The 230,686-nt window shown below is 68.3% G+C and carries 175 protein-coding genes, 5 tRNA genes and 80 pseudogenes (2 of these 260 cut by a window edge); 87 read left to right on the top strand and 173 right to left on the bottom strand.

The genetic code is table 11. The features are described from left to right. A pseudogene (locus KAE78_RS16640) lies at positions 1-63 on the bottom strand (SDR family oxidoreductase) (it extends 701 nt beyond the left edge of the window). Positions 64-184: 121 nt separating this feature from the next. On the opposite strand from KAE78_RS16640, the gene KAE78_RS16635 reads away from it, so the two are divergent. The 4 genes from KAE78_RS16635 (at position 185) to KAE78_RS16620 (ending at position 2,863) form a co-directional block, all read left to right on the top strand. Then, a complete protein-coding gene (locus tag KAE78_RS16635) occupies positions 185-658 on the top strand; it encodes an NfeD family protein (RefSeq protein WP_223172646.1) in 474 nt (157 codons plus the stop codon). Between the two features lie 9 nt (positions 659-667). Beyond that, positions 668-1,594: an SPFH domain-containing protein gene (locus KAE78_RS16630; RefSeq protein ID WP_223172645.1), complete on the top strand. Its 927-nt coding sequence runs from the start codon at positions 668-670 to the stop codon at positions 1,592-1,594. Then, a complete protein-coding gene (locus KAE78_RS16625) occupies positions 1,591-2,370 on the top strand; it encodes a glycerophosphodiester phosphodiesterase family protein (RefSeq protein ID WP_223172644.1) in 780 nt (259 codons plus the stop codon). Before KAE78_RS16630 ends, KAE78_RS16625 begins: the two co-directional genes overlap by 4 nt. A 115-nt stretch (positions 2,371-2,485) precedes the next feature. Beyond that, positions 2,486-2,863: an RNA polymerase-binding protein RbpA gene (locus KAE78_RS16620; protein WP_223172643.1), complete on the top strand. Its 378-nt coding sequence runs from the start codon at positions 2,486-2,488 to the stop codon at positions 2,861-2,863. Here KAE78_RS16620 and KAE78_RS19125 read toward each other — a convergent pair. The 12 genes and pseudogenes from KAE78_RS19125 to KAE78_RS16570 all read right to left on the bottom strand — a co-directional run bounded on the left by KAE78_RS19125 (position 2,809) and on the right by KAE78_RS16570 (position 12,562). Next, entirely contained in the window at positions 2,809-3,279 is a 471-nt protein-coding gene (locus KAE78_RS19125; RefSeq protein WP_317451948.1) for a nitrilase-related carbon-nitrogen hydrolase, read from the bottom strand. The genes KAE78_RS16620 and KAE78_RS19125 overlap by 55 nt on opposite strands. Beyond that, on the bottom strand, positions 3,279-3,584 hold the full coding sequence (locus KAE78_RS19120) for a hypothetical protein (RefSeq protein ID WP_317451947.1): 306 nt from the start codon (positions 3,582-3,584) through the stop codon (positions 3,279-3,281). Before KAE78_RS19120 ends, KAE78_RS19125 begins: the two co-directional genes overlap by 1 nt. Beyond that, on the bottom strand, positions 3,545-4,393 hold the full coding sequence (locus tag KAE78_RS19115) for a hypothetical protein (RefSeq protein ID WP_317451946.1): 849 nt from the start codon (positions 4,391-4,393) through the stop codon (positions 3,545-3,547). The genes KAE78_RS19120 and KAE78_RS19115 overlap by 40 nt, the downstream gene beginning before the upstream one ends. Before the next feature lie 8 nt (positions 4,394-4,401). Then, positions 4,402-6,845 (bottom strand): annotated as a pseudogene (locus KAE78_RS16610) (DEAD/DEAH box helicase). Beyond that, positions 6,842-7,585 (bottom strand): twin-arginine translocase subunit TatC, encoded by a 744-nt coding sequence (gene tatC / locus KAE78_RS16605; protein WP_223172642.1) that lies wholly within the window; start codon positions 7,583-7,585, stop codon positions 6,842-6,844. The pseudogene KAE78_RS16610 and the gene tatC overlap by 4 nt, the downstream one beginning before the upstream one ends. Positions 7,586-7,641: 56 nt before the next feature. After that, positions 7,642-7,893 carry a twin-arginine translocase TatA/TatE family subunit gene (tatA, locus tag KAE78_RS16600; protein WP_223172641.1) on the bottom strand — a complete coding sequence of 84 codons (252 nt, stop codon included), beginning with the start codon at positions 7,891-7,893 and terminating at the stop codon, positions 7,642-7,644. A gap of 28 nt (positions 7,894-7,921) precedes the next feature. Further along, entirely contained in the window at positions 7,922-8,911 is a 990-nt protein-coding gene (locus KAE78_RS16595) for a helix-turn-helix transcriptional regulator (protein ID WP_223172640.1), read from the bottom strand. Next, on the bottom strand, positions 8,908-9,975 hold the full coding sequence (locus tag KAE78_RS16590; RefSeq protein WP_223172639.1) for a WYL domain-containing protein: 1,068 nt from the start codon (positions 9,973-9,975) through the stop codon (positions 8,908-8,910). Before KAE78_RS16590 ends, KAE78_RS16595 begins: the two co-directional genes overlap by 4 nt. Continuing rightward, positions 9,890-10,855, bottom strand: a complete 966-nt coding sequence (locus KAE78_RS16585; RefSeq protein WP_223172638.1) for an FKBP-type peptidyl-prolyl cis-trans isomerase — start codon at positions 10,853-10,855, stop codon at positions 9,890-9,892. Before KAE78_RS16585 ends, KAE78_RS16590 begins: the two co-directional genes overlap by 86 nt. A gap of 10 nt (positions 10,856-10,865) precedes the next feature. Beyond that, positions 10,866-11,878 (bottom strand): annotated as a pseudogene (locus tag KAE78_RS16580) (tRNA (adenine-N1)-methyltransferase). Continuing rightward, positions 11,875-12,297 (bottom strand): annotated as a pseudogene (locus tag KAE78_RS16575) (HAD family hydrolase); the annotation flags it as partial. The pseudogenes KAE78_RS16575 and KAE78_RS16580, both read right to left, overlap by 4 nt. A gap of 43 nt (positions 12,298-12,340) precedes the next feature. Further along, the gene (locus KAE78_RS16570; RefSeq protein WP_223172842.1) at positions 12,341-12,562 is read right to left on the bottom strand and encodes an HAD hydrolase-like protein; all 222 of its coding nucleotides are present in this window, start codon (positions 12,560-12,562) and stop codon (positions 12,341-12,343) included. A gap of 96 nt (positions 12,563-12,658) precedes the next feature. Here KAE78_RS16570 and KAE78_RS16565 point away from each other — a divergent pair. Then, positions 12,659-13,503, top strand: a pseudogene (locus KAE78_RS16565) (PAC2 family protein). A gap of 22 nt (positions 13,504-13,525) precedes the next feature. On the opposite strand, the gene KAE78_RS16560 reads toward KAE78_RS16565, so the two are convergent. The 3 genes and pseudogenes from KAE78_RS16560 to KAE78_RS16550 form a co-directional block, all read right to left on the bottom strand. Then, positions 13,526-14,350, bottom strand: a complete 825-nt coding sequence (locus KAE78_RS16560) for an undecaprenyl-diphosphate phosphatase (protein WP_223172637.1) — start codon at positions 14,348-14,350, stop codon at positions 13,526-13,528. Positions 14,351-14,412: 62 nt separating this feature from the next. After that, positions 14,413-15,015 (bottom strand): annotated as a pseudogene (locus KAE78_RS16555) (peptidase dimerization domain-containing protein); the annotation flags it as partial. Beyond that, positions 14,928-15,467 (bottom strand): annotated as a pseudogene (locus KAE78_RS16550) (M20/M25/M40 family metallo-hydrolase); the annotation flags it as partial. The pseudogenes KAE78_RS16555 and KAE78_RS16550, both read right to left, overlap by 88 nt. 303 nt (positions 15,468-15,770) lie before the next feature. Here KAE78_RS16550 and KAE78_RS16545 point away from each other — a divergent pair. Beyond that, a tRNA-Leu gene (locus KAE78_RS16545) sits at positions 15,771-15,854 on the top strand. 529 nt (positions 15,855-16,383) lie between these two features. Here the strand turns inward: KAE78_RS16545 and KAE78_RS16540 are convergent. Then, positions 16,384-16,679: pseudogene (locus tag KAE78_RS16540) on the bottom strand (metal-sensitive transcriptional regulator). A gap of 119 nt (positions 16,680-16,798) precedes the next feature. Here KAE78_RS16540 and KAE78_RS16535 point away from each other — a divergent pair. The 7 genes from KAE78_RS16535 to KAE78_RS16505 all read left to right on the top strand — a co-directional run bounded on the left by KAE78_RS16535 (position 16,799) and on the right by KAE78_RS16505 (position 21,775). Further along, on the top strand, positions 16,799-16,984 hold the full coding sequence (locus KAE78_RS16535; RefSeq protein WP_206475469.1) for a hypothetical protein: 186 nt from the start codon (positions 16,799-16,801) through the stop codon (positions 16,982-16,984). 26 nt (positions 16,985-17,010) lie between these two features. After that, positions 17,011-17,385: a thioredoxin family protein gene (locus KAE78_RS16530; RefSeq protein ID WP_206475468.1), complete on the top strand. Its 375-nt coding sequence runs from the start codon at positions 17,011-17,013 to the stop codon at positions 17,383-17,385. 208 nt (positions 17,386-17,593) lie between these two features. Next, positions 17,594-19,012, top strand: coding sequence for an MBL fold metallo-hydrolase (locus KAE78_RS16525; protein ID WP_223172636.1), 1,419 nt, complete (start codon positions 17,594-17,596; stop codon positions 19,010-19,012). A gap of 21 nt (positions 19,013-19,033) precedes the next feature. Beyond that, positions 19,034-19,825: a sulfite exporter TauE/SafE family protein gene (locus KAE78_RS16520; protein WP_206475466.1), complete on the top strand. Its 792-nt coding sequence runs from the start codon at positions 19,034-19,036 to the stop codon at positions 19,823-19,825. A gap of 17 nt (positions 19,826-19,842) precedes the next feature. Beyond that, positions 19,843-20,589 (top strand): DUF4395 domain-containing protein, encoded by a 747-nt coding sequence (locus tag KAE78_RS16515; protein WP_223172635.1) that lies wholly within the window; start codon positions 19,843-19,845, stop codon positions 20,587-20,589. Continuing rightward, complete coding sequence (locus KAE78_RS16510) at positions 20,477-20,857, top strand: rhodanese-like domain-containing protein (protein ID WP_206475464.1); 381 nt, start codon at positions 20,477-20,479, stop codon at positions 20,855-20,857. Before KAE78_RS16515 ends, KAE78_RS16510 begins: the two co-directional genes overlap by 113 nt. 327 nt (positions 20,858-21,184) lie before the next feature. Next, the gene (locus tag KAE78_RS16505) at positions 21,185-21,775 is read left to right on the top strand and encodes a hypothetical protein (RefSeq protein WP_223172634.1); all 591 of its coding nucleotides are present in this window, start codon (positions 21,185-21,187) and stop codon (positions 21,773-21,775) included. 60 nt (positions 21,776-21,835) lie between these two features. Here the strand turns inward: KAE78_RS16505 and KAE78_RS16500 are convergent, their stop codons facing one another. Genes KAE78_RS16500 through KAE78_RS16485 form a run of 4 tightly spaced genes read right to left on the bottom strand, consistent with a single transcriptional unit; the run spans position 21,836 to position 24,597 of the window. Then, complete coding sequence (locus KAE78_RS16500; protein WP_223172633.1) at positions 21,836-22,678, bottom strand: PhzF family phenazine biosynthesis protein; 843 nt, start codon at positions 22,676-22,678, stop codon at positions 21,836-21,838. A gap of 40 nt (positions 22,679-22,718) precedes the next feature. Further along, positions 22,719-23,021: a putative quinol monooxygenase gene (locus KAE78_RS16495; protein WP_223172632.1), complete on the bottom strand. Its 303-nt coding sequence runs from the start codon at positions 23,019-23,021 to the stop codon at positions 22,719-22,721. Between the two features lie 47 nt (positions 23,022-23,068). Then, positions 23,069-23,677: an FMN-binding negative transcriptional regulator gene (locus KAE78_RS16490; RefSeq protein ID WP_223172834.1), complete on the bottom strand. Its 609-nt coding sequence runs from the start codon at positions 23,675-23,677 to the stop codon at positions 23,069-23,071. Continuing rightward, positions 23,677-24,597, bottom strand: a complete 921-nt coding sequence (locus KAE78_RS16485) for a DMT family transporter (RefSeq protein ID WP_223172631.1) — start codon at positions 24,595-24,597, stop codon at positions 23,677-23,679. The genes KAE78_RS16490 and KAE78_RS16485 overlap by 1 nt, the downstream gene beginning before the upstream one ends. On the opposite strand from KAE78_RS16485, the gene KAE78_RS16480 reads away from it, so the two are divergent. Further along, positions 24,596-25,525: a PLP-dependent aminotransferase family protein gene (locus KAE78_RS16480; RefSeq protein ID WP_317451945.1), complete on the top strand. Its 930-nt coding sequence runs from the start codon at positions 24,596-24,598 to the stop codon at positions 25,523-25,525. The two genes, KAE78_RS16485 and KAE78_RS16480, sit on opposite strands and share 2 nt — an antisense overlap. On the opposite strand, the gene KAE78_RS19110 is transcribed toward KAE78_RS16480, so the two are convergent. The 5 genes and pseudogenes from KAE78_RS19110 to KAE78_RS16460 form a co-directional block, all read right to left on the bottom strand. Then, on the bottom strand, positions 25,519-25,776 hold the full coding sequence (locus KAE78_RS19110; protein ID WP_317451944.1) for a hypothetical protein: 258 nt from the start codon (positions 25,774-25,776) through the stop codon (positions 25,519-25,521). The genes KAE78_RS16480 and KAE78_RS19110 overlap by 7 nt on opposite strands. A 240-nt stretch (positions 25,777-26,016) precedes the next feature. After that, positions 26,017-26,427, bottom strand: coding sequence for a VOC family protein (locus tag KAE78_RS16475; protein ID WP_223172833.1), 411 nt, complete (start codon positions 26,425-26,427; stop codon positions 26,017-26,019). A 24-nt stretch (positions 26,428-26,451) separates the two neighbouring features. After that, positions 26,452-27,306, bottom strand: coding sequence for an IS5 family transposase (locus KAE78_RS16470; protein ID WP_262927915.1), 855 nt, complete (start codon positions 27,304-27,306; stop codon positions 26,452-26,454). Between the two features lie 274 nt (positions 27,307-27,580). Beyond that, a pseudogene (locus tag KAE78_RS16465) lies at positions 27,581-28,672 on the bottom strand (VIT1/CCC1 transporter family protein). Between the two features lie 113 nt (positions 28,673-28,785). Beyond that, positions 28,786-30,539, bottom strand: a pseudogene (locus KAE78_RS16460) (DEAD/DEAH box helicase). Between the two features lie 112 nt (positions 30,540-30,651). On the opposite strand from KAE78_RS16460, the gene KAE78_RS16455 reads away from it, so the two are divergent. After that, complete coding sequence (locus KAE78_RS16455) at positions 30,652-31,479, top strand: SGNH/GDSL hydrolase family protein (RefSeq protein WP_223172630.1); 828 nt, start codon at positions 30,652-30,654, stop codon at positions 31,477-31,479. Between the two features lie 3 nt (positions 31,480-31,482). On the opposite strand, the gene KAE78_RS16450 is transcribed toward KAE78_RS16455, so the two are convergent. Beyond that, positions 31,483-32,304 carry a TrmH family RNA methyltransferase gene (locus tag KAE78_RS16450; protein ID WP_223172629.1) on the bottom strand — a complete coding sequence of 274 codons (822 nt, stop codon included), beginning with the start codon at positions 32,302-32,304 and terminating at the stop codon, positions 31,483-31,485. Positions 32,305-32,398: 94 nt separating this feature from the next. Between KAE78_RS16450 and KAE78_RS16445 the strand changes: the two genes are divergently transcribed. Both KAE78_RS16445 and KAE78_RS16440 read left to right on the top strand, forming a co-directional pair. Next, positions 32,399-33,211, top strand: coding sequence for a Sir2 family NAD-dependent protein deacetylase (locus KAE78_RS16445; RefSeq protein ID WP_223172832.1), 813 nt, complete (start codon positions 32,399-32,401; stop codon positions 33,209-33,211). Between the two features lie 9 nt (positions 33,212-33,220). Then, complete coding sequence (locus tag KAE78_RS16440) at positions 33,221-33,817, top strand: histidine phosphatase family protein (protein WP_223172628.1); 597 nt, start codon at positions 33,221-33,223, stop codon at positions 33,815-33,817. Here the strand turns inward: KAE78_RS16440 and KAE78_RS16435 are convergent. The 6 genes and pseudogenes from KAE78_RS16435 to KAE78_RS16415 all read right to left on the bottom strand — a co-directional run bounded on the left by KAE78_RS16435 (position 33,791) and on the right by KAE78_RS16415 (position 39,776). Continuing rightward, positions 33,791-34,606 (bottom strand): HpcH/HpaI aldolase/citrate lyase family protein, encoded by an 816-nt coding sequence (locus KAE78_RS16435; protein WP_223172627.1) that lies wholly within the window; start codon positions 34,604-34,606, stop codon positions 33,791-33,793. The two genes, KAE78_RS16440 and KAE78_RS16435, sit on opposite strands and share 27 nt — an antisense overlap. Beyond that, entirely contained in the window at positions 34,603-35,043 is a 441-nt protein-coding gene (locus KAE78_RS16430) for a MaoC family dehydratase (protein WP_223172831.1), read from the bottom strand. Before KAE78_RS16430 ends, KAE78_RS16435 begins: the two co-directional genes overlap by 4 nt. Before the next feature lie 67 nt (positions 35,044-35,110). Beyond that, positions 35,111-36,276 (bottom strand): annotated as a pseudogene (locus tag KAE78_RS16425) (acyl-CoA dehydrogenase family protein). A 162-nt stretch (positions 36,277-36,438) separates the two neighbouring features. After that, positions 36,439-37,119, bottom strand: a pseudogene (locus KAE78_RS19105) (acetyl/propionyl-CoA carboxylase subunit alpha); the annotation flags it as partial. After that, complete coding sequence (locus tag KAE78_RS19100; protein WP_317451943.1) at positions 37,032-38,192, bottom strand: biotin carboxylase N-terminal domain-containing protein; 1,161 nt, start codon at positions 38,190-38,192, stop codon at positions 37,032-37,034. The pseudogene KAE78_RS19105 and the gene KAE78_RS19100, both read right to left, overlap by 88 nt. 5 nt (positions 38,193-38,197) lie before the next feature. Continuing rightward, positions 38,198-39,776 (bottom strand): annotated as a pseudogene (locus tag KAE78_RS16415) (carboxyl transferase domain-containing protein). A gap of 126 nt (positions 39,777-39,902) precedes the next feature. Here KAE78_RS16415 and KAE78_RS16410 point away from each other — a divergent pair. After that, positions 39,903-40,517 carry a TetR/AcrR family transcriptional regulator gene (locus KAE78_RS16410; RefSeq protein WP_223172626.1) on the top strand — a complete coding sequence of 205 codons (615 nt, stop codon included), beginning with the start codon at positions 39,903-39,905 and terminating at the stop codon, positions 40,515-40,517. 192 nt (positions 40,518-40,709) lie between these two features. Here KAE78_RS16410 and KAE78_RS16405 read toward each other — a convergent pair. The 3 genes and pseudogenes from KAE78_RS16405 to pdhA all read right to left on the bottom strand — a co-directional run bounded on the left by KAE78_RS16405 (position 40,710) and on the right by pdhA (position 44,171). Beyond that, positions 40,710-42,051: pseudogene (locus KAE78_RS16405) on the bottom strand (dihydrolipoamide acetyltransferase family protein). Continuing rightward, positions 42,048-43,058, bottom strand: a complete 1,011-nt coding sequence (locus KAE78_RS16400) for an alpha-ketoacid dehydrogenase subunit beta (RefSeq protein ID WP_317451942.1) — start codon at positions 43,056-43,058, stop codon at positions 42,048-42,050. Before KAE78_RS16400 ends, KAE78_RS16405 begins: the two are co-directional and overlap by 4 nt. 1 nt (position 43,059) lies before the next feature. Next, positions 43,060-44,171, bottom strand: a pseudogene (gene pdhA / locus KAE78_RS16395) (pyruvate dehydrogenase (acetyl-transferring) E1 component subunit alpha). 169 nt (positions 44,172-44,340) lie between these two features. Here pdhA and KAE78_RS16390 point away from each other — a divergent pair. Further along, positions 44,341-44,813: pseudogene (locus KAE78_RS16390) on the top strand (Lrp/AsnC family transcriptional regulator). Here KAE78_RS16390 and KAE78_RS16385 read toward each other — a convergent pair. Further along, complete coding sequence (locus tag KAE78_RS16385; RefSeq protein ID WP_262927894.1) at positions 44,785-45,768, bottom strand: alpha/beta fold hydrolase; 984 nt, start codon at positions 45,766-45,768, stop codon at positions 44,785-44,787. The pseudogene KAE78_RS16390 and the gene KAE78_RS16385 sit on opposite strands and share 29 nt — an antisense overlap. On the opposite strand from KAE78_RS16385, the pseudogene KAE78_RS16375 reads away from it, so the two are divergent. After that, positions 45,767-46,473: pseudogene (locus KAE78_RS16375) on the top strand (3'-5' exonuclease). The gene KAE78_RS16385 and the pseudogene KAE78_RS16375 sit on opposite strands and share 2 nt — an antisense overlap. Positions 46,474-46,535: 62 nt before the next feature. On the opposite strand, the gene KAE78_RS16370 reads toward KAE78_RS16375, so the two are convergent. From KAE78_RS16370 to glgA, 3 genes and pseudogenes are all read right to left on the bottom strand, one after another. Continuing rightward, complete coding sequence (locus KAE78_RS16370) at positions 46,536-46,790, bottom strand: type B 50S ribosomal protein L31 (RefSeq protein WP_223172625.1); 255 nt, start codon at positions 46,788-46,790, stop codon at positions 46,536-46,538. 89 nt (positions 46,791-46,879) lie between these two features. Further along, positions 46,880-47,663, bottom strand: a pseudogene (locus KAE78_RS16365) (ABC transporter ATP-binding protein). A gap of 81 nt (positions 47,664-47,744) precedes the next feature. Beyond that, positions 47,745-48,955: pseudogene (glgA, locus tag KAE78_RS16360) on the bottom strand (glycogen synthase). Positions 48,956-49,002: 47 nt separating this feature from the next. Between glgA and KAE78_RS16355 the strand changes: the two are divergent. From KAE78_RS16355 to KAE78_RS19090, 4 genes and pseudogenes are all read left to right on the top strand, one after another. Next, a pseudogene (locus KAE78_RS16355) lies at positions 49,003-50,246 on the top strand (glucose-1-phosphate adenylyltransferase). A gap of 101 nt (positions 50,247-50,347) precedes the next feature. Next, positions 50,348-50,936: pseudogene (gene serB, locus KAE78_RS20110) on the top strand (phosphoserine phosphatase SerB). A gap of 45 nt (positions 50,937-50,981) precedes the next feature. After that, a pseudogene (locus tag KAE78_RS19095) lies at positions 50,982-51,284 on the top strand (alpha/beta fold hydrolase); the annotation flags it as partial. A gap of 32 nt (positions 51,285-51,316) precedes the next feature. Next, a complete protein-coding gene (locus tag KAE78_RS19090; protein WP_317451978.1) occupies positions 51,317-51,679 on the top strand; it encodes an alpha/beta fold hydrolase in 363 nt (120 codons plus the stop codon). Between the two features lie 13 nt (positions 51,680-51,692). Here the strand turns inward: KAE78_RS19090 and fabG are convergent, their stop codons facing one another. After that, complete coding sequence (gene fabG, locus KAE78_RS16335; protein WP_223172624.1) at positions 51,693-52,403, bottom strand: 3-oxoacyl-ACP reductase FabG; 711 nt, start codon at positions 52,401-52,403, stop codon at positions 51,693-51,695. A gap of 113 nt (positions 52,404-52,516) precedes the next feature. Between fabG and KAE78_RS16330 the strand changes: the two genes are divergently transcribed. The 5 genes from KAE78_RS16330 (at position 52,517) to KAE78_RS16310 (ending at position 54,411) form a co-directional block, all read left to right on the top strand. Continuing rightward, positions 52,517-52,744, top strand: a complete 228-nt coding sequence (locus KAE78_RS16330) for a hypothetical protein (RefSeq protein WP_223172840.1) — start codon at positions 52,517-52,519, stop codon at positions 52,742-52,744. A 20-nt stretch (positions 52,745-52,764) separates the two neighbouring features. Beyond that, positions 52,765-52,950, top strand: a complete 186-nt coding sequence (locus KAE78_RS16325) for a DUF4190 domain-containing protein (RefSeq protein WP_262927891.1) — start codon at positions 52,765-52,767, stop codon at positions 52,948-52,950. 104 nt (positions 52,951-53,054) lie between these two features. After that, positions 53,055-53,408, top strand: coding sequence for a DUF3099 domain-containing protein (locus tag KAE78_RS16320; protein ID WP_223172623.1), 354 nt, complete (start codon positions 53,055-53,057; stop codon positions 53,406-53,408). After that, positions 53,405-53,602 (top strand): hypothetical protein, encoded by a 198-nt coding sequence (locus tag KAE78_RS16315; protein ID WP_223172622.1) that lies wholly within the window; start codon positions 53,405-53,407, stop codon positions 53,600-53,602. Before KAE78_RS16320 ends, KAE78_RS16315 begins: the two co-directional genes overlap by 4 nt. After that, entirely contained in the window at positions 53,599-54,411 is an 813-nt protein-coding gene (locus KAE78_RS16310) for an SURF1 family protein (protein ID WP_223172621.1), read from the top strand. Before KAE78_RS16315 ends, KAE78_RS16310 begins: the two co-directional genes overlap by 4 nt. Positions 54,412-54,435: 24 nt before the next feature. Here the strand turns inward: KAE78_RS16310 and KAE78_RS16305 are convergent. Beyond that, positions 54,436-56,033 (bottom strand): annotated as a pseudogene (locus KAE78_RS16305) (ABC-F family ATP-binding cassette domain-containing protein). Positions 56,034-56,147: 114 nt separating this feature from the next. Here KAE78_RS16305 and KAE78_RS16300 point away from each other — a divergent pair. From KAE78_RS16300 to KAE78_RS16280, 5 genes are all read left to right on the top strand, one after another. Next, a complete protein-coding gene (locus KAE78_RS16300) occupies positions 56,148-56,777 on the top strand; it encodes a biotin transporter BioY (protein WP_223172620.1) in 630 nt (209 codons plus the stop codon). A gap of 144 nt (positions 56,778-56,921) precedes the next feature. Next, positions 56,922-57,530: a DedA family protein gene (locus tag KAE78_RS16295; RefSeq protein ID WP_223172619.1), complete on the top strand. Its 609-nt coding sequence runs from the start codon at positions 56,922-56,924 to the stop codon at positions 57,528-57,530. 44 nt (positions 57,531-57,574) lie between these two features. Next, positions 57,575-58,744, top strand: a complete 1,170-nt coding sequence (locus tag KAE78_RS16290) for a sensor histidine kinase (protein WP_223172618.1) — start codon at positions 57,575-57,577, stop codon at positions 58,742-58,744. Beyond that, complete coding sequence (locus tag KAE78_RS16285; RefSeq protein WP_223172617.1) at positions 58,741-59,412, top strand: response regulator; 672 nt, start codon at positions 58,741-58,743, stop codon at positions 59,410-59,412. Before KAE78_RS16290 ends, KAE78_RS16285 begins: the two co-directional genes overlap by 4 nt. 98 nt (positions 59,413-59,510) lie before the next feature. Beyond that, positions 59,511-60,833, top strand: a complete 1,323-nt coding sequence (locus KAE78_RS16280; protein WP_223172616.1) for an acyltransferase family protein — start codon at positions 59,511-59,513, stop codon at positions 60,831-60,833. Here KAE78_RS16280 and KAE78_RS16275 read toward each other — a convergent pair. From KAE78_RS16275 to sufB, 8 genes and pseudogenes are all read right to left on the bottom strand, one after another. After that, positions 60,812-61,366, bottom strand: a complete 555-nt coding sequence (locus KAE78_RS16275) for an MFS transporter (protein ID WP_223172615.1) — start codon at positions 61,364-61,366, stop codon at positions 60,812-60,814. The two genes, KAE78_RS16280 and KAE78_RS16275, sit on opposite strands and share 22 nt — an antisense overlap. Positions 61,367-61,656: 290 nt before the next feature. After that, positions 61,657-62,052 (bottom strand): annotated as a pseudogene (locus KAE78_RS16270) (MFS transporter); the annotation flags it as partial. Positions 62,053-62,191: 139 nt separating this feature from the next. Further along, positions 62,192-63,348: pseudogene (locus KAE78_RS16265) on the bottom strand (MalY/PatB family protein). 98 nt (positions 63,349-63,446) lie between these two features. Next, complete coding sequence (locus KAE78_RS16260) at positions 63,447-63,776, bottom strand: metal-sulfur cluster assembly factor (RefSeq protein ID WP_223172614.1); 330 nt, start codon at positions 63,774-63,776, stop codon at positions 63,447-63,449. Positions 63,777-63,785: 9 nt separating this feature from the next. Then, positions 63,786-64,556 (bottom strand): Fe-S cluster assembly ATPase SufC, encoded by a 771-nt coding sequence (gene sufC, locus KAE78_RS16255; protein WP_223172613.1) that lies wholly within the window; start codon positions 64,554-64,556, stop codon positions 63,786-63,788. Then, entirely contained in the window at positions 64,556-64,882 is a 327-nt protein-coding gene (locus KAE78_RS16250; protein ID WP_223172612.1) for a non-heme iron oxygenase ferredoxin subunit, read from the bottom strand. The genes sufC and KAE78_RS16250 overlap by 1 nt, the downstream gene beginning before the upstream one ends. Continuing rightward, positions 64,879-66,077: pseudogene (gene sufD, locus KAE78_RS16245) on the bottom strand (Fe-S cluster assembly protein SufD). The gene KAE78_RS16250 and the pseudogene sufD overlap by 4 nt, the downstream one beginning before the upstream one ends. Continuing rightward, a pseudogene (gene sufB / locus KAE78_RS16240) lies at positions 66,078-67,495 on the bottom strand (Fe-S cluster assembly protein SufB). Between the two features lie 183 nt (positions 67,496-67,678). Between sufB and KAE78_RS20105 the strand changes: the two are divergent. Beyond that, positions 67,679-68,788: pseudogene (locus tag KAE78_RS20105) on the top strand (COX15/CtaA family protein); the annotation flags it as partial. 93 nt (positions 68,789-68,881) lie between these two features. On the opposite strand, the gene KAE78_RS16230 reads toward KAE78_RS20105, so the two are convergent. The 4 genes and pseudogenes from KAE78_RS16230 to KAE78_RS16215 form a co-directional block, all read right to left on the bottom strand. Beyond that, positions 68,882-70,144: a YeeE/YedE family protein gene (locus tag KAE78_RS16230; RefSeq protein WP_223172610.1), complete on the bottom strand. Its 1,263-nt coding sequence runs from the start codon at positions 70,142-70,144 to the stop codon at positions 68,882-68,884. 2 nt (positions 70,145-70,146) lie between these two features. Then, entirely contained in the window at positions 70,147-70,338 is a 192-nt protein-coding gene (locus tag KAE78_RS16225) for a rhodanese-like domain-containing protein (protein ID WP_223172826.1), read from the bottom strand. After that, positions 70,260-71,279 carry a sulfurtransferase gene (locus KAE78_RS16220; protein ID WP_223172609.1) on the bottom strand — a complete coding sequence of 340 codons (1,020 nt, stop codon included), beginning with the start codon at positions 71,277-71,279 and terminating at the stop codon, positions 70,260-70,262. Before KAE78_RS16220 ends, KAE78_RS16225 begins: the two co-directional genes overlap by 79 nt. 108 nt (positions 71,280-71,387) lie before the next feature. Then, a pseudogene (locus KAE78_RS16215) lies at positions 71,388-72,301 on the bottom strand (heme o synthase). 237 nt (positions 72,302-72,538) lie between these two features. On the opposite strand from KAE78_RS16215, the pseudogene tkt reads away from it, so the two are divergent. The 6 genes and pseudogenes from tkt (at position 72,539) to pgl (ending at position 80,629) form a co-directional block, all read left to right on the top strand. Beyond that, positions 72,539-74,634 (top strand): annotated as a pseudogene (gene tkt, locus KAE78_RS16210) (transketolase). After that, positions 74,600-75,742 (top strand): transaldolase, encoded by a 1,143-nt coding sequence (tal, locus tag KAE78_RS16205; protein ID WP_223172825.1) that lies wholly within the window; start codon positions 74,600-74,602, stop codon positions 75,740-75,742. Before tkt ends, tal begins: the two are co-directional and overlap by 35 nt. Beyond that, positions 75,739-77,353 (top strand): annotated as a pseudogene (locus KAE78_RS16200) (glucose-6-phosphate isomerase). Before tal ends, KAE78_RS16200 begins: the two are co-directional and overlap by 4 nt. A gap of 15 nt (positions 77,354-77,368) precedes the next feature. After that, positions 77,369-78,914 (top strand): annotated as a pseudogene (gene zwf / locus KAE78_RS16195) (glucose-6-phosphate dehydrogenase). Next, a pseudogene (locus KAE78_RS16190) lies at positions 78,911-79,845 on the top strand (glucose-6-phosphate dehydrogenase assembly protein OpcA). The pseudogenes zwf and KAE78_RS16190 overlap by 4 nt, the downstream one beginning before the upstream one ends. 4 nt (positions 79,846-79,849) lie before the next feature. Next, positions 79,850-80,629, top strand: a complete 780-nt coding sequence (gene pgl / locus KAE78_RS16185) for a 6-phosphogluconolactonase (protein WP_223172608.1) — start codon at positions 79,850-79,852, stop codon at positions 80,627-80,629. 593 nt (positions 80,630-81,222) lie between these two features. Here the strand turns inward: pgl and KAE78_RS20100 are convergent. Next, positions 81,223-81,630 carry a hypothetical protein gene (locus tag KAE78_RS20100; RefSeq protein ID WP_411156035.1) on the bottom strand — a complete coding sequence of 136 codons (408 nt, stop codon included), beginning with the start codon at positions 81,628-81,630 and terminating at the stop codon, positions 81,223-81,225. Positions 81,631-81,786: 156 nt separating this feature from the next. Here KAE78_RS20100 and def point away from each other — a divergent pair. From def to KAE78_RS16155, 6 genes and pseudogenes are all read left to right on the top strand, one after another. Next, a pseudogene (def, locus tag KAE78_RS16175) lies at positions 81,787-82,352 on the top strand (peptide deformylase). Positions 82,353-82,466: 114 nt separating this feature from the next. Next, entirely contained in the window at positions 82,467-82,979 is a 513-nt protein-coding gene (locus KAE78_RS16170; protein ID WP_223172607.1) for a septum formation family protein, read from the top strand. A gap of 72 nt (positions 82,980-83,051) precedes the next feature. After that, positions 83,052-83,555: a PH domain-containing protein gene (locus tag KAE78_RS16165; protein ID WP_223172606.1), complete on the top strand. Its 504-nt coding sequence runs from the start codon at positions 83,052-83,054 to the stop codon at positions 83,553-83,555. Beyond that, complete coding sequence (locus KAE78_RS16160; protein ID WP_223172605.1) at positions 83,552-85,147, top strand: PH domain-containing protein; 1,596 nt, start codon at positions 83,552-83,554, stop codon at positions 85,145-85,147. The genes KAE78_RS16165 and KAE78_RS16160 overlap by 4 nt, the downstream gene beginning before the upstream one ends. A 48-nt stretch (positions 85,148-85,195) precedes the next feature. Beyond that, a pseudogene (locus KAE78_RS20095) lies at positions 85,196-85,300 on the top strand (TetR family transcriptional regulator); the annotation flags it as partial. Between the two features lie 21 nt (positions 85,301-85,321). After that, positions 85,322-85,795: a TetR/AcrR family transcriptional regulator gene (locus KAE78_RS16155; protein ID WP_262927890.1), complete on the top strand. Its 474-nt coding sequence runs from the start codon at positions 85,322-85,324 to the stop codon at positions 85,793-85,795. Positions 85,796-85,808: 13 nt separating this feature from the next. Here KAE78_RS16155 and KAE78_RS16150 read toward each other — a convergent pair whose 3' ends face one another. From KAE78_RS16150 to dusB, 6 genes and pseudogenes are all read right to left on the bottom strand, one after another. Then, the gene (locus tag KAE78_RS16150; RefSeq protein WP_223172604.1) at positions 85,809-85,964 is read right to left on the bottom strand and encodes a hypothetical protein; all 156 of its coding nucleotides are present in this window, start codon (positions 85,962-85,964) and stop codon (positions 85,809-85,811) included. Between the two features lie 602 nt (positions 85,965-86,566). Next, positions 86,567-86,639, bottom strand: a tRNA-Asn gene (locus KAE78_RS16145). Positions 86,640-86,714: 75 nt separating this feature from the next. Further along, entirely contained in the window at positions 86,715-87,488 is a 774-nt protein-coding gene (locus KAE78_RS16140; protein ID WP_223172603.1) for an ATP-binding cassette domain-containing protein, read from the bottom strand. 35 nt (positions 87,489-87,523) lie between these two features. Continuing rightward, entirely contained in the window at positions 87,524-89,380 is a 1,857-nt protein-coding gene (gene dnaG, locus KAE78_RS16135; protein ID WP_223172602.1) for a DNA primase, read from the bottom strand. Beyond that, positions 89,380-90,683: pseudogene (locus tag KAE78_RS16130) on the bottom strand (deoxyguanosinetriphosphate triphosphohydrolase). The gene dnaG and the pseudogene KAE78_RS16130 overlap by 1 nt, the downstream one beginning before the upstream one ends. Beyond that, positions 90,680-91,894: pseudogene (dusB, locus tag KAE78_RS16125) on the bottom strand (tRNA dihydrouridine synthase DusB). The pseudogenes KAE78_RS16130 and dusB overlap by 4 nt, the downstream one beginning before the upstream one ends. Positions 91,895-91,954: 60 nt before the next feature. Between dusB and KAE78_RS16120 the strand changes: the two are divergent. After that, a pseudogene (locus KAE78_RS16120) lies at positions 91,955-92,448 on the top strand (glutathione peroxidase). Here the strand turns inward: KAE78_RS16120 and KAE78_RS16115 are convergent. The 3 pseudogenes from KAE78_RS16115 to recO all read right to left on the bottom strand — a co-directional run bounded on the left by KAE78_RS16115 (position 92,445) and on the right by recO (position 94,803). Further along, positions 92,445-93,151 (bottom strand): annotated as a pseudogene (locus KAE78_RS16115) (DsbA family protein). The pseudogenes KAE78_RS16120 and KAE78_RS16115 overlap by 4 nt on opposite strands. A gap of 132 nt (positions 93,152-93,283) precedes the next feature. Next, positions 93,284-94,079 (bottom strand): annotated as a pseudogene (locus tag KAE78_RS16110) (isoprenyl transferase). Next, a pseudogene (gene recO / locus KAE78_RS16105) lies at positions 94,076-94,803 on the bottom strand (DNA repair protein RecO). The pseudogenes KAE78_RS16110 and recO overlap by 4 nt, the downstream one beginning before the upstream one ends. A 36-nt stretch (positions 94,804-94,839) precedes the next feature. Here recO and KAE78_RS16100 point away from each other — a divergent pair. Then, positions 94,840-95,558: pseudogene (locus KAE78_RS16100) on the top strand (trimeric intracellular cation channel family protein). Between the two features lie 161 nt (positions 95,559-95,719). On the opposite strand, the gene leuA reads toward KAE78_RS16100, so the two are convergent. From leuA to KAE78_RS16075, 5 genes are all read right to left on the bottom strand, one after another. Next, positions 95,720-97,480 carry a 2-isopropylmalate synthase gene (gene leuA / locus KAE78_RS16095; RefSeq protein ID WP_223172601.1) on the bottom strand — a complete coding sequence of 587 codons (1,761 nt, stop codon included), beginning with the start codon at positions 97,478-97,480 and terminating at the stop codon, positions 95,720-95,722. 129 nt (positions 97,481-97,609) lie between these two features. Further along, on the bottom strand, positions 97,610-97,999 hold the full coding sequence (locus KAE78_RS16090; RefSeq protein WP_223172600.1) for a RidA family protein: 390 nt from the start codon (positions 97,997-97,999) through the stop codon (positions 97,610-97,612). 459 nt (positions 98,000-98,458) lie between these two features. Beyond that, the gene (locus tag KAE78_RS16085) at positions 98,459-99,592 is read right to left on the bottom strand and encodes an amidohydrolase family protein (protein ID WP_223172599.1); all 1,134 of its coding nucleotides are present in this window, start codon (positions 99,590-99,592) and stop codon (positions 98,459-98,461) included. A gap of 19 nt (positions 99,593-99,611) precedes the next feature. Then, positions 99,612-99,923, bottom strand: a complete 312-nt coding sequence (locus tag KAE78_RS16080; RefSeq protein WP_262927889.1) for a hypothetical protein — start codon at positions 99,921-99,923, stop codon at positions 99,612-99,614. Beyond that, positions 99,865-100,872 carry an alanine racemase gene (locus tag KAE78_RS16075; protein WP_223172597.1) on the bottom strand — a complete coding sequence of 336 codons (1,008 nt, stop codon included), beginning with the start codon at positions 100,870-100,872 and terminating at the stop codon, positions 99,865-99,867. Before KAE78_RS16075 ends, KAE78_RS16080 begins: the two co-directional genes overlap by 59 nt. A 108-nt stretch (positions 100,873-100,980) precedes the next feature. Here KAE78_RS16075 and KAE78_RS20090 point away from each other — a divergent pair. Continuing rightward, a pseudogene (locus KAE78_RS20090) lies at positions 100,981-101,863 on the top strand (sugar kinase). 72 nt (positions 101,864-101,935) lie between these two features. Further along, complete coding sequence (locus tag KAE78_RS16065; RefSeq protein ID WP_223172596.1) at positions 101,936-102,625, top strand: GNAT family N-acetyltransferase; 690 nt, start codon at positions 101,936-101,938, stop codon at positions 102,623-102,625. A 15-nt stretch (positions 102,626-102,640) separates the two neighbouring features. Here KAE78_RS16065 and era read toward each other — a convergent pair. The 12 genes and pseudogenes from era to lepA all read right to left on the bottom strand — a co-directional run bounded on the left by era (position 102,641) and on the right by lepA (position 113,587). Continuing rightward, positions 102,641-103,553, bottom strand: a pseudogene (era, locus tag KAE78_RS16060) (GTPase Era). Further along, positions 103,546-103,983 (bottom strand): transporter associated domain-containing protein, encoded by a 438-nt coding sequence (locus KAE78_RS16055; RefSeq protein WP_262927886.1) that lies wholly within the window; start codon positions 103,981-103,983, stop codon positions 103,546-103,548. The pseudogene era and the gene KAE78_RS16055 overlap by 8 nt, the downstream one beginning before the upstream one ends. Beyond that, positions 103,953-104,825, bottom strand: a complete 873-nt coding sequence (locus KAE78_RS16050; RefSeq protein ID WP_223172595.1) for a CNNM domain-containing protein — start codon at positions 104,823-104,825, stop codon at positions 103,953-103,955. Before KAE78_RS16050 ends, KAE78_RS16055 begins: the two co-directional genes overlap by 31 nt. Further along, positions 104,822-105,285 (bottom strand): annotated as a pseudogene (gene ybeY, locus KAE78_RS16045) (rRNA maturation RNase YbeY). Before ybeY ends, KAE78_RS16050 begins: the two are co-directional and overlap by 4 nt. After that, positions 105,282-106,307 (bottom strand): PhoH family protein, encoded by a 1,026-nt coding sequence (locus tag KAE78_RS16040; protein ID WP_223172822.1) that lies wholly within the window; start codon positions 106,305-106,307, stop codon positions 105,282-105,284. The pseudogene ybeY and the gene KAE78_RS16040 overlap by 4 nt, the downstream one beginning before the upstream one ends. 46 nt (positions 106,308-106,353) lie before the next feature. Next, positions 106,354-106,701, bottom strand: coding sequence for an HIT domain-containing protein (locus KAE78_RS16035; protein WP_223172594.1), 348 nt, complete (start codon positions 106,699-106,701; stop codon positions 106,354-106,356). Between the two features lie 24 nt (positions 106,702-106,725). Next, entirely contained in the window at positions 106,726-107,454 is a 729-nt protein-coding gene (locus KAE78_RS16030; RefSeq protein WP_223172593.1) for a 16S rRNA (uracil(1498)-N(3))-methyltransferase, read from the bottom strand. A 4-nt stretch (positions 107,455-107,458) separates the two neighbouring features. Beyond that, positions 107,459-108,567 (bottom strand): annotated as a pseudogene (dnaJ, locus tag KAE78_RS16025) (molecular chaperone DnaJ). A gap of 30 nt (positions 108,568-108,597) precedes the next feature. Further along, positions 108,598-109,632 (bottom strand): heat-inducible transcriptional repressor HrcA, encoded by a 1,035-nt coding sequence (gene hrcA, locus KAE78_RS16015; protein ID WP_223172592.1) that lies wholly within the window; start codon positions 109,630-109,632, stop codon positions 108,598-108,600. Between the two features lie 148 nt (positions 109,633-109,780). Next, positions 109,781-111,019, bottom strand: a complete 1,239-nt coding sequence (hemW, locus tag KAE78_RS16010) for a radical SAM family heme chaperone HemW (protein ID WP_223172591.1) — start codon at positions 111,017-111,019, stop codon at positions 109,781-109,783. Next, complete coding sequence (locus tag KAE78_RS16005; RefSeq protein ID WP_262927913.1) at positions 111,019-111,600, bottom strand: DUF1990 family protein; 582 nt, start codon at positions 111,598-111,600, stop codon at positions 111,019-111,021. Before KAE78_RS16005 ends, hemW begins: the two co-directional genes overlap by 1 nt. Before the next feature lie 138 nt (positions 111,601-111,738). After that, positions 111,739-113,587 (bottom strand): annotated as a pseudogene (lepA, locus tag KAE78_RS16000) (translation elongation factor 4). Between the two features lie 198 nt (positions 113,588-113,785). Between lepA and KAE78_RS15995 the strand changes: the two are divergent. From KAE78_RS15995 to rpsT, 7 genes are all read left to right on the top strand, one after another. Next, positions 113,786-114,172: a hypothetical protein gene (locus KAE78_RS15995; protein WP_223172589.1), complete on the top strand. Its 387-nt coding sequence runs from the start codon at positions 113,786-113,788 to the stop codon at positions 114,170-114,172. A 95-nt stretch (positions 114,173-114,267) separates the two neighbouring features. Next, on the top strand, positions 114,268-114,774 hold the full coding sequence (locus KAE78_RS15990; RefSeq protein ID WP_223172588.1) for a hypothetical protein: 507 nt from the start codon (positions 114,268-114,270) through the stop codon (positions 114,772-114,774). Next, complete coding sequence (locus KAE78_RS15985) at positions 114,771-115,286, top strand: hypothetical protein (protein ID WP_223172587.1); 516 nt, start codon at positions 114,771-114,773, stop codon at positions 115,284-115,286. Before KAE78_RS15990 ends, KAE78_RS15985 begins: the two co-directional genes overlap by 4 nt. Next, positions 115,283-118,798, top strand: a complete 3,516-nt coding sequence (locus tag KAE78_RS15980; protein WP_262927885.1) for an ExeM/NucH family extracellular endonuclease — start codon at positions 115,283-115,285, stop codon at positions 118,796-118,798. Before KAE78_RS15985 ends, KAE78_RS15980 begins: the two co-directional genes overlap by 4 nt. A gap of 115 nt (positions 118,799-118,913) precedes the next feature. Then, positions 118,914-119,273, top strand: coding sequence for an alpha/beta hydrolase (locus KAE78_RS19085; protein ID WP_317451941.1), 360 nt, complete (start codon positions 118,914-118,916; stop codon positions 119,271-119,273). Beyond that, positions 119,267-119,602, top strand: coding sequence for an alpha/beta hydrolase (locus KAE78_RS19080; protein ID WP_317451940.1), 336 nt, complete (start codon positions 119,267-119,269; stop codon positions 119,600-119,602). Before KAE78_RS19085 ends, KAE78_RS19080 begins: the two co-directional genes overlap by 7 nt. Positions 119,603-119,802: 200 nt before the next feature. Next, complete coding sequence (gene rpsT, locus KAE78_RS15970; RefSeq protein ID WP_223172586.1) at positions 119,803-120,063, top strand: 30S ribosomal protein S20; 261 nt, start codon at positions 119,803-119,805, stop codon at positions 120,061-120,063. A gap of 106 nt (positions 120,064-120,169) precedes the next feature. On the opposite strand, the gene holA is transcribed toward rpsT, so the two are convergent. The 3 genes and pseudogenes from holA to KAE78_RS15955 all read right to left on the bottom strand — a co-directional run. Beyond that, positions 120,170-121,222, bottom strand: coding sequence for a DNA polymerase III subunit delta (holA, locus tag KAE78_RS15965; RefSeq protein ID WP_223172585.1), 1,053 nt, complete (start codon positions 121,220-121,222; stop codon positions 120,170-120,172). A 36-nt stretch (positions 121,223-121,258) separates the two neighbouring features. Further along, a complete protein-coding gene (locus KAE78_RS15960) occupies positions 121,259-122,017 on the bottom strand; it encodes a ComEC/Rec2 family competence protein (protein WP_223172584.1) in 759 nt (252 codons plus the stop codon). Positions 122,018-122,192: 175 nt separating this feature from the next. Continuing rightward, positions 122,193-122,839 (bottom strand): annotated as a pseudogene (locus KAE78_RS15955) (ComEC/Rec2 family competence protein); the annotation flags it as partial. Positions 122,840-123,509: 670 nt separating this feature from the next. Here KAE78_RS15955 and KAE78_RS15950 point away from each other — a divergent pair. The 3 genes from KAE78_RS15950 to KAE78_RS15940 are packed head-to-tail and all read left to right on the top strand — an operon-like array spanning position 123,510 to position 125,747. Beyond that, positions 123,510-124,154, top strand: coding sequence for a hypothetical protein (locus KAE78_RS15950; protein WP_223172583.1), 645 nt, complete (start codon positions 123,510-123,512; stop codon positions 124,152-124,154). Between the two features lie 54 nt (positions 124,155-124,208). Further along, positions 124,209-125,234: a hypothetical protein gene (locus KAE78_RS15945; RefSeq protein WP_223172582.1), complete on the top strand. Its 1,026-nt coding sequence runs from the start codon at positions 124,209-124,211 to the stop codon at positions 125,232-125,234. A gap of 3 nt (positions 125,235-125,237) precedes the next feature. Then, a complete protein-coding gene (locus tag KAE78_RS15940; protein WP_223172581.1) occupies positions 125,238-125,747 on the top strand; it encodes a hypothetical protein in 510 nt (169 codons plus the stop codon). A 99-nt stretch (positions 125,748-125,846) separates the two neighbouring features. Here KAE78_RS15940 and KAE78_RS15935 read toward each other — a convergent pair whose 3' ends face one another. The 13 genes and pseudogenes from KAE78_RS15935 to KAE78_RS15875 form a co-directional block, all read right to left on the bottom strand. Then, on the bottom strand, positions 125,847-126,425 hold the full coding sequence (locus KAE78_RS15935) for a DUF1643 domain-containing protein (protein ID WP_223172580.1): 579 nt from the start codon (positions 126,423-126,425) through the stop codon (positions 125,847-125,849). Further along, positions 126,409-126,627 carry a helix-turn-helix transcriptional regulator gene (locus KAE78_RS20085; protein ID WP_223172579.1) on the bottom strand — a complete coding sequence of 73 codons (219 nt, stop codon included), beginning with the start codon at positions 126,625-126,627 and terminating at the stop codon, positions 126,409-126,411. The genes KAE78_RS15935 and KAE78_RS20085 overlap by 17 nt, the downstream gene beginning before the upstream one ends. Positions 126,628-126,638: 11 nt before the next feature. Beyond that, positions 126,639-129,791, bottom strand: a complete 3,153-nt coding sequence (locus KAE78_RS15925) for a type I restriction endonuclease subunit R (RefSeq protein WP_223172578.1) — start codon at positions 129,789-129,791, stop codon at positions 126,639-126,641. Between the two features lie 8 nt (positions 129,792-129,799). Continuing rightward, complete coding sequence (locus tag KAE78_RS15920) at positions 129,800-131,047, bottom strand: restriction endonuclease subunit S (protein WP_223172577.1); 1,248 nt, start codon at positions 131,045-131,047, stop codon at positions 129,800-129,802. After that, positions 131,047-133,608, bottom strand: a complete 2,562-nt coding sequence (locus tag KAE78_RS15915) for a type I restriction-modification system subunit M (RefSeq protein WP_223172576.1) — start codon at positions 133,606-133,608, stop codon at positions 131,047-131,049. Before KAE78_RS15915 ends, KAE78_RS15920 begins: the two co-directional genes overlap by 1 nt. Positions 133,609-133,708: 100 nt before the next feature. After that, the gene (locus KAE78_RS15910; protein ID WP_223172575.1) at positions 133,709-134,647 is read right to left on the bottom strand and encodes a hypothetical protein; all 939 of its coding nucleotides are present in this window, start codon (positions 134,645-134,647) and stop codon (positions 133,709-133,711) included. Next, entirely contained in the window at positions 134,644-135,294 is a 651-nt protein-coding gene (locus KAE78_RS15905; RefSeq protein WP_223172574.1) for a hypothetical protein, read from the bottom strand. Before KAE78_RS15905 ends, KAE78_RS15910 begins: the two co-directional genes overlap by 4 nt. Positions 135,295-135,671: 377 nt before the next feature. Further along, positions 135,672-136,430, bottom strand: coding sequence for a toll/interleukin-1 receptor domain-containing protein (locus KAE78_RS15900; protein WP_411156034.1), 759 nt, complete (start codon positions 136,428-136,430; stop codon positions 135,672-135,674). A gap of 30 nt (positions 136,431-136,460) precedes the next feature. Next, entirely contained in the window at positions 136,461-136,817 is a 357-nt protein-coding gene (locus KAE78_RS15895; protein WP_223172573.1) for a hypothetical protein, read from the bottom strand. A gap of 686 nt (positions 136,818-137,503) precedes the next feature. Then, positions 137,504-138,319 carry a ComEC/Rec2 family competence protein gene (locus KAE78_RS15890; RefSeq protein WP_223172572.1) on the bottom strand — a complete coding sequence of 272 codons (816 nt, stop codon included), beginning with the start codon at positions 138,317-138,319 and terminating at the stop codon, positions 137,504-137,506. Beyond that, the gene (locus tag KAE78_RS15885) at positions 138,316-138,714 is read right to left on the bottom strand and encodes a ComEA family DNA-binding protein (protein ID WP_317451939.1); all 399 of its coding nucleotides are present in this window, start codon (positions 138,712-138,714) and stop codon (positions 138,316-138,318) included. The genes KAE78_RS15890 and KAE78_RS15885 overlap by 4 nt, the downstream gene beginning before the upstream one ends. A gap of 306 nt (positions 138,715-139,020) precedes the next feature. Next, a complete protein-coding gene (gene leuS, locus KAE78_RS15880) occupies positions 139,021-141,597 on the bottom strand; it encodes a leucine--tRNA ligase (protein ID WP_223172571.1) in 2,577 nt (858 codons plus the stop codon). 33 nt (positions 141,598-141,630) lie between these two features. Beyond that, a pseudogene (locus tag KAE78_RS15875) lies at positions 141,631-142,451 on the bottom strand (chorismate-binding protein). A gap of 681 nt (positions 142,452-143,132) precedes the next feature. Between KAE78_RS15875 and KAE78_RS15870 the strand changes: the two are divergent. Continuing rightward, a pseudogene (locus KAE78_RS15870) lies at positions 143,133-144,099 on the top strand (App1 family protein). 45 nt (positions 144,100-144,144) lie between these two features. Continuing rightward, positions 144,145-145,030, top strand: a pseudogene (locus KAE78_RS15865) (3-methyladenine DNA glycosylase). Here KAE78_RS15865 and KAE78_RS15860 read toward each other — a convergent pair. Together KAE78_RS15860 and KAE78_RS15855 are read right to left on the bottom strand one after the other, a co-directional pair. After that, entirely contained in the window at positions 145,018-146,229 is a 1,212-nt protein-coding gene (locus KAE78_RS15860) for a glycoside hydrolase family 3 N-terminal domain-containing protein (protein ID WP_223172570.1), read from the bottom strand. The pseudogene KAE78_RS15865 and the gene KAE78_RS15860 overlap by 13 nt on opposite strands. 78 nt (positions 146,230-146,307) lie before the next feature. After that, positions 146,308-147,375, bottom strand: a complete 1,068-nt coding sequence (locus KAE78_RS15855; RefSeq protein ID WP_223172569.1) for an NAD(P)-binding domain-containing protein — start codon at positions 147,373-147,375, stop codon at positions 146,308-146,310. A gap of 151 nt (positions 147,376-147,526) precedes the next feature. On the opposite strand from KAE78_RS15855, the gene KAE78_RS15850 reads away from it, so the two are divergent. Beyond that, a tRNA-Ala gene (locus KAE78_RS15850) sits at positions 147,527-147,598 on the top strand. Positions 147,599-147,639: 41 nt separating this feature from the next. On the opposite strand, the gene KAE78_RS15845 is transcribed toward KAE78_RS15850, so the two are convergent. The 13 genes and pseudogenes from KAE78_RS15845 to rplU all read right to left on the bottom strand — a co-directional run bounded on the left by KAE78_RS15845 (position 147,640) and on the right by rplU (position 157,400). Further along, on the bottom strand, positions 147,640-148,989 hold the full coding sequence (locus KAE78_RS15845) for an SH3 domain-containing protein (protein WP_223172568.1): 1,350 nt from the start codon (positions 148,987-148,989) through the stop codon (positions 147,640-147,642). A gap of 89 nt (positions 148,990-149,078) precedes the next feature. Next, a complete protein-coding gene (locus KAE78_RS15840) occupies positions 149,079-149,438 on the bottom strand; it encodes a hypothetical protein (RefSeq protein WP_223172567.1) in 360 nt (119 codons plus the stop codon). Between the two features lie 5 nt (positions 149,439-149,443). Beyond that, the gene (gene dgt / locus KAE78_RS15835; RefSeq protein WP_223172566.1) at positions 149,444-150,592 is read right to left on the bottom strand and encodes a dGTP triphosphohydrolase; all 1,149 of its coding nucleotides are present in this window, start codon (positions 150,590-150,592) and stop codon (positions 149,444-149,446) included. Positions 150,593-150,677: 85 nt separating this feature from the next. Beyond that, positions 150,678-151,055: a ribosome silencing factor gene (rsfS, locus tag KAE78_RS15830; RefSeq protein ID WP_223172565.1), complete on the bottom strand. Its 378-nt coding sequence runs from the start codon at positions 151,053-151,055 to the stop codon at positions 150,678-150,680. Then, entirely contained in the window at positions 151,055-151,177 is a 123-nt protein-coding gene (locus tag KAE78_RS18080; protein ID WP_262927883.1) for a hypothetical protein, read from the bottom strand. The genes rsfS and KAE78_RS18080 overlap by 1 nt, the downstream gene beginning before the upstream one ends. Further along, positions 151,138-152,220, bottom strand: a complete 1,083-nt coding sequence (locus KAE78_RS15825; protein ID WP_223172564.1) for a hypothetical protein — start codon at positions 152,218-152,220, stop codon at positions 151,138-151,140. The genes KAE78_RS18080 and KAE78_RS15825 overlap by 40 nt, the downstream gene beginning before the upstream one ends. Further along, a pseudogene (gene nadD, locus KAE78_RS15820) lies at positions 152,217-152,815 on the bottom strand (nicotinate-nucleotide adenylyltransferase). The gene KAE78_RS15825 and the pseudogene nadD overlap by 4 nt, the downstream one beginning before the upstream one ends. A 9-nt stretch (positions 152,816-152,824) precedes the next feature. Then, positions 152,825-153,040, bottom strand: coding sequence for a hypothetical protein (locus tag KAE78_RS15815; RefSeq protein WP_223172563.1), 216 nt, complete (start codon positions 153,038-153,040; stop codon positions 152,825-152,827). Positions 153,041-153,089: 49 nt separating this feature from the next. Next, a pseudogene (locus KAE78_RS15810) lies at positions 153,090-154,285 on the bottom strand (glutamate-5-semialdehyde dehydrogenase). A gap of 147 nt (positions 154,286-154,432) precedes the next feature. Continuing rightward, a pseudogene (proB, locus tag KAE78_RS15805) lies at positions 154,433-155,228 on the bottom strand (glutamate 5-kinase). Next, positions 155,225-156,726 (bottom strand): annotated as a pseudogene (gene obgE / locus KAE78_RS15800) (GTPase ObgE). Before obgE ends, proB begins: the two co-directional pseudogenes overlap by 4 nt. A gap of 90 nt (positions 156,727-156,816) precedes the next feature. Next, entirely contained in the window at positions 156,817-157,071 is a 255-nt protein-coding gene (rpmA, locus tag KAE78_RS15795; RefSeq protein WP_223172562.1) for a 50S ribosomal protein L27, read from the bottom strand. A gap of 20 nt (positions 157,072-157,091) precedes the next feature. Beyond that, positions 157,092-157,400, bottom strand: coding sequence for a 50S ribosomal protein L21 (gene rplU, locus KAE78_RS15790; RefSeq protein WP_223172561.1), 309 nt, complete (start codon positions 157,398-157,400; stop codon positions 157,092-157,094). 163 nt (positions 157,401-157,563) lie between these two features. On the opposite strand from rplU, the pseudogene KAE78_RS15785 reads away from it, so the two are divergent. Next, a pseudogene (locus KAE78_RS15785) lies at positions 157,564-157,831 on the top strand (DUF4031 domain-containing protein). On the opposite strand, the gene KAE78_RS20080 reads toward KAE78_RS15785, so the two are convergent. From KAE78_RS20080 to KAE78_RS20065, 4 genes are all read right to left on the bottom strand, one after another. Further along, complete coding sequence (locus KAE78_RS20080; RefSeq protein WP_223172839.1) at positions 157,799-158,209, bottom strand: hypothetical protein; 411 nt, start codon at positions 158,207-158,209, stop codon at positions 157,799-157,801. The pseudogene KAE78_RS15785 and the gene KAE78_RS20080 overlap by 33 nt on opposite strands. Then, the gene (locus KAE78_RS20075) at positions 158,206-159,033 is read right to left on the bottom strand and encodes a ribonuclease E/G (protein WP_411156045.1); all 828 of its coding nucleotides are present in this window, start codon (positions 159,031-159,033) and stop codon (positions 158,206-158,208) included. Before KAE78_RS20075 ends, KAE78_RS20080 begins: the two co-directional genes overlap by 4 nt. Beyond that, positions 159,030-159,176 (bottom strand): hypothetical protein, encoded by a 147-nt coding sequence (locus tag KAE78_RS20070; protein ID WP_411156033.1) that lies wholly within the window; start codon positions 159,174-159,176, stop codon positions 159,030-159,032. The genes KAE78_RS20075 and KAE78_RS20070 overlap by 4 nt, the downstream gene beginning before the upstream one ends. A 73-nt stretch (positions 159,177-159,249) precedes the next feature. Further along, a complete protein-coding gene (locus KAE78_RS20065) occupies positions 159,250-159,468 on the bottom strand; it encodes a hypothetical protein (RefSeq protein ID WP_411156032.1) in 219 nt (72 codons plus the stop codon). 3 nt (positions 159,469-159,471) lie between these two features. On the opposite strand from KAE78_RS20065, the gene KAE78_RS20060 reads away from it, so the two are divergent. From KAE78_RS20060 to KAE78_RS15765, 3 genes are all read left to right on the top strand, one after another. Next, positions 159,472-159,840, top strand: a complete 369-nt coding sequence (locus KAE78_RS20060; RefSeq protein ID WP_411156031.1) for a hypothetical protein — start codon at positions 159,472-159,474, stop codon at positions 159,838-159,840. A gap of 185 nt (positions 159,841-160,025) precedes the next feature. Next, the gene (locus KAE78_RS15770) at positions 160,026-160,358 is read left to right on the top strand and encodes a hypothetical protein (protein ID WP_223172560.1); all 333 of its coding nucleotides are present in this window, start codon (positions 160,026-160,028) and stop codon (positions 160,356-160,358) included. Positions 160,359-160,619: 261 nt separating this feature from the next. After that, positions 160,620-161,213 carry a vitamin K epoxide reductase family protein gene (locus KAE78_RS15765; protein WP_223172559.1) on the top strand — a complete coding sequence of 198 codons (594 nt, stop codon included), beginning with the start codon at positions 160,620-160,622 and terminating at the stop codon, positions 161,211-161,213. A 16-nt stretch (positions 161,214-161,229) separates the two neighbouring features. On the opposite strand, the gene ndk is transcribed toward KAE78_RS15765, so the two are convergent. Continuing rightward, complete coding sequence (ndk, locus tag KAE78_RS15760) at positions 161,230-163,428, bottom strand: nucleoside-diphosphate kinase (protein WP_223172558.1); 2,199 nt, start codon at positions 163,426-163,428, stop codon at positions 161,230-161,232. Then, positions 163,425-166,790, bottom strand: a pseudogene (gene ileS, locus KAE78_RS15755) (isoleucine--tRNA ligase). Before ileS ends, ndk begins: the two are co-directional and overlap by 4 nt. Before the next feature lie 143 nt (positions 166,791-166,933). Between ileS and KAE78_RS15750 the strand changes: the two are divergent. Further along, on the top strand, positions 166,934-167,173 hold the full coding sequence (locus KAE78_RS15750; protein WP_223172810.1) for a hypothetical protein: 240 nt from the start codon (positions 166,934-166,936) through the stop codon (positions 167,171-167,173). 194 nt (positions 167,174-167,367) lie between these two features. Then, a complete protein-coding gene (locus KAE78_RS15745) occupies positions 167,368-168,516 on the top strand; it encodes a DUF418 domain-containing protein (protein ID WP_223172809.1) in 1,149 nt (382 codons plus the stop codon). A 54-nt stretch (positions 168,517-168,570) separates the two neighbouring features. Here the strand turns inward: KAE78_RS15745 and KAE78_RS19070 are convergent, their stop codons facing one another. The 10 genes and pseudogenes from KAE78_RS19070 to KAE78_RS18070 all read right to left on the bottom strand — a co-directional run. Then, positions 168,571-168,942: an ATP-binding cassette domain-containing protein gene (locus KAE78_RS19070; protein WP_317451977.1), complete on the bottom strand. Its 372-nt coding sequence runs from the start codon at positions 168,940-168,942 to the stop codon at positions 168,571-168,573. Beyond that, complete coding sequence (locus tag KAE78_RS19065; protein WP_317451970.1) at positions 168,942-169,172, bottom strand: ATP-binding cassette domain-containing protein; 231 nt, start codon at positions 169,170-169,172, stop codon at positions 168,942-168,944. Before KAE78_RS19065 ends, KAE78_RS19070 begins: the two co-directional genes overlap by 1 nt. Further along, positions 169,130-169,357 (bottom strand): hypothetical protein, encoded by a 228-nt coding sequence (locus tag KAE78_RS19060; RefSeq protein ID WP_317451969.1) that lies wholly within the window; start codon positions 169,355-169,357, stop codon positions 169,130-169,132. The genes KAE78_RS19065 and KAE78_RS19060 overlap by 43 nt, the downstream gene beginning before the upstream one ends. Positions 169,358-169,587: 230 nt before the next feature. Beyond that, a pseudogene (locus tag KAE78_RS19055) lies at positions 169,588-169,683 on the bottom strand (hypothetical protein); the annotation flags it as partial. Between the two features lie 137 nt (positions 169,684-169,820). After that, positions 169,821-170,078 (bottom strand): annotated as a pseudogene (locus tag KAE78_RS19050) (ATP-binding cassette domain-containing protein); the annotation flags it as partial. Next, positions 170,056-170,355 (bottom strand): hypothetical protein, encoded by a 300-nt coding sequence (locus KAE78_RS15735; protein ID WP_223172849.1) that lies wholly within the window; start codon positions 170,353-170,355, stop codon positions 170,056-170,058. The pseudogene KAE78_RS19050 and the gene KAE78_RS15735, both read right to left, overlap by 23 nt. A 53-nt stretch (positions 170,356-170,408) precedes the next feature. Next, a pseudogene (locus KAE78_RS18075) lies at positions 170,409-170,552 on the bottom strand (ABC transporter permease); the annotation flags it as partial. Between the two features lie 311 nt (positions 170,553-170,863). Next, a pseudogene (locus KAE78_RS15725) lies at positions 170,864-171,797 on the bottom strand (ABC transporter permease). A 93-nt stretch (positions 171,798-171,890) separates the two neighbouring features. After that, the gene (locus KAE78_RS15720; protein WP_262927911.1) at positions 171,891-172,889 is read right to left on the bottom strand and encodes an ABC transporter substrate-binding protein; all 999 of its coding nucleotides are present in this window, start codon (positions 172,887-172,889) and stop codon (positions 171,891-171,893) included. A gap of 155 nt (positions 172,890-173,044) precedes the next feature. Beyond that, a pseudogene (locus KAE78_RS18070) lies at positions 173,045-173,317 on the bottom strand (ABC transporter substrate-binding protein); the annotation flags it as partial. A gap of 445 nt (positions 173,318-173,762) precedes the next feature. Here KAE78_RS18070 and valS point away from each other — a divergent pair. Together valS and KAE78_RS15710 are read left to right on the top strand one after the other, a co-directional pair. After that, positions 173,763-176,337 (top strand): annotated as a pseudogene (gene valS, locus KAE78_RS15715) (valine--tRNA ligase). 46 nt (positions 176,338-176,383) lie between these two features. Then, positions 176,384-176,557, top strand: coding sequence for a hypothetical protein (locus KAE78_RS15710; protein WP_223172808.1), 174 nt, complete (start codon positions 176,384-176,386; stop codon positions 176,555-176,557). 33 nt (positions 176,558-176,590) lie between these two features. On the opposite strand, the gene KAE78_RS15705 is transcribed toward KAE78_RS15710, so the two are convergent. From KAE78_RS15705 to KAE78_RS19045, 3 genes are all read right to left on the bottom strand, one after another. Further along, entirely contained in the window at positions 176,591-176,791 is a 201-nt protein-coding gene (locus KAE78_RS15705; RefSeq protein ID WP_223172807.1) for a hypothetical protein, read from the bottom strand. Beyond that, on the bottom strand, positions 176,788-177,873 hold the full coding sequence (locus KAE78_RS15700) for an MFS transporter (protein WP_223172806.1): 1,086 nt from the start codon (positions 177,871-177,873) through the stop codon (positions 176,788-176,790). Before KAE78_RS15700 ends, KAE78_RS15705 begins: the two co-directional genes overlap by 4 nt. 213 nt (positions 177,874-178,086) lie before the next feature. Then, on the bottom strand, positions 178,087-178,356 hold the full coding sequence (locus tag KAE78_RS19045) for a hypothetical protein (protein ID WP_317451968.1): 270 nt from the start codon (positions 178,354-178,356) through the stop codon (positions 178,087-178,089). A gap of 466 nt (positions 178,357-178,822) precedes the next feature. On the opposite strand from KAE78_RS19045, the pseudogene KAE78_RS15690 reads away from it, so the two are divergent. Further along, positions 178,823-180,865, top strand: a pseudogene (locus KAE78_RS15690) (M3 family metallopeptidase). 104 nt (positions 180,866-180,969) lie between these two features. Here the strand turns inward: KAE78_RS15690 and KAE78_RS18065 are convergent. The 11 genes and pseudogenes from KAE78_RS18065 to KAE78_RS15645 all read right to left on the bottom strand — a co-directional run bounded on the left by KAE78_RS18065 (position 180,970) and on the right by KAE78_RS15645 (position 187,794). Next, on the bottom strand, positions 180,970-181,095 hold the full coding sequence (locus tag KAE78_RS18065; protein WP_262927910.1) for a hypothetical protein: 126 nt from the start codon (positions 181,093-181,095) through the stop codon (positions 180,970-180,972). Then, positions 181,092-181,433, bottom strand: a complete 342-nt coding sequence (locus KAE78_RS15685; RefSeq protein WP_223172805.1) for a hypothetical protein — start codon at positions 181,431-181,433, stop codon at positions 181,092-181,094. The genes KAE78_RS18065 and KAE78_RS15685 overlap by 4 nt, the downstream gene beginning before the upstream one ends. Further along, the gene (locus tag KAE78_RS20055) at positions 181,430-181,513 is read right to left on the bottom strand and encodes a hypothetical protein (RefSeq protein WP_411156044.1); all 84 of its coding nucleotides are present in this window, start codon (positions 181,511-181,513) and stop codon (positions 181,430-181,432) included. Before KAE78_RS20055 ends, KAE78_RS15685 begins: the two co-directional genes overlap by 4 nt. After that, complete coding sequence (locus KAE78_RS15680) at positions 181,494-181,904, bottom strand: serine hydrolase (protein ID WP_262927909.1); 411 nt, start codon at positions 181,902-181,904, stop codon at positions 181,494-181,496. Before KAE78_RS15680 ends, KAE78_RS20055 begins: the two co-directional genes overlap by 20 nt. A gap of 150 nt (positions 181,905-182,054) precedes the next feature. Then, positions 182,055-182,426, bottom strand: a complete 372-nt coding sequence (locus KAE78_RS15675; RefSeq protein ID WP_223172804.1) for a hypothetical protein — start codon at positions 182,424-182,426, stop codon at positions 182,055-182,057. After that, entirely contained in the window at positions 182,423-183,172 is a 750-nt protein-coding gene (locus tag KAE78_RS15670; RefSeq protein ID WP_223172803.1) for an epoxide hydrolase family protein, read from the bottom strand. Before KAE78_RS15670 ends, KAE78_RS15675 begins: the two co-directional genes overlap by 4 nt. A 58-nt stretch (positions 183,173-183,230) precedes the next feature. Further along, positions 183,231-184,498: pseudogene (gene clpX / locus KAE78_RS15665) on the bottom strand (ATP-dependent Clp protease ATP-binding subunit ClpX). Positions 184,499-184,654: 156 nt separating this feature from the next. Beyond that, entirely contained in the window at positions 184,655-185,299 is a 645-nt protein-coding gene (locus KAE78_RS15660; RefSeq protein WP_223172802.1) for an ATP-dependent Clp protease proteolytic subunit, read from the bottom strand. Between the two features lie 19 nt (positions 185,300-185,318). Next, a complete protein-coding gene (locus KAE78_RS15655; RefSeq protein ID WP_223172818.1) occupies positions 185,319-185,873 on the bottom strand; it encodes an ATP-dependent Clp protease proteolytic subunit in 555 nt (184 codons plus the stop codon). 180 nt (positions 185,874-186,053) lie between these two features. After that, positions 186,054-187,460 carry a trigger factor gene (gene tig, locus KAE78_RS15650; protein ID WP_223172801.1) on the bottom strand — a complete coding sequence of 469 codons (1,407 nt, stop codon included), beginning with the start codon at positions 187,458-187,460 and terminating at the stop codon, positions 186,054-186,056. 260 nt (positions 187,461-187,720) lie between these two features. Then, positions 187,721-187,794, bottom strand: a tRNA-Pro gene (locus KAE78_RS15645). Positions 187,795-187,905: 111 nt separating this feature from the next. On the opposite strand from KAE78_RS15645, the gene KAE78_RS15640 reads away from it, so the two are divergent. The 3 genes from KAE78_RS15640 to KAE78_RS15630 all read left to right on the top strand — a co-directional run bounded on the left by KAE78_RS15640 (position 187,906) and on the right by KAE78_RS15630 (position 189,224). Continuing rightward, positions 187,906-187,979 (top strand) — tRNA-Gly (locus tag KAE78_RS15640). Positions 187,980-188,016: 37 nt separating this feature from the next. Beyond that, complete coding sequence (locus KAE78_RS15635; protein WP_223172800.1) at positions 188,017-188,658, top strand: hypothetical protein; 642 nt, start codon at positions 188,017-188,019, stop codon at positions 188,656-188,658. Beyond that, complete coding sequence (locus tag KAE78_RS15630) at positions 188,556-189,224, top strand: hypothetical protein (RefSeq protein WP_223172799.1); 669 nt, start codon at positions 188,556-188,558, stop codon at positions 189,222-189,224. Before KAE78_RS15635 ends, KAE78_RS15630 begins: the two co-directional genes overlap by 103 nt. A 42-nt stretch (positions 189,225-189,266) precedes the next feature. Here KAE78_RS15630 and KAE78_RS15625 read toward each other — a convergent pair whose 3' ends face one another. From KAE78_RS15625 to uvrA, 10 genes and pseudogenes are all read right to left on the bottom strand, one after another. After that, positions 189,267-189,623, bottom strand: coding sequence for an RNA polymerase-binding protein RbpA (locus KAE78_RS15625; RefSeq protein ID WP_223172798.1), 357 nt, complete (start codon positions 189,621-189,623; stop codon positions 189,267-189,269). Then, positions 189,624-189,872, bottom strand: coding sequence for a preprotein translocase subunit SecG (secG, locus tag KAE78_RS15620; RefSeq protein ID WP_223172797.1), 249 nt, complete (start codon positions 189,870-189,872; stop codon positions 189,624-189,626). Positions 189,873-189,951: 79 nt separating this feature from the next. After that, positions 189,952-190,743, bottom strand: a complete 792-nt coding sequence (gene tpiA, locus KAE78_RS15615) for a triose-phosphate isomerase (protein ID WP_223172796.1) — start codon at positions 190,741-190,743, stop codon at positions 189,952-189,954. After that, a pseudogene (locus KAE78_RS15610) lies at positions 190,734-191,946 on the bottom strand (phosphoglycerate kinase). Before KAE78_RS15610 ends, tpiA begins: the two are co-directional and overlap by 10 nt. 9 nt (positions 191,947-191,955) lie before the next feature. Next, a pseudogene (gene gap, locus KAE78_RS15605) lies at positions 191,956-192,959 on the bottom strand (type I glyceraldehyde-3-phosphate dehydrogenase). 98 nt (positions 192,960-193,057) lie between these two features. Continuing rightward, positions 193,058-193,684, bottom strand: a complete 627-nt coding sequence (locus KAE78_RS15600; RefSeq protein WP_223172795.1) for a superoxide dismutase — start codon at positions 193,682-193,684, stop codon at positions 193,058-193,060. Between the two features lie 140 nt (positions 193,685-193,824). Continuing rightward, positions 193,825-194,802, bottom strand: coding sequence for a DNA-binding protein WhiA (gene whiA / locus KAE78_RS15595; RefSeq protein ID WP_223172794.1), 978 nt, complete (start codon positions 194,800-194,802; stop codon positions 193,825-193,827). A 111-nt stretch (positions 194,803-194,913) separates the two neighbouring features. Continuing rightward, positions 194,914-195,785: pseudogene (rapZ, locus tag KAE78_RS15590) on the bottom strand (RNase adapter RapZ). Positions 195,786-195,809: 24 nt separating this feature from the next. Then, positions 195,810-197,774, bottom strand: coding sequence for an excinuclease ABC subunit UvrC (gene uvrC, locus KAE78_RS15585; RefSeq protein ID WP_223172793.1), 1,965 nt, complete (start codon positions 197,772-197,774; stop codon positions 195,810-195,812). Then, positions 197,774-200,703, bottom strand: a pseudogene (uvrA, locus tag KAE78_RS15580) (excinuclease ABC subunit UvrA). The gene uvrC and the pseudogene uvrA overlap by 1 nt, the downstream one beginning before the upstream one ends. 264 nt (positions 200,704-200,967) lie before the next feature. Between uvrA and KAE78_RS15575 the strand changes: the two are divergent. Further along, on the top strand, positions 200,968-201,843 hold the full coding sequence (locus KAE78_RS15575) for an SH3 domain-containing protein (RefSeq protein WP_223172792.1): 876 nt from the start codon (positions 200,968-200,970) through the stop codon (positions 201,841-201,843). Between the two features lie 15 nt (positions 201,844-201,858). Here the strand turns inward: KAE78_RS15575 and KAE78_RS15570 are convergent, their stop codons facing one another. Continuing rightward, positions 201,859-202,296: a MarR family winged helix-turn-helix transcriptional regulator gene (locus KAE78_RS15570; RefSeq protein WP_223172791.1), complete on the bottom strand. Its 438-nt coding sequence runs from the start codon at positions 202,294-202,296 to the stop codon at positions 201,859-201,861. A 28-nt stretch (positions 202,297-202,324) separates the two neighbouring features. Between KAE78_RS15570 and KAE78_RS15565 the strand changes: the two genes are divergently transcribed. Next, complete coding sequence (locus KAE78_RS15565; RefSeq protein ID WP_223172790.1) at positions 202,325-202,567, top strand: hypothetical protein; 243 nt, start codon at positions 202,325-202,327, stop codon at positions 202,565-202,567. Here the strand turns inward: KAE78_RS15565 and KAE78_RS15560 are convergent. The 11 genes and pseudogenes from KAE78_RS15560 to rpsA all read right to left on the bottom strand — a co-directional run bounded on the left by KAE78_RS15560 (position 202,551) and on the right by rpsA (position 214,342). Beyond that, positions 202,551-202,895, bottom strand: coding sequence for a TfoX/Sxy family protein (locus KAE78_RS15560; RefSeq protein WP_223172789.1), 345 nt, complete (start codon positions 202,893-202,895; stop codon positions 202,551-202,553). The two genes, KAE78_RS15565 and KAE78_RS15560, sit on opposite strands and share 17 nt — an antisense overlap. A 4-nt stretch (positions 202,896-202,899) precedes the next feature. After that, positions 202,900-203,339: pseudogene (locus tag KAE78_RS15555) on the bottom strand (VOC family protein). Between the two features lie 46 nt (positions 203,340-203,385). Continuing rightward, a pseudogene (uvrB, locus tag KAE78_RS15550) lies at positions 203,386-205,454 on the bottom strand (excinuclease ABC subunit UvrB). A gap of 85 nt (positions 205,455-205,539) precedes the next feature. Beyond that, complete coding sequence (coaE, locus tag KAE78_RS15545; protein ID WP_223172788.1) at positions 205,540-206,139, bottom strand: dephospho-CoA kinase; 600 nt, start codon at positions 206,137-206,139, stop codon at positions 205,540-205,542. A 36-nt stretch (positions 206,140-206,175) separates the two neighbouring features. Beyond that, a complete protein-coding gene (locus KAE78_RS15540) occupies positions 206,176-206,745 on the bottom strand; it encodes a CoA-binding protein (protein ID WP_223172787.1) in 570 nt (189 codons plus the stop codon). Further along, a pseudogene (locus KAE78_RS15535) lies at positions 206,742-208,045 on the bottom strand (O-acetylhomoserine aminocarboxypropyltransferase/cysteine synthase family protein). The gene KAE78_RS15540 and the pseudogene KAE78_RS15535 overlap by 4 nt, the downstream one beginning before the upstream one ends. A gap of 7 nt (positions 208,046-208,052) precedes the next feature. Then, positions 208,053-210,043 (bottom strand): annotated as a pseudogene (gene acs / locus KAE78_RS15530) (acetate--CoA ligase). After that, positions 210,040-210,851 (bottom strand): annotated as a pseudogene (locus KAE78_RS15525) (ABC transporter permease). The pseudogenes acs and KAE78_RS15525 overlap by 4 nt, the downstream one beginning before the upstream one ends. Further along, positions 210,848-211,876, bottom strand: a complete 1,029-nt coding sequence (locus tag KAE78_RS15520) for an aliphatic sulfonate ABC transporter substrate-binding protein (protein WP_223172786.1) — start codon at positions 211,874-211,876, stop codon at positions 210,848-210,850. The pseudogene KAE78_RS15525 and the gene KAE78_RS15520 overlap by 4 nt, the downstream one beginning before the upstream one ends. Further along, entirely contained in the window at positions 211,873-212,727 is an 855-nt protein-coding gene (locus KAE78_RS15515) for an ABC transporter ATP-binding protein (RefSeq protein ID WP_223172785.1), read from the bottom strand. Before KAE78_RS15515 ends, KAE78_RS15520 begins: the two co-directional genes overlap by 4 nt. A 154-nt stretch (positions 212,728-212,881) precedes the next feature. Beyond that, positions 212,882-214,342 (bottom strand): 30S ribosomal protein S1, encoded by a 1,461-nt coding sequence (gene rpsA, locus KAE78_RS15510; RefSeq protein WP_223172784.1) that lies wholly within the window; start codon positions 214,340-214,342, stop codon positions 212,882-212,884. Between the two features lie 303 nt (positions 214,343-214,645). Here rpsA and KAE78_RS15505 point away from each other — a divergent pair, with 303 nt between their 5' ends. Further along, positions 214,646-214,936 (top strand): hypothetical protein, encoded by a 291-nt coding sequence (locus KAE78_RS15505; protein ID WP_223172783.1) that lies wholly within the window; start codon positions 214,646-214,648, stop codon positions 214,934-214,936. Positions 214,937-215,207: 271 nt separating this feature from the next. On the opposite strand, the pseudogene KAE78_RS15500 reads toward KAE78_RS15505, so the two are convergent. Continuing rightward, positions 215,208-216,109 (bottom strand): annotated as a pseudogene (locus KAE78_RS15500) (IS982 family transposase). 461 nt (positions 216,110-216,570) lie between these two features. On the opposite strand from KAE78_RS15500, the gene KAE78_RS15495 reads away from it, so the two are divergent. Continuing rightward, on the top strand, positions 216,571-216,927 hold the full coding sequence (locus KAE78_RS15495; protein ID WP_223172782.1) for a hypothetical protein: 357 nt from the start codon (positions 216,571-216,573) through the stop codon (positions 216,925-216,927). Between the two features lie 63 nt (positions 216,928-216,990). Further along, positions 216,991-217,900: pseudogene (locus KAE78_RS15490) on the top strand (5'-3' exonuclease H3TH domain-containing protein). A 5-nt stretch (positions 217,901-217,905) separates the two neighbouring features. Here KAE78_RS15490 and KAE78_RS15485 read toward each other — a convergent pair. The 3 genes and pseudogenes from KAE78_RS15485 to trpD form a co-directional block, all read right to left on the bottom strand. Next, positions 217,906-218,295, bottom strand: coding sequence for a hypothetical protein (locus KAE78_RS15485; RefSeq protein ID WP_223172781.1), 390 nt, complete (start codon positions 218,293-218,295; stop codon positions 217,906-217,908). After that, on the bottom strand, positions 218,259-219,131 hold the full coding sequence (locus tag KAE78_RS15480; RefSeq protein ID WP_223172780.1) for a CynX/NimT family MFS transporter: 873 nt from the start codon (positions 219,129-219,131) through the stop codon (positions 218,259-218,261). The genes KAE78_RS15485 and KAE78_RS15480 overlap by 37 nt, the downstream gene beginning before the upstream one ends. A 41-nt stretch (positions 219,132-219,172) precedes the next feature. Further along, a pseudogene (gene trpD, locus KAE78_RS15475) lies at positions 219,173-220,235 on the bottom strand (anthranilate phosphoribosyltransferase). A 277-nt stretch (positions 220,236-220,512) separates the two neighbouring features. Here trpD and KAE78_RS15470 point away from each other — a divergent pair. The 5 genes and pseudogenes from KAE78_RS15470 (at position 220,513) to KAE78_RS15450 (ending at position 225,380) form a co-directional block, all read left to right on the top strand. Further along, the gene (locus tag KAE78_RS15470) at positions 220,513-221,070 is read left to right on the top strand and encodes a heme-copper oxidase subunit III (RefSeq protein ID WP_262927908.1); all 558 of its coding nucleotides are present in this window, start codon (positions 220,513-220,515) and stop codon (positions 221,068-221,070) included. Between the two features lie 22 nt (positions 221,071-221,092). After that, positions 221,093-221,896, top strand: a complete 804-nt coding sequence (locus KAE78_RS15465) for a c-type cytochrome (protein WP_223172778.1) — start codon at positions 221,093-221,095, stop codon at positions 221,894-221,896. A 36-nt stretch (positions 221,897-221,932) separates the two neighbouring features. After that, on the top strand, positions 221,933-223,021 hold the full coding sequence (locus KAE78_RS15460; RefSeq protein WP_223172777.1) for a ubiquinol-cytochrome c reductase iron-sulfur subunit: 1,089 nt from the start codon (positions 221,933-221,935) through the stop codon (positions 223,019-223,021). After that, positions 223,018-224,825 (top strand): annotated as a pseudogene (locus KAE78_RS15455) (cytochrome b). The gene KAE78_RS15460 and the pseudogene KAE78_RS15455 overlap by 4 nt, the downstream one beginning before the upstream one ends. 135 nt (positions 224,826-224,960) lie before the next feature. After that, positions 224,961-225,380: a rhodanese-like domain-containing protein gene (locus KAE78_RS15450; RefSeq protein ID WP_223172776.1), complete on the top strand. Its 420-nt coding sequence runs from the start codon at positions 224,961-224,963 to the stop codon at positions 225,378-225,380. Between the two features lie 123 nt (positions 225,381-225,503). Here the strand turns inward: KAE78_RS15450 and KAE78_RS15445 are convergent, their stop codons facing one another. From KAE78_RS15445 to KAE78_RS15425, 5 genes and pseudogenes are all read right to left on the bottom strand, one after another. Further along, positions 225,504-225,899 carry a cytochrome c oxidase subunit 4 gene (locus KAE78_RS15445; protein ID WP_223172775.1) on the bottom strand — a complete coding sequence of 132 codons (396 nt, stop codon included), beginning with the start codon at positions 225,897-225,899 and terminating at the stop codon, positions 225,504-225,506. A 70-nt stretch (positions 225,900-225,969) separates the two neighbouring features. Continuing rightward, positions 225,970-227,699: pseudogene (gene ctaD, locus KAE78_RS15440) on the bottom strand (cytochrome c oxidase subunit I). Positions 227,700-227,701: 2 nt separating this feature from the next. Beyond that, the gene (gene coxB, locus KAE78_RS15435; protein ID WP_223172774.1) at positions 227,702-228,589 is read right to left on the bottom strand and encodes a cytochrome c oxidase subunit II; all 888 of its coding nucleotides are present in this window, start codon (positions 228,587-228,589) and stop codon (positions 227,702-227,704) included. A 103-nt stretch (positions 228,590-228,692) separates the two neighbouring features. After that, positions 228,693-229,055, bottom strand: coding sequence for an iron-sulfur cluster insertion protein ErpA (gene erpA / locus KAE78_RS15430; protein WP_223172773.1), 363 nt, complete (start codon positions 229,053-229,055; stop codon positions 228,693-228,695). A 108-nt stretch (positions 229,056-229,163) separates the two neighbouring features. Beyond that, positions 229,164-230,578 (bottom strand): annotated as a pseudogene (locus tag KAE78_RS15425) (dipeptidase). Between KAE78_RS15425 and KAE78_RS15420 the strand changes: the two are divergent. Further along, positions 230,483-230,686, top strand: partial view of a DUF3043 domain-containing protein gene (locus KAE78_RS15420; protein WP_317451976.1) — the 5' end (the start) only. Its footprint extends 498 nt past the window's final position; 204 of the gene's 702 nt are visible here — the first part of the coding sequence; the start codon lies at positions 230,483-230,485; its stop codon lies off the right edge, out of view. The pseudogene KAE78_RS15425 and the gene KAE78_RS15420 sit on opposite strands and share 96 nt — an antisense overlap.

Here is a 230,686-nt window from a genome sequence, read left to right as displayed (position 1 = left end):
TGAGGAGCCGGTCACGAGGGCGACTTTTCCGGCCAGGGATCCGGCGGCGAGAGGCTGGGGCATCGGGACTCCTTGTCGTGCGTGCGACCGCACGAGCGCACGGCCTCTGTCACCCTACCAATTGACCTCTTCCGTCGCGCTGGGCTGAGCAACGCCCATGGTAGGTTTGCGCACAGGAGGCCTCGTGGACGACATCTCTACCACCATCGCTCTGATCGCCGAGTGGGCGTGGATCGGCTGGCTCGTGCTCATCGCCCTGTTCCTGGTGATCGAGATGCTCACTCTCGACTTCACCTTCTTGATGCTCGCGCTCGGCAGCGCCGTAGGTCTCGTCTCCGGTCTGCTGGATGCGCCGATCTGGCTGCAGTTCATCATCGCCGGGCTCGCCGCGACGGTGCTGATCCTCTTCATCCGCCCACCGCTGCTGAGGAGAGTGCATCGCAGCGAAGACCCCACGAAGTCCAACGTCGAGGCGCTCATCGGCCTCGGCGGATTCACCCTTCATGAGGTCACCGCCGTGTCCGGCCAGGTCAAGCTCTCCAACGGCGATATCTGGACAGCCCGCACCGCCGGAGAGGTCGCGATCCCCCAGGGCGCCGCCATCGCCGTCGATGCGATCCACGGCGCCACCGCCATCGTCCGTCCCGCGCAAGACTAGGAGTTCCCTGTGCCCGACAGCTCGTTCATCCCCGCCACGATCGGGTGGATCCTCGCGATCGCGATCATCATCCTCGTGGTGGTCACGGTCGTCCGTTCGATCCGCATCATCCCGCAGGCGACGGCCGGCGTCGTCGAGCGCCTCGGGAAGTATCACAAGACCCTCAACCCGGGGTTGAACATCCTGGTCCCCTTCATCGATCGCCTCCGACCGTTGATCGACATGCGCGAGCAGGTCGTCTCCTTCCCGCCGCAGCCGGTCATCACCGAGGACAACCTGGTCGTCTCCATCGACACGGTGGTGTACTTCCAGGTCACCGATGCCCGTGCCGCCACCTATGAGATCGCGAACTATCTGGGTGCGGTGGAGCAGCTCACGACGACGACGCTTCGTAACGTCGTCGGCGGGCTGAACCTGGAAGAGGCCCTGACGAGCCGCGACGAGATCAATGGCCAGCTGCGCGTCGTGCTCGATGAGGCGACCGGCAAGTGGGGCATCCGCGTCGGCCGTGTCGAGCTCAAGGCCATCGATCCGCCCCTCTCGATCCAGGACTCGATGGAGAAGCAGATGCGTGCCGAGCGTGATCGCCGTGCGGCGATCCTGACGGCCGAGGGAACCAAGCAGTCGGCCATCCTCGAGGCCGAGGGCGCCCGCCAGGCGGAGATCCTTCGCGCGGAGGGCGACAAGCAGGCCGCTGTGCTGCGCGCCCAGGGCGAGGCCGAGGCGATCCAGAACGTCTTCAGCGCCATCCACCTCGGCGCCCCGGACGACAAGCTGCTGGCCTACCAGTACCTGCAGATGCTGCCCAAGATCGCCGAGAGCGAGTCGAGCAAGCTCTGGATCATCCCCAGCGAGCTGACCGAGGCGCTCAAGGGCCTGGGCAGCGCGTTCACGCCACGCCAGGCGTCCCCGGCCGACACCCCGCCGAGGGCGTGACGCACCCCTACTTCGTCGGGACGCGGCATCCGAGAGTGCTCGCACACCGCGGCCTGGCGTCGACGGCGACCGACGACGCCCCCGCCGTGTGGGAGAACTCCGCGGGCGCCTTTGCCGCCGCGCACGCCATCGGCGTCGAGTACATCGAGACCGACTGCCGCGTGACCGCCGATGGCGAGCTCGTCCTCTTCCACGACGCGACCCTCGAGCGGCTCACTGGTGACGCGCGCGAGATCGCGACCGTCAGCACCCGCGAGCTCACCGAGCTCTTCGCGGACCATGGCGGCCTGCTCACGGTTGCCGAGGCGCTCCATGCCTTTCCGGAGTCCCGGTTCAACATCGACGTGAAGACGGATGCCGCCCTGCCTCTGATCGGTCGTGCGATCGCCCCGCACACCCGCAGGGTGCTCCTGACGAGCTTCTCCGACACCCGTCGGCGACGCGCCATCGCGGAGGTCCGCCGCGCCGGCGCGGAGATGCCACCGGCGGCCTCGGCGGGTCGGGCGACGATCACCGCCCTCCTGGCCGGCGCCGCCGCCCGCCTCTCCCCCGCCGTCGCCAGGGCTTTGCGCGAGGTCGACGCGCTCCAGATCCCGCTGTCGTACGGCCCGCTGAAGGTGCTCACGAAACAGGTGCTGCGCCGTGCCCACGAGCACGACGTCGAGGTGCATGTGTGGACGATCAACGACCCCGCGCGAATGCGAGAACTCGTCGACTTCGGCGTCGACGGAGTCGTCACCGATCATGCCGATCTGGCCGTGAAAACACTGTTCTGAAGGCCCGCGTTCTCCCCGCTGGGATTCCACTGTGAGTCTGGCGCGCAATCCGCCTACGTGGATGAATTGCACAGGCAGGGGCGTTATACCTGAGAGCAGACGAGAGGACCACAAAATGGCAGATCGCAGCCTGCGCGGCATCCGACTCGGCGCCCAGAGCCTACAGAGCGAAGAGGGCGTCGTTTTCATGGAGCGCCGCGAGACCACCTACACCTGTGACGCGTGCGGCACCGACACCATCCTGATGTTCGCTGCGGACGCGGAAGCACCCCACGGCTGGGAGTGCCGCACCTGCGGCGCCGAGGCGCGCCTGCAGGTCGACGGCAAGTCCGTCGCCGTCGAAGAGGACGACTCCAAGGCCGTTCGCACCCACTGGGACATGCTCATGGAGCGCCGCACGCGCGCCGAGCTCGAGGAGCTCCTCGAAGAGCGCCTCGCCTACCTTCGCGCACGCCGTGGCGCCGGCGAGTCGCGTGAGAAGATCGGCGCCTGAGGCCGCCGTCTCCCGAGCACTCCGAAGAGCGCGAGTGCGCCCCACCCGCCCCACAGCAGCGTCCATTGCAGCCAGGGGCCGATGACGACACCCGGTGTGAGGCCGGTGCGAAGCTCGACGTCCTCGAGCAGCGCACCGGCCTCATCCGCGCCCAGTGACGAGACCGTCGACCCATCGGCACGGATGATCTGGCTCGTTCCGACGGTCGAGACGTTGACGACCCAGCGCCCGGTCTCGATCGCCCGCATGCGCGCGAAGGCCAGCTGCTGCAGATTCTCGTCCGTGCCGCGGAAGTCGGCGTTGTTGGTCTGGAACACGAGCACCTCGGCCCCTCCGAGCACGCCTTCGGTGATGACGTCGTCATAGATCACGTCGAAGCAGATCGCCAGGCCGATCGTCGCCTCGCCCACGGTCATCAGCGGGGGTTTGTGCCCGGAGTGTACTCGCGCTGCACGAGATCGACGAGGTCGGGCACGATCGCCCGGTAGAACTCACGGTCGGGGATGTGCTCGCCGAACGGCACCGGATGCCGCTTGTCGTGCGTCTGCACCTCGCCGTCTTCCGCGCCCCACAGCATCGACGTGTTGAAATACAGGTCGTCTCGCGCCGTCGCGGCGTTCGCCAGGATCGGCGCGTTCAGCCGGAAGCTCAGATAGCTCAGCCGCCGGGCGGTATTCTCGCTCAGGAACGGGTCGTAGTCGATCCCGCCCTCCGGCCACACGACGAGGTCCAGATCCTCCCCGATGAGGGGCTCGGTGGCATCCGACTGCGCCTGGATGATCGCGTAGGGTTCACGCTCATCGAAGTAGCCGGTGGGCCCGTTGCCCTGGACGGCGGCGATCCGCATCGTACCGCCGGCGACGGTGGGGAACGCCGGCACGAACAGCAGCACGGCCACGAGCGCCGCGGAAGGGCGAGCACGAGCGGACGTCGCCACGCCCCGATCCGCCCGATCTCGATCAGCACGGCGACGAGGAGCACCATCAGGAAGCCGAGCCCGCCCACGCCGACCCACGAGGACAACGTCGCCAGAGGGCTCTCCGACTGCGTCATTCCCAGACGCGCCCAGGGGAAGCCGCCGTAGGGCCAGGAGCCGAGCACGACCTCACGGCCGACCCAGAGCGCAGCCACGGTGACGGGCAGCACGATCAGCCGCCCGGCCCTTCCAGGAAGCACACGTGGCACCCATCGGTACGCCAGCGTGATCGTCACCAGGAGCACGGCGGTCAGGACGGCTTCCACGGTCGTGAGCGCGATCCACGGTATCGGGCCGAGGTAGCGGGAGGTCCACGAGACCAGGAACGCGAAGAAGACCACGCCATAGACGAGGCCGACCAGCAGCGCCCCACCCATGCGGCGGCCGATCAGAGCGAGCAGCAGCAGTGCGACGGCGACGAACGCGAGCGGCCACAGCGCCGCTTCCGGGTAGGCGAGATCCATCAGCACCCCGGCCAGCGCCGCGAGGGGCACGGCGAGCCACAGAGGCAGCAGGGGTATCGAACGCTGCCGCTCGGGCCTCGGTTCTGTCATCGGATCCTTCACACGGACGAGTAGGCCACGATCCCCGGCGGACGCCGTCGAGCGCACGCCGGGCGGTTCCGGCCAGATCGGGGTCCTCGGCGACGATGGAGAGCTGATCGAGCAGATCGATCGTCTGCTTCGCCCAGCGCACGAAGTCGCCCGCCGGCAGATCCGCCTCCTGGAGCACGCGGTCCAGTGATCCGCCCCGTGCCCAGGAGTGCATCGCACCGGCCAGGCCCGAGGCGAGCGGCTCCGAGCCCGGAAGCTTGTGATCCTGCTCGAGGTCGTCGAGCTCCGCCCAGAGCGTCTGCGTGCGGTCGAGCGCCTCGCGGAAGGCCCGCGCGGCAGACCGCGCTCCCCCATCCCGGATTCCTCCCGCCGCGGCTCGTAGACGAGGCAGCAGGCCATCGCGGCCAGAGAGGGGGCATCGAGCTTCGTCCACAGCCCCTGGCGGAGTGATTCGGCGACGAGCAGGTCGCGTTCGCCGTAGATGCGGCGCATCGTGCGGCCGGCATCCGTCAGGCTCATCTCCGCGCCCTCCCGCGCACGTAGTCCAGCGCCTCGAGCACGTCGACGACGCGGTCGAACACTCGGGCGACGGTGCCCGTCCGCGTCTCGATCTGGCGTCGGATGCGGTCGGTCTCGCGCTTGAGCTTCCAGTAGCGCTCCGCCCACCGGGCGTGCGCCTCGCGGTCGGGGCAGCGATGGCAGCCGTGCCGCTGCATCCGATTCCGCAGTTCGTGGATCTGCTTCTGCCGCTTCTCGCGCGCGGCCCGCGAGCCCTGCGAGCCGGGGCGGTTCTTCTTCTCGAGGTCGCTGAGTTCGCGACGCAGGCGCGAGTAGTCCAGGAAGTCGCCGTGCTCGCACTCCATCGCCGCGAGATAGCCCTCCAGCGACTCCTCGGCCTCACGCACCTTGCGGGCGAGGCCCACGACGGCACGGTCGGCCTGGAACTGGGCGAACGACGACTCCAGGATCTCGCGGGCGCGGGCCCGGCCGAATTGATCGATGAGGTTGACGGCCATGTTGTAGGTCGGGCGGAAGCTGGAGTTGAGCGGATAGGTGCGTCGAGAGGCGAGTGCGGCGACGGCCTGCGGGTCCATCCCCTCGGTCCACTGCACGACGGCATGGCCCTCGACGTCGATGCCGCGGCGGCCGGCGCGCCCGGTCAGCTGGGTGTACTCCCCGAGGTGATCGCCACACGCGCTTCGCCGTTGAACTTCTCCATCTTCTCCAGCACGACGGTGCGCGCCGGCATGTTGATGCCGAGGGCGAGGGTCTCCGTGGCGAAGACCACCTTGACGAGCTTGCGCTGGTAGAGCTCCTCGACGACCTCCTTGAACGCGGGCAGCAGCCCGGCGTGATGGGCGGCGACACCGCGTTCGAGGTTGTCCTTCCACTCGAAGAAGCCGAGCACCCCGAGATCCTCGTCGCCGAGGTTGCGGGTTCTGTCCTCGACGATCTCGCGGATCTCGGCACGTTCCTCGGCCGTGGTGAGTCGGGTGCCGGCCCTGCGCACCTGCTGGACGGCACCGTCGCATCCGGCGCGGCTGAAGATGAAGAAGATCGCCGGCAGGAGGTTGGCGCGCTCGAGGAGTCTGACCACGTCCGGACGGTCGATGCGCTCCATGCGCGCGGGACGCGGTCGCCGCTCGTAGCGGTGCGGACGCCGCCCACCCGAGGCACGCGACTTCTGCGTGCGGCGGTTGTTCTCGTAGTTCTGCCCCTTGAATGAGCGGACCCGCATGAGCTCCTGGTTCACCTGTGCCGTGGCGACACCGGCCCGCTCGTCGAAGAGCGGCAGGAGATCGCCGCGCACGAGCACGTGCTGCTCGAGCGGCACGGGGCGGGTCTCGGAGACGATCACTTCGGTGTCGCCGCGGACGGTGTCGAGCCAGTCGCCGAACTCCTCGGCGTTGGACACCGTCGCGCTCAGCGCGATGACGCGCACCTCCTGCGGCAGGTGGATGATCACTTCCTCCCACACGGCGCCGCGGAAGCGGTCGGCGAGATAGTGCACCTCGTCCATGATCACGTAGCGGAGATCGCGCAGCGCCGCCGAATCGGCGTAGAGCATGTTGCGGAGCACCTCGGTCGTCATGACCACGATGCGCGCATTGCCGTTGATGTTCGTGTCGCCGGTGAGCAGGCCCACGGCATCCGCTCCGTAGACGTCGACGAGCTCGCGGAACTTCTGGTTCGACAGCGCCTTCATCGGTGTCGTGTAGAAGGCCTTCTCGTTCTCGCCGAGCATCGCGAGATGGATCGCGAACTCACCGACGATCGTCTTGCCGGCGCCGGTGGGCGCCGCGACAAGCACGCCCCGGCCGTCTTCCAGCGCCTGGCAGGCCGCGATCTGGAACGGATCGAGGTCGAACCGCTGCCGGCCTGCGAATCGCGCCGTCTCGGGGTGCGCCGCGGTGTTTTGCGCGGCCGCGAACCGCTCCGCCGGTGAGCTCATATCGCTTCTCGTTCCGCCCGGAGAGGGTCCTTCTTGTTCTTGATCCTGTCCAGCAGCACCGTGAGCAGCGCTGCCGCGAAGTACAGGAGGACCAGGATGCCGGCCAGCAGAAGCATCGAGAACGCGTCCATCGCGGGTGTCGTGATCGCCGCGAACAGGGTCGCGATGAGCACCGCCGGGCGCCAGGCTCGAAGGATCGCGCGCCCGCTCATGACACCGGCGAGGTTGAGTGCGACGAGGAAGACCGGGATGACGAAGCCCACGCCGATCGCGAGCACGAACTTGAGGATGAAGTCGTAGTACTCCTTCGCCGCGAAGAAGTTCACGGTGTCCGCCGGGATGATCGATGACATCACCGTGATCACATTCGGCGCCACATAGATCGCGGTGAGCCCACCGAGGACGAACAGAGGGATCGCCGCGGCGACGAACCCGATCGTGTAGCGGATCTCCTTGCGTGTCAGCCCGGGCATGATGAACGCCCAGAGCTGCCAGAGCCAGATGGGCGCGGAGAGGATCAGGCCGATGGACACCGCCATCCGCATCCGCAGATCGAATCCGCCGGTGATCGTGGTGATCATGAGCTGGGCGTTGGCCGAGTCCAGCACGCGAATGGGTCCGGTGAGGAAGTGGATCACCGGATCGGTGATGACGAACGCGATGATCATGCCGACCAGGAGACCGGCGGCGGCGATGAGCAACCGCTTGCGGAACTCGATCAGATGCTCCGCAAGGGACATCTTGCGGTCTCGACGCGGCCGCTTTCCTGCCTCCGCCTCTTCAGGCGCGGCCACGGCTATGCGGATCGGTCGGGCGAGTCTGGGTCGGTGGCCGCAGCAGGGCTGCCCTTCGCCTCGGGAGCGTCGGCGGCCGAGGACTCCGCGCGCTGCGCGTCTTCGTCCTTCATCGCCTTCATCTCACCCTTGAACACCCGAGCCGACTGCCCCACGCTCTTGGCGAGCGCCGGCAGCTTGGCCGCGCCGAACAGCAGGATGATGACGACCAGAATGATCAGCAGGGTGGGCCACCCCATCAAATTGCCGCCCATAAGCGTTCTCCTTGTCGTTTCCGTCAGTCTACCGGCCGACTCCGGGAGTCCGCTCGTGATACAGGGCGAGTCCGGCCGCCGCCCACTCCCGCGTCGCCGCACGCGCCACAGCCGGTGCCGTGACCTCGGCCTGCCCGCCGAAGCGGCCGGCCACGCGCTTGAGGCCCCGCGGGTCCGACATCCGCAGGCGCGCCGTCACGATACCGCCCGCCTCACTCGTCTCCGCGTGGGCGAGCACATCGCCCAGCAGCCCCGCGATGTTCGCCGGCATCCGGATCTCACCGAGATCCTCGTCCGGGTCTCCCTCGAACAGCTCCGGAAGATTGTCCGCCTGGTGCGAGACCGGAAGATCGGTCAGCAGCGGGTTCCGCACGCGATCGAGGTGGAAGGTCCGCATCGCCTCGCGCAGATGGCACCATCCCTGCAGGTACCACTCCCCGTTCGAGGTGAGCACGCGCACGGGATCGACCGTGCGCGTGGTGGCTCCGGCATCCGGGGCCTGGTAGGTGAAGGAGACCGCGACACCCTCGTTCAACGCCTGGGAGACGACGTCGCGCACCTCGTCGAGCGCGGGCGGCGCGACCACGACTTCCAGCGGCGCGGCCGACGCGCCGCTGGAGAGCTTCGCCAGAAGGCCCGTGACGAGGTCGGATGCCGCGACACTCGGTACCGACGCGACCAGCTGCAGACCGGCAAGCAGCGCTGCGGCCTCCCGCGCGGTGAAGCGCGGAACCCGACGCAGTCCGACCTCGTTCGTGATCTCGATGACGCCCTCGGTGTCGAGCAGATCCCAGTTGATGTCGAAGAGCTCCTGCGGCTGCTGCCAGAAGCCGCTGTCACCGGGAAGGCCGATCAGCGTGAGCTTCTCGACCATCGAGCGCAGCTCCTGCGGGGTGATGCCGAACTCCGTCGCCGCCTCTTCCAGCGGCACCTGTCGGCGCTCCAGCAGGTAGGGCACGAGCGTGAGATACAGCCGTACCCGATCGCCGGCCAGCAGCGGCTTGCGCTTCTCGGTCATCGCGACTCCTCGTGCGCGGCGACCACGGCGCGCAGCCGTGCGATGACCGCATCGCGCAGATCGGCCGGCTCGACCACGCGCACCTCGGGACCGTAGGAGGTCAACTCGTCGGCGAACACGTCGCGATCGACGTAGGACACGCGGATGCCGTCGGCATCAGCGATGGCGCGACGCCCGAGTCGGATCGCCGCCTCCGTGCCCGGGGTGACCTGCAGCAGCGCCGAGTTCTGCGCCGCGACCGCTTCGAGCCCGGCCAGTGCGCGCTCCCCCGCCCCCGCCTGCAGGGCTGCGTCGAAGGTCTCGGAGGTCGCCTGCACCTCGCCGACGATGCGGCTGAGCAGGAAGATCCTGTCCTCGGAGAGCTCGGCATCGATGCCGAAGACGTGCCAGCGCGATTCGTATTCCACGAGCGCGAGCGGGCGAAGCCGGCGGCGACGGGGTCGGCATCGCCCGGCTTGAGATAGTCGAAGGTCACGACCACGCAGCGCTCGACGGCATCCTGCAGTGCAGCGAAGCTCGCGTCCCGCACAGCGATCCGCGGTGCGAAGCCGATGATGGGCTCGTCGCCGTCGATTCCGAGCGCACGGATCTTGCGCACCCCCGCCTGGGCGTCCTCCGACATGGATCCGGCGCTCCAGACGCTCCCGGCGAGGCGCAGCACCGCGAGCTCCTCCGCGGTGAACTCGATGTCGTCGGGCAGGTCGTATTCCCCTTTGGGAATGCGATAGCGGGCTTCGCGGAGATCGTTGGGATCGGCGAAGTCTCCCAGCGTGTCGATCGGGATCCCGAGGCTGCGCAGCTCCTCCTTGTCGCGCTCGAACATCTTCTCGAGCGCGCTGCTTCCCGTCCCCGACTCCGCACGCTGACGATAGCCGGAGACGCTCTCGAGGATCTCCTGCTTGGTCAGTCCGTGATCGGTCGCCATGAGGGCGACGACGAGATTCGTCAGTCGCTCCTCGGGCGGGATGCGCGTGCTCATCATCCCGCCGGTGGCGCGTCGATCCCGACGATGTCGAAGACGAACACGAGCGTCGAGCCGGCGGGGATGCTCCCCTGGTCGACATCGCCGTAGCCGAGCTCCGGCGGAACGACCACGAGCACCTGCGAGCCGACGGTCTGGCCCTCCAGCGCCGTGCTGACGCCGGTGATCAGTCCTTCCAGCGAGAACTGCGCCGGTGCCGTGTCCCACGAGCTGTCGAAGACCTCGCTGTCGGCCCAGGTGAGGCCCGTGTAGTGCACGCGGAAGGTGTCGTCGCCGGTGACCGGCTCGCCCTCGCCCTTGATGAGCACCTGCGTGACGAGCTCGGTCGGCGGGTCGGTGTCGGGGATGATCACGCCGGGGCGACCGTCGGGAGCACGGACCACCGAGGGAAGCCCGCGACCGGCGTTGAACTGCAGCGTGCCCTGCGCATGCGGCAGGTAGGTCTTGAGGACGTCCACGACGGCGATGACCGAGTCGCCGGCTCCGAGCCCGAGCCCCTGGCGCGCCGGCTCGCCGAGATCCTCCGGGCTGATCGCGACGAGTGTGCGCGTGCCTTCGGCCGCGCAACGGAGGGCGTCGACGAGACCCGGGATCTGGCCCGCCCAGTAGTCGATGTTGCTGAGGCGTGTGAGGTCGCCGTCGAAGGGCGAGGAGATGACCAGATCGCCGGTCTCGCCACTGTAGAGGGCGAGCTCGATCGCGGCCGGCTGGGTGTCGGCGGTCAGCGGGACTCCATCGCCGTCGATGAGATCGGTGAACGAGCTCTCGCTCACTCGCACCGGCGTGTGCATCGAGACGTTCGGGGCGCTGCCGAGCGAGCCCGTGACCGTGACGATGCCGGAGACATCGTCGTCGAACGAGGCGCGCACGCAGGTGTCACCGCCGACGGTGGTGACGGCGCAGCCGGTCAGTGTGACGGCGGAGAGGCTGAGGGCGGCCAGGACGGCGGGGAGTTTACGCACGCGCTCCAGTCTATTGCCCCGCCTCGTCCTCGTCCTCGCGTCCTCCGGCGCGGCGCACGGCCTCGGCGGCGCGTTCCGCTTCGCGGACGCGCTTGCGCAGGTTCTTGTCGGTGATCTCGCGGTCTCCCACCGCTCCCGGGGTCCACTGCTCCACGTCCTCGTCGCCGTAGCTGGACTTCGAGGCACGTCGCTGCGTCTCCGGGCGCACCGAGCCGGGGGCGAGCCGGCGTGCGGTCAGCAGGAAGCCGGTGTGCGCGACCATGCGATGGTCGGGACGCACCGCCAGCCCTTCGACATGCCAACCGCGGACCATCGTCTCGGAGGCGTCCGGATCGGTGAACACCCCCATGCCGCGCAGGTATTCGGCCGTGCGGGAGAGCTGCGTCGCCGTCGCGACGTAGCAGATGACGACGCCGCCGGGCGTGAGGGCGTCGGCGACCGCGTCCATGCACTCCCAGGGCGCGAGCATGTCGAGCACGACGCGATCGACGGAGCCGGCCTCGAAGACCTCGGGCAGCCGTTCGGCGAGATCCCCGACGGTGATGCTCCATGTGTCGGGCACGGCGCCGAAGAAGGTCTCGACGTTCGCGCGGGCGACATCGGCGAACTCCTCGCGGCGCTCGAACGACACGAGGCGGCCCTCGGGCCCGATGGCACGCAGCAGAGCGAGCGAGAGCGCACCGGAGCCCACGCCCGCCTCGACGACGACGGCGCCGGGGAAGATGTCGGCCTGCATCACGATCTGCGCGGCATCCTTCGGGTACACGATCGCCGCTCCCGCGGCATCGACATCGCGAAGTCGCGCAGGAGCGGGCGCAGCGCCAGATACGTGTGTCCGGCACTGTTGGTGACGACCGAACCGTCGTCCTGACCGATGATGTCGGCATGCCGCAGCACGCCCTTGTGCGTGTGGAGCTCGGCCTCGGCGCGCAGCGTCGTGGTGTGCAGACGTCCTTTGGCGTCGGTCAGCTGGACGCGGTCCCCCTCGCGGAACGGCCCGCGCGGACGGTGCTCGGCGATCATCGGGCGCCTCCCTGCATCAGTGCACCCCGGTGATCGGCGAACAGCGACACCAGGTCGTCGGCCGAGCGCCCGTCGAGGGTGGGCCAGAGCGCGTGTGCGCCGAGGCCGTCGAGATCGACGAAGTGCGGCACGCCGAGGGTCACGGCACCCGACGAGACCCCGGAGCGCAAGCCGCTGGGCGAGTCCTCGATCACGACCGTACGGGTGACGTCGACGCCCAGCTCCTCTGCGGCCTGCAGATAGGGGTCGGGGAAGGGCTTGGGTTGACGGGAGGTGTCCCCGGTGATCACCACGTCGAAGGCGTCGAAGTCGATCTGCTCGATCACGGCATCCGCCATCGTCCGCAGCGACATCGTCACGAGACCGGTGCGGATGCCGGACTCGCGCAGCGAGCGGAGAAGCTCCACCGCCCCGGACGGAACGGCGCACCGGCGCTGCGCAACGCGTCTCGCACCTCGTTCGTCAACGACTGCACGATCTCGTCCACCTGGAGTCGAACCCCGGCATTGCGGAGGATTTCGGCGGAGTCCTCGAGCCCTTGCCGACGAGTTGCAGAGCGCTCTCGTGGGTCCACTCACCCCCGAAGGACTCGACCATCCGAGTCTCGGCGGCCATCCAGAACGGCTCGGTGTCGACGATCGTTCCGTCCATATCCCAGAACACGGCGTGCGGCGCTTCAGTCACCGCTCAAGGCTACCTGTTCGCCCCCATCGGCCGGTGACGGCGACTAGCCTGGAGGGATACCCACGCGGCGCCGCCGCAGAAGGAGGACACTCGCGGATGGTCTCACTCGGCTCCCGGATCGTCATCGCCGCCTTCGACGGGTGGAACGATGCAGGCGAGGCGGCCAGCAGTGTCATGAGTCACCTGCGTGCTCTCGGCGACTACGAGCTCGTGCACCGAATCGATCCCGAGCTGTACTTCGACTACCAGTACACGCGCCCCACGATCTCCACGACCGCTTCCGGGAGGCGCGCGCTCCGCTGGCCGGAGGCGGCGCTGTGGCGTCCTGTGGGCGACGACACGGAGAAGCGTCTGTGGCTGCTCACCGGCGTCGAGCCCGCCCGCGCGTGGAAGGCCTTCGCCGCCGAGTTCATGGATGTCGCGCTCCGCGAGGACGTCACCGGATTCGTCACGCTCGGGGCGCTTCTCTCCGATGTGCCGCACACCCGTCCCATCTCCATCTTCGGGGCGAGCCAGAACGACGACATCCGCGACGCGCTCGGACTCGAGCGTTCGCTCTACGAGGGGCCTGTCGGCATCCTCAGCGTCCTGGAGCACTACGCCGAGAGCGCCGGGATCCCGACCGCGAGCCTGTGGGCGAGCGTGCCGCACTACGTCGCATCCGCCACGCCCTCGCCGAAGGCGACTCTCGCCCTCCTGGACCGCCTGGAGGAGATCACCGACGTCTCGGTGCCCCGTGCGGACCTCGGCACCGCCGCGGCGACGTGGGAGGCGACGATCGATGCCGCCGCCGCAGACGACGAGGACATGGCCGAGTACATCCGCGAGCTCGAGCGCACGCGCGACACCTGGGACTCCCCGAGGCCTCCGGAGATGCCATCGCCCAGGCCTTCGAGCGCTACCTGCGCCGCCGTGGCGACGGGCCGGAGGCCAAGCGCTGAGGCAGGGCGTGCCTGACAGTCCCTATGCCGCGATCACTCCGGTCGCCAGGAGGATCAGCAGGGTCGTGCCCAGCAGCACCCGGTAGATCACGAAGGGCAGGAAGCTACGCTTGGAGATCCAGCTCATGAAGAAGGCGATCACTCCCAGCGCGACGAAGAACGCGATCACCGTCGCGGCGAAGGTCTCCCCCATCGTGAAGATCGAGGTCTGTCCCCAGTTCTTGAAGAGCTGGTAGAAGCCGCTGCCGAAGACGGCGGGGATCGCGAGGAGGAAGGCGTAGCGTGCGGCCGCGGCGCGCTCGTAACCGAGGAACAGGCCCATGGTGATCGTTCCGCCCGAACGGGACACGCCCGGGACGAGCGAGAGGGCCTGAGCGAATCCATACGCGATGCCGTGCGGGTAGGTGATCTGATCGAGCTTGCGACGCTTCGCGCCCACATGGTCGGCGACGCCCAGGAGGAGCCCGAAGACGATGAGCATGATCGCGACGATCCACATCGAGCGGAAGACGGTCTCGATCTGGTCCTGGAAGAGCAGCCCCAGAACGACGATCGGGATGCTGCCGATGATGATGAGCCAGCCCATGCGCGCGTCGGGGTCGTTCCGGGGCGCCTTGCCGGCGAGGGAGCGGAACCACTGCGTGATGATGCGAACGATGTCCTTCCAGAAGAACACGACCACGGCCGCCTCGGTGCCGATCTGGGTGATGGCGGTGAAGGCGGCGCCGGGGTCGGTCGCCTCCGGCAGGAAGACGCCGAGGATGCGCAGATGTGCGCTGGAGGAGATGGGCAGGAACTCGGTCAGTCCCTGCACGACGCCGAGGATGAGCGCTTCGAGCAGATGCATGCGGGTCTTTCAGTAGGTGCGGAACAGATCGGTCAGCACCTGCTGCCCGAAGACCAACGAGTCTACGGGCACGCGCTCATCGACTCCGTGGAACATCCCTGTGAAGTCGAGGTCGGCCGGCAGCCGCAGGGGGCGAAGCCGTAGCCGGTGATGCCGATGTGCGCGAGCGCCTTGTTGTCGGTGCCGGCGCCCAGCAAGTAGGGGATCACGGGAGCGCCGGGATCATGCCGCCCCAGCGCACCGACCATCGCCTCGACCAGTTCACCCTCGAACGGCGTCTCCATGCCGATGTCGCGCACGACGACCTCGATCTCGATGCTCTCTCCCACGAGCGCCTGAAGCTCGGCGAGCACCGCATCCTCGGTGCCGGGGAGGACGCGCACATCGATGAGGGCCTCCGCCTCAGCGGGGATCACGTTGTGCTTGTAGCCCGCGGTCAGGCCCGTGGGGTTGGTCGTCGTCCGGAACGTCGAACGCAGGAAGGCCTCGGCCGGGCCTGCGGCGGATGCCAGGGCGTCGGGGTCGTCGGCGGAGCGCCCCGTGAGCGCGGCGAGACCGTCGACGAGCGCCTTCGTCGTGGGCGTGAGCCGCATCGGCCAGCGCGTGCGCCCGATCTTCGCCACGGCCTCGGCGATCGCGGTGATGGCGTTGTCGTCGTGGAGCCTGCTGCCGTGACCTGCGCGTCCGCGGGCGCGCAGGCGAATCCAGATGAGCGCCTTCTCCCCACCTGCAGCAGGTACGCGCGCCGGTCGTCCACCGAGATCGAGTAGCCGCCGACCTCGCTGATCGCCTCGGTCGCACCCGTGAACCACTCGGGTCGCTCACGCACGACGAGCGCAGACCCTTCGACCCCGCCGTTCTCCTCGTCGGCGAAGAAGGTCAGGATCAGATCGCGTTCGGGCTGCTCCCCAGCACGCAGGATGTCGGCGACCGACGTCAGGATCATCGCATCCATGTTCTTCATGTCCACCGCACCGCGGCCCCAGATGCAGCCGTCCTGGATCGTCCCCGAGAAGGGGTCGACGCTCCACTCCTCGGCGATCGCCGGCACGACGTCGAGGTGTCCGTGCACGACGAGCGCAGGCTTGTCGCGATCTCGGCCCGGCACCCGCGCCATCACGTTGGTGCGGCGCGGGATCGGCTCGTAGTACTCGGTGGTGAGTCCGAGGGCTTCCAGGTAGGCACCGACATACTCGGCGGCCTCGCGCTCGCCCCGAGCTTTTCCGCCGCCGAAGTTCGTCGTGTCGAGACGGATGAGCTCTTGTGTGAGCCGGGCGACTTCGGGCACGGTCGAGGCGGGATCAGGCATGACCCCAGGCTATCGAAGGCTCTCGGACACGCCCGGATCGATGCCGGTTCGAACGAGCGCCCGGAACGTGATAATCTCGATCTTCGGCGGGAAACCGTCGAACACCACCTTGCGCGGGTGGCGGAATAGGTAGACGCGCTAGCTTGAGGTGCTAGTGCCCGTATTAGGGCGTGGGGTTCAAGTCCCCCTCGCGCACACGAATGAAATGGCCCCTGACCTGGGATTCTATCTCTCGGGTCGGGGGCCATTCGTGTTGGAAGTGCTAGAAAAAGTGCTAAGCGCGGATCCGGAAGGATCGTAAGACGCCAACGACGGTGACATTCAGGGCTTCCTCGGGCTGAGGTGGAGATTTGTCCTTCGCGCGTTGAAGGGGCGGTTCATCGGCTCGTCCCCTGCGCGTGGTGCAGGTCACGGTGCCATGCGTAGACATGTGACGGTGTCGAGCCCCGGTGCGAGTGCGACCGCTGTGCTGGGGTCGGTTGTTTCCTGGAGTTTTCTGCGGCGCGCGCGGGTTTGGTTGAACCTGTGAGGCGTACATGTTGGGTGAATCGGCTGTAAGCTGTGGCATCGATGTTGACCACGACCCCTTCTGGATGGTCGCGCAGTATCTTGTGAGCGCACGATCGATCAGAGTGAAATTGCCCTCCGTTGACACCGTCACGCTAACGAGCCTTCGCGAGTGGGGATGTGATGGAAATCCCGCGGGTTAGGTTGAGGCCGACGGCTAGGCGAGCGTGAGAAAGAGTTTCTCGAGTTCGTCTTGATCGGGGCGCCCTCCGTGCCTGGGTGGTTCAAGCATTCTTTCAATGCGCTGGAGATCACAAGGAACCCCGCCCGGTCGAGCGCCTTGGAGACGGCGGAGAGCTGCTGCACGACATCGCGGCAGTGCGCGTCCTGCTCCACCGCGGCGATGACCGCGGCGAGCTGCCCGTGTGCACGACGCAAGCGGTTCACCACCTTGCGCTTCGCCTCCGCATCATGCTGAGCAGGAATAGGGTCTGCTGTTGTCTCATGCCCCATGACCTCTGCCTCCTTCACTGTGTTGAAACGACCTGACTTGACCAACCTGATACCCCCGGGGTATAGTTATCCTATTCCACAGGATACCCCCTGGGGTATATAGAACTAAGGAGAGCGTGATGTGTCGAGCGGTGACCTGTCGTACATGCAGGAAGACGACCTGGGCGGGATGTGGGCAGCATGTCGCGATGGTGAAGGCGGGCGTGCCCGCATCGGACTGGTGCAACGGCAAGCACACTCAGGCGCAAATCGATGCCGCGAAGGCAAACCGGGGCGGGTTCTTCTCCCGCCTGTTCGGCCGCTAAACCGCAGAGAAGGAACGGAACAGGCAATGGCTACGAGGAATCTGACGCTGGACACCTTCGAGGGTGCCGTGAACGGTGATGGCATCGTGTTCGTCGATTTCTGGGCGGCGTGGTGCGGGCCGTGCCGGGCGTTTGCCCTCACCTTCGAGCGCGCCTCCGAGCAGCATCCAGACATTGTGTTCGGCAAGGTTGACACCGAGGCCGAGCAGCAGCTCGCAGCGAGCTTCCGCATCAGCTCGATCCCGACTCTCATGGTGTTCCGCGACGGGATCCCGGTCTACGCCCAGCCTGGGGTTCTCCCTCCTGCGCAGCTCGACCAGCTCATCCAGGGCGCCCGTGACCTCGATATGGACGACGTGCGTCGGCAGATCGCCGAGCGCGGCACGCAGCCCGCCTCCTGAAACCGGCTGAGATCCACTCATCCATCCAGCACATCGTCAGAAAGGACCCTCATTATGTGCGCACGAATCACCTGCTCTGCCTGCGGCAGGCCCACCTGGACCGGCTGCGGCGAGCACATCGAGGATGCCCTCTACTGCGTACCCGAGGCCGACCGCTGCACCTGCAACTGACTCCTGAATCACTACATCACTCGAGAAAGAACTGATCATGCTGCTCGAACGCATCTATGACGAGGATCTCGCACAGGCGAGCTATTTCATCGGCTGTCAGGCGAAGGGCGAGGCCATCGTCATCGATCCCCGCCGCGACATCGATGTCTACCTCGACCTGGCCGAGAAGAACGGCATGCGAATCGTCGCCGTCACCGAGACGCACATCCACGCCGACTACCTGTCGGGCACCCGCGAACTCGCTGCGAGAACCGGCGCCCGGATGCACGTCTCCGACGAGGGCGGGCCAGACTGGACGTACGGCCCCGACTTCGACAGTGCCGTGCGCATGAAGCACGGCCACCGCATCCGACTCGGCAACATCACCGTCGAGGCCTCGCACACGCCCGGGCACACGCCTGAGCACCTGTCGTTCCTCATCACCGACGGGGCGCAGGCGAGCGAGCCGGGTTTCATGCTCACCGGCGACTTCGTGTTCGTCGGCGACCTCGGTCGCCCCGACCTGCTCGACGAGGCCGCCGGGTTCGTCGACACCCGCTTCCGGGGCGCGAGGGATCTCTTCGCAAGCCTGCGCGACCGCTTCCTCACCTTGCCCGACTATGTGCAGGTGCTGCCGGCGCACGGCTCCGGTTCGGCGTGCGGCAAAGCGCTCGGCGCGATCCCTGCGTCGACCGTCGGCTACGAGCGAAACTTCTCCTGGTGGAGCCAGTATCTGAAGAACGACGACGAACAGGGCTTCGTCGATGAACTGCTCAGCGGTCAGCCGGATGCTCACGCCTACTTCGGCCGCATGAAGATCGAGAACAAGATCGGCCCAGCCGTGATCGGCGACATGCCCGAACTCGTTGAATACACGGCAAACGAACTCCGGTCGGCGCTCGATGCCGACTTCGTGATCTTCGTGGACACCCGCCACAACAGTAAGGTGCACGAAGGTACCGTGGAGCGCTCCCTGAACATCCCGGGCGTCGCGAAGGCCGCGAGCTACGGCGCGTGGGTCTATGATCCGCAGATCGAGGATCGCCCGCTCGCGCTCCTCGCCGGCTCGCTCGAAGAGGCGCAGCAGATGCGCGACCACCTGATGCGGGTCGGCATCGACACGGTACGCGGCTACATCACCTCACTCGACGGCCTCGAACTCGTCAAGCCGAAGCTCGTGCAGCCGGAGGCTCTCGACAGCTTTGACGGGGTGATGCTGCTCGATGTGCGCAACCGCACCGAGTACGCTGAGGGCCACCTGCCAGATGCCAAGCAGCTCTCCGGCGGTCGCGTGCTCTGGAACCTCGACCTGCTGCCCGAGCCCGAGGCCGGCACGATCGTCACCTACTGCCAGAGCGGTGTACGCAATAGCGTCGCCGCCAGCGCGCTGCGCCGTCAGGGGTATGACATCGCCGAACTCGACGGTAGCTACGCGGCCTGGGCAGCGCGCCCCGGCAACCAGCCCGTCACCGCCTGACCGGCGCACTCAGGAGTCCGAGTGGAACCCCATCTGATCGTCATCGCGCTCGCTCTGGCGGCGCTGGTCGGCGTGTCCCTCGGGCTCCTGGGCGGCGGCGGATCGATCCTCACCGTCCCGATCCTCGCATATGTGCTGGGGATGGAACCGCGCGAGGCGATCGCCGCGTCTCTCTTCATCGTCGGCGCGACCAGCGCGGTCGGCATGATCGGCCACGCCAGATCGGGACGTGTGCGCTGGAAGACCGGGGCCCTGTTCGGTATCGCGGGCATGGCCGGCGCGTTCGCGGGCGGCCTGCTCGGCGGGTTCATCCCCGGGGTGGCGCTTATGATCCTGTTCGCCATCATGATGATCGTCACCGCGACCGCCATGATCCGCGGTCGCAAGGATCGCGGCGGCGCGGCGCGCGCTGCGGATCACCCGAGGCCGATCCTGCGCATCCTCATCGACGGGCTGCTCGTCGGCATCGCCACGGGCCTCGTCGGTGCGGGTGGTGGCTTCCTCATCGTCCCCGCACTCAACCTGCTCGGCGGCCTGCCCATGGCGATCGCGGTGGGCACCTCGTTGCTCGTGATCGCGATGAAGTCGTTCGCGGGACTCGGCGGCTACCTGTTCTCGGTGCAGCTGCACTGGCCGATCGTGCTCGCTTTCACGGCGACCGCCGTCGCGGGGTCGTTCGCGGGCGTCGCCCTGGCCGGGCGCATCCCCGGACGCGCGCTCCGTAAAGGGTTCGGCGTGTTCGTGCTCGTAATGGGAGCCTTCGTGCTCGTCCAAGAAGCCCCTGCGTTCCTGTCCTTGTTCACCTCAGCCTGAAACGGAAGACGCCTCCAATGATCGCTGACGCCTCAAGCGCCGAAACCCGAGCCTCGCGCATCGGCCGAGTCGTTCCCGGGCACGCGATCCCCGTCATCGACGAGCGGGCTGTGCGCGCGGCCGCGGGAATCATGTTCCTGCTGGGCGGGGCCGCATTCGCGACGGCGTTCTTCACCGGCTCGGCACAGCCGCTGCAGCCCTTCGGCATGTTCTTCATGATCGACATGCTTTTGCGTGTGACCGCAGGTGACCGCTGGTCGCCCACGCTGATGCTCGGCCGCCTTGCGGTGAAAGGGCAGCGCCCGGAATGGGTCGGCGCACCGCAGAAGGAGCTCGCATGGTGGCTGGGCTTCGGCCTCGCCCTCGTCGCCTGCGCGAGCATGGGCCTGTTCGCGGCACCGCTCTGGATCCCCGCGCGCTCTGCGGCTCCTGTCTCACTCTGCTCTTCCTCGAGACCGCGTTCGGCATCTGCGTCGGCTGCGCCCTACAGAGCCGTTTCAGCAAGCAACCGCCCAAGTACTGTCCGGGCGACACTTGCGATACGGGTTCCAGCACCCACTTTGCTGCGCCCTGGTCTGCGCCAGTCGGACACCCGACCCCTGAACCATCCGTCACCACCAGACCAAAATCAAGCTGAAAGGGCCACCCGCCATGCTCCGTTCAATCACTATCTCCCTCTCCGCTGTCGCGCTCCTGCTCGGCTTGGCAGCCTGCTCATCCGCGCCGAACTCGGCTGGCGGTGCGAACCCGGTCGAAGTCGGTGATGCCACGATCCTGCTCGACGTCCGCACCGCCGCAGAGCACTCAGCAGGGCACCTCGATGGAGCCAAGCTGCTCGACTTCAACGGCGGCGACCTCGCCGCCGCGATCCCGAGCCTCGACCCAGACGCCGAATACCTCGTCTACTGCCGCTCAGGCAACCGATCCGGCCAGGCGATCGCGCTCATGGAACAGGCCGGGTTCACGAACCTCACCAACCTCGGATCCCTCGAACAAGCAGCTCAGGCGACCGGGCTACCGATCGTGAACTAAGGACAGACCCTTATCACCTATGGGTATCGGCGCTGCGATGGGCGGCGACGCTATCGGCCCCTACAGTAAAGAGCGTTGCAAAAGTGCTAACGAAAGTGCTAAGCAACCTGTAGGTCAAGGTATCGCGGCGGAGTTATCCACAGGTCACATGTCGTAGATCGTTGATTTTATGCGGCAGAACGCTCGGCCCAGATTCGCGGCGCGAGGGGTCGAGGTCAGTTCAAGTCCCCCTCGCGCACAGAATGAACAAGGCACGGCCCACAGGGTCGGGCCTTGTTCGTTTCCTGACGATGGTAGCCCAGCGGGGCTCGTCGGGTACTGTCTCACGTGGGGGCATCTCTTTCGGGCGTGGGGGCATCTCTTGAGGGCCTTGCTGCGGCGTTTCTGATGATGGCGTCGATCTATCTGATCGAAAGCCAGCCGGGTGTGGGCACCGCGGTGGGCGCAGCCAGTCCTGATCTCAGTTGGTACGGCGATTCGGACAATCGCGCCACAGTGGAGTTCGGACTGAGCTTGGGCGTGCTCGGCATGGTCTCGTTCTTGTGGTTCATCGCCGTGATTCGCCGACGGCTTGCTGAACGTGAAGACAAGTTCTATGCGACCGTCTTTCTCGGCAGCGGCATCGTGTTCGCGATCCTGGCGACGACTGCTGCGGTGTGCGCGGCCGCTCCGACCTTGGTCGTTCGCTTCGGCGGTGAGGAGAGCCTTGACGGTTCGGCTGTTGCGCTCGCGCACGGCCTCTGGTTCGGGCTCTGGGGGATCGCTGCGTCCAGGTTCGCCGGCGTGTTCATGATGGTGACGTCGACCCTCGGCCTGCGCTTCGGAGCACTTCCGGCCTGGCTCGCCCTGGTGAGCATCACGCTGCTCTTCCTCCGTCGGGACAGATCCGCCCCTGCAAAAGGCTGGGCGCACGCATAACTGCCGACCTACGGGGACGGTAGGCACCGAGGCGCGCTGGGCCCGTCGGTAGGCGCTTCGTCAGAAGGCTGCGGTGCCGCTGAGAGCGACGTGGGTACGGCCTCCGACCCAGATGCCGTGCTCATCGACGTCGATGCGGATCCTGCCCTTCCGGCCGAGCGCCGTGCCCTGCCTCGCCAGATACGGCGCCGACAGCCGCCCCGTGGCGAAAAGCCACTGCGCCGCGGCCGCGTTGAGGCTTCCGGTGACCGGATCCTCGCGGAGCGGTGCATCGCCTTCGGTGAAGAAGGCCCGAAGCTCGATGCGCGCGTCATCCTCCGGAGGGGTCGGTCCGATCACGCCGATGTCCCAGCGCCCTGGATGACGAGAGGCGTCGGGTGCGAGCGAGAGCACGGTCTCGGCGCTGTCGAGCAGCACTCCGACCCAGCCGGGTCCGTTGTCCAGCCACTCGGCGTCGATCACCCGTGCAGAGTCGACTCCCAGCACGTCGACGACCCTCTGCAGCAGGTCATCGTCGACCGCACCGAAACGGATGCGTGGTGGAGCGGCGAAGGCGAGCACGTCGCCTGCAACCCGCACCGGAACGAGTCCCGCCTCGCACTGCTGAACGACCGCACCCGGCGTAGACGGCACGCCCCCGGCGTCGAGCCATGCGCGTGCCGTGCCCAACGTGGGGTGTCCGGCGAACTGCAGCTCTGTGCTCAGGCTGAAGATGCGCACCCGATAGTCGGCTCCCGGCACGGTCGGCGGCAGGACGAACGTGCATTCCGACAGATTCGACCAGATCGAGAACGCCCGCATCTGCTCGGCCGCGAGCCCCTCAGCGTTCAACACCACCGCGACGGGATTCCCGGTGTGCGGTCCTTCGCCGAAGACATCGATCTGCCGAAACTCACGCTCCATCCCCAGACGCTAACACCGCGCCCCGGAATCACCCGCCAGATCAATCGCGCAGCGGCGAACCGATCACGGTGAAACGGAAGCCGCCCATCTCGCCCGACAGCAGGGGCATCGCCTCGGCGATGGAAGCGCGCACGCTGTCGAGTCGGAGCGATGCCCCGTGCGCCTCGGCCGACTCCCAGAGTTCCACGACGAACACCGTATCGGGACGGTCGTCGTCGATCCCCACTTCGTAGAGGAGACACCCCGCCGCGGCGAGGTCGGGACTTCGTCGGGTCAGGATCGACACGACCTCCTCCCGCCGGCCGGGCAGCACACCGAGGGTTCCTGCATTCACGAAGGTCATGCGGTCAGTGTAGGCAGCAGCTCCGACGTTCCGGACCGGTGGATGTCTCAGAGATCGCCGGCGTCGACGCGGCGCATCTCCGCGGCGAGTGCGGGGTTTCGCTCATCCAGATGCGCGGCGATGTCGTCTCGCACGGCATCCGGCTTGTTCTGGCTCAGTTTCGCACGCGCGTCGAATCGAGAGACCCGCATCCGCAACCCCACCGTGCCCTTGGCCGCCCGGCGCGTGCCGGCCTCGTCCTCGGAGAGACTCCGCCCGTGCGGATGGTGCCTCTCGAAGCTGTCGGTGAGCAGTGCGAGCATGGCGTAGTTCTCCTCGTCGGAGAGGATCTCCGGTGTGCCGTACAGGTGCGCGGTGACGTGGTTCCAGGTCGGGACGACCTCACCAGGGGCGTACCAGCTGGGCGAGACGTAGTCATGCGGGCCCTGGATGATCACGAGGATCTCGTGCCGGCCGAGCTCGTGCGACTCCTCGTCGGGGCGACCGAAGTGGCTCACGATCACGATGTCGTCGGTGGTCTCGTCCAGGATCACCGGGTAGTGGGAGGCCACGAGGCCGGTGCTCGCCGGCGAGACGAACGTCGCCCACGGCGCCGCGCGGATGAGGCGCTTAACCTCCTCGGGGTCGGTCATCAGGTACCGCGGTGTATGGCGCATCACGACCCCTTCCTCGTCAGACGTGCGCGGACGGCGAGGCCGGCGCACATGATCACGGCCGCTCCTCCGAGGATAGTCGGAACGGTGATGTGCTCACCGAGCAGGAGTGCCGCCCAGAGGAGGGTCAGAACGGGCTGTACGAGCTGCACTTGGCTCACCTGGGCCATCGGTCCGATGGCCAGTCCCCGGTACCAGGCGAAGAAGCCCAGGAACATGCTCACCACACCGAGATAGGCGAAGGCGGCCCAGTGCACCGGCGTCGCCACGGGCGGCTCCTGCGTGACCGAGAACACGGTGAGCCCGAGCATGAGCGGCGAGAAGAGCACGAGCGCCCACGACACCGTCTGCCACGCTCCCAGTTCGCGCGCGAGAAGACCTCCCTCGGCGTATCCGACGGCACCCGCGATCACCGCCGCGAACAGGAGCAGGTCCGCCCATCGCAGCTGGCCGGCTCCCCCGTGCTGGAGGGAGGCGAAGAGCACCGCGGCCATCGCCCCGAGCAGGGCGAAGAGCCAGAACGAGCGCGTCGGGCGCTCCCTCCCCCGGATCACCGCCATCGCCGCGGTCGCCGCCGGCAGGAGACCTATCACCATCGCCCCGTGGCCCGCTTCCGCGGTCTGCAACGCGAAGGAGGTGAGCAGCGGGAAGCCCGCGACCACACCTCCGCCGACGACGGCGAGCCGGAGCCACTGCGTTCCACTCGGCCACGCCTGACGGGTGACGAGCAGCACGGCGGCGGCGCATACGGCCGCGACGACGGCCCGCCCGGCTCCGATGAACAGCGGAGACAGTCCATCGACCGCCATGCGGGTGAACGGAAGCGTGAACGAGAATGCCGCGACGCCGAGCAGTCCCCACCAGAGCCCGGAGGCCGATAGCACTTTCGGGTGAGAGAGGATAACGCTACTCTGTCGATTCATGAATCAGGATAGCACTGACCGGATCCTCTCCGCGCTGCGCGCGTGGATCGCCTCCGCGCCGCCGGGCGCCCAGGTGCCGTCCAACCGCACCCTGGTCGCTGAGCACGGAGTGAGCCCGGTGACCGTGCAGAAGGCGATGCGCACGCTCTCCGCCCTCGGCCTGGTCGAGAGCCGACCGGGCGTCGGAACCTTCGTGCGTTCGGCCCGTACGGCGCGGCCCACCGACTACAGCTGGCAGACGACCGCCCTCGGCGCCCCGCCGGCACGCCTCTCGGCTCTGCCGATGACCCAGCGCGCGGTCGCTCCCGATGCGATCACCCTGCACTCCGGCTATCCCACGCGAGATCTCCTCCCGGAGAGCCTCGTCCGCACCGCGCTGGCCCGGGCTGCGAGAACGGATGCCGCCATCCACCGCGCTCCGGCCGCGGGCCTCCCCGAACTGCGGGGTTGGTTCGCGCAGCAGCTCGCCGCAGCGACGCCGAGCGGCATCACCCCGGCGACCGCGCGCGACGCCTTCATCATCGCCGGCAGCCAGAGCGGACTCAGCTCGATCTTCCGCACGCTCGTCGGCCCGGGGCAGCCGCTCCTCATCGAGTCCCCGACGTACTGGGGCGCGCTTCTCGCCGCCGAACAGGCGGGCGTGGTCCTCGTCCCCGTCGCCACCGACTCCCACGGACCTGACCCCGACGACCTCGCCCGGGCCTTCACCGAGACGGGCGCCCGGGCCTTCTACGCGCAGCCCACCTTCGCCAATCCCACCGGCATCCGATGGTCGGCCGAGCACGGCCGCGCCATCCTCGACGTCGTCCGAGACCACGGGCCTTCCTCATCGAAGACGACTGGGCGCACGACCTGGCGATCGATGCGGAGCCTCGCCCCTTGGCCGCCTTCGACGAGGACGGCCGTGTCATCTACCTCCGGTCACTGACCAAGAGCGTCTCCCCGGCACTGCGCGTGGCCGCCGTGATCGCGCGCGGCCCCGCACGCGAGCGCATCCTCGCCGACAGAGCTGCCGAGTCGATGTACGTCAGCGGGCTGCTGCAGGCGGCCGCGCTCGAAGTCGTCACCCAGCCCGGATGGCGCACCCATCTGCGCCGACTGCGCGGGCAGCTTCGCACGCGGCGCGATCTGCTGCGCGAAGCGCTGTCCACGCATCTGCCCGAGGCCCGGCTCGATCATGTGCCGCAGGGCGGCCTGAACCTGTGGCTCCGTTTTCCGGAGGGAACCGATGTCGACCTCCTCGCGCGGGAGTGCGAACTGCGCGGTCTCATCATCGTGTCGGGCGGCGAGTGGTTCCCGGCCGAGGCACCGGCGCCCTTCGTGCGCCTGAACTTCTCGGGCGAGAGCCCGAGCGCTTCGACGAGGCCGCGCGAATCCTCCGCGATGCGCACTCCGCGTCATCCTGAGCGGGATCAGCGCTCAGTCCTCGCTGTGCTCGGAACGGCTGTCGCCCGTCCGCGTCTGGGTCATGAGGGCAAGGGTGTGGCCATCCGGGTCGGTGAAGAACGCCATCCATTCCTCGATCCCCGACTCATGGCGATGAACGAGGTGCGGCGCGCTGGCGAAGGTGACGCCGCGGCCGATGAGCGCCTCGCTGGCGGCATGGATGTCATCGACGGAGAAGTACAGAACGGACTCGCCTGGCTCGTCGACCGCCTCATCGACCGCGCTGAGGAAGAGCCTTGTGCCCCCGGCGTCGAAGAAGGCGAGATCGCCGAACGTGTAGAGGTGGGGCAGTTGCAGCACGTCTCGATACCAGGCCACCGAGGTGGCGATATCACTCACCCGGCGAGAGATCTGCCCAATGGGTCCCAGGATCTGGTCGGTCATGGGTCTTCCTTCCGTTGCGGCGCCCTAGGCCGTGTTGATCAAGTCGGTCTTGATCCAGATCAGGGTGGCGGCGAGGCAGATCGCGGCACGGTAGTTGCGAGCGAGCTTGTCTGATCGCATCGCGATCCCGCGCCACTGCTTGAGTCGGTTGAAGCAACGCTCGACGACGTTGCGGCCCTTGTATCGTTCCTGCTGCTGGTCACCGAAGTCGATCGGCCGGCCCGGCTTCTTGCGGCGGTGCGCGATCTGGTCGTCACGTTCGGGGATGGTCGCGGCGATCCCGCGCTCGCGCAGCCACGCCCGGTTCGCCCTCGACGGATAGCCCTTGTCGGCGAGCACCCTGTCCGGGCGAGTCCGCGGCCGACCCTTCCCCACGCGTGGGACGCGGATGTCCTCAAGGACGGCGGTCATCATCGTGGTGTCGTTCACGTTGCCGCCGGTGATCATCATGCCCAGCGGTCTGCCTCGCCCATCGGCAACCAGGTGCAGCTTGGTTGTCAGCCCGCCGCGGGAGCGTCCGATCGCGTGGTCAGGCGGCTCGACCCGCGAATTCTTGTGATTCGACAGAGCCCCTGTGTCCCGGCTGAGGGTCGCGCCGTGCTGATGAACACGCGCGATCGTGGAGTCGATCGAGACGACCCAGTCGATCTTCCCCGCCGCATCAGCCTGCTTCTGCACCTCGGCGAGCAGTTTCTCCCACGTGCCGTCCTCAGCCCACCGATTGAACCGCTTGTAGATCGAGTTCCACTTCCCGAACCGCTCCGGCACGTCACGCCAAGGTGCGCCGGTGCGGTACTTCCACGCCATCCCCTCGACAGCGAGCCGGTGATCCGTCCACGGCCGCGAACGGCCCGACACCGTCGGCATCAACGGCTCCATCACCGCCCACACAGCGTCAGAGATCTCGTGTCGCGTCACCGCTCAAGACTCGCCCACCGAAAGCCGAAACCTCTTGATCAACACGGCCTAGCGCCGGGCGATCGTGCGTGTCGCCATGCCGTGTCGCACCGCGTGGGCGATGCGCCACTCTGCGGGCGTCAGCGCATCGGGATGCGGCGGACGCCCACGGACACGGGAACGGCTGGACATGTCTCGAGGGTAACGACGATGAGCTCGAATCAGCCTCCCCGCGGAGATGTGAACAGATCTGCGGTCAGAGCGCTCCCACGTCGAAGATCAGCCCCAGGGTATAGGTGATCGCGGCCGCGCCGAAGCCGATCGCCAGCTGGCGCAGAGCGCGGCGCAGCGGCGGACCCCGGAGAGGATGCCGACGAGTGCCCTGTGGACAGCAGCGCGATGCCGACGAGTGCCAGCGCCACGGCGATCGCGGTGAGCCCGCTCAGGCCGAAGATCCAGGGCAGCACCGGGATGATCGCCCCGGAGGTGAAGAGCAGGAAGCTCGTCAGCGCGGCGATCCAGTCGCTTCCGACGACATCGCGGTCGCTCGATCCGCCGAACGCGCGCACTGGCCCTGTCGCCGTCCGCGCCGCTCCGGCCTTCGCTGCCGCGACGACCCTTCGCGCACGGGTGAGCGACTCCTCCGCGTCCATTCCCCGGGCTCGGTAGACGAGGGCGAGCTCGTTCTCATCGATGTCGAGGTCGCCCGCGGCATCCGCAGCACTGTCATTGACCTCGGTCGCCGCGAGGAGTTCGCGCTGCGAACGCACCGAGACGAACTCCCCGCACCCATGGAGAGGGCGCCGGCCAGAAGCCCGGCGATGCCGCTGAACAGCACGAACTGCGGCGCCACCCCGGTCGCCCCGATCGCCAGGACGAGGGCGAGATTGCTCACGAGGCCGTCGTTCATGCCGAAGACCGCGGCGCGGAACGACCCCGACAGCTTCCGCCTGCCCCGTGCCGCCAGACCGCGCACCACCTCGTAGTGCACCTTCTCGTCGGCGCGCATCGCGGCGGTCGCATACTGCTCGGTGTCGTAGGGAGACCGGGCTTCGGCGCTCTGTGCGAGCGCCAGGACGAAGATCATCCCGAACCGGCCCGCCATCCAGCCGAGCATGCGGGATCGGATGCCGGCACGCGGCAGCTTCTCGGGCACGCCACCCAACAGGCCCAGCCAGTGCGCCTCATGGCGACGCTCGGCCGCAGCGAGCTGCAGCAGGATCTCACGATCCTCGCCCGTCCGGCGCGCGGCGAGTCGCTCGTAGACACGCGCCTCGGCACGCTCCTCGACGAGATAGCGCGCCCACCGCCGGCGATCGGCGTCGGTGGGGATGGCGGGGGCGGACATGAAACCTCCTGGATGGTCGACAACCCTCAACGCTAGTCAGCCGGAGGGGAGCCGACGCGCGAAACCCATGGATTGACAGCATTTCGGATATCCGAAGTGCGCGCCGGGGCGGGTCAGGAGTGCACGCGGCGCCGCAGCACGTCGATCCGGGCCTGCAGCTGTGCGACGGTCGCCTGCGCGACGGCGGGGCCGCCGCACACCCTGCGCAGCTCTGCGTGCACGGCGCCGTGCGGCTCACCGGACTGCCGTGCGTACAGTCCCACGAGGCTGTTGAGGAGCTGCCGCTGTTCGCGGAGCGTGCGGTGCAGGGGCTCGGGGAGCGTCGTCGTGTGCTCCGGTCCGGTGCTCGCCTCACGGGCCGTGCGCAGCCGCGTCTGCCGCGCCTGGCGCTGCATGAGCAGCTCGTGCACGTGCTCGGGCTCGAGAAGTCCCGGGATGCCGATGAACTCCTCCTCCTCAGGGCTCCCCGGCTCGGCGAGCTGACCGAACTCCTTGCCCTCGAAGACGACCCGGTCGAAGTGCGCGAGCGAGGAGATCGCCTGGTAGCTGAACTCCTGCGTCAACGCGTCGGAGGCGGACTCCTCGCGGTTCGCGCTCTCCAGCAGGGAGTCGTCGAGTCCGTCGTCGTCCTTCTCCCGCCGGTCGAGGGCGTGGTCGCGCTGCCGCTCCATCTCGTTCGCGAGTCCTAGCAGCACCGGCACGTGCGGGAGAAAGACGCTCGCCGCCTCGCCCCGACGTCGGGCACGGACGAAACGCCCGATCGCCTGCGCGAAGAACAGCGGCGTCGAGGCGGAGGTCGCGTACACGCCGACGGCGAGACGGGGCACGTCCACGCCCTCCGACACCATGCGCACCGCGACCATCCACCGGCTCGTGCTCTCACTGAACTGCTCGATGCGGCGCGAAGCCTCCGCTTCATCGGAGAGCACGACCGTTGGCCTCTCCCCTGTCACGGTGCGCAGGATCGTGGCGTAGGCGCGCGCCGCGGTCTGATCGGTCGCGATGACGAGACCCCCGGCATCCGGCACATGATGACGGATCTCCGTCAGGCGCCGGTCGGCCGCCGAGAGCACGGCCGGCATCCACTCGCCTGCGGGATCGAGAGCGGTACGCCAGGCCTGGGAGGTGACGTCCTTGGTGTTGTCCTGCCCGAGGTGGGCCTCGAGCTCGTCGCCCGCGCTCGTGCGCCACTGCATCTTCCCCGAGTAGACGTGGAAGAGCACCGGGCGCACCACGCCATCCTTGAGGGCACGTCCGTAGCCGTAGCGGTAGTCGGTCGACGAGACGCGGGCCCGCTCTCGTCGGGAAGGTACTCCACGAAGGGAATGGGCGCTGTATCGCTGCGGAACGGCGTGCCCGACAGCAGCAGGCGCCTCCTGGCCGGCGTGTACGCCTCGCGGATGGCGTCGCCCCAACTGAGCGCGTCTCCGCCGTGGTGGACCTCGTCGAGGATCACCAGGGTGTTGGCCGACTCGGTGAGCACACGGTGCACGGCCGCCTTCGCGGCGACCTGCGCATAGGTCACGACCACGCCGTGATACTGGCGGGCCGGCAGATGATGGCTGTTGCGGAAGCGCGGATCGAGGCGGATGTGCACCCGCGCCGCGGCATCCGCCCACTGGGTCTTCAGATGCTCGGTCGGCGCGACCACGACGATGCGGTCGACCTCGCCCTGGCGGAGCAGCTCGACGGCGAGGGTCAGCGCGAACGTCGTCTTGCCTGCGCCCGGCGTCGCCGCAACGAGGAAATCGCGCTGGTCGGCTTCGAAGTACGCCTCCAGCGCCTCGCGCTGCCAGGCGCGGAGCTTGTCCGCCGTTCCCCACGGGGCGCGCTGGGGAAGGACGGAGAGAGCATCGGCATCCACCATAGACGCTGTCGGCGACACCGGGCGGCACTCACCCGCTTGTCACCGTCGACGGGTAGGCTCTACCCCTGCGCGGCCGCGACCTCGGTACGCGCAGCGACGGAGGAGAGCACCGATGACAACGCAGGATTCGTCCCGCACCCCCTACGTGCCGAACGAGACCGCGCACCCCTGGCGACGCTTCGTCGCGATCGGCGACTCCTTCACCGAGGGCATCGGCGACCCGGATCCGAACGCCCCGGGCGGTCACCGCGGCTGGGCCGACCGCGTCGCCGAAGTGCTCGCGCAGCAGGCCGACGACTTCGCCTATGCGAACCTCGCCGTGCGCGGCAAGCTCATCGCGCAGATCCTCGAGGACCAGCTGGAACCGGCCATCGCGCTGCGTCCGGATCTCGTCTCGATCTGCGCGGGCGGAAACGACGTGATCCGCGTCGGCACCGATCCCGATGAGATCGCCGCCCAGCTCGACGGCGCGATCGCGCGGCTCTCGGGCACGGGCGCCGCGGTCATCGTCTTCACCGGGATCGACACCGGCTTCACCCCGGTGTTCCGTCCCTTCCGCGGAAAGGTCGCGATCTACAACGAGAACGTGCGGGCGATCGCCGACCGGTACGACTGCATCGTCGCCGATCAGTGGGCTCTGAAGACGGTGCAGGATCCGCGTTTCTTCGACGACGACCGGCTGCACTACAACGCCCTCGGGCATCACGAGGTCGCCCGCATGGTGCTGCGGGCGCTGAACGTGCCGAACGACCTCAAGGCGATGGAGCCCGACCCGCTGCCGACACGCACCTGGCGCGAGGCCCGCGGCAACGACCTCGTCTGGGCACGGGAGCACCTCGTCCCCTGGGTGCTGCGGCGGCTGCGCCACCAGTCCTCCGGCGACGACATCGAGGCCAAGCGCCCGGATGCCGCTCCCGTGCTGCGTCCCGAAGCCGACTGACCGTCAGGACGCGGGCGGATGCCGCAGCGCCCAGAGGGCGACGGCCGCGGCCGACGCGACGTTGAGGGAGTCCACTCCCCCGCCCATGGGGATCGTGACGACGCGGTCGGATGCCGCCAGCGCCTTCCGCGAGAGACCGTCACCCTCCGTGCCCATCACCAGGGCGACCCTGTCGGGCCGCCGGGCCGCATAGGCGTCGAGGGTCACGGCGTCGTCGCTGAGGGCCAGTGCGGCGATCTCGAAGCCGGCAGCGTGCAGTTGCTCGGCGCCCTCGTCCCACTCGGGCAGTCGCGTCCACGGCACCTGGAACACGGTCCCCATGCTCACCCGCACGCTGCGCCGGTACAGCGGATCGGCGCAGCGCGGTGTGACGAGAACGGCATCCGCCCCGAGGCCCGCGGCGGCACGGAAGGCGGCGCCGACGTTCGTGTGGTCGACGATGTCCTCCAGGACCAGAACGAGAGCGGCGTCCACCACGACCTCCGCCACGCTCGGCAGCTCGGGTCGGTGCATCGATGCGAGCGCTCCGCGATGAACGGCATAGCCGGTCACCGCCTCGGCGACCGCATCCGGGACGAGGTAGACCGGCGTGTCCGTCTCCCCGAGGATCTCTCGGATGCCGTCCACCCACCGCTGCTGGGTGAGCACCGCACGCGGACGATGCCCGGCGGCGCAGGCGCGCGCGATGACCTTGGCCGACTCGGCGATGTACAGCCCACCCGCCGGCTCCTGCACACGCCGCAGGGCGACGTCGGTGAGGTGGCGGAAGTCGTCGAGCCGGGGTCGTCGGCATCCGATATCTGTTCGAGGTGCATAGGAGACCACTTTCGCAGACGCACGCGCATCGGTGGTGCCACGGAGCCCTATGATCGCTGAGGGAGGTTCCGTGACATATGACACACGCCCGGCGGTGCCCGCCATGTTCGCCCGCGCCGTCGAGCTGCTGCGCGGCCGCTCGATCACGGTGCTGACCGGCGCCGGCATCTCGACCGACTCGGGCATCCCGGCCTACCGCGGTGCCGGCAGCACGCCGCGCACACCGATGACGGCGAAGCGCTTCCTCTCCGACGAGGGCGCCCGACGCCGCTACTGGGTCGGCAGCCACCTCGGCTGGCGCAGCTTCGCGTACGCGGAGCCCAACGCCGGGCACGAGGCGCTGGCCTCGATGGAGGCCAGCGACATCGTCCGCGGCATCATCACCCAGAACGTCGACGGGCTGCACCTGCGCGCCGGCAGCGCGCGGGTCATCGAACTGCACGGCACGATGCGGCGGGTGAACTGCACCGTCTGCGGGCAGGTGTTCGACCGCCGCGACATCGCCGAGCGCATCGAGCAGGACAACCCCTGGATCCTCGTCCCGGAGAACATCGTGCTCGGGCCCGACGGGGATGTGCTCCCCGAGACCACCGAGGGATTCCGGGTGCCGACCTGCACCGTCTGCGCCGGAATGCTCAAGCCCGACATCGTCTTCTTCGGCGAGTACGTGCCGACCGAGCGCTTCCGTGCCGCCGAGGCGCTGCTGCGGGGAAGTGACGCGCTCCTGGTCGCCGGCACATCGCTCGTGGTGAACTCCGGTGTGCGCTTCGTCGAGCGGGCGCGGCGCCGCGGCATCCCGATCGTGCTCATCAACCGCGAGCTCACCAAGGTCGACGCCTGGGCCGATGCCGTGCTCTCCTTCGGCACGAGCGAGGCGCTGCCGGCGCTGGAGCGTGCCCTCGTCGCAGACGGTTAGGCTCGGAGGGTGACCCTTCTCACTCTCGTGCGCCACGGCCAGACCGACTGGAACCTGGCCAGGCGCATCCAGGGGTCCAGCGACATCCCGCTGAACCTGACCGGCGAGGCGCAGGCCCTCACGGCCGCGGGGATGCTTGCCGGCGAGACGCATCACGCCATCTACGCCAGTCCGCTGCGCCGCGCCCATCGCACGGCAGAGATCATCGCCGCCGAGCTGTCGCTCTCCGCGCCGGAGCTCGTCCCGGACATGCGCGAGCGCTCCTACGGAGACGCCGAAGGACTCCTGGACACCGAGTACATGGCGCGGTACGGCAACTGGCACGCCGAGGTGCCGGGCGCCGAGACCCACGCCCAGGTGCTCGACCGTGCTCTCGCCGCGCTCGAGGAGATCAGTGTGGCGTCACGCCGGCGTTCGGCGCCGGTGGCCGAATCGGTGATCATCGTCACCCACGGCGGTGTCATCCGCACGCTGCTGAACCATGCCTCCCGGGGCACGCTCCCCGCCGAGGGCGAGCAGCTGCGCAACGGCTCCGCGCACCGGTTCGTGCTCGAGCCCGGGGTCCTGCGGCTGCTCGAGTCAGAGACCAGCGCGGCTGCGCACTGACCGCGCGTGCCGGAGCACCGGCTCGTCCACCATGCTCCCGCGGAAGCGGAACACGCCGTGCTCGTTCTCGGCCGCTGCAAGCACCGCCTGCGCCCACTCGATCTCCTCGGCCGAGGGCCGGTAGGCCTCGCGGATCGCTGCGACCTGGCCGGGGTGGATGCACGCCTTGGCCCGGAAACCGGATGCCGCGGCATCCTTCACCTCGGCGAGCAGGCCTTCGGCGTCGTCGATGTCGACGTAGACGGAGTCGATCGCGGCCTTGCCTCGTGCCCCGGCGGCCAGCAGCACCTGAGAACGCGCGTGCCGGGCGACGTCGCGATAGCGGCCGTCGGCGAAGCGGCTCGAGGTGCCGCCGAGGGAGGCGACGAGGTCCTCCGCGCCCCACATGAGGCCGACGACGTTCTCCACCGCCGCGATGCGGTCGGCGTTCTGGATGCCGCGGGCCGTCTCGCACAGCGCGATGACGGAGAAGCGCTGATCGAGGGCGCGCTGCAACTTCTTCGCGCTCTCGGCCTTGGCGACCATGACGGTGCGGAAGTCGGTCTGTGCGAGGGTCGCGAGGTCGTCCTCGAAGTCGGTCGTGCCGACGGGGTTGACCCGGACGATGACCCGATCGGCGTCGACGTGCGCGTCGATGAGGTGCCCTCGGGCGGCCCGTTTCGCGGCGGGCAGCACGGCGTCTTCCAGGTCGAGGATGACGGCGTCGGCGCGCTCCATCGCCTTGGCGAAGCGTTCGGGGCGGTCGGCGGGGCAGAACAGCAGGGAGGGCCCGAGCGCGAACTCGCTCATCCCTCTCCCCCCTCAGGCAGGCAGCGGATGAGCGCGGTGCGCGTCGCGAGCGCGACGACCGTGCCGTCCTGATTGCGCCCGGTGTGCGTGATCGTGACGATGCCCTGCCCGGGACGGGACGTCGAGAGCCGTTTGCCGCTGATCACGCTCTCGGTGTAGAGCGTGTCGCCGGCGAAGAGCGGATGCGGGAACGAGATGTCGCCGAGGCCCAGCTGTGCGACGAGCGTCCCCTGGGTCAGCTGGGCGACGGAGGCGCCGACCATGGTCGAGAGGGTCCACATCGAGTTCATCAGGCGCTGTCCGAACTCCTGCGTCTGCGCGAAAGCGGCATCCAGGTGCAGCGCCTGCGTGTTCATCGTCAGCGTCGTGAACAGGACGTTGTCGGCCTCGGTCGCGGTGCGGCCGGGGCGATGCAGGTAGCGGGCCCCTTCGACCATCTCCTCGAAGTAGAGGCCGCGCTCGATGATCTCCTGTGCGGATTCCTCGGTGCTCACGTCGCTCACGCTACCTGCTCGCACCGCCGGAGCCCAGCCCGAGCGAGCGGGCGATGAGCATGAGCTGGACCTCGGTCGTGCCCTCTCCGATCTCGAGGATCTTCGAGTCGCGGTAGTGGCGGGCGACCGGGAACTCGTCCATGAAGCCGTTGCCGCCGAAGATCTGCGTCGCGTCACGCGCGTTGTCCATGGCGGCGTCGCTCGCGGCGATCTTCGCCAGTGCCGCCTCGGTCGCGAAGGGCTTGCCGGCGTCCTTGAGGCGTGCGGCGTGGTGCCATGCCAGGCGTGCGTGGTGCACGCGGGCCTTCATCCTCGCGAGGGTGAACTGGGCGTTCTGGCGGGTGGCGAGGGCGGAGCCGAAGATCATGCGGCTCTGGGCATATGCGGTCGCCTCCTCCAGGCAGCCCTCGGCGGCGCCCGTGGACAGTGCCGCGATCGCGATGCGCCCCTCGGAGAGGATGGACAGGAAGTTCGCGTATCCGCGGCCGCGCTCGCCGAGCAGGTTCTCCTCCGGCACACGGGCTCCGGTGAAGGTCAGCGGATGCGTGTCGGATGCCCGCCAGCCGAGCTTGTCGTAGGCCGGCTCGACCGTGAAGCCGGGCGTGCCGTTGGGCACGATGATCGTCGAGATCTCCTTGCGGCCGTCCCTCTCGCCCGTCACGGCCGTCACGGTCACGAAGCGCGTGATCGGGGTGCCGGAGTTGGTGATGAACTGCTTCGAGCCGTCGATGACCCACTCGCCGCCCTCCAGACGCGCCGTCGTGCGGGTGGCGCCGGCATCCGATCCCGCCTCCGGCTCGGTCAGGCCGAAGCCGGCGAGTGCCTTGCCCGCGGTGAGGTCGGGCAGCAGCTGTTCCCGCTGGGCATCGGTGCCGAAGTGGTAGATCGGCATGGCGCCCAGCCCCACACCGGCCTCGAGCGTGATGGCGATCGACTGGTCGACCCTGCCGAGACCTTCGATCGCCAGGCACAGGGCGAAGTAGTCGCCGCCCTGGCCACCGACCTCCTCAGGGAAGGGCAGGCCGAACAGCCCCAGCTCCCCAACTGCCCGACGACGTCCATCGACAGGGTCTTCGTGCGATCGGCCTCGTAGGACTGCGGTGCGACGACCTCGTTCGCGAACTCGCGCACCATCGCGGCGAGCTCTTGCTCTTCGGCGCTCAGGAATGCGGTCATGACGACTCCTCGGTGGTGTGGGCCCCGGTGGGGCATGGGGCACGCGCGCGACGGGTTGATCGGTGCGCACCTGGTCTCCGACGGCGACGAGCAGTCGCACGACCCCGTCGTGGGGGCGAGCACGGGGTGCTCCATCTTCATGGCCTCGATCGAGACGAGCCGATCGCCCTTGCGCACCTCCGCGCCGTCGTCGACGTGGAGGGCGACGACCGCACCCGGCATGGGCGCGAGACAATCCGGCCCCTGGGCGGACTCGCTCGGGTCGAGGGCGGCCAGGCGTCGTTTCAGCGCCTGCCTCCGGGTCAGCGGACGCAGCCGGATGCTGCGCCCGCCGTCGCTCACCCAGACGGCGCCGTCGTCGGCGGCGACCGCGACCTCCGAAAGAGCTTCGGCCGAGCCGTGGACGATGATGTCGGTGTCGGTCAGGAAGGCCTGGGCGGGTGGGGCCGCGGGAGCGGACAGGCGCCAGCCGCGCAGGGCGACCCACGGGTCGGGGTCGGATGCCGCATCCGCCGGCTGCAGCGCTCGCGCCGCCGCGGCGAGGGCCTCCTCCGAGACCGGTGCAGCCTCGTAGGGCAGCAGCGTCTCGATCAGGCCGGTGTCCATGTCGCCGGCCTGCACCCGCTCGTCTGCGCCGAGAGCACGAAGGAAGCCGATATTCGTCTCGACACCGAGCACGACCGTCTCGCCCAGGGCCGCGTCCAGCTGCGCGAGCGCCTCCGCACGCGACGGCGCGTGGGCGATGACCTTCGCGATCATGGGATCGTAGGAGGCGGAGACCTCGCTGCCGGTCTCGACCGCGGCATCCGTCCGCACCCCTTCGGGGGCGCCGAACACGAGCACACGGCCCACCGAGGGCAGGAAGCCGCGCTCGGGCGACTCGGCGTAGACGCGGGCCTCGATCGCGTGCCCCGCGGTTCGGGCGGCGACGCGACCCGCCCGCCGGCGGCGACCTCCAGCTGCAGGGCGACGAGGTCGAGACCGGTGACGGCTTCGGTGACCGGGTGCTCGACCTGCAACCGCGTGTTCATCTCGATGAAGAAGAACTCCTCGGGCCGGTTCTTGTCGATGAGGAACTCGACCGTGCCCGCGCCGATGTAGTCGACGCTGCGCGCGGCGGCGATAGCCGCCTCCGCCAGACGAGCACGGGTCGCATCCGACAGCCCCGGGGCCGGCGACTCCTCGATGACCTTCTGATGACGTCGCTGCAGTGTGCACTCCCGCTCGCCGTAGGCGACGATGTCTCCGTGGCTGTCGCCGAAGACCTGCACCTCGATGTGGCGGGGCGTGGCGATGAGCCGTTCGAGGATGAGCGCGTCATCGCCGAAGGCGGCCGTCGCGACCCGGCGGGCGGAGGCGAGCGCCTGAGGCAGCTCTGCGGCATCCGACACGATCTCCATGCCCTTGCCGCCGCCGCCCGCGCTGGGCTTGACCAGGAGGGGGTAGCCGATCTCGGCGGCGCGCTCGGCGATCGCCGCATCGCCGAGCCCGGCGGCGTCGAAGCCGGGGATGATCGGAACGCCGTGCGCGCTGACATGCTCCCGCGCACGGGCCTTGTCTCCGGCGACCTCCAGGGCGCGGATCCCCGGACCCACGAAGACGATCCCTGCGTCGGCACAGGCGCGGGCGAGGTCGACGCTCTCGGAGAGGAACCCGTATCCCGGGTGGATCGCCTGGGCGCCGCTCTGCCGGGCGGCGGTGATGACGGCATCCGTCCGGAGATACGACGCGGACGCCGGATCGGGCCCGAGCCGCACGGCCTCATCGGCCTCGCGGATGTGCGGCGCGCCGGCGTCGCCGTCGCTGTAGACGGCCACCGAACGGATGCCGAGGGCACGCAGCGTCCGGATGATGCGCCGGGCGATCTCGCCGCGATTGGCGACGAGGACTGTGTCGAAGGGCGGGGTCTCGGTCACAGGGATCACATCCGGAATACGCCGAAGCGCGGTTCGGGCAGCGGGGTGCGGGAGACGACGTCGAGGGCGAGGCCGAGGACATCGCGGGTCTGGTCGGGATCGATGATGCCGTCGTCCCAGAGGCGGGCGGTGGCGTAGTAGGGCTCGCCCTGCTCCTCGTAGCGCTCGCGGATCGGCTCTTCGAAGGCGGCGCGCTCCTCGGAGCTCCAGCCCTCGCCGCGCGATGCGAGCTGGTCCTCCTTGACGGTCGCGAGGACGGATGCCGCCTGCGTCCCGCCCATGACCGAGATGCGGCTGGCCGGCCAGGTCCACAGGAAGCGCGGCGAATAGGCCCGCCCGCACATGGAGTAGTTGCCGGCGCCGAAGGAGCCTCCGATGATGACGGTGAGCTTGGGGACGCGTGTGGTGGCGACGGCGGTGACCATCTTCGCGCCGTCCTTCGCGATGCCGCCGGCCTCGGCGTCCTTTCCGACCATGAACCCGGAGATGTTCTGCAGGAACAGCAGCGGGACCCCGCGCTGGTCGCACAGCTCGATGAAGTGGGCACCCTTGACGGCCGAGTCGCCGAAGAGCACGCCGTTGTTGGCGACGATGCCGACCGGGTGGCCGTGGATGCGGGCGAAGCCGGTGACGAGGGTCGTGCCGTACTGGCTCTTGAACTCGTGGAAGGAGTCGCCGTCCACCAGACGCACGATGACCTCGTGCACGTCATAGGGCTGGTTCACGTCGACCGGGACGACGTCGTAGAGGCTCGAGGTCTCCGCGGGCTCGACGACCGCCTGCACGTTCGTGACCGGAGCCGCCGAAGCCGGCAGGGTCGCGACGATGTCGCGGAGGATCTCCAGCGCGTGCTCGTCGTCCTCGGCGAGATGGTCGGCGACACCGGAGCGGCGGGCGTGCAGCTCTCCCCCGCCGAGCTCCTCGGCGGTGACGACCTCGCCGATCGCGGCCTTCACGAGGGCGGGCCGCCCAGGAAGATCGTGCCCTGGTTCCGCACGATCACGCTCTCGTCGCTCATGGCCGGCACGTAGGCGCCGCCGGCGGTACAGGAGCCGAGGACGGCGGCCAGCTGCGGGATGCCCTCGGCCGACATGCGCGCCTGGTTGAAGAAGATGCGCCCGAAGTGCTCGCGGTCGGGGAAGACCTCGTCCTGCTTCGGCAGGAACGCACCACCCGAGTCGACGAGGTAGAGGCAGGGAAGGCGGTTCTCGATCGCGATCTCCTGCGCGCGCAGGTGCTTCTTGACCGTCATCGGGAGGTAGGAGCCGCCCTTGACCGTGGCGTCATTGCACACGACCATGACCTGGCGGCCGTGCACGAGACCGATCCCGGCGACGACCCCGGCGGCCGGGACCTCGCCGCCGTACATGCCCTCGGCGGCCAGCGGTGCGACCTCGAGGAAAGGGCTGCCCTCGTCGAGGAGGCGGCTCACGCGGTCACGGGGCAGGAGCTTCCCGCGGGACACATGGCGTTCGCGCGCAGCATCCGATCCCCGCGCGCCACCTCGGCGAGGCGCTCATGGAGCGTTCTTGCGAGGGATTCCTGTGTCTGGGTCACCGGCATCCGGGGTGTCCTCCTCGACATCGCACGCTGCACCGGCCGTATCCCGTCCGGTCGTCGAACGAACGAATCGAGACGAAACGCGGCAAGCGGACTAAGCTCAGTTAGCATTGATTAACTGCACGTTCAGGTTAGCGAGGATTAACTGAAATGGCAAGCACCTCCCGTGACCGCGCCAAGGCCGAACGGTACGAGTCGCTGCTCCGCGAATCCGCGCGCCTGTTCGCCGAGCGCGGCTTCGCCGGCGTGAGCCTCGAAGAGCTGGGCGCCGCCGTCGGCGTCTCCGGTCCCGCGGTCTACCGGCACGTCAGCGGCAAGCAGGCACTGCTCGGTGCTCTCCTCGTGCGGGTCAGCGAAGATCTCGTCGCGGGCGGCATCGGCGTCGCCGAGGCGACCCCCGAGGGCATCGATCGGATGCGGGCGCTCATCCGGTTCCACGTCGACTTCGCCCTCGGCAACGCCGATGTCATCCGCGTACAGGACCGCGAGATCCCGCATCTCTCAGACGACGATCACGCCGAGGTGCGGCGCCTGCAGCGCACCTACATCGGCCTGTGGATGCAGACGCTCGCCCTCCTGCGTCCGGGATCGGAAGCCGAGCTCCGCCTGCGAGTGCAGGCCGGATTCGGCCTCATCAACTCCACGCCGCACTCGACGACCGCCGCCGCCCGCTCCGATGCGGCCACCGCCGGCGTTCTCGCCGCGATGGCCGAGGCGGCGCTCCTGGCCCCGCCTGACCGCGCCCGCCGGCGCAGCAGTGAGTGAAGAACGTCCCTCCACCTTCAGCGCCACACCGGTCTCAGTTGTTGCGGGTCGCCTCGTCCGCATCCCGCATCGTGTGCGACAGAGACGAGCGCCGGTCTCAGTTGTTGCGGCATCCGGCGTGGAATGCCCGCAACAACTGAGACCGGCACAGAAGTCGGCAGAGGCGGAGGCTGTCTCCGAACACGTGCGGACTCACCGCATGAGCATCGCGCGCCCGGGCTCCTCGAGGATGTCGGCAACGTCCTTCAGGAAACGGGCGCCCTCGGCCCCGTCCACGATCCGGTGGTCGAACGACAGGCTGAGCGTCATCACCTGGCGCAGCGCGATCTCGCCCTTGTACTCCCAGGGCTGACGACGCACCGCGCCGAGCGCGAGGATGCCGCTCTGGCCCGGCGGGAGGATCGGTGTGCCCGCATCCACCCCGAACACGCCGATGTTCGTGATCGAGAAGGTGCCCCCGGCCAGCTCGGCCGGAGACGTCTTGCCCGCGCGCGCCGTCTCCGTGAGAGAGGCGAGCGAGGCGGCGAGCTCGGTGAGCGTCATGTCCTGCGCCTCACGGATGTTCGGCACGATGAGCCCGCGCTCCGTCGCCGCCGCGATCCCCAGATCCACATAGTGGTACTGGACGATCTCCCCCGCCTCTTCATCCCAGCGGGAGTTGAGGGCCGGGGTGCGCGTCAGCGCCAGGCACACGGCCTTCGCCGCGACCACGAGCGGGCCGATGCGCGTGCCCGCCAGCGCCCTGTCCTCGCGGAGCGACGCGATCAGATCCATCGTCGCGGTCACGTCCACGGTGTGGAAGGTCGTCACATGCGGAGCGGTGAAGGCGCTCTGCACCATCGCCTGGGCGGTGTGCTTGCGCACGCCCCGGATCGGCACGCGCGTCTCCCGGCCCTCGGCGCGTCCGAGCGCCGAGACCACGGGCGCTTCGACGGGAGCGGAGGGGCGGCCGCCGCACCGACGCGCTCGGCATAGGCGTCGACGTCCTCGCGGGTGACGATGCGGTCGCCGACCTCCGCAGCGACGAGCACGATGTCGATCCCGCGGTCCTTGGCGTACTTGCGCACCGGAGGCGTCGAGCGCGGACGCTCCCCCACCGGTGTCTCCTTCTGCGTCTCGGGGATCGCATCGTGGGGTGCCGCATCGATGACCGCGGTGTCGGATGCCGCGGGCTTCGCGCCGGCACGCCGTGCGCGGCGCGCCGGACGTCCGGAGCTCACCGCCGCTCCATATCCGACGAGGTTCGGCTTCGCCCCGTCCTCGCCGGAGGACGGCGTCTCGGCCTCCGGTTCGGCGCCCTCGATCTCGAAGACGATCAGCGGGGCACCGACGGCGAGGGTCTCCCCTCGCCCACGTGCAGCTGGGCGACGGAACCCTCGTAGGGCGAGGGCAGCTCGACGACGGCCTTGGCCGTCTCGACCTCCGCGAGCGTCTGGTTGAGTGCGACGGCATCGCCGGGCTTCACATGCCACGTGACGACCTCGGCCTCGGTCAGGCCCTCTCCGAGGTCCGGGAGACGGAACTCCTGCTTCATCGCTCCACCTCCGTCAGGCTGTTCGGGCGATCGAGCACGCGGTCGACGGCATCGAGGATGCGGTCCAGGTCGGGCAGGTGGAACTTCTCCAGCTTCGCCGGCGGGTAGGGGATGTCGTGCCCGGTCACGCGCAGAGGCGCCGACTCCAGCCAGTGGAAGCAGTCCTCGGTGATGCTCGCGATGACCTCGGCGGCCACACCCGCCTCGCGGGAGGCCTCGTGCGCGACGACGACGCGACCGGTCTTGCGGACCGACGCCGACACGGTGTCGTAGTCCACCGGCGACAGGGAGCGCAGGTCGATGACTTCGAGCGAGATCCCTTCGTCCTCGGCCGCCGCGGCGGCATCCAGTGCCGTGGTCAGCATCGCGCCGTAGCTGATGAGCGTGGCATCCGTTCCCTCCCGCACGACATGGGCCAGACCCATCGGCGGCGCATCCGCCAGGGGCGCGTCCAGGTCGACTTCGCCCTTGTGGTGGTAGAGGCGCTTGGGCTCGAAGAAGATCACCGGGTCGTCGCTGGCGATCGCCTGGCGCAGGCACCGGTAGGCGTCCTGCGGGTTCGACACCGCGATCACGCGGAGGCCTGCGGTGTGCACGAAGTACGCCTCGGGCGACTCGGAGTGGTGCTCGGCCGCACCGATGCCTCCCGCCCAGGGGATGCGGATCGTGATCGGCATCTTCACGCGACCCTGGGTCCGGTAGTGGAGCTTGGCGACCTGCGAGACGATCTGATCGAAGGCCGGGTACACGAAACCGTCGAACTGGATCTCGACGACCGGCCGGTATCCGCGAAAGGCGAGGCCGACGGCCATGCCGACGATGCCGGACTCGGCCAGCGGCGTGTCCATGACGCGTTCCGCGCCGAACTCGTCGAGGAGGCCGTCGGTGATGCGGAACACCCCGCCGAGCTTGCCGATGTCCTCGCCCATGATGACGACCTTGTCGTCGTCACGCATCGCCTGCTGGAGCCCGGCGGTGAGGGCCTTGCCCAGGGTCATCTCCGTCATCTCAGGCCTCCTCGAACGCCGCGAGGTACGCCGCATAGTCATCGCGCTGACGGCGCAGGCCCGTGTGGGGCTCGGCGTAGACGTTGTCGAAGACCGCGAGCGGCTCGCGGGTCACCATGCCCAGGCACGCCGCGCGCAGCTCCTTCGCCGTGGCGTCGGCCGCCGCCTGCGCCTCCGCGACATGCTCGTCGGTCAGCGCGCCCGTCGCGCGCAGGTGCGCCTCCAGGCGTGCGATCGGGTCGCGCTGCGCCCAGGCCTCGACATCCGATTCGGTGCGGTAGCGCGTCGGGTCGTCGGCGGTCGTGTGCGGGCCCATGCGGTAAGTCACCAGCTCGAGGAACGCCGGGCCTCGGCCCGAACGGGCGTGCTCGGCCGCCCAGCGCATCGCGGCGAAGCAGGCGAGGACGTCGTTGCCGTCGACCCGCAGGCTCGGGATGCCGAACCCGGGGGCGCGGCCGGCGATCGGATGCTTGGCCTGCACCGTGACCGGCTCCGAGATCGCCCAGTGGTTGTTCTGGCAGACGAAGACGACCGGGGCGCCGTAGGAGGACGCGAAGATCATCGCCTCGTTGACGTCGCCCTGGCTGGTCGCACCGTCGCCGAAGTAGGTCACCGCCACCTCGTCAGTGCCGTCGTGACGGATGCCGACGGCGTATCCGGTCGCGTGGAGCGACTGCGCGCCGATGATGATCTGCAGCGGCGCCATGCGCATCTGCGCGGGATCGAAGGCGGACCCCTCCTCGCCGCGCCACACGCGCACGTAGTCGCCGGGCGCCACGCCCCGCGCATAGAGCACCCCGTGCTCGCGATAGCTGGGGAAGATGAAGTCGGTCTCGCGCAACGCGCGGGCGGTGCCGATCTGGGAGGCCTCCTGACCGCGGCACGGTGCCCACAGACCCAGCTGGCCCTGACGCTGAAGGGCGACGCCCTCGCTGTCGATGCGGCGCACGACCGTCATGTCGCGCCACATCCCCGCAGCTGCTCGACGTCGAGATCCCTCAGATGCGGATCGAGTCGGGGATTCGGAAGCCTCGTCCCGTCGGGCGCGAGCACCCTCTCGACCAGATCGAGATCGATGCCCTTGTCCAGAGCCGGAGATTTATGCGTTGACATCTTCGTCCTCCTCGTGGCCTCGCCCTTGTGGGGCTGTTCACGTCGTCGGCAGCCGCGTTGCTGCCCTGATGGCAGGATACGTCCGTTCATCACCTCGCTCAAGCAACTGAATCAGGCTTGAGCATGTTGCCAAGCAGAGCACAATGAGTGGGTGCTAGAGTTTGGCACTATGTCCTCCCTCGATCGCATCGACCTGGAACTGCTCGCAGCTCTCACCGCGGACCCGCGCGCGACGATCGTCGCCCTGGCCGAGCAGCTCGGCCTCTCCCGCAACACCATCCAGGCGCGCATGGCCCGCCTGGAGCAGTCCGGCGTCTTCCTCTCCTACGAGCGCTCCATCTCCACCGAGGTCCTCGGCTTCCCCCTGCAGGCCTTCATCAGCATCGGGCTGCGCCAGAACGAGCTGCCGCGCATCGCCTCCGAGCTCGCCCGCATCCCGGAGGTCGTCCAGGCGCACGGCCTCAGCGGCTCGGTCGACATCCTCGCCCGGGTCGCCTGCCGCGACGCACGGCACCTCTTCGACACCGACGCCCGCATTCTCGCGATCGAAGGGGTCGAGCGCACCGAGACCGCCCTCGCAATGGGCGAGGTGATCCCTACCGCGTCGCCGGCCTCATCGGTCTCGCCAGGCGGGAGCCCTGAGGAAACGGGTGACCGCACCGGCCGCTTCGGCCGGCGTCTCGTAGTGGATGAGGTGCCCGACGCCGGCGATCTCGTGCAGCTGAGCCCGCTCGAACATCCCGGCGAGCTCGCGCTCCGCCTCGATCGGCGTGATCTGATCCTCCTGCGCCGCCACGAGCAGCGTCGGAACCCGGATGCCGACGGCGAACTCCCGCACGTCGTGCGACACGCTCGCCACGAAGGCATCCCGCAGGACATCGCGGTCGGCGAAGCGCGAGAAGTAGGTGTCGTGCTGATCGTGGATGAAGCGGCGCAGCGCCGCATCCGAGGTCTTGACCATCGCGAGGCTCGCGACGCGAACGATCACGCGGTTGCGCAGGAGCGCGGTGCCGAGACGCTCGGGAAGCCAGGCGCCGGCGCCGTAGTAGAGCACCGCGAGACGGGTGAGCACACCCTTCGGTCCTTCCAGTGCGGGGGCGCCGATCGGATTGAGGAGGATGAGCCGCGGCGTCTCGAGCCCGCGCGCGACGGCGGCCGCGGTCACGATCGAACCGAAGGAGTGTCCGAGGATCACGGCTCCCGGGCCACCTGCCCCGCGAAGTCCGTGAGCCAGGAGGCATAGGCCTCCAGGTCGTGCCGACGGTCCGGCAGTGGCGCGGTCTCTCCGAATCCGGGAAGGTCGGGCATGATCACGCGGATGCCGGGAAGATAGGCCACGACCGGCTCCAGGCCGTGATGCTCGCCTCGGAAGCCATGCACGGCGATGACGGTCGTCTCCGCATCCGCCGACCCGTACTCCCAGTACGCGGTCGTGCCGCCGAGCACTTCGACCTCGCGCCGGGTCACCGGGATCGCGGTCAGGCGGGCGGCATACGGCGAGGGCGCGGGCATGTCTCCAGTCTAGGAGCCGGATGCCGCGCCGATCACGGTGCGCCTGGACGCCGATGTCGGCGGCCCCGTCTACCGTGAAGGTCATGAGCGAACACGGCGACCTCCCCGACTGGCTGACGACGATCGGCGTCTTCGACCTGGAGACCACCGGAGTCGACGTCGCCGAGGATCGCATCGTCACCGCGCACGTCGGCATGCTCGACGCGCGGGGCGATGTGGTCACCTCACGCTCGTGGCTCGCCGACCCGGGCATCCCGATCCCCGCCGGCGCGAGCGCCGTGCACGGGGTGACCACCGAGCAGGCGCGCGCCGAGGGCCGCCCGCCGCCGAGGTCGTCGCCGAGGTGCGCGAGGCCCTCGCCGCACTCTTCGCCCGCGGTATCCCGGTCGTCGCGTACAACGCCGCCTACGACTTCAGCCTCCTGCGGCACGAGTGCCTCCGCCACGGCCTCGCCGCACTCACCCCTCAGCCCGTGATCGACCCGCTCGTTATCGACAAGCGCATCGACCGCTACCGGCGCGGCAAGCGCACGCTCACGCACGTCGCCGAGCACTACGGCGTCGATCTCTCCGGCGCCCATGAGGCCTCCGCCGATGCCGAGGCCGCCGGCCGCGTCGCCCTCGCGATCGCCCGACGCTATCCGGCCCAGTTCGGCGAGTCCGCCCTCGGACTGCACACCGCCCAGATCGGCTGGGCCCGCGATCAGGCCGCGAGCCTGACCGAGTACTTCATCCGCATCGGGCGTCTCGAGCCGCACGAGACCCTCGACGAAGCCTGGCCCGTGCGCTGAGCTGTCGCGGATACGCGAAAGAGGGGCCCGCCGAAGCGGACCCTCTTTTCGTGCAGGTAGCGTCAGTTGCTGCCGCCGAAGCCCTTGAAGCGCTGGTTGAACTTCTCGACGCGGCCGGCCGAGTCCATGATGCGCTGCTTGCCCGTGTAGAACGGGTGCGAGGCAGACGAGATCTCGACGTCGACGACGGGGTACTCGACGCCGTCGAGTTCGATCGTCTTGTCGCTGGTGACCGTCGAGCGGGTCAGGAAGGTCTCGCCCGAACCCAGGTCACGGAACACGACGGCCTGGTAGTCGGGGTGGATGTCAGTCTTCATGCGGAATCCTTGCGGAGATGTGGATGGGAAAAGTCTGCGGGTGCGCAATCGGCACCAAGGGTCAAGTCTAGCAGATCGGAATCGAACGCTCAGGTCGTGGCGCGTGCGGCGTAGCGGCCCTCGGAGGCGGACAGGCTGATCGGCAGCCTGAACGTGTCGGTCAGCGCCTCGGCGGTGAGCGTCTCGGCGATCGGGCCGGCGGCGACGATCGCCCCTCGCGCAGCAGCAGGACGTGCGTGAACCCGACCGGGATCTCCTCGACGTGGTGGGTCACCATGACCATCGCGGGCGTCGTCGGCGCCGAGGCATAGCCGCTCAGCAGCGCCAGCAGCTCCTCGCGCGCCCCCAGGTCGAGGCTCGCGGTCGGCTCGTCGAGCAGCAGCAGCTCGGGGTCGGTCATGACGGCCCGCGCGATCTGCACGCGCTTCTGCTCGCCGTCGCTGAGGGTGCCGAAGGTGCGGTCGGCCAGGTGGTCGAGGTGCCAGTCGCGGAGCACCCGGAGCGCCCGGCGCTCATCGATGTCCTCGTACTCCTCGTTCCAGCGGCCGAGGACCGAGTAGGCAGCCGTGAGCACGGCGTTGAGCACCGTCTCATCGCGCGGCACGCGCTTGGCCATGGCCGAAGACGCGAAGCCGATGCGCGGACGCACCTCGAAGACGTCGGTGCGCCCCAGGGTCTCCCCAGCACGGTCACCGTCCCCGAGGTCGGGTGCATGAGGGTGTCAGCGAGCTGCAGCAGCGTCGTCTTGCCTGCGCCGTTCGGGCCGAGGATCACCCAGCGTTGCTCTGCGGTGACGCTCCAGGTGACGTGATCGACGATGTTGCGCCCCTCACGGCGCACGACGACATCGGTGAAATCCAGGGCGCTCGACATGCTTCCACCCTATCCGCTCAGGAACGCGCCCCTCCCGACTCGTGCCGCGTTTCTTCCCGGGTTCGCTGCGCGATGCCTGGCTCAGCGCACGGACCCGCTCAGAAGCTCGGCGTAGAGCGCGCGGGTCGTCTCGGCGATCGACGACCAGCTGAACTGCGTGCGTGCCCGCTCGCGGCCCGCCGCACCGTACTCGGCGGCCCGGGCGCGATCACCGGTGACCTCGGTGAGCACCTGGGCGAGATCCTGAACGAAGCGTTCCGGATCCAGTGGCGTGCCGGTGCCGTCCTGCAGCTGCTCGATCGGCACGAGCCGGCCCGTGACACCGTCGTCCACGACCTCCGGGATCCCTCCTGTCGACGTCCCGACGACGGCGGCGCCGCACGCCATGGCCTCGAGGTTGACGATCCCCAGCGGCTCGTACACCGAAGGGCAGACGAAGGCCGTCGCCGCCGTGAGGATCGCCGAGAGCTCGGCGCGGGGCAGCATCCGCTCGATCCACACGACCCCTCACGCGTCTTCTGCAGCTCTGCCACCCCTGCCTGCACCTCCGCCATGATCTCCGGGGTGTCGGGGGCGCCGGCGCAGAGCACCAGCTGCACATCGCCGGGGAGCGCGGCGGCCGCCCGAAGGAGGTAGGGCAGTCCTTTCTGACGCGTGATGCGCCCGACGAAGACCACCGACGGCCGATCGGGTCCATCCCGATGCTGTCCAGGAACGCCCGGTCCTCCGTGGGGTGCCAGGCGTCGATGTCGATGCCGTTGTGGATCACCCGGACTTTGGCCGGATCGACGGCGGGATAGCTGCGCAGGATGTCGGCGCGCATGCCGGCGCTCACGGCGATGATGCCCGCCGCGTTCTCGTAGGCGAGCTTCTCGATGCCGCTGGAGACCGCGTAGCCTCCGCCGAGCTGCTCGGCCTTCCACGGCCGCAGCGGCTCGAGGCTGTGCGCCGTGAGCACATGCGGGATGCCGTGCAGCTGCGAGGCCAGGTGCCCGCGAAGTTCGCGTACCAGGTATGGCTGTGCACGAGGTCGGCGCCCGCGGTGGCCGGGACGATGACCAGATCGGTGCCGAGGGTCTGCAGCGCCGGATTCGCCGTGGCGAGCTCGGCCGGCACGCCGTAGGCGGAGGTCCCGGCTCATCCCGCAGCGCGCCGAACGCCCGCACGCGCACATCGACAAGACCGCCGGGCGCCGGAAGATCTCGAAGCGCGCGGACCAGCTCGGCGACGTGAACGCCGGCGCCGCCGTAGATCTCCGGCGGGTACTCCTTGGTGATCACATCAACGCGCATGTCATGAACGCTAGTACAAGGTGGCAGGAGGGTTCTATGGTGGAGCCATGGCCACCGCACCAAAGGTTTTCGGCATCATCCTCGCCGGTGGCGAGGGCAAGCGACTCATGCCCCTCACGGCGGATCGCGCGAAACCCGCGGTGCCCTTCGGCGGCCAGTACCGCCTCATCGATTTCGCCATCTCCAACCTCATCAACTCCGGGCTCCGGCAGATCGTCGTACTGACGCAGTACAAGTCGCACAGCCTCGACCGCCACATCTCCCAGACATGGCGGATGTCGGCGCTCCTGGACTCCTATGTGACATCGGTTCCGGCGCAGCAGCGCCTCGGGAAGCGCTGGTTCTCCGGGTCCGCCGACGCGATCCTGCAGAGCCTGAACCTCATCAACGACGAGAAGCCCGACATCGTCGTCGTGATCGGCGCCGATCACGTCTACCGCATGGACTTCCGTCAGATGCTCGATGCGCACATCGCCTCGGGCGCGAAGGCGACCGTCGCCGGCATCCGCCAGCCCATCGCCCTGGCCTCGCAGTTCGGGGTCATCGATGTCGCCGCAGGAGACTCCGGGCGCATCCACGAGTTCCTCGAGAAGCCGTCGGATGCCGCGGGCCTGCCGGACTCCCCGCACGAGGTGCTCGCCTCGATGGGCAACTACATCTTCGATGCCGATGCCCTCATCGCCGCGGTCGAGGCCGATGGCGAGCTGCCGACGTCGAGCCACGACATGGGTGGCGACATCGTGCCGTACTTCGTCTCTCGCGGCGAGGCCGGCTTCTACGACATGAAGCAGAACGAAGTGCCGGGCTCCTCGCCTCGGGATCGTGCCTACTGGCGGGACGTCGGGACCATCGACTCCTTCTTCGATGCGCACATGGATCTCATCTCGACGCTGCCCGTGTTCAACCTGTACAACATGGAGTGGCCGATCCACTCGCAGATGGTCAACTCTCCCCGGCGAAGTTCGTGCGCGACTCGGTCGGCCGCATCGGCAACGCGATCGACTCGATCGTGTCGCTCGGCTCCGTGCTCTCGGGCACGCACCTCGAACGCAGCGTCGTGGGACCGTGGACGCTGGCCGGCGGCGGCTCGACGATCACCGATTCGGTCGTCTTCGAGCATGTGCGGGTGGGGCAGGGCGCCCGCGTGCACCGGGCGATCCTCGACAAGAACGTCGTGCTCGCCGATCGGGCGACCGTGGGCGTCGATCGCGAACGCGACCTGGAGCGGGGTTTCACCGTCACCGAGTCGGGGCTCACGATCGTCGGCAAGGGAGTGCACATCGAGGCCTGAGCGTCGGCCACGCCCCTCCCCGGGCCCGCGCGCCCGAGGTGCCCTAGGCTCGATCGGGTGACCACCGGCGCTTCCTCGTAGTCCTCGACGCCGACTCGACCCTGATCCAGGACGAGGTGATCGAGCTGCTCGCCGACGAGGCCGGACGCCGGGACGAGGTGCAGGCCGCGACCGAGGCCGCGATGCGGGGCGAGGTGGACTTCGCCGCGAGCCTGCGTTCGCGCGTGGAGGCGCTGCGCGGCGTGCCGGTCACGGCATTCGAGCATGTACGGCGCGGGTGCGTCCGACCCCGGGTGTACGCGAGCTGACGGCTGCGGTGCACGAACGCGGCGGGGTCGTGGGCGTCGTCTCGGGCGGCTTCCACGAGATCCTCGACCACATCGCTCCGGAGCTCGGGGTCGATCACTGGCGCGCGAATCGGCTGACGGTGACCGAAGAGGTGCTGGCCGGCACCGTCGACGGCGAGATCGTCGACGGCGGGGTCAAGGCGGTGATGCTGCGAAGGTGGGCGGAGGAGTTCTCCGTCCCGCGCGGGCGACGATCGCGATCGGCGACGGCGCGAACGACCTGCAGATGATGGCGGCCGCCGGCCTCGGCCTGGCGTTCAACGCGAAGCCGGCCGTCCGGGAGGCGGCCTCGCTCGTCGTCGGTCCGCAGGACCTCCGCGAGGTCATCCCGCTGCTGCCGTGACCGCACGGGGTGCCCGAATGTCGGCGGCCCCGCTACCGTGCAGGTATGGACGTCATCCTCATTCCCGGCCTGTGGCTCGATGCGAGCTCATGGGACCCGATCCTTCCCGCGCTCGAAGAGGCCGGGCATCGCCCGCATCCGCTGACGATGCCGGGTGTCGGTGCACCCGCATCCGATTCCGCCGACATCGGCATCGCCGACTGGGTCGCCGCCGTCGTCGAGCGGATCGACGCCCTCGACGGGCCTGTCGTGCTCGTCGGTCACAGCGGCGGGGGCAACGTGGCCTGGGGCGCGGCGGATGCGCGTCCCGAACGCGTGGCGCGCGTCGTGCTCGTCGACACGATCCTGCCCTACCCGGCGGCGTCATCTCCGAGTTCGACGTGGTCGACGGCGTCGTGCCCTTCCCCGGCTGGGACTTCTTCGACGACGAAGACGTGTCGGATCTCGATGCGACCACCCGCGAACGCACCGCGCCGCTCGCACGGAGCGTTCCCGTACGTGTGCCGACCGACCCGATCCCTCTCGGCGACGAACGCCGTTTCGACGTCCCCGTCGTGGTGCTGTCGGGTGGGTTCGACCACGATGAGCTCGTCGCCGCCCTGGCGAAGTGGGGCCCCTACGGCGACGAGGCGGCCGCGGTGAAGGACTTCCGGGTCGTGCGCATCGGTTCCGGCCACTGGCCGCAGTTCTCCGTGCCCGAGCGACTCGCCGAGCTCATCGTCGCCGGGGTATCCGGGGCATGAGTATGGGCCGCGTTCAGTGCCCCATGCCCAGACCGCCGTCGACAGGGATCACCGCGCCGGAGATGTAGGCGGCGTCGTCGCCGGAGAGCCAGGTCACGACGCCGGCGACCTCATCGGCGGTGGCGAAGCGGCCGGCGGGGATGTTCGCCTTGTACTGCTTCTGGGTCTCCTGGGGCAGCTCCGCCGTCATATCGGTCTCGATGAAGCCGGGCGCGACGACGTTCGCCGTGATACCGCGTCCGCCGAGCTCGCGCGTCAGCGACCTCGCGAAGCCGACGAGGGCGCTCTTGGAGGCGGCGTAGTTCACCTGTCCCGCAGATCCGTACAGGCCGACGACGCTGGAGATGAGGATCACGCGGCCGAAGCGGGCGCGCAGCATCCCCTTGGAAGCGCGCTTGACGACCCGGAACGTGCCGCCGAGATTCGTCGCGACGACGCTGTCGAAGTCGTCTTCGGTCATGCGCATGAGCAGCGTGTCCTTGGTGATCCCCGCGTTGGCGACGAGGATCTCGACCGGACCCAGCTGGGCCTCGACCTCGGTGAACGCGGCGTCGACCGCGGCGGCGTCCGTCACATCCGCGCGGACGGTCAGCGTGCCCTCGGGTCCTTCTCCGCTGCGCGCGGTCACCGCGACCCGATAGCCGTCACGCACGAAGCGCTCGGCGATCGCGCGGCCGATACCGCGGTTTCCGCCGGTGACGAGGACAACGCGACCATCACTCATGTGAACTTCTCCAGAATCGAGGCAGGGGCAGAGGTTCAGCCTACCGAGAACAGAGGTTTGACACCCTCGCCCGACCCTGAAAATCTTGAGTACACCGACCGAAAGGCATCGACGTGAGCGACAACACTCCCACCGGCGACAACGACACGCCTCCCTATTCCCCGCCGGCCGCACCCACCTATGGCGCGCCGCAGACCCCGCCTGCGCCCGCCTACGAATCCGCACCGCAGGCGCCGGCCTATCCCGGCTACACCGCCGCGCCCGCCCCCGGATACGCCGCTGCGCCCGGTCAGGCCTACGCGCCGGTCGCCCCACGAACTCCCTCGCCGTCGTCGCGCTGATCTCCGGCATCGCCGGGCTCGTGATCATCCCGTTCATCGGCTCGATCGTGGCCATCATCACCGGGCACATGTCTCTCGGCAAGCTCAAGACGAGCGGCGAGCAGGGTCGCGGCATGGCGCTGGCCGGCCTCATCATGGGCTACGTGGGCATCGCCTTCGCCGTCCTGGGCGTCCTGCTGTTCTTCGCCGTGCTCATCCCCTCATGACGACGTACTCCACCTACCCCTACTGACACGAGCATTCCTGGTGCGCCCGTCCCCTCTCGGGACGGGCGCACCGGTGCGTTCAGCAGGCGTAGGCTGGAGGCATCGTGAAACTCTCCCGCAAGGCCCCGTCCGTCACGTCCCTGCCGCGCGCACCGCAGGACGACGACCGGGCGCGCGTGCGCACCTACACGATCACGATGGGCATCCGCATGGCCTGCTTCGTGCTCATGGTGCTCGTGACGCCCTACGGCTGGTACACGTGGGTCTTCGCGGCGGGTGTGATCTTCCTCCCCTACATCGCCGTGGTCGTCGCCAACGCGGGGCGCGACAGCACAGCGGCCACCGCCGAGATCCCGGCGCGGGCGCTTGAGGCTCCGGAGGCCGCGATCCCCGAGGAGAACCCATCGATCATCGAGGTGCAGGAGAGCCGTCCCGACGGTCAGGATGATCCGGCGTGACCGCTGAGCTCATCTGTTCCCGTGCCGCCTGCCGCGCCCGGGCGACCCACGAGATCGTCTGGCGCAATCCGCGCATCCATGATGAGGGCCGGGAGAAGATCTGGCTCGCGTGCGAGGAGCATCGGGACTTCCTCAGCGAGTACCTGCGGGCTCGCGACTTCCCGGTGACGGTCAGGGCGGGTGCCGCCGCGTGAGCAACCGTTTCGTCCGCTGGGGCGCCTATCTCCTGATCGCCTCCGCCTTCGCCGCCGCCTGCGCCTTCCTCGCACAGTGGCAGTTCGACCGCAATGAGAGCCGCACCGCGCAGATCGCCCTGGTGGAGGCGAACTACGATCGTCCGCCTGTGCCTCTGCATGATCTGATCGGGTCCGACGGCGCGCTCGATCCCGCCGACGAGTGGCGCCAGGTGCTCCTGCAGGGCGAGTACGCCGCAGAAGACCAGGTGCTCGTGCGCAATCGCCCCCACGGCGGCACACGCGCCTTCGAGGTCATCGTGCCCTTCCACACCGACGACGATCGCGTCTTCCTCGTCAACCGCGGCTGGGTCCTCTCCGGCGAGGGCGACTCCCCCGACTCCGTCGCCGCGCCCGCGTCCGGGCCGGTCGAGGTCATCGTGCGCCTTCGGCCGGGCGAGCCGCTGCCCACGTCGGGCCGCAGCGCCCCCGAGGGCCAGGTGCCCACGATCCACCTGCCCTCGATCGCCGAGGTGTCCGGTGCCGGCACGATCACCGGTGCCTACGGTCAGATCGTCTCCGAGGACCCCGGGCCCGCGGTCTTCCTGGGCGGTTTCGACGCGCCGACCGAGGACCCGGGGCCACACCTCTCCTACGCGATCCAGTGGATCCTTTTCGCGATCATGGGCTTCGTCTTCATCGCGTACATCATCCGCACCGAGATCACCCGTCGTCGCGAGGAGGCCGCGGGCACGGTCGTCGCGGCATCCGACCGCAGGCGACGCCGCGATCGCGACGCCGAGGCCGAGGACGCGCTTCTGGACGCCTGAGCGATACCCTATCCGCGGGCGCTCTCAGGCGAGCTCGATGAGCTCCTGGTACTCCTGGTTCCAGATGTCCTCGACGCCGTCCGGCAGGATGAGGACGCGCTCGGGGTTCAGCGACTGCACGGCACCCGGGTCGTGCGAGACGAGCACGACGGCACCCTCGTAGTGCGCGAGCGCATCGAGGATCTCCTCGCGGGATGCCGGATCGAGGTTGTTCGTCGGCTCGTCCAGCAGCAGCAGGTTCGCCGAGGAGACGACCAGCGTCGCCAGTGACAGACGTGTCTTCTCCCCGCCCGAGAGGACGCCGGCGGGCTTGAGCACGTCGTCACCGGTGAACAGGAACGACCCCAGCACCTTTCGCGCCTCGGTCTCGGTGATGTGCGGCGCCGCCGAGACCATGTTCTGCAGCACCGAGCGGTCCACGTCGAGGTTCTCGTGCTCCTGCGCGTAGTAGCCGACCTTCAGGCCGTGCCCGGGCTCCAGCTGCCCGGTGTCGGGCTCGTCGACCCCGGCGAGCATCCGCAGCAGGGTGGTCTTTCCGGCGCCGTTGAGCCCCAGTACGACGACCTTGGAGCCCCGGTCGATCGCGAGGTCGACGTCGGTGAAGATCTCCAGCGACCCGTAGGACTTGGACAGGCCGGATGCCATGAGCGGGTCTTCCCGCAGGGAGCGGGCTTCGGGAAGCGGAGCTTGGCGACCCGATCGGTCTGGCGCACATCGTCCAGCCCCGCGAGGAGCTTCTCGGCACGCGCGACCATCTGGTGGGCGGCGGCGGCCTTGGAGGCCTTGGCGCCGAAGCGCGCAGCCTGCTGCTGCAGCGACGTCGCCTTCTTCTCGGCGTTGGCGCGTTCCTTCTTGCGTCGCTCCTCGTCGGCCACCCGCTGGCGCAGGTAGTTCTTCCAGTTCATGTTGTAGATGTCGATGCTCTGGCGGTTCGCATCGAGGTAGAACACGCGGTTGACGGTCTCGCCGACGAGCTCGACGTCGTGGCTGATGACGATGAGCCCGCCCTTGTAGTTCCTCAGGAACTCCCGCAGCCACACGACACTGTCCGCGTCGAGGTGGTTGGTGGGCTCGTCCAGGATCATCGTCTCGGCATCCGAGAACAGGATGCGGGCGAGCTCGATACGGCGGCGCTGACCGCCCGACAGCGTGGACAGCGGCTGGTCGAGGATCCGATCCGGCAGCGAGAGGTTGTGCGCGATCGACGCCGCCTCCGCCTCGGCGGCGTACCCGCCGAGCGCCTCGAAGCGCTCGGTGAGCTGCCCGTAGCGGCGCATCGCCTTCTCCGCCACGTCGGGGTCGGGATCCCCCATCGCGAGCGACGCCTCGGTCATGCCCAGGTGGAGCCGCCCGAGTCCTCGCGCGTCGAGGATGCGGGTGCGCGCCAGATCTTCCGGGTTGCCGGTGCGCGGATCCTGCGGCAGGTAGCCGAGCTCCCCCGAGCGGTCGACCCTTCCGTTCGAGGGCAGCAGATCGCCCGCGAGCACCTTCGTGAGGGTCGTCTTCCCGGCGCCGTTGCGGCCGACAAGACCGATCTTGTCGCCGCCGGCGACGCGGAAGGAGACGTTCTCCATGAGGAGTCGCGCACCCACGCGGATCTCGAGGTCGTGCACGGCGAGCACAGCAGATGTCCGTTTCTCTGTGTGAAGGGAGACAAAGTGCGGCCGACGGCCGATCTCCTAGTATAAGTCCGGGCCGCCTCAGGCCCGACCTTCCCGGAGCACGCAAGGAGTCGTATGTCCAGCATCGCCGCCGCCCGCAAGTCCGTCCTCGCCGATCTCATCCGCCGGCCCCGTGCCCGCGTGCAGGCGTTCGCGGTCGACTCCGCTCTCGTGCTCAGCGGCGTGGCGCTCGTAGCTCTGCTGGCCAAGGTTTCCTTCTTCATCGGCCCGATCCCGATCACCGGTCAGACCCTCGGCGTCATCGTCGTCGGCGCCGCACTCGGCGCCAGGCGCGGTGCGGCGAGCCTGACCGCCTACCTGCTCATCGGCCTGGCCGGCCTCCCGGTCTTCGCCGGCCCCGCCGCCGGTCCGGCCTATGCGCTGGCTCCCTCCTTCGGCTTCGTGATCGGTTTCATCCCGGCGGCGTTCGTGGCCGGCTGGTTCGCCGAGCGCGCCTGGGACCGCAAGCCCTACCTCGCCTTCGTCGGCTTCGTCGCCGCCAGCATCATCCCCTTCCTCATCGGCGTGCCGTACATGGCCGCGATCCTCGCCTTCGTGCTCGATGTGCCTGTGACGCTGGCCTCCGCGCTGGAGGCGGGCGTCTGGCCGTTCATCGTCCCCGGCCTGATCAAGGCCGCCGCGGCCGCACTCCTCGTGCCGGCTGCATGGGCGCTCGTGCGCGCCGTGGACCGCCGCACACGCTGAGCCCGCCGGCGGGATCCCTCTCCGGTATGGGGCAGGACGATACCCGGGACCGATGCCCTGCTCGTCACCGCCTGCCTACCGTCAGGGCATGGACATCGTCAATGAGCTCGTCATGCAGGCGGCGGCTTCGCCCTGGATCCCCTCGTGCTCTTCGCCGTCGCCGTCATAGACGGCTTCTTCCCGCCTGTTCCCAGCGAGACCCTCCTCATCGCCGCCGTGGCCGCAGCCACGTCGCTCGGAGAGGCTCCGCTGCTCCTGCTGTGCGCGGTGGCCGCGGCCGGTGCGATCATCGGCGACAACATCGCCTACCGTCTCGGGCGCGCCCTCGGCATCCGACGCTTCGCCTGGATGCGACGGCCCCGTGCGGCAGCCGCCTTCGATCGCGCACAGGCCCTCATGCAGGGACGGGGCGCACCCACGCTCATCTTCGGCGCGCGCTACATCCCCGTCGGCCGTGTGGCGGTGAACATGTCCGCAGGCGCGCTCGACTTCCCCTGGCGTCGCTTCCTCGTGCTCAGCACGTTCGCGGGGATCACCTGGGCCGTCTACGGCACGGCGCTCGGCGTCTTCGCCGGCAGCTGGCTCACCGACCAGCCGCTGCTGAGCGCGGTGATCGGCGTCACCGCGGCATCCGGGATCGCGATCGTCGTGGAGAGTATCGCCGCACGTCGACATTCCCACTCTGCCGCGATGGTGACGGCTCCGCAGAGCGACGCGCCGGAACGTCGTGACGTGTCCGCCGTGGCAGGATAGCGGGCATGATCCGCAGAGCACGGCGTCGACCTGCTGCCTGCACCGTGGCGTATGCAGGGCTCGGTTCCACCGCCGCGGTCCTCTGGCTCGTCCTCGTCCCGGTGCAGACCGCGCTCTACGGCACTCCTCTGCCTCTCGCCGTTGTCCTCGTCTCCGCATTGTGCGCGGCGCCCCTGCTCGTGATCAGCCATCGGCGCACCGGCACCGTCCTCTTCTGCGTGGCTGCACTGCTGCTCCCCTTCACGGTCGACAGCCTGCAGGCGCGGCCGTGGCCGTGGCCCTGGTCGGTGCCGGCGATGATCGCGCTCGTGCTCTTCGTCGGCGTCCTCACCTTCGTCCACGGGTGGCGCCCCGGACTCATCGCGATGGGCGTCAGCGTCATCGGCTCGGTGCTCGCCCCCGTCCTCGTTCCCGATGCCGGCACGGCGGGCAGCACGCTCGCCGATCTCATCGTGACCGCGGCGCTCGCTCCGGTCGCGCTGCTGGTCGCGATGCTGGCCTCGAGCCGGGTCCGCGTGGCCGCCGAGCTCTCGCAGGAGCGAGAGCTCTCCGCAACGGAGCACTCTCGACGACTCCTGGTGGAGGAACGCACGCGCATCGCGCGCGAACTGCACGACGTCGTCGCCCACAGCATGTCGGTCGTCCAGGTCCAGGCCGCCACCGCGCGCTATCGTCTACCCGACCTGGACGACGGGGTCGCCGCAGAGTTCGACGGGATCGCCGGGACCGCACGTGAGGCCCTGCTGGAGATGAGACGGCTCCTGGGCGTTCTGCGCACCGAGGATCACGTCGCCCCGTTGTCGCCGCAGAGCGAGTTGGCCGACATCCCCGAACTCGTGGAGACGTTCCGGCGCGCCGGCGCCGAGGTCGCGCTCGCACCGATCGACGCCCGCTCGGCTGCCGCACCCACAGCCGTGCAGATCGCCGCCTTCCGCATCGTGCAGGAGGCGATCAGCAATGCGGTGCGCCATGCGCCCGGGGCGGCGATCTCGGTGTCGGTGAGCAGCCGGGGAGATCGCACGCGGGTCCGGGTGGTCAATCCCCTGTCCGCCGCGGCACCGCTCGATGATCACGGGCACGGCCTGCGGGGAATGCAGGAGCGGGTGAATCTGCTCGAGGGCACCCTGCACGCCGGGCCGGACGGAGAGGGGCGATGGGCGGTCGATGCCCACCTGCCCTGGAAGACGATCGAAGTCGACGAGGGGAACCCATGACGATCCGCATCCTCATCGCCGATGATCAGGCGATCGTCCGCGCCGGATTCGCCGCCCTGCTCGACGCGCACCCCGGGCTCGAGGTCGTCGGTCAGGCCGCGACAGGAGCCGAGGCCGTCTCCGGCTCTGCACGGCTGGATCCGGACGTCATCCTCATGGACGTGCGGATGCCGGACCTCGACGGCATCGAGGCGACCCGCCGCATCACCGGCCCCACCTACCCCGCGGCGAAGGTTCCCCGCGTCCTGATGCTCACGACGTTCGACCTCGACGACTACGTCTACGACGCCCTTCAGGCCGGCGCGAGCGGGTTTCTGCTCAAGGATGCGCTCCCGGAGGAACTCGTCCACGCCGTTCGTGTGATCGCCGCCGGCGAAGCCCTGCTGGCTCCGAGCATCACGCGCCGGATGATCGAGCAGTTCGCGGCTCAGAAGCCGCGTGCGTCGATGTCGGCGCGCCGCGTGGCGGAGCTGACCGACCGGGAGCGGGAGGTCCTTGTCCGGATCGGACAGGGCATGTCCAACGCCGAGATCGCGGCGAGCCTGTTCATCGCCGAGCAGACGGTGAAGACGCACGTGGGGAAGATCCTGGCCAAGCTCGATCTGCGCGACCGGGTGCACGCGGTGATCTTCTCCTACGACGCCGGCCTGGTCGAACCCAGCGGCTGAAGACTCATCCCGCCGTAGGGGCACGAACGGCACCGCGGGGTGATGCCGCATCCGACACGACGCCCATAGCCTCCTGAGACACACGTCAGGAGAAGCCGATGACCGTCCTCAACCCCGCGCCGAGTGCCCCTCCCCGCACCGTCGCCTCCGCAGCGCCCGCGCGCGATCGCTCGATCGACCTCGTCCGTGCGTTCTGCATCACCATCGTCGTGGTCCTCCACGCCCTCATGGTCGGTGTGGCCGTCGATCCGGACGGCGTGACCTTCTTCGACGCGAGTGCGGGATCGGCATGGCTCGTGCCGTTGAGCTGGGTGTTCCAGGTGATGCCGCTGTTCTTCGTCGTCGGCGGCTTCTCCGGCCATCTCGCCTACCGGCGGCTTCGCGACGCCGGCGGGACGGTGTCCGACTTCGTGACCGCCCGTGCGCGGCGCCTGCTGCTGCCGGCAGCACTGGCGGTCGGCGTCGTGGGCGTGCTGCTCGTCCTCCTCGGCCTGCTCAGCGTCCCGGAGGAGTTCGTCGCCACTGCGCGCTTCCGTTTCGGTCAGCCGCTGTGGTTCCTGGGCGCGTTCCTCCTCTGCCAGGCGCTCCTGCCGGCGCTTGTCCACGCACACGAGCGGGCACCGCGGTCCACGCTGCTCGCTCTCATCGGTGCGTCGGTGGTCGTCGATCTGTCCCGATCCCTCTCCGGAGTGGAGGCGATCGGGTACCTCAATCTCGCCTTCGTCTGGCTGGCGCTCCAGCAGATCGGATTCTTCCTCGCGAGAGGCGACATAGATCGTCTCACCCCGCGCCGGCGGCTCGGCGGCGCGCTCCTGGCGATCACCCTCCTGGCGACGTCGTTCCTGGTCGGCGCGCACTCCCCGGATCTCATCGCGAACCTGAATCCGCCGACGACGGCGCTCCTGTTCGTGGGCCTCGCCCACACGCTGCTCTTCTCGCTGGCCCGGCCGATGATCGCCCGATTCGCCCAGCTCCCCGTGCCTGCCGCATTCACCGGATTCGTGACGAGACGGGCCATGACCGTCTACCTCTGGCACATGCCGGTGCTCCTGGGCATGGCCGGCGTCCTCGCCGGCTGCATCGTCGTCACCGGCGGTTCGTTGCCCCCGGTCGGCGGCCTCGACTGGTGGCTGTCACGTCCGCTGTGGCTCGCCGTCGCTCTCGCGCTGACCGCGGTGGTGGCGATCCTGCCGGCCCGGATCGAAATCGTGCGCGCGCAGGCTCTCTCCGTGCCGCCCGGTCGGGCGGCGGCCGGGACCGTGATCGGGCTCCTCGCCGTGGTCCTTCTCCTCGCGACGGGCTCCTCGGTGCCGACGGTGCTCGCCTCCGCGGGGCTCCTCCTTGTGGCGCTGCGCATCCTGCGTGCACGACGACGAGTACGGACCGCCGGAGGAACGGATCAGACGCGCTCGCGCGCGTGACCGAGACGCAGCCCCGGCACGAGCGCGAGGAGGGTCAGCAGGACAGCGACGGCGAACACGGCCGGGAACTGCGCGCCCGTGGCGGCGAAGGCCAGGAACACCAGGCCCATCGCCGCGATGGTGCTGGCCGAGCCCACGGCATCCGAGATCGACAGCGCCGACGAGTGGAAGCCCTGATTGCCGCTGTTCGAGTAGGCGAGCATGAGCACGCTCAGACGCGGATAGACGAGCCCCATGCCGCTGCCGGCCAGCGCCCAGCAGACGATGAGGATCGCCGGATGCAGGTGCCAGGCGGCCGTCGCGAAGGCGGCGCCGAACGCCACGATCATCTGCGCCGTCGCCAGCAGGGTGATCCGCCGATTGCCCAGTCTGTCGCCGATGCGTCCCTGCACCTCCGCGGCGGCCGCCCAGGCGAGCGCCGCGGTGGTGAGGGCGAGCCCCGCCACCACGGCGGAGAAGCCGTAGTCGCGGATGAGGAGGTAGGGCACGTAGATCTCCGCGCCGAACAGCGCGCCCGCGATGAGCCCACGCATGAGCACGACGCTGGGAAGCCCGCGCCCCGCCCGGAGGGTGCGCGGGGCAGCAGAGGCCGCGCAGCCAGGGCGATCAGCGCGACGGATGCCGTGACCACCGCCCACGACCACGTCCCCGCCCTTTCGGCCAGGCTCAGGCCCAACGCGCCGACGGCGACAGCGATCGCGCAGAGCAGACGCGGCATGACGCGGGCCGTCGAGGGCTCGCTGGTCGCAAGCGGCAGACTGTGCAGGCGCGCGACGACGAGCACGAAGGCGATGAGGGTGAGCGCCGCTACTCCGAGGAACACCCAGCGCCAGTGCAGGAGCTCGGTCACTGCTCCGGCGAGGAACGGACCGATGAGCGACGGGATCACCCACGCCGCGGAGAACGCCGCGAAGACACGGCCGTGCAGCACCGGCGGGTACACGCGTGCGACCACGACGTACAGCGCCACCACCTGGCCGCCGGTGCCGAGGCCCTGGATGAGGCGCCCCGCCACGAGCACCTCCATCGTCGGTGCGAGCCCCGCGATGAGCAGGCCGGTCACGAACAGCAGCACGGCGGTCGTGAGCGGAGCGAGCACGCCGCGCCGATCGCACCAGGACCCCGTCGCGACCATGCCCACAACGCTCGTGGCCAGCATCCCGGCAAAGGCCACGGCATAGAGGCGCTCCCCGCCGAGATCGGCGCTCACGACCGGCATCACCGTCGTGACCGCGAGGGACTGCATGGCGGCGAGGAACACGAGCGCGACGGCGCCGAGCGTGACCCAGAGGTGCTCCGCTCCCACACGCCGCGGGCGCGGGCATCGGGCTGGACCGCCGGAAGCGGCACGGGGCCGGTCACGCCTCCGCCAGCGTCGCGATGCGCCCGATCGCCTCGGTGAGGATCTCCGGGCTGGTGCCGAAGTTCAGGCGCACGAAGCCGGCGCCCTCGACGCCGAAGGCCGGGCCGAAGTGCAGCGCCACCCTCGCCTCGCGGAGGATGCGTCGGGCGGGGTTGTCCCCCAGCCGAGGCCGCGAAGGTCGATCCAGGCCAGATATCCGGCATCCGGCATCCGATAGCGGGCCTGCGGGATCCGTTCGGCGAGCAGATCGGCGAGGAGCCGCCGGTTCTCGTCGAGCGTCACCAGGAGTCCGTCCAGCCAGGCGTCGCTCGCTTCCGAGAAGGCGGCGACGGCCGCCAGCATGCCGAACTGACCCGTGCGCCACTCCACCTCCACGGGCAGGCCGCGCACGAGCCGCGTCGTGTCGTCTGCTGCCGTCACCATGAGCGCGCATTTGAGCCCGGCGAGGTTGAAGGCCTTGCTCGCGCTGACGACGGCATACCCGATGGTCCGCGCCTCGTCGCTCACGGCCAGGAACGGCGTGAAGTCGACCCCGTGCTGGACGAGCGGGGCGTGGATCTCATCGGACACGACCGCCGCGCCATGGGCCGCCGCGATGCGGGCGAGCTCGCCGAGGTCGTCGCGGCTGTGCACGGTGCCGGTCGGGTTGTGCGGGTTGCACAGCAGCACGGCACGGGCGCCCGCCGCCAGTGCACGCTCGATGGCCGGGAGGTCCAGCCGCCAGGACTCCCCCGTGTCGATGAGCGGCACACGCTCGGCCACGGCGCCGGCCTCGGTCACGAGCTCGAAGAACGGCGGGTACACGGGCGGGGTGACGACGACCCGCTCACCCGGCTGCGTCACCCTCCGTAGGATCTCGACGATCCCCATGCTCACATCCGCGGTGGAGCGGATGCGGGAGGGGTCGACCTCCCAGCCGTAGCGGCGCTGCGCGAAACCGACGAAGGCCTGGGCCAGGGGCGTCTTCGAGGCGACGTAGCCGGTGTCGCCCGTCCGGACGGCCTGCTCCAGCGCACGAGTGATCTCCGGTGCGAGCGGGAAGTCCGTCTCGGCGACGAACAGAGGAAGCACATCCTCGGCGTACTCGCGCCACTTCTCGCTCGTGCGCGCGCGGAGCTCGGCGAGGGGCAGGGCTACGACTTCGTATGGCATTGAGAGCTCCTGAGGTTTCGACGCGCGCCCTCCGGGCGCTTGCTCAACCTTGACATCACCCGCATCAACGCCGCTGCGCGGCATTGATCCGGGTGATGTCAAATAGCGAAGCCGAGGGCACGCATCATGTCGCGCCCGTCATCGGTGATGCGCTCGGGACCCCACGGCGGCATCCAGACCCAATTGATCCGAAAACGATCGACGACCTTCTCGAGCGCCTGAGCCGTCTGCTCCTCGAGCACATCGGTGAGGGGGCAGCCTGCGCTCGTGAGCGTCATGTGGATGATGAGCGCGTCGTTCTCGTCGTCCCAGGCGAGATCGTAGATGAGGCCGAGGTCGACGACGTTGATCCCGAGCTCGGGATCCATGACGTCCTTGAGCGCCTCGGTGACCTCGTCGTACTTCTCAGGGGCAAGAGTTGCGGTCATGTAACGATCTTACGCCTGGACGTCCTCGGAGGGGCGAACGAATCGATCGTAGCCCTCTTCCTCGAGACGGTCGGCGAGTTCGGGGCCGCCCTCTTCGACGATCCTGCCCGCCACCATGACGTGCACGAAGTCGGGGTGGATGTAGCGGAGGATGCGCGTGTAGTGCGTGATGAGCAGCACACCGAGGTTCGTGTTCTCCTTGGCGCGGTTGACGCCCTCGGAGACGACCTTGAGCGCGTCGACGTCCAGGCCAGAGTCGGTCTCGTCGAGCACGGCGAGCTTCGGCTGGAGCACCTCCAGCTGCAGGATCTCGTGGCGCTTCTTCTCACCGCCGGAGAAGCCCTCGTTGACGTTGCGCTGCGCGAACTTCGGGTCCATGCGCAGGTTCGTCATGGCCGCGTTGACGTCCTTGGTCCACTGTCGGATGCCGGGGGCTTCGCCGTCCAGCGCCGTCTTGGCGGTGCGGAGGAAGTTGGTCACCGTCACACCCGGGATCTCGACCGGGTACTGCATCGCCAGGAACAGCCCTGCGCGCGCCCGCTCATCGACGGACATCTCCAGGACGTCTTCGCCGTCGAAGGTGATCGAACCGCTGGTCACCGTGTACTTCGGGTGGCCCGCGATCGTGTACGCGAGGGTGGACTTGCCCGAGCCGTTCGGGCCCATGATCGCGTGGGTCTCGCCCGTGCGGATGGTCAGGTCGATCCCGTTGAGGATCGGGCTCGCGCCGGTTTCCGTCTCGACCGTCACATGCAGGTCGCGGATCTCAAGAACAGACATTAAATTTCCTTTGTCACAGTCGGGTCGATGAGCACGTCGTCGCCGTCGATCTCGACGATGTAGACGGGGACGGGCTCGAAAGCGGGGAGGTTCTGCGGCTTGCCGGTGCGCAGGGAGAATGCCGAGCCGTGGGCCCAGCACTCCAGCGTGTCGCCCTCGACGAAACCCTCGGACAGCGAGATGTCGCCGTGGGTGCAGGTGTCGCCGATCGCGTGGATCTCGCCTTCTCCGTCCAGCACGATGGCCATCGGGACGCCGTCGAGCTCGACGCGCAGCGGGGTGTCCTGCTCGAGATCGCTCACGGCGCAGGCGCGCTGCGCGCTCACGCGGTCACCTCCGCGAGCTCCTTTTCGATGGCGGCCAGCAGTTCGGCCTCAAGCTCGTCGATGCGCAGACGCTGGACGATGTCGCTGAGGAAGCCGAGGACGACCATGCGTCGGGCCTCCTCCTCGTCGACGCCGCGCGACTGCAGATAGAAGAGCTGCTCGTCGTCGAAGCGACCGGTGGCGCTCGCGTGACCGGCGCCCTGGATGTCGCCCGTCTCGATCTCGAGGTTCGGGATCGAGTCGGCGCGGGCTCCTTCGGTGAGCACCAGGTTGCGGTTGGCCTCGTAGGAGTCGGTGCCCACGGCCTCGCGCCCGATGAGCACATCCCCGATCCAGACGCTGCGGGCGCTCTCGCCCTGAAGGGCTCCCTTGTACAGCACGTCGCCGGTCGTGTGCGGCCCCTTGTGGTGCAGGTAGACCTGGCTCTCCAGGTGCTGTCCGGCATCCGCGTAGGACAGTCCGTACAGGCGTCCCTCGGAGCCGGCCCCGGAGAGTTCGACGTTCGGGTTCACCCGTACGACGCCGCCGCCGAAGCTGACGATGAAGTGCTCGAGCGAGGCGTCGCGGTCGACCCGTGCCTGATGGGCGGCGGCGTGCACGGCCGAGTCGTCCCACTCCTGCACCGTGATCAGCCGCAGCGATGCCCCGTCGCGCACGAGGATCTCGACGTTCTGCGCGTACTGGGCGCTGCCCCGATGACGCAGCACGACCGTGGCGGAGCTGTGCTCCTTCGCCTCGACGACGATGTGCGCGTCGGCGCGAAGCTCGGCGCCGAGGCCGGTGATGTCGACGACGATGGGATCGGCGACCTCCTCCTCACGCGGGATCAGCACGTGAAGCGCCTCCGTGCTTCCCTGCCACGCGGTGGTGGCCGTGATGTCCTCGGGACGAAGAACTCGCCGCGCGGAGCCGTGCCGGCCGCCAGGGGCGCGGCGATGTACTGCTCCCCCGCCGGGAAGGCGTAGTCGACGCCGTCGTTGCCCTCGCTCGGGGCGAACAGCGCAGTCAGCCGCGGCACGGGCGTGTGCTTCCAGTTGACCTCGCGCCCGTTCGGGGTGCCGAAGTCGGCCGGGTCGAAGGAGCGCGGACGCTCCGAGCGGGTCTGCACCGGGACGAAGCCCGTCGCCTTCGCCGCCGGGTCCACGTGCGCGTTCGTATCCTGCGCCTCTGCGGGCGCTGCCGTCTGGGCCGCCATCTAGCCGACCGATCCTTCCATGCCCATCTCGATGAGCTTGTTCAACTCCATCGCGTACTCCATCGGCAGCTCGCGCGCGATCGGCTCGATGAACCCGCGCACGATCATCGCCATGGCCTCGGTCTCCTCGACACCGCGGCTCATGAGATAGAAGAGCTGCTCCTCGCTGACCTTGGAGACCGTGGCCTCGTGCCCGAGCACGACGTCGTCGACGCGGATGTCGATGGCCGGGTAGGTGTCGGAGCGGGAGATCGTGTCGACCAGGAGCGCGTCGCACACGACCGAGTTGGCGGAGTGATGGGCGTTCGCCTCGACGCGGACCTCGCCGCGGTACCCGGTGCGGCCGCCGCCACGGGCGATCGACTTCGAGGTGATCGACGACTGCGTGTAGGGCGCCATGTGGATCATCTTCGCGCCGGCGTCCTGGTGCTGGCCGGGACCGGCGAAGGCGACCGAGAGCGTCTCGCCCTTGGCGTGCTCGCCCATGAGGAAGATCGACGGGTACTTCATCGTGACCTTCGAGCCGATGTTCCCGTCGACCCATTCCATCGTCGCGCCCTCGTGGGCGACGGCGCGCTTGGTCACGAGGTTGTAGACGTTGTTCGACCAGTTCTGGATCGTCGTGTAGCGCACGCGGGCGTTCTTCTTCACGATGATCTCGACGACGGCCGAGTGCAGGGAGTCGGACTTGTAGATCGGAGCCGTGCAGCCCTCGATGTAGTGGACGTAGGAGCCTTCGTCGGCGATGATGAGCGTCCGCTCGAACTGGCCCATGTTCTCGGTGTTGATCCGGAAGTAGGCCTGCAGCGGGATCTCCACGTGCACGCCCGGGGGCACGTACACGAAGGAACCGCCCGACCACACGGCGGTGTTCAGCGCCGCGAACTTGTTGTCTCCGGGCGGGATCACCGTGCCGAAGTACTCCTCGAAGAACTCCGGGTGCTCGCGCAGGGCCGTGTCGGTGTCCATGAAGATGACGCCCTGGGCCTCGAGCTGCTCGTTGATCTGGTGGTAGACCACCTCGGACTCGTACTGCGCGGCGACGCCAGCGACAAGGCGCTGACGCTCCGCCTCGGGGATGCCGAGTCGCTCATAGGTCTCGCGGATGTCCTCGGGGAGCTCTTCCCACGATCCCGCCTGCTTCTCCGTGGAACGGACGAAGTACTTGATGTTGTCGAAGTCGATCTCGCTGAGATCGGCACCCCAGGTGGGCATCGGCTTGCGCCCGAAGAGCTGATGACCCTTCAGCCGGGTCTTCAGCATCCATTCCGGTTCGGCCTTGAGAGCCGAGATGTCACGGACGACGTCCTCGCTGAGACCGCGCTTGGCGCTGGCGCCCGCGGCGTCGGCGTCGTGCCATCCGAACTCGTACACCCCAGACTTTCCAGCTCCGGGCGGTCGATCAGAACATCTGACATCACACTCTCCTTGGTGGCCTCAACGGTGTCATCCGCCCCGGCACGCCCCGACCCGGTCGAGTTCTCCGGGAGTGGCGGCCGCTGGTGGGCCTCTCAGCGACGCAGGTCATCGCGCCTAAACTGGTACCGGCGCGACCAACAGGCCTCGCGCGCATCGCAACACTTCGATTCTACAGGTTTCGCATGGGATCCGGGCCCGACCGGCTCCTGCGCGCTCCGAAGGAGCCCCATGTCCGACAGCACCCGGCCGCCGACACGTCGATACGCATCTCGCGTCCGCTCCGGGTGTTCGCCTGGCTGTCGTTCCTCGCGGAGGTCATCATCATCGGGACAGGCGGCGCGGTGCGGCTCACCGGTTCCGGACTCGGATGCTCCGAGTGGCCGATGTGCACCCCGGAATCGCTGGTCCCGACGCCCGAGCAGGGCTTTCACGGCATCATCGAGTTCGGCAATCGCACGATGACCGGCGTCGTCGGCGGACTCGCGATCGTCGTGCTGCTGCTCGTCCTCCACTCCGCGGGCGGCCGGCGCGCCGTCACGCGCGTCCTCTGGTACGCACTCGGCGGGATCGCCGCCGCCGTCGGGGTGTATGCGGTCACCGCGCTGTTCGACCTGGCCGCGTTCGTCGCGGCCTCTACGGCTCTCCTCCTGGTGGTGATCGTCGCTGCAGTGGATGCGATCCGGGCCGTCCCCGCGCGCCGCGACCTCACGCTGCTGGCCAGCCTGACGCTCATCGGCGTCATCGCGCAGGGCCTCGTCGGCGGCATCACCGTGCTGACCGGGCTCAACGCCTTCCTCGTCGGCTTCCACTACACGGCGTCCCTGCTCCTGGTCTGCATCACCGCGGCGTTCCTGGTGAGGATGTACGAGCCCGCCGGCCCCAGGGAGATCGCCGTGCCGAGATGGTTCGCGGTCCTCGCGCATGTCACGGGGCTCGCGCTCGCCTTCACCATCTTCTTCGGCGTCCTCACCACCGCTTCGGGCCCGCATTCCGGAGATGCCGAGGTCATCCGCCAGGGGTTCGACGCCACCGTCGTCGCGCACGTCCACTCCTGGCCGGGCTACATCCTCGCGGCGCTGATCGTCGTGCTCGCCACCGTCGCCGTCTCGCAGCAGCTGCGCCCGTGGCGCTGGCTGCTGGTTCTCGGCGGCGCCGTCCTCGTGCAGATCTTCGTCGGGGTCTGGCAATCGCGTGAGGGCCTGCCGGAACTCCTCGTCGGCATCCACATGGTGCTGGCCGCGCTGTCGGCAGCCGCCTACACCGTCGTCGTGCTGCGCATGAAGACGCCGGTGGCCGCGCACGACGAGGCCCTTCGCGAAGACGTCGGAAACGCCGTCCCGTGGCCCCGGCCTCCGGGGACGCGACGAAGGACTGAGTCCTGCCCGTCACGTCCCGCGGTGGAGGCCGAGGCGGAAGCCCAGGCCCAGCGCGAGCACGAGCGAGATCGCGAAGACCCAGCCGGAGCCCGCAGAGGCGTGGATGCCGGAGAGGAAGACCCCGATCGTGCAGCCGAGGCCGGTGACGGCTCCCCAGCCCAGCAGCACGCCGCCGACCACGGCCGTGCCCGTGCCGCGGACCGTGAGCGGCTCGATGCGGAAGCGACGCCCGGGAAGCGCGGCGAGGAGCGAGCCGAGCACGATGCCGATGATCAGCCATCCGTTCTCGGTGATCGTCTCCACCACCAGGGCGACGCAGCCGGCCAGCGCGCCGTCCAGCCCGACGAGCGTCTCGGGCAGAAGCCCGGCCTCGTCGAGCCCGGTGCGGGTGAGACTGCTGAGCTGGCTCGTCACGCCGAGAGGGCCGACGCGCAGGTAGTAGAGCACGCCGACGATGCCGACGAGCGCACCGGTGAGAAGTGCGGGCCAGCGCTTGAAGAAGAGCGTGCGCCGGATCTCGGTCGCATCGATCACGCGCTCGGCGCGCGCCTCCACCGGCGGATTCCACTTGAGCAGCCACACGCCCACGGCGATGAGGATCGCGAGCTGCAGGATCACCGCAGGCACATAGCCGGCTGCCGCAGGAAGCCAGGGCACCGGGGCGTTGAGCGTGAAGGTCGTGGCCATCGCGTTCCAGGTGAGGAAGCCCAGTCCGAAGCCGAGGATCGCACCGGCGAGAGCAGGCAGCGCTCGGAGGCTCCCCTCACCGAGTCGGTAGAGGTGCCCGCCTATGCATCCGCCTGAGATGACCACGCCCAGCCCGAAGGTGAACCCGGCGAGCACGAGCGAGAGGCTCACCGGCCCGACGTGCGCTCCCGGTGCCAGGTCTCCGGGCTGAGGGATCGGCAGCCGCAGCGAGAAGACGATCGTGTAGCCGACGAGCCCCACCGCCAGCGCGACGAGGATCGAGTAGGTGCCGCGGCTGTTCCGCTTCTCGAAGAGGTCGCGGAAGATGCAGTAGAAGCAGAACCTCCCGCGCTCGAAGAGGATGCCCAGCGAGACGCCCGTCAGGAGCGCGAAGGATGCCGTCGGTCCTGTTCCCGGGCCACGCCCCGCCTGCAGCACAAGGCCCGTGATGAAGAGCGCCACGGCGATCAGGACGGCCACGATCGTGCGCACCGTGTCGGCGCGGGTCCAGCCGAGCACACGCGGACCGCCGGCGCCCCCGTTCTCGGGAGCGCCGGCAGTCGTCGACGTCGAAGGAGCGGTCACCTTCAGTCTTCGCCGCCCCACAGGCCGCTGTAGCCGCCCGAGGCTTCGAGCGTGGGGTTCTCGACGGGCACGCCGACGGAATTGCCCCATTCGGTCCACGAGCCGTCGTAGAGCTTCACGTCGTAGCCGAGCAGCTGGCTGAGCGCGTACCACGTGTGGCTTGCCCGCTCGCCGATGCGGCAGTAGACGTAGATGGGCTTGGTGCCGTCGACGCCGAGCTCCGCGTAGTGCGCCTTGATCGCCTCGACATCGACGAAGGTGCCGTCGCCGCCGGCGTCGGGCTGGTTGACGATGAGGCCCAGGGCGAGTTGACGGCCCCGGGGACGTGGCCCCACTTCGCCGCGGCCTCGCCGCCGAAGCCCTCGGCCACGCCGATCTCGCCGTTGTACTCGGCGGGTCCGCGGATGTCGATGATCACACCGTCGATCTCGCCGTTCACGACGTCGAGCACCTCCGACTGGAAGGCGCGGATGTCGGAGTTCGGCGCGAGCGCCTCCCAGCTGCCCTGTGCAGGGGTGGGGGCGACGGGGCTGAGCTCGCGACCCTCGATCTCCCAGGCGGCACGACCGCCGTCGAGCAGGCGCACGTCCTCGAAGCCGTAGAGCTTGAAGACCCAGGCGCCGTAGGCGGCGAACCAGTTGTTCGCGTCGCCGTAGATCACGACGGTGCTGTCGTCGTCGATGCCCGCCGACTGCGCGAGTGCGGTGAACTGCTCGCGGTCGACCAGGTCACGGTTGAGCTGCTCGACGAAGTCGCGGTACCAGACGAACTCCACGGCGCCGGGGATGTGTCCGACGTCATAGCTGGTCAGGGTGCTGTTGGATCGCCCTTCACTGACCTCGATGATGACGAGGTTCGGGTCGTCGAGGTTCTCGGCGAGCCAGTCGGTGCTGACGAGGGGCTCGTCCTGGTGGACCGTGCCGCGCGCCTCGCCGTACTGGACCTGCACGGACGCCGCCTGCGCGGCACCCTCATCCGATCCGGTGGCCTGCGGCTGCGGGCCGCCGCCGAGGCTGCGCGCGCCCAGGACGCCGGCTGTGGCGGCGAGGACGGCGACGGCGACGAAGGCGACCGGGGTCACCCAGGCTTTCTTCTTGCGTTCGGGAGCAGCGGGCTCCGGGGTCTCGGTGGTCATGTGTGCGCCTCTTTCGGATCACCGTTGGTGTGTTCGGTGCTTCTACCGTGGGTGACAGCGCGACGCGGATCAATCTCTGTGACGAACGATGACGTCACAGAACGACGATCAGAAGGGCAGCAGCGGATCGACCGCGACAGCGACGAAGATGAGGGTCAGATAGGTGATCGAGGCGTGGAAGACGCGCATCGGCCGCGGCTCCGTGCCCCGCACCGCTCGCGTGTAGAGCCGATGGGACTCGTAGATGAACCAGCCGCCGAACACGGCCGCGGAGACGGTGTAGACCAGGCCCATGCCCGCGATCGGCACGAGCAGCAACGAGCAGACGACCGTGGCCCAGGCGTAGAGGATGATCTGGAGTCCGACCTGCGAAGGGCTCCGGGTGGCGCCGAGCATCGGGACGTCGACGTCGTCGTAGTCGTCCTTGTACTTCATCGACAGCGGCCAGTAGTGCGGCGGCGTCCAGAGGAAGACCAGGACGAACAGCACGAGCATCGGCCAGCCGAGCGATCCCGTGACCGCGGACCAGCCGATCGCGACGGGGAAGCAGCCGGCGATGCCGCCCACACGATGTTCTGCTCCGTGCGGCGCTTGAGGATCATCGTGTAGATGACGACGTAGAAGAAGATCGCGAAGGCCGACAGTGCTGCGGCGAGCCAGTTGGTCGTGAGCCAGAGCCACACGGTGGAGCCCACGGCGAGCACCCAGGAGAAGACGAGCGCGCCGCGCGGCGACACCTCGCCCGTCACGAGAGGGCGGTTCTCCGTCCGGTGCATGTGGACGTCGATGTCGCGGTCGAGGTACATGTTGAACGACGCGGCGGAACCTGCGCTCATCGTGCCGCCGATCACCGTGGCCAGGACCAGCCACGGGTTCGGGAATCCGCCCTCGGCGAGGATCATCACCGGCACCGTCGTCACCAGCAGCAGCTCCATGACGCGCGGCTTGGTGAGTGCGATGTATCCGCGGATCGTGCGACCGAGCGAGCGTTCGGGGACGGTGCGATGGGTCAAGGTCGAGATGTGATCGCCTCCTCCGCGCACGCCTGATGACAGCTCCCTCCAGTCTATGTCACTGTGTGACGCCGCGAGTGCCCAGAGGACGCGCGGCAGGCGCCGGGCGGTCCGGCGCGGGGATGTGGCGTCCCCGCTATGCTGAAGACCACTTGCGCGCCCGTCGCACTTTGTGCCCCTCCGTGATGCCGCGGAAAGCGCAGGCAGTCCGGGCGCCCGACCTCAACAGTCAAGAAGGGCTCAGCTGTGACCGATCTTCAGTGGGATGACCTCGACCGACGTGCCGTGGATACGGCGCGCGTGCTGGCGGCGGATGCCGTCGAGAAGGTCGGCAACGGACACCCGGGCACCGCGATGAGCCTCGCCCCCGCGGCGTATCTCCTCTATCAGCGGGTGCTGCGTCATGACCCGAAGGATGCGGACTGGCTCGGCCGCGACCGTTTCATCCTCTCCGCGGGTCACTCCTCGCTGACCCAGTACGTGCAGCTCTACCTGGGCGGCTTCGGCCTCGAGCTGGATGACCTGAAGGCGCTGCGCACCTGGGGCTCGAAGACACCGGGGCACCCGGAGTACGGGCACACCGACGGCGTCGAGATCACCACCGGTCCCCTGGGCCAAGGTCTCGCCTCTGCCGTGGGATTCGCCTACGCGGCCCGGTACGAGCGCGGTCTCCTGGATCCGGATGCCGCAGCCGGCCAGAGCCCGTTCGACCACTTCGTCTACGTCGTCGCCGGTGACGGCGACCTGCAGGAGGGCGTCACGAGCGAGGCAGGCTCGCTCGCCGGCCACCAGCAGCTGGGCAACCTCATCGCGATCTACGACTCGAACCAGATCTCCATCGAGGACGACACCAACATCGCCTTCTCGGAAGACGTGGCCGCCCGCTACAAGGCCTACGGCTGGCATGTGCAGACGGTCGACTGGAAGAAGACCGGCGAGTACGCCGAGGATGTCGCAGAGCTCTACGCGGCGATCGAGGCCGCCAAGGCGGAGACCGGCAAGCCGAGCCTGATCATCCTGAAGACGATCATCGGCTGGCCTTCGCCCGGCAAGCAGAACACGGGCAAGATCCATGGCTCCGCGCTCGGCGCCGAGGAGCTGGCCGCGACCAAGGAGGTGCTGGGCTTCGACCCGGCAGAGACCTTCGTCGTCGCCGACGATGTGATCGCGCACACCCGTGCGCTCGCCGACCGCGCCGCCGTGGCGCGCGCCGCCTGGCAGGAGTCCTTCGACGCCTGGGCGGCCGCGAATCCCGAGCGCAAGGCACTGCTGGACCGTCTGCAGGCGCGCGAGCTGCCCGGCGACATCGCCGCGGTCCTCCCCTCCTTCGAGGCGGGCAAGGACGTCTCCACCCGTGCCGCCTCCGGCCAGGTCATCAACGCCCTCGCCGCCGAGCTCCCCGAGCTCTGGGGCGGATCGGCCGACCTCGCCGAGTCGAACCTCACCACGATCAAGGGCGCCAAGTCCTTCGTCCCGGCCGAGTGGTCGACCGGCGAGTGGTCCGGCGATCCCTACGGCCGCGTGCTGCACTTCGGCATCCGCGAACACGCCATGGGCGCGATCATCAACGGCATCCAGCTGCACGGGCTGACCCGCTCCTTCGGTGGGACGTTCCTGATCTTCAGCGACTACATGCGCCCGGCCGTGCGTCTGGCCGCGCTCATGGACATCCCGAGCATCTTCGTCTGGACCCACGACTCGGTCGCCCTCGGCGAGGACGGCCCCACGCACCAGCCGGTCGAGCAGCTGGCCACGTTGCGCGCGATCCCGAACTTCACGATCGCGCGTCCGGCCGACGCGAACGAGACCGCCGTCGTCTGGCTCGAGACGCTGCGCCGCCACGGCGGCCCGGTCGGCATCGCCCTGACGCGGCAGAACATCCCCGTGTTCGCCCGCGGCGAGGGCGACGCCTCCGGCGAGGTCTTCGCGAGTGCGGAGGGCGCGGCCAAGGGCGCGTACGTGCTGGCCGAGGCGCCGAACGGCACCCCGACGTCATCCTCATCGCCACCGGTTCCGAGGTGCAGTTGGCCGTCACCGCCCGCGAGACGCTCGCCGCCGAGGGCGTGAACGCCCGCGTGGTCTCGGCGCCGTCTCTGGAATGGTTCGCCGAGCAGGACGAGGAGTACCGCGAGTCGGTCCTCCCGGCATCCGTCACCGCCCGCGTCTCGGTCGAGGCGGGCTCCGTGCTGACCTGGCGCGGCATCGTGGGCGACCGCGGCCGCTCGGTCGGCATCGACCACTTCGGCGCCTCCGCCGACTACAAGACTCTGTTCGAGAAGTTCGGCATCACCGCCGACGCGGTCGTCGCTGCCGCACGCGAGACCCTCAAGGAGAACGCATGAGCACCCCACCTCCCGTCTGTCCGACGAGGGCGTCAGCATCTGGCTCGACGACCTCTCCCGCACCCGCATCACCTCCGGCAATCTCAGTGAGCTGATCCAGACCCGCAACGTGGTCGGCGTCACAACGAATCCGACGATCTTCGCGGGCGCGATCACGAACCCCGACGACTCGTCCTACGACGCACAGGTGTCGGAGCTGGCCAAGACCGGCGCCTCTGCCGAGGAGGCCGTCTTCGCCGCCACCACGCAAGACGTCGCCGCCGCCCTCGACGTGTTCCGCCCGGTGTGGGAGTCGACGGGGCACGTCGACGGCCGCGTATCGATCGAGGTCTCCCCCGATCTCGCGCACGACACCGAGGGCACGATCGCCCAGGCCAAGCAGCTGTGGGCAGAGATCGACCGCCCGAACCTGCTGGTGAAGATCCCCGCCACCAAGGCCGGCCTCCCGGCGATCACCGAGGCGATCGCCTCCGGGGTCAGCGTCAATGTCACGCTCATCTTCAGCCTGGAGCGCTACGCCGAGGTCATCGACGCCTACCTGTCCGGGTTGGAGAAGGCCAAGGACGCCGGGATCGATCTGTCGACCATCCACTCCGTGGCGAGCTTCTTCGTGTCGCGTGTGGACACCGAGACCGACAAGCGCCTCGAGGCGATCGGATCGGATGCCGCATCCGCTCTCAAGAGCAGGGCCGGCCTGGCCAACGCCCGCCTCGCCTACGAGCTCTACGAGCAGACCTTCGCCGGCGACCGCGCCCAGGCGCTCCTCGCCGCCGGAGCCAACCCGCAGCGCCCGCTGTGGGCGTCGACCGGCGTGAAGGACCCGGCACTCCCCGACACGCTGTACGTGACCGAACTGGTCGCACCGGGCGTCGTCAACACGATGCCCGAGAAGACGCTCGAGGCGACCTTCGACCACGGCGAGGTCACCGGCGACACGATCACGGCGCACTATGACGACGCCCGCGCCGTCTTCGCCGGTCTCGCCGATCTCGGCATCGACTTCGCCGACGTGACCCAGGTCCTCGAGGACGAGGGCGTGGCGAAGTTCATCGACTCCTGGCACGGCCTGCTCGAGCAGGTCGCCGAGGCCCTGGAGGCGCAGCGATGAGCGTCGCGATCCACCTCAGCGGCCGGGTCAAGGCCGTCGTCGACGAGACCCTTCCCGGTCTCGTCGGAAGCCTCGTCGCCTCGGCGATCACGGCAGGTGACTCCTCCCTGTGGGGCCCGGAGGCGGAGGACGAAGCATCGAAGCGCCTCGGCTGGGTCGACGCCGTCTCGGTGTCTCGTCCTCTCGTCGACGAGATCCTCGCTCTGCGCGCCGAGCTCGTGGAGAAGGGCGTCACCCGCGTGGTGCTGGCCGGAATGGGCGGTTCGTCGCTGGCTCCCGAGGTCATCGCGCAGACCGCCGGGGTTCCGCTCGTGATCCTCGACTCGACCGCCCCGGGCAGGTGCTGGCCGCGGTCGACGGCGACGGCGAGGCCGGCGACCTCACCAAGACGGTGCTCGTGGTCTCCTCGAAGTCGGGCTCGACCGTCGAGACCGACTCGGCCAAGCGCACCTTCGAGGCGGCCTTCCGCGACATCGGCATCGAGCCGACCGAGCGCATCGTCGTCGTCACCGATCCCGGCTCCCCGATGGATGTCGCGGCACGCGCCGACGGGTACCGCGTCTTCAACGCCGATCCGGATGTCGGCGGCCGCTACTCGGCGCTGACGGCGTTCGGCCTCGTTCCCACCGGCCTCGCCGGCGTCGACATCGCCGAGTTGCTGGACGAGGCGGAGGCCTCACTCCTGCAGGTCGCCGTCGACAGTCCGGAGAACCCCGCCCTCATCCTCGCCGCCGCCATCGCTGGCGGCGAGCCCCGCCGCGACAAGCTGGGCCTGATCACCGACGGCACGCACATCGTGGGCCTTCCGGACTGGATCGAGCAGCTCGTGGCGGAGTCCACCGGCAAGGAGGGGACGGGAATCCTCCCCGTCGTCCTGCTGCCCGTCTCCCCGGAGCTGGACTCCCGCCCCGCCGACCTACAGGTCCTCCGTCTCGTCGACGACGCGAACGTGTTCCACATGCGCGAGCGTCACGAGGGAGAGATCCTCGTCAGCGGCACGCTGGGCGCGCAGTTCATCGTGTGGGAGTACGCCACGGCGATCGCCGGGCGGATGCTGGGCATCAACCCTTCGATCAGCCCGACGTCGAGTCCGCCAAGATCGCCGCGCGCGGTCTGCTGGACGCACGCCCCGAACCCGCCCCGCCGCCTTCGAGGAGGACGGGATCGAGGTCCGGGTGAGCGATCCTGCCCTGGCGGCATCCGGCACGATCGCCGGCGTCCTCGACGCGCTGTGGGCGACGCTCCCCGACGACGGCTACGTCTCGGTGCAGGCCTACGTCAACAGGCTCGAGCTCGGTCAGCTCCAGGGTCTGCGCGAGATGGTCGCCGCGGACTCCGGCCGCCCCGCGACCTTCGGCTGGGGCCCCGGTTCCTCCACTCGACGGGCCAGTACCACAAGGGCGGTCCGGCGCAGGGCGTTTTCCTGCAGATCCTCGAGCGCACGGACGTCGACCTGGAGATCCCCGAGCGCCCTTCACCTTCGGTCAGCTCATCGAGGCCCAGGCCGCCGGTGACGCCGCCGTCCTCGCCGAGCACGGCCGGCCGGTCGTCACGTTGACGATCACCGAGGGCGCGCAAGACATCGTCGACATCTTCACCGCCGCCCAGTAGGAGAGCCTTCCCCCGATGACCGTCCCCCTCTCTCGCGGGAACAACCCGCTGCGCGATCCCGACGATCGCCGGCTGAACCGGATCGCCGGGCCCAGCGCCCTGGTGATCTTCGGTGTCACCGGCGACCTCTCGCGCAAGAAGCTCATGCCCGCCGTCTACGACCTCGCCAATCGCGGGCTTCTGCCACCGGGCTTCGCGCTCGTCGGCTTCGCCCGCCGAGATTGGGAGGACCAGGACTTCGCCCAGGTGGTCTACGAGGCCGTCAAGGAGCACGCCCGCACCCCGTTCCGCGAGGAGACGTGGGAGCAGCTCCTCCAGGGCATCCGGTTCGTGCAGGGCACCTTCGATGACGCCGACGCCTTCCGCCGGCTGCGCGAGACCGTCGAGAAGCTGGATGTCGAGCGGGGACGATGGGCAACCACGCCTTCTACCTCTCGATCCCGCCGAAGGACTTCCCTCTGGTGGCCAAGCAGCTGAAGGAGTCCGGGCTCGTCGGCGACGCGAACGACGACGACTGCTGGCGTCGCGTCGTCATCGAGAAGCCCTTCGGCGACGACCTGGAGTCGGCGCGCGCCCTCAACCGGGCGCTGGAAGTGGCGTTCCCCGCCGACTCGATCTTCCGCATCGACCACTACCTCGGCAAGGAGACGGTGCAGAACATCCTCGCGCTGCGCTTCGCGAACGAGCTGTACGAGCCGATCTGGAACCGCAACTACGTCGACCACGTGCAGATCACGATGGCCGAGGACATCGGCGTGGGGGCCGGGCCGGCTACTACGACGGCATCGGCGCGGCGCGCGACGTCATCCAGAACCACCTCCTGCAGCTGCTGGCGCTCACCGCGATGGAGGAGCCCATCAGCCTGTCCGCCGAGCACCTGCGCTCGGAGAAGGAGACCGTGCTCGCCGCGGTCTCGCTTCCCGAGGACCTCTCCCAGGCGACGGCCCGCGGACAGTACGCGGGCGGCTGGCAGGGCGGAGAACAGGTCAACGGCTTCCTCGAGGAGGAGGGGATGAACCCCGAGTCCACGACCGAGACTTACGCCGCGCTCAAGCTCGAGATCAACACCCGGCGGTGGTCGGGCGTGCCGTTCTACCTGCGCACGGGCAAGCGGCTCGGACGCCGCGTCACCGAGATCGCGGTGGTGTTCAAGCGGGCGCCGCAGCATCTGTTCGGCAAGGACAGCACGACCGAGCTCGGTCAGAACGCCCTGGTGATCCGCGTGCAGCCCGATGAGGGCGTGACGATCCGGTTCGGCTCGAAGGTGCCCGGCGCCGGCACGCAGGTGCGCGACGTGACGATGGACTTCGGCTACGGCCATGCCTTCACCGAGGCGAGCCCGGAGGCCTACGAGCGCCTCATCCTGGACGTGCTCCTGGGCGACCCGCCGCTGTTCCCCCGCCACGAGGAGGTCGAGCTCAGCTGGAAGATCCTCGATCCCGTCGAGGAGTACTGGGCGGAGCAGGGCGGTCCGCTGGAGCAGTACTCGCCCGGGTCGTGGGGTCCGCCCTCGGCCGATGAACTTCTGGCCCGCGACGGCCGCGTCTGGAGGCGTCCGTGATCATCGATCTGCCCGACACCACCGTCAGCAAGGTCGCCAAGCAGCTCGTCAACGTGCGGGAGGAGGGCGGCGCGGTCGCCCTCGGTCGCGTGCTGACGCTCGTCATCGCCGCGCGCAACGGCGTCGCCGAGGCGGCCATCGATGCGGCCAACGATGCCTCGCGCGAACATCCGATGCGCGTGATCGTGCTGAGCATCGGCGAGGGCGAGGCGCGCCTGGACGCGCAGATCCGCGTGGGAGGCGACGCCGGTGCGAGCGAGGTCGTCGTGCTGCGCGCCTTCGGCGATGCGGCGGGCAACGCCGAGAGCCTGGTGACCGGGCTGCTCCTGCCGGATGCGCCCGTCGTCGCCTGGTGGCCGGAGGAGGCCCCGAGGAGCCGGTGAGCTCGCCGCTCGGCGGGATCGCCCAGCGCCGTATCACGGATGCGGCGACCTTCCCCGACGTGCGCGCCCGCCTCTCCCACCTCAGCCGGACCTATGCCCCCGGAGACACCGACATCGCCTGGACGCGTCTGACGCACTGGCGCGAGCAGTTGGCCGCTGTCCTGGATCAGCCGCCTTTCGACGTGGTCACCGCCGCCGAGGTGCGCGGTGCGGCCGATTCGCCGTCAACCGCGCTGCTGGCCGGGTGGCTGCAGATGGCCCTGGACGTCCCGGTCACCTGGTCGTACGAGGATCCCGACGACTGGCAGGAGGGGATCAAGTCGGTCCGCCTGACCCGCGCGGGCGGCGACATCGTCCTCGAACGCCACGGCGGCGGGCACGCGGTGCTCACCCAGCCCGGCCAGCCGGACCACGACCTGCACCTGCCCAGGCGTACGCTGCGCGAGTGCCTGGCCGAGGAGCTGCGGCGCCTGGACCCGGATGCCCTGTACGGTCGAGTCATCACGACCGGCTGGACAGAACTCGGGCCGCCGGAGACAGGAGCGTAGGAGCATGGCCGCAGGATCCTCCGACAGACGCGTCGTCATCGACAAGGCCCCCGCCGAGGTCGCCCGCCGTGTCGCGGATCGCTTCCTCGTGCGGATGCGCGCCCGCACCTCCGACGGGCGCACCGCGCACGTCGCTCTCACCGGCGGATCCATGGGCGGCGCCGTGCTGCGGGCGATCGCGGAGCATCCGGATGCGGCGGCGATCGATTGGTCGCGCGTGCACTTCTGGTGGGGCGACGAGCGGTTCGTCGCTCTGGACCACCCCGATCGCAACTCGCGCCAGTCGCGGGAGGCGCTGCTGGATCGCCTCGACATCCCCGCGGAGAACATCCACGAGGTCGCCCCGCCCGAGTCCGGGCTGAGCCTGGACGAGGCCGCCGCCGCCTATGCGGCCGACCTGGCCCGCTATGGTGACGGCGAGCAGGCCTGGCCGTCCTTCGCCGTGTGCTTCCTCGGCGTCGGCCCCGACGGGCACGTCGCCTCGCTCTTCCCGGATCGACCGGAGGTCACGGTGACGGATGCCGCCGCGCTCCCCGTGCGCAACTCCCCCAAGCCGCCGCCCGAGCGGGTCACGCTCACCCGCCCGGTGCTGAACGCCTCCAAGCGGCTCTGGCTCGTGCTCACGGGTGCCGACAAGGCCTCGGCGCTCGGTCTGGCCCTGGCAGGTGCCAGCTACACGAGCGTCCCTGCCGCCGGCGCCAAGGGACGTAAGCGCACGATCTTCTTCGTCGATGAGGCCGCCGCCTCGCAGGTCGAGCCGGACCTCATCGAGCAGGACTACTGACTCGGCGGATCGCTGCTCCCTGAGCCCGTTCCGGCCCTGGGCCCGTTCCGGTCCCTGAGCCCGTCGAAGGGCCCGGATCCCCTTCCGTGTGCGGCGCCGCGGCATCCGATCGTCCGGGTCTCGGCGCTGCCGGAAGTCCGCCCCCGCTGCTCCCCGCGTGATCCCGAGCTCCTGGCTCTCGCTGAGCACCTGCGGATGGTAACGGGCGAGTCCGATGACGCCCCAGACGGCGATGCCGCCGGCGATGAGGAACACGATGAAGACCCATCCCGGCGCCTGGGCCGCCTCGCCCAGGACGAGCATGCCGATGAGCACCGCCACGAGCGGATCGACGACGGTGAGCCCGGCGATGACGAGATCGGGGGGCCCGGAGCTGTAGGCGGTCTGGACGAAGTAGGCTCCGGCCAGCGTCGCTCCGACGAGGAACACCAGGCACAGCAGCGTCAACCATTCGAAGTTGCCGTCCTGAACCCGGCGGATGACGACCTTCGCGAGGGTCGCGACGAACCCGTAGAGGATCCCGGCGCCGGTCACGTAGAAGAGCGCACGCATGCGGTTTCGGAGAATCAGCCAGCATCCCAGAAGCAGCAGCGTCACGATGAACAGCGCGATGAGGATGATGAACAGCTGCCGGTCGTCGACGGGACGCTCGGTCGCGTAGATCGCCGCGAACAGCACGAACAGGAAGATACCGCCGACGCAGGCGATGATCGCCGTGATCGACTGCCGTGTGGGGCGTGACCGGAGACGCGCGCGTTGAGAAGCGTCGTGATCACGAGCGCCAGCGCGCCCAGCGGCTGGACGACGATGAGCGGCGCGACCCAGAGCGCGCCGAGCTGGCAGATGATCGCGGTGCCGAGCATGAGGGTGCCCGATACCCAGGACGGGCGTGTGAGGAGCCCGCGCACCTGCTTGAGCGTCAGCCCGGTCGTGGCATTGGTGCCGCTGAGACGCTCGACCTTGGTGACGCCGCGGTGCTGATACTGGGCGCCCAGCGACATGAAGACCGCTCCGGCGAGGGCGAGGGGGATGCCGAACAGGAGCCCGGGTTGCGGAAGGCTTCGACGAGCTCATCGCCGACCTGAGTCGTCAACATTCCCAGCAGACCGTTCACAGTAAGACCTTAGCCGCCTGTGACGCCCCGGTAGTGTTGTGGCGTGGCTGTTCTTCCGATCCGCATCATGGGCGACCCTGTTCTGCACGCTCCGCCGACCCCGTCTCCGAGATCACCGACGAGATCCGTCAGCTCGTCGCCGATATGTACGAGACGATGGATGCCGCTCCAGGTGTGGGGCTGGCCGCTCCGCAGGTGGGCGTCGGGCTGCGGATCTACACCTACTCGTACGTCGACGACGACGAGCAGCCCTGGCGCGGCGAGATCATCAATCCGGTGCTGTGGATGACGCCGCTGGTACCGGGATCTCCCGATCCCGAGCTGGAGTCCGAAGGCTGCCTCTCCTTCCCCGGTGAGCGCTTCGCCCTGCGCCGGTCCGAGCGGGTTCGGGTGACGGGAACCGATTTGGAGGGTGCCGATGTCGTGATCGATGTCGACGGCTGGCGTGCCCGCATCATGCAACACGAGTTCGACCACCTCGACGGCATCCTGTACCTCGACCGGCTCTCGGACGGCGACTGGAAGACCGTTCAGAAGATCGCCCGGAAGCGCGGCTGGGGCAAGCCCGGCGCGAGCTGGCTGCCTGGCGTGGACGATCTCGAGGGCTGAGGACTTTTTCCGCTACTGTTCTTTGCGGTGGCAGTTTCGTCCACCGGGCCGGAACACCTTCGCATGATGCTGTCGCGGCCCCTCTCCCGCATCGTTCACAGCGAAGGACAGTTCATGAAGACCACTCGTGCACGCCGTTTTCTCGTCATCGGCGCCGCTTCTCTCGTCGTCGCTTCCCTCACCGGGTGCAGCGCGATCTTCGACGCCGTCTTGGGACAGCAGGACGCCGAGCGCGGCGAGGACGGCCAAGTTCTCGAGGAGTCGAACGTCGGGGCCTTCGCGCTCAAGATCGGCGATTGCATCCCCGAGGACCTCAGCGAGACCGAGTTCACCGAGACGAGCGTTGTGCCGTGCTCGGAGCCGCATCTGTTCGAGGTCTTCCACGAGTTCGATCTCCGAGATGGCGACTTCCCCTCGGATGAGGAGATCTGGGATGCCGTGTTCACCGAGTGCGAGCCGGCCTTCGAAGACTTCGTCGGCACCGCTTGGGAGGAGTCCGCTCTCGATTACACGATGCTTCAGCCCACTGATTGGTCGTGGACGACGATGAAGGACCGCCTGGTCCAGTGTTTGGTGATGGATCCCGCCGGCGAGGTGACCGGATCCCTCCGCGGCTCCGGACGCTGAGGGCGGTCGACCTCCACGCTTGACCGATCGGACTATGATTAGTCCGATCGGTCAAACAATGGAGGCTCCAAGATGACGAACCCGCCCGACACCGTCCAGATCCGCCCTCCGCGTCTGCGTGTCGAACGCCGTGCCATGGCATGGTGGGCGCTGCGGGCGCTCCTGAGCTGGGGGCTGCTGCTGGCGGCTCTCCTCACCGCGTGGGCGATCTGGGAACCTGCGCGCGTGTGGCTTCTCGCGCCGATCGTCGTCGCGGGGGTGATCCTGCTCGCCAAACTCGCGATCGAACCCTGGTGGCGGTACGCCGTGCACCGCTGGGAGATCACCGATCTCGCCACCTATGCGACCAACGGCTGGATCGTGCGCGAGTGGCGCGTCGCGCCGAGTTCGCGCATCCAGACCGTCGACGCCGTGCGCGGACCGCTGGAGCAGCTCCTGGGTCTGTCCACACTGCGGGTGACCACCGCGTCGTCGTATGGCGCGATCAGCGTCGTCGGGCTCGATCGCGCCGCCGCTGAGGAGGCCGCCACCCGCCTCGCCGTCGTCGCCGAGCTCACGGAGGGCGATGCGACATGACCGCGGAGTCGAGCGTCGAGACGAACCAGTGGCGACGGCTGAGCGCCCGGGTGATCTGGGTCGATCTCGCCCGGAGCGTGCTCACCATGCTCCCCACCGTCGTCGCCGTCGTCGCCGTCGCCGTCTTCGACGTCGAGGCCTCCTTCGGTACGCTGTGGCCGCTCCTCCTCGTCGCCGCGTGGGGCACCCTCGGCGCGATCGCCGACGTGATCCGCTGGGCCTTCACCCGCTACCGCGTCACCCCTACCGAGGTCGAGCGGATCACCGGCCTGCTCGTGCGCCGCCAGCGTTCGGTGCGCCGCGACCGCATCCGCAGCGTCGACACCTCGGCCCGGCTTCGCCACCGCCTCACCGGGCTGCGGGTGGTGTCTGTGGGCGCGGGGCAGAACAACGCCGCCGGGGAGGCGGCATTGGACCTCGATGCCCTGCGGAAGGCGGATGCCGCCCTGCTGCGCCGTGAGCTGCTCGGCCTGGACCGTCCGGCCGCGATTCCGCGCGCCCAGCCGCTCCCCGAGGACGAGGCGGCCGCATCCGAGGTCCCCGCCGGCGCCGGCGACGAGACGGAGGAATCGGTCGAGGTCTTCGCCACCTTCCGCCCCTGGTGGGTCGTGTACAACATGTTCAGCATCTGGGCGTACCTCACCGCGGCGGGCCTGCTCTGGGGAGCCTTCTGGCTGACGTCGACCTTCGGCTTCGACCTGTGGGCGTTCACCACACGGCTGCTCGACTGGGACGCCCTGGGCTGGGTCGGCACCGTGCTCATCGCGCTCGTCGCCGGCGGCGTCGTCGGTGCGGTCGGGATGGGCCTGAGCTTCCTCTCCTCGTACTGGCGCTTCGAGTTGGCGCGTGTGCGCACTCCCTCCGGCAGTTACCTGCGCACTCGACGAGGCCTGTTCAGCACCCGGGAGGTCAGCCGCGACGAGTCCCGCATGCGCGGGATCACGATCTCCGAGCCCGTGCTCTGGCGGTGGATGCGGATGACCGACACCCAGGTCATCACGACCGGTCTGTCGATCTGGGACATGGAGCAGCCCTCCTCGATCCTCCCTCGGGGACCGCGGAGCGTGGCGTTTCGCGCCGTGCGGCAGGTCTTCGGCGAGGACTCTCCGATCGGCGCCCCGCTCGCTCCCCACCCGCGTGCCGCGCTGCGCCGCCGGCTGTGGTGGGCGACGGCATCCGCACTCGTGCTCCTCGGCGCGATCGGGTATCCGGTCGCGGTCGGAGCAGCGCCGCGTTGGATTCTCTGGCTCGTGCTCGGATTCTGGGTCCTCGCGCTTCTGGGCGCGGTCATCGCCTACCGCGCACTGGGCCACGCCATCCGCGGCGAGTACCTCGTCGTGCGTTCGGGGCTGCTCAGCCGTGCGACGACGGCGCTGCGCCGCGACGCGGTCAGCACGATCGCCGTACGGCAGTCGATCCTGCAGAAGCGGCTCGGTCTTGCGACCGTCTCAGCCATGACCGCTGCCGGCTGGTCGGTGTACGAGGCGCCCGACGTCGCGGCATCCGACGCCGTCGCCTTCGCGGCGCAGGCCGCGCCCGGCCTCATCGACGAGTTCCTCATCCCGCCGGGGCCGAGAGCGAAGGGAGCGTGACCGCATGACCCCACCCCACCACCGCCTGCCGACCAGAACCGCCCCACCATCACAGAGACGGCGCGGCGCGCGCAGATCCTGCGGGGCGCGATCGCCACGGTCAACGAGATCGGCTACCACGGCGCCTCGCTCGCCGAGATCGCCCGTCGCGCCGGCGTCGCCAAGAGTGCGCTCGTGTACTACTTCGGGTCGAAGGACGCCCTCATGCTGCACGTCGTCGAGGATGTCTTCGGCGAGCTCGGAGCGCGAGTGGAGGCGGCCGCATGCATGCCGCACGAGCCGGTCGATCGCCTGCGTGCGTACGCCGAGACCTATTTCACCCATGTCCTGGAGCATCGCTGGGAGGTTGCCGCAGCGCTCGACATCGTGCTCTCGCACCGTGGCGTCGACGGCGTCCCCCTGTACCAGATGGTCGACGAGGAGGACACGGCCCTCCTGCGATCCATCCTTAGGGAAGGGCTCGAATCCGGCGTCTTCCGGGCGAGCTCGCTCGATGCGGCCGTCTCGATCGTCGAAGGGCTGCTCGACCTGACGATCTCCTCGGCGAGGAATGCGACCGACGCCGATCTCACGACGCTCTCGCGGGAGATACAGGAGTTCCTCTTCCGAGGTCTGGGAGCCGAACCCTTCTCCACTCCCGCTCAGTGAGAGGTGCGAGGCGCTACGAGAACATCTGCTGGAGGACGTCGATGTCGCCGGCGTCGAGCGCACGCTCGATCGCGGCGGTCTCGGCCGGGTCGGTGAACATGCCGGCGAGCGTGTCCGCCCAGATCGCGCGCATTGCCTCGATGTCGTCTGCGTCGGCCGCGGCCCCCATCGCCTCGATCGCGTTCTGGTACGGAATCTGAAGGAAGCCCTCGGGGCATCGTGCGGGATGTAGTAGTCGATGAAGCGAATGTGGGGGTTGGCGTAGAGCCGTAGCACCTGGTCGGGGTGGATCGTCCGCGTGTGGTTCAGCGCGGAGATCGCTCTCCCGTTCTTGATGCAGAATCGCTCACCGATCACGTCGTCGACGTCGCCCGGCGCGACGGTATACGTGATCTTGCCGTCCTCCCTGACATCGGCAGTGCCCCGAGCGAACTCGCGCTCGCCCTGGTCTTCGACGACGCCAGTGATGGTCGCGCGCTCGGGCGTGAGTTCGATCCACGCCGGTCTCGTGCAGCCGTCTTCGGTTGTCGACGCTGCCTCGACCTCCGACGGGGCGGGAGATGCAGAGGGGTCCTCCCGGGGCGCGTCGGTGGCGGGGGCGCATCCTGCGAGCACGAGGGTGGCCAGTGCCGCACCAGCGAGAGCACAACCCATCTTGCGGGAACGATTCGGCATGAGCCCGATACTAGTGTCCTCCCTCTGAGCCGCTGTTGCTGACCGACCACAAAGAAAAACTCCCTTGAAGAATCAAGGGAGTGGGAGCGATGCTCGCTCCCCGAGTTGGACTCGAACCAACAACCTGCCGGTTAACAGCCGGCTGCTCTGCCAATTGAGCTATCGGGGAATGTGCCGCGCGCTGCGCGGGCAACTCGAATAGCTTAGCAAATTCTGCGGGGTGCGAATGACACCCTGGGACTGCTCACCGCAGCCACTGATCGGCCTCCGCGTTCGGCGACCAGTCCAGCTCGCTGCCGATGCCGCGCGCGACCACATGGCCGCCGCGCAGCATGAGCGTCTCGGCGCCGAGCTCGCGGATGAACGCGGCGTTGTTGGTCACCAGGAGCGCGCCCATGTGCGCTTCCGTGCGCCGGCGGGTGATCGCGTCGAAGACGACGCGTCTGACCTCCACGTCAAGATTGGCCAGCGGCTCGTCGGCGATGAACACCCGCGGCTCCAGAACGAGGGCACGCGCGATGGCGATGCGCTGCCGCATCCCGGCGCTCAGCTCATAGGGGTACTTCGAGGCCGCCCCGAGCGGAAGGTGCAGTTCGTCCAGGAGCGTCGCGATCCGGATCTGCAGGGCCTTGGTGTTGACCCGGCGCTGCCGGGAGAGGATGGGCTCGGCGATGATCTCCCCCGCCGTGAACTGCGGCTTGAGAATCGCGCCCGCGCCCTGCGCGACGTACCCGGTGACGTAGGAGAGAAGGCGTCGCTTCCTGCCCGGCCGGCGCACGGAGATCCCATCGACGTAGGCCTGACCGCCCACGACCCGCACGCTCGATTCACCGGATGCCGCCAGTGCCTCCACGAGCGTCGTCTTGCCCGACCCGGTCGGCCCGGTCACGCAGATGAGCCCACCGGCCGCGAGCTGGAAGCTCACACCGTCGACGGCACGCGTGGGTCCGCCCTGCCCGACGCGATCGATCACCAGGTCGATGCTCTCGACCGCGTACGAGGATTCCCTGCGAGCCATATGTCCATCCTGCCGGACGAGTGCCGCCGTGGTGCTCAGGACTCGACGAAGCGCTGCCGTTCCGCGTCGAGATCGCGCAGCCGCATTCGCAGCGCGCGCCCGCCGTCGGAGTCGGCCGGCACCCGCTGCACCGCGCCCAGCAGCTCGTTCTTCTCCCGATCGAGATCGCGGGTGATGAGGCGCCGGGCGAGCCCGGTGACCGAGGCCACGGCGCCCTCCTCGTCCTTCGCAGGGAAACTGGCCATGAGCAGCTCGCCGGCGAGCTTCCGGTAGGGCTCGCGCACGACCTGAATCGCGTTCATCGACCATCCCGGGCGGGTGCGATCGGATGCCGCGAGCACCGCCTCGCGCACCGCCTCGAGCGCGGGATGGCGGAAGGGGCCGCCCAGCGCGCGGGCGAGAAGCTCCTGGTCGACCTGATGGCCGTACTGCAGCGCGCCGATGAGCGCGTCGCGTTCCACGGCGGTGTCGGCGTTGCGAGGCAGCGTCGCCATGCTGATCACCGGGGCGCCCTCTCCGGCATCCGAGGGTTCGGGCACCGGCTGCTCGAACCGTTGCGGCGGCTTTCCCCCGCCGCGGGCGGCGCGCTCGACCTCGGCGTGCACGACGGTCGGGTCCATGCCGAGGCGGCGCGCGAGCACCCGTTCATAGCCGGGCCGGATCAACCGATCGCGGATCTCGGCGACGATGGGGGCGGCGGCGCGCAGTGCGCCGACCTGGCCCTCGACGGTCGCGAGGTCGAAGCCGTCGAGCCGGCGGTCGATCGCGAACTCGAACAGCGGCACCTTCTGCTCCAGGAGCCCGCGCACGGCGGCGTCGCCACGCTGGAGCCGCATGTCGCAGGGATCGAGTCCGTCGGGGGCGACCGCGACGAAGGTCTGCGCGTTGAAGCGGTTGTCTTCGCTGAAGGCGCGCAGCGCCGCCTTCTGCCCGGCCTCGTCGCCGTCGAAGGTGAAGACCACCTCGCCGGAGCCGGAGTCGTCACCCATGACGCGACGGAGCACTTTGATGTGCTCGGCACCGAAGGCCGTGCCGCAGGTGGCGATCGCCGTGGTCACACCCGCGAGGTGGCAGGCCATGACATCGGTGTACCCCTCCACGACGACCACGCGACGAGGGTCGCCGCGGGCGATGTCGCGCTTAGCGAGATCGAGCCCGTAGAGCACCTGGTTCTTCTTGTAGATCGGCGTCTCGGGCGTGTTGAGGTACTTCGGCCCCTGATCGTCGTCGAAGAGCTTGCGGGCGCCGAAGCCGATCGTCTGACCCGTCACATCGCGGATCGGCCAGACCAGCCGTCCGCGGAAGCGGTCGTAGACACCCCGCTGACCCGTGGAGACCAGGCCCGCGGCGCTGAGCTCGTCACGGGTGAAACCCTTGGCCGTGAGCGCCTTGATCAAGCCCTCCCAGCCGCGCGGGGCGAATCCGACCCCGAAGTGGGCGGCCGCGCCCGCGTCGAAGCCCCGCTCGCCGAGGAACCTGCGGGCGATCTCGGCCTCGGGCGAAAGGAGCTGCTCGCGGAAGAACTCCGCGGCGGCCGTGTTCGCGGCGAAGAGCCGGCTGCGCCCGCTCGTCTCGGGTGCCGCTCCCCCGTCTTCGTAGTGCAGCTGATAGCCGATGCGCCCGGCCAGGCGCTCCACCGCCTCGGCGAAGGTCACATGGTCCATCGCCTGCAGGAAGGAGTAGACGTCGCCCGATTCCCCGCAGCCGAAGCAGTGGTAGTAGCCGACCTGCGGGCGCACGTGGAAGCTCGGGCTCTTCTCGTCGTGGAAGGGGCACAGGCCCTTGAGGGAGCCCACGCCCGCCGACTTGAGCGACACCCGGTCGCCGACGATGTCGGCGATGTTGGTGCGGGCCTTGACTTCGTCGACGTCGGCCTGGCGGATGCGGGCCATCAGGCGATCTCCACGGGGCGCGGCGCCATCGGCGACCAGACGCCGATCGAGGCGGCGTCGACCTCGCCGACGAAGCGATGGTGCCAGGCGAGCGCCACCTGGTCGGTCAGGCTCGCGACCTGGTCGACGACGACACGGCGGCGTGCGGCATCCGATCCTGCAGCGCGGAAGTCGACCGCGAAGGCGGGGTCGAGCGCCTCCGGCCCTCGCTCCCATAGCGCCGTCGCGAGTCGCTTGAGCACCTGGCGCTGCTCGCGGTAGAGCTCCTTGCGGCCGTCGATCGAGACGACCACCGCGCCGATCACGCCCTTGAGCACCGCGATCTCGGTCTCGACGACCCGCGGGACGACCACATGGGCGCGGTAGCGGGTGAGCTGCTCCCCCGGGTACGCGTCCTTCGTCGCGGTCGTCGCCGCCCGCGCGAAACGGCCGATGAGGTCGGAGGTGAGGTTCTTCAGCTGCGCGAGGTCCCGGCGGGTGCTGTCGAACGACGACACCCAGGTGGGAAGGCGCGAGAGACGGAAGAGCCCTTCCTCGAGCTCTTCACGGGTGAAGTCGAAGCCCACCCAGCTCTGGATCGCGTTCAGCAACGCCTCGTGCTCGGCGGGTCGGTCAGACGTGCCGGATCCAGATAGCCGTTGGTGACGGCGTCCTCGAAGTCGTGCACCGAGTAGGCGATGTCGTCGGAGAGGTCCATGACCTCCGCCTCGATGCAGCGCACGCGTCCCGGTGCACCCTGCCGCATCCACTCGAAGACCGGCTCGTCGTCGGGGTACACGCCGAACTTCAGGCGTCCGCCCGGATCGGCCAGAGGATGCTCCGCGGTCCAGGGGTACTTGCACACCGCATCCAGGCTGGCGCGGGTGAGGTTGAGGCCGTGCGAGACGCCCTCGGCGTCGAAGATCTTCGGCTCCAGCCGGACGAGGATGCGCAGGCTCTGCGCATTCCCCTCGAAGCCGCCGATGTCCTCGGCCCACTCGTTGAGCGCGCGTTCGCCGTTGTGTCCGAAGGGCGGATGCCCCAGATCGTGGCTGAGACAGGCGGTGTCGACGATGTCGGGCGAGAGCCGCAGCTGACCGGCGAGCTCACGGCCCACCTGGGCGACCTCGAGCGAGTGCGTGAGGCGGTTGCGGGCGAAGTCGACGGGGTTCGCGGGGCTCAGCACCTGGGTCTTGGCCGCCAGGCGCCGCAGGGCCGCCGAGTGCAGCACGCGGGCGCGATCGCGAGAGAAGTCGTCGCGCTCGGATCTATGCGTCTCGACGAAGAAGCGCCGGGTGTCCTCGGCGTCGTATCCGTCGGTCATGATCTCCTCGGTTCCTGAGCGATCGACACGAGTCGAAGCGCCCTATCCCCATTGTTCTCGATCTCCGCGCCGCGGAGCATCTCGGTCGCCGATGCCTCCAGCTCGCGGGACTCCAGCCAGCGATCCGGAAGAGCCGGCCGCTTCGGGCGCCCGGCGCGGCCGCGCTGCCCTTCGGCGTCAGCACCAGGATAGGGGCGTCGTGGTCCAGCAGTGCGAGCAGCTCGTCCATCTCGGCCAGGCTCGACACCGTCGCCAGTCGCGTGCGGATGTCGCCGCCGACCGGGTAGCCCTTGAAGTACCAGGCGACGTGCTTGCGGATGTCGCGGCATCCGCGGTCCTCGTCCTCGAAGAACTCCACGAGCAGCTCCGCGTGCCGACGCAGAGCCTGGGCGACGAACCCGAGGGTCGCGTCGACGGCCACCGTGGCGGCCCCTGAGCCCGTCGAAGGGCCGAAGGCGGAGGCCAGCTCGCCGAACAGCCAGGGGCGCCCGAGGCACCCGCGCCCGACGACGACGCCGTCGCAGTCGGTCTCGGCCATCATGCGCACGGCGTCGGCCGCCGACCAGATGTCGCCGTTGCCGAGCACGGGGATGCTCGTGACGGCCTGCTTGAGCTCACCGATCGCGTTCCAGTCGGCGTGACCGGAGTAGAACTCGCTCGCCGTGCGGGCATGGAGAGCGACGGCGGCGGCACCGGCATCCTCTGCGGCGCGACCGGCCTCGAGGAAGGTCAGATGCTCGGGGTCGATGCCCTTGCGCATCTTGACCGTGAGCGGCACGTCTTCGGCGGCCTTCACCGCCTCGGTGACGATCTCGGCGAAGAGCGTCGACTTCCACGGCAGGGCCGCTCCTCCGCCTTGCGCGTCACCTTGGCACGGGGCAGCCGAAGTTCAGGTCGATGTGATCGGCGTGGTCCTCGGCGACGATGATGCGCACGGCCTCGGCGATCGTCCTCGGGTCGACCCCGTAGAGCTGGATCGAGCGCGGCGTCTCGCTCTCGTGATGGCGGATGAGGCGCATCGTGGTGTCGTTGCGCTCGACGAGCGCGCGCGAGGTGATCATCTCGCTGACGTAGAGGCCGGCGCCGTACTCCCGGCACAGCCGCCGGAAGGCGGTGTTGGTGATGCCCGCCATGGGCGCGAGGACGACCGGCACGTCGATGTCGAGCGGGCCGATGCGCAGCGCGGGGGCGGGAGTGGCGGTGAGAGTCATCACCCTCCATTCTCCCATCCCGCAGGCCCTTGTGCGTCTGCGCGCGCGTAGGCTGTGGACATGGCAGAAAACGACGTTCGCAGCATCCCGTTCACCGACGCCGCAGGCGAGGAGAAGACGCTCGCCGACTACGGCGCAGACGTCGTCCTGGTCGTCAACGTCGCCTCCAAGTGCGGGCTGACGCCGCAGTACGCGCAGCTGGAGGAGCTCCAGCGCACCTACGGCGACCGCGGCTTCACCGTCGTCGGCTTCCCCTGCAACCAGTTCATGGGGCAAGAGCCCGGATCGATCGAGAAGATCCTGGAGTTCTGCTCGGCCACCTACGGTGTGACGTTCCCGGTGAACGACAAGGTGAAGGTCAACGGCAAGAACGCCGCCCCGCTCTACAAGGCCCTCAAGGAGACGCCGGATGCCGGTGGCTCGGGGGCCGGGTCGAGTGGAACTTCGAGAAGTTCCTCGTCGGCCCGGACGGTTCGGTCCAGCGCTTCCGCCCGAAGCAGAAGCCCGACTCCCCCGAGATCGTCGCGGCGATCGAGAAGGCGCTCGCCGGTTAGGCGCTGACGCCCTCCGCGGCCGGCTCATCGTCTTCGACGGCCTCGGCGCCGCGCTTGGCCCAGACGTCGCGGAGCACGTTCGAGAACGTCTCCGCCGGCTGCGCGCCGCTGATGCCGTACTTGCCGTCGATCACGAAGAACGGCACCCCTGGATGCCGTAGGCCTGCGCCTGCGCCTGATCCTGGCGCACGGCCGGCAGATAGCGGGCGGACTCCAGTGCCTCGCGCGTCTCTTCGGACTCCAGACCGACGGATGCCGCGAGCTCGACGAGGTCGTCGATGCGTCCCACGTGCTTGCCCTCGGTGAAGTACGCCGCCATGAGGCGTTCGGCCACCTCCTGCTGCACGCCCTTCGCCTTCGCGTGGTGGAGGAGCTCGTGCGCCTTGACGGTGTTGGTGTGCTGGAGGATGTCGAAGCGGTACTCCAGCCCGGCGTTCTTCGCGACGCCGGTGACGCGCTCGAGCATCTGCTGCACCTGCTCTCGCGGCATGCCCTTGTGGGTGGCGAGGAAGTCGACCTCGTCGCCCTCGAAGTCGACCGGGGTGTCGGGCGAGAGCTCGTAGGAGTGGAAGGTCACCGTGACCTGCGGAGCGTCGTCATCACCCGCGGTGGCTGCGAGCCCTTCTTCGAGGTTGCGCTTGCCGATGTAGCACCATGGGCAGGCGATGTCGGACCAGATGTCGATAGAGATGGGTTCGCTCACACTGAGGACAACGGCATCCGCTTCGCGTCTATTCCTCCGAGTCGCGCCCGATCTGCGGACAGGTGCCCGATTCGCGGACGGATGTCGCGTGTTCGTCCGCAGAACGGGCGGATGTCCGCGAGTCGGGCGGGCTCACGCCTCGGGCGCATCCACGGCGCCGCCGAAGCGGCGGTCGCGCGAGAGGTAGATCTCGATCGCCCGCCACAGCTCGGTGCGGGAGAAATCGGGCCACAGCGTGTCGAGGAACACCATCTCGGCGTAGGCGGACTGCCACAGCAGGAAGTTGGAGGTGCGCTGCTCCCCCGAGCTGCGCAGGAACAGGTCGACGTCGGGCATGTCGGGGATGTAGAGGTGACGGCGCAGCATCCGCTCGGTGATCGCCTGGGGCTTGACCCGCCCGGCCCGCACGTCTTCGGCGATCGCGCGCACCGCATCGACGATCTCGTTGCGCCCGCCGTAGTTGATGCACATCGTCAGCGTCAGCACGTCGTTGTCGCGGGTGAGATCTTCGGCGATCCGCAGTTCTTTGATCACCGAACGCCAGAGCCGCGGCGTGCGCCCGGCCCAGCGGATGCGCACCCCCACTCGTTGAGCTGATCGCGGCGGCGGTGCAGCACGTCGCGGTTGTAGCCCATGAGGAAGCGCACCTCTTCGGGCGACCGTGCCCAGTTCTCGGTCGAGAAGGCGTACACCGACAGGTGCGTGACCCCGGCCTGGATGGCTCCGGCGACGACGTCGAGCAGGACCTCCTCCCCCGCCTTGTGCCCTCGATCCGCGTGAGTCCGCGCTTGTTCGCCCAGCGGCCGTTGCCGTCCATGACGATCGCGACATGCGCGGGAACCGCCGGGAACGCCGGCGGATGCAGCCCCGTCCAGTCCAGCGGACGATAGGGCACCGCATCCTTGTGCGTGTACGGCTTGGGCGTCACCGCGTTCCCTCCACATGCGACAGAGACCGGATGCCGCGTTCCAGATGGTACTGCGCATAGGCGCCGATGAGGCCCGAGGCGGATGCGGCATCCGACTCCTGCGCCTCATCGATGACCGCCCACTCGCCGCGGAGCAGCGCATGCAGGAGAGCGAGCGTGCCCGGAGCGACCCGGGCGCTGCCCGGTGGCGCGCAGGAGGCACACACGATCCCGCCGAGCTGGGCGACGAAGGAGTTGTGGGGCCCCGGGCGGCGCAGCGGGCGCAGTCGTGCAGAGACGGCGCCCATCCCGACAGCGACATGACGCGCAGGAGATAGGAGTCCAGGATGCTGCGCGCGGCATGCTCGCCCTGCGAGAGCGCACGGAGACCGCCGACGAGCAGCAGATACTGCTCGCGCGTCGCCTCGGCATCGCTCAATCTGTCGGCGGTCTCGACCATGGCGTGCGCGGCGGTGTAGCGATCGTAGTGGGCGGCGATCGCCGCCCCGTACGACCCGAGCGATTCGGCCTGCTGCACGACATCGAGCGAACGCCCCTCGTACAGCTGCACATCGGCGACCATGAACGGCTCCAGCCGCGCCCCGAACTTCGAGGAGGTGCGCCGCACGCCCTTGGCGACGGCACGGATCTTGCCGTGACGGCGCGAGAGCATCATGACGATGCGATCCGCCTCACCCAGCTTGTGGGTGCGCAGGATCACCGCTTCGTCTCGATAGGTGGGCATTACCCGATTATCCTCCGTGGGCACGACAATGGACGGGTGACCGAGCCGCTCTTCACCATTCCGTTCTGGGCCGATCTCACCGCCGTCGGACTGGGCGGCATCCAGGGAGCCATGTTCGCCTCCGGCTTCCAGGGGCAGCGACGACTGGACCTCCTGGGCGTCGCGATCATCGGCATCCTCATCGGCATGGGCGGCGGTCTCATCCGCGACCTGCTCCTCGGGCAGCCGCCGGCGACGCTGCAGAACAACTGGTACCTCGTCGCGGCGGTCGGCGGTGCGCTCTTCGGCATGCTGCTGGCCGGCGCCCTGAACCGGGTGAACGGCATCATCGTCGGACTGGACGCCGTCGTGATCGGGATGTTCGGCGCCTTCGGCACGACCAAGGCGCTGAGCCTCGGCGTCCCCCGGTGCCGGCCGTCTTCATCGGCATGTGCGCGGCCGTCGGCGGCGGCGTGCTGCGCGACATGATCATGGGGCTGCCCGTGGCGATCATGCACGTGGGCTCGCTCTACGCCATCGCCGCCGCTCTCGGCTGCCTCGTCATCGTCGTCCTCGACGCCTTCGGCGTCGGCCTCGTGATCGCGGCCATCGTCGGCATCGCCGTCACGGCGATCACCCGCGTGCTCGCCGTGATCTTCGACCTCTCACTGCCCGAGCAGCGCCGCCTACACCGCCGCCGGGTGGCGGCGGAGACGGGCGCGATCCCGATCGTCAAGCCCGGCCCCGAAGACGACACCCTCCCTCCCGGCGGTTGAGCGAGGACGCGCGGAGCGCGACCGAGACGAAACGCGGTGAGGACACCGCTCAACGTGCGCGTTCTCGCCGCGTTTCGATACTTCGACGCGCTTCGCTCGCTCAGTACGACGCTCCCTCCGCCTACGGCGATGGTCGCTCAACGACCGGTTCCTACCCGCGCTCAACGAGCGGCGGCGACCAGCTCGGACTCGCGCGTGCGGATCGCGCGGTTGACGCCCGACACGATCGCCTTGAGGCTCGCGGTGGAAATGTCGCCGTCGACGCCGACGCCCCACAGCCGCTCCTCACCGACCTGCAGCTCGACGTAGGCGGCCGCCTGCGCGTCGCCGCCGGCGCTAAGCGCGTGCTCGACGTAGTCGTAGACCGTGATGTCGAAGCCCTGCGCGCGCAGCACCTCGACGAAGGCGGCGACCGGGCCGTTGCCGCGCCCGGTGCTCTCGATCTGGGCGTCGTCGTCGCGCAGCGTCACGTCGAGCACGACCTCGCCCGACATGTCGCTGCGGGTCTGCGTCGCCAGCAGCTCGAAGCGGCCCCAGCGGGCGTCAGCGGCATCCGACGGCAGGTACTCGTCGTTGAAGATCGCCCAGATCTCCTCGCTCGTGACCTCGCCGCCCTCGGAATCGGTCTTGGCCTGGACGACGCCCGAGAACTCGATCTGGAGCTTGCGCGGCAGATCGATCGCGTGGTCGGTCTTGAGCAGGTAGGCGACGCCGCCCTTGCCGGACTGCGAGTTGACCCGGATGACGGCCTCGTAGGAACGGCCGAGGTCCTTCGGGTCGATGGGCAGGTAGGGCACGCCCCACTCGATCTCGTCGACCGTCTTCCCCTCGGATGCCGCACGGGCCTCCATCGCCTCGAAGCCCTTCTTGATGGCATCCTGGTGCGAGCCGCTGAACGCGGTGAAGACGAGGTCTCCCGCCCAGGGGCTGCGCTCGGGCACGGGCAGCTGATTGCAGTACTCGACCGTGCGCTTGATGTGATCGATGTCGCTGAAGTCGATCTGGGGGTCGATGCCCTGGGTGAACAGGTTCACGCCGAGAGCCACCAGGTCGACGTTGCCGGTGCGCTCGCCGTTGCCGAACAGGCATCCCTCGATGCGGTCGGCGCCGGCCATGTAGCCGAGCTCGGCGGCCGCCACTGCCGTGCCGCGGTCGTTGTGCGGGTGCAGAGAGAGGATGACGTTCTCGCGGTGGTTCAGGTGGCGGCTCATCCACTCGATCGAGTCGGCGTAGACGTTGGGCGTGGCCATCTCGACCGTCGCCGGCAGGTTGATGATGACCTTGCGGTCGGGCGTGGGCTCCAGGACATCGAGCACCTGGTTGCAGACGTCGACGGCGAACTCGAGCTCGGTGCCCGTGTACGACTCGGGCGAGTACTCGTAGTAGACCTGCGTGTCGGGGACCGTCTTCTCGTACTTGCGGCACAGACGCGCGCCCTCCAGCGCGATGTCGATGATGCCCTGCTTGTCGGTGCGGAAGACCACCTCGCGCTGCAGCACGCTCGTGGAGTTGTACAGGTGCACGATCGCCTGCTTGGCGCCGGCGATGGACTCGTAGGTGCGCGCGATGAGGTGCTCGCGCGCCTGGGTGAGCACCTGGATCGTGACGTCGTCGGGGATCAGGTTCTCTTCGATGAGCTGGCGGACGAAGTCGAAGTCGGTCTGACTCGCCGAGGGGAAGCCGACCTCGATCTCCTTGTAGCCCATGCCGACGAGCAGCTCGAACATGACGCGCTTGCGCTCGGGCGACATCGGGTCGATGAGGGCCTGGTTGCCGTCGCGGAGGTCGACGGCGCACCAGCGGGGTGCCTGCGTGATGCGCCGGCTCGGCCAGGTGCGGTCGGGCAGTTCGACGGCGATCTGCTCGTGGAACGGGCGGTACTTGTGGGTCGGCATGCCTGAGGGGCGCTGGGTGTTCTGCATGATGGGCTTCTTCTCTTCGTCAAACGGGAACGGGCCAGCACAAGCGCCGCGACGAGAGAGGCCCTAGTCCGAGGACTCGTCGCGGCAGCTAAGAAGAAGCAGGCCGAACTGCATGTCGACAGCGTACCATCACGCCGTCACGCGCGGCACCCGGGCGACGACGTCGATCTCGACGAGGATGTCGGCGAGCTCGGAGCCGACGGTCGTGCGCACCGGATACGGCTCGGAGAAGAACTCCCGGTAGGCCGCGTTGTACTCGGCGAAGTCCTCTTTGAGGTGGGCGAGATGCACCGTCGACTTCACGACGTCGTCGAGCGTGGCGCCGTGGGCGGCGAGCACCGCCGCGACGTTGCGCAGCACCTGGCGCGTCTGCGCGCCGACGCCTTCCGGCACCTCGCCGGTCGCCGGGTCCTGCGGGCCGAAGCCGGCGGTGAAGATGAGGTCGCCGATCACGATGCCCTGACTGTAGGGGCCTGCGGGCTTCGGGGCGTCGTCGACGCGGATGGCGGTCTTGGTCATGGGTCGTGCGTCCTCTGCGTTGGTGTGGTGGGTCTCGTGGATCGGCGGAGGCCCTGTCCCGGACTCTCCCCGTGAGCCGTCCGTCCCGGAGCACCGGCCGGCCGGCGACCCAGACGTCGTCGATCCCCTCGGCGAGGCGGGTCGGATCGGCGTAGTCCGCGCGGGCGGCGACGCGATCCTCGTCCACGAGGACGACATCGGCCATCGCTCCGAGTGACAGAGTACCGCGGGCGCCGAGCCCGAAGCGCCGCACCGCGCCCGTCGACAGGTGATCGATGGCCGCCGCCCAGGTGTAGTAGCGGTGCCGGACGGTGTGGTCGGCGAGGTAGCTCGCGAAGGTGCCGTAGCCTCGCGGGTGCGGGTGGGCGCCGATGAAGATGCCGTCGGAACCGCCGAGGTGCCCGGGCAGGGTGAAGAGCTTCCCGAGATCGGTCACGGGCCGCTCGTCGCGCACGGCCATCACGACGGCGACCTCGAGCCTGGCGGCCTGGAGCAGGTCGAAGGCGGCGGATGCGGCATCCGTCCCCGCTCGCGGGCGATGTGGCCGAGCGTCCGGCCGTGCGCCCACGCGAACTCGTCCGCGGCGATGTGCGAGACGGTGATCATCTCGGGCCAGGCGGCGCCCAGGCTGGGGTGCGCGGCGACGGTCGGGATCCACTCCTGTCGCAGCCGCGCGCGGACGTGCCCGTCGGCCAGTTCCGTGGCCGCCTGCTCGCCGCCGAGCCTGTTCAGCCAGGGCGGCAGGAGCAGCATCGCCAGGAGGGAGTTGCCGCGTGTGTACGGGTACATGTCGAAGGAGGCGGTGACGCCGGCATCCGACAGTCCGCCCATGAGGCGTTCGACCTCGTCGGCGCGGGCGTGGAAGTGCGAGACGTGCAGCCCGACGCCCGAGGCGCGGCAGATCCGCTCCGCCTCTTCGATGCCCGCACGGGAGTTGTCCTCGTATCCGCCGCGCATGTGCGTGACGTAGACGCCTCCGGCATCCGCGACCGGCGCGCACAGGGCCGCGAGCTCCTCCGCCGAGGCGAAGATCCCCGGCACGTAGTCCAGGCCGCTGGAGAGGCCGACGGCGCCCTCGCGCATGCCCGTGCGGACGAGCTCGACCATGCGGACCAGCTCGCCGGCATCCGGTGTGCGATCGTCATCGCCCATGACCTCGTGGCGGACGGTGCCCGCGGGGACGAGACAGGCGACGTTGATCGGCGTCGTGCCGTCGTAGGTCGACAGCAGCGCGGCGATGCCGCCGCCGCGGTATGTCGGATGCCGCCCGTTGATCGCTCCGAAGTACTCGCCCGCCCACGCGCCATCGCCGGGCGCGAAGGAGACGCCGTCCTGCCCCGCCACGATCGACGTGACCCCCTGGCGCAGAAGCGCCAGCTGCACGTCCTCGCGGAAGACCGCGGCGTCGGCGTGCGAGTGCGTGTCGACCAGGCCCGGGATCGCGATCCTGCCCTCCGCGTCGATCACCTCGCTGTCTTCGGGCGCCTCCACCACGCCCACGGCGCGGATGCGTCCCTCGTGCAGCAGGAGATCGGCGGGGGTCGGCTCGCCGTCGCCGACGACGATGCGCGCGCCGCGGATGACCGTGCTCATGCTCCTCCTGCCGCCGTGCTCAGAATCGCGTGTCGTGCACGGCGACGATCGTCCCGTCGGCACGGAACTCCGGGATCCTTCGCCACTTGTCGAAGGCGGTGCAGGGATGCGAGAGGCCGAAGCGCACGACGTCGCCGAGGGCCGGGCCTTCGGCATCCGGAGCGAGGCGGAGGAACAGGTGCTGATCGTTGAGCGCCGTCACGTGCGCGTCGAGAAGGGGCTGCTCCGCGGCTCCGGGTGCGGCCGACCACGCCAGCGGCACCGGGAGTCCTTCATCGAAGGGGAAGTCGCGCTTGCCCGCATCGCACAGGGCCAGACCGGGCTCGGGCATCGAGATGATGCGCGCGAATCCGACCATCGCCGATCGCAGGGAGGAGTCCCGGTCGAGAGCGTTGGCGTCGCTGAGCGGCGAGATGTCCTCGTAGAAGCCGTCGTCGTGCGTGAGGGAGGCGCCCGAGCGCACCACCACGCGCAGCCCCGCTTCGCGGCACGACGCGAGATGTTCGGCGACGAGATCGAGGTAGGCGCTGCCACCGGCCGAGACGATGAGCTGTGCCGGGGCTCCTCCGCGGCGACCTCGACGGCGAAGGCGGCGAGCTCCGCCAGGTAGGCACCCACCGCCCGCACCGACGACGGCGTGCGATCGTGCGCGAGTGCCCCTCGTAGCCGGCGACGCCGACCAGGCGCAGCGACCCCGAGGCGCGGACGGCCGCCACGACCTCTCGGGCGGTGGTGGCGCTGCGCGCTCCGGTGCGTGCGCCTGCGGCGCCCAACTCGACCAGGATGCCGATGCGCGACGGCTCCGCGACCTCGCCCAGCACCTCCTCCATCCGGGCGATGGTCGACACGGAATCGGCCCAGGCCAGTACCTGCGTGCGCGGGTTCTCTCTCAGATGGGCCGAGATCGCACGCAGCGAGCCCGGATCGAGACACTCGTTCGCGATCTGCACCGTCTCGACGCCCTCATGCAGCGCCACCCGCGCCTGCCAGCCGGTCGCGACCGTGATGCCCGTTGCTCCGGCGTCCAGTTGTCGGTGCCAGAGGCTCGGCGCCATCGTGGTCTTGCCGTGCGGCATGAGCTCGGCGCCCTGCTGCACGGCCCAGCGGGCGATCGTGGTGATGTTGTGCGCGAGCGGTTCGGCCGCCAGCGCAAAAAGCGGTGTGGAGAAGTCGGCCAAGGCGGGCTCGGTCGCGAGGAACGCGTCGACGGTGAGCCCTGCCGCATCCGCGGGGAACGACTTGTCGTGCACGCTCAGCGGGGCCGCATCCGTCTCGGTCATCGTCCCCTGCTGTCCTCTCGCTCGACGCGCTTCGCCCCCTCGGGCCTCCGGCGGGCGCTTCCCTGCGCGCGATTTGTCTGGCGACGGAAGTGTAGCCATGATAGCCACATGCCTGAACCCGAGCCCTCCGAGGTCCTCTGCATCGGCGAGACCATGGCCATGGTCACACCCGTCACCGGCGAACCGCTGCGCACCGCCGAGGAGTTCCACATCGCCTCCGGCGGCGCCGAGTGCAACGTCGCCCGCCATCTCGCCAGGCTCGGGCATCGCACCGCCTGGGCGAGCGCCCTGGGCGCCGATGCTCTCGGGAGCGCATCCTCGATCAGGTGCGCGCCGACGGCGTCGACGTCTCACGGGTGCGCATCGACCCCGAGCGTCCGACCGGGCTGTACCTGAAGAACCCGGGCCACGGCGTGCTCTACTACCGGCGTGACTCGGCCGCCACCAGGATGAGCGCAGACGATGTCGCCGACTACGGTCTGGACACGGTGCGCATCGCCCACGTCTCGGGGATCACCGCGGCCATCTCCGCCTCGGCCGCGGAGCTCGTCGCAGAGCTGATCCGCGTGGCGCGCACGAGCGAGACACTGCTGAGCTTCGATGTGAACCACCGCGCCGCGGTATGGGCCGATTCCGCCGACGCTCCTGCCGCCCTGCTCGATATCGCCCGCCGATCGGACATCGTCTTCGTCGGGCGCGACGAGGCCGAAGGGCTGTGGAACACCCCACGGCAGAGGACGTGCGGGCACTGCTGCCCGGCGTGCCCCACCTGGTCGTCAAGGACGGCGCGGTCGGCGCCACCGAGTTCACCGCCGAGGGTGCGGAGTTCGTCGCGACGCCCCCGGTCGAGGTCGTCGAGGTCGTGGGCGCCGGAGACGCCTTCGCCGCCGGGTGGCTGGCCGCCTTCCTCGACGGCGCCGGCCCGCAGGAGCGGCTTCTGCAGGGCCACGCGATCGCCGCGCGCGCCCTCAGCAGCACCCACGACGTCTGAGATCCCCTCGTTTCCGACGACACGGGCGCCGCGCAGGTTCCGCCGATGCCCTCGCAGGGGCAGACTGAAGTGGTGCGAACCATCCATGATCTTGACACCGTTGAACTCCTCCTCGACGCCCAGAGTCTGCTCGACTCCGTCCGGGGCCCTGAGCGCGTCATCGACGCAGGGACCCTGCGCGCCCTGCAGCAGTCGGGGAACTACGTCGTCGGGCTCTTCGACGACGAGGGCGGCGGGAAGCGGATGGTCGGCGCCTCCATCGCGTTCTTCGGCGAGCCCGGCAGGCGCACGATGCACTCCCACATCACCGCGCTCCTGCCCGAGTACCGCGGCAAGGGCTGGGGTCGCGAGCTCAAAGAGCACCAACGCCAGTGGGCGTTCTCCCGCGACGTCGGCCGGATCACCTGGACGTTCGATCCCCTCGTTGCCCGCAACGCGCACTTCTTCCTGACCGTCCTCGGTGCCCGGGTGACCGGCTACAGCGTGAACCTCTACGGCATCTTCGGCGGTGGCGACGCCGGGGACGAGAGCGACCGGCTCGATGTCGAGTGGTCGCTCGCCGACATCGCCGGACCTCCGCCGGCCGACAGCGTGGTCGAGACCTTGGAGATCCCCGACGACATCGAGTCGATGCGTGCCTCAGACCCCGATGCCGCACACGAATGGCGGATGCGACTGCGCGCGGAGATGGAGGCTCTCCTCGGTCGCGGCTTGCGCATCGGAGGGTTCGAGACCGGTCGCGGCTACCTCTTCACCGAGTAGGCGCGACCGCAAAGCTCAAAAGCCCAGTCGCCCCAACTGCTTGGGGTCGCGCTGCCACTCCTTGGCGATGCGCACGTGCAGCTTCAGGAACACCTGAGTGCCGACCAGCGGCTCGATCTGCGCGCGGGCGCGGGCGCCGACGTCGCGCAGGCGCGAGCCCTTGTGCCCGATGATGATGCCCTTCTGGCTGTCGCGCTCGACCACGATGCTCGCATGGATGTCGGTGATCTCCGGCGCGGTCCCTGAGCCTGTCGAAGGGCGGGCGGCGATGTCGTCGATCACGACGGCGATCGAGTGCGGGAGCTCGTCGCGCACCCCTCCAGCGCCGCCTCGCGGATGATCTCGGCGATGCGGTCCTCCTCGGACTCGTCGGTGATCACGCCTTCGGGGTAGAGCGCCTCGCCCTCGGGCATGAGCGACAGCACCTCATCGGCGAGCACGTCGAGCTGCTCGCGGGTGAGCGCCGACAGCGGGATGACCGCCGCCCAGTCCTCGCGCAGCGCGTCCACCTCGATCAGCCGCTCGGTGATCTCGTCGCGGCTCGCCGCATCCGTCTTCGTGACGATCGCGACCTTCTTCGCACGCGGGTAGCCGTCCAGAGAGGCGACGATGCGCCGATCCCCGGACCGACCTTCTCCGTCGCCGGCACGCAGAAGCCGATCACGTCGACATCGCCGAGCACCTGCTCGACGAGGTCGTTGAGCCGTTCACCCAGGAGTGTGCGCGGCTTGTGGATGCCAGGGGTGTCGACGATCACGAGCTGCCCCTGCGGGCGGTTGACGATCCCGCGGATCGCTCGGCGCGTCGTCTGCGGCTTCTCGCTCGTGATCGCGATCTTCTCGCCGACCAGCGCATTGGTGAGCGTCGACTTGCCGACGTTCGGGCGGCCCACGAACGTCACGAATCCGCTCCGGGTGGTCTCAGGCATCCGATTCCTCCTCTTCCTCGCGCGTCGCGCGCTCCACGAACACGGTCGCGATCCCCCGGCCCCGGCCGCGCGAGGCTCCACCGGTGAGCACGAGTCCCTGCACCTGAGCGGTCGCCCCGGGCTGCGGGATCTGCCCCAGCGCCTTGCCGAGGAGCCCGCCGATGGAGTCCACGTCCTCATCCTCGAGCTCGACGTCGAACAGGTCGCCGACCTCGTCGAGCGCGAGCCTGGCGCTGACACGATACGAACCGGCGCCGATCTCCACGACCTCTGCGGAGACCTGATCGTACTCATCGGCGATCTCGCCCACGAGCTCCTCGATGAGATCCTCCAATGTCACGAGCCCCGAGATGCCGCCGTGCTCGTCGATGACAAGGCACACGTGCACCGCGTCGCGCTTCATCTGCTGCAGCAGGGTCTCGGCTCGCATCGACTCCGGCACGAAGGTCGCGGGCCGCGAGATCGACCGGATCGACTCCCCCGCCAGGCGCTGTCGTCGCGGTAGGCGAACTGCACGAGGTCCTTCAGGTACAGCACGCCGACGACGTCGTCGGCGTCATCGTCGACGACCGGCATGCGCGAGACGCCCCGCTGCAGGAACAGCGTCATCGCCTCGCTCATCGTCGCCTCGGCGTCGACCGTGACCATCTCGGTGCGCGGCACCATCACGGCGCGCACGAATCGATCGGTGAAGTCGAAGACCGAGTGGATGAGCGAACGGTCGTCCTCCTCGATCAGATCGTTGGAGGCGGCCTCGTCGACCATGCTCAGCAGCTGCTCCTCCGAGGTGAAGGAGCTGCGGGAGGTTCCCGGCGTCACCTTGCTGCCGATCAGCGCGAGCCCTTCCGCGAGCGGCCCCAGAATGACCCGCAGCCCTCGCACGAGCGGGGCGGTGGTGCGGAGCATCGCCTCGGCATGATGGCGGCCGAATGCGCGCGGGCTCGCCCCGACCACGACGAAGGAGATCCCCGTCATGAGCACGGCCGCGGCGAGCATCGCCCACCAGATGTTGTCGAAGAACAGGGTGAAGGCCACCGTGACCAGCACCGCGGCGGCGGTCTCGGCGATGACCCGGATGAACACGACCGCGTTCGCGTGCGCGTCGATGTCGTCGGCGATGCGGAGAAGGGCCTTCGGATGCCGGGACTCCTCGGCCAGGTCCTGCAGGTCGCCGCGGGAGCTGACGCCGAGGGCGGCGTCGATCGCCGTCACCAGCCCGCCGAAGGCGACGAGGAGCACCGCGGCGATGAGCAGCAGCGTGGGTGTGATCATCGGTCGCTGCGACGGTCGTAGCCGGCGAAGCCCTTGATGAGCTCGCGCTGGAGACCGAACATCTCCCGCTCCTCCTCGGGCTCGGCGTGATCGAAGCCGAGGAGGTGGAGGAGGCCGTGCGTGGTCAGCAGCACGAGCTCGTCCATGAGCGAATGGCCCGCCGCCTGCGCCTGCGCATCGGCGACCTGCGGGCACAGGACGATGTCGCCCAAGAGCCCCGCCGGGGTGATGCGGCCGTCGGTCCCGGGCGCAGCTCGTCCATCGGGAAGCTCAGCACGTCGGTGGGCCCCGGCTCATCCATCCACTGCACGTGCAGCGCCTCCATGGCGCCTTCGTCGACGAGGACGATCGCGACATCCGCATCGGCGCTCACGTGGAGCTGGGCGAGGTTGTACTCGGTCAGCCGCATCAGCATCGACTCGTCGACGTCGATCGCGGACTCGTTGTTGACTTCGATCATGAGCGTCCTCGCTTGGGGCGGTGGTCACGGGGTCCGGGCCGCTGCGCCGCACGACGTTCGGCACGGTTCGCGAACTCGGATGCCTGCTCGCGCTCGAAGCGGTCGGCCATGCGCTTCTCGTCGTACTCGCTGTAGGCATCGACGATGCGCCCGACCAGGGAGTGACGCACGACGTCGGCACTGGTGAGCATCGCGAAATGGATGTCGTCGATGTCCTTGAGCACCCGCGTCACCAGCCGGAGTCCTGAGGCGCCCTGCGGGAGGTCGATCTGGGTGATGTCGCCGGTGACGACCATCTTGGTGCCGAAGCCGAGCCGGGTCAGGAACATCTTCATCTGCTCGGGCGTGGTGTTCTGCGCCTCGTCGAGCACGACGAAGGAGTCGTTCAAGGTCCTGCCGCGCATGTATGCGAGGGGGGCGACCTCGATCGTGCCGGTGGCGATGAGCCGGGGTACCAGCTCCGGGTCCATCATCTCGTTGAGCGCGTCGTAGAGCGGGCGCAGGTACGGGTCGATCTTGTCGGTCAGCGTGCCGGGGAGGAACCCGAGCCGCTCCCCCGCCTCGACCGCGGGCCGGGTGAGGATGATGCGCTGGACCTCTTTGCGCTGCAGCGCCTGCACCGCCTTGGCCATCGCGAGATAGGTCTTGCCGGTACCGGCGGGCCCGATCCCGAAGACGATCGTGCTCTCGTCGATCGCGTCGACGTAGTCCTTCTGCCCCAGCGTCTTCGGGCGGATGACCTTGCCGCGCGTGGACAGGATCGCCTCGCCGAGCACCTCGCTCGGCCGCGGTCCGTCGTCCTGACGCAGCATGCGCGCCGACGTCGTGACGTCGGCCGGTGCGAGATCATGTCCGGCGCGGGTCATCTCCAGCAGTTCGTCGACGAGCCGGCGCGCGGAGGCCACCGCATCGGTCGCTCCGGTCAGCGTGATCTCGTTGCCGCGGACGAGCACGTCGACCTCGGGATGCTCCTTCTCCAGCATGCGCAGCAGCCGGTCCTGCGGACCGAGCAGCTGCACCATCGCGATGCCGTCCGCATAGATGCGTTCGGTGACACTGTCGTGATCGTCAGAAGCCAACGAGCTTGTTCTCCTCGATGTTGCCGAGCACATGGGCGTGCACGTGGAAGACGGACTGGGCGGCGCTGGCGCCGTTGTTGAAGATGAGCCGGTACTCGCCGTTCGCGTGCTCCTCGGCGATCCGCTTCGCCACGGTCACGATCTCGGCCAGGAGTGCCGGGTCGCCCGCGGCCAGCTCGGTCACGTCGCGGTACTCCTCGGTCTTGGGGATCACGAGGGCGTGCAGCGGCGCCTGCGGATTGATGTCGCGGATCGCGAAGACGCGCTCGTCGTCCACGAGGATCTCAGCGGGGATCTCGCCGCGGAGAATGCGGGTGAAGATCGAGGGTTCGCTCATGCTCCCAGTGTAGACGTGGACGCTTCACCAGCGCCCGAGGGCGGCCGAGAGCAGGGCGATCGCCGCGGGACCGGCGGTGGAGGTGCGCAGCACGGTGTCGCCGAGTCGCACCCGCTCGGCACCGGCCTCGTCGAACTGTGCGAGCTCCTCGGGCGAGATCCCGCCTTCGGGGCCGACGACGAGGACGATGTCGCGATCGTCGGCGACGACCTCCGAGAGGCGATCGGATGCCGTGGGCTCCAGGACGAGCAGACGCTGCGCCTCGGCGCGCTGTCGCAGCTGCGCGGTCGTCACCGGCGCGGACACCTCGGGCACCCAGGCGCGATGCGCCTGCTTGGCCGCCTCCCGCACGATGCTCTCCCAGCGCTCGCGCCCCTTGACCGCCTTCGGCCCCTGCCAGCGCGACACGCTGCGGGCCGCCTGCCAGGGCACGACCTCATCGACGCCGAGCTCGCAGGCCGCCTGCACGGCCAGTTCGTCGCGGTCGCCCTTGGCCAGCGCCTGGACGAGCACGATGCGTCGCGCCGGCTTCGGATGCACCGCGCGCGCGATGATGCGGATGTCCACGTGTGACGGCGCCACCTCTTCGGCCGTGCCCTCCAGCCAAGTGCCCGCACCGTCTCCGAGCGTCACGGCCTCCCCGACGCGCAGACGACGCACGACGGCGGCGTGCTTGGCCTCGCCGCCCGTGAGCGCGACGCTGTCGCCGACGGCGGCCGCCGCGGCATCCGGCGTCAGGAAGTGCAGGGCCACCGGGTCAGTTCCCCCGGAACCGATCGCGGAACTTCGAGAAGAGCCCCTGCTGGAACTGCGCCAGCTGCGGCCCGGGCGCCTTGGTCTTCTTCGCGAACTCCTCGATGAGGGCACGCTGCTTGCCGTCGATGCGCGTCGGGGTCACCACCTGCACGCCCACCCGCAGATCACCGCGCTGCGAGCCGCGCAGCGGCGTGATGCCCCGACCCTTGATCGTGAGCACGTCGCCGGACTGCACGCCCGCGCGGATCTCCAGGTCTACGGAGCCGTCGAGCCCGTCGATGGTCGTCTGCGTGCCGAGGATCGCGTCGGTCATCGACACCTCGAGCGTCGCCAGCAGGTCGTCGCCCTCACGGCTGAAGGTCGGGTGCGGCGCGACGGTCACCTCGACGTAGAGGTCGCCGTGGGGACCGCCGCCCCGCCCGACCTCGCCGGAGCCGGGCAGCTGCAGGCGGAGCCCGCTCTCCACCCCGGCCGGGATGTCGAGGGAGACCGTGCGACGCGAGCGCACGCGCCCCTGTCCGTGGCAGGCCTCGCAGGGGTGGACGATGCGGGTGCCGAAGCCCTCGCAGCTCCCGCAGGGCTGCGAGGTCACGACGTTGCCCAGGAGCGTGCGCGCCTGGCGCTGCACGTGCCCGGTGCCGCCGCAGATGTCGCAGGTGACCGGTGAGGTGCCCGGCTGCGTGCAGGAGCCCTGGCAGGTCTCGCACAGTACCGCGGTGTCGACCTCGATGTCGCGGTGCACCCCGAAGACCACGTCGCCGAGGTCGAGCGTGATGCGTACGAGGGCGTCCTGTCCGCGTTCGCGGCGACTGCGCGGACGCGCCGATCGGCCCCGCCCTGCGCGGCGCCGAAGAACGTCTCGAAGATGTCGCCAAAGCCTCCGAAACCGCCGAAGCCGGCTCCGCCGTCACCGCCCATGTCGTAGCGGCGGCGGGAGTCGGCGTTGCTGAGCACGTCGTAGGCGTGGGTGACCTCCTTGAACTTCTCGGCCGCCTCCTCACCCGGGTTCACGTCCGGGTGCAGCTGGCGGGCGAGCTTTCGGTAGGCCTTCTTGATCTCTTCGTCGGAGGCGTCACGCGACACCCCGAGAACCTCATAGTGGTCGGCCACAATCACCTTTCTGCGTACGTGCCGGCACGCTCAGCGGCGCGCCTCGTCTTCGTCGAGCATCCGCGACAGGTAGCGGGCGACGGCCCGCGCGGCGGCGAGATTGCTCGGATAGTCCATGCGCGTGGGGCCCATGACCCCGAGACGCGCGGTGCCGCCGGCGGCGGCGTAGTCACTGGCGACGATCGAGGCCTCGGGCAGGCCGAAGGGCTCGTTCTCGGTGCCGATGCTCGCGGCGAGCCCCTGCTCGTCGGGACGCATCTCGCTCATGAGCCGCAGCAGCGTCACCTGCTCCTCGATCGCCTCGAGGATCGGGTGAAGGCTGCCCCGGAAGTCCTGCTCCCGGCGCGCGAGCGTCGCCGCACCCGCCATGACGAGCTTCTCCTGCCGGAACTCGCCCAGCTCCTCGCCGATCGCCGCACCGAGCGCGCGCAGGGCGGGCTCGATGCGCGGGGCGCTCTGCCCGTCGACGAGGGTGGTCAGACGCTCGGAGGCGTCCCGCACAGAGCGACCGGTCAGCGCCGAGGCGAGCTGAGCGCGCAGCACGGCGAGGTCGGCCTCGTCGAGATCGATCGGCAGCGGCGCGATGCGCTGCGAGACGCCGCCGGCATCCGTCACGAGGATGACCAGGAGGCGGTTCGGCGCGAGGGCGACGACCTCGACGTGCGTGAGCTGCGCCGTCGCGAACGAAGGGTACTGAGCCAGCGCGACCTGGCCGGTGAGCCGGGTGAGCACGCGCACGGACCGTGCCATCAGGTCGTCGAAGTCGGCCGGGTCGGTCAGGAAGCTCTCGATCGCCGAGCGCTGCGCCGCAGAGAGGGGACGGATGCGGGCGAGGTGGTCGACGAAGACCCGATACCCCTTGTCGGTGGGAACCCGCCCCGAAGAGGTGTGGGGGGCGGTGATGAGGTCTTCGTCTTCGAGCTGCGCCATGTCGTTGCGGATGGTCGCCGCCGACACGCCGAAGGAGTAGCGGTCGACGATCGACTTGCTGCCGACGGGCTCGTGCGTCTCGACGTAGTCCTGGACGATGGCGCGAAGCACCTGGAGTCCGCGCTCACTGACCATGATGCTCCCTCTTGGCACTCGACAACTCTGAGTGCCAATTCTATCCTGACTCCCCACCCCGGTCGTTGAGCGAGCACCGCCGTAGGCGGAGCGAGACGAAACGGTGTGCGATTCCTCGCTCAACGACCGGGGTGCGGATGCCGGGAGATCAGTCGGTCAGCGCACGCACCACCGCGTCGGCGAGCAGGCGGCCGCGCAGGGTGAGCCGAATGCGGCCGCGCAGCGCGGAGGCGGGGTCGACCAGACCGTCGGCGATGAGGCCGGCGACCCTCTCCCTGCGGTCTGCGGGGAGCACGTCGATCGCGAGCCCTTCGGCGATGCGGCTCTCCAGCAGCACGCGCTCGAGCAGGCGTGCCTCATCGTCCGGGCGCTCGCGCCCCGCCGCCGGCGACTCGCCCGCCGCAAGGCGCTGCGCGTAGGCGGCCGGGTGCTTCACGTTCCACCAGCGCAGGCCCGCGACGTGGCTGTGCGCTCCAGGACCGAAGCCCCACCAGTCGCTCCCCCGCCAGTAGGCGAGGTTGTGGCGCGACCGCTTGTCGAATGCGGTCCCTGAGCTCGTCGAGCGGCGCGCCCAGTTGCTGACCTCGTACCAGTCGAATCCGGCATCCGACAGCTTCGCATCGGCGAGCTCGTACATGTCGGCCTGGAGATCGTCGTCGGGCGCCGGCACCTCGCCCCGACGGATCTGCCGCGCGAGCTTGGTGCCGTCCTCGATGATGAGCGCATACGCGGAGATGTGATCGGATGTCAGCGACACTGCCTCGTCCAGCGAGGCCTCCCAGTCGGCGAGCGTCTCGCCCGGAGCGCCGTAGATGAGATCGACGCTCACGTCGAGTCCGGCGTCGCGGGACGCATCGACCGCGGTGCGGACGTTCTCCGGGTCGTGCGTGCGGTCCAACGCCGCCAGCACATGCGGGACCGCCGACTGCATGCCGATCGACACACGCGTCACCCCGGCATCGGCGAGCGTGCGCGCGACGGCGGGAGTGACGGTGTCGGGGTTGGCCTCGACGGTGATCTCCGCGCCGGGCTCGAGCCGGAAGGCGCCGACGGCGGCATCCAGCATCCGGGCGAGATCTCCGGCGGGCAGCAGCGTCGGCGTTCCGCCGCCGAAGAACACCGTCGACATCGGCCGCAGCGCTCCAGCATCACCCAGCACGCGACGGGCGAGCGTAATCTCGTCCTTCAGCGTGCCGGCGTACTCCTCCTGCTTCAGGCCGCGCAGCTCGCTCGCCGTGTAGGTATTGAAGTCGCAGTAGCCGCAGCGCACCCGACAGAAGGGGATGTGCAGATATACCGAGAACGGAATGGAGGGATCGAGGGCGAGATCGTCGGGGAGCCCACCGTCCGCCGGTGCGGGATCGCCGACCGGAAGTGGTCCGGCCATCACACGGGTGTCACGTACAGCGGTGAGATCGCCCGCAGATAGCGGGCGAACAGCTGACGGCGACGCCGGCGGGTGAGTCCGGGCAGCATCCGGTACAGGATCCTCGTCGGCCGGTCGAAGGCGCGCACGGTGAACCACACCTCGTCGCTGTCCTCCCGCCACTCCAGGTCGAAGGACTCCTCGCCGCTGACGACCGAGCCGCCCACCGTGCCCAAGGTGAATCCCACGCGCCGCGCCTCCTCGGTCACCGAGATCACGCGCAGCTCGGCGTCGGCCTTCATGCCGCCGACGCGTCCGCGCACGTGGATCGTCATGCCGGGCCCCACATACGGCGTGCCGTCGGCGTCGAAACGCTGCTCGGCCTCGCGCTTGCTGGGGCTGATCGGCTTGCCCTCGGCATCGAAGCTGACACCGGCGTACGAGGGTCCGGATGCCGGACGCACATCCTCGAGGGTGAGGCCGGCCGCCTTCTGCGCGGTCCAGGACAGCAGCGCATCGCTCGCCGTGTGGAAGCGCTCTTCACCGCTGCCGATGCGCCACGACTCCTCGGCGGGAGTGCTGCGCTCGGGCGGGTAGTGCATGAGGTCGGGCGCGTGAGTCGCCCCGACCGCCGCATAGTCGACCGTCTCGTCTCGGAAAGTACCGCGCCGCATGTGACAAGCCTAACCCTGGACCTTGCGCGCAAGCAGTGAGCCACGGCGCCGCGGCCGCGGCATCCGCTACTTCTTGTCCTTGCCCTCGACGTCGCCGGAGAGCGCGGCGATGAACGCCTCCTGGGGACCTCGACGCGTCCGACCATCTTCATGCGTTTTTTGCCCTCCTTCTGCTTCTCCAGGAGCTTGCGCTTGCGGCTGATGTCGCCGCCGTAGCACTTGGCGAGCACGTCCTTGCGGATCGCGCGGATGTTCTCGCGGGCGATGATCCGGGCGCCGATGGCGGCCTGGATCGGCACCTCGAACTGCTGGCGCGGGATGAGCTTGCGCAGCCGCTCGGTCATGAGCGTGCCGTAGGCGTAGGCCTTGTCGCGGTGGACGATCGAGCTGAAGGCGTCGACCTTCTCGCCCTGCAGCAGGATGTCGACCTTTACCAGATCGGCCTCCTGCGAGCCGGCGGGCTCGTAGTCGAGGCTCGCGTAGCCCTGCGTGCGCGACTTCAGCTGATCGAAGAAGTCGAAGACGATCTCGCCGAGCGGCATGTTGTAGCGCAGCTCGACACGGTCCTCGGAGAGGTAGTCCATGCCCAGGAGCGAGCCGCGCCGGGACTGGCACAGCTCCATGACGGTTCCGACATAGTCCTTCGGGAGCAGGATGCCGACCTTGACGACGGGCTCGGACACGGCTGCCACTCGGCCGTCCGGGTATTCGCTCGGGTTCGTCACCGTCACGGTCTCGCCCGTGTCGGTGGCGACCTCATAAGTGACCGACGGCGCAGTCGTGATGAGGTCGAGATCGAACTCGCGGGCGAGGCGCTCGGTGATGATCTCCAGGTGCAGGAGCCCGAGGAAGCCGCAGCGGAAGCCGAAGCCGAGCGCCACCGAGGTCTCCGGCTCGTACTGCAGCGAGGCGTCGGAGAGCTTGAGCTTGTCGAGCGCCTCGCGCAGCTCGGCGTAGTCGCTGCCGTCGATCGGGTAGATCCCGAGAAGACCATGGGCTTGGGGTCGGTGTACCCGGCCAGCGCCTCGGTCGCCGGCTTGCGGGCCGTCGTGACTGTGTCGCCGACCTTCGACTGGCGGACGTCCTTCACACCCGTGATGAGGTAGCCCACCTCGCCGACGCCGAGTCCCTTGCTCGGGTGCGGCTCGGGGCTCGATACGCCGATCTCGAGCAGCTCGTGCGTCGCGCCCGACGACATCATCTGGATCCGCTCGCGCGGTGAGAGGGAGCCGTCGACCATGCGCACGTAGGTGACGACGCCGCGATAGGAGTCGTAGACCGAGTCGAAGATCATCGCGCGGGCGGGTGCGTCGGCGTCGCCGACCGGTGCCGGGATCTCGGCGACGATCCGATCCAGCAGCTCTTCGACGCCCTGGCCGGTCTTGCCGCTCACGCGCAGCACGTCCTCGGGCTTGCCGCCGATGAGGCCGGCCAGCTCCGCGGCGAACTTCTCGGGGTCGGCGGCCGGCAGATCGATCTTGTTGAGCACCGGGATGATGTGAAGATCGTTCTCCAGCGCCAGGTAGAGGTTCGCCAGCGTCTGCGCCTCGATGCCCTGTGCGGCGTCGACGAGCAGGACGGCGCCCTCGCAGGCGGCCAGCGAGCGCGAGACCTCGTAGGTGAAGTCGACGTGTCCGGGGGTGTCGATCATGTTGAGCGCGACGGCCTCGTCGCCGAGGGCCCACGGCATCCGCACGGCCTGGCTCTTGATCGTGATGCCCCGCTCGCGCTCGATGTCCATGCGGTCCAGATACTGGGCCCGCATGTCGCGCTCAGCGACGACACCGGTGATCTGCAGCATCCGGTCGGCCAGGGTCGATTTGCCGTGGTCGATGTGCGCGATGATGCAGAAGTTCCGGATCTGCGATGCAGGTGTCGCCGCAGGCTGAAGCGGGGTGAGGGCACGTGGAGACATATTCCTTCGAGTCTACGGGCTCAGCACGCCCTTGACTTTCTTCCGATGCGCCTGCCCGAATGGGCAATTCCTCGATCGTTCACTTCGGGTTAGCCTCGTCGGACCGCCCTGTAGGGCAGTCTTTGAAGCGGACCGGAGCCTCGGGGAGGCGGTCCACACGCAGGTCAGACCGAATCATCAAGAAGAGGATCCTTCGCTGTGTCGCACCGCAACTCCCGTCGGCGCTCTCTCGCCACGCTCACCGCCCTCGCGCTGGTCACCACCGGCCTCGTCACCGCCCCGCCGCGCACGGCGCGGTCTCCCCGACGCCTCCGTCGTCATCAACGAGGTCTATGGAGGCGGCGGCAACTCGGGCGCCACGTTCACGCACGACTTCGTGGAGCTGGTCAACACGGGCGAAGAACCCGTGGACCTGGAGGGTGGACGCTGCAGTACGCCTCCAGCGCCGGCGTTTTCAACAGCAACAACGCGCACGCGCTCAGCGGCACGATCGAGCCCGGCGATCATTTCCTCGTGCAGCAGGCGCAGGGCACGGGCGGCACCACACCGCTGCCGACCCCGATGACGTCGGGAACCTCGCGCTGAGCGCGACCGGCGGCAAGATCGCCCTCGTCGCCTCCACGACCGCGCTCACCGGCTCGACCGGAAACGCGCACGGTGCGGACAGCGTCGTCGACTTCGTGGGCTGGGGACCGGCAGCATCCGACTACGCAGGTCTCGGGCCGGCGCCGGCCACGACCAACACGACGAGCATCTCCCGCGACGAGGCGAGCGCCAACACCGCGGACAACGCGGCGGACTTCGCCGTCGGGGCGCCCACGCCCCAGAACTCCACGGGCGACGACGAGGAAGAGCCGGAGCCCGAACCCGAACCCGAACCCGACCCTGAGACGCGCACGATCGCCGAGATCCAGGGCACCGGCGAGACCTCGCCGCTGGTCGGCCAGACCGTCACCACTCGCGGTGTCGTGACCGCAAGTTACCCACCGGCGGGTACAACGGCTTCGTCATCCAGACGCCCGGCACCGGCGGAGAGATCGACCTCTCCAGCCATGACGCCTCCGACGCCGTCTTCGTCTTCGGGTCCGCGGCGATCCAGCCGGTCGGCGCCTACGTCGAGGTCACCGGCGTCGTCGGCGAGTTCAACGGTCTCACCCAGATCGCCCCTGGTGCGGCGTCGAACGTGACCGTCCTCGACGAGGAGGTCGAGGCCCCGGAGCCCGCCGTCGTCCCCTGGCCGTCGACGGATGCCGAGCGCGAGACGCTCGAGTCGATGCTCGTCGCCCCGCAGGGGACGTTCACGGTCAGCAACACCTACGCCACGAACCAGTACGGCGAAGTGGGTCTCGCCTCCGGCGACACTCCGCTCTGGCAGCCGACCGACAAGGCGCGTCCGGGCTCGGCCGAGGCCGATGCCGTCACCGCCGACAACGCGGCGCGCGGCGTGATCCTCGACGACGGCGCCTCGGTGAACTTCCTGAACGCCTCAAACACCGGCCTGACCCCGCCCTACATCTCGCTGGACGCCCCGGTGGTCGTCGGCGCATCCGTCACCTTCACCGAGCCCGTGATCGTCGACTGGCGAAACAACGCCTGGAAGTTCAACCCGACCAGCTGGGTGCAGGCGGGCGCAGGCGACGACCTCGTCGAGTTCTCCGACATCCGCACCTCCGCCCGGAAGACGTCGGCGGAGACGTGACGGTCGGCGCCTTCAACGTGCTGAACTACTTCACCACCCTCGGCGCGGACACCGCCTCCTGCCGCGCCTGGGAGGACCGCGCCGGCAACGGCATCGCGGTGCGCGACGGCTGCCCGCAGCGCGGCGCCTGGGACGAGGCGAGCCTGAAGCGTCAGCAGGACAAGATCGTCGAGGCGATCAATACGCTCGACGCCGACGTGCTGGGCCTCATGGAGATCGAGAACTCCGCGGCTCTCGGCGAGGAGACCGACGAGGCGACAGCCACCCTCGTCGACGCGCTCAACGCCGCCGCGGGATCGGAGCGCTGGGACTACGTGGCCTCCTCGGTCGATCTCCCCGACCTCACCCTGCAGGACGTGATCACCAACGCGATCATCTTCCAGCCGGATGCGGTCACCCCGGTGGGCGACTCCGTGGCCCTGGGCGACCAGAGCGCGCCGGAGCAGGCGTTCGGGAACGCCCGCGAACCGATCGGCCAGGTCTTCGAACCCGCGGGCGGCGGCGACCCCTTCCTCTTCGTCGTCAACCACTTCAAGTCGAAGGGCTCGCCCGGCCCTTGGCCCGGAGACGCGGATGCCGGCGACGGCCAGGGCGCGTCCAACGAGTCCCGCGAGCGCCAGGCGACCGCCCTGCGCGACTGGGTCGAGGAGGTCCGCGGCGACGTCGAGGCTGTGCTGCTCGCGGGCGACTTCAACTCCTACACGCACGAGGACCCGCTGCAGATCCTCTACGACGACGGCTACGCGAACGCGACCCTCGCCCTCGGGATCGACGGCGCCAGCTACAACTTCTCCGGGCAGGCAGGGTCGCTCGACCACATCCTCCTGAACGAGGCGGCGCGCAAGCGCGCGACCGGCGGCGACATCTGGAACATCAACTCCGGTGAGTCGATCGCGCTCGAGTACAGCCGCTACAACTATAACGGCACGCTCTTCTACGCGCCCGACGCCTACCGTTCGTCCGACCACGACCCGGTGCTCGTCGGGCTCGCCGCGGCGGCGCCGCCGGTCGAGCTCACCCTCCTCGGCATCAACGACTTCCACGGGAGGATCGACGCCGACACCGTGAAGTTCGCCGGCACCGTCGAGCAGCTGCGCGAGGAGGCGTCGGGACCGGTGCTGTTCCTCTCCTCGGGCGACAACATCGGCGCCTCCCTGTTCGCGTCGGCGATCGCGCAGGATCAGCCGACGATCGACGTGCTGAACGCCCTCGATCTCGACACGACGGCCGTCGGAAACCACGAGTTCGATCGCGGGTGGGCGGACCTGCGCGATCGGGTGGTGCCGGCATCCGACTTCTCCCACCTCGGAGCGAATGTCTACCACGCGGGCAGCGAGGACGCCGCCCTGGACGAGTACGCACTCCTGCAGGCGGGCGAGCTCACCGTCGGCGTGATCGGCGTCGTCACCGAGGAGACCCCGGCGCTCGTCTCCCCCGCCGGCGTCGTCGACCTGTCGTTCGGCGATCCGGTCGAGGCGGTCAACCGCGTCGCCGCGCAGCTCACCGACGGCGATGAGAGCAACGGCGAGGCCGACGTCCTCGTCGCGCTCTACCACGAGGGCGCCGGCGCCGGCACGCCGGACGGCTCGAGCCTTGAGGAGGAGCTGGCGGCAGGCGGCGCCTTCGCGCAGATCGTGAACGAGACCTCGCCCGAGGTCGCGGCGATCTTCACCGGCCACACGCACAAGGAGTACGCGTGGTCGGCGCCGATCCCCGGCACCGAGCGGACCCGCCCGCTCGTGCAGACCGGCTCCTACGGCGGCCACATCGGCGAGATCGTACTGACGATCGACCCCGCGACCCACGAGGTGATCGCGCACAGCGAGCGCAACGTGCCGCGGACCACGACCGCAGACGACGAGCTCACCGACTCCTACGAGCGCGTCGCCGAGGTCAAGGCGATCGTGGATGCGGCGCTGGCGGATGCCGCGGAGATCGGCGACACCGCCGTCGCGGAGGTCGGCGCCGACATCACCACCGCGCACTCCGGCGGAGCCTTCGTCGACGGTGTCTGGACGGGCGGGGACCGTGACGACCGCGCCGCCGAGTCGACGCTGGGCAACCTCGTCGCCGACGCGATCCGCGACTCGCTCGCGGACCTGCCCAACGGCGCCGTCATCGGGGTCACCAACCCCGGCGGCCTCCGCGCCGACCTGTGGGACACGCAGGCGGAGTTCGGGGCGTCCGCGGTGCCCGGTCTCGACGACGGAACGATCTCGTTCTCGCAGGCCAATGCCGTGCTGCCGTTCAACAACACGATGGCGCTCGTGACGCTCACGGGCGAGCAGTTCACCGTGCTGCTCGAGCAGCAGTGGCAGCGCGACGAGAACGGTGACATCCCCTCGCGGCCGTACCTGCAGCTGGGTCTCTCCGACAACGTGACCTACACCTTCGACGAGAGCCGGCCGGAGGGCTCGCGCATCACCTCGGTGACGATCGACGGCGAGCCGCTCGATCCCGACGCCGAGTACCGGATCGGGACGCTCTCCTTCCTCGCCGCCGGCGGCGACAACTTCCGGGTCTTCACCGAGGGAACGGATGCCGTCGACACCGGATTCCTCGACTACGAGGCCTGGGTCGACCACCTCGCCGACAACTCCCCGGTCATGCCCTCCTTCGCCAAGCGGGCAGTGCAGGTCTCGGGTGTTCCGGAGTCCGTCGCCCCCGGCGAGACCGTCGCCTTCGACGTCTCCGGGCTGAACCTCACCAGCCGCGGGGCGCCGGAGAACACGAGCCTCACCGTTCACCTGGGAGACACGGAGCTCGGTGACTTCGCTGTCGCTGGCGGCGCGGCATCCGTCTCCGTCACGCTCCCGGCCGGCGTCGAGCCGGGCACGGCGACGCTGACGATCAGCGTCGATCCCAGCGGCACGGTCCTCCGCGTGCCGCTGACGGTGGAGCAGAGCTCTGCGGCATCCGCCACGACGCTGGAGCTGAACCGCACCACGGCCGTCTTCGGCAGCCGAGGCGGCGTCACGGCGACCGCGCACGTCTCGAGCGAGGGTGCGCCGGTCGGCACGGGCCTGGTGCAGTTCCTCGTCGACGGCGAGGTGATCGCCGAGTCGGCGTTGAGCCGCCAGGGCGTGGCGCGGGCCAGCCTTCCGCTCCCCGGCGACCGCGGAGCGGGCACCTATGAGGTGACGGCGCGCTTCGTCGGCACCGACGACATCGGTGCCTCGGTCTCGGGGCCGCTGAGCTTCACTGTCACGAAGGCGACGACGAGCACCGGCGTCCTCCCGGTGCTGCCTCTCCACGTGAACGGGCTGCTGCCGACGACGCTGGTCGCCGTGGTGGTCCAGAGCGGCGGCGGCACACCGCAGGGCGCGGTCGAGTTCCGGGATGCGAACGGCAACGTGATCGCGACCTCGACGGTCAGCGGCGGCCTCGCCACTCATACGCTCGGGCGCCTGAGCCGCGGCACCCACCAGTTCACCGCTGTGTTCGTGCCGTCGGATGCGACGAACGTCAACGGATCGCAGAGCGGCCGAACCAGCGTGCGCGTGCTGCTCTGAGGCAGGGCGAGGGCGGTGCCGGCGCGGGCTGAGCACCGCTCCTCTCGCTTCGTCCTATCCTGAGAACGTGGTGGTCAGCTGCGTTCTCGTGCACGGGATCCGTACGTCGCGGAGCATGTGGCGCGCGCAGATCGAGTATCTGGAGCAGCGGCAGATCCCGGCGATCGCCATCGACCTTCCCGGTCACGGTGCGCGCCGCGACGAGCCCTTCACACTGGATGCGGCACTGTCGGCCATCGACGAGGCCGTGCGTGCGGTCGCCGACCAGGGTCCGGTGCTCCTCGTCGGGCACTCGATGGGCGGTCTGCTGTCGACCGCCTACGCGGGAGCCCGCGATCGCCCGCCGGTGGCGGGCCTCATCGGCGCCTCCTGCACGGCGCTCCCCGCGGCCGGGCGCTGGCGCTGTACCGCTTCCTGGCCCGCACCTTCACCGCGCTGCCCCAGCACGGCGAGTGGATCACCTCCCGGGTGCTGACCGCGACCCTCCCGCCGGAGACGCGCGGCGACTTCGCCGCCGGCGGCTACGCCTACGACTCCCAGGATGTCGCTCTGGCGAGCCTCGCCGACCTCGACCTCCTCCGCGCGGTCGCCCGGTTGCGCATGCCGGTCTGGTGGATCAACGGCGCCCTCGACCAACTGCGCGTCAACGAGGAGTTGTTCCGTCGGCTGAGCCCTCACTCGGAGCTCATCGTCGTTCCGCGCACCACGCACCTGCTCCCCGCGATGCGCCCCGAGGTGTTCAACGCGATGCTGAGTCTCGCCGTCGCGACGCTGCAGCGCGACGCCGACGTTCCCGGTCGTTGAGCGAGCCGAAGGCGAGTCGAAACGCGGCGACCTCCCCGAAAGAGTCTCCATCGAGGACCCGCCGAATCCGATCATCAGGCCGGATCTGGTAGAGTTGATTCTTGGCTTGCGTGTGGGTTCATCCCTCACGACCGCCGGACGGAGCCCTCTTCCTCCCGATGGCACTCATCCATCACATCCCTGAACGAAAGTTTCCACACGTGGCAAACATCAAGTCGCAGATCAAGCGCAACAAGACCAACGAGAAGGCGCGCGAGCGCAATAAGGCCGTCAAGAGCGAGCTGAAGACCGCTGTCCGCCAGGCGCGCGAGGCTGTCGCGGCCGGTGACAAGGCTGCCGCCGAGGCCTCGCTGAAGAAGGCGTCGACCAAGCTCGACAAGGCCGTCAGCAAGGGCGTCGTGCACAAGAACCAGGCCGCCAACCGCAAGTCGGCTCTCGCCAAGCAGGTCGCCGCGCTCTGAGCGCATCATTCTCCGCAACGGCCCGTCTCCCCTGGGAGGCGGGCCGTTCGCTTTCCCCTCGGATGCCGCGCCCCACGCCCCGGCTCGGTGCGCAATGCGCCGCCGCTCAACGACCGGAGTCGGGCTCCCCGAAGGGCTTGCGCGTGGCGATGATCGTCACCATGCGCTCGAGTGCGAAGACCGGATCGCGTGAGGCGCCCTTGACCTCGGCATCTGCGCGCGCGGTGGCCTGGATCGCCAGGCCCAAGGAGCGTTCGTTCCACCCGGCGAGATCACGCTTGGCGCGGTCGACCTGCCAGTCCTTCATGCCGAGTCGCGAGGCGAGCGCCCGGCTGGGCTCGCGGGAGCCGGCCACGCGGGCCATGGTGCGCAGCTTCATGGCGAAGGCCGCGACGAGCGGCACGGGGTCGGCACCGGATGCCAGGGCGTGCCGCAGCGCGACGAGCGCCTCTCCGTAGCGACCGGCGATCGCGGTGTCGGCGACGACGAAGGCCGAGACCTCCACGCGGCCGCCGTAGTACTTCTGCACGACCTCGGGGGTGATGTCGCCGTCGACGTCGCCGATGAGCTGCTGGCAGGCCGCCGCGAGCTCGGTCAGATCGTCGGCGAAGGCCGAGACGAGGGTGCGGAGGGCGGGAGCGGCGATGCGCTTGCCCGCGGCGCGGAACTCCCCCGCCGCGAAGTCGACGCGGTCGCTTTCTCGTTTGACCGCCGGGCACGGGATCTCGATGCCGCCGCCGGTACCTGCGCGGATCGCGTCGAGCAGCTTCTTGCCGCGCACGCTCGCGCCGGTGTGCCGCAGCACGACCGTCGCCCCCTCCTGCGGCGCTTCGAGATAGGCGACGGCCTCCTTGAGGAAGTCATCGGTGCAGCGCTCGACTCCCGAAACCCGCACGAGGCGCGGTTCGCCGAATAGGGAGGGCGAGGTCAGCGCGAGAAGCGTGCCGGACTCGTAGGCATCGGCGCGGACATCGCTCACCTCGAGCGCCGGATCCTCGGCGCGAAGGTAGTCACGGATGCCGGCGATCGCCCGCTCCGCGCACACCTCTTCAGGCCCTGCGACGAGCACGATCGGAGCCGGTCGGGGTTCCCGCCAGGAGACCTGAGGAACCTTCGCGGCGCGCGCACCGCCACGGGAGGGAGTACGCGCGGCTGCCATGCCTCCAGCCTAGCCGCGGCATCCGACACCTCGGCGTCATCCGGCCGGTCGCTCCGCCCACAGCGTCAGCGCATCCTCCTCGGCTCTGAGCAGAACTCTCCCCTGCAGATCCGTGCGGAGGATGTGCGCGCCATCGACCATGGCCAGCGCGTCGGGATGCGGGTGCCCATAGGTGTTCTCACCGACCGTGAAGAGCGCGACGGCCGGGCGCGCCTCCGCATACAGCGCGGGCTCCTGGTCGCGGCTGCCGTGATGGGCGATCTTCACGATCGCGTAGGGTCCGCGGACTCGTCCGCCGCCGAGCAGCTGCCGCTGCGACGAGGCGCCGAGATCGCCGAGCAGGAGGGTGCGCGGCAGGCCTCCGCCGCCGAACTCCAGCACGAGGCTCGTGTCGTTGCCGACCTCGAACCCGCGGGTGTCACGCTGCGGCCAGAGCACCTGCCATCCGGCGCCCCCGAGAGTGCCGTGCTGGCCGGCGAAGCCCTCGACCACCTGTGCGCCGGATGCCGCGAGCTGTTCGAGCAGACGACGATCACTCTCGGCGCCGACAGGTCCGTGCAGCACGACGCCGACACGGCCGATGACGGCATCCGTCCCGCCGAAGTGGTCCAGATCGAAGTGGGTAATTATCAGCAAGTCAATGCGATCGACGCCGAGGGCGCTCAGACAGGCGTGCAGCGGAGCAGGGTCGGGCCCGGTATCGATCAGCGCCACGCGACCTGCCGAACGCAGGAGCACCGCGTCGCCCTGACCGACGTCGCAGGCAGCGATCGCCCAGTCCTGCGGGGTGGACATCGCCGCGAGCGGCCCTCCCAGCAGGAGTCTTCCCCGCCGAGACCGACCGCGAGGGCGAGGAGCAGGATCGAAGCGCGACGCAGCATGATGTGCGGGCGCCCTCCCCGCGCCCGCGTACGAGGAGGACCGTGACGGCGACCGTGAGAACCGTGACGATCAGCGCAGAGCCGATGCCCGGCGTGATCAGCACGCGTGCGCCCGGCAGTGCCGCCGAGATGTGCGCGGTCATGGCGATCCACGCCGCCGGCAGCCAGGCGCTCGCGGCGAAGAGGTCGGCAAGCAGCGGGATCGGCAGGGCCAGACATGCCAGCAGGCCGATCACGGTCGCGATGGGTGCCGCGGGAGCGGCGAGCATGTTCGCGGCGACACCCACGATCGACTGCTGCTCGGCGAACAGGGCGAGGATCGGTCCGCACGCGAGCTGGGCCGCCAGGGGACGGCGACCCCGATCGCGATCGGCTCCGGCATCCAGCGCGCGAGTCCGCGCGACACGGGACGCGAGAGCACGATGAGCGCGGCGGTGGCGGCCGCCGAGAGCGCGAAGCCCGGGGTCGCCGCGAGCCAGGGATCGACGATCAGGATGATGCCGATCGCCAGCGACAGCACACCGACTCCGGCGCCGGGGCGCCCGAGGAGCAGGGTCAGCATCCCGAGCCCCGCCATGGTCGCCGCCCGGATGACGCTCGGTTCGGGCGTGACCAGGATCACGAACGCAGCCAGCGCGACCGCGGCCAGGAGGATGCGCAGTCCGCGTCCGCCGCGCAGCAGCGCGACGGTGCCGTAGACCGCACCGACGACGATTGCGCAGTTCGCCCCTGACACAGGCAATCTGCGAGATGTGTAGTTTTCGTGACAGAGATGAGTGCAAAACGCACCCTCGCGTCCGTCACAAATCGTGCTCAGAGGGGTCTTTGCCGCTGCCCTGTGGACAGTTTCTCATTCGCGTTGCAGAGGTGCTTTATCGTCGATAGATGGTTGACCAAGAGACTGGCTACCGCACCTGCTCGTCGTGCGGAAACGACTGCGCTCCTGAGGCTCTCGTTGACTGCACGTACGGTGCGCGAATCGCTTTCACCTGCGCTGCGCACGGCGTGCAAAGTATCGTCGACCCGTTTGCGGAACATCAGTAATCTCTTGGTCTTCGCGTCGTCTCGAAGCAGGTCGCCTCGTCCATAATGGGCCAATGTGGTTCATCCGATGGCTTGGTCTGGGTGCCGTCCTCTTCGGGACGGTATGGCTAACAGGAGAAGTATGGAAGTTGGACGCTGGGGTCGTGGCGCTACTCACGATCGCAACGACAGGGGGCTACCTGTACTGGCTCTCGAAGCGTGACGACCGAGCGTAATTAGCAATGCCAAGCGCGTGCAGCAGACCGTGAGTCTCACCGTCGCTAAGCATTGTGCGGTGCGCCGTGGTTCCGGCGCCCCTTGCGCCCACGCCCATTGGCAGACTCGGCTCTAGCTATGCTGGCGCCATGAACGCATACGCTCGGATGGCCGCTGTTGCGCTAGCTGCATTGGCTGTCGGCGCCGCGCTCACAGGGTGCACACGTGCGGCAAGTTCCAGCTCAACATACATCGCACCAACCTGCACGCAATTGCTGGATGCGGCCATCAATTACGAGCGAACCGGGACCGGCGACATCAACGCGATCCTGCAATCCCTCAGCGAGCGGTGCACGAACGAGTACGAGGTCGCAACCGACTACATCTCCCACACGATCGAAGGCGATTTCCGCATCGATTCATGTGAAGAGCTGCTCGGCTATGGCGTCCGGCCCGAAGCCGTTGAACTGCTCCGGCAGGACCGATGGTGCAGTTTCGGCATTGAAGCGACAACTGTCACCCCTGACTGGCCAGAAGGCGGCCTCGGATGGGATGAAGCGCGTCAACATTCGGGCACGGTGCAGCGAGTGTGTGGCCCGCTCATGAGCGCTCGTGAGACTGCCGACGGCACCTTCATTAATGTTGGGCGCGACTACCCTTCCGCAGATCGCTTTACGTTCATCTTCTGGGATATGTACCTCGAGCGGATCCCTTCAGACGCGATCATCTGTGGACGTGGTGAGATCTACCTCTACAACGGTGTCGCACAGATGGAGATGCAGAACCCGGCCGCGCTAGAAATCTGGCGCTGACTTTGTAGCCGGTGCGTCGTGGATGAAATTCGAGGCTGCTGAAGTGGCCCGCCCGTGTCGCTGGCGGACTTGTATGCCCATGAATCGAGCGGAGTTCCCGCGACTGTCGCCGGCATAGGCCATGCTGTTATTACTCGCGGGAGGGAGAAACCTATGGGCCGTCGCGTCCTGACTGTCTCGGAACTGACTTTTCACCAGAAACACAAACCGAAGGAACGATCGTACGCGCCTGCGGATCTCAACGCCGAGGACCTGCTCGATATCTTCCACGACTGGGCTAATGGCCTCAAATCCAGCGACACACACAGTCGGGACAGGCAGACCTGGGTGAGCGTTGCGTCCGCCACGCGCTGGGCGCCTCGTGTCGAGCTGATCGACCTTCGTGTCGGAGCTTACGGCGAAGCCGGGGAACTCGTTGACATCGAAACCGGACTTCCCGTCAGCCAAATCGACGACAACCACGCCCCCACTGGCCAAAACCGAACCTTGTTGTTCGTGCCGGAGACGGGCGAAAGCGCCTACTTTCTCTCGGAGGAGTCCACGCGCGGGTCAGCGGGCGGGCACATCCTGCGGTTGTTCAAGACGTACTTCAGCCGCTACACCAACGAGGTCACGATGGTGACGAGCACAGTTACCGAAGGTGAGGCTTGGGCCGAGGCAGCCGAGTTGACCGAGGTGGAAGTCCGCGTTGAGGGCAAGAGCGCCGACCTTGCCGACGGACCGAGTGTCAAGGTCGGCCAGGTCTCGTACATCGCTCGACCTGAGAAAAGACATAGGTTCCCCGGGAGTTTGCTGAAGAGCCTCAAGAACGAGCAAACTTTGCGCCAGATCGTTTCTGTAAGAGATCTGGACGATGACCACGAGGTGTTCGTCACATTGGTCCGAGACGGTAGGACGAAGAAGTTCCAACTAGGCACGGAAGGTGCTCCAGCCATCCGCGAAGTGCTCAATGATGCCACCGAGGAGATCCTGAACACTGCGACGCTCGTTGAGCGGTGCACGGATCGAGTGTCAGACCTTTGCGATAGAAAGGGTGCTACCTGGGACCCCGCGTGGAGCCGCCAGCAGCGGAAGGAGTAGGCCATGGGGAAGGCATCGCTGTGGCGGATTCCTGTGGACCACTTCCGCACGCTGTACGACAATCGGACGCGAAAGCCCGACTGGTTGGCGATCGCAGTTCAATCGCTGGTGCCGCTGGCCACTGGGCTGGGGACGTGGATACTCGGCGCGAAGCTCACAAACGTGGAGGCCGCCGTTGCAGGTATCTCAATCGTGGCCGGCCTGCTGTTCTCGATGGCGGTATTTCTCTTCCAGCTGCGGACCTCGTTAGGAGCCGACAAGCGGCTTGTCGCCGATGATTACAAGCTTGTGGACGAGTGCATGAGCAACACTCTGTGGGCGATCCTCTGGGGTCTGGCGCTCGCGCTATTCCTGATCGTCGCCGGTGGTGGTGGCTGGATCGGGGCCGAGGGTTCTGGGCCGATCCTGACAGGGATCGCCGTCGCCGCCGCGACACACTTTCTCCTCGTGATCGGAATGTGCCTTAAGCGCCTGCGACGGGCCTACGAGCGTATCGCTATCGGTCGCAAGTGAACGAGCCGATCACTCGTTCGCACTCCCACGGCACAGTTGCTCGCACGATGTCCAATCGCCTCCGCGCTGATGTCAGCGAGCTTCTTCTGGATCTCGAGGTCAGAGATACTCCTTCGGTCCGAGCATCGGTAATGGTCGACCCGGCGGATGCGGGTGTCGTGGGTTCTTCCCGGCCTTGGTCAACGGGTCGAGGGTGAAGACCCGGACGCCCATGCGATCCAGCAGCGCAAGCACGTCGGGCAGTGCTCGCTTCAAGGTCGCGGAGCCGCCCAGATCGCCCCATCCGCCGAGCACCTCGGTCACGCCGAACCTGATGAGCACGCGCTCGATCGCGTCACAGTTTGCGGCGGAAAGTTCCGGCTTGTATCCCGCAAGATCCTTCGGCTTGGGCGATCGCTCAGGATACAGGTTGAGCATCAACCACCCGCGGTGTTCCCGCCTCGACACCTCGATCACGTGGTTCACCGTCTTGTCAGACGCAGTCTCACGCGCGTGAGACGGGTTCATACCGACCACGACGAACGGCGGCGCGGACACTGTGCAGTCTCTGATCCTCCCGAGCGCAAAGCGGTAGGCGTCATTCCCCGGGTCGGGGTCGAAGAAGTCCGGCTCCTGGCCGATGGGGTACGCGATCATCCTGGCGCACAGCCGTTGGGGATCTTCACTCGCCGCTCTCAAGGAGCTTGATCTCTAAACCGAGAGCACCGACAACCTTCACCAACGTGTCGGTATTCACGTGAGAGCCCTGTTCGATTCGGAGCACGCTCAGGCGAGAGGTATCAGCACGTTTCGCCAACTGCGATTGAGTCAAGTCTTGGTCCTCACGCGCCCGTTTGATGGACTTTCCAAGTATCTCGAGCCGTGTGGGACTGTTCGTCATAACCCGCACCCTCAACCATCGGCAGCGTCAGAGAGATCGACCGGAAGTACCCCGTGAACAATGAAGTCGCGCAGGATCCGACTAACGCGAATCCGAGCTATATAGACAGACACCGGCTTACCTTCAGCGTTAGCGACATACGCGACCGCAGCGTCTGTATCGAGACCCGCAGTCAATGCGTCAAACCGCCCAAATTCGTTGACTCTTGCTTCATCGACACCGCTGTCGATCCGTTCAGTCAGCATGCCAGCGTCAACGCCGAAGGTGTCTGCGACTCGTTTGATTCGCTCGCTCTTCGCCGAATATTGGTACGCCATGACGTACTCTCGGAACGTCCTACCCGAGACGAGCTCAACGTCCCCTGCCTCGACATCGTGTAGAAACAGCTCCGCATACTTCTGCTCATCCTGGCTGAGGTGCGCGAACTGGCGATGAATGTCTTCAAGGAGTGCCTTGCGCTCGTCTGCTGTTGCGCTGCCTGGCTCCAGCGACTTCAACCACTTTTCGAATCTGTTGTCCAGGTAGTCGCTATCGATGCGTCCCGTGTCGATCTCGGTGAGGTGAGTCTCGATCACAAAGGGAGCCTCGCGGTCACCGCCACCACTCCCCGACCCAAGCTCCTTGTACCTCAACACGAGTGTGAGGTAGGTCGTTTCGTCCAGCAACAGCGTAACCACTTTCCCATTGTCAAACGAGTAAGTGAGCTCGCCCCAAACGAACCCTTGGATCTTTGCTGCTTCAAGATGTTCATTGAATCTGGCGAACAGCTTTGCGAACTCTGCGCGCTCACGCTCATCAGCCGGGAGCTTCGCAAAGTCAGCATGCCCGGCGCTTGAAAACAGGCGACTGATCTCAGTGAAATACAGATTCATCTGCTCGAGGTTTCGATCGAGGTGCTCCACGAACAAGGCCAGTGGCTTGCCGCCGGAGTACAGTTCCACAGCACGATCGATGTTGTAGTGCATCGACCAAGGCTTTCGATAATACCGAATCGTGCCGAATGGCTTCTCCGGCCCGAACAGCCGATTTGTGCGAGAGAATGCTTGGATGATCTCTTCGAAGCGGAGTACCTTGTCGAGGTACAAGGTGTTGACCCATTTGGAGTCAAACCCGGTGAGAAGCTGAGACACGACGATGAGCAGATCTAGCTGCTGTGTCGGATCTAGAGCGACCCTCTTGTATGCCTCCTTGTGCGCAAGACGAGTCGAGACATCCACCTTGAACAACGCATGCGTGGCAAGTGTGAACTGTTGGCCGTATGCCGCGTTGTAGTCTTCGAGGATCTCAGCGACACCGGCTTCTTTCATGATCTTGGCATCGCCCTCGTCAGCATGCGGGTCGAACAAGGCAGTGACTTTCAGATCAGGGTGGAGAGCCTTGAACAGCCGGTAGTACTCGATTGCTTCAGCAATCGAGTTAGTAGCAAGAATGGCATGGAATTTCGAACCGCGGCTTCGTGAGACCCAGCCGTGGTGTATGTCGCTGACAACTGCCTCGCGGTGCGCGGCTCGGTCGTACTGGTGCGTGGGCAGGTAGTCCTCGATGCCCTTTACCCACTTGCCATCTGCACCCAAAAAGCCTGCATCCGGTACACGGTCGGGATCCATGAACTTGTCATAGATCTTCTCCTTCTCAGGATCTCCGAAGATATCTGTGTCCGAGGCAGCTCCGGCCTTGCGGAGCGCAACCTGTTTTCTCAACTCGCTCGAGGGGTAGGTCTGAACCATCGTCGTGTCGAACGCGAGGACATTGCGATCGCGGATTCCATCGGCAATCGAGTACCTGTGCAGCTCGTCACCGAACAGCGTCGCTGTTGTGCTTCCCTTCTTCTCGTTCTCGGTGTGGATGGGTGTCCCAGTGAAGCCGAAGAAGAGCGCTCGAGGGAACGAGTGTTTGATGCCGGCCATCATTGTCCCGAAGGTGCTTCGATGCGCCTCGTCAACGATGAACACGACGCGTTTGTTGCTGATCTTCTCAATATCCGCGCTTCGCCTGTCCCAGTCTTCTGCGAGGATGCTCATCTTCTGAATTGACGTGACGATGAGCGTGTCCCTCACGTTCTCGCTCTTGAGCATCGCAACAAGAGCATTCGTGTGCTCAGTCTTCTGAATGTCATCCGAGCTGTCTGCGAAACCTTGATATTCCTCATGCGACTGCGTTCCGAGCTCAATGCGGTCGAGGAGGAATACCACCTTGTCTGCGTTCCCGGAGTTCGCAATCAGTTCGGCAGATTTGAAGCTCGTCAGCGTCTTTCCTGAGCCCGTGGTGTGCCAGATATAGCCACCACGCTGGACGCCGTCGTCCCACTTCTCATCGTGGTCGTGCTTGGCAACGGTGTCACTAATCTTCTTAGTCGCGTACAGCTGGTAGCTGCGCATGACTTTCAGGACTCCGTCGCTCTCATCCGCAACTGTGTAGAAGCCGATGAGCTGGTGCGCCATCGGTATTGAGAGCAGCCCCTGCGCGACTTGATCCCATCGGTCGATACGCTCGTTATTGAAGTCTGCCCAGTGGAAGAAGAAGTCTTTGTTGAAGGAGCCGTCCGGTCCCGGGTTCGCAAAGTACACTGCCGAATCCGGTGTCATGCCAACCATGACCTGAACAAGGGAAAACAGACCCGTATACACGCCTTGACCTGCGTATCGCTCCAACTGCTTCGTTGCGTGATCCACCGTCTTACCGGAGGCTTTGAGCTCGATGTGGAACATCGGCATACCGTTGATCAGCAACATCAGATCACCACGGCGATTGCCGAGTACCGCAGAAGACGTCGCAAACTTTGGCTGCTGAGCGATCTGATACCTTGACGAGCCGCCGGCGATCTCGAGGCGGTCGTAGATGCTCAGGCTGACTTCTTTTCCGAGGTGCTCCGGGTCTGCAGGGTTGTCCCTTCGGATGGTCACTGACCGACCATTCACGAAACGATTGAGTTTGACCGGCGTGCGCAGCTCACGGATCTGCTCGACGATCTGCCGCATCTCTGTCTCGGTGAGCGGGACGCCGTTAAGCCGATCACGGCCCGCGTTGTTCTGCAGCAAGATGTTCGCCCAGTTGTCGAGAAGATCCTTCTCTGTCGGGTTCTTCAGGACTTCGGAACTCCAACCCGTGTCTTGCAGCTGCTTGATGAGCGCCTTCTCAAACTCTGTTTCAGATTTGAAACACATCTTGTCTCCTATACGAACATCTTCGACAACAGCGAACGCTTGATCTGGGATAGCTTCTCGTGCTGTTTGTCTTTCAGCTCGATGAGCGAGTCGAGGTTCTTGAAGAACTCACCGATCTTCCGTTGCTCGTCGGGGAGGGAGGGGATGGGAACGATGATGTCCATCGCTTTGGTTCTTGAAATGTTGTATCGCGAGATGCCCTGAGCGAGGCGAACAAACTGCGTTCGAACCGACGGGGATCGGAGAACTGACGCTGTGAAAAACGGATCGCACTTGGTCTTGGGTCGCCAGCCAAAACAGAAACTATTCAAGTACACGTTTGGCCTGTCATCGAGCCAGACTGACGACATGCCAACCTCCTCGGGAACCTCAGATGAAGTCGTAAAGAAGACGTCGCCAAACTTCACCTCGTTCTGGCGGCTATCCACCTCAACGCGTTCAACTCCGGATAGGTCTGCAAGCGAGTTGCTGTAAACGTTGGTGTAGACAACAAACTTGGCTTCACCGTGCCCAAAATCCCCCTTCGACTTCCCTGAGAGTCCTGAATACGTGTCACCCAAGCTGCCGAGAGACTTCCCCTCCCACTCGTCCTGGAACCCTGGAAACCGTACTTCCGGCACGGCTGCGCCCGGCCTCGGGAACATCTTGCCAAGCATTGCGTTCTTGAACTGACGCAGCTTCTTGAGCTCCTCCTGTTGCAGGTCGATGAGTGAGTCGAGCCGCTCGAAGAGGCTGCCGATCACTTGCTGTTCAGAGAGCGACGGAAACTTGACGGCGACGTCGGCAATGTCCTTACCGTGTAGGTGAACAACTGACTTTCCCTGAGCACGTTCAGCGAGCTTTGAGTGAGGTTCGCCGTTGCTCAGGCGGAGAGCGAGAAAGTGCGAGTTGAGCAGCCCAGACGGGTGAATGACATTCAGGTCTCCGGCCAAAATCACACCACTTTGCCGGACGGCAGAAGCACGCGCAATGTCTTCCGGTGTCTCGCCAGAGGCCGGGACGATCACCTCATTGCCTGTGCTGAGCCTTGAGCCCGGCTGTATCTCCGCGTAGGTATCGACTTCTGAGATTAGTGACTCGTACTTCGTGTAGAGACGTCCGTACAAAATGATGGGTACGCCGCTGTCGGCTAAGTCGGATTTGGAGTACCCGGAGCCTTTGCTGAACGTGGCGACCGTTCTCAGCTCTCGTGTCTCCCAGTCGCAGGCAAACCTCGGAAACCGCACCTCTGGAATAGGCGCCTGCTTGCTCATCATCACTCACCTCCCAGGAGGTTGCTGAACTCGGCCAGCGCGCGCATGTCGGTGTCGGAGCCCGTGAGCTCTGAAACCATCTCAGACAAGGTGTGCTTGGTCGACTTGGTCTCCAGAGCGAGCTCCGCGAAGGTCGTTTCGTACTTCTTCGCGAGCGCGACTACCTGCTTCGTGAGCGTGTCCAGGATCTCGCCCGGAACTCTGTTGATGCTGTCGATCAGGGGCTCAATCCACTTGGCGATTAGCAGTTCACGCACCTGATCATCTGCCAGGTTCTCGATCGTCACCTTCGTGTGTTGATGGAGCGCGGCCGTATCAGTCTTGACAGTCTTGGTGAGCGCCGACTTCACCGTGAGCAGTTCCTTCGCCAGGAAGGCGACTGCCTGTGGAGTGCCCTCGTCCCAGTTGTCATCCTTCCGCTCCTTCTTTGCTTCCCGGATGACCTGGTTGACGCCGCCGACGACGAAGGCATCATTCTTCACGTTCAGCATGATCGCCATGTCGAGCTTGTCTTCCTCGCTGAGCGATTCCAGGAGCTCAGCAAGACCAGATTCCGCGGCCGAGAGTTCCTCCACAGCTTCACGGAGCGCCGAAGTCTCCGCTGTGAGCAAGCGCTCCTGCACGAGCTCAAACGGCAGGATGCGACCGACCCAACCGTCCTGAACTTCGGTTTCTGCGCCCCTCACCTTCTTTGAAACCATGTTCGGAACGACCCGTCGGGTGGCCTGTTCTCCCTCGGTCTGGATCATCTCGAGGTCTGCCGAGATAGTCAGCCACTGGTCATGGAGCAGCTGATAGACCGAGTACTCATCAACCAAGGGCACTGCGCCAAGTCGCTCGAAAATGTCTGCGGCAATCGCAGTTTCCCCACCAACTACCTGAGCGTCATGGCGCCCATCCACCAGGCTCACTACGAGCTTCTCCTTGAACCCGGAGAACGCATCAGCAACGCTTGAACGAAATACGGCAGCTGAAGCGTCAGACGAGATCACGTGCTCCGGATTCTCGACGGGTGTCGCGTATCCGTTCCCGAACGAGGTGAAGAGCTTCTCTCGTAGTCCAGGCAGCGCATCCCAGTAAGTGTGAAGTTGGTCGATCTCGTGCTCGGGGACCCCGCCGAACATCGAAGCGTAGATATCCCAAGCCTCTGCCGGCGGTGCAGAATCTACATAGCGCGGGATGTTGAGGTTGTACTCGTGTCCACGGATCTCGTCGCGCGGCACATTGCGGCTGTACTTCTCAATGTTCTTGCGTTGCAAGACCGTGTCGACGATCTTGCGAATATCACGGGCGCGGAGTGCGTTGTCTTTGCCGTCCTTCACGAAGCCCTTGGATGCGTCGACGATGAGCACATCGGTTTCGATTCGTTCTTTCTTCAGGATCATGATGATCGTCGGGATGCCGGTCCCGAAGAAGATATTTGCCGGGAGCCCAATGATCGCGTCGATATAGTTCCCTTCGACCAACGCCTGGCGGATCTTCCCCTCTTCACCACCGCGGAAGAGCACCCCATGAGGCAAGACAACCGTAACGATGCCGTTGGGGCGCAAATGGAACAGGTCGTGAAGCACGAAGGCGTAATCCGCCTTACTCTTGGGCGCGAGTCCGAACTTGGCGTACCGAATGTCGTTCTCTTTGCCGGATGGATCCCAAGGCGCACTGTAGGGCGGATTGGAAACAACCGCGTCTACGAAGAGCGGCTCATCAATCAATGGCCAGTCTTCTTCGAGCGTGTCGGCGTTCCTTGCGAAGATGTTCGCCGGCTTCACCCCACGCATCACCAGATTCATACGCGTCAAGTTGTACGTGTTCTGCTTCAGTTCCTGCGCATAGTAAGCGATCTTGTCAGCGTCCCCACGACGTCGCGCGATCGAGGTGCCGATGTTCAGGAGCAGTGAGCCACTTCCGCTAGTTGGGTCATAAATGCGGATAGTTTCCTGGTCTTTCAGGTGATCGGCAACGATCTCACTGAGAATGAGTGACACCTCGTGAGGAGTGTAGAACTCCCCTGCCTTCTTGCCTGCGTTTGCGGCGAAGTTCTCGAGCAGATACTCGTAGATGAACCCAAGGACGTCGTAACCCTGCTTCCCATCGGTCGGGATGTCCTTGATGAGTTCGATGAGGTCGCGCACGGCTTTGGTCTGGGCAGGTGCATTGTCGCCGAGCTTGGACAGTCCTGACTGCAGCGTGTCGAAAATCTTCTCGAAGACCTTCTTGTGGCTGGAACCAATCAGCCTGGAAAACGCGTTCAATGCGTCGACAACATTTGAGATGTCGAAGTCTTTACCCTTCTTGAGCCATGTCGAGTACAAGTTCTCGTACTCAATGAAGTAGCCGATGTCGCTGCGCAGGCTCTGCACAATCTCTTGATCGGATTCAGTCAGGGCGTCCGGCAAGTCTTCGATCGTCGCGCCGAGGCGAAGCATGTGGCTGACCTCGTTGTCGGACAGGAACTTATAGAAGATGAAGCCGAGGATGTAGTCCTTGTACTCATTGGCTTCGATCTTCGACCGCATCTTGTTTGCGGACGCCCAGATCTTTGCTGCCAATTGCTGCTTGTTCATTCACTTACCTACTCGTGCTGAAAACCGCATGCCAGCTGCGGAAAGTTTGGACTTCGACTGTCAAGACTTGAGCTACTCGAAATGTATCAGTTCTGATACATCATCGCAAAGCCCAACCGTGGGGGTCTGTCGCCGCGAGTTCATGGCGATAGCCGATGACGTCTCGCCGCACGGTGTCGATGACATCCGGCGCGATGTCAGCGACCGCCAGCCGGAAGACCTTGTTCAGCCGTGGATTGAAAACGCCAACGTGCGTCTGACTCTCGAACTGGTCGAGTCTTGACTCTTTGCCCATCAGGAAGTACATCAACAGCTGCAGGGTGTGGTCCTTGGTCGGCGGGTTGACAGAGACCTTCATGTCCCACACCGTGTCAGCGGTGAGGAAGTCACCGTCGCCGGAGGTCACAAGTTCGGTGTACCCGCCGAAACAGCTGCGCTCGTCGTAAACGCGCGGAGTATCCGCGTCCGCGAACACGAAGCCATCTGCGGTGACCGGTCCCCACTCGTCGAAGAACGACACTGCCCGACGGACCATCTGCAGAATGTGCTCGGTCGTGACAGGATCGGGTTGCTGCAACGTACTGACGGGCTCATACAGTCCAGGGCCGGCCCTCCGCCCGACGTCATAGGTCACGAGCTTGCACGCAACGCGCACCGCCACATCGTCCACGTCGAACGTCACTGTGCCATCAGGATGCTCGATCACCGAAAGCTCACTCAGAGCGTCCACAGCATCGCCCAGCACTGACGTGTGCCGCGTGCTCACTGCAATACGCTCAGCACCGGTGAGCGAAACATGGAACACCTCCAGCAGCTCCTCAGTCACATCTTCTGGTTGCACGCGAACCCGTGCGAGCCGAGACAGATAATCCACCGCCGAACCGACGGTCGGCGCAGCGAGATTCTCGATCCGGTGGTCAAGCTCTTCTATACCGTCGTCCAGGGCTGTCGTGACGAACACCCGCGGGTTGACGAACCCTCCACGCGGTTGCCCGTGATCTCGGTTGTACGCCTTGATGCGCTGCGTCACGCTGCTCATGAGCTGGCGCTCCTCTCGATCCAGCGGCCCCCGCCGCGCTCCCAACCCTTGATGTGAGGGACCACCTGATCCATGCCATTGATTCTCTCCGGGATGAAGAATGTCCCCGTGTCAAGAACGCGGAACGGAACGACAGCCAGCCTGCGGTTCTCAGAGCCTGCATCTGCGGTCACGTAGTTGAAGACAATCTCAAAACTGACAGAGGCTCCACGGCTGTCGTTCCACGCGCCTGGCTCAAGGCACCCAACCTGCGCCGTCGCCATCGCGCGATCCTCGGAGAAAACAACAAACTCGTCGTTGCGACGAGGGCCGCTGAGTTCGTCGATCGTGGCTTTCCTCAGCGTGTCCAGGACGAACGCTTCGTGCAGTTCGTCCTCGCTAAGCGCGACCGCACCGTCTGCCCAGTCGATACCAAGCTCCACAGAACAGCGCTTCTCGCCCAGATACTCCACATTGGAGACGGTCACCGCGTCGAGGAAGTGACCGTCCTGGTAGCCCGGCACCGCACTGGCAAGTTCATCAGGCACTCGCACTGTGACTTCCTTGAGGGGACCAATCGGATTCTCCGGCGACACAGACTGGGTGAAGTCATATGCGCCGTCGCGAAGACCATCGCCGATTCCGAGCGCATCGTGGAGCGTTGGCATGGCAAAAATCGCACCGACGCCTGCAGCGACAGCACTCGCAGCGGCCGTTGCGACGATCGCTCGTCTACGCCTGCGCCGAAGTGCCGCTGTCGAACTTCCGGGGTCTGCCATGATGTCTGCCACTTTCTTTCACTGCTTGGACTACACCCCACGAACGATCCGTTCAGTGGGCATGACCCCGAGCGTGTATCAGAAAAGTGACATTATGAAACCTCGTTCCGGCGTGTCGCACGGTCGTCGGTGGGCTCTCAGATTCACCGACCGCATGGGTGAGAAACGGTCCAGAAACCTGCCGCGTCCGCGCTTACCACTGCGCTCTCGGGCCGAAGCGACGCATATTGCATGTCACGCTCGGGCGCGCGACCCGTCTTCCCGCGTCACCAGTCCCGTGAGGTCACTCCCCCTCCGGCGTTTGCCGCCATGAGGGTGTCAGTGTCCACGGTGTCGGCGATCTTGACAGCCACTTCCTCGAGCGAAGACCCGTCAGTACTCAGCCCCGAACGCGCCGCGAGCAGCGGGCTGTAGTCGCGCAGCTCATCGAAACTTGTCCCATGGACCACAGGTATCACCCGGTCGGTCGCCAGGAGCGCGGAAAGTTCTTTGTCAGCAACGCCCGCAGAGCTCAGGCTCTTGAACATCGAGGGCGTAACGAGCACGATGCCGATCTTGGACATGCCCAGGCCCTTGTCGATCTCGCGGATCAGCGAAGTACCGAGCGCAACGTCTTTTTCGCTGAACCACACCGAGACGCCGATCTTCTGAAGCTCATCGTGGAGCTCCTTCGCCGCGCCGGCACGATCGTCCCATGCATGACAAAGGAAAAGATCACGACGGTCAGGGAACTTCTCGACCTGACGCATGAACTGCTGATGGATCGGCGCAAGTGTCCGGCGCTCGGAACTGGTGTAGGTGACAGTACCGCCGGAGGATGTCCGCCGGGAGCTCGTGCCGCCCGAACTCACAGACGGCCTCGCGGCGGGCGGGCGGAACGATTGTACGGGCGGCGTGTAGGAATAGTAGGAACGGGACGAGCGACCCCGACACGCCGGGCAGTTTGCCGCGCCGCTCGCCGTACGGTGACCTTCAACAGGAGCTGTGCATCTCATGCTGCAGATCGTAGTTTCGGCCACCGACATTGAATCTCTAGGCGAGGATTCGAAGTCCCCTCATGCCTGCCAGTCAGCCCAACCGCCTGCATCGGCTTGCTGGTCGAGCTCGTCGACCCTCCGCTGAGCCGCCTCAAGTTGCTCGATGGCACGCAGCCGCTCCACCTCTCTGCGTGCAATACGACGAATCTCGCGAGTTCGTGCAGCTTCGGCTCGAGCCGGAGCCTCGGCGATCAGCTCGCTGCTGAGCACGCCTCTGATGTCGCCACACTCCGTGCACACCATAGTGCTCGCCGTGAACAAAGACGACGTGAAGTGTTGCCGCCATTCCGCGCGGTGACCGCACCTAAGCGTCACATGCCAGGTATCCAGCTCGCTCGGGTCCGGAAGAGGTTGCGAGAACACGTTGAGCAGCACTCTCTTCGCCTCAACGGATACCGGCGGTGGCGGATAGCACCAGCCACAATGCAGGGTCCGGGACCCCGCGGGTGTCCAAGAACCCGTCAGCCCACGACAGTCGGGATGTTGCTCGCGGAACCGCGCTTCCTCCGCAGCGCGTGCGGCGTGCTCTTCCTCATCGCGAAGCAGTTCAGGGGTCCAGTCCCCCGACCCGTCCGCCAAAGCGAGCCCGCAGCCACGACATGGCTCGCCGGCAGCCATCTGCTCCAGTGTCAGGAATGCGTCCGACTCGATCCAAGCTCGGAAGCGTTCACTGAGGCGTTTGGCCATCCGTTCCGCTTCGAGTGCGTCCCTCATGCGGCGACCGGCGAGCCGCGCCGCTCGTTCTTCCTCGGACCACTTCCCTCTACCCATATCCGACACATACGACACGGCGTCGCGTCGGTAAACGCATGCACCGTGCGTGCGGTGAACTCCACCAACTATTCCGATTGAGATGCGTGACAATCTCTCACCATCGTGTCGGAAGGTGCTCGCTGGCTGGCGCCTGTGCCACTTAACAATGTGACCGCGATCGGTGCGTAGCCGATCCGCAGGATATCGGGGCTCAAGACGCTCTCGAAAATGACGGTAATTCGACCCTCGCAGGCGCAATCTCCACCAACTGCGCCATATGTGTGACTACGTAGGAAGGTTCTCCTGAATTATGAGCTTGATCTGGCTTTTCTCGAGTAGATACTCATCACCGCAACCGTGAAACCGGAGACGGCGGTGAGATGGCTCAGGCCACTCGTGAGCATCGCCTGATCGAGCTCGTCGCTGACCGCGCGCGTGTCGCCGACGGCGAGCCCGGGCAGCAGACCCGCTCCGGGCTCGGGGAATCGCACGGCGCGCTCGACGAATTGGCGCCGTACTTCTCCGGCCTGAGCGAACACGAAGTTCGGCGGCCGATCCGTCACAGCCTCGCCGCGACCGAAGACGACGAGGGCGGCGCGCTCCCCCGCCCCGCCCTCCTTCGCCTGCCCGACCACCCGGATGCGCGCGCCCATCTCCCAGGTGTCGGGCGCGCCGTCATCCGGCACCTCCACGCCGACCCTGACGGATGCCGACACCGCCGCCCACTGCCCGGGTTGCGCCGCCGAGACCGTTCGCGCGTCGAACCAGAGCCGCCCGTCGCGTCCAGTCCGCAGCGCCGAGGTGATGTCGGCCACGACCTCGACGGCGAAGCCGTCCTGCGCGCGCACCGTCTCCCGGTCGGGCGCCGCGAAGGCGACGGCGGAGGCCACCCCGGCACTGAGCGCGAGCACGACGGCGAGGAGCCCGGCGGCGCCGTGCCGCGGCATCCGTGCCCGCCAGAGATATCCGACGACGACCAGAGCACCTGTCCACAGCGCCAGCGCGACGACCCACGCCGCCGTCTCGAGGAAGACGCACAGCAGAGCGGTCGACCACGTCCCGGCGGCGACCGCGGTGAGCCGGAGGTCGCGTGCCCGCACGCCGGATGCCGCGGCGGCGCTCATACGCGCACCGCGTCCCGTAGACCCGCCAGGAGCTTCTCGCCGATGCCCGGGACCGCGAGCAGATCGTCGACGGAGCGGAAGCGACCGTTCGCCTCCCGCCACTGGATGATGCGCTGCGCGAGGGCCGGGCCGATGCGCGGCAGCGTCTCCAGCTGCGCCTGGTCTGCGGTGTTGATGTCGATGCGCCCGTCGCCCGCGGCGGCGGGTTCCCCGGGCCCCTCCGACTCGCCGGCCACCGGAACGAAGAGCTGCTCGCCATCGCTGAGCAGGCGGGCGAGGTTGACCGCCCGCAGATCCGCATCCTCTTTCGTGCCTCCCGCAGCGGCGAGAGCATCGACGACCCGGGCATCAGCGTCGAGCACGTAGAGCCCCGGACGCATGACCGCGCCGAGCACGTGCACGTAGACCTCACCCGAGGGAGCCGAGACGTCGACATCGGGCAGCGGTACTGCCTCGGAGGGCGCTGTCTGACCCGCAGCAGACCGAGCCCGACCGTGACCGAGAGTGCGCCGATGACGAGGACGACGACCGCGCCCAGCCCGAGGCGCAGCTTCGCCGGGGCCGGTGGCTCTGCGCTCTCCTCGTCTGGCACAGCGTCAGGCTACGGACGCCGCGCACCCTTTCGAGCCCGGATCCCCTCGATCATGAACAACTCGCACGAATCCCGCGTTGTGCAGAAGAGGTCGCCCGGTGCCGCAGCATCAGCCCTTGACGGCGAAGTTCACCAGCTTCGGCGCGCGGACGATGACCTTGACGATCTCCTTGTCACCGATCGAACGGATCACACGACTGTCGGCGCGTGCGAGCTCCTCGAGCTCCGCCTCGCCGATGCGGGCGGGCACCTCGAGCTGGGCGCGCACCTTGCCGTTGACCTGCACCACGGCGGTGATCGAGTCCTCGACCAGCAGCGCCGGGTCGGCACTGCGCCACGGCACGAGACCGACGGAGGGCTCATGCCCGAGGATCTCCCACATCTCCTCCGCGGTGTGCGGGGCGACGAGGTCGAGCACGACGGCGACCGTCTCGGCGGCCTCGCGCACGGCCGGGTCGGCCGCTCCGGCGCCGCTGTCGATCGTCTTACGGGTGACGTTGACGAGCTCCATGAGGCGGGCGACGAGCACGTTGAACTTCGTCTGTTCCACCAGGCCCGGCGCATCGGCCAGGAGCCGGTGCGTGGCGCGGCGCAGGTCGCGGTCGCCGTCCTTGAAGAGGACATCGACCGGGCTGGCCACATCCCGCGCCACGCGCAGTGCCCGCGCGAGGAACTTCTGGGCGCCGGTCGTGGAGACGTCGTTCCAGTCGATGTCGTCTTCGACCGGGCCGGCGAAGGTCAGCGCGACGCGGGTCGCGTCCGCGCCCGGATCGACCATGCTCGAGGCGAACTCGACGAGGTTTCCCTTGCTCTTGGACATCTTCGAGCCGCCCAGCAGCACCATGCCCTGGTTGATGAGCGAGGAGAAGGGCTCGGTGAAGTCGATGAGCCCGGCGTCGAAGAGTACCTTCGTGATGAAACGCGCGTACAGCAGGTGCAGGATCGCGTGCTCGACACCGCCGATGTAGGTGTCCACCGGCGCCCAGCGCGCCGTCTCGGCGGGGTCGAAGGCGACCGCGTCGCTGTTCGGCGACATGAAGCGGAGGAAGTACCAGGAGCTGTCGACGAAGGTGTCCATCGTGTCGGGGTCGCGCAGCGCCGGCTCCCCCGTCTCGGGGTCGGTCGTCGCCATCCAATCCCCCATGGCGCCCAGCGGTGAGGCGCCCTTGGGCGCGAGGTCGAGCCCCTTCGCATCCGGCAGTGTCAGCGGCAACTGGTCTTCGGGCACCGGGACGATGCGGCCGTCTTCGGTGTGGATCATCGGGATCGGGGTTCCCCAGAAACGTTGACGCGAGATCAGCCAGTCGCGCAGACGGTAGTTCTTCGCCGCCCGGCCGGTCCCGGCCGCCTCGAGTTCCTGGATGATGCGGGCGATCGCGTTGCGCTTGGACAGGCCGTTGAGACTGCCGGAGTTGACCAGTCGGCCTTCGCCGGCGAGGGCGATGCCGGTCTGCGCCGGGTGCTGATCGTCCAGCGACTCGGGCTCGATCGGCACGCCGTCGTCATCGACCTCGATGACCGGCATCGCTCCGGTGATCGGCGCCGTCGTGTCGACGACGACCTTCACCGGCAGGTCGAAGGCGCGGGCGAAGTCGAGGTCGCGCTGGTCGTGCGCGGGCACGGCCATGACCGCGCCGTGACCATAGTCGGCCAGCACGTAGTCGGCCGCCCAGATCGGCAGGCGCTCGCCGTTGACGGGGTTGACCGCATAGCGCTCGAGGAAGACGCCGGTCTTGGGTCGATCCGTGGCCTGGCGGTCGATCTCGGTGGTCTTCTGCACCTTTGCCAGGTACGCGTCGAAGCGTTCCCGCACCTCGGCCGACGCGTCGGCGGCCAGCTCGGCCGCCAGGTCGGAGTCGGGCGCGACGACGAAGAAGGTCGCCCCGTGCAGAGTGTCGGGGCGGGTCGTGAAGACCGTCACCGGCTCGTCGCGGCCCTCGATCGTGAAGTCGACGTCGGCGCCGACCGAGCGACCGATCCAGTTGCGCTGCATCTGCAGCACCTTGTGCGGCCAGAAGCCCTCGAGCTGGTTCAGGTCGTCGAGCAGGCGGTCGGCGTAGTCGGTGATCTTGAAGTACCACTGGGTCAGCTTCTTCTTGATCACCTCGGCGCCGCAGCGCTCGCAGTGACCGTCGACGACCTGCTCGTTGGCGAGCACCGTCTGGTCGTTCGGGCACCAGTTGACCGGGCTGTCCTTGCGGTAGGCCAGGCCCCGCTCGTACAGGGTCTGGAACAGCCACTGGTTCCAGCGGTAGTACTCGGGGTCGCTCGTGTGCAGCACCCGCGTCCAGTCGTAGGACGAGCCGTACTCGCGGAAGCTCTTCTTGTGCTGGTCGATGTTCGCGTAGGTCCACTCGCGCGGGTCTGCACCGCGCTGGATGGCCGCGTTCTCGGCGGGCAGCCCGAAGGAGTCCCAGCCGATCGGGTTCAGGACGTTGTACCCGCGGTGGCGCCAGAACCGCGCCACGATGTCGACGTAGACGTAGCTCTCGGCGTGCCCCATGTGCAGGTCGCCGGAGGGGTACGGGAACATCCCGAGCACGTACTTGCGCGGCCGCGTGTCGTCTTCGCCGCCGGCCTGGAAGGTGGCGTTCTCGGCCCAGTACTCCTGCCACTTGGTCTGGATGGCATGCGTCGACAGCCCTTCGTCGACAGCTTCAACGGGCGATGAATTCTTCTCGGACAACGAACGGCCAATCTCAGGGGTGAACGCAGGAAATCAAGACATTCCAGGGTATCGGATGCCGCGGAGCCGCGCCTCAGCGCGCATCCGCCCATTCGGCGGGCAGCCGGGCACCGAGTGCGGAGAGCGGCGCCCGCGCCTTGGTGGCGACCTCGGCGACCTCGGCTGCGGCATCCGATCTCCACGTGATCCCGCCCCGGCACCGACATACGCCCCTCCCGGAGCGGTCACGATGCTGCGGATCACCATCGCGAGGTCGAGCGCGCCGTCGTCGCCGACGTAGCCGAAACACCCGCTGTAGACGCCGCGCGGTCCGCCTTCGAGGGCGTGCAGGTGCGTCATCGCCGAGAGCTTGGGTGCACCGGTCATGCTGCCGGCGGGAAGGCGACCTCCCACAGGCGCTCGACGTCGGCGCCGGCGACGGTCGTGCCGCTCACCGTGCTCACGAGCTGATGCACGGCCGGGTAGCTCTCCACCGCGAAGAGCGCATCGACGCGGATGGAACCGGGCTCGCAGATGCGCGAGAGGTCGTTGCGCATGAGATCGACGATCATGACGTTCTCGGCGCGCTCCTTGACGCTCTCGACGAGCTCGGCGGCGAGGGCGGCGTCGGATGCCGCATCCGATCCCCGAGGCCGAGTGCCCTTGATCGGGCGCGTGCGGATGCGGCCCGCCTCCGCGTGCAGGAACTGCTCGGGGCTCGCGCTCAGCAGCGCCCGGTCGCCGACCCGGATGAAACCGCCGTGGTGTGCGGGCGTCGCCGCCCGCAGCCGCAGATATGTCGCGACCGGATCCACGTCCCCCACGACGGAGAACCGCGTCGTGAGACAGAGCTGGTACGCCTCGCCACGGCGGATGAGCTCGCGGCACTCCTCGATGAGGGCGGCGTAGTCCTCGGGGTATGGCGGGCGGATGCTGCAGCGTCGCCCGGTGGCTCGGCGAGGGCGGCGGGCGCCGCGACCACGGCGATGCGGGCGGACGCCTCCGCCACCCAGTCATCGATCTCCTCGGAAGGCGCCACGGCCCACACCACACGTCGTGCGTGATCGAAGGCGAGGAGACGGTCCGCCCGCAGCCACGCGGGCGACTCCCCGCCTCCACCGGTGCCCCGGCGCGCGCGGCGCCGCTCTCGTAGTCGAGCCAGCCGACCGATCCGCCGCGGAAGGGCGGCTCGCCCGCATCCGTCGGCAATGCGAGGGAACCGTCGATGACGACATGGTCGGGGCCGGCGGCATCCGGCGTTCCGGAACCGAGGTAGCTCCAGCCCTCAGCGGCATCCGATCCCGCATCGAGCCAGAAGGCGTGCGGCTCAAGCGCCTCGCCCGCGGCGAAGAGCCACGAGGGGTCGGCCCAGCCCGTCAGGGCGCGGGCTGCCGGGCGCAGGCGATCGGTCACCTGTCCAGCGTACGCAGGAACCGCGGAGGAAGATTGTGCGACTTCTCCGGAAGATGCCCGGTACGGCATGAAAGACTGGACGGGATGGCTGACGCACCCCCGAGAAGCGCCGAATCCACCGGCTCGCCCGCTTCGAGCACCGCATGCATGTGTGGCGCGAAGGGCATGCCCGCAGACGCGGCCGCAAGCCCTCGGTCGTGCCCTTCCAGGGCTACGGCGGTCCGGGCTGGGTGCGCGTCGTCGGGCGCGTGCTGATCGTCCGTCCGCGCAAGAAGACCAGAACCGGAGAGCTCGCGAGCGTGCGCGGATGGCGCAGCTTCATCGGCGTTCCGGTGAGCTTCGCGCCCGTCCACGTGCGCATCGGTGACACCGTCCACGAGCTCATGGCCGATCGCGGCGGGGTGATCGACAGCGTCGTGCCGGCGGATCTGCCCGGCGGCTGGCAGGAGTTCACGATGTCGGTCGAGGACCAGGAGCCCGTGCGCGCGCGGGCGTTCATCGTCGGCGAGGACACCGACTTCGGCATCATCAGCGATGTCGACGACACCGTCATGGTCACGGCACTGCCCCGTCCGCTGGTCGCCGCCTGGAACTCGTTCGTCGTCGACGAGCACGCGCGTCTCCCCGTTCCCGGTATGGCCGTCCTGCTCGAGCGACTCGTCGCGCAGAACCCGGGATCTCCGGTGATCTACCTCTCCACCGGGGCCTGGAACGTCGCCCCGACGCTCCAGCGCTTCCTCAGTCGTCACCTGTTCCCGAGGGGCGATGCTCCTCACCGACTGGGGACCCACCCACGACCGCTGGTTCCGCAGCGGCCGTGAGCACAAGGTCACCAATCTGCGGCGCCTCGCCGAGGAGTTCCCCGGTGTGAAGTGGCTGCTCATCGGCGACGACGGGCAGCACGACGAGGCCATCTACGCCCAGTTCGAGAAGGAGCACCCGGACGCGGTCGCCGGCGTCGCCATCCGGCGTCTCTCCACCGCCGAGGCCGTGCTCGCCGGAGGCCGTGCGCCGGACGCCGATCACGCGGACGACGGGGTGCCGTGGGTCGCGGCATCCGACGGTGCGGGGCTGCGCAAGCGGCTCGCCCGCGCCGGCATCATGCGGTGACGCTCAGCGCATGCGAGATGCTCGGACACGCCTTAGCCTCGTAGGGTGCCCGCTCTGACCGTCCAGACCCTCGAGAGCGACGTCTGGCGCGCCCGCGAAGCCGACCATCGCCGGCGAGCCGACGCGCTGACGCAGGCTCACCGCGACCGGGCGGCGCGGGGTGAGAAGCATCCCGTCTGGGACTTCCTGTTCACCTACTACTCCTATCGCCCGTCGCTGCTGCGCCGATGGCACCCCGGAGCCGGCGTCGAACTGGCGGATGCCGCGGGCACGGAGCGCGCGGACTGGCGCTGGTACGCGCCCGGCTCCACTCCGGGCGCACTGCGCCCCGACGCCGCGGCCTTCGCGCGCGAGAAGCCGGCCCTGGCGGCTCTGATCGAGCGGATGCTGCGTGCGACCGCGCGGCGCCCCGCCCAGTTCGGCTGCTTCGGGCTGCACGAGTGGGCCATGGTGTACCGCGAGGAGGAGCACCGGCATCCGGTTCCGCTGCGGCTCGGCCGGGCGGGGACGGATGCCGTCGTCGAGGCCCACGAGCTGCGGTGCACCCACTTCGACGCGTTCCGCTTCTTCACCCCGGGCCGTGCCGCGCAATCGCTCCATGCTCACGCGTGATGATCAGCCGCTGCGCGAGCAGCCGGGGTGTCTGCACGCCGGCATGGACGTCTACAAGTGGGCGGTCAAGCTCGGTCCGCTCGTCCCGGGCGAGCTGATGCTGGACGCCTTCGAGCTCGCCCGCGACATCCGTCTCCTCGACATGGAGGCCGCACCCTACGACCTGTCTGCCTGGGGCGTCCGCCCGGTGCGGATCGAGACGCCCGAGGGGAAGGCCGAGTACGTGCGGCGTCAGCGGGAGTTCGCCGAGCGCGGCAATGCGCTCCGGGCGGAGGTCCTCCGCGCCTGGCTGGGCGAGGACGCGGGTCAGTCGGACTGAGCGACCGGTGTGCAGTCCGGGCAGGGCAGCATCGTGTCTCCGGATGCCGCGATCCGCAGACGCAGGGTCAGCACCCGTTCGGCGGCCTCCTGCAGGCGTGCGGCGTCCAGCCCTCCGGTGTCGACGGCGGTGACGAGGCCGTCGACGATCTCTCCGGCCGAGGAGGCGTTCGTGAACATCACGGCCAGGACGAGGTCGTTGCCGGCGACGACCGCGGCCACCGCGTTGGCGACCGGGTCGGCATAGGCGGCGATGCCGGTGGCCTGCAGCATGCCGAGGTCGTCGGTGACGGCGATGCCGTCGAAGCCGAGGTCGTCGCGGAGAATCTCGTGCCAGCGCGCGGAGAGCGAGGCCGGCGCCTCGTCGACCGCCGTGTACGCGAGGTGCCCGAACATCACCATCTCCGCACCGGCGTCGATCCCCGCGACGAACGGCAGGGCGTCGGTCTGCCGCCACTGCGCCAGCGGTATCGAGGTGGTGGGGACGACCCGGTGCGAGTCTCCCGGCGCGGCGCCGTGCCCCGGGAAGTGCTTGAGGGTCGACGCGACGACTGCGCCTTCGCCCCGCACGGCGGCAGTCACCCGCTCGGCCGCCGCGGCCGGGGTCGTGCCGAGTACCCGCGAGTGGATGAAGGAGCCGGCATCCGCGGTGTGGTCGGCGACGATGCCGAAGTTGACATCGACACCGGCGCGCGCGACGAGCGAACCACGGCCACTGAACGCCTCGGCGGTCTCTGCCACGGGCGCTGTGCGCAGGGCACGCGGCGAGGCGAAGTCGTCCCAGGGCAGGCGGCTGACGACACCGCCCTCCTGGTCGATCGCGAGGAGCGGAGGAAGCAGGTCGTCGACCGTGAGCGCCGAGACGATCTCCCGCAGCTGCGCCTCGGTCTCCGGCACGTTGTCGCCCATGAGGATGAAGCCGCCGATGCCGGTGTCGGTCATGTACTCGCGCAGCGCCGCGGCATCCGTGGTCGCGATGTGCCCCATGACGATGCTCGCCGCCCGCTCGCGCGTGCTCATCTCGGTCACCGCCTCGGCGGCGGCAATGTCCACGGCATCGGATGCCGCCGCCTCCACTCGCACCGACGTGGCCACCGTCGCCGGCGTCGCCTCCGGTTCCGAGGTCTCGCCGACGACGGTTGCTGTTCCGGGAAGCGACACCGCGACGGCGAGGACGGCGGCGACTCCCCACGCTCTCATGGCTCCAGAGTACGGGCCCGCTCTCGTGGCCACGACCGACGTCCTGCTCTGATGAGAATCGCCGAGTGGAGGACGTCCTCAACCGGTGGTGACCGCCGGTTGCGCCTCGAGGGCCCGCTTCACCCCGCGGGCCGCGGTACGTCCGGCGCGGTTGGCGCCGATCGTGCTCGCAGAGGGGCCATAGCCGACCAGCTGCACGCGCCGGTCGCGGACGGCGGTCGTGCCGCGCCCGTTGCGATCGAGCTGGATGCCGCCCTGCGGCCCGCGCAGCTTCAGCGGCGCGAGGTGAGAGATCGCGGGTCGGAATCCGGTCGCCCAGAGGATCACATCCACACGTTCGAAGCGTCCGTCGGCCCAGCGCACGCCGTCGGGCTCGATGGAGGAGAACATCGGATGCCGCTCATAGGCGCCGAGGCGCTCCGCCTCGCGCTCCTGCGGTCGCAGCGCGAGCCCGGTGACGCTGACGACGCTCTGCGGCGGCAGACCCTGGGCGACACGCGCTTCGACCATCGCCACAGCGGCGATCCGCGCCTCGTCGGTCGCGAAACCGTCCTCCCGCCACACCGGTTCGCTGCGCGTCACCCAGAGCGTGTCGGTGATCGGCCGCAGCGCCCCCAGGAACTGCACCGCGGACGCTCCCCCGCCGACGACGAGCACGCGCTTGCCGCGGAAGTGCTCCGGGCCGGGGTAGTCGACGGTGTGCAGCTGCTCGCCGAGAAATGTCTCCATCCCCGGGTAGTGCGGCAGGAACGGATGGGTCCAGGTGCCGGTGGCATTGACGATCGTGCGGGCTCGCCAGCTGCGGTCGCCGGCGTGCACGACGAGGACGCCGCCGTCATCGGTGACCGTGTCGACCTGAACCGGACGGAGGACGGGCAGCTCGTGCTTCCGCTCATAGGCGGCGAAGGACTCCGGCACCGCCTCCTTGGCCCGTCGGGAGTCTCGGGCCGGCGGCGTGTCGTCGGGGAGCTCCGCGACGCCGTGGACGTCGTGCATGGTGAGCGCATCCCATCGATGCTGCCAGGCGCCTCCTGGCCGCTCATCGGCGTCGAGCACGAGGTGCCGGACGCCCAGGCGCTGCAGGTGGTACGACGCGGAGAGGCCGGCCTGACCGGCGCCGATCACGATGCTGTCGAAGGTCTCCACACTCGGTCCAACTCTTCGGATGCGACGCCTATTCCATGCGACTGCATGCACTGCGTCGGCGATTCACCGCGACATCGCACTCGATTCGCGCAGCAGGCGGACCGTGTAGTAATCTATTCGAGTTGCCCCGGGCTTCTACGGGGCGGCATCTGGGCCTGTGGCGCAGCTGGTAGCGCACCTGCATGGCATGCAGGGGTCAGGGGTTCGAGTCCCCTCAGGTCCACAAAAAATCCCCGGTCAAGCCGGGGATTTTTCGTTTTCTGATCACTTCAGATAGTCACTGTGCAGCCATCCTGTGCGTGTGCCGACCTTCACCTGGATCCAGGAGCCGGACTGCGCAAGAGGCTTCCCCACATTCGTCCCGGCCTTCAGCGTCGAGTACACGCTGTGCCCCGTCCCCGCACCCGAGCGGAAATTCACCGAGGACTTCGTCGTATAGGTGGACGTAGCGCTCACGGTCAGGTACTTGCTGTGCACCCACCCGGTGGTGCTGCCGACCTTGACCTGGATCCACACACCGGACTTCTTCAGCGCCTTCCCGACGCTCGTGCCCGACTTCAGGGTCGTGAGCACCTTGTAGCCCGTCCCCGCGCCCGACCGCATGTTCACGGACCCCGTCGTTTTTGACGTCGACGATGACGTCGACGCTGAGGACGACGACGCGATCGCCGTCAGGTAGTCGCTGTGCACCCACCCCGTGCGCGTACCGACCTTCACCTGCGCCCACGCACCCGACCTCTTCAGGATCTTCCCAACACTCGTCCCCGCCTTCAGCGTGGTGAGCACCTTGTAACTCGTCCCCGCACCCGACCGCATGTTCACCGCGGCGGTCGTCTTGGGCGTGGTCGACGACGACGCGGATGCCGTCGTCGCACCGGTCGTGAGGTAGTCGCTGTGCACCCATCCCGTGCGTGTGCCGACCTTCACCTGCGCCCACGCACCCGACTTCTTCAGGATCTTCCCGACACTCGTCCCCGCCTTCAGCGTCGTGAGCACCTTGTAACTCGTCCCCGCACCCGACCGCATGTTCACAGACGACTTCGTCTTGTACGCGGAGCCGCTGCTCGACGAGGAGGCCGTCGCCGGTGACGACGCGTAGGAGCCGAACACCTGCGTGTAATACGGATAGCCATCCCTGCAGGCGACGCCGATGCCGATATGCGTGTAACCGCTCTGCTCGATGTTCGCGCGGTGGCCGGCTGACGCGATCCAGGCGGGCGTGACCTCGCGCACCTTGTAGCCGGCGGCGACGTTCTCACCGCTCCGACTGGACCCCTTGGGGATCTGCGTGCTGTACTTCGGATTGTGGCTGAGCTTCTTGTTCTTCGCCATCTGCGCCGACCAGTTCGCGGCGACCGTGTTCATAGCGGCATTCGACGCCAGCGGGCTCTTGCCCGCCTTCTTCCGCTGAGCGTTCGTCGCGTCGAGGATGATCTTCCTCGTCTCCGCGGCGGTCGTGCCGGTGCAGGGCAGCTTCGTCGATGCAGCGACGACGGGAGCCGTGGCGACGGGAGGCGGGGCGGCGACCGCGGGAGCTGCGGCGAACCCGGCGAAGGTGAGAACGAAGGACAGCACGATTCCGGCGCCGGCCTGGCACCGCGTCTTCTTGTTCATGATCGTTACCCTGTTGCGATAACGTTCCCCACGAACACCATAGCGGGTTCCTCGCCCGGCGCGCTCTCCCGGGGCAGTGCTGCCCCGGCTCAGAGGTTCTGGCCGATGTCCCAGAGACGGTCCGGGCGGCCATCGATCGCCTCGGACACCGCCATCGCCTGGTCGTCCGAGAGAGAGGCGATGTAGTCGAGCACTCCCCTGCCCCGGCCAAGACGATCCTCGTCGTCACGCTCGATCACCGGCACGCCCGGGGGCTGCTCGCGCCGCAGCCGCGCATAGCCGTCGGTCGCGATGCCGACGAGCTCCTGCAGCCGCGGCGGCACGCGATGACGATCGTGCGCATCCTCCAGCCAGGCGATGAGACCGCGCACGGCACGAGTGAGCACGCGGCCGAGCCCGCGCTGGTACATCGCGATGTCGGAGCGGCCGAGCACGAAGTGCCTGTGCACGAACTTCAGAACCTCGACCTCGTGCCACGCCCCGCGGTCCAGCATGACCAGGCCCGTGCGGGATTGTCGGTCGGGGCGAGCACGACCGAACGCTGGAAGTGGTGGATCCACCTACTCGTGAACGACGCCAGAGCCCGTTCCGAGGCGAGGGAGCCGTCGTAGGACTCCGCGAGCAGGCCGTCCACGAGATCGGATGCGACCGCGTGCACGGCCGCGCGGAACGCCTCGGCATCGGCGATCCACGGATCATCGCGGAGCTGCTTCCTCCGCAGCAGCTCGAGCGCGACCCCCGGGCGACCGGTCGCCGTCGTCAGCTCGGCATCGTCGATCGCGGCGAGCGAGGAGGCGCCGTCGATCCAACCCCGGAACTCGCGCGACACCGCACCCTGCCCCAGGAGTCCCGCCCGATGGAAGTCGTCGACGTCGTGCACCGAGTAGGCGATGTCGTCGGCGATGTCCATGACCGATCCCTCGAGCGACTGCTGCAGCGGGAGCAGCCCGTGCGCGCGTTCGCGGGCATGCGAGAGATCCTCCGCATCCAGGAAGTACGCCGAGTACTTGCGCACGCTCAACCGGCCGTTCACCCACCGCAGGCCCGGCGGCAGCGTCGCCGCGACCGGCTCGGAGAGCTCCACCCCGGGAGTCCAGGGATACTTCGCGACGGCGGAGCGGGTCGCCGCCGTGAGGTTCAATCCGTGCGAGGGCCCGTGACAGACGTCGAGCATGGCGATGATCCGGTAGGTCTGGGCATTGCCCTCGAAGCCGTCGAGCAGTCCCAACGACTCGCGCGCCAGCCGGTCCAGCACGCTCTCGCCCAGATGCCCGAAGGGCGGGTGGCCCAGATCGTGCGCGCTGGCGGCCGCCTGCGCCACCACGGGGTCGCAGACATACTCGTCGGGCAGATCCCGCGATGCGATGAGGCCCGCGACATCCGCCGCGATCGCGCGGGCGACCGCCGTCACCTTGAGCGAATGCGTCAAGCGGTTGTGGACGAGCGGACCCGCACCGGTCTGGCCGATGACCTGGGTCACCGCCGACAGTCGTGCATAGTACGAAGAGAAGCGGATGCGCTCGAGATCCTGCCGGAACGGGCTGTCGGCGTCACGCAGCCGTGATGCCGAGTCGGGCTCGGGCAGTATCCGATCGGCCCTCATTCCGCGCCCCTCTGCGTGTCCGTGCGCACCGACCGGTGCGCTGCCTCCACGCTATCGGGCGCAGAGCCCGAGCCGCGGCGACACGTCAGCCCTCGGCGGCAGGCTCGGCGACATCCAGCGGAATGACCGGGCAGTCCTTCCAGAGTCGCTCAAGGCCGTAGTAGACGCGCTCCTCGGCGTGGAAGACATGCACGATGAGGTCGCCGAAGTCGAGCAGCACCCAACGTGCCTCGGCGCGCCCCTCCCGGCGCACGCGCTTGTGGCCGGACTCGATCAGGCGGTCCTCGACCTCGTCGGCGATCGCGGCGACGTTGCGCTCGCTGTTCCCGGTGACGAGGAGGAAGACGTCCACGAGCGGCAGAGGCTCGGAGACGTCCAGAGCGAGGAGGTCGTCGCCGCCCTTGGACGCGGCGGCATCCGCCGCGATCTGGAGCATCTCGCGGGCAGAGTCAGGTGACTGCATCAGAAAACGCCGTTCGTGAAGGCAAGGATGAGGGCGACGGACAGGGCGAGCATGAGGCCGCCCGCGGTGAGGGCCAGGCCCATCAGCAGCTTGCTCCCCTTCTCGGGTGTGGGCTGGCGCATGACCTCGCCGGCGGGCTTGATCGTGCCGATCGCGGAGCTCGCCGCCACCGGCGTCGGCGACGATGTCGCCGCCAGCTCGCTGTCGACCAGGGAGGCATCGATGTCTTTGCCGTCGGTGGTGCCGGGGCATGGCCGTGCGAGCCGACGGAGCTCGGGAACTCGTAGCTGCCGGTCACGACGACCTCGCCGCTCGAGTCCAGCGGGCCGGGAAGTGTCAGTGGGCCGGGTGTCTGGCTGAAGATCAGAGCCGTGGGCGAGATGTGCTGCGAACCGGTCGTGTCGGCCGGAGCGACCAGCTCGTCGAACGACGGGGAGAGCGCCGGTCCGTCGGATATCTCCTCAGGGACGTCCTTGCCCAGAAGCGGACTGACCGCGACGACGTCCGCCGGCCCCTCAGACTGCTTCGCAGCGCCGAGCGCCTGTTCCTGGTCCTCGACCGGCTCTTCGGGGATCTCCGCCGCTGGCTCCGCAGGCTCCTCGGCCCGTGCCGCCTCTGCCGCACGGGCTTCCCTCTTCGCCTCGGCGGCGGCGCGGCGGCGTTCGAGGAAGGAAAGCCGTCCGCGATCAGACTCCGGTGCCGTCTGCTCATCCTCTTCACTCGGTTCATCCGTCGTACCGCGACCGGTCTCCGGAGCAGGGCTGATCGTCTCCGGGGGCGTCACCGCGGACGCTGTGCCCGGCGCGGCGGCACGCTGCCTCTCCAGCTCGCGGATCTCCCGGCGCGTGAGGGTGCGCTCAGGAGCGTCTGCGGCATCGGATGCGGCATCCGGGGTCTCGCGCTCCTCAGGAAGGACGACCGGGTCGTCGGACTCCGGCACGGCCGTGCGGGGTGCGTCCGCGGGTGTCGGAGCGGAGGGCGTCGCCGTGCGTGCGGATGCGGGCGCGAAGGCCTCTGCGGGCTCGTGGACAGGCGCTTCAGCGGACTCGTCCGCGGTCTCTTCGGCGTCGGGCTGCGCGACCACAGGGGTCGACCCGGTCAGCCGAAGCTCCCGCAGTTGCTTGCGGGTCAGCGGCCGTGATCCCTGCTGATCCGACGTGGTCATTCTTTGCTCCGATAGAGGTGATGCTTCGCAATGTACTGGACGACCCCGTCGGGAACCAGGTACCACACCGGATCCCCACAGCGACGCGATCGCGACAGTCCGTCGACGAGATCGCCAGGGCGGGAACCTCGAGTTGGCTCACATCGTCGCTGGGGAGTCCGTCAGTGCTCAGAACGTGTCCTGGGCGGGACACCGCGACGAAGTGGGCGAGTTCCCACAACTCATCATGGTCCCTCCAGCTGAGAATCTGCGCTATGGCGTCTGCGCCGGTGATGAAGAAGAACTCAGAATCCGGTCTGCTGTGCTTCAGGTCGCGCAGCGTGTCGATCGTGTAGGTCGGCCCCTTGCGATCGACGTCGACCCGGCTGACGGTGAACCTCGGGTTCGACGCCGTGGCGATCACCGTCATCAGATAGCGGTGCTCGCTGGCCGTGACGTTCGGCTTCTGGTACGGCTCCCCGGTGGGCACGAAGACGACCTCGTCGAGGTCGAAGGAGTGCGCGACTTCGCTCGCAGCCACGAGGTGACCGTGGTGGATCGGGTCGAACGTCCCGCCCATCACGCCGATTCGCGGTGGACGCGCGGCTGTGGTCATCCCTCGAGTCTAGTGTCCGTGCCCCGCCTCGTGGCCGTTGCGCGCCGCCCAGGCCTCAGCCTTCGCGGCGTGGCGGTTCGCGACGTTCTTGTACGAGAGGGTCACCAGGCCCAGCGCGGCGAAGCCGATGGCGGCGATCACACCGAAGATCAGCGTCTCCAGCGCCACGTTGCCGTGGTGCTCGGTCTCAGCGGCGAGGACCGCAACCTGCGCGACGAAGTTCATCGTTGCTCCATTTCCGTGCCTGGGAAGTCTGTGACACCAAGTCTAGCCGTCAGCCGCGCACTTGACCGGCACCGCGGGCGAGCCACTTCGTGCTGGTCAGCTCGGAGAGTCCCATCGGCCCGCGGGCGTGCAGCTTCTGGGTCGAGATGCCGACCTCGGCACCGAAGCCGAACTCGGCCCCGTCGGTGAACCGTGTGGACGCGTTCGCCATGACCACCGCCGAGTCCACTTCGGCGAGGAAGCGCTCGGCGTTGCGGGTGTCTGTCGTGACGATCGACTCCGTGTGACCGGTGCTGTACCGGCGGATGTGGGCGAGCGCCTCGTCGAGCGAGTCGACGACCTTCATCGCGATGTCCAGGCTCAGGTACTCGGTGGCCCAGTCCTCCTCGGTCGCGGCGACGACATCGGATGCCAGCGAGCCGACCGTGTCGTCGCCGTGCACGGTCACGCCCTGCTCCTGCAGGGCGGCGGTGACCGTGGGGATCAGGCGCTCCGCAGCGGCGCGCAGCACGAGAACTGTCTCCACCGCGTTGCAGACGCTCGGACGCTGCACCTTGGCGTTGACGACGATGTCACGCGCCCACTCCTCCGGAGCGGAGGCGTCGAGAACGATGTGCACGTTCCCGGCGCCGGTCTCGATCACCGGGACCGTCGACTCCGTCACGACCGTCTCGATGAGGCCGGCGCTGCCGCGCGGAACGAGGACGTCGATGAGTCCGCGACCGTGCATGAGCGCCTTCGCCCCTCGCGTCCGAAGTCGTCGACCGTCTGGATCGCCTCGGGCGTGACGCCCGCGCTCTCGAGCGCGTCGCGCATCACCTGGACGAGCACGGTGTTCGAGGAACGGGCCGCGCTTCCTCCTCGGAGCACCACCGCGTTGCCCGAGCGCAGCGCGAGCGTGGCGATGTCGACGGTCACGTTGGGCCGCGCCTCGTAGATCGCCCCGACCACGCCGAAGGGCACGCGCACCTGCTCCAGGGCGACGCCGCCCGGCATGCGGTGGCCGCCGACGATCTGGCCGACCGGGTCGGGCAGGGCGGCGACGTCGCGCACGCCGGCGGCCAGAGCCGCGACGCGCTTCTCGTCGAGCCGGAGGCGATCGATCAGCGCCGCGCCGATCCCCTCGTCCTCGCCGCGGGCGATGTCGGAGGCGTTCGCCTCGATGATCCGCGCCACGTTGGCCTCGATCTCGCGCGCGATCGTCTCGAGCGCCTCCGCCTTCTGGCTGCTCGTGAGACGCGCGATCTCGCGCGAGGCGTCCTTCGCACGCGTGAGGCGATCCCGCGGCGTCTCGGCGCCCGAGACGTTCGTCGGGGCAGGCGTGGCGACAGCGGCGAGATCGGGGTCATGCCGCCATTCTAGCCAGCGCCCGCAGGCCCGGGAGGGCGTGGGTCAGGCGCGGACGTCGACGGAAGCCGGCACGAACCAGGTGCCGATGGCCTCGCCCGCCAGCGCCTGCGCAACCAGGTCTGCGCTCGTGACGAGCGCACCGATCCCGGATGCCGCGGCCAGCCTCGCCGCGGAGACCTTGGTGGCGGCACCGCCGGTGCCGACGCTGTTGACGACCGTGGCGCCGAACTCGAGCCCGGCGAGGTCGGCGTCCGGCTCGATCACGTCGATGGGCTCGGCGGTCGGGTCGCTCGGCGGCTTGGTGTACAGCGACTCGACATCGCTCAGCAGCACGAGCGCATCGGCTCCGAGGAGCTGCGCGACGAGCGCCCCGAGGCGGTCGTTGTCGCCGAAGCGGATCTCCTGCGTGGCGACGGTGTCGTTCTCGTTGACGATCGGCATGATCCGCAGGCCCAGAAGGCGGTCCATGGCGCGCTGCGCGTTGCTGCGCGATGTGGGTTCTCCAGATCGCCGGTGGTGAGCAGGACCTGCCCGCGACGATGCCGTGCGGACGCAGGGCATCGAGATAGCGGTAGATGAGCACGTTCTGACCGACGGCGGCGGCGGCCTGCTGCGTGGCCAGGTCCGTCGGGCGTGCGCCGAGGTTCAGGAAGGGGATCCCTGTGGCGATCGCCCCGGAGGAGACGAGGATGACCTCGGTGCCGCGGTTGTGCGCGTCGGCCAGCGCCTCGACGAGGATCGGGATGCGCCAGGACGCCTCGCCACTGATCGACGAAGAGCCGACCTTGACGACGATCCGACCGGCGGTGGCCAGGTCGGCGCGGGTTCGCGCGGTCACTCGTCGCCCTCGTCCGCGTGACGCGAGAGCCGCTCCTGTTCGAGCTCGGCGCGCGCCGCCGCCTTGGCGTCCATGCGCTCGTAGTACTCCTCGCGGCGCTCCGACGTCGTGCGACGGCTGTTGCGGTCCAGCCGCGGGTCGAGGCCGCGCGGTGCGACCATCAGCTCGGCCGCGGAGCTCATGCTCGGCTCCCAGTCGAAGATGATGCCGTCGCCCTCGCCGATGACGACGGTCGCGCCGGGTGTCGCGCCCTGACGGAAGAGCTCATCCTCCACGCCGAGCTTCTCCAGACGATCGGCGAGATAGCCGACGGCCTCCTCGTTCTGGAAGTCGGTCTGCTGGACCCAGCGCACCGGCTTCTCTCCGAGGATGCGGTAGACGTTGCCGTAGGAACCGCCCTCGACCCGGATCGTGAAGGGCTTCTCGGAACCCTTCGGGCGGATGACGACCCGCTCGCGCGGCGGCTCTGCGGCGATCTGCGCGCGATGCTCGTCGACGATCTGCCCGAGGGCGAACGTCAGCGGGCGCAGTCCTTCGTGGGAGACCGTGGAAACCTCGAACACGCGGAACCCTCGGGCCTCGAGCTCGGGACGCACGAACTCGGCCAGCTCCCGCGCCTCGGGGACGTCGACCTTGTTCAGCGCGACGAGCTGCGGACGCTCCAGGAGCGGTATCTGCCCCTCCGGGACGTCGTAGGCGGCGAGCTCGGCCAGGATCACGTCGAGGTCGGAGATCGGGTCGCGCCCGGGCTCCAGCGTCGCGCAGTCGAGCACATGCAGCAGTGCCGTGCAGCGCTCGACGTGACGCAGGAACTGCAGACCGAGTCCGCGGCCTTCGCTGGCGCCTTCGATGAGACCCGGGACGTCGGCGATGGTGTAGCGGGAGTCGCCGGCCTGGACGACGCCCAGGTTCGGATGCAGCGTGGTGAACGGATAGTCGGCGATCTTCGGACGCGCGGCGGACACGGCGGCGATCAGGCTCGACTTGCCCGCAGAGGGGTAGCCGACGAGCGCGACGTCGGCGACCGTCTTCAGCTCCAGGACGACATCGCCCTCGAACCCGGGCGTGCCCAGCAGGGCGAAGCCCGGCGCCTTGCGCTTCGGCGTCGCCAGTGCGGCATTGCCGAGACCGCCGCGTCCGCCGGGCGCGACGACGAAGCGCTCCCCCGGGTCACCATGTCGATGAGCACGTCGCCCTCTGGGGTCTTCACGAGGGTGCCCACGGGAACGGGGAGCTCGAGGCTCTCCCCCGTGACGCCCGCGCGCAGATCGCCCATCCCGAAACCGCCGTTGCCCGCAGAGCGGTGGGGCGAGTGGTGGTAGGACAGCAGCGTCGACGTCTGCGGATCGGCGACGAGGACGATGTCGCCGCCGTCGCCGCCCTTCCCGCCGTCAGGGCCGCCGAGGGGCTTGAACTTCTCGCGGCGCACCGAGACGCATCCGTTGCCACCCTTGCCCGCGCGCAGATGGAGCGTCACCGTGTCGACGAAAGTGACCATGTCGTTCCTCTCCGTTCGGGTTCTGCTGCAGATACGGGAACGGGGCGGGCCGAAGCCCGCCCCGAACCGGAAACCGTGTGCGTGGTGCGATTACTCGCCGGCGACGATGTTGACGACCTTGCGGCCGCCCTTCGCGCCGAACTCGACCGAGCCCGCTGCGAGGGCGAACAGGGTGTCGTCGCCACCGCGACCGACGTTCACGCCGGGGTGGAAGTGGGTACCGCGCTGGCGGACGATGATCTCGCCGGCGCTGACCTTCTGGCCGCCGAAGCGCTTGACGCCCAGTCGCTGGGCGTTGGAGTCGCGACCGTTGCGCGTGGAGCTTGCGCCCTTTTTGTGTGCCATTTCCTCAGCCTCTTCCGTGCTTACTTGATGCCGGTGATCTTGACGCGCGTGAGCTCCTGGCGGTGGCCCTGACGCTTCTTGTAGCCGGTCTTGTTCTTGAACTTCTGGATGACGATCTTCGGACCGCGGAGGTTGCCGAGAACCTCGGCCGTGACCTTGACCTTCGCGAGCTTGTCGGCGTCGGTCGTGACCGTCGCACCGTCGACGAGCAGCACGGCAGGGAGCTCGATCTTCTCGCCCTGGGCAGCCTTGACACGGTCGAGCTGAACGATCGTTCCGACCTCGACCTTCTCCTGCCGGCCACCGGCGCGCACTACTGCGTAAACCACTTCACACCTGTTTCTTCTGTGGAGCGCGTCGGCTCCAGTTGTCTGTTGAGACGAAAAAGTCACGGTGCGGAAGCAGAACTCAACGCACCAAGGGTCTACTTTACCGGATGCCGGGGCGTTCGGCAAAAACGCCCGAACGCGTGTCCCGTCGTACGATCGAGGGATGGCCATCCTCGTCGACGATCCCTGTGGCCGGCCCACGGCAGGCTCTGGGCGCACCTCGTCAGCGACGAGAGCCTGGAAGAGCTGCACGCCTTCGCGCGTGCGCAGGGGCTGCCCGAGCGCGGCTTCGATCGCGATCACTACGACGTGCCCGAGGAGGCGATCCCCGGCTTGTGGCCGGAGGCGCCGAACACGTGCCCGGCAAGGAGCTCGTGCGACGCCTCATCGCCTCCGGACTACGCGTCCGAGCCCGCGACCGCCGCGTCTGAGCCACCGTCTGCGATCGGGGTCACGATCACCGGGGTGCCCGACAACGCCGCCGTGGTGACACGACGACGACCGCGGCCCTGACCGGGTGCCTTCGGTTCGGGGAGCGCGTCGAGCACCGAGTCCAGGAGCTGCTCGGCCTCGGGCTTGAGCACGGGACCGGCCTCCTTGCCGCGCTTCTTGCGCGGCTTCTTCGCACGGTCCTTGGCCGAGGCCGGCTCTGCGGTCTCCGGTGTCTCGGCGCGCGAGGGCTGGGGCAGCTCGATCGCTGCGGCACCCTCGACGAGCGGTGCGGCAGCATCCGATTCCGTGTCCCCGGTGCCCACGATCGTCGACGCCGCGATCTGGGCGAGCGCCGACTTCGCACCCTCCGGGATCACGTGCGTTCCGCCGTTGCCGGACGGCGCGCTGTTCTGCGAGCCACCGTTCCCGCCACGGCCGCGACGGTTCGAGCCGCCGCCCTGCCCGCCCGAGCGGTGCTTGACGACCGGGTCGTGGTGGACGATGACGCCGCGCCCGCGCACACGTCGCAGGCCTCGCTGAAGGTCTCCAGGAGCCCCAGCCCCAGCTTCTTGCGGGTCATCTGCACGAGTCCGAGCGAGGTCACCTCGGCGACCTGGTGCTTCGTGCGGTCGCGGCTGAGGCACTCGATGAGTCGGCGCAGCACGAGGTCGCGGTTGGACTCGAGCACCATGTCGATGAAGTCGACGACGATGATGCCGCCGATGTCGCGCAGACGCAGCTGGCGGACGATCTCCTCCGCGGCCTCGAGGTTGTTCTTGGTGACGGTCTCCTCGAGGTTGCCGCCGGAGCCGACGAACTTGCCGGTGTTGACGTCGACGACCGTCATCGCCTCGGTGCGGTCGATGACGAGCGATCCGCCCGAGGGCAGCCAGACCTTGCGATCGAGCGCCTTCTCGATCTGCTCCGTGACACGGAACTCGTCGAACGGATCCTTCTCGCCCTGATAGGTCTCGACACGCTCAAGCAGATCGGGGGCGACGCTCTCGAGGTACGAACGGATGGTGCGCTCGGCATCCGTGCCCTGGATGAGCATCTTCGTGAAGTCCTCGTTGAAGACATCGCGGACGATCTTGACCAGGAGGTCGGGCTCGGCGTGCAGCATAGCCGGGGCCTGAGAGCTCTCCACCTGCTTCTGGATGTGCTCCCACTGCGCGGTGAGGCGCTGCACGTCGCGGGTCAGCTGCTCCTCGGTCGCGCCCTCGGCGGCCGTGCGGACGATGACGCCGGAGGACTCGGGAGCACCTCCTTGAGGATGCGCTTGAGGCGCGCCCGCTCGTTGTCGGGGAGCTTGCGCGAGATGCCGTTCATCGAGCCGCCGGGCACGTACACGAGGTAGCGACCGGGAGGGAGATCTGGCTGGTCAGTCGGGCGCCCTTGTGGCCCACGGGGTCCTTCGTCACCTGCACGAGGACGCGGTCGCCGGGCTTGAGCGCGAGCTCGATGCGGCGCGGCTGGTTGCCGGTCTCGACGCCGTCCCAGTCCACCTCGCCGAGTACAGCACCGCGTTGCGTCCGCGGCCGATGTCGACGAAGGCCGCCTCCATGCTCGGCAGCACGTTCTGCACGCGGCCGAGGTAGACGTTGCCGATGAGCGAGGCGTCCTGGTTTCGTGCCACATAGTGCTCGACGAGAACCTTGTCTTCGAGGACCGCGATCTGGGTGCGGCCGTTCTTGGCGCGCACGACCATCTGGCGGTCGACCGACTCGCGGCGGGCGAGGAACTCCGCCTCGGTGACGACCGGGCGGCGACGACCCGCATCGCGCCCGTCGCGGCGGCGCTGGCGCTTGGCCTCCAGGCGGGTGGAGCCCTTGATCCGCTGCGGCTCGGTGACGTACTCGACGACACGCTGGCGCTGGCGCGGCTCGCTCTGCTGCTCTCCGCCGCCGTTCTCGGACCCCCGCGACGGCGTCGTCCGCCACGACGACCCGAGGACGAACCGCTCTCCTCATCTTCGGGCTCACGCCCGGACGCGCCGGGAGCAGGGTGATCTCGGGAGCGTAGAAGTGCAGCTGGGTCGAGGGCTTCGAGACGAAGACCTCCGGGATCAGTCCGAGCGATACGGCGGTCACCGGCTCCGGCTCGGCGGGCTCGGCTTCAGACTCGGGCTCGGCCTGCTCGGAGACGGGCTCGACGTCGACCGGCGCGGGGACCTCATCGGATGCCGACACCTCAATGGAGTCGTCGGATGCGGGCGCCTCGATGGAATCGGATGCCGGTGCCTCGACGCTCTCGCTCGCGGAAGTCTCCTCGGTGCCCTCGACTTCGGCCGGTGCCGCGGCGACGGGCTCTGCCCCAGCGAGTTCCGCCGCGACGGCCGGATCGACCGGAGCCGGAACGACCTCGGCGGGCGAGTCGTTCTCCGGCGTCACTGCGGACGCCGCCTCTGCGGCCTCGGAGACCTGCGTCTCCTCCACCGAGGTGCCGACCGGTGTCACCGCATCTGCGGCATCCGAGTCGCCCTGGGCTGTGATGTTGTCATTGTTCTCATCGGCCATCTCTGGCTAACTCCCTGCGCGGGCACCTGGTGCTCCGCGAAATCTCATGCGGTACCCGCGGGTGCCGCGAACTCACTCGGTGTGCGACCGGCTCCTGGCTCTGGTCGCGTGAGGCGTGTGCCTCCAAGTCTGCGTGTGACGCGGTCTTCGGGGCATCCGATCTCGCGTCATCAGCCATTATCGCACTTCACTGGCCCGAAAGCGGCATTGTCTACGCTCCGGGCCTGAGAATCCCTGACCGGCTCATAGGTTTCGCTGGGATAATCACGACATGACTGAGCAGCGAACCCGCCCGACCGTCTTCGCGCTGTGGCTGATCTTCGCCGGCGTGATCGGCTGGTGGGCGGCGTTCCGCCTGACCCTGGAGAAGTTCGAGGTGCTCCAGAACCCGGATGCCGAACTCGGGTGCGACTTCAGTGTGCTCGTCCAGTGCAAGGCGAACCTCGAGGCCTGGCAGGGCTCGGTCTTCGGCTTCCCGAACCCGCTGATCGGTCTCGCCGGATGGATCGCGCCGCTCATCGTCGGCGGGGCGCTGCTGGCCGGCGCGCGCTTCGCCCGCTGGTTCTGGGCGCTCTTCGGCGTCGGCATGCTCGGCGCGTTCGCTTTCGTCTGCTGGCTGATCGGCCAGAGCATCTTCGTGATCGGCACCCTCTGCCCCTGGTGCATGGTGACCTGGGCGGTGACGATCCCGACGTTCATCGCGACGGTGATCCACTTGTTCCGCAACGGAACGCTGTCGTCTTCGACGAAGGTTCAGGATGCCGCGAACCGCCTCATGGGGTGGACGCCGGTCTTCACCGTGGTTGCGTTCGCGATCATCGCGGTGCTCGCCCAGCTCCGGCTGAACGTCCTCGGCATGCTCTGAGCCGAGTCGAGATCTCTCAGGCGAACCAGATTCCGAGCTCGCGACTGGCCGACTCCGGGCTGTCCGAGCCGTGCACGAGGTTCTGCTGCACCGCCAGGCCCCAGTCGCGGCCGTAGTCGCCGCGGATCGTACCCGGTGTGGCCGAGGTCGGATCGGTCGTGCCGGCGAGCGAGCGGAAACCTTCGATGACACGGTTGCCGGCGAGGCGGATCGCCACCGACGGACCCGACATCATGAACTCCATGAGCGGCTCGTAGAAGGGCTTTCCCTCGTGCTCGGCGTAGTGGTCGGCGAGGCGCTCGCGATCGGGCTCGACGAGACGGATGTCGACGAGGGCGTAGCCCTTCGCTTCGATGCGGGCGAGGATCGCCCCCGTGAGGCCGCGGGCGACCCCGTCGGGCTTGACGAGAACGAGGGTTTCTTCGGTGGCCATGTGCAGATCTTCCTGTCGGATCGGTTGTCGGTCAGTTCTGTGTGGTCGGGGGCGAATCGGGTGCCGCGGCCGCCTGCCGCGCGTCGATGCGCGCGCCGGCGATGGTCGCGTAGCCCCACATGCCGCCGAAGACGACGGCGACGAGCAGGATCGCGGGACGAGGATCGCAGCGGCGGCGACGACGACCTGCAGCGCCCAACCGGCGGGCACGGCGAAGGGCCGCTGCATGAGTCCGGCGAGTGTGACCATCAGGACCGCCACGAGGGAACCGCCGACGATCGCCCACCATCCCGGGATGCCTTCGGGGAGCGCCCCGAGGCCGTAGATCGTCAGGCCGGCGAGGAACACCACGATCGACTCGAAGCCGAGGACGACCGCACCCAGCTTCTGCACGAGCGTACGCGGTTGGCGGGGAGCGCGGGGCCGGGACGTGCTCATGCGTTCCATCCTGCCTTCCAGTCCTGCTCCTGTGCGAGCGTGAGGGCTTCGCCGGCGAGCAGGACCGACCCGGCGATGAGCACCGCACGGCGGTCTGAAGGAGCGGCCCACTCCCGGGCCGCCGCGGCGGCCGCCTCCAGAGAGGGGTAGACCGAGACGGAGCCGCCGCCGGCCTCGACGAGATCGGCCAGGCTGTCGACGTCCGCCGCCCGGGAGGACTCGGGGCTGTGGCGAACACGTGCGCCGCACTCGGCGCGAGCGCCGCGACGATCCCCGCTGCGTCCTTGTCCGAGAGGATGCCGAGCACGATCCCCACTCGTCGAAGTCGAAGCTCTCGTCCAGCGCCAGCGCGAGAGCGGCGGCGCCGTGCGGGTTGTGCGCCGCATCGACGATCACGGTGGGGCGACGCCGACGAGCTGGAGGCGCCCGGCGAGGTGGCGCTCTGCAGACCTTCGGTGAGGATGTCACCCGGGATCGCCCGCCCCTGTCCGCCGATGAGCGATTCCACGGCGGCAACGGCCAGTGCGGCGTTGCGGCCCTGGTGCGCGCCGTACAGGGCAGGTACTCGTCGTCGTAAGCGCCGTCCAGGCCCTGCACGGTGATGAGCTGCCCGCCGACGGCGAGCTTCTGCGAGGCCAGGGCGAAGTCGCCACCCTCGAAGGAGATGGTCGCGCCCCGCTCCGCGGCGACACGCCGCAGCACGGCCTCGGCCTCGGCGGTCTGCACGGCGGAGACGACGGCGGCGCCGTCTTTGATGATCCCGGACTTCACCTCGGCGATCTCCGCGATGGTCTGACCGAGGCGGTCGGCGTGGTCGAGGGCGATCGGGGTGAACACGGCGACGTCGCCGTCGGCGGTGTTCGTCGAGTCCCAGGAGCCGCCCATGCCGACCTCGAGCACAAGGACGTCGATGGGGGCGTCGGCGAAGGCCACGAAGGCGAGCGCGGTGAGGAGCTCGAAGAACGTCAGCGGCTCGTCGCCCGCTGCCTCAAGCTCGGCGTCGACGATCGCGACGAGCGCCTCGACCTCCTCCCAGGCGTCGGCGACGGCCCCGTCCGCGATGGGTTCTCCGTCGATCATGATGCGCTCGGTGAAGCGCTCCAGGTGCGGGCTCGTGAACAGGCCCGTGCGCAGTCCGTGCGCGCGCAAGAGGCTCTCGATGATCCGGCTCGTGGAGCTCTTGCCGTTGGTCCCCGTGACATGAACGACCCGGTAGGTGTGCTGCGGGTCGTCGAGCAGCGTCAGCAGGCGTGCGACGCGCTCCTTGCGCGGCTGCACCCAGCGCTCCCCCGCACGTTCCAGGAGTGCGTCGTAGACAGCGTCGGCGCGGCTGCGGTCACTCATGCGGACACCTCGATCCTGGCCAGTCCGATCGTGAAGCCGTCGCGGTTGGCGTAGGTTCCGGCCTCGACGGCCGCTTCGTGCTCCGTGGCCATGGCCTCGCCGCCGTCGACGGATCGGAGCTCGTCGTCGCCCGTTCGCACCGAGTAGGCGACCGCGAGGGTCTCCTCCGCGACGCCCGCGGCGTCGAAGGCCGCGGTCACGGCCTCGCCGTCGGCGGCGTCGTCGAAGCGCAGCTGCAGGCGGATCCGGTCGCTCACGTCGAACCCGGCGGACTTGCGGGCGTCCTGGACGGCCCGGATGACATCGCGTGCCAGCCCCTCCGCCTCCAGTTCCGGCGTCGTGGTCGTGTCCAGCAGGACGAAGCCGCCGCCGGAGAGCAGCGAGATCGCGGTGCCCTCGTCGACGCCGCCCGCCTCGAGGGTGAGCTCGTACTCGCCCTCCTGCAGCGCGATGCCGTCGACGACGACCGCGCCGTCCTGCTCCTCCCAGATGCCCGCCTTCGCTCCGGCGATGACGTGCTGCACCTGCTTGCCCAGGCGCGGGCCCGCCGCGCGCGCGTTGACCGAGAGTCGCTGACTGATGCCGTAGCGCTCGGCGACGTCGTCCGACAGCTCGATGAGCTCGACGTTCTTCACATTGAGCTCGTCGCGGAGGATCCCCTCGAACTGCGCGAGCCCGCCGGCATCCGGAACCGCGACCGTGAGCGTCGGCAGCGGCAGGCGCACGCGCTTGCCCTCCTTCTTGCGGAGGGCGTTGGCGATACTCGAGACCTCGCGGATCGTGTCCATCGCTGCACGGATGTCGGATGCCGGCTCGAACGCCGCCGCATCCGGCCAGTCCTGCAGGTGCACGCTCCGGCCGCCCGTGAGGCCCTGCCAGACGCGCTCGGCGATGAGCGGCACGAGGGCGCGGCGACGCGGGTGAGCGTCTCCAGCACCGTGTACAGCGTGTCGAAGGCCTCGGTGGTGGTCGGATCCGAGGGGTCGACGCCCACCCAGAAGCGGTCGCGCGAGCGGCGGATGTACCAGTTCGTCAGTGCCTCGGCGAACTCGCGCAGCTTCGCGGCGGCGCCGGTCGAATCGAGCACCTCCAGGTCGTCGGCGACGCCCCGGACGAGATCGCCGGCGAGGGCGAGGATGTACTGATCGAGGACATCGGTGGAGTCCGTGCGCCACTGCGCCTCGTAACCGCCCGGTGTCGCGGCGTTGGCGTAGGTCGCGAAGAAGTACCACGCGTTCCACAGGGCAGGACGAACTCGCGCACGCCTGCGCGGATCCCCTCCTCGGTGACGCTGAGATTTCCGCCGCGCAGGATCGAGCTGGACATGAGGAACCACCGCATCGCGTCCGAGCCGTCGCGATCGAACACCTCAGAGACGTCCGGGTAGTTGCGCAGCGATTTCGACATCTTGTAGCCGTCGTTGCCCAGCACGATGCCGTGGCAGCTGACACCCGTGAACGCCGGCCGGTCGAACAGCGCGGTCGAGAGCACGTGCATGACGTAGAACCAACCGCGGGTCTGCCCGATGTACTCGACGATGAAGTCGGCCGGCGAATGCTCGTCGAACCACTCCCGGTTCTCGAAGGGGTAGTGCACCTGCGCGTAAGGCATCGATCCCGAGTCGAACCAGACGTCGAAGACGTCCTCGATCCGGCGCATCGTGCTCCGACCGGTCGGGTCGTCGGGGTTCGGGCGGGTCAGCTCGTCGATGTAAGGACGGTGCAGATCGACCTCCCCTCGGCATTGCGCGGAAGCGAGCCGAAATCGCGCTCGAGTTCCTCGAGCGAGCCGTAGGCGTCCACCCGCGGGTACTCGGGGTCATCGCTCCTCCAGATCGGGATCGGCGAGCCCCAGTAGCGGTTGCGGCTGATCGACCAGTCGCGCGCGCCCTCGAGCCACTTGCCGAACTGGCCGTGCTTGACGTTCTCGGGCACCCAGGTGATCTGCTCGTTGTTCGCGAGCAGGCGGTCCTTGATGTCGGTGACCCGGATGAACCAGCTCGAGACCGCCTTGTAGATCAGCGGGTTGCGGCAGCGCCAGCAGTGCGGATAGGAGTGCTCGTAGCTCGCGTCGCGCACGAGGCGGCCGTTCTCCTTGAGGAGGCGGATGAGCGGACGGTTCGCGTCCATCCACAGCTCTCCTGCCACGTCGCGCACCGGCGAGAGGAAGCGTCCGCCGTCGTCGAGGGAGAGGATCGTCGGGATGCCGGCTGCCTCGGCCACCCGCTGGTCGTCCTCACCGTAGGCGGGCGCCTGGTGGACGACGCCGGTGCCGTCGGTGGTGGTGACGTAGTCGTCGGCGAGGATCTGCCAGGCGTTCTGCGTGCCCCAGGTCTCGGTGTCGGTGTAGTAGTCGAAGAGGGGCTCGTAGTGCAGTCCCGCGAGCTCGCGTCCGGCAATGGTCCTCTCGACGGCGGATGCCGCGGACGCCGCATCCTCGTAGCCGAGTTCCTTCGCGTAGCCGCCGAGGAGGTCGCGGGCGAGCAGGTAGCGTGCCCCTTCGGTCCCTGAGCCCGCCGCTTGTACTGAGCGAGCGTCAGCGAGTCGAAGTGAAGGGCCCGAAGGCACCACGACGTACTCGATGTCCGGACCGACAGCGAGCGCGAGGTTGGTCGGGAGGGTCCACGGCGTCGTCGTCCACGCGAGAACGCGGACGCCCTCGAGGCCGCGCTCTGCGGCATCCGCTCCGATCAGCGGGAAGGTGACCGTGACCGAGGGGTCCTGACGCATCTGGTACACGTCGTCGTCCATGCGCAGCTCGTGCGCCGACAGCGGGGTCTCGTCGCGCCAGCAGTACGGCAGCACGCGGTAGCCCTCGTAGGCGAGGCCCTTGTCGTAGAGGGTCTTGAACGCCCACAGCACCGACTCCATGTACCCGGCGTCGAGGGTCTTGTAGCCGTTCTCGAAGTCGACCCAGCGCGCCTGGCGGGTGACGTAGTCCTCCCACTCGCGGGTGTACTCCAGCACCGACTCGCGCGCCTTCGCGTTGAAGGCGGCGATGCCCATCTCCTCGATCTCGCTCTTCTCGGTGATACCGAGCTGCTTCATCGCCTCGAGCTCGGCGGGCAGGCCGTGCGTGTCCCAGCCGAAGACGCGATCGACCTTCTTGCCGCGCATGGTCTGGAAGCGCGGGAAGAGGTCCTTCGCGTAGCCGGTGAGCAGATGCCCGTAGTGCGGGAGGCCGTTGGCGAACGGCGGGCCGTCGTAGAAGACCCACTCCTCGGCGCCCTCACGGTTGTCGATCGAAGCCTGGAACGTGCCGTCGGCCTTCCAGAAGTCGAGAACCTCGCGCTCGATCTCGGGGAAGCGCGGGCTCGGCGAGACGTCGGCGGCGGGGCCGAAGGAGGAACGGGGATAAGTCATGTCTCTCGCAGTGGTCGTGGCGGCTGATGCTCTGCGAGGACGACTCTTGCGAACCGCGGTACCACCCCGCGTGATCCCCGCGTTTCGTCTCGACGCTTCGCGTCTCGCTCAACGACCGGCGGGAATCCACTCTCACTGCGGCTGTGACGGGCCTGCCCCGCGCGGTTCTACTGACTTCGGTCGCTGAGCTGGTCGAAGCGTTCTTCCGCGAGCTCCCCGGTGATGGCCGGATCAGCGCTGCTTCGGCCATTCTACGTGGTGCCTGCGGCATCCGCAGCTCCCCGCATCCGATCCCGGGCCTAAGCCCGCCCGATCTTCGGAAAGTCGCCCGTTTCACCGACATATTCGCCTGCTTCGTCCGCGAAACGGGCGGCTGTCCGTGAATCGGGCGCTTTCCGTGTCCCTGCGAGAGAAAGCGGGAATCCCCGTAAGACGGATGCCGGAGCGGGCGCGCCCACGTAGCCTGGGCAGGGAACGAGGACCAGAGCACCCTGAGAGGACACATGACTTCGCCGGCTCAGCCCACGCCCACCGCCCTCACCGGGCGCGCGATCGCCCCGACCTCGCCCGCGGCCTCATGCTGCTGTTCATCGCCGTGGCGAACGCGCCCTGGTATCTGTGGGGCTCGGCCTCGGGGATGGTGTCCGCTCACCCGCCGGGAGCGACCGGCTGGGATCTGGTGGCGCAGTCGGTCGCGATCGTCGCGATCGACGGGCGCTCGTATCCGATGTTCGCGTTCCTGTTCGGCTACGGCATCTGGCAGCTCTACCGGCGCCAGTACGAGAAGGGCGTGCCCGAGCAGGAGGCGAGGCGACTTCTGCGCCGGCGGCACCTCTGGCTGGTCGCCTTCGGCGCCGTGCACGCGTTGCTGCTGTGGATGGGCGACATCCTCGGCGCCTACGGACTCGCGGGGCTCGTCATCGCGGCCGCCTTCCTGAACCGGCGCGACATCACGATCAAGATCTGGGCGTGGGCGCTCGCGGCCGTCGTGTTCGTCAGCGCGCTCTCCGCCGTCGGCGGCGCGTTCCTGATGGGCATGTTCCTGCCGCCCGAGCTGCTCGACATCGGCGAGTTCGACATGCGCTTCGCCGCCGGAGAGTCGAACTACGCGCTCTCCGCCGCCATGCGATTCGGCGCCTGGCTGCTGCTCACCCCCGCGCAGCTGCTGGCACTGATCATCCCGATCGCCATGCTCATCGCGCTCGTCGCGGCGCGCGCCGGGGTGCTCGAACAGCCCGAGAACCACCTCCCCCTCCTGCGCCGTACCGCGATCATCGGCATCGGCGTGGCCTGGCTCTCCGGCGGCGTGATGGCGCTGCAGAACGCCGGAGCCTTCGGCATCCCCTCCTTCTACGACTGGGCGTTCATGGGCCTGAACTCCTTCGCCGGCCTCTTCGGCGGTCTCGGCTATGTCGCGGCGTTCGCGCTGATCGCCGCCCGCTGGCGCCGCCGCGGTACGGCCGGTCCGGTCGGGAACGCGCTCCAGGCACTGGGCAAGCGATCGCTGTCCGGATACCTGGCCCAGTCGGTCGTCTTCGCGCCGCTCCTCTGCGCCTGGGGCTTCGGTCTCGGCGGGTGGCTGAGCAGCTGGTCGGTCTTCCTCATCGCGGTGGCGACGTGGCTCGTGACCGTGCTGCTCGCGGTCGTGCTCGAGCGGGCGGGTAAACGCGGCCCTGCGGAGTGGGCACTGCGGCGGCTCGCCTATCCGCCTTCGCCGCGCGCCTGAGCTTCGCGCAGAACGGGGCGGCAGCGACATCCGTCGCCCTGTCCCGGCGAGTCGTCAGAGCGACGCGGCGGCGAGGAGCTCGCGGGTGAACGGATGCTGCGGAGCCGTCAGCACCGCGGCGGCCGCGCCCTGCTCGACGACGGCGCCGTCCTGCATGACGAGGACCTCGTCGCAAGTCGCGGCGATCACGTCGAGATCGTGCGAGATGACGACGAGCGTGAGGTCCTGGGCGGCCTGCAGGCGCGTGAGCAGGGCGAGCACCCGGGTCCGCACCGAGGGGTCGAGCGCCGACACGGGTTCGTCGAGCACGAGCACGCGCGGGTCGGCCGCCAGCGCCCGGGCGATCGCGGCGCGCTGCCGCTGCCCTCCCGAGAGCTGCCGCGGGCGGCGACGCAGAAGCGCGGCGTCGAGGTCGACCTCACGCATCAGCTCTTCCGCTCGCGCCGCGCGTTCTCCCCGCGACACGCCCCGGCCGCCAGAGCCTCGCGCAGCGAACGACCGATGGTCCAGCGCGGGTCGAAGGCGCCGAGCGGGTTCTGATGCACGAGCTGGACCGTCCCGGCATCCGAACGCCAGTCCAGCACCCCGGAATCGGGGGTCTCGACGCCGACGATCATGCGGGCGAGGGTGGTCTTGCCGGAGCCGGACTCCCCCACGATCCCGAGCGTCCGCCCTGACGCAGCGCGAAGGAGGCTGCCTGCACCGCGACGTGCGCGCCGAAGGACTTCGAGACCTCGGATGCCGCGAGCACGGCCTCGGATGCCGGCGACACCTCCCGAGGCTCATGTCGCGCCGCGGCGATGAGTTCGCGCGTGTAGGCGTGCCCGGGGTCATCGAGCACCTGTGCGACCGCCCCTCCTCCAGGACACGCCCCGCACGCATCACGAGCACCCGGTCGGCGACGCGGCGCACCGCGGTGAAGTCGTGACTGATGAAGACGACCGCCACGCCGCTGTCGGCGATCGATCGCAGAAGCGACAGGATGCGCATCTGAACCGTCGCGTCGAGCGCCGTGGTCGGCTCGTCCGCGACGAGGATCGTCGGCTCGGCTGCCAGCGCGGAGGCCACGAGCGCGCGCTGGCGCAGCCCGCCCGAGAGCTCGTGCGGGTACTGGCGGGCGCGGCGCGCGGCATCCGGCATCGCCACCGAGGCGAGGAGCCCTCGCACCCGCTCGCTGCGCTCGGCGCGCGACAGCCCGGTGTGGATCTCAAGCGGCTCGGCGATCTCGGCCCCACGCGGCGCAACGGGTCGAGCGAGACGAGCGCGTCCTGTGAGACGAGGGCGATCCGGCTCCCACGGAGCCTCCGCCAGGCGCGCTCGTCGAAGCGGCGCACGTCGACGCCGTCGACGGAGAAGTCGGATGCCGTCACCCGCGCCTCGTCCGGAGCCAGACCCAGCAGGGCCCGGGCCGTGAGCGACTTGCCTGCGCCCGACTCGCCGACGATGGCGACGCACTCCCCGGCGCGACGTCGAGCGAGACGCCGTCGACGAGCGCCGTGCCGTCGATCGACACGCGGAGTTCGGTCACTCGCAGCGCGTTCACGTCGTCCGCCCTTCCGCACGTGCCCGGAGGGTGCGCCCGATCACCGTCGCGGAGAGGACGGTGAGCGTGATCGCGGCACCCGGGAAGACCGCGACCCACCAGGCCTGAGCGAGGACGTTGCGTCCGCCCGCGAGCATGAGCCCCCATTCGGGGGTCGGCTCGGTCGGGCCGAGCCCGAGGAAGCTGAGCCCGGCGGCGGCGAGGATGCTGGAGCCGATGCCGATGACCGCGAGCACACTGAGCGAGCCTGCGACACCCGGGACGACGTGGCGCAGGAAGGCCAGCGGCCCCGGCACCCCAGGATCCGCGCCGCCTCGACGTGCTCGGCCGCCGCGAGCGTGCGCGTGCGGGTGCGGGCGAGACGGATGTAGACGGGGACGGCCGCGAGGGTCACCGCGATCGCGACGTTGAGGTGGCCGGGTCCGAGGACGGCGACGACCACGAGCGCGACGAGGAACTCCGGGAACGCCAGGAGCACGTCGGTCAGGCGCATCGTGGTGGCCTCCAGAACGCGCGGCGCCGATCCCGCGAAAGCACCCACGACGAGCCCCGCGACGCTCGCGAGGGCCGTTGCGAGCAGACCGATGCCGACGGAGAGTCGCGCACCGTGCACCACCCGCGAGAAGACGTCACGCCCGCTCTGGTCGGTGCCGAAGAGGTGCTCGCCGCTCGGCGGAAGGAGCGCGCCGCGCACGTCGACCTGCAGCGGGTCGTGGGTCGCGATCCATCCGGGCGCGAGGGCGGCGAGGAGGATCAACGCGAGCACCGCGACCGCCCCGCCGAGGAGGATCCGCTGCCCGGCCCTCATGCGCGTGCTCCCGGTCTCCGCAACCGCGGGTCGATGACGGGATCGACCAGTTCCACGATGGTGTTGACGACGACGAACACCAGGGCGCTGAGCATGATGATGCCGGTGATGACCGGGAGGTCGCGGTCGGTGATCGCCGAGAGCGTGACCCGGCCGATGCCCGGGCGGGCGAACACGGTCTCCACGAGCACGGCGCCGCCGAGCAGCGAGCCGGCGAAGTAGGCGGCGAGGTCACCGCGCCCGATGCCCCGTGCCGCAGCGTGTGCCGGAGGGTCAGGCGCACCGGTCCCGCGCCCCGGGCGTGCACCGTGAGAGCGAAGGGCTGCCGCTCCGCGGCCTCGATGCCGTCGCGCAGCACCTGCCCGAGCAGGGCCGCCACCGGCAGTGCGAGCGTGACCGCCGGGAGCACGAGGGTCGCGGGGTTGCGCGAACCCGAGACGGGGAACCAGCCGAGCCCGAAGGCGAACACGCTCAGCAGCACGAGCCCGATCCAGAACACCGGGGACGAGAGCACGATCAGCTCCAGGGTCGCGGCGATCCCCGACGACACCCGCCCGCGGGCGAGAAGTGCCACAGCGAGCGCGATGACCACGGCGATGAGCAGGGCGAGCGCCGTCAGCTGCAGCGTCGCGCCCAGCTGCCGGCCGATCACCTCGGTGACCGGAAGCCGCAGCTGATACGACGTCCCGAGATCGCCGCGCAGCAGATCCCCCAGGTAGGCGAGATACTGCACGAGAGGCGGGCGGTCGAGTCCGAGCTCGGCGCGGATGCCGTCCTTGACCGCCTCGCTCACCTGCGCCTGCGGACCCAGCATGACCGACACGGGGTCCCCGGGATCAACCGGAAGGTCACGAAGGCGAGCGTGGCCGCTCCCCAGAGCACGACGAGAACGGATGCCGCGAGCCCGGCCAGTCGACGGAGCAGCTTCATCGGCACCCCGTTCCCCGCTCAGCAACGACGATAGGCGACACGGGAGACCCGGCGCCGCGTGCACGCCGGGGCGCCTCGACTCGCCGCGCTCGCTCACCGACCGGTGGTGGCCACCTCGTAGAACAGCGGCCGGCCGTACAGGTCGTACGAGAGGCCCGAGATCGTCGGGTTGACCGCCGTGATGAGCGCCGGGCTGTACAGCGGAACGATCGCCGTGTACTCGGCGTTCCAGCGCTGCAGCTGTCCGTAGACGTCGTTGCGCTCCTCCTGGCTCGAGGAGGAGAAACCCTGCTCCAGGAGCGCGTCGATCTCGGGGTCCGAGACCTGCGAGGCGTTCTGGAATCCGGCGGTGTGCAGGTGGTTGCGCAGAAGGTCCGCGTCGACGCCCGAGAAGCCCCAGTCGGTCAGATCGAAGGTCTTCGGCCCGTACTGCTCGTTGTAGGCGCCCGGCTCGAGCACCTCTCGCACGACCTCGAAGCCGATCTCCTTGAGGTCGGACTGGATGGCGTTGCCCAGCGCGGTGCGGTCGTCGGGGACGGGCGTCCAGGCGATCCAGCGCACGGAGAGCTTCTCGCCGTCCTTCGTCCGGTAGCCCTCGGCGTCGCGCTCGGTCCAGCCGGCCGCGTCGAGGAGCGCCCCCGCGGCATCCGGATCGTAGGCCCAGGTGCCCTCGACCGAGGAGTCGTATCCCGGCGTCGTGGCGCCGAGGATGCTCCAGGCGCGCGGGAACTGCCCGAAGAAGATCTCCTCGACCGCCGCATCGATGTCGATGCCGCGGGCGAAGGCCTGGCGCACGCGCTCGTCCTCGAAGACACCGTAGGCCTCGTTGAGGTAGAGCGAGTAAGGAAGGCCGGGGTACTCGAGCGAGTCGACGGTCAGATCGCCGCCGAGGGTCGAGGCGAGGTTCGGCGGCAGGTTGCTGGCGAGGTCGGCCTCGCCGCTCTGGACGACACCGATGCGCACGGAGGCCTCGGGGAGGACCTCGACGCGCAGCGTGTCGATATTCGGGGCACCGGCGCCCTTCGGACCCCAGACGTAGTCGTCGTTGCGCTCGTACACGATCTCCTGATCGGGGGTGTACGAGGCGAGCACGAAGGGACCGGTGCCGACGTTGACGTCGGGGCCGCCGCGGCGAGGAGATCGGCGGACTCGGCGAGCACCGCGGGCGAGTAGAAGCCGAGCTGGGCGGTACTGGCCGCCTGGAGGAAGGGCGCGTAGGGCTGCGTGAAGCGCACCTCGACGGTGTGCTCGCCGGTGACCTCGGTGCCGGCGTAGAACTCGCCGCCGAGCATGGCCGAAGCCTGGGCGGAGGCGGTCTCGGGGTCGGCGATGCGATCGAAGTTGGCCTTGACCGCCTCGGCGTCGAAGGGCTCGCCGTCGTGGAAGGTCACGTCGTCGCGCAGCTCGAAGGTGTACACCGTGCCGTCGGCGGAGACCGTCCAGTCCTTCGCCAGCCAGGCGGTGAAGGTGCCGTCGGCCTCCTGGAACACGAGCGAGTCGAGCACCGCGCGCTGCACCATGGCCGAGACGTCGAGCTGGCTGGTCTGCGGGTCCATGTGTCCGGCGGAGAGGTTCGCCCCCTCGATCGCCCAGACGACCTCGCCGCCGGTGACGTCGCCTCCGGGATCCTGCTCACCTGGCGAGGCGCAGGCGCTGAGGACGAGGGCGGATGCCGCGACGAGGGCGGAGGCGGACAGGACGCGACGCGTCAAGGAAGAAGGCATGCGGGACCTCGGTAAGGAAACAGGGGGTACCCCTACGTTAGCGCTTTCTTGGACGGGATCGATCAATGCCCGCGCCCGCGCCGATGCCCCCGACATCCGCTCTCCCCTCTCCGAGAACGCGGGGATCGTCCTTCCTGGCCCGAAGGACGATCCTTGCGCGCTCGCTCGGCCGGTAGAATATTCCGACAACCCACACTCAGGCACGCTCACACGGTGCCGCATACATCGCTCAAGGAGACCCATGTCTGACGCGCAGATTCCCGACAAGCCCGCACTCGAAGGTCTCGAAGCGAAGTGGGACTCCGTCTGGAAGGAACAGGGCACCTACCTGTTCGACCGCGACGCCGCTCTGGCCAAGGGCCGCGCGGGCGTCTATTCGATCGACACGCCCCGCCCACGGCATCCGGCTCCCTCCACATCGGCCACGTCTTCAGTTACACGCACACCGACGTGAAGGCCCGATTCGAGCGCATGCGCGGCAAGACCGTGTTCTACCCGATGGGCTGGGACGACAACGGCCTGCCCACCGAGCGCCGCGTGCAGAACTACTACGGCGTGCGCTGCGACACCTCGCTCCCCTACGACCCCGACTTCACGCCGCCCTTCCACGGCGATGCGAAGAGCCTGAAGCCGGCCGATCAGGTGCCGATCAGCCGCCGGAACTTCATCGAGCTCTGCGAAGAGCTCACGATCGAGGACGAGAAGAAGTTCGAGGAGCTCTTCCGCCAGCTCGGCCTGTCGGTGGACTGGACGCAGACCTACCGCACCATCTCCGACGACACGATCCGCACGAGCCAGCTCGCGTTCCTCCGCAACCTCGAGCGCGGCGAGGCCTACCAGGCGCTCGCGCCGACGCTGTGGGACATCGACTTCCGCTCGGCCATCGCCCAGGCCGAGCTCGAGGATCGCGATCAGCAGGCCGCGTTCCACAGGATCGCCTTCCACAAGACCGACGGCTCCGGAGACATCCACATCGAGACGACCCGCCCGAGCTTCTCGCCGCCTGCGTGGCGCTCGTGGCCAACCCCGACGACGAGCGCTACCAGCCGTACTTCGGCAAGACCGTGCGCACCCCGCTCTTCGATGTCGAGGTTCCCGTTCTCGCCCACCACCTCGCGCAGCAGGACAAGGGCACCGGCATCGCGATGATCTGCACCTTCGGCGATGTGACCGACATCGTGTGGTGGCGCGAGCTCGACCTGCCCAACCGCACGATCCTGGGCAAGGACGGCCGCGTGATCGCCGAGGCTCCCGAGGCCCTGGAATCGGATGCCGCGAAGGCCGCCTATGCCGAACTCGCCGGCAAGACGGTGTTCAGCGCCCGCAAGCGCACCGTCGAGCTGCTGGAGGAGTCGGGCGAGCTGCTCGAGGTGTCCAAGCCCTTCCAGCACGCGGTGAAGTTCTACGAGAAGGGCGACCGTCCGCTCGAGATCGTCTCGACGCGGCAGTGGTACCTGCGCAACGGTGCGCGCGACGCCGAACTGCGCGACAAGCTCATCGAGCTCGGGGCCGGCATGTCCTGGCATCCGGACTTCATGCGCGTGCGCTACGAGAACTGGACGAACGGCCTCACCGGCGACTGGCTCGTCTCGCGCCAGCGCTTCTTCGGCGTGGCGATCCCGGTCTGGTACGGACTCGACGAGAACGGTGAACGCGACTACGACCGCGTGATCACGCCGTCACTGGACAGCCTGCCGGTCGACCCGACCATCGACGTGCCGCCGGGTTACACGGAGGAGCAGCGCGGAGTTCCGGGCGGCTTCGATGCCGAGAAGGACATCTTCGACACCTGGGCGACCTCCTCGCTCACCCACAGCTGGTCGGCGGCTGGCAGCGCGATGAGGAGCTGTGGAACCTCGTGGCGCCCTTCGACGTGCGTCCGCAGGGGCAGGACATCATCCGTACCTGGCTCTTCTCGACCATGCTGCGCAGCGCTCTCGAAGACGGACGCGCGCCCTGGACCCACGCGTCGATCTCCGGCTTCATCGTCGATCCCGACCGCAAGAAGATGTCGAAGTCGAAGGGCAATGTGGTGACGCCGTCCGACATCCTCGACGCGCATGGATCGGATGCCGTCCGCTACTGGTCGGCATCCAGCCGCCTCGGCGCCGACGCCGCCTTCGACCCGCAGAACCCGACGCAGGTCAAGATCGGCCGGCGCCTGGCGATCAAGGTCCTCAACGCCGCGAAGTTCGTGCTCTCGTTCCCGGTTCCCGAGGGGCCCAGGTCACGCACGCCCTCGACGCGTCGATGCTCGCGACCCTCGACGGCGTCGTCGGCGAGGCGACGAAGGCCTTCGAGTCGTTCGATCACGCACGTGCGCTCGAGGTCACCGAGTCGTTCTTCTGGACCTTCTGCGACGACTACCTCGAGCTGGTGAAGGAGCGCGCCTACAACCGCGCCGACGTCGGACAGGCCTCTGCGGCGCTCGCCCTGCGCAGCGCGCTGTCGACGCTTCTGCGCCTGCTCGCCCCGTCCTCGCCTTCGCCACCGAGGAGGCGTGGTCGTGGTTCGAGGAGGGCTCGGTGCACGCGGCGTCCTGGCCCGAGCCGCTGGGCATCGAGGGCGACCCGGCGGTGCTCGCCGCCGCGAGCGAGGCGCTCATCGGCATCCGACGCGCCAAGACCGAGGCGAAGGCATCGCAGAAGACCCCGGTCTCGCGTGCGGTGGTCGGCGCTCCCGCCGGAAAGCTCGAGGCTCTCCGGCAGGCGGCCGAAGACCTCAAGGCGGTCGGCCGCATCGCCGACCTGGAGCTCACCGAGGCCGACGAACTCGTCGTGCAGACGATCGAGCTCGCACCCGTCGAGGCGTCCTGATGCAACTGGGGACGCGCTGGCCGGCGGGGCGACTCCGCCGACCAGCGTGCCCGCCGAGCTGCGGGACGCGATCGCCGAGGTGGAACGCACGGTCGGCGACGGCCGTGCCCATTGGACGCTCACCTGGCTCGAAGGGCGCCCGGTCGCCGAGCTCGATGCGGGCTGGGAGGTCCTCCTCGATGCCGCCGGCGAGGTCGTCGCCCGGCCTTGGCAGGACTGAAACCGCGTCTTCTGGGCTGCCCAGCGAAACACCTCAGCGGACGGCGCCCGCCTCCTCCGGCTCGTCGTACCGGGATGCGCTCAAGAGCAGCCGGGCAGCGATCAGTGCGGCCACGAGTGTCACGACCGCGCCGACCAGATAGGGCAGTCGCAGATCGAAGCGGGCGACCCATCCTCCGAGAAGCGTGGCCGCCGCGACGACTCCCCAGGTCACCGACCTGATGATCCCGATCACCCGACCGAACAGCTCGTTCGGCACGATCGCCTGACGCAGCGCGCCCAGGGAACGTTCCACACCGAGACGGCGAAGGCGAGCAGCGCGTAAGCGATGATCGCGGTGACGACCTCCGGAGCGGCCGATAGCGCCAGGAGGGCGACCGCCGCCGTCAGGTTGGCCCAGAGCATGACCCTGCCGCGGCGGAAACGTGTGACCAGAGCAGGTGCGGTCAGTGACCCGATCAACGCCCCGACACCGATCCCGGCCGTGACGAACCCGACCGCGGCCGGAACAACGCCCATCACATCGAGGAAGTAGAGGATCGTCGGCGCCTGCGCGAAGGCGAACGCGCTCCCGACGACGATCGTGAAGAGCACCATCGACCGCAGGAAGCGATGGTTCCACAGGTAGGAGACGGCCTCGCTCGCCGGTGCCTTCGCCCCGGCATCCGGGGTCTTCTCGGGCAGCTCGGGATCGCGGAAGGGCCGTGCAGCCGCGAGCGGGAGCAGGATCGCGAGCGCCACCGGCACGAGGTAGGCGAAGCCTCCGGTCCACAACGGCAGCGCCAGAGCGACCGCGAAGAGCACCCCGCCGATCGGGGTGGCGATGAAGCTGTCGATCGTCACCTGTGCCGCCTGCATGAAGCCGTTCGCCCGGTCCAGGGAACGCCGTTCGACGATCGCCGGGACGATCGCGCTCGTCGCGTTGTCGAAGAGCGTCTCCCCGAGTCCGAACACGAGCGTCCCGATCAGCAGACCCCAGATGCTCAGCTGCCCTGTGACGGTCAGCACGGCGAGCACGAGCGCCGTCCCGGCGCGCAGAGTGTTCGCCGTCGCCATGATCCACCGGCGGTCGAAGCGGTCGACCAGCATCCCGGCGGGAAGACCGAAGATCAGCCACGGCAGGATCGCCACCGCGCCGAAGGCGGAGATCAGGAAGGGATCGCGAGTGAGCGTCGTCGCGATGAGCGGGACCGCCATGCGACCGATGCCATCGGCAAGATTGCTGAACGCCGACGCCGTCCACAGTTTGCCGAAATCGCGACCGAGCGGTGGCTTCACCCGGGCCGCACGCGGCGTCGGTGCCGTGGCGTCGCTCATCGCGGGAGGATCCCGTATGCGCGAGAGCCGAGACGTCGCGGCGACGGGCGTCGACAGCTGATGCGGCGACGCGCAGCGGGCTGCAGCGAAGCTTCGCCGCTGCCCTCATCTGAGCCCGGCGGGAGACGAAACCGGCGATGCTCGCCGAGACATGCAGGAGAGCACGCTCGAAGGTCGTCGGCGGCGCGGGGCAACGGGGAATGGAAAGGGTGGTCATGATTCCTCCTCGAGGTCGGGGAGCGGGAAGACGTCGGCCCGGATCGTGATGGGGCGCACGTCGTCACCGGTCTGGTCGCGGTAGGCGTCGACGGTCTCGTCGATGATCGCCATGATCTTCATGGAGAGCTCCTGGCTCTGCGCGGGCGTCAGTCGGGTCGATGCCGTGGAGATGAGACTGCCCTCGCGCCACTCTTCCTTCTCGGATTCCGCCCGCGAGATGAAGTCCATGAGCTGCTCGTTCCGCTGCCGGAAGAACTCGCTCATGACGAGCTGCATGGCAGCCCGCCGGCGGGCGTCTTCGCCGCATCCGGATTGTTGAACGTCACGCCACCGGCCGGCCTCTCCCACCAGCGCTCCCGGCCCGTGCCACGACCCTCCACCTCGCGGATGAGGTCATGCTTCGCGAGGGCGCGCAGGTGATAGCTCGTCGCACCGCTCGACTCCCCAGGCGCTCGGCGAGGGTGCTCGCCGTCTGCGCACCGTACTGGCTGAGGATGTCGTAGATGCGCACGCGCAGGGGGTGTGCAAGGGCACGCAGTGCCCCGGTGTCGAGGACGCGGTCACGATCATGCCGTGCCGTGACTCTCCTGCGAAGCTCGTCGCTCGATGTCTGATCGTCCATACAGATCACCGTAGCAATGCAACGCTTTCTTTGCAAGTACTTTTTTGCAACCTGGTATTTGCAAAGAAGTCGCGGCATCCCGTACGGCCCTCGACTAGGCTGGCGTGCATGGCGTCTGAGAATCCGCTTCTGAACCCCGTCCTCTCCCTACGCGCTCCCCGATTACGCCGCGATCCGGCCTGATCACTACCTCCCGCATTCGAGGAGGCCTTCGCCGAACATCTCCGTGAGATCTCCGCGATCACGCGGGTGCGCTCCATGCCGACGTTCGAGAACACGATGGTGGCGCTGGAGGCGAGTGGAGAGCTGCTGGATCGTGTGGCCCACGCCTTCTACACCGTCAGCTCGGCGGATGCGACGGACGAGATCCAGGCGGTCGACGAGGCGCTGGCGCCGCTCATGGCCGCGCATCAGGATGCGGTCCGTCTCGATGCGCACCTCTACTGGCGAGTCAAGACGCTCTTCGAGCAGCTGGACGAGCTCGAGCTCACCGCCGAGCAGCGCTATCTCGTGGAGCGCCACTACAAGGAGATGACTCACGCCGGCGCGGCGCTCGACCCTGAGGCGAAAGAGCGGCTCACCGCGCTCAACCAGCGACTGTCGACGCTGAACACGACCTTCGAGAAGAACCTGCTCGCCGACACGAACGACCTCGCAGTCGTCTTCGACTCCGCGAGCGAGCTCGACGGGCTGACCGAGGGCGAGCTGTCGGCAGCCGCCCGCAGCGCCGCAGACCGCGGACTGGACGGCAAGTACCTCATCAGCCTCACGCTCTTCACCGGGCACCCCTACCTCTCCTCCCTGACGAACCGCGAGAGCCGCCGCAGGATCATGGAGGCGTCACGATCCCGCGCCTCCCGCGACAACGAGAACGACAATCGCGCCGTGCTCATCGAGATCGCCACGCTCCGCGCGGAACGTGCGGCGCTGCTCGGCCACGCCTCCCACGCCGCCTATGTGACCTCCGACGAGACGGCGGGCACATCCCAGGCCGTGGAGGACATGCTCCGCCGTCTCGCCGCACCGGCCGCCCGCAATGCGGAGACCGAGCGCGAGGCCCTTCAGGCGATCATCGACGAGACCGAGGCCGAACCCTTCGACCTCGAGGCCCATGACTGGGCGTTCTACACCGAGAAGGTCCGCGCCGCCGGTATGACATCGACACCGCCGCCCTGCGCCCTGGTTCGAGGCGGAGCGGGTGCTGCAGGACGGCGTCTTCTTCGCCGCCACACAGCTCTACGGCGTCACCTTCACCGAGCGTGAGGATCTCGTCTCCTACCACCCGGGAGCACGCGTCTTCGAGATCCACAACGCCGACGGCAGCGCTCTCGGGCTCTACGTGCTCGACCTCTACACGCGCGACTCCAAGCGCGGCGGTGCGTGGATGAACCCGATCGTGAGCCAGTCCGCGCTGCGCGGCACGGCCCCGGTCGTGGTGAACAACCTCAACGTCCCGCAGCCCGGCGAGGGCCAGCCGACGCTGCTGACCTTCGACGAGGTGACCACGCTCTTCCATGAGTTCGGCCATGCGCTTCACGGACTCTTCGCCACGGTCACCTATCCGCACTTCGCCGGGACCAACGTCTTCCGCGACTTCGTGGAGTTCCCCAGCCAGGTCAATGAGATGTGGATCCTCTGGCCGGAGGTGCTCGACAACTACGCCCGCCACTATGAGACCGGGGAACCGCTGCCGGCCGACATCGTGGAGCGGCTGCGCGCCACCGAGACCTTCAACCAGGGCCACGCGACCAGCGAGTATCTGGCCGCGGCCTGGCTGGATCAGGCCTGGCATCGCATCGGCCCCGACGAGAAGGTGTCGGATGCCGCGGAGTTCGAGGCCGCGGCGCTCACCGACATCGGACTGGCCAACCCGGTCGTCCCGACCCGATACTCCTCGACCTACTTCGCGCATGTGTTCTCCGGCGGTTACAGCGCCGGGTACTACTCGTACATCTGGAGCGAGGTGCTCGACGCCGATACGGTGGCCTGGTTCCGGGAGAACGGCGGCCCCACCCGCGAGAACGGCGACCGGTTCCGCGAACGCCTGCTGGGCGTGGGCGGCTCGAAGGACCCTTGGAGGCGTACCGCGACTTCCGCGGGCGCGACGCCGAGGTCGAGCCGCTGCTGAAGCGCCGCGGCCTCGATGGCTGACCGGCTGGAGCCCATCAGACGCTCCTTCGACGAGCGCGCATCGACGTACGACGACAGTGCGATGCATCGGAGACCGGCGGGAGCTGACAGCGGCTGAGAGCGCTTCAGAGCGCTCGCAGAACGATGCCTTCCACGGTCATCACGCGGTCGTAGGCGGGCGCCTCTTCCTCGTTCGACAGGAGCGTCACGGTGAGGTCGTGCTCTGGAACATGCCGGGAGAACGCCGTCATCCCGTGATCGCCGCCGACCGCGGCGACCGTTCCGGCCTTGAGCCATACGCCGAGACCATAGCCGGTGGGCTCATCGTCATCGTCATCCTCATCGTCGTCGTAGATGCCGATGTCCGGGTCACCGGTGCGGTCATCGCCGCGACCAGATCCATCGGCAGCAGCGCACCCGTGTACAGACTCGACCAGAACGCGTGCATATCGGCGACCGTCGTGCGCGCACCGCCGTCACCGACGCCGACGACGGGCACGTGGAAGATGTTGCTCGTGCCGTCCTCCTTGTAACCGACCGCCGACAGCGGTTCGAGTCGGTCGCTGCGCGCGAAGTCGGATGACGTCATCCCGCGGGATCGAACACCCTCTCGGTCATGAGCCGCCCGTAGGGCACGCCCGAGGCGCGTTCAGCGATGATCCCGAGCACGACGAAGCCGCCATTGCAGTACGCCCACTTCTCCCCGCGGGAAAGGCCGTCTCGAAGCCGTCGATGAGGGCACGTAGGCCTCGGCGCAGTCGAGCTGCTGCACCGGGATGGCAAGCGGCGCATACTCGTCGATCTCCTCATCGAGATAGTCGCCGATCCCCGAGCGATGGCTGAGCAGATGCTCGATCGTGACGTCATCGGCGATCAAGCGCAGGTCGTCACCCAGCACCGAGCGGGCGGTGGTGTCGAGGCTCAGGGTGCCCTCGGCGACAAGCGAGAGCATCCCCGCTGCGGTGAAGGTCTTCGCGAAACTGGCAGCCGCGAAGCGGGTGTCGAGCGCATTGGGGACGGCCAGGGAGCGATCGGCGAGCCCTCTGGCCCACCCCGCCACCAGCTCGCCCCGCGATAGGCGGCCAGGACGCCGCTGAAGTCATCGAGGTCGAGCTCGTCGGTGTCGCGCGCATCGATCTTTCCGGCATCCGGTGCAGGGATCATGACGTGAGCATATCCCCGGGCGCGTGACTGCGGTACCCGGCATCGGTTACACCGGCGAGAGGGTGGAGGCGAAGGCGCGTACGCGTTCGGCCATGGCGCCGGGAACCTCTGCGACGGCGAAGTGGCCACCCGTCTGGAGCCGTTCGAACACCCGGATGTCGCGGTAGAAGGACCTGGCGAGGCTCTCCGGGTAGTCGTTCTCGTGCCGTTGGATGTGGATGGAGGCCGGCACCTCGACGGGCGGACTCGGCTCCGAGTCGTCGTCTCCCTCGTAGTAGGGGCGGAACGAGGTTCCGATGCTCTGCGTGATCCAGTAGATCGTGGCTTCGGTGAGGATGCGCTCGCGCGAGAGAGTCCGCTCGATCTCCTCCGGCCGCTCCGTGGGGCTGTCGCCCCATTCGACGAGCTTCTCCGTCACCCAGGCGAGCAGACCCGCCGGCGAATCGTTGAGGGCTGCGGCCAGTGTGTCGGGACGCGTGCCTTGAACGTGCCCGTACGCGCCGTGCGGCCCCTGCCACGCGTCGAGCCGCTCGAAGAACGCGATCTCGTCGGGTGCGGTGAGTTCCTCGCGCTCCTCTCTCGAGGGAAGTGCGCGTGAGTCACGATGACGCCACGGACGGCCTCGGGGTGGGTCGCTGCCAGAAGATCGTTGATGTTCGCCGACACATCCTCTCCATAGGTGAAGTACCGGTCGTAGCCGAGAATGTCGGTGACGAGCGAGTGCATAGTCTCGGCGACACGGCGTTCTGTGAACCTTCCGGTGCGATAAGGCGACGAGAAGGCGAACCCCGGGAGGCTCGGCACAATGACATGGAAGTCCGGCAGCAGGTCGGCGAAGTCCAGTTGCAGGGCGAACGTGTGCGGCCAGCCGTGCATCACCAGAAGCACGGGCGCGTCCGCTCGGGCCGAGCGCAGGTGCACGAAATGGATCGTCGCGTCGTCGATCTCGGCGAGGAACTGGGGATGCGCGTTGAGCCAGCTCTCACGCGCACGCCAGTCGAACTCCTCCCAGGAGGCGACGAGGCGTTCGAGGTAGCCGGCCGTCATGCCGGACAGCGACCGTCGCGGTGAGTCGGGCAGCAATCGCGCTCCGGCGAGCCGGCGACGGAGGTCGCGGAGCACCTCATCCGGGACATGGATCCGGAACGGTTGCGGTGAGGTCATTCGCTGACCGTAGCGCGGACCTCGGACATCCGTGGGCGCGCGGCGTACCGGGCTTCGCTCAGGCGCTCTTGCGTTTGCGCGCCAGCACGATGGTCGGCGGCGCACCCTCGTCGACCGCGGCGCGCGTCACGACGACCTTCGAGACGTCGTCGGCGGACGGGATCTCGAACATGATCGGACCGAGCACGTCTTCGAGGATCGCGCGGAGTCCGCGCGCGCCCGTCTTGCGCTCGACGGCGAGATCGGCGATCGATCGCAGTGCGTCGTCCTCGAACTCCAGCTGCACGCCGTCGAGCTCGAACATGCGCTGATACTGCTTGACGAGCGCGTTCTTGGGACCGGTGAGGATGTCGATGAGCGCCTCCTGATCCAGGGGCGTCACCGAGGCCACGACCGGCAGGCGTCCGATGAACTCGGGATCAGGCCGAACTTGTGGAGGTCTTCGGGGAGGACCTCGCTAAACAGGTCGAGGTCGTTGCTCTTGTCGTGCAGCGGAGCGCCGAAGCCGATGCCGTGCTTGCCCACGCGCGAGGAGACGATGTCTTCCAGCCCGGCGAAGGCTCCGGCGACGATGAACAGGACGTTGGTCGTGTCGATCTGCAGGAAGTCCTGGTGCGGATGCTTGCGGCCGCCCTGCGGCGGCACGGACGCGACCGTGCCCTCCAGAATCTTCAGGAGCGCCTGCTGCACGCCTTCGCCGGAGACGTCGCGCGTGATCGAGGGGTTCTCGGCCTTGCGGGCGATCTTGTCGACCTCGTCGATGTAGATGATGCCCTGCTCGGCGCGCTTGACGTCGTAGTCGGCCGCCTGGATCAGCTTGAGGAGGATGTTCTCGACGTCTTCGCCGACGTAGCCGGCCTCGGTCAGGGCCGTCGCATCCGCCACCGCGAAGGGGACGTTGAGTCGCTTGGCGAGCGTCTGGGCGAGATATGTCTTGCCGCAGCCGGTGGGCCCGATGAGCAGGATGTTGCTCTTGGCGATCTCGATCTCTTCGGCCTTCTGCTCGGCCGGCTGCAGCGTGCCGTGGGCGCGCACGCGCTTGTAGTGGTTGTAGACCGCGACTGAGAGCGCCCGCTTGGCCGCATCCTGGCCGACGACGTACTCCTCGAGGAAGGCGAAGATCTCCCGCGGCTTGGGCAGATCGAACTCCGCCACGGTGCCCGACGAGGACTCGGCCATGCGTTCTTCGATGATCTCGTTGCACAGCTCGACGCACTCGTCGCAGATGTACACACCCGGACCTGCGATGAGCTGCTGCACCTGCTTCTGGCTCTTTCCGCAGAACGAGCACTTGAACAGGTCGGCGCTTTCACCGATACGTGCCATGCGTGCCCTCCTCGAGGCCTTCCTGAGATGCTCCTCCGAGCCTAACCGCTGGCCCGGACACTGCGCGGCATTGGCGCGACATATGGGGAAAACCACGCCCTGACACGACGGATGCCCCGGCCCAGTGGCCGAGGCATCCGTTCTTGGCTCCTTCGATCAGGAAGCGCGCTTGCGCGTCGTGAGCACCTGATCGACGATGCCGTAGTCGAGCGCCTCCTGTGCGGAGAGGATGTTGTCGCGGTCGATGTCGCGGTTGACCTCTTCGGCGCTCTTCTTCGTGTGCGCCGCGAGGGTCTCCTCCAGCCATGTGCGCATCCGCAGGATCTCCGCCGCCTGGATCTCGATGTCGGAGGCCTGACCGTGCCCTGCCTCGCCCATCGCGGGCTGGTGGATGAGGATGCGTGCGTTCGGCAGCGCCAGACGCTTGCCGGGGGCGCCGGCGGCCAGCAGCACGGCCGCGGCGGAGGCCGCCTGACCGAGCACGACCGTCTGGATGTGCGGCGAGACGTACTGCATGGTGTCGTAGATCGCCGTCATCGCGGTGAAGGATCCGCCGGGAGAGTTGATGTACATCGTGATGTCGCGCTCGGCGTCCTGGCTCTCCAGAACCAGGAGCTGAGCCATCACGTCGTCGGCCGAGGCGTCGTCGACCTGCACGCCCAGGAAGATCACGCGGTCTTCGAAGAGCTTGTTGTACGGGTCCTGGCGCTTGAAGCCGTACGCGGTGCGCTCCTCGAACTGCGGGAGGATGTAGCGGCTCGAGGGCAGGTTGCCGGCGGCACGGAATGTCGGGGTGTACATGGGTGTCCTTTCGATTCCGTTACTTCGAGTCCGGCGCGGTTCCGCCGCCGCCCGAGACGTCGGTCGCGTGCTCGCGGATGTGGTCGACGAAGCCGTACTCGAGCGCCTCCTCCGCCGAGAACCAGCGATCGCGATCGCCGTCCTCGTTGATCTGCTCGACCGACTTGCCGGTCTGGGCCGCGGTGATCTCGGCGAGGCGCTTCTTCATGTCGAGGATGAGCTGCGCCTGCGTCTGGATGTCGCTCGCGGTTCCACCGAAGCCGCCGTGCGGCTGGTGCAGCAGCACGCGGGCGTTCGGCGTGATGTAGCGCTTGCCCTTCGTGCCGCTGGTGAGCAGCAGCTGCCCCATGGACGCGGCCATGCCGATGCCGACCGTGACGATGTCGTTCGGGACGAACTGCATCGTGTCGTAGATCGCCATACCCGCCGTGATCGACCCGCCGGGCGAGTTGATGTACAGGTAGATGTCCTTCTCCGAGTCCTCTGCGGCGAGAAGAAGGATCTTCGCGCAGATCTCGTTGGCGTTCTCGTCGCGCACCTCTGAGCCGAGCCAGATGATGCGGTCCTTCAGCAGCCTGTCGAAGACACTCGTCGCAACGAGGGTTCTGCAGCCATGTGCGCTCCTGTTTGTCGTGTTCGGTGATTCGAATCTACCGGCGAGAACGTCGCCCTCAGGTCGTGTTCGCCGTCGGCATATCAGCGGGGACGGAAACGGGGACGGATGCGGCGCGCACCCGTCCCGTTCCCTCGAGGATTACTCGGCCTTCTTGGCCGAAGCATTCTTCGCGGCCGGCTTCTTGGCCGCGGTCTTCTTCGCGGGCTTCTCCTCCGCGGCGACCTCCTCGACGGGCGCGTCTGCGGCATCCGCCTGCTCGTCCTCATCGGTCACGCCGATGAAACCGGAGAGATCCACGGACTTGCCGTTGCTGTCGACGACCTTCACCTTGCCGAGCGCGACGGCGAGAGCCTTGTTGCGGGCGACCTCGCCGACGAGAGCCGGGAGCTGGTTCGAGGCCTGCAGCGCCTCGACGAACTCCTGCGGGGCCATGCCGTACTGTGCGGCCGACTGGATGAGGTACTGGCTCAGCTCGTCCTGCGAGACCTCCACCTTGGCGTCCTCGGCAATGGTGTCCAGCAACACCTGGGTGCGGAACTGCTTCTCGCTCGCCTCCGTGACCTCGGCGCGGTGCTCGTCGTCGTCCAGACGCCCCTCGGACTCGAGGTGGCTGTGCACCTCGTCCTCGACGAGCTGCGCCGGCACGGGGATCTCGATGCGCTCGAGCAGCGCCTCGACGAGCTTGTCGCGAGCGGCGGCGCCCTGGGTGAAGACGCCCTGCTCGCCCACGCGCTCGGCGAGGCTGGCACGCAGCTCGGCGATCGTGTCGAACTCGCTGGCGATCTGGGCGAAGTCGTCGTCGGCCTCCGGGAGCTCGCGCTCCTTGACGGCCTTGACGCTCACCGCGACCTCGGCCTCGGAACCGGCGTGGTCGCCGCCGATGAGCGTCGAGCGGAAGGTCGTGTCCTCACCCGCGGTGAGCGAGTCGATCGCCTCGTCGATGCCCTCGAGCAGCTCGCCGGAGCCGACCTCGTAGGAGACGCCCTCAGCACGGTCGATCTCGGTGCCGTCGATCGTGGCGACGAGGTCGAGCTCGACGAAGTCGCCGGTCGCGACCGGACGGTCGACCGGGATCAGCGTGCCGAAACGGCCGCGCAGACGGTCGAGCTCGGCATCGATGGCGTCGTCGTCGGTCTCGACGGCGTCGACCGTGAGCGTGATGTCGTCGTAGGCGGGAAGCTCGATCTCGGGGCGCACGTCGACCTCGACGTCGACGAGCAGGTCGCCCGAGAAGTCCTTCTCGTTGGGCCACTGGGTGATGTCGGCAGCAGGACGGCCGACGGGGCGCAGCTCGTTCTCGCTGACCGCCTGACGGAAGAAGCCGTCGAGGCCCTCGTTGACGGCGTGCTCGATGACGGCGCCGCGACCGATGCGCTGGTCGATGATGGGAGCGGGGACCTTGCCCTTGCGGAAGCCGGGGATCTGCACGTCCTGAGCGATGTGCTCGTAGGCGTGCTCGATGCTGGGCTTGAGGTCTTCGGGTGTGACCGTGATGCTGATCTTGACCCGGGTGGGCGACAGCTTCTCGACGGTGCTCGTAGCCATACTCGTCTGTTCTCCTTGTGCTTTCCGCGCACATGCGCGGTCGTGAGGTCCTGGTCTGTTCTGAAGTCTTTGTGGTGTGTGTCGGGGCTTGGGGTGGCGCCCGACCCCTCGGGTCGGGCTTTCGTCACTTACCAGGGGCGATTCCCCAGGCATCTCCTCCACACGTCGCATGCGCGACGCGCGGAGCCACGGATGCTGGGGCCCGCCTGACTGCCGCGAGTAGTGAGCAACCCGATCCAAGGATCGGATTTCTCACTACGTCGGGGCGACAGGATTTGAACCTGCGACTTCCCGCTCCCAAAGCGGGCGCTCTACCAAGCTGAGCTACGCCCCGGTAATACCCGCGCACGCGGGAACGGCCCCAAGAAGTCTAACGGACGGGAGCACGCTGTTCTGTCCGCTACAATCGAACAGCCGGTTCCGTGTGGTCACCGGCCCCCGATTCGGGGATGTAGCTCAATGGTAGAGCCTCAGTCTTCCAAACTGATGGTGCGGGTTCGATTCCCGTCATCCCCTCCACTTCTCCTCCGGAGAACAGATCGTCGTGGGAGATTCGGTGAACGATACGGACCGCTCTGGCGGGCATCTGCTCCCCCTCTCCTTCTCCGGCGTCGCGACGACGGATGCCGCGGCACCGCCTGCCCGCATCCGACCGCGGCGACGCGGACTCTGGATCACCGTCGCAGCCGTGCCGATTCTGGCCGGGCTCATCGGCGGCGGACACCTGTGGGCCAATCTGCAGTATGACGAGGCGGCGGCGGCGTTCTCCGCCTCCGCATCCGAGACGATCTCCCTGCACCGCGATCTGGAACGCTTCCTCCGCGAGAGCGACGGCGTGCTCGACGCCGCTGCGCTCATCTCCGAGGCCGACAGCGGGCTGCTCACCACCGCCGCGGTGCGCGAGGCCTTCGAGTCGGCGCTCGACGACACCGGTGCCAGGTTCTCGGACGCGGCGGATGCGGCTTCCGTGCCGCTCCCCGCACCCCGGAGAAGCCGGTCTGGACCTGGGAGCTCCTCGCCGGCGCCGGCGCGCTCGAGGAGGCGACGGTGGCGACGCGGGAGCACACAGGGGCGCTGGACGCGGCCGGGGAATCGATGGAGCTCAGCCTCCAGGTGCTCGATGAGGCGACCGAGGACCTGTTCGACGCCGCGGCCGATGCCGCCGAGGAGGTCGAAGAGGCGCACCCGTCGGCCCTGAACACCGACATCATCGACTTACGCCTCGCGCGCGACCACGTTCTCGCGCAGCCTTCACGCCCGGATGCCGAGACGGCCGATGCCTTCGCCGGGCTCGACGACGCCGCATCCGCCGTCGTCGCCTCGCACGAGAAGATCCTCGCGTCGAAGGCCGGCCCTCTGTTGAACAGACGCCTCCAGGTCGAGGAGTTCGCCCGATCGATCGCCGGCGGTGTCCTCCTCGACTTCGAATGGGACCGCATCGTCAACGGACGCGGACTCGGCGGCAGTGCCGGAGGACTGGCGACGTGGAACGCCGGTCACGGCGGGTTCTCCACCATCACGCTGTCCAACTCCGTGGCCGAGCACTGGCCGTCGGCCGTCATGCGGGCTCTCGTCGCCCACGAGGTCGGGCACGCGATCTCGGCGAAGTGCTACGAGATGTTCGACTGGGAGGACCGCGACGCGAACGAGGAGTGGGCGACGGCCTGGGCGATCAGCCAGGGGCACACGGCCGACGGCAACGGGGTGTCGCTCTACGGGTACCCGCGACAGGAGATCATCGACAAGGCGAAGACCTGCCGCTGAGTCGGCGGCAGGTCTTGCGCAGTGGTCTTGCGGGTGCGACGGTCAGCTCTGGCCGCGACGCTCCCGGCGCTGACGCAGGGCGTCTTCGAGGAGCTCCTCGGCCTCGTCCTCCGTGCGACGCTCCTTCACATAGGCGAGGTGCGTCTTGTAGGGCTCGTTCTTGGCGAGCTCCGGGGGGTTCTCCTTGTCGCGGCCGGCCGGGAGGCCCGACTGCGGGTGGTCGATCGTCTCCGGGATCTCCTCGTCAGGCAGCCCTGCCGCGAAGTAGCGGACCGTCTCGTTGCCGAGCGCATCCCAGTAGGAGACGGCGATGCGGTCGGCGTGGAAGCCGTGATCCTGCTCGCCCATCGGCCCCGAGCCCACTCGGGTGCCGCGAATAGCGTTGCCGCCGGTCACCATTTACATCACCTGGAATTTCGTGATCAGTCCGAGCGCGACGATCGACAGGAACCACAGAAGCGCGAGCACCACGGTGAAGCGGTTGAGGTTGCGCTCTGCGAGCCCGGACGAGCCGACGGCGGAGGTCATGCCACCGCCGAACATGTCGGACAAGCCGCCACCGCGGCCCTTGTGCAGGAGGATGAGGAGAGTCAGCAGGATGCTGGTGATGCCCAGCACGACCTGCAGGACGAACTCGAGAATTTCCACGAAGTTTGAAGCCTTTCGCTGGGACGGAGGTCCGCGTAACCACCAATTATAGGTGGTTGCGCGAACCTCCCCGTCGGTGTCAGACGCCGACGTGCTTCTCGAAACGGATGATGGCGGCGAACTCGTTCGCGTCGAGGCTCGCCCCGCCGACGAGCGCGCCGTCGACATCCGGCTCTCGCATGAAGCTGGCGATGTTCGCGGATTTTACCGAACCGCCGTAGAGGATGCGCGTGCGCGCCGCGGCCTCGTCGCCGAGCACCTTGGCGATCACACCGCGCAGCGCCGCGCAGACGTCCTGCGCCTGCTGCGGGGTCGCGGCCTGGCCCGAGCCGATCGCCCAGACCGGCTCATAGGCGACGACGATGTCGGCGGATGCCGGAACACCCTCCAGTGCCGCCTCCAACTGCGACACGGGCACCGCGCTGGCTCCGTGCTCCTCGAGATCCGCCGCCGTCTCACCGACGCAGATCACCGGGACGAGCCCGTGCTTGAGCGCGGCCTTGACCTTGGCGGCGACGACCGCATCCGACTCGGCGTGGTACTCGCGCCGCTCGGAGTGCCCGATGATCACGTACGTCGCGTCGAGCTTGGCGAGGAACGCCCCCGACACCTCGCCCGTGTAGGCGCCGGAGTCGTGCACGGAGAGGTCCTGCGCGCCCAGCGCGAAGGGGATCTTGTCGGCGTCGATGAGCGTCTGGACGCTGCGGATGTCGGTGAACGGCGGGAACACCGCCGTCTCGACGCTCTCGCTCTCGTGCTTGGCGTCCTTGAGCGTCCAGTGCAGTTTCTGCACGAACGCGACCGCCTGCAGGTGGTCGAGGTTCATCTTCCAGTTGCCCGCGATGAGCGGGGTGCGCGCTGCTACTGCCATCCGAGTACCTCCAGGCCGGGAAGCCGTTTGCCCTCGAGGAACTCGAGGCTGGCGCCCCGCCCGTCGAGATGTGTCCGAACTGATCATCCGCGAAACCGAGCTGGCGCACGGCCGCCGCGGAATCGCCGCCGCCGACGACGCCGAGGCCGTCGACCTCGGTGAGCGCCCCGGCGACGGCCTTGGTGCCCGCCGCGAAAGCCGGGAACTCGAACACGCCCATCGGGCCGTTCCAGAACACCGTGCGCGATGCGCGGATCGCCTTCGCGAAGACGGCCGCCGTGTCGGGGCCGATGTCGAGACCGATGCCCGAGGCGCCGAAGGCGGTGTCCTCGATGGCGTCGGATGCCGCGACCTCATGGGCGGCGTCGGCGGAGAAGGACGCCGCCACGACGACATCCGTCGGAAGCACGATCTCGACGCCGCGCTCTGCGGCATCCGACAGGTATCCGCGCACGGTGTCGAGCTGGTCCGTCTCCAACAGGCTCGAGGCGACCTTGTGCCCTGCGCCGCGAGGAACGTGAAGAGCATCCCGCCGCCGATGAGAAGCCGGTCCACGCGCGGCAGCAGGTGCGAGATCACGCCCAGCTTGTCGCTGACCTTCGATCCGCCCAGCACCACGGTGTAAGGGCGTTCGGGGTTCTCGGTGAGCCGGTCGAGCACATCGAGCTCGGCGGCGATCAGCAGGCCCGCCGCAGAGGGCAGCAGCTCTGCCAGCTCGTACACGCTCGCCTGACGACGGTGCACGACGCCGAAGCCGTCCGAGACGAAGGCGTCGCCGAGTGCGGCGAGCTCCTCGGCGAAGGCGCGGCGCTCCGCGTCGTCCTTCGAGGTCTCGCCCGGGTTGAACCGGAGGTTCTCCACGACGACGACACCCCCGTCCTCCAGGGACTCGACCGCGGCCTGCGCCGACTCGCCCGCGGTGTCGCGCGCGAACACGACCGGCTTGCCGAGGAGCTCGGAGAGCCGCTGGGCCACGGGCGCCAGGCTGTACTGCGGATCGGGCGCGCCGTCCGGCCGCCCGAGGTGCGAGCAGACGATGACGCGAGCGCCCTGGTTGATCAGGGCGTTCAGGGTCGGCAGCGACGCGCGCACGCGACCATCGTCGGTGATGACCCCGTCCCGCAGAGGGACGTTGAGGTCACACCGGACGATGACGCGCTTGCCGTCGAGCGACCCCAGAGAATCGAGGGTGCGCAGAGTCATGGTGCGAGCTTACAGGCGCTCGGCGACGTACTCGGTGAGGTCGACGAGACGGTTGGAGTAGCCCACTCGTTGTCGTACCAGCTGGAGAGCTTCACCTGGTTGCCGATGACGCGCAGCAGACCCGCGTCGAAGATCGACGAGTGCGGGTCGGTGACGATGTCGCTGGAGACGATCTCGTCCTCGGTGTACTTCAGGATGCCCTTGAGCGGCCCCTCGGCGGCGGCCTTGTACACGGCCTTGACCTCGTCGACGGTCACCTCGCGAGAGGTGGTGACGGTCAGGTCGGTGATCGAGCCGGTGGGAACAGGGACGCGCAGCGCGAATCCGTCGAGCTTGCCCTTGAGCTCCGGCAGCACGAGACCGATGGCCTTGGCGGCACCCGTCGAGGTGGGGACGATGTTGACCGCGGCGGCACGGGCGCGACGCAGGTCGCCGTGCGGGCCGTCCTGCAGGTTCTGATCGGCCGTGTACGCGTGGACCGTCGTCATCAGACCCGTCTCGATGCCGAAGGCGTCGTTGAAAACCTTCGCGAGGGGCGCGAGACAGTTCGTCGTGCACGAGGCATTGGAGATGATGTGGTCGGTCTCCGGGTTGTAGGTGTCCTCGTTCACGCCGATGACGATCGTGGCGTCGTCGCCGGTGGCGGGCGCCGAGATGAGCACCTTCTTGGCGCCGGCCTCGAGGTGCTTCTTCGCGAGCTCCGCCTTGGTGAAGAAGCCCGTCGACTCGATCACGATGTCCACGCCCAGCTCACCCCAGGGGAGGTTCGCGGGGTCGCGCTCGGCAAAGGCCTTGATCTCCTTGCCGTTGACGGTGATGCTGTCGTCGTCGTACGACACCTCTGCATCCAGACGACCCGTGATCGAGTCGTACTTCAGCAGGTGCGCGAGGGTCTTGTTGTCGGTGAGGTCGTTGACCGCGACGATCTCCAGGTCCGCTCCCTGCGCGAGGGCGGCGCGGAAGTAGTTGCGTCCGATGCGGCCGAAGCCGTTGATGCCGATCTTTACAGACACTCAGGTCTCCTGTTTCGTCAAGCGCTTGCGCGCTGTGTGAGGGGATAAAAACAGAAGGCGTCCCGACGAGACAACTCCGTCGGGACGCCCGGTTCAGATTATGACGTTACCAGCAGACCTGCCGCCTTCACACGAGCGTTACCGAACCGCTCCTGCACGTTCGCCCAGTTGGCGATGTTCCAGAACGCCTTCACGTAGTCGGCGCGCACGTTCTTGTAGTCGAGGTAGTACGCGTGCTCCCAGACGTCCAGGAGCAGGAGCGGCACGGTGCCGGCCGCGAACTGCGACTGCTGGTCGAAGAACTGCTGGATGATGAGGTTCTCACCGATCGAGTCCCAGAAGAGACCGGCCCAGCCCGAGCCCTGCACGCCCAGAGCCGCAGCGGTGAAGTGGGCCTGGAAGGCGTCGAAGGAGCCGAAGTGGTCGGCGATGGCGGCCTCGAGGTCGCCGGTGGGCTTGTCGCCGCCCTCGGGCGAGAGGTTGGTCCAGAAGATGGAGTGGTTGGTGTGCCCGCCAAGGTTGAAGGCGAGGTCCTTCTCGAGCTTGTTGATGTTCGCGAAGTCGCCCTTGGCGCGGGCCTCGGCGAGCTGCTCGAGAGCGGTGTTCGCACCGGTCACATACGCCTGGTGGTGCTTGCTGTGATGCAGCTCCATGATCTCGCCGCTGATGTGCGGTGCGAGAGCGCCGTAGTCGTAGGACAGTTCGGGGAGCGTGTAATTCGCCATTTCTCTCTCATCCAATCCGCGCCGCGCCGCGGCGCCTGCCGATCCTCCGGAGGCCGAGATGCCGTCCGGAGCAGACGGTTTTCATCCTACTGACGTCAACGCCGCCGCACAGCGGGTTGATTCCCCTATGACGTTGTGTCTCACTCATCGAGGCCGGCGGGCACGGCCGACTCGGTGTCGGGGATGCCCTCCTGCTGCGCGCGCTTGTCGGCCATGGCGAGGAGCCGACGGATGCGGCCGGCCACCGCGTCCTTCGTCAACGGCGGATCCGCATGGTGGCCGAGCTCGTCCAGGCTCGCCTCGCGATGCGCCAGACGAAGCTCGCCGGCCATGCGCAGGTGATCGGGCGCCTCCTCGCCGAGGATCTCCAGCGCCCGCTCGACACGCGCGCAGGCGGCGACGGCGGCCTGCGCCGAGCGCCGCAGGTTGGCGTCGTCGAAGTTCACGAGTCGGTTGACTCCGGCCCGCACCTCCCGGCGCTGACGCAGCTCCTCCCAGGCGGCGGCGGTCCGGCCCGCACCAATGATGCTCAGGATCGAGCGGATCGCCTCGCCTTCGCGCACGACGACGCGCGGGGTGCCGCGGACCTCACGGGCCTTCGCGGCGATGCCCAGGCGATGGGCGGCCCCGACGAGCGCCATGGCGGCCTCCGAGGTCGGGCAGCTCACCTCGAGGACGGCCGAACGGCCCGGCTCCCCCAACGAGCCCGCCGCGAGGAAGGCACCTCGCCAGACACCGGCGAGCTCCTCTCGCGATCCGGTGGTGAGACGGTTCGGCAGGCCGCGCACGGGGCGGCGGCGCTGATCGAGGAGCCCGGTCTGACGCGCGAGGGTCTCACCGGCGGCGATGACGCGCACCGCGTAGCGGACGCCCTCCTGCCCGGTGCCGGATTGCACCTGCGCGATCTCCGGGCGCACGCCGTAGATCTCCATGAGGTCGCGCACGACCCGTCGTGCCAGTGCCTCGGCGTCCACTTCCGCTTCGACCGCCACGCGATTGGCGATCGAGTGCAGGCCTCCCGCGAACCGCAGGATCGTCGTCACCTCGGCGACGCGCACGGTGGGCGCGGCGTTCCGGATGCTGACAAGCTCCGCTTTGACATCGGTGGTTAGTGACACGAAACTCCTTGTGCGCTCGGCGCCGGTGTGCCGACGCGAAGCACTAGCCTACTCGGCTCCCGCTCGACTCTCTGCTCGGCTCCGAAAAGACAGCCCTCGCCCCGGATGACGCTACTCCCGTCCGAGATCCCGGTGGCGGATGCTGACGGCCACGCCCTCCGCATCCGCCAGTCGCCGCGCGAGCTCCTGGACCATCGCGACCGATCGGTGCTTGCCGCCGGTGCAGCCGATGGCGACCGTCGAATGGCTCTTGTTCTCCCGTTGGTAGCCCGCGAGCACGGGCCGCAGCGTGGCCTCGAAGGAGTCGAGGAACTCCGCCGCGCCTTCCCGGGAGAGCACGTACTCGCTGACCTCGGCGTCCTTGCCCGTGTGACCGCGCAGCTCCTCGATCCAGAAGGGGTTCGGCAGGAATCGCATGTCGGCGACGAAATCGGCATCCGTGGGCGTTCCGTACTTGAACCCGAAGCTCATGAGCGTCAGACGGTGCCGGGCCGCCCCTCCTCGGCGAAGAGGTCCGACACCGTCGTCGCGAGCTGATGGATGTTGAAGTCCGAGGTGTCGACCACGATGTCGGCTGCCTCCCGGATCGGCGCCACGCGATCGCGCTCGATCCGGATGCCGTCGACGATCGTTCCGTCGCCCTGCAGCGGATGCGGGCGACGCACCGCCTCGAAGCGGCGCACGAGCGTGTCATCGGCGGCGTCGAGGAAGAGCACGCGCACCGAGCCGCGCTGACGGAGCGTGCGGGCGACGTCGGGGAAGTCGTTGAACAGGTTCCGCCCGCGCACGTCGACGACGGCGGCGACCTTCGGCAGCGTCCCGCCACCGAGACTCGTCAGATCGAGCAGAGGTCGCAGCATCTGGGGCGGCAGGTTGTCGACGACGTACCAGCCGAGGTCTTCCAGCGCATTGGCCACGGTGGATCGTCCTGCCCCGGACATCCCCGTGACGATCAGGAACTCACCGCTCTCGGTCGTCGGCATGGCCCTCCCTCACTCGGTTCCAGCCTACCGATCGGCGAGGTGCACGCGCACCGCCTCCGCGAGTGCGGGACCGACGCCGGGCACCTCCTGGATCTCGTCGGCGGTGGCCTCCCGCAGTGCGGTGACCGAGCCGAAATGCCGCAGCAGCGTCTTGATGCGGGCGGGACCGAGGCCGGGCACCTCCGAGAGCACGGTGGTGATGTCGCGCTTGCGTCGGCGTCGCTGGTGGGAGATCGCGAACCGGTGCGCCTCATCGCGCAGGCGCTGCAGCAGGTAGAGCGCCTCGCTCGTTCGAGGGAGGATCACCGGATACTCCTCCCCCGGCAGCCACACCTCCTCGAGTCGCTTCGCTATGCCGCACAGGGCGATCTCCTCGTGGCCGGCGTCCCGCAGCGCACGCGCGGCCGCCTCGACCTGCGGAGCCCCGCCGTCGACGAGAAGCAGCTGCGGCGGATAGGCGAAGCGCGGACGGCGGCGCTCTGTGACGACGAGCCCTTCGACAGGCTCGGGGACCACGGACTCGGGCGCTGAGCCTGTCGAAGCGCCCGAGGAGTCCACCCCCGATCCGGTCTCTGAGTCGGGCGTGGGGATCGAGGGGTCCGGCTCATCGAGGTGACGCAGCCGCCGCATGAGCACCTGATACATCGAATCGGTGTCATCGGTGGTCTCGGCGATGCCGAAGGAGCGGTACTGGTCTTTGCGGGGCAGTCCGTCTTCGAAGACCACCATGGAGGCCACGACGTTGGTGCCACCGAGGTGCGAGATGTCGAAGCACTCGATGCGCAGCGGCGCCTCCTCGAGCCCGAGCGCCTCCTGCAGGTCGGTGAGCGCCTGGGTACGGGCGACGTAGTCGCTGGAGCGGCGGGTCTTGTGGCGCAGGAGCGCCTGCTGGGCGTTCAGCGTCGCGGTGCGCATGATCTCGGCGCGCTGACCGCGCTGCGCGACCGCGAGCTCCACCTTGGTGCCGCGACGGGCCCTCAGCCACGGTTCGAGCTCGGCGGCGTTCTCGGGCAGGGTCGGGACGATGACCCGGCGCGGGATCTCGACGCCGCTCGCCTCACCGTAGGCGTGCTGGATGATCTGGTCCACGAGCTCCTCCGAGCTCATGTCGATCTCCTTCTCGATCGTCGAGGCGCGCACACCGCGCACGCGACCGCCACGGATGACGAACTGCTGCACGGCCGCCGACAGTTCGTCCTCGGCGATGCCGAAGAGGTCGGCGTCCTCGGTGTTCGGCAGCACGAGCGCGCTCTTGCCGAGCACCGCGTCGATCGAGGCGAGCTTGTCGCGGTACTTCGCGGCGGACTCGTAGTCCATCGCCGCGGAGGCCTCTTTCATCTTCGCCGTGAGATCGCGGGTGAAGCGCTCGTCACCGCCGGCGAGGAAGGCGACGAAGTCGTCGACCATGGCGCGGTGCTCCGCGATCGTCACCTTCATCGAGCACGGTCCGCCGCACTTTCCGATCTGGCCGGGGAAGCACGGTCGTCCGGTCTGCATGGCACGCCGGTAGCTCGCGTCACTGCAGGTGCGGATCGGGAAGACCTTGATCATTAGATCGATCGTGTCGTGCACGGCCCACACCTTCGGATAGGGACCGAAGTAGCGTGCACCGCGGATCTTGGGGTTGCGGGTGACGAGCACGCGTGGCGCCTCATCGGCCATGGTCACCGCGAGGAACGGATAGGACTTGTCGTCCTTGTACCGGACGTTGAAGGGCGGATCGAACTCCTTGATCCACATGTACTCCAGCTGCAGCGAGTCGACGTCGGTGGCGACGACCGTCCACTCGACGGATGCCGCGGTCGTCACCATCCTTCGCGTGCGCTCGTGCAGCGTGTGCAGGGGGGCGAAGTAGTTCGACAGCCGCTGGCGCAGGTTCTTCGCCTTGCCCACGTAGAGCACACGCCCGTCGGCATCCCGGAACCGATACACGCCGGGATCGGTCGGGATCTCTCCGGGACGCGGTTTGTAGGCGAGCTGATCGGCCATCAGCTGGCCAATCGCTCCGGCCCGCGCGCCTCCTCCGGCCCCTGCGCCCGCTTCAGGGCGGGTCGGCGACCGTGCAGCACCTCGGCGAGGAACTGCCCGGTGTGGCTGTCTGCGACCTTCGCGATCTGTTCGGGAGTGCCGGTGGCGAGGATCTCGCCGCCACCCGAGCCGCCCTCCGGCCCCAGGTCGATGACCCAGTCCGCCGACTTGATCACGTCGAGGTTGTGCTCGATCACGATGACGGTGTTGCCCTTGTCGACGAGTCCGCCGAGCACTTCGAGGAGTTTGCGCACGTCTTCGAAGTGCAGGCCGGTCGTCGGTTCGTCGAGCACGTAGATGCTGCGGCCGTTGCTGCGGCGCTGGAGCTCGGTGGCGAGCTTCACGCGCTGCGCCTCGCCGCCCGACAGCGTCGTGGCGGACTGGCCCAGGCGCACATAGCCGAGACCGACGTCGACGAGCGTCTTCATGTACCGGTGGATGGCCTGGATCGGCTCGAAGAACTCCGCGGCCTCCTCGATCGGCATCTCGAGCACTTCGGCGATGTTCTTGCCCTTGTAGTGCACAGCGAGCGTGTCGCGGTTGTAGCGCTTGCCGTGGCAGACCTCGCAGTCGACGTACACATCGGGCAGGAAGTTCATCTCGATCTTGATCGTGCCGTCGCCCGAGCACGCCTCGCAGCGCCCGCCCTTGACGTTGAAGCTGAATCGCCCCGGCTGATAGCCGCGGACCTTCGCCTCGGGCGTCTCGCTGAACAGGGTGCGGATGCGGTCGAAGACACCCGTGTAGGTCGCCGGATTCGACCGCGGGGTGCGGCCGATCGGCGCCTGGTCGACGTGCACGACCTTGTCGAGGTTGTCGAGCCCGGTGACCCTCGTGTGCTTGCCGGGCACCGTGCGGGCGCCGTTGAGACGCCCCGCGAGCACACGGTAGAGGATGTCGTTGACGAGCGACGACTTGCCCGAGCCGCTCACCCCCGTGACGGCGGTGAGCACGCCGAGCGGGAAGTCGACGTCGACGCCCTTGAGGTTGTTCTCCCGCGCGCCGACGACGCTCAGCATCCGCTTCTTGTCGATCTTGCGACGCTTCGCGGGCAGCGCGATCTCACGGCGTCCGGCGAGATAGTCGCCGGTGAGCGAGCGGTCCTCGCCGAGCAGCGCGTCATAGGACCCGGAGTGCACGACCTCGCCGCCGCCCACGCCCGCGCCGGGGCCGATGTCGACGACCCAGTCGGAGGCCTGGATCGTCTCTTCGTCGTGCTCGACGACGATGAGCGTGTTGCCGAGGTCGCGCAGCGTCAGCAGCGTCTCGATGAGCCGGCGGTTGTCGCGCTGATGCAGGCCGATCGACGGCTCGTCGAGGACGTAGAGCACGCCGGTCAGGCCCGAGCCGATCTGGGTCGCGAGGCGGATGCGCTGTGCCTCACCACCGGACAGAGACCCGGCCGAGCGGCTGAGGTTGAGGTAGGCGAGACCCACCTGCAGGAGGAAGTCGAGGCGGAGCTTGATCTCGCGGAGCACCTGCGCCGCGATCTTCGCCTCGCGCTCGGTGAGCGTCAGCGTCTCCATGAAGTCGCGGGCATCCGCGAGGCTCAAGTGCGAGACTTCGGAGATCGAGTGTCCGTGCACGAGCACCGAGAGCACCTCGGGCTTGAGCCTGTTGCCCTCGCAGACGGGGCATGGCACCTCGCGCAGGTACTGCGACCACCGCTGTCGCTGGTTGTCGGACTCGGCCTGCAGGAACTGCCGCTCGATGTACGGCACGACGCCCTCGAAGCCCGAGGCGTAACGCATCTCGCGCCCGTAGCGGTTCTTCCACTTGACGGTGACCTTGTAGTTCTCACCGCGCAACACCGCCTCGCGCACCTCGTCAGGGAGCTGGTTCCATGGGGTGTCGAGGGAGAAGTCGAGGTCGCGGGCGAGACCGTCGAGCAGACGTTCGTAGTACTGGAAGAGCCCTTTGCCCTGCGTGGTCCACGGCACGATGACGCCCTCACGGATGGAGAGCTCCTCGTCGCCGAGCATGAGATCGACGTCGACCGACATGCGGGTGCCGAGGCCCGAGCACGCGGGACAAGCGCCGAAGGGTGCGTTGAAGGAGAACGTGCGAGGTTCGATCTCTGTCAGCGCGATCGAGTGGCCGTTCGGGCAGGACAGCTTCTCGGAGAAGGACTGCCAGGCCGCCTCGCCCTCTTCGTCGACGAAGTTGACCTGGACGACTCCCCCGCCAGCCCCAGCGCCGTCTCGACCGAATCGGTCACGCGCCCGAGGATGTCATCGGATGCGACGAGCCGGTCGACGACGACGGCGATGTCGTGCTTGTAGCTCTTCTTCAGCGTCGGCGGCTCGGCCAGCTGGATGAGCTCGCCGTCGACGATCGCCCGAGAGTACCCCTTGGCGCCGAGCTCTCGGAAGAGGTCGACGAACTCGCCCTTCTTCTGCGAGACGACCGGGGCGACGATCTGGTACCGGGTGCGATCGGGCAGGTCCATGAGCTGATCAGCGATCTGCTGCACGGTCTGACGCTGGATCTTCTCACCGCACTCCGGACAGTGCGGCACGCCGATGCGCGCCCACAGCAGACGCATGTAGTCGTAGATCTCGGTGATCGTGCCGACCGTCGAGCGCGGATTGCGATTGGTCGACTTCTGATCGATCGAGACCGCGGGGCTCAGCCCTTCGATGAAGTCGACGTCGGGGCGATCGACCTGCCCCAGGAACTGACGCGCGTAGGCGCTGAGGGACTCGACGTAACGGCGCTGCCCCTCCGCGAAGATCGTGTCGAAGGCGAGGCTCGACTTGCCGGACCCGGACAGCCCGGTGAACACGACCAGGGAGTCGCGCGGGATGTCGAGGTCGACGTTCTTCAGGTTGTGGACGCGGGCACCGCGCACACTGAGCTTTCCTGACGTGGGTACGGGGACGATAGGCACCAGACAAGTCTAGGAGCGGCCTCCGACACTGGCTCCACCCGTTCGCGCAGGGCATTCCTCCTCCGGCCCGATCGCGGCCGATTCCGGCCCGATTCGGCGACTGCCAGGGAATCCACAGTTTGCTCCTGGGCCGCGGAATCACGCGGCGGTGATTCATAACGTTCAGGTAACACCCAACTTTCTCCCAAGGTGGGCTGGTTTCGTCTTCGGGTTGCCCGGACCCGAAAGCCGGCTCCACCTACCCGAATCTGATTGGAGTGCCATATGAATCGGCGCGCCCTCGTCATGACCCTTGCCCTCGCGCTGACCCTCGGCGCCTCCTCAGCGGCCACCGCCGCCGCCCCGGCAGCCGCCGCATCGACCGCTCCGGCGCCGACCGTCCTCACCGCTCCGGCGATCAACGCCGTCGCTCCGGCCGCCGTGAAGGCGGGCACGAAGATGCACACGGCTTCTCCCGTCAACCTCCGCACGTCGAACACGACAAAGGCGAAGGCGGTCAGCGTCATCCCCCGCAACATCACCCTCACGCCGAAGAGCGTCAAGGGCTCCTGGGTGAAGGTCACCCACAAGTCCAAGACGGGCTGGGTCCACACCAGCAACCTCAAGAAGGGCGCCGCACCGAGCGCGAAGGCGGGCGTGAAGATGCACACCGCCTCCCCCGTCAACCTCCGCACGTCGAACACGACAAAGGCGAAGGCGGTCAGCGTCATCCCCCGCAACATCACCCTCACGCCGAAGAGCGTCAAGGGCTCCTGGGTGAAGGTCACCCACAAGTCCAAGACGGGCTGGGTCCACACCAGCAACCTCAAGAAGGGCGCCGCCAGCAACAAGATCGCGACCCCGGCACAGGCGAAGGCCTACGCGAAGACCGCGGTGGCCAAGCGAGGCTGGTCGACGAAGCAGTACACCTGTCTCGTCACGCTCTGGAATCGCGAGTCGGGCTGGCGCGTGAAGGCGGCCAACCCCAGTGGCGCCTATGGCATCCCCCAGGCGCTGCCCGGGTCGAAGATGAAGTCGAAGGGCAGCGACTGGCGCACGAGCGCCGAGACGCAGATCTCCTGGGGCATCGGCTACATCAAGAGCCGCTACTCCACGCCCTGCGCGGCGCTCTCGCACTCCGATCGCCGCGGGTGGTACTGAGCCGAGCTCCGCGCCTCAGCCCGGCATCCGCCCGGCGAACGGTGCGAGACCGTCGCGGAGCGCCGTCAGCTCGGCGACGGAGAGCCCGACCCGCGCCATGATCTGCTCCGGAACGGCCAGCGCCTGTTCGCGCAGGGCCGTTCCGGCATCCGTCAACCCGATGTCGAGCACCCGCTCGTCGTCGGCGCGGCGCGTTCGCGACAGGCGCCCCTGCGCCTCGAGCCGCTTGATGATCGGCGACAGGGTCGCCGGTTCCATCGCCAGCTCCTCGGCGAGTTCGCCCAGTGAACGCGGGGCCTTCTCCCACAGCGCGAGCATGACGAGATACTGAGGATGGGTCAGCTGCAGCGGCTCGAGCACCGGACGGTAGATCGAGACGACGTTGCGGGCCGCCGTCACGATCGCGAAGCAGAGCTGGTTGTCGAGCTTGAGCATGTCGTCGCGACTCGTCATGATCTCCCCTCACTTGCTTAGTACACTAATGATCATGGCACAAAACGATTCGGACAGACCGCCGCTCCGCGCGCGAGTCGCGGCCGCGGGCGGCTGGTATCGCTACCTCAACTCACGGCTCATCCGCCTGGCCGGTCCGGCCTCGGTCGGACCCTACGACACGGAGCCCGAGCCCAACCGCACCGAGCGCGCCTGCCCGCTCTGCGGGGCGCCGATGTCCCGGCACGAGTTCGATCGCACCGGGCCGAAACCGCTCATGCACTGCCCCTGAGCCCGGCGTACTCACGGGCGGCATCGATCCAGAACAGCAGCCGCTCGTCGTCGGCGACGACCTCGGCCGGCACATCAAGCCAGCCGAGCCCCATCTTCTTCCGCCGCGGGCCCATCTCCGCCTGCCGGACGCCGTCGCTCAGCAACAGGTCGGCGCTGCGCTCGGGATCGACACGCACCAGCAGATCACCCTCGCCCCAGGCCGCCGCCACAATCCGGCCGTACACCAGGAAGGCCAGGCTGCCGAACATCCGCTTCTGCTCGCACGTCGGCTCGTCGGACAGGAGCGATCGGATGCGGTCGGCGAGCTCTGCGCGCTTCTCGTTCACGACGTCACTCCCCCTCTGCCGCGCCGCCGATCGTCACGGCGCCGGAGGCGTCCAGCGGCCAGCCGGGGTTCCAGGCCACCTCCCAGGGGTGGCCGTCGAGATCGATGAACACGCCCGAGTACCCGCCCCAGGGCGTCGGAGCGCCAGATCTCCCGATCCGCGCACCGGCATGCTTCGCCTCGAGGAGCACGGCGTCGACCTCGTCGCTCGAGCGGACGTTGTGGGCGAGCGTCACTCCGCCCAACCGCCGGCATCCGAGACGCAGGAGTCTTCGGCCAGCGACGCCCGCGACCAGAGGGCGATCGCCATGCCGCCCGCCTGGTAGAAGGCGACCTCGCCGGCGACGGAGCCCGGATGCGGCACCCACCCGAGAGCACGGTAGAAGCCGATCGCGCGATCGAGATCCGCGACGCCCAGTGTGATGAGCGTGAGTCGCTGTTCCATACCGCCTCCTGTGCCCGCGCGTCTCTCGCCGACGCGCACCCGCCGTCTACGCGTGTCCGGCGCGCTCCATGGCGCGCAGCTCCTTCTTGAGGTCCTGCACTTCGTCGCGCAGGCGCGCGGCGAGCTCGAACTTCAGCTCTTCGGCGGCGGCGAGCATCTGCGCGGAGAGATCGCCGATCGTCGCCTCGAGCTGCTCGGCACCCTCGGCCGCGATCCCCTCGCGGCGCAACTGCGGCGTCGGGCTCTTGCCCTTGCCCGACCGGCCCTTCTTCGACAGCATCTCCGCGGTGTCGGCGCCCTCGCGGGCGAGCACCTCGGTGATGTCGGCGATGCGCTTGCGCAAGGGCTGCGGATCGATGCCGTTGGCCTCGTTGTAGGCGATCTGCTTCTCGCGGCGACGCTCGGTCTCCTCGATCGCACTCGCCATCGAGTCGGTCACCCTGTCGGCGTACATGTGCACCTCACCGGAGACGTTTCGCGCGGCGCGACCGATCGTCTGGATGAGCGAGGTGCCCGAACGCAGGAACCCTCTTTGTCGGCGTCGAGGATCGCCACGAGCGACACCTCGGGAAGATCGAGCCCCTCGCGGAGCAGGTTGATGCCGACGAGCACGTCATAGACGCCGGCCCGCAGCTCCGTGAGCAGCTCGACGCGCCGCAGCGTGTCGACGTCGGAGTGCAGATAGCGCACGCGCACCCCGTGCTCGCCGAGGAAGTCGGTGAGCTCCTCGGCCATCTTCTTCGTGAGCGTCGTGACCAGCACGCGCTCGTCTCGGTCGACCCGCAGGCGGATCTCCTCCAGGAGGTCGTCGATCTGCCCCTTGGACGGCTTCACGACGATCTTCGGGTCGACCAGGCCCGTCGGGCGGATGATCTGCTCGACCACGCCGTCGGCGATGTTCATCTCGTACTTGCCCGGTGTCGCCGACAGGTACACGGTCTGGCCGATCCGATTCTTGAACTCGTCGAAGCGCAGCGGCCTGTTGTCGAGGGCGCTGGGCAGCCGGAAGCCGTGCTCGACGAGCGTGCGCTTGCGCGAGGCGTCGCCCTCGTACATCGCGCCGATCTGCGGCACCGTCACGTGCGACTCGTCGATGACCATGAGGAAGTCGTCGGGGAAGAAGTCCAGCAGCGTGTGCGGCGGCTCGCCGGGCTCGCGACCGTCGAGGTGTCGCGAGTAGTTCTCGATGCCGGAGCAGAAGCCGAGCTGCTGCAGCATCTCGAGGTCGAAGGTCGTGCGCATGCGCAGGCGCTGCGCCTCCAGCAGCTTGCCCTGCCGCTCCAGCTCGGACAGCCTCGCCGCCAGCTCGGTCTCGATCGTGCCGATCGCCCGCTGGATGACGTCCGTCCCCGCCACATAGTGGGAGGCCGGGAAGATCGGCACCGAATCGAGCTTCGCGATCACATCGCCGGTGAGCGGATGCAGCGAGTACAGCGCCTCGATCTCGTCGCCGAACAGCTCGATGCGGATCGCATGCTCTTCGTAGACCGGGATGATCTCGATCGTGTCGCCGCGCACGCGGAAGTTGCCGCGGGAGAAGTCGACGTCGTTGCGGTTGTACTGCATCGAGATGAACTGCCGGATGAGGGCGTCGCGGTCGTAGCGCTCCCCCACCTGCAGCGCGACCATCGCCCGCAGGTACTCCTCCGGAGCGCCGAGTCCGTAGATGCAGGAGACCGTCGAGACCACGACGACATCGCGCCGCGAGAGCAGCGAGTTCGTCGTCGAGTGCCGCAGCCGCTCGACCTCGGCGTTGATCGAGCTGTCTTTCTCGATGAAGGTGTCGGTCTGCGGCACGTAGGCCTCGGGCTGGTAGTAGTCGTAGTACGAGACGAAGTACTCGACCGCGTTGTGCGGCATGAGCTCGCGGAACTCGTTGGCCAGCTGCGCGGCGAGCGTCTTGTTGTGCGCGAGCACCAGGGTCGGCCGCTGCACCTGCTCGATGAGCCAGGCCGTCGTCGCCGACTTTCCGGTGCCGGTCGCGCCCAGCAGCACGACATCGGTCTCGCCCGCGTTGATGCGCGCGGCGAGCTCTGAGATCGCCTGCGGCTGGTCGCCGGCCGGCGCGTACTCACTGACGACCTCGAAGGGTCGCACGCTGCGTGTGGTCTGCATCACTCCAGCGTAGGCGCCGCATCCGACATCCGGACGGAGTTCGCCTGCGGCGCATCCCGCCGCGAGTGCCCTGGAGGTCGGTCGCTCACCGCGGCCGCAGACGCTCCCACAGGGCGTCGGTCTGCGCGAGCGTCTCCTCCAGGGTTCCCGAGGTGTCGACGACGACGTCCGCGATCGCGCGGCGCGCGGCATCCGACACCTGCGCATCGATGCGGGCCTGTGCGGCATCCGGCTCCATGTCGCGGTGGGCGACCAGACGCTCGAGGCGCAGCTGGGCCGGGGCGTCGGCCACGACGATGAGATCCCAGGGGTCGTCCACCCGCGCCTCGACGAGCAGCGGCACGTCATAGACGACGACGGCTTCGGGGTCAGCGTCGAACGCCTCCCCGAAACGCCGCGCCGACTCCGCACGCACGGCGGGATGCACGATCGCGTTGAGCCGCGCGAGCGCCTCGTCGTCACCGAAGACGCGGGCACCCAGCGCCGCACGGTCCAGCTCGCCGGCATCCGTCACCATGTCGTCGCCGAAGGCCTGGGCGATCTCGGCCAACACCGGAGAGCCCGGAGCCTGCACGTCGCGCACGATCGCGTCCGCGTCGACGATCACCGCGCCGTGCTCGCGCAGGCGAGCGGCGATGGTGGACTTGCCCGACGCGATCCCGCCGGTCAGTGCGATCAGAGGCATGCTTTCCATCCTGGCATCGGATGCCGCCACCCGCTGTCAGCGCGCGAGAACCTGCCTCTTCGAGCTGATCACGCCCGTGTCGAAGCCGGCGAGGTGTAGACCGCCGTGGAAGCGGGCGTGCTCGATCTTGACGCAGCGATCCATGACGACCGAGAGCCCGGCCGCTTCGGCAAGGGCCGCCGCCTCCTCGTTCCAGGAGCCCAGCTGCAGCCAGAGCGTCTTCGCGCCCACGTCGATCGCCTCCTGCGCGACACCGGGAAGGTCCTCGTGGCGCCGGAACACGTCGACGATGTCGGGGACGACCGGCAGATCGGCCAGCGACGCGTACACCGGCTGCCCGAGGATCTCGTCGGCCCGCGGGTTGACGAAGTAGACGTCGTAGGGCGAACTCGACAGCAGATAGGTCGCGACGAAGTAGGAGGCACGGGCGGGGTTGTTCGAGGCACCGACGATCGCGACCGAGCGCGAGCGGCGCAGCAGCGCGAAGCGCTCCCCCTGGTTCGGACCGACCCAGGTGCGCCCGGGCGTCGCCGCGACGCCCGGCAGCGCGCAGGCCTCCGCCGGTGGGGTGATCTCGCAGGCCGCCGCCTGATCCGCCGCGCTCATCGTGTGGCTCCCGTCGCCGCGGTGAGGGCCTGATCCAGGTCCCAGATGATGTCTTCGGAGTCTTCGAGACCGACCGAGATGCGGATGAGGTCGGCGGGTGCCCCGCGGCCACGAGCTGCTCGGCGGTGAGCTGACGGTGCGTCGTCGAGGCGGGGTGGATCACCAGGGTCCGCGCGTCGCCGATATTGGCCAGGTGCGAGGCCAGCTGTAGGTTCTCGATCACGCGCTCGGCCGCCGCACGGCCGTCGTCGCCGGCCACGCCGAAGGCGAAGACCGATCCGGGGCCGAGCGGGAGGTACTTCTTCGCGCGCTCGTGGTGCGGGTGACTCTCCAGCCCCGCCCAGGTGACATAGGACACGCGCGGATCGGAGTCGAGCCATTCGGCGACGATCCGGGCGTTCGCGACGTGCGCGTCCATCCGCTGCGGAAGGGTCTCGACACCCTGCAGGAGCTGGAACGCCGACTGCGGGCTCAGCGCCGGGCCGATGTCACGCAGCTGCTCCGAGCGGAGCTTGGTGAGGAACCCGTACTCGCCGAAGTTGTCCCACCAGCGGATGCCGCCGTACGACTCCACCGGCTCGGTCATCTGCGGGAAGCGCCCGCTGGACCAGTCGAACGTGCCCTTCTCGATCACGACGCCGCCGAGCGTGGTGCCGTGACCACCCAGGAACTTCGTCGCCGAGTGGATCACGATGTCGGCGCCGTGTTCGAGCGGACGTGTCAGATAGGGCGTCGCCAGGGTCGCATCGACGACGAGGGGCACGCCGGCCTCGTGCGCGACGGCGGCAAGACCCTCGATGTCGGAGATCTCGCCGGACGGGTTCCCGATCGCCTCGACGTAGACCAGCTTCGTCTCCGGCCGGATCGCCGCCGCGTAGTCGGCGGGATCGGTCGAGGCCACGAACGTCGTCTCGACGCCGAAACGGCGCAGTGTGACATCCAGCTGCGTCACCGTGCCGCCGTAGAGCTGTGCCGACGCGACGACGTGGTCGCCGGCCCCGACGAGGGCCGCGAAGGTGATGAACTCCGCGCTCATCCCCGAGGCGGTCGCGACCGCGCCGATCCCGCCCTCGAGCGAGGCCAGTCGCTCCTCGAAGGCGGCGACGGTCGGGTTGCCGATGCGCGAGTAGATGTTGCCGTACTTCTGCAGGGCGAAGAGGTTGCCCGCGTCGGCCGCGTCGTCGAACACGAACGAGGTGGTCTGGTAGATCGGCACGGCGCGCGCGCCCGTCACGGCATCCGGAGTCCCGCCGGCGTGCAGGGCACGGGTGCGGAACCCGAATCGGTGTTCTTCCGTCATGGTGTCCTTACTGTGTGTTGCTCAGGGCGAGCGCGATCTGCTCGACGGCCTCGGGGTTCTGGAGCGACGTCGTGTCTCCCAGCGGCGCGGGCGTGCGTCCCGCGCGACGCTCCTGCTCAGCCTCCCACAGCTGCGCCAGCAGTCTTCGCAGGATCTTCCCCGAGCGGGTCTTGGGAAGATCGGGAACGACGATCACGTGCTTCGGCTTGGCGACGGGCCCGATCTGTCGGGCGACCTGCTCACTCAGCGCCGCGGGCTCCGGCACCGCCTGCGCGGCCGGGGTGACGAACGCCGCGACGGCCTGGCCGGTCACCGGATCGGAGACCCCGGTGCTCCCCGCCTCGCCGACCGACTCGTGCGCGACGAGCGCGGACTCGATCTCGATCGTGGAGAGCCGGTGCCCGGAGACGTTCACGACGTCGTCGAGCCGGCCGAGGACCCAGATGTAGCCGTCGGCGTCCCTCGTCGCGCCGTCGCCGGCGAGATAGAAGCCCCCGTGCGCACCGTGCCCGGCATAGGCCGACCAGTAGGAGTCGCGGTAGCGCTCCGGATCGCCCCATACCGTCCGCGCCATCCCGGGCCAGGGACGCCGGACGACGAGGGATCCGGAGCGGCCCGGCTGAACATCGCGCCCCTCTTCGTCGACGACGGCGACGTCGATCCCGGGCAGAGGCACGCTGGCCGAGCCCGGCTTCAACGTCGTGACGCCCGGCAGCGGTGCGACCATCGCCGCACCCGTCTCGGACTGCCACCAGGTGTCGACCACGGGGACCTGTCCGCCTCCGAAGTTGCGGTGGAACCAGATCCAGGCCTCCGGGTTGATGGCCTCTCCCACGGTGCCGAGCAGTCGGATGCTGGAGAGATCGTGGCCCCCGGGCAGGCCGCCGCCGAACCAGGTCATGAAGGTGCGGATGAGCGTCGGCGCCGTGTAGTAGACCGTGACCCCGTAGCGCTCGATGATCTCGAGATGACGCTCCCGGTGCGGGCTGTCGGGCGTCCCCTCGTAGATCACCTGGGTCAGTCCGTTGGAGAGCGGCCCGTAGATCTCGTAGGTGTGCGCGGTCACCCAGGCGAGGTCGGCCGTGCACCAGTGCACGTCATCCGGCTTCGCGTCGAAGTGCGCCCAGTGCGCCCAACTCGCCTGGGTGAGATACCCGCCGGAGGTGTGCACGAGACCCTTCGGCTTGCCGGTCGTCCCCGAGGTGTAGATGATGAACAGCGGATGCTCGGCATCGAAGGCCTGCGCCTCGTGCTCGGTGCTGGCCGTGTCGACGACCTCGTGCCACCAGACGTCGCGTCCCGGCGTCCAGGGACCTCCTGCCCGGTCCGGCGCAGCACGAGGACGTGCTCGAGTGCGGCCAGCCCTTCGGCTGCGGCATCCGCCGTCGACTTCACCTCGGTGGCCTTCCCCCGCCGGAACTGTCCGTCGCTGGTCACGAGCAGCTTGGCGCCCGTGTCCTGCAGACGGAAGCGCAGCGCCTCGGCGGAGAAGCCGCCGAAGACCAGGGAGTGCACGGCACCGATCCGCGCACAGGCGAGGGTGATGACGACCGTCTCGACGAGCACAGGCAGGTAGACCACGACGCGATCGCCGGCGACGACGCCCAGCGCGGTCAGCGCGTGGGCCGCCTGCGCGACGCGCCGCTGCAGATCGGCGTAGGTCACGGCCAGGCGATCGCCGCGCTCGCCTTCGAAGTAGAGCGCGACCTTTTCGCCCTTGCCGGCCCTGACATGCCGGTCGACGCAGTTCTCGGCGACATTGAGCGTGCCGCCGAGAAACCAGCGTGCGGCCGGGATCGACTCGCCCTGCGGCGGATCCCACGCGCTGACGGTGTGCCATCCCTCGCGCCAGTCGAGGCGCGCCGCGGCCTCGGCCCAGAACGCCTCCGGATCGGCGGCGGCCCGCGCGTAGGCCTCCGCGGTGACGTTGGCCTGCGCTGCGAAGCCGGAGGGTGCGGGAAAGGTGCGGGTCTCCACGAGGCGAGCCTCGTCGGTCATGTCCACCTCTTCAGCAGGCGCTTCTCGGCGAACCCGAGGAGGGCGTTGGACAGAGCGCCGAGGAGGGCGAGGAGAACGATCGCAAGGAGGATGCGGTCGACGCGACCGTTGTTCTGCGAGTCGTCGAGAAGGAAGCCGAGACCCATCGACGAGGCCAGGAGCTCGGCCGCCACGAGGAAGAGCCAGGACTGAGCGAGGGCGAGGCGCAGCCCCGACACCACCGAGGGAACGACCGCGGGCAGCTGCACGGTGCGGAAGAGCGACCAGCCGTTGAGGCTGAAAGACCGCCCGGCTTCCACCAGCTGCGGATCCACATGCCGGAGCGCGGCGGCCACCGTCGTGTAGACAGGGAAGAAGGCGCCGATCGCGATGAGCGTGACCTTGGACTCCTCGCCGATCCCGATCCACAGGATCAGCAGCGGCACCCAGGCCAGCGACGGCACGGCCCGCACGGCGGCCAGGGTCGGGCTCAGCAGCACATCGCCCAGGCGCGAGAGGCCGACAACGGCGGCGATGGCGAGCCCGATCGCGGAGCCGATGGCGAAGCCGAGCAGGACGCGCTGCACCGAGATCGCGATATGCGTCCACAGTTGGCCCGCTCGGCCAGGTCGATGGCAGCGGCGAAGACGGATGCGGGTGCGGGCAGCCGGTACGGCGGCACGAGCCCGCTCGCGGTGACCAAGTGCCAGACGAGCAGGAGGAGTACCGGAAGGATGATCCCTCCGGCGATCCGCAGACCGCGCCGATCCCAGAGGCGACGCGCAGCCGCCACCTCGGTGACCGGCGCGTCCGCGGTGAGCGTGCTCATCCGCCGTTCACGGCCTTCTCGGCGAACTCGGCGTGGACGATGCTCGAGAGCGCGTCATCGAGCGCCGCCTGCCCGCCCTGCACGTCGCCGTCGGCGAGGAGCACGGGCAGGATCTTCTCCAGCACCGCGACCTGCGCCGCACCCGGGATGCCGCTGACGTCGAGGTTGGAACGCTCCTCGATGACGGTCGTCGCGACGGCCAGATCGATCCCGGCGACCTCGGCCAGCAGCGCGGCGGTCTCCTCGGGGTTCTCCAGCGCCCAGGAACGGGCCTGCTCGTAGGCGTCCACGACGGCCTGCGCGAGGTCGGCGTGGTTGTCGATGAAGTCCTCGGTCGCGTTCAGGAACCCGTAGGTGTTGAAGTCGACGTTGCGGTAGATGAGCGTCGCTCCGGACTCCACCTCTGCGGCGGCCATGATCGGGTCGAGGCCCGACCAGGCGTCGACCGAGCCGCCCTCGAGAGCGGAGCGCCCGTCGGCGTGCTGCAGGTTCTGCACCTCGACGTCGTCGACGCTCAGCCCGCCGACCTCCAGCGCCTGGAGCAGGAAGAAGTAGGGGTCGGTGCCCTTCGTCGCGGCGATCGAGGTGCCGGCGAGCTGCTCGAGCGAGGTGATCTCGCTGTCGGCGGGCACGACGATGGCGGCCCACTCCGGCTGCGAATAGATGTTGATCACCTTGATCGGCGAGCCGTTCGCGCGAGCGAGGAAGGCCGCCGAGCCGGCCGTCGAGCCGACGTCGATGGAGCCTGCGCGCAACAGCTCGTTGGCCTTGTTGGAGCCGGCCGACTGCACCCACTCGACCGTGACGGAGTCGCCGACGATCTCTTCGAGGATGCCCTGGTCGCGGATGATGAGGCTCAGCGGGTTGTAGGTCGCCCAGTCCAGCGTCAGCGTGCTGCTCGACCAGTCTCCGCTCGGCTCGGCCGGGTTCGCGCTGGGGTTCTCGCCGGCCACGCAGCCGGTGGCCACGAGCATCATCGCCCCGGCGAGTGCGGTCGCGGGAACGATACGTCGGGTGATGCTCATCGGGTCTCCTCGGAGAGTGTGTAGTGGTGGGTATCGACGCCGAGCCCTTCGAGCAGCTCGGCGCGGAGGTTCGCGAGGGCACTGTCTGCCCGGTCGCGAGGTCGGATGCCGGGCACGGTGATGGTGCGCGCGATCGACGGCACCTCCGCATCCGATTCGGCGACCAGCGTGCGCAGGAGCAGAACGCGGTCGGCGAGATAGAGGGCCTCCTCGACGTCATGGGTGACGAGGATGACCGTGGTCGGCTCGGCGGCGTGGATGTCGAGCAGCAGATCCTGCATCCGCAGGCGGGTCAGCGCGTCGAGCGCGCCGAAGGGCTCGTCCAGGAGAAGGACGCCGGGGTTGCGCGCCAGAGCGCGGGCGAGCGAGGCGCGCTGCGCCATGCCGCCGGAGACCTCGCGGGGGCGCTGATCGGCGGCGTGGTCGAGACCGACGAGGGCGAGCAGCTCGCGCACACGGGCGTTCCGCTCACGACGCGGATAGTCGCGGGGCAGCCCGAGCTCGACATTCTGGGCGAGCGTGCGCCACGGCAGCAGTCGCGGCTCCTGGAAGGCGATCGCGGTGCGCTCGTCGGTGTCGCGCAGCGGCGTGCCGTCAACACGGATCGAGCCCTTGCTGGGCGTGTCCAGTCCGCCGACGAGGCGCAGGAGGGTGGACTTGCCGCATCCGGACGGTCCGACGATCGCGACGATCTCGCCCGCGGCGATCGTGAGGTCCAGGCCACGAAGGACCTCGCGCCGGCCCTCCGGCATCGCGAAGGACCGGTCGACATCCGCGATGTGGACCGCTCCGGCCCGGCTGGCGGCGTCGGGGGCGCCCACGTCTCTCGCAGGCTCCAGCGTCAAGGTCATTAACCCATCGTCCTGAGGACGGTGCCCCCGAACGAAATCGCGCGTAACGTTCTGTCACACGACCGGCGGATGCCGCCTTCCCGCCGTGTCGCCCAGAGACGCGGAACGGGCCGCCACCCGAAGGTGACGACCCGTTCGCTGAGCCTGTCAGGGCTTAGGCGTTGCCGCCCGAGAGCTTCTCGCGGAGAGCCGCAAGCGCCTCGTCGTCGGCAAGGGTGCCGGCGCCGGCTGCGGACTCGGCGGCGAAGGTGCCGGAGGCCTCAAAGGAGCCCTCGTTCGCAGCCTCGGCCTCGGCGGCCTTGAGGACGGCGGCCTTGTGCGCCTCCCAGCGAGCCTGGGCAGCAGCGTACTCCTGCTCCCACTTCTCGCGCTCGGCGTCGAAGCCTTCCTTCCACGCGTTGGTCTCGGGGTCGAAGCCCTCGGGGTACTTGTACTCCCCGTTCTCGTCGTACTCCGCGACCATGCCGTAGAGGGCCGGGTCGAACTCGGTGCCGTGCGGGTCGACCGACTCGTTCGCCTGCTTGAGCGAGAGCGAGATGCGGCGACGGTCGAGGTCGATGTCGATGACCTTGACGAAGACCTCTTCGCCGACCGAGACGACCTGCTCGGCGAGCTCGACGTGCTTGGCCGAGAGCTCCGAGATGTGCACGAGGCCCTCGATGCCGTCGGCGACGCGGACGAACGCACCGAAGGGGACGAGCTTGGTGACCTTGCCCGGCGTGACCTGTCCGATCGCGTGGGTGCGGGCGAAGACCTGCCACGGGTCTTCCTGCGTCGCCTTCAGCGACAGGGAGACGCGCTCGCGGTCGAGGTCGACCTCGAGGATCTCGACGGTGACCTCCTGGCCCACCTCGACGACCTCGCTGGCGTGCTCGATGTGCTTCCACGACAGCTCGGAGACGTGCACGAGGCCGTCCACGCCGCCGAGGTCGACGAACGCACCGAAGTTGACGATCGACGAGACGACGCCCTTGCGGACCTGGCCCTTGTGCAGGTTGTTGAGGAAGGTCGTGCGCGACTCCGACTGCGTCTGCTCGAGCAGGGCGCGGCGGGAGAGGACGACGTTGTTGCGGTTCTTGTCGAGCTCGAGGATCTTCGCCTCGATCTCCTGGCCGAGGTACGGCGTGAGGTCACGGACGCGGCGCAGCTCGATGAGCGAGGCCGGCAGGAAGCCGCGGAGGCCGATGTCGACGATGAGGCCGCCCTTGACGACCTCGATCACGGAACCGGTGACGACGCCGTCGTCTTCCTTGATCTTCTCGACGTCACCCCAGGCGCGCTCGTACTGCGCGCGCTTCTTGGAGAGGATGAGGCGGCCTTCCTTGTCCTCCTTCTGGAGAACGAGGGCTTCGACCTCGTCGCCGACCTTGACGACCTCGTTGGGGTCGACGTCGTGCTTGATGGAAAGTTCGCGGGAGGGGATGACACCCTCCGTCTTGTACCCGACGTCGAGCAGAACCTCATCGCGGTCGATCTTGACGATCGTGCCTTCGATGATGTCGCCGTCGTTGAAGAACTTCAGGGTCTTCTCGACCGCGGCCAGGAAGTCCTCAGCAGATCCGATGTCGTTGATGGCGACCTGCTTGGTGGCCGGGGCGGTCGTTGCGGTAGTCATGTAGTGGGTTGTCCTTGTAGGTGGTGGTGTCGGGCTGCGACGCGCCCGGCCGAAGACGACCGGAATCACACGCCGAAGCGGTTGGATATGGGATTGCCTGTCACAAAGGCACGCAGAACCGTGCCACGAATGACACTTCAGAATATCAGAGATCGGCCCCGAGTTTCCACGGAGGATCCAGGGCTTCGCCCTGTGGATAACCCGGATGCCGGCAAGCCGCCCGGGTTAGCGTGAGACGGTGACGATCCTCCGCCTCACCGCAGCCCTCGCCGCCGGCGCTCTCGCCGTCGGACTCCTCACCGCGTGCTCCCCGAGCCGGAGCCCACGCCGACGCCGCTGTTCTCCTCGGAGGAGGAAGCGTTCGCGGCAGCGGAGGAGGTGTATCGGGCTTACATCGATGCGATGAATGACTCTCGCGCAGGCGAAGAAGACATCAATCCAAACATCTTTCTGACAGGTGTTGCGCTCGAGCTAGATCGAGAAGCTCGCGCTACCGCTGAGTCGATGGGCGTTAGGTTAGTCGGCGAAAGGGTTGTGGACTCGATAGTCCCAGTGGAAGCCGTACTCGCCCCACCCCTGCAACTGTGCAAATGATTGCCTGCGGAGACATGTCTTCGGTGCGGGTGGTTGACGAAGACGGAGCAGATGTAACACCCGACTCCAGAGGAAACACCTCACAATTGCTCATTACATTCGTGGTCGTGAGTGATCGTCTGATGATCTCCAACTCCGAGATCTCGGAGGTCGCCGCTTGCTGATTCGCTCGCTTGTTCCCATTGCTTTGACGACCATGCTGCTGGCCCCTGCGTCGTACTCTGGCTGCTCCCCTGCCCTCGAAGACCTAGATGAGTGAGTCCGTTTGCTTTCAGTGGTCGTAGGCGATGAGGGAGCGTTTCGCTGGCACGCCTCTGAGCCAGTTGTGCCAGATGCCGGCGGCGAGGGCGAGGAGGCGTGCGGCGATGCGGGAGTAGACGCCCGCTGGTGTGCGGCCGCCGTGCTGTTCGAGGGTGAGCTGTCCCTTGAGGGTGTCGAACACCGACTCGATCCATTGCCGGATCCCGCCGAGGCGCCCGAACCGGGGGTTCTCGTCTTTGCGGTCGGGGCGGACCAGATGCGCGCCGAGGTCATCGGTGACGAAGGTCTCGAACTCTTTCCCGGCGAAGCCCTTGTCGCCGACGATCACCTGCCCCGGCGCGATGAGGTGCCGGTCGTGATCGAGCATCGCGGTGGCGGCCTCGCGTTCCCCGATCTTCGGGTTCGCGAGCCCCCAGATGATCGGCATGCCGTCGGGAGCGCAGACGAGGTAGAGCCGGAGACCCCAGAAGAACCGGGAGTGGGAGGCGCAGTAGCCGTAGCCGGCGTGCCCGGCCAGGTCGGAGCGTTTCACGGTCTCCCGGGACGCCCCGCACGGCACCGGGGTGGAATCGATCAGCCGGGTCACTTCGTTCCACGACGGGGTATCGCGGGCAAGTTCGGTGATCACCGCTGACAGCAAAGCAGTGGACTGGCGGACACGTTTCCCCATCCGGACTGCTTCGGGATACCCGGGAACATGCCTCTCAGGTGAGCGCGGGCGTGCCGGATCCATTTGCGGTCCGATGCGATCCCGAGCAGGTGCTGCGCGACCAGCAGGCAGAGCAGCTCGACATCGTTGAGCGCCGGCTTTCGGCCCGGCGTGTGGTCGCGCGAGCAGCCGATCGCCGGGAGGATCCGGTCATCGAGATGGACGTAGAGTGTGACAAGGAGGGTGTTGAGGTCGGTTTTCACACACAGGGCTTAACGCCCTCCGCCCCTCGTTAACAGCGTCCACGCCGCATCAGAGCCGATCAGGGCAAACGGACTCACTCATCTAGGTCTCTGCTCCTCGAACGACGGCGAGACCATCACGGTCGGCGGCGAGCAGACCACACCCGGCTCACCCGGCACCGGCGGCCCCACGACCCCGGGAACCTCCCCGGGACATCGCCCGGCACCTCCCCCGGTCTTCCCGGCCCGCGGCCGCCCGCGCCGCCGCTGTGCGCCGATTGGGAGCCGACCTTCAACCCGGTCCTGGAGTGCATTCTGGGCACCTCCGACGACGAGGAGGAGGAGGACGAAGCGGCGCCGACCATCACGATCCGCGATCTGGCGCGCTTCGCCCCGGAGGGCTCGCTCGTCGCCGCCGAGCCCGACAACGTCGGCGTGGCCGGCCTCCCACGAACTTCGTCGCCGACTCCCGCAGTCACGAGGTGCACGGCACACTGTTCGGATGGCCGCTGTCGGTGCGCTTCACCCCCGCCGGTCACGACTTCCACTACGGCGACGGCGCGATGCGTACGTCGAGCACGAGCGGAGCGACCTGGGCCGACCTCGGCCAGGCCCAGTTCACCCCGACCGACACGAGTCATGTCTACCGAGAGCGCGGCACCTATACGGTGCGCATGGACACGCGCTACAGCGCGGAGCTGAACCTCGGCTACGGCTGGGTCCCGCTCCAGGGCGAGGTGACCTCCCGCGGTGCGGGCCAGGAGATCCGCATCTTCGAGGCGCGCACCGCCCTCGTCGCCCACACCTGCGAGCAGACCCCGACCGCGCCCGGATGCTGACGAGCGGTTCTCCGGCGGCATCCGCCCTGCAAGACTGAACGCATGACACGCCCCGACCGGCTCATGCTTCTGGACACCGCCTCGCTGTACTTCCGCGCGTTCTACGGCGTGCCCGACAAGGTGAAGGCCCCGAACGGCATGCCGGTCAACGCCGCACGCGGGCTCATCGACATGGTCAGCCGTCTGATCACCGCCTACGAGCCGACCAGCATCGTCGCCTGCTGGGACGACGACTGGCGGCCGCAGTGGCGCGTCGACCTCATCCCGAGCTACAAGACCCACCGGGTCGTGGAGGTCGTCGACGCCGGGCCCGACGTCGAGGAGGTGCCCGATCCGCTCGAGGCACAGCTCCCCTCATCCGCGAGAGCCTCGGTCTGCTCGGCATCCCGATCATCGGCGTCGCCGAGCACGAGGCCGACGACGTCATCGGCACGCTGGCCACGAAGGCCTCTTCCCCCGTCGACATCGTCACCGGCGACCGCGATCTCTTCCAGCTCGTCGACGACGCACGCGACGTCCGGGTGATCTATACCGCCCGCGGCATGAGCAATCTCGAGACCGTGACGGATGCCGTCGTCACCGCCAAGTACGGGGTCCGCCCTCGCAGTACGCCGACTTCGCGACCATGCGCGGCGACGCCTCCGACGGGCTCCCCGGCGTTCCCGGCGTCGGCGACAAGACCGCCGCGACGCTCCTGGCCGCCCACGGCGACCTCGCCGGGATCCGCAGCGCCGCCGCGGCCGGCGCGGGCATGACGGCCGGCGTCGCGGCCAAGGTCGTCGCGGCATCCGACTACCTCGACGTGGCGCCGACCGTGGTCCGGGTGGTCACCGACCTCGACATCGCCGTCCCCGGGGCGCCTCTCGCCCCGATCGACGGAGAACGCCGCGACGCGCTGGAGTCGCTCGCGGAGCAGTGGAACCTCGGATCGGCGGTCTCCCGCGTCCTCGGAGTGCTCGACGCGCGCGGCTGAACCGCTCAGCCCCGCCGGCTGCGGACGAGCAGCATCGCGCCGATCAGCGCGAGCGCGTACACGACGGTGATCGCCAGCACGGCCAGCAGCGGCACCGTCCACGCACCCGACGCCTCGTAGAGCGCGCCTACCAGCGGAGCGCCGATCGTCGCGACCAGGTAGCCGCAGCCCTGGATCACCGCCGACATCGTCGCCGCTTCGGCATCCGATCTCGAAGTCTGAACGACCGCCGTGAAGATCACGACGAATCCACTCGCATGCGCGACGGCGCCCAGCGCCGCCCACAGCCAGAACAGGTCCGGCGCCAGGAGCATCCCGAGGATCATCGCCAGCCAGCAGCCCGCGATCACGACGGCGGTCACGACCGGACCCGTGTGCCGCAGGAGCAGCGGCACGAGGAATGGGCCGACCACCGCCACCCCTGGAACACGGAGGCCAGCGCGCCCGCCACCGTGAGCGAGGCGCCCGTCGTATCGACCAGCAGCGTCGGCAGCCACGCGGTCAGGGCGAAGTACGCGGCCGACTGGCTCGCGAAGGCGAGCGTGAGCAGCCACAGCAGCGGCCGGCCGAGCACGGTCCGCAGCGACCTCTCACGCAGGACGGGCACCGGGCCGGTGAGCGCGGATGCGGCATCCGATGCGCGCCCGCGCACGACCGGGGCGACGCGTGGATGCTCCGCGGCCCGCGCCCGCCGCACCATATGCACGGCCCACAGGACCAGGCCGGCGATCGTCAGGATCATCCACGCCGCGAGGGCCGGCGACCAGCCCAGAAGGTCGGCGAGCGGAGCCGTGCCCAGCGTCGTCACGAGCGAGCCGAGGTTCATCATCGCGGCGTACCCCGCGGTGGCGGTCGAGGCATGCTCCGAGGGCAGATCGCGACGGATGATCACCGGGATCACGACATTGCCGAGGGTGATCGACACACCCATGATGAGCATTCCGGTCAGCACCCAGCCGTAGCCTGGCCCGAGGCGCACGAGAGTGCCCAGGAGCACTCCGGCGAGCGTCAGGAGCAGGGTCAGCTCGGGGCCGGCGCGACGGATCACGAGCGCGGCCGCCGGCGTGCACAGCGCGAACATGAGCAGCGGCGCCGTCGTCAGCATCCCGGCGGCGGCCGCGCTCACGCCGAGGTCGGACATGATGTGCGGAGCGACCGTCGGCACCGACGTGATGTGGCTGCGCAGGCTCAGCGCCGCCACGAGCACGCCCGCGACGACGAGCCATGGCACCGAACGACGAGTCACGGAGTCACTGGAAGCGCCGGCGGAGGCTAGGCCGAGGCCAGCTCGCGGGAGACCGCGACCCACTCGTCGAGCTTCGCGGCGGCACGGCCGTCGTCGACCGCGGCGACGGCCCGTGCGTAGGCGTCCGCGAGGCGTTCCAGGATCGGCCGCTGCGTCTGCGCGGCGTCCTGCGAGAGATCGAACGACACGATGCCGGCGGCGGCGTTGAGCAGCACGATGTCGCGCACCGGGCCCCGCTCGCCGGCGAGGGTGCGGCGAAGGATGTCGGCATTGTGCTCGGGCGAACCGCCGAGAAGGTCGGCGAGGTTCGCGAGCGGGATGCCGAGATCGCGCGGGTCGAGGTCGTGCTCATGGATGTCGCCGCGGGAGACCTCCCAGATGCGGCTGTGCCCGGTCGTGGTCAGCTCGTCCAGCCCGTCGTCACCGCGGAAGACGAGCGCGGTCGCGCCCCGCGTACGGAAGACGCCGGTGATCAGGGGATGCGCTCCAACTGCGCGACACCGACCGCGTTGGCCTCGGCGCGCGCCGGGTTGCACAGCGGGCCGAGCATGTTGAACACGGTCGGTACACCGAGCTCGGAGCGGACCGCCCCGGCGTTCCGGAACCCCGGATGGAACTTCGCCGCCCACGCGAAGGTGATCCCGATGCGATCGAGCACGGCGGCGACGCCCTCGGGCGCGAGATCGAGCTGGAGCCCCAGCGCGCCGAGCACGTCGGACGAGCCGGATGCCGAGCTCGCCGCCCTGTTGCCGTGCTTGACGACCGGGATGCCGAGGGAACCGATGATGATCGCCGCCGTCGTCGAGATGTTGACCGTGCCGACCCTGTCGCCGCCGGTGCCGACGATGTCGAGGACGTTCGGAGAGACCGGCAGCGGGACGGCCGCTTCCAGAATCGCATCCCGGAATCCGACAACCTCGTCGATCGTCTCGCCCTTGGCGCGCAGCGCCAGGAGGAAACCCGCGAGCTGCGCCTGCGTCGCCTCCCCTGCATCACCTGGCGCATCGCCCACGTCGACTCCCAGACGCTGAGATCCTTCCCCTCGAGGAGCGTCGTGAGGACATCGGGCCAGGTGAGTGAATCCGCCATGCGAGCGATCCTATCGACGTGCGGGAGACGCCGTTCGCGCGGCATCCGGACCTCACCCGCGACGCCGGCCAGGATTCACGGCCGTTTGGCAGTCGCTTCTTAGGTTCCCCTAAGTGAATAAAAGGCGCGACAGTGGTCCCTGGTGCGAAAATGTCGCGCGCAAATCGGCCATAATGGACGGGTGACCACCTCAGCGACGTATGCCCCTGCCGCGCAAACGATCAAGCGGCCCAATCCGGTAGCTGTCGGCACCATCGTGTGGCTCGGCAGTGAAGTCATGTTCTTCGCAGGACTCTTCGCGATCTACTTCACCCTGCGCAGCACGTCACCCGAGCTCTGGGCCGATCGCACCGAGCTTCTGAACATCCCGTTCGCACTGATCAACACGCTGATCCTGGTCAGCTCCTCGATCACCTGCCAGTTCGGCGTGTTCGCCGCTGAGGATCTGCAGCCCTACAAGATCGCCAAGGGCCAGGTGAACCTCGCCGGCCGTCGTCGCCTGTTCGGCTGGGGCATGGTCGAGTGGTTCTGGCTCACGTTCATCCTCGGTGCGATCTTCGTCTCCGGTCAGGTCTGGGAGTACGCGCAGCTCGTCGCCGAGGGCATGCCCATCCAGGCCGACTCCTACGCCTCCGCGTTCTACCTCACGACCGGCTTCCACGCCCTGCACGTGACCGGCGGCCTCGTCGCCTTCCTCCTGGTGATCGGGCGCGCCTACGCGGTCAAGAACTTCACGCACAAGGAAGCGACCTCCTCGATCGTGGTCTCGTACTACTGGCACTTCGTGGACGTCGTCTGGATCCTCCTGTTCGTCGTTATCTACTTCCTGAAATAAGAGAGCGGAGCTGACACCCGAGATGGCACGAGAGAAGAAGCGTCGCCCGACCGGCCGGCGCAGCCCTCTGGCTGCGGTAGCGCTCATCGGCGCAGGACTCATGATCACCGGCGGCATCTACGCCGGTGCCTCCGCAGCGATCGCTGCGACCGACACCCAGCGCGAAGTCCTCGCCGAAGTGTCCGTCGACGACGGCGAGAAGCTGTTCCAGGCGAACTGCGCCACCTGTCACGGCATGAACCTCGAGGGGACGCCCAACGGGCCGAGCCTCATCGGTGTCGGCGAGCTCGCCACCGAGTTCCAGCTGGCGACCGGCCGCATGCCGATGCAGATGCAGGGCCCGCAGGCTCCCCCGAAGCCCCCGCAGTTCACGCAGATCGAGATCGAGTCGATGGCCGCCTTCGTGCAGTCCGTGGCTCCCGGTCCGACCTACCCGGCCGACCGGATCCTCGACGGGAACGGCGACGTCGCCCACGGCGCGGAGCTCTTCCGCATCAACTGCGCGATGTGCCACAACGTCGCCGGCGCCGGCGGCGCCCTCACCGAGGGCAAGTACGCTCCCCCGCTGACCGAGGTCAGCGCACTTCACATCTATGCGGCCATGGTCACCGGTCCGCAGAACATGCCGGTCTTCGGCGACATGAACCTCTCCGCGGAGGACAAGCGCGACATCATCTCCGCGCTGCTCTTCCAGCAGGAGGCCGTCGCCGTCGGCGGATTCACGCTCGGGTCGCTCGGCCCGGTGTCCGAGGGTCTGTTCATCTGGATCTTCGGCATCGGCGCGCTCGTCGCCGCCACCGTGTGGATCACGGCGAAGTCCAACTAAAGAATTTCCATCGAAGAGGAACGTACGAGGAGCACCATGGCACACGACGACGACTCTCACGCTCTCGACAGGGCGTACGAGCCCTCGGCGGGGCTGAGCGTTGCGGTCAGCGATCCCGTGCAGAACCCGGGCCTGCCGCCGCATCGTGAGCGGATGACGGACAAGGACCCGAAGGCCATGAAGGCCGCGGTTCGCACTGTCTACACCCTGTTCTACCTGTCGGTCGCCGGGAGCATCTGGGCGGTCGCCGCCTACATGCTCTTCCCGATCGAGAGCGGCAGCCTTCTCGCCATCCGGCACAACAACCTCTTCATCGGACTCGGCATCGCCCTGGCGCTGCTCTCCCTCGGCATCGGTGCGATCCACTGGTCGAAGGCCATCATGTCCGACAAGGAGTTCGTCGAGGACCGCCACCCCACGCGGGGTCGCGACACGACGCGCGAGGCCGCCATCCAGGCCTTCGCCGACGCGAACGAGGAGTCCGGATTCGGCCGTCGCACGATGATCCGCAACTCGCTGTTCGCAGCGCTGGTGGCATCCATCGTGCCGGGCGTCGTCCTCTTCCGCGGACTCGCCCCGCACCCGGGCTCCAACCCGAACGACCCTCTGGTCGGCAACCCGGTCGCGCTGCTCAGCCGCACTTGGTGGACGCAGGGAGAGCGCCTGGCCCGCGACCCCAGCGGAACGCCGATTCGCGCCGCAGATGTCACGCTCGGATCCGCTTTCCAGGTCATGCCGGAGTCCCTCTACCCGCTCAAGCACGAGGACCACGGCCTCTACCTGAACGAGAAGGCCAAGGCCATCGTCCTGCTGATGCGTCTGCGTCCCGAAGAGCTCAACGAGGCCGAAGACCGTAAGGACTGGTCGTACGACGGCATCGTCGCCTACTCCAAGGTCTGCACCCACGTCGGCTGCCCCGTGGCCCTGTACGAGCAGAACACGCACCACCTGCTCTGCCCCTGCCACCAGTCGCAGTTCGACGTCGCGAACCACGCGGCCGTCATCTTCGGCCCGGCGGCCCGTCCGCTGCCGCAGCTGCCCATCACCGTCGACGACGAGGGCTACCTCATCGCGCAGAGCGACTTCACCGAACCCGTCGGCCCGAGCTTCTGGGAGCGCCATTGAGCACCGCAACTGATGTCAAGGAAGAGACGAAGAAGCCCCTGGGCGGTCGTTTCGTCGGCGCCGCGTCGAACTACATCGATGAGCGGACCAGCATCTCCGGCTTCGTCAAGGAGCTCGGCCGCAAGATCTTCCCCGATCACTGGTCGTTCATGCTCGGCGAGATCGCGCTGTGGAGCTTCGTCGTCGTCTTCATCTCGGGAACGTTCCTGACGTTCTTCTTCCAGGCCTCCATGGTGCCGACGCACTACACGGGCGCCTATCTGCCGATGCGCGGCGTCGAGATGTCCGCGGCCTTCGAATCGGCCCTGCGGATCTCCTTCGACGTCCGCGGCGGCCTCCTGGTCCGCCAGATCCACCACTGGGCCGCCCTCGTGTTCATCGCCGGCATCGGCGTGCACATGCTGCGCATCTTCTTCACCGGCGCGTTCCGCAAGCCGCGTGAGCTGAACTGGGTGATCGGTTACATCCTGTTCATCCTGGCCCTGGCCGAGGGTTTCACCGGATACTCGCTCCCCGACGACCTGCTCTCGGGCAACGGCCTCCGCATCATCGACGGCATGATCAAGGGCCTCCCCCTGATCGGCACCTGGACCTCCTACCTCCTCTTCGGCGGCGAGTTCCCCGGCACCGAGATCGTCGGCCGCCTGTACACGTTGCACATCCTGCTGCTGCCACTGCTGCTGATCGCCTTCCTGGTCCTGCACCTGATGTTGATGATCATCAACAAGCACACGCAGTTCGCCGGCCCCGGCCGCACGAACGACAACGTCGTGGGCTACCCGATGATGCCGGTCTACATGTCGAAGATGGGCGGCTACCTGTTCATCGTGTTCGGCACGATCGTGCTCATCGCGACGTTCTTCCAGATCCTCCCGTTCTGGGAGTACGGTCCCTACGACCCGTCACCGATCTCGGCGGGAACGCAGCCGGACTGGTACATCGGCTTCGCCGACGGCGCTCTGCGTCTGGCCCCGCCGAACTGGGACATCGTCTTCCTGAACCGCACCTGGTCGTTCGGGATCATCGTCCCGGTCGTCGTGATGCTGGTCTTCCTCGTCATCGTCGCCGTCTACCCCTTCATCGAGGCCTGGGTGACCGGTGACAAGCGCGAGCACCACATCGCCCAGCGTCCCCGCAACGCGGCCACCCGCACCGCCATCGGCGTCGCCGGCGTCATCTTCTACGCGGTCCTGTGGGCGGCGGCATCGTCCGACCTGATCGCGACGCACTTCCGCCTCACGATGGAGGGTGTGATCCACTCCCTGCAGGCCACGCTCATCCTCGGCCCGATCGTCGGCTACTTCGTCACCAAGCGCATCTGCCTCGCGCTGCAGAAGAAGGACCGCGAGATCGTGCTGCACGGCTACGAGTCGGGTCGCATCGTGCGCCTTCCGGGCGGCGAGTTCATCGAGGTCCACCAGCCCGTCGACAAGTACGACCGCTGGCGGCTGGTCGACATCGAGCAGTACGAGCCGCTCGTCGTCCGTCCGAACGCCCAGGGCCGCATCCCGTGGACCGAGAACGTCCGCTCCGCGGTGTCGCGCTGGTTCTTCGAGGACCGCCTCGCTCCCCTGACGCAGGCCGAACTCGACGCTGCCGACGCGCACCAGCACCACGCGGTCGCCCAGGTCGACGAGACTGCGGCGACGGAGATCCGCGGCGCCCACGAGCGTGCGGGCGTCGCCGAGGACGACATCGCCCCTCCGACGGCCGTATCAGCGAGACGGGCAACCTGCCCAGCTCCGTGGTCTCGACCGAGGAGACGAAGAAGCCGCGCAAGAAGAAGTCGGACGACGACGCCTGACCCGCGTCGTCTGCCTGGCCCCGTCCGAAAGGACGGGGCCTTCTTCGTCGTACAGCGGACCGGTTGGCTGTTTTCCTGCGATGATCGTCACTGCAGAGACGGTCGCACGACACGCGTCGATCGTAGGCTGAGAGCATGATCGAACGTGCCGACTACTTCGCCGCCCGACTCGCCTACGAGACCGATGCCTCTGACGTCTATGCCGCGCAGAAGGCCGGAGAGACGCACACGATCGTCGACGTGCGCTCCGACGAGGCCTGGGCACAGGGACGCGTCGCCGGAGCCATCCATATGCACTACAGCGAGATCGCCACGCGTGCTGCCGCCGAGATCCCGCAGGACTCCCCCGTCGTCGTCTACTGCTGGAGCCCCGGATGCAACGCCGGTGTCAAGGGCGCCCTCGAGTTCGCCAAGCTCGGCTATGAGGTGCGCGAGATGATCGGCGGCTTCGAGTACTGGGCCCGCGAAGGCTACCCGGTGGAGGACGCCGACGGCGTGCACCGCCGGCCGATCGACCCGCTCACGGGCGTTCCCCGCATCCGCACGCGGTCCTGATCGCGGACGTACCGTCGCCGATGCCTGCTCGGCATCGCGAGGCGGCCGCTCTCCACAGCACCACAACGAGAGAGGCCCTCGGAGAACATCTCCGAGGGCCTCTGAAACGCGCTGTGCGGGCTTCTAGCGGGCGAAGTAGCCGCGGTAGTACTCGTACACCCAGCCGACGATCGCGATGACGAAGAGCGCGAGACCGACCGGAAGCAGGAAGTGTCCGACCGCGAGACCCACGATGAAGACCGATGCCGCGGCGGCGAGGACGATCGGCCACCACGACCACGGGCTGAACTCGCCGAGCTCGGGGTCGCCGTCGTCGACGTCTGCGGTCAGGATGTCTTCGGGGAGCTCCCCGCCCTGGCTCTTGTGCGACTTGCCGAGGAAGAAGCCGACGAAGGCTCCCATCATAGCGGTGAAGAACAGCGACACCGTGCCGACCCACTCGGTCGACAGCGTGAAGGTCTCCCACCACGTCCGGTCAGGGACGCATACGTGCCCCAGTGCTCGATGAGGTTCCACCACGTGTAGACCACGCCGATGAGGAAGAAGAAGGCGCCCAGGCCCACCAGAGAATGACATTGGAACGCATGGGTTACTTGACCTCTCCCTCGGTGGCCAGCGCAACGGGCTGCTCGGCAGCCTCCGGGTGGTTCAGGTCGAACGCCGGACGCTCGCTGCGGATGCGCGGGATCGACGTGAAGTTGTGTCGCGGGGCGGGCAGGAGGTCGCCCACTCGAGCGATCCGCCGTAGCCCCACGGGTCGTTGACCGTGACCTTCGGTGCCTTGCGCGCCGTGATCCAGACGTTCAGGAAGAACGGAAGCATCGAGGCGCCCAGGATGATCGCACCCACCGTGGAGAGCTGGTTCTGCCACAGCCAGTCATCCGCCACCGAGTAGTCGGCGTAGCGGCGGACCATGCCGTCGACACCCAGCCAGTGCTGGACGAGGAAGGTCATGTGGAAGCCGATGAACAGCATCCAGAAGTGGACGTAACCCAGACGCTCGTTGAGCATGCGCCCGGTCCACTTCGGCCACCAGAAGTAGAAGCCCGCGAACATCGCGAACACCACGGTGCCGAACACGACGTAGTGGAAGTGCGCCACGACGAAGTAGGAGTCGGACAGGAAGAAGTCCAGCGGCGGCGAGGCCAGGATGACGCCGGTGAGACCACCGAAGACGAAGGACACGAGGAATCCGAGGGCGAACACCATCGGCGTCTCGAACGTGACCGAACCGCGCCACATCGTACCGATCCAGTTGAAGATCTTCACACCCGTCGGAACGGCGATGAGCATCGTCATGATCGCGAAGAACGGCAGCAGCACGGCGCCGGTGACGTACATGTGGTGCGCCCACACCGACACCGAGAGGCCGGCGATCGCGATCGTCGCGTAGACGAGGGTCTTGTAGCCAAAGATCGGCTTGCGGCTGAAGACCGGGAAGATCTCCGAGACGATGCCGAAGAACGGCAGCGCGATGATGTAGACCTCTGGATGACCGAAGAACCAGAACAAGTGCTGCCAGAGGAGCACACCGCCGTTCGCGGCATCGAAGATATGCGACCCCAGGACACGGTCGGCGCCGGCGGCGAAGATGGCCGCGGCCAGGACCGGGAAGACCATGATGACCAGGAGGCTGGTGATCAGGACGTTCCAGGAGAAGATCGGCATGCGCCACATCGTCATACCCGGCGCGCGCATCGTGATGACGGTGGTGACGAAGTTTACCGCACCCAGGATCGTTCCGAATCCGGAGAGGCCCAGACCCAGCATCCAGAGGTTTCCTCCGGCGCCTGGTGAGAACGTCGCATTCGCGAGCGGCTGATAGGCGAACCAGCCGAAGGAGGCGGCGCCCTGCGGGGTGAGGAAGCCGGCGACCGCGATCGTCGAACCGAAGGAGAACAGCCAGAACGCGAAGGCGTTCAGACGCGGGAAGGCAACGTCGGGGGCACCGAGCTGCAGCGGCAGGATCGCGTTGGCGAAGCCGGCGAACAGCGGCGTCGCGAACATCAGGAGCATGATCGTGCCGTGCATCGTGAACAGCTGGTTGAACTGCTCCTTGGTGGGGACGATCTGCATCCCGGGGGCGAACAGCTCCGCGCGGATGATGAGCGCCATGACGCCGCCGAGCAGGAAGAACAGCACGGAGGTGATCAGGTACAAGTACCCGATGGTCTTGTGATCGGTGGAGGTGATCCACTTGACGATCAGGTTGCCCTTCTGCTCGATGCGCGAAGAGCTCATGAGCGCCGCCTGGCGCGGCGGCATCGTCGTCGGACGTGCGTGCGCGGCGGTGTCTGCCTCAGGAAGAGTCGTGGACATGTTCAGTTCCCTCCCTCGGGGTTCGCTCCGGTGCCGGGCGCATTGTTGAGCCGGTTGTAGGCGTCGGCGATGTCACCGGTGTCGCCCTTGGCGCGCAGGGACTCGATGTACGCGTCGTACTCGGCCTGCTCGACGACCTTGACGTTGAAGAGCATCATCGAGTGGTACTCGCCGCACAGCTCGGCGCACTTGCCGTCGAACTCGCCCACGCGGGTCGGGATGAAGGACCAGGAGTTGTCCTTCCCGATGTACATGTCCTTCTTGTAGAGGAAGTCGATGATCCAGAAGGAGTGGATGACATCGCGAGAAGTGATGTTGATCTTGACCTTCTGATCGACGGGGAGCACGAGCGTCGGGAGCTCGGACTTGTCGACGTTGCCGTGGGCGTCCGGCTGCGCCTGGATGCCCATGGTCCAGACGGCATCGTCGCCTTCGCCGTACTGGAAGTCGAATGCCCACTGCTTGCCGATGGCGCTGACGGTGACGTCGGCCTCGTCGGGCGTCCACTGCGTCTCGATCTCGGCCTGGTCGCGGGCGGTGAAGAAGAAGAAGCCCACGACGAGGATGAGCGGCACGACCGTGTAGAAGATCTCGATCGGCATGTTGTAGCGCATCTGGACGGGCAGACCCGTCTGGCCCTTGCGCCGGCGGTACATGACCATCGCCCAGCCCATCAGGCCCCAGGTGAGGACGCCCACGCCCAGCAGGACGATCCAGGAGTTCACCCACAACGCGGCGACCTTGTCGGTCTGGTTCGTGGCCGGAGTGCCGTCCTCCACGAAACCGGGGAGGAAACCGTGCAGCTCAGTCGGGGTACACCCCGCGAGGACCACAACTGCCGCAATTCCCAGAGGAATGGCGGCCCAACGAAGGCGGCGTTTCGAGGGCACGATACACCTTTCAAGATCGCGGACTTGGGCTCTCCCAGTCTAGGGCAACCTCACACCCGATTCATGCCATACGCGCAGGTTCGGGCGCCCGCGACCGCCGGGATCAGTGGAAACTGTCGCCGCAGGCGCAGCTTCCGGCCGCGTTGGGGTTGTCGATCGTGAACCCCTGCTCGGAGATCGTGTCCTTGAAGTCGATGGCGGCGCCGTCGAGGTAGGGAACGCTCATGTTGTCGACGATCACCTCGACGCCGTCGAAGTCCACCGCGACGTCTCCGTCGAGGAAGCGCTCGTCGAAATAGAGCTGGTAGATGAGGCCGGAGCAGCCGCCCGGCTGCACGGCGACGCGCAGTCGCAGATCTTCCCGCCCCTCCTGCGCCAGCAGGCTCTTGACCTTGTCGGATGCCGCGGTCGTGAGCGTGACGCCGTGGGCGTTCTGGGTCTCGGTCGTCAGGGCGGTGTCGGTCATCTCACTCCTCGGGACGGGCCTTGCGGCACGGCTTCTCCCCGATTCTACCGCCGGATGCCGGGAACGGGCCGTACCCCGCCTGAGAGCCTGCGGGAACGACGGATGCCGCTATGCGACGATCTCGTTCATCCTCGCGAGCAGGAGCGCCTCGGTGGCCACCGCGTTGCGGAAGGTCTCCAGGTGCAGCGACTCGTTGGGGCTGTGCGCGCGGGCGTGCGGGTCCTCGACGCCGGTGACAAGGATCTGTGCGCCGGGGAACTCGCTCACGAGGTCGGCGATGAACGGGATCGAGCCGCCGACGCCCAGGTCGACGGGGTCGGCACCGTATCCGTCGCTCATTGCGCCGCGGGCGAGGCCCACTGCCCAGCCGCTCGTGTCGACGAGGAAGCCGTTGCCGAGATCGACATCGCTGAAGGCGAGCTCGGCGCCGAAGGGCGCGTGCGCCCGAAGGTGCCGCTCGATGGCGTCGTAGGCGGCCTGGGCGTCCTGTCCGGGCGCGACGCGCGCGCTGATGACGACGCTCACCTCGGGCAGCAGGGTGTTGGAGGCCGCAGCCACCGAGGTCGCGTCGATGCCGGTGACCGTGACGGAGGGCTTGTTCCAGATGCGGCTGAGGATCGAGCCCGTCCCGACGGGCGAGACGCCGTCGAGAAGACCGGCTTCGTCGCGGAGCGTCTCCTCGGCGTATTCGGGTGTCGGGGCGTCTCGCTCGACGAGGCCCTCCACGGCGACGGCTCCCTGCTCGTCCCACAGCGTCGACAGCAGCCGGACGGTGGCCATCATCGCGTCGGGCACCGCCCCGCCGAACATGCCCGAGTGGGAGGCGTGCTCGAGCGTGCGCACCGTGAGGGTGAAGCGCGCGTTGCCGCGCAGCGACACCGTCAGGCCCGGTGTGGTGGCGTCCCAGTTGCCGGAGTCGGCGACGACGATCGCGTCGGCGCGCAGCGCGTCGGCGTTGTCGCGGAGGAACTGCCCGAAGGAGCGCGATCCGTACTCCTCCTCCCCTCGATGAAGAGGTTCACCCCGAGTTCGAAGTCCTCGCCGAGGACCTCGCTGACGGCCCGCAGCGCACCGATGTGGGCCATGATCCCGGCCTTGTCGTCGGCCGCGCCGCGTCCGTACAGCCGACCGTCGCGGACGGTGGGCTCGAACGGCGGCGTCTCCCACAGCGCCTCGTCGCCCGGAGGCTGGACGTCGTGGTGGGCGTAGAGCAGGATCGTCGGCTTGCCGCCGCGGGCGGCGCGCGTGGCGAGGACCGCCGGCTGACCGAGCTCGTCCGTGCCGGAGATCGCCGCACGCGTGACCTGCACGTCGTCGAAGACGCCGGTTCCGCGGGCGAGCTCCGCGACGGCCTCCGCGCTCCGCTCGAGCTGGGTCTGATCGAAGGCGGGCCAGGCGATCCCGGGGATGCGCACGAGAGCGCCGAGATCGGACAGCGCCGACGGGATGCCGGTGGCCACCGCCTCGGCGACAGCGGATTCGACGGCAGGCGATGCGGTGACGGAGGCGTCCGGAGAACTCATGCGAGTAATCTTAAGGCCGAACCCGATCACAAGCAGAGGATTCCCCGTGGCCAAGTCCCCGACCTCACCCCCGCCGACGACGAGACCCCCGCCTCCGGCAAGGGTCGC

It is taken from the genome of Microbacterium sp. NIBRBAC000506063, from assembly GCF_017968845.1.
Taxonomy (GTDB): Bacteria; Actinomycetota; Actinomycetes; order Actinomycetales; family Microbacteriaceae; genus Microbacterium.
Note: the sequence above shows the minus strand (reverse complement) of the source record. Positions and strands in the feature narration are given on the sequence as shown.

Excerpts from the sequence above, each read along its gene's own strand:
- hemW (WP_223172591.1), bottom strand. The coding sequence starts at position 111,019 with ATGGCCGGACCACTTCCGGTCGGCGATCCCGCACCGGCGGACGGTGGG.
- KAE78_RS16035 (WP_223172594.1), bottom strand. The coding sequence starts at position 106,701 with ATGAGCGAACCCTCGATCTTCACCCGCATTCTCCGCGGCGAGATCCCC.
- KAE78_RS15540 (WP_223172787.1), bottom strand. The coding sequence starts at position 206,745 with ATGAGCGCGGCGGATCAGGCGGCGGCCTGCGAGATCACCCCACCGGCG.
- dnaG (WP_223172602.1), bottom strand. The coding sequence starts at position 89,380 with ATGGCCCGCATCCGCCAGGCCGACGTCGACGAAGTCAAGGCCCGCACC.
- pgl (WP_223172608.1), top strand. The coding sequence starts at position 79,850 with ATGGCCGCAGGATCCTCCGACAGACGCGTCGTCATCGACAAGGCCCCC.
- KAE78_RS16005 (WP_262927913.1), bottom strand. The coding sequence starts at position 111,600 with ATGCACTACCCGCCCGAGCGCAGCACTCCCGCCGAGGAGTCGTGGCGC.
- KAE78_RS15630 (WP_223172799.1), top strand. The coding sequence starts at position 188,556 with ATGGAGCTCAGCCTCCAGGTGCTCGATGAGGCGACCGAGGACCTGTTC.
- KAE78_RS15900 (WP_411156034.1), bottom strand. The coding sequence starts at position 136,430 with ATGTCGGTGGCCGAAACTACGATCTGCAGCATGAGATGCACAGCTCCT.
- KAE78_RS15860 (WP_223172570.1), bottom strand. The coding sequence starts at position 146,229 with ATGAGAGCGTGGGGAGTCGCCGCCGTCCTCGCCGTCGCGGTGTCGCTT.
- rpmA (WP_223172562.1), bottom strand. The coding sequence starts at position 157,071 with ATGGCACACAAAAAGGGCGCAAGCTCCACGCGCAACGGTCGCGACTCC.
- KAE78_RS16260 (WP_223172614.1), bottom strand. The coding sequence starts at position 63,776 with ATGACCGCAACTCTTGCCCCTGAGAAGTACGACGAGGTCACCGAGGCG.
- KAE78_RS16435 (WP_223172627.1), bottom strand. The coding sequence starts at position 34,606 with ATGAGCGAGTTCGCGCTCGGGCCCTCCCTGCTGTTCTGCCCCGCCGAC.
- KAE78_RS15910 (WP_223172575.1), bottom strand. The coding sequence starts at position 134,647 with ATGAGCAGCGTGACGCAGCGCATCAAGGCGTACAACCGAGATCACGGG.
- rpsA (WP_223172784.1), bottom strand. The coding sequence starts at position 214,342 with ATGACTACCGCAACGACCGCCCCGGCCACCAAGCAGGTCGCCATCAAC.
- KAE78_RS16140 (WP_223172603.1), bottom strand. The coding sequence starts at position 87,488 with ATGGCTCGCAGGGAATCCTCGTACGCGGTCGAGAGCATCGACCTGGTG.
- KAE78_RS15940 (WP_223172581.1), top strand. The coding sequence starts at position 125,238 with ATGGGGAAGGCATCGCTGTGGCGGATTCCTGTGGACCACTTCCGCACG.
- KAE78_RS16430 (WP_223172831.1), bottom strand. The coding sequence starts at position 35,043 with ATGGTCGAAGGGGCCCGCTACCTGCATCGCCCCGGCCGCACCGCGACC.
- KAE78_RS16410 (WP_223172626.1), top strand. The coding sequence starts at position 39,903 with ATGGCAAGCACCTCCCGTGACCGCGCCAAGGCCGAACGGTACGAGTCG.
- KAE78_RS16525 (WP_223172636.1), top strand. The coding sequence starts at position 17,594 with ATGCTGCTCGAACGCATCTATGACGAGGATCTCGCACAGGCGAGCTAT.
- tatA (WP_223172641.1), bottom strand. The coding sequence starts at position 7,893 with ATGGGCGGCAATTTGATGGGGTGGCCCACCCTGCTGATCATTCTGGTC.
- KAE78_RS15890 (WP_223172572.1), bottom strand. The coding sequence starts at position 138,319 with ATGAGCGCCGCCGCGGCATCCGGCGTGCGGGCACGCGACCTCCGGCTC.
- KAE78_RS16560 (WP_223172637.1), bottom strand. The coding sequence starts at position 14,350 with ATGCATCTGCTCGAAGCGCTCATCCTCGGCGTCGTGCAGGGACTGACC.
- KAE78_RS19115 (WP_317451946.1), bottom strand. The coding sequence starts at position 4,393 with ATGACAGAACCGAGGCCCGAGCGGCAGCGTTCGATACCCCTGCTGCCT.
- KAE78_RS15470 (WP_262927908.1), top strand. The coding sequence starts at position 220,513 with ATGTTCTTCGCAGGACTCTTCGCGATCTACTTCACCCTGCGCAGCACG.
- KAE78_RS16285 (WP_223172617.1), top strand. The coding sequence starts at position 58,741 with ATGACGATCCGCATCCTCATCGCCGATGATCAGGCGATCGTCCGCGCC.
- KAE78_RS16160 (WP_223172605.1), top strand. The coding sequence starts at position 83,552 with ATGACCGCGGAGTCGAGCGTCGAGACGAACCAGTGGCGACGGCTGAGC.
- KAE78_RS19125 (WP_317451948.1), bottom strand. The coding sequence starts at position 3,279 with ATGACCGTGGGCGAGGCGACGATCGGCCTGGCGATCTGCTTCGACGTG.
- KAE78_RS15460 (WP_223172777.1), top strand. The coding sequence starts at position 221,933 with ATGGCACACGACGACGACTCTCACGCTCTCGACAGGGCGTACGAGCCC.
- KAE78_RS15565 (WP_223172790.1), top strand. The coding sequence starts at position 202,325 with ATGATCATGGCACAAAACGATTCGGACAGACCGCCGCTCCGCGCGCGA.
- KAE78_RS16300 (WP_223172620.1), top strand. The coding sequence starts at position 56,148 with ATGTCCAGCATCGCCGCCGCCCGCAAGTCCGTCCTCGCCGATCTCATC.
- KAE78_RS16370 (WP_223172625.1), bottom strand. The coding sequence starts at position 46,790 with ATGAAGACTGACATCCACCCCGACTACCAGGCCGTCGTGTTCCGTGAC.
- KAE78_RS16445 (WP_223172832.1), top strand. The coding sequence starts at position 32,399 with ATGTTCGCCCGCGCCGTCGAGCTGCTGCGCGGCCGCTCGATCACGGTG.
- KAE78_RS15520 (WP_223172786.1), bottom strand. The coding sequence starts at position 211,876 with ATGAGCATCACCCGACGTATCGTTCCCGCGACCGCACTCGCCGGGGCG.
- KAE78_RS15700 (WP_223172806.1), bottom strand. The coding sequence starts at position 177,873 with ATGAGCGACGCCACGGCACCGACGCCGCGTGCGGCCCGGGTGAAGCCA.
- KAE78_RS20085 (WP_223172579.1), bottom strand. The coding sequence starts at position 126,627 with ATGACGAACAGTCCCACACGGCTCGAGATACTTGGAAAGTCCATCAAA.
- holA (WP_223172585.1), bottom strand. The coding sequence starts at position 121,222 with ATGGCAGCCGCGCGTACTCCCTCCCGTGGCGGTGCGCGCGCCGCGAAG.
- KAE78_RS16620 (WP_223172643.1), top strand. The coding sequence starts at position 2,486 with ATGGCAGATCGCAGCCTGCGCGGCATCCGACTCGGCGCCCAGAGCCTA.
- KAE78_RS15515 (WP_223172785.1), bottom strand. The coding sequence starts at position 212,727 with ATGACCTTGACGCTGGAGCCTGCGAGAGACGTGGGCGCCCCCGACGCC.
- coaE (WP_223172788.1), bottom strand. The coding sequence starts at position 206,139 with ATGCCTCTGATCGCACTGACCGGCGGGATCGCGTCGGGCAAGTCCACC.
- KAE78_RS16475 (WP_223172833.1), bottom strand. The coding sequence starts at position 26,427 with ATGACCGACCAGATCCTGGGACCCATTGGGCAGATCTCTCGCCGGGTG.
- KAE78_RS16075 (WP_223172597.1), bottom strand. The coding sequence starts at position 100,872 with ATGACCGAGACGGATGCGGCCCCGCTGAGCGTGCACGACAAGTCGTTC.
- KAE78_RS16150 (WP_223172604.1), bottom strand. The coding sequence starts at position 85,964 with ATGGGGGCCGCGGCCGACGCAGACGACATCGAGGCAATGCGCGCGATC.
- KAE78_RS16400 (WP_317451942.1), bottom strand. The coding sequence starts at position 43,058 with ATGACGGAGATGACCCTGGGCAAGGCCCTCACCGCCGGGCTCCAGCAG.
- KAE78_RS19045 (WP_317451968.1), bottom strand. The coding sequence starts at position 178,356 with ATGAGCGAGTTCTTCCGGCAGCGGAACGAGCAGCTCATGGACTTCATC.
- KAE78_RS15905 (WP_223172574.1), bottom strand. The coding sequence starts at position 135,294 with ATGCCAACGCTCCACGATGCGCTCGGAATCGGCGATGGTCTTCGCGAC.
- tig (WP_223172801.1), bottom strand. The coding sequence starts at position 187,460 with ATGGCTACGAGCACCGTCGAGAAGCTGTCGCCCACCCGGGTCAAGATC.
- KAE78_RS16470 (WP_262927915.1), bottom strand. The coding sequence starts at position 27,306 with ATGGAGCCGTTGATGCCGACGGTGTCGGGCCGTTCGCGGCCGTGGACG.
- KAE78_RS15625 (WP_223172798.1), bottom strand. The coding sequence starts at position 189,623 with ATGGTGACCGGCGGCAACGCTATTCGCGGCACCCGAGTGGGCTCGGGG.
- KAE78_RS15770 (WP_223172560.1), top strand. The coding sequence starts at position 160,026 with ATGGAGTCGTCGGATGCGGGCGCCTCGATGGAATCGGATGCCGGTGCC.
- uvrC (WP_223172793.1), bottom strand. The coding sequence starts at position 197,774 with ATGGCCGATCAGCTCGCCTACAAACCGCGTCCCGGAGAGATCCCGACC.
- KAE78_RS15670 (WP_223172803.1), bottom strand. The coding sequence starts at position 183,172 with ATGACCTCACCGCAACCGTTCCGGATCCATGTCCCGGATGAGGTGCTC.
- tatC (WP_223172642.1), bottom strand. The coding sequence starts at position 7,585 with ATGTCCCTTGCGGAGCATCTGATCGAGTTCCGCAAGCGGTTGCTCATC.
- KAE78_RS15450 (WP_223172776.1), top strand. The coding sequence starts at position 224,961 with ATGATCGAACGTGCCGACTACTTCGCCGCCCGACTCGCCTACGAGACC.
- KAE78_RS15575 (WP_223172792.1), top strand. The coding sequence starts at position 200,968 with ATGAATCGGCGCGCCCTCGTCATGACCCTTGCCCTCGCGCTGACCCTC.
- KAE78_RS19085 (WP_317451941.1), top strand. The coding sequence starts at position 118,914 with ATGTGGCGCGCGCAGATCGAGTATCTGGAGCAGCGGCAGATCCCGGCG.
- KAE78_RS16220 (WP_223172609.1), bottom strand. The coding sequence starts at position 71,279 with ATGACCACCGAGACCCCGGAGCCCGCTGCTCCCGAACGCAAGAAGAAA.
- KAE78_RS20100 (WP_411156035.1), bottom strand. The coding sequence starts at position 81,630 with ATGTCGCTGGGCGCCCAGTATCAGCACCGCGGCGTCACCAAGGTCGAG.
- hrcA (WP_223172592.1), bottom strand. The coding sequence starts at position 109,632 with ATGGTCAGTGAGCGCGGACTCCAGGTGCTTCGCGCCATCGTCCAGGAC.
- erpA (WP_223172773.1), bottom strand. The coding sequence starts at position 229,055 with ATGACCGACACCGCCCTGACGACCGAGACCCAGAACGCCCACGGCGTC.
- KAE78_RS15600 (WP_223172795.1), bottom strand. The coding sequence starts at position 193,684 with ATGGCGAATTACACGCTCCCCGAACTGTCCTACGACTACGGCGCTCTC.
- KAE78_RS15745 (WP_223172809.1), top strand. The coding sequence starts at position 167,368 with ATGCTGCTGTTCATCGCCGTGGCGAACGCGCCCTGGTATCTGTGGGGC.
- KAE78_RS15920 (WP_223172577.1), bottom strand. The coding sequence starts at position 131,047 with ATGATGAGCAAGCAGGCGCCTATTCCAGAGGTGCGGTTTCCGAGGTTT.
- KAE78_RS16515 (WP_223172635.1), top strand. The coding sequence starts at position 19,843 with ATGATCGCTGACGCCTCAAGCGCCGAAACCCGAGCCTCGCGCATCGGC.
- KAE78_RS16590 (WP_223172639.1), bottom strand. The coding sequence starts at position 9,975 with ATGTCGACCAGGGGAGCATCCCCGCCGGCTCGACGCTCGTGTTCGTCT.
- KAE78_RS16455 (WP_223172630.1), top strand. The coding sequence starts at position 30,652 with ATGACAACGCAGGATTCGTCCCGCACCCCCTACGTGCCGAACGAGACC.
- KAE78_RS16535 (WP_206475469.1), top strand. The coding sequence starts at position 16,799 with ATGTGTCGAGCGGTGACCTGTCGTACATGCAGGAAGACGACCTGGGCG.
- KAE78_RS15925 (WP_223172578.1), bottom strand. The coding sequence starts at position 129,791 with ATGTGTTTCAAATCTGAAACAGAGTTTGAGAAGGCGCTCATCAAGCAG.
- ndk (WP_223172558.1), bottom strand. The coding sequence starts at position 163,428 with ATGAGTGACCGCAGCCGCGCCGACGCTGTCTACGACGCACTCCTGGAA.
- KAE78_RS16165 (WP_223172606.1), top strand. The coding sequence starts at position 83,052 with ATGACGAACCCGCCCGACACCGTCCAGATCCGCCCTCCGCGTCTGCGT.
- rsfS (WP_223172565.1), bottom strand. The coding sequence starts at position 151,055 with ATGCAGTCACCTGACTCTGCCCGCGAGATGCTCCAGATCGCGGCGGAT.
- KAE78_RS15660 (WP_223172802.1), bottom strand. The coding sequence starts at position 185,299 with ATGTACACCCCGACATTCCGTGCCGCCGGCAACCTGCCCTCGAGCCGC.
- KAE78_RS16275 (WP_223172615.1), bottom strand. The coding sequence starts at position 61,366 with ATGCGTGGGCTCATCGCGGGCGCGCTGTTCGGCGCGGAGATCTACGTG.
- KAE78_RS16500 (WP_223172633.1), bottom strand. The coding sequence starts at position 22,678 with ATGGAGCGTGAGTTTCGGCAGATCGATGTCTTCGGCGAAGGACCGCAC.
- KAE78_RS19110 (WP_317451944.1), bottom strand. The coding sequence starts at position 25,776 with ATGATCGAGCCGGGCCTCGGGCAGATGCGTGGACAGCGCTTCGCGCAG.
- KAE78_RS15915 (WP_223172576.1), bottom strand. The coding sequence starts at position 133,608 with ATGAACAAGCAGCAATTGGCAGCAAAGATCTGGGCGTCCGCAAACAAG.
- KAE78_RS16280 (WP_223172616.1), top strand. The coding sequence starts at position 59,511 with ATGACCGTCCTCAACCCCGCGCCGAGTGCCCCTCCCCGCACCGTCGCC.
- KAE78_RS16485 (WP_223172631.1), bottom strand. The coding sequence starts at position 24,597 with ATGAATCGACAGAGTAGCGTTATCCTCTCTCACCCGAAAGTGCTATCG.
- fabG (WP_223172624.1), bottom strand. The coding sequence starts at position 52,403 with ATGAGTGATGGTCGCGTTGTCCTCGTCACCGGCGGAAACCGCGGTATC.
- KAE78_RS18080 (WP_262927883.1), bottom strand. The coding sequence starts at position 151,177 with ATGCGCCAGCCCACACCCGAGAAGGGGAGCAAGCTGCTGATGGGCCTG.
- KAE78_RS16170 (WP_223172607.1), top strand. The coding sequence starts at position 82,467 with ATGAAGACCACTCGTGCACGCCGTTTTCTCGTCATCGGCGCCGCTTCT.
- KAE78_RS16385 (WP_262927894.1), bottom strand. The coding sequence starts at position 45,768 with ATGACCTTCACGGTAGACGGGGCCGCCGACATCGGCGTCCAGGCGCAC.
- KAE78_RS19070 (WP_317451977.1), bottom strand. The coding sequence starts at position 168,942 with ATGCGTGAGGTCGACCTCGACGCCGCGCTTCTGCGTCGCCGCCCGCGG.
- KAE78_RS16480 (WP_317451945.1), top strand. The coding sequence starts at position 24,596 with ATGAATCAGGATAGCACTGACCGGATCCTCTCCGCGCTGCGCGCGTGG.
- KAE78_RS15465 (WP_223172778.1), top strand. The coding sequence starts at position 221,093 with ATGGCACGAGAGAAGAAGCGTCGCCCGACCGGCCGGCGCAGCCCTCTG.
- KAE78_RS16495 (WP_223172632.1), bottom strand. The coding sequence starts at position 23,021 with ATGACCTTCGTGAATGCAGGAACCCTCGGTGTGCTGCCCGGCCGGCGG.
- tpiA (WP_223172796.1), bottom strand. The coding sequence starts at position 190,743 with ATGGCAGTAGCAGCGCGCACCCCGCTCATCGCGGGCAACTGGAAGATG.
- KAE78_RS16090 (WP_223172600.1), bottom strand. The coding sequence starts at position 97,999 with ATGACCAAGACCGCCATCCGCGTCGACGACGCCCCGAAGCCCGCAGGC.
- sufC (WP_223172613.1), bottom strand. The coding sequence starts at position 64,556 with ATGTCTGTTCTTGAGATCCGCGACCTGCATGTGACGGTCGAGACGGAA.
- KAE78_RS15950 (WP_223172583.1), top strand. The coding sequence starts at position 123,510 with ATGGCCGCTGTTGCGCTAGCTGCATTGGCTGTCGGCGCCGCGCTCACA.
- KAE78_RS16040 (WP_223172822.1), bottom strand. The coding sequence starts at position 106,307 with ATGGTGCAGCTGCTCGGTCCGCAGGACCGGCTGCTGCGCATGCTGGAG.
- KAE78_RS16595 (WP_223172640.1), bottom strand. The coding sequence starts at position 8,911 with ATGACCGAGAAGCGCAAGCCGCTGCTGGCCGGCGATCGGGTACGGCTG.
- KAE78_RS16050 (WP_223172595.1), bottom strand. The coding sequence starts at position 104,825 with ATGATCACACCCACGCTGCTGCTCATCGCCGCGGTGCTCCTCGTCGCC.
- KAE78_RS15765 (WP_223172559.1), top strand. The coding sequence starts at position 160,620 with ATGACTGAGCAGCGAACCCGCCCGACCGTCTTCGCGCTGTGGCTGATC.
- KAE78_RS15570 (WP_223172791.1), bottom strand. The coding sequence starts at position 202,296 with ATGACGAGTCGCGACGACATGCTCAAGCTCGACAACCAGCTCTGCTTC.
- KAE78_RS16080 (WP_262927889.1), bottom strand. The coding sequence starts at position 99,923 with ATGCCCGAGCCCGGTCTGGCCCTGTGCGATGCGGGCAAGCGCGACTTC.
- KAE78_RS15960 (WP_223172584.1), bottom strand. The coding sequence starts at position 122,017 with ATGTCCACCCCGCAGGACTGGGCGATCGCTGCCTGCGACGTCGGTCAG.
- dgt (WP_223172566.1), bottom strand. The coding sequence starts at position 150,592 with ATGAGGGCCGATCGGATACTGCCCGAGCCCGACTCGGCATCACGGCTG.
- KAE78_RS15685 (WP_223172805.1), bottom strand. The coding sequence starts at position 181,433 with ATGACGTCATCCGACTTCGCGCGCAGCGACCGACTCGAACCGCTGTCG.
- KAE78_RS16085 (WP_223172599.1), bottom strand. The coding sequence starts at position 99,592 with ATGAGCACGGTCATCCGCGGCGCGCGCATCGTCGTCGGCGACGGCGAG.
- KAE78_RS15825 (WP_223172564.1), bottom strand. The coding sequence starts at position 152,220 with ATGACCACGTCGGATCAGCAGGGATCACGGCCGCTGACCCGCAAGCAA.
- KAE78_RS16510 (WP_206475464.1), top strand. The coding sequence starts at position 20,477 with ATGCTCCGTTCAATCACTATCTCCCTCTCCGCTGTCGCGCTCCTGCTC.
- leuA (WP_223172601.1), bottom strand. The coding sequence starts at position 97,480 with ATGCAGAACACCCAGCGCCCCTCAGGCATGCCGACCCACAAGTACCGC.
- KAE78_RS16490 (WP_223172834.1), bottom strand. The coding sequence starts at position 23,677 with ATGCGCCATACACCGCGGTACCTGATGACCGACCCCGAGGAGGTTAAG.
- KAE78_RS18065 (WP_262927910.1), bottom strand. The coding sequence starts at position 181,095 with ATGACGGCGTTCTCCCGGCATGTTCCAGAGCACGACCTCACCGTGACG.
- KAE78_RS16530 (WP_206475468.1), top strand. The coding sequence starts at position 17,011 with ATGGCTACGAGGAATCTGACGCTGGACACCTTCGAGGGTGCCGTGAAC.
- KAE78_RS15815 (WP_223172563.1), bottom strand. The coding sequence starts at position 153,040 with ATGAACTTCGTCGCGCAGGTTGCGGTCCTCGCCGCTGAGACCGAGCAC.
- KAE78_RS15845 (WP_223172568.1), bottom strand. The coding sequence starts at position 148,989 with ATGAACAAGAAGACGCGGTGCCAGGCCGGCGCCGGAATCGTGCTGTCC.
- KAE78_RS16055 (WP_262927886.1), bottom strand. The coding sequence starts at position 103,983 with ATGCGAGCCGAGACCCTGCTGCAGCAGATGAAGCGCGACGCGGTGCAC.